Consider the following 230,686-nt stretch of genomic DNA (forward strand, 5'->3'; position numbering starts at 1 on the left):
CGTATTGCCGTCAGCAGGCGAAGCCGCCCGCAGAATGGCCGCAAACTGCGTCTCCAGCACATCCGGAACGCGTAGAAGGAGGCGGATACCCCGCAGACCGAGCGCGGGGTTGTCTCCATCCGCCACCTGTTCCGCCAGGCCCAGGCGACGCATGCAGGCCCGCCCTTTTTCACCGCCCCAGTCCAGAACACGGATTGTGACCGGTCGGCCGTCCATGCCTTCAATGATGGAGCGATACGTTGCTGTCTGCCCGTCTTCATCAGGCAGATCGTCCCGCTCGCCGAACAGGAATTCACTACGCAGAAGGCCAATTCCCTTGGCACCATTGCGCAACAGCATGGGCAATTCGGCCGGGAGCTCCAGATTGGCAAGAAGCTCGATGGGTTCGCCACCCTGAAGCTGGGCAGGAAGCTTTTTCAGGCGACCGAAAGTCCGCTTTTCCTTGGCCTCTTTCTGGGCAGCTTCCCGGGCCAGACGCAGCTCTGTTTCATTGGGGGACAGTGTGATGGTGCCAAGATGCCCATCCACGACAAGCATATCGCCTTCCGTGACCTGCGCCATAAGGTTTGGCACGGCCAGAATGGCTGGAATATCGAGCGCGCGCAGCAAGATGGCCGTATGATCAGCGCCACCACCGCCTTCTGTTACGACGGCGGCAATCCGGGCGGGATCAATCATCGCGACATCCGCCGGACGAAGCTGCTCCGCCACCAGCACTGACCCCGGAGGGAGGCTGGAAAACGCGCGGTAGGAGACGCCCGTCAGGTTGCGGATTAACCTGCGGCCAATTTCTTCAAACTCGCCTGCCAACCTCAGATTGGCATCCTGTTCCTGCCCGCCATTCTCTCCAGCCATGGCTTCGGCAGTTCTTAGAACCTGAAGCGCCAACGCTTCACTCACATCTGCGACCGCAGCCTCAGCGCAAAGCCCTTCTTCCTCAATCCGTATCCTGACTTGCCGCGTCAGGCGCGAGGGGCCAAGCATGCGCTCATAAACCGTCAGAAGGGTTGCGATCTCTTCGCGCCCTTCTTCAGGAAGCCCGACAAGCCTGTCGCGCATTTTTTCGATCTGGCGCAGGGCGCGGGTGATGGCGCTCTGAAGCCTTGCCAGCTCTGCCTCAGAACCAATCTGGCTGTATCGCTCGACGATTTCCGGAAGGGGCAGTTCTTCCACACGCCCTGCCGGGCCAAGACCAATCGCCTGGGTAATGGCTTTGCCCTGAAGGGTCAGGGATGTGTTGGACGCCTTGCGGGAACGGCTTCCTCTTGGGCGTGCTGCCCGAAGTGGCGTTTCAGTCACGCTCACCAAATCCGTCAGAAATCAGCGCTTCGACAGCATCCAGTGCTTCAGCAGCCTGTCGGCCGTGTGACCTGAGGGTAACAGTCTCGCCTTCTCCGGCCCCCAGCATCATGAGCCCCATGATGGACAGAGCCGAGACGACGTTGCCGCCGCGCTCCACTGTGGTTTCCGCGTCAAATCGCTCGGCCGTGGTTACGAGCTTGGCGGCAGCACGGGCATGAAGCCCCAGCCGATTGACGATGGTCAGAGTGCGGGGCGAGAGAGTTGTTTCGCTCATTTTACGGGACCGGCATGACACAGGGGCGCGGCCCCCCGTGCAGACAGGGGTCAGGGAGCTGGGAAGCCACCGCGATATACTTACGCCCAGCCATGGTTGCTTTTTCGATACAGCCTTCAAGATCCAGCCCAACACGGGTCTTGGCCAGCTTGACCAGCATGGGAACATTCACACCAGACACAACTTCAACATGCCCCGGTTCCCGAAGGGACAGGGCCAGATTGGACGGTGAACTCCCAAAAATATCCGTCAGGACAAGAACACCCTCGCCTGTATCAAGCTGATGCAGGAGCTTGTCCGCCTCTGGCCGCAGAAGTGCCGGGTCATCGTCATCGCCAACACCGACAATGCCAATCTGGGCCTGAGGCCCCACCACGTGCACCATCGTTTCAAGCAGAACTTCGCCCAGCCTGCCGTGCGTTACCAGCATCAGACCAATCATGCAGACTTGTCCTGGACCGACGCATCATGAGGGGGAACAGCCCATCGCCATGAGGATAGTCCCTTTCGGGCGAGTTCCCTGTGCAGGACCATCATCGGGCCAACAGGGGCGGTTCTGGGCAAAAGACGGGCCAGCTCTTCAATGATAGCTACTGAACGATGGCGGCCGCCGCTGCATCCGACAGCAATAGTGGCATATTTCTTGCCCTCCTCAACGAAGCGCGGGAGCACCAGATCGAGCAGGCCGTGCACATGACTGAAGAAGGCACCGTAGGCGGGATCGGCCTTAACGTGCTGCACAACAGCCTGATCCAGCCCCGTCATGGGCTGAAGCGTGGCGTCATAGTGAGGGTTACGTAGAAAGCGGGCGTCGAACACCATATCGGCTTCGCGCGGCAAACCAGACGGATATGCAAAAGACATGAGAGCCACAGTCAGGCCATCTTTTGCGTCATTTCCAAAGCGTGTTTCGATGAGCTGACGCAATTCCGGAGCGGGCAGATCAGAGGTATCGATCACAAAATCCGCATGTGCACGCAGAGGCGCCAGCAGACGCGTTTCCTGTTCGATACCCGGAAGAACCGTTCCGCTACTGACCAGCGGATGACGACGACGGGTGGCTGTAAAACGCCGCAGCAGGATTTCGGGCTCTGCTGTTGCGTAAAGGAGCTGGACCTGACTTCCCGGCAAGGCTTTCAGCTTGTCGATTTCATCGAGAACACCAGAGGCTTCGAAACCTCGGCTTCGAACGTCAATGCCAATGGCCAGACGTTCACCACTTCGCGAAGCCAAAGCCTCGAGCAGATGCAATGGCGGATTGTCCACAACTTCGTGGCCCAGATCTTCCAGCACACGTAAAATGGATGATTTTCCGGCACCGGAAAGCCCTGTGACAATCAGGATCTGTCTGGAACCAGGACCATATCCTGCCGAAGGTTCGGACTCGGGAATATTCGCCGGTGTCATGTGCCCTACTCTAGCCCTTTTTCAAAAGAGAAGGAACTATTTCGCAGCTTCAGATTCCCGCAGTGTCGCCCCCTGCCCCCGTTACCCAGTCATACGTTCCCCGACAGGCCTGAAATGCGGCCATCACACGGGACGAATCCCCCGGCAGACAGCCGTTTATGTGCAGAACAACAGCTCCGGTTTGTGGGTCTTTTTCCGGGGTCGGCAGACGGTCCCCCTGCATCCCGAGCAGCACTTTGAGAATCACTCTCGCATTTGTGACAAAAGGTGTCCTGAGAATCCCCACTCCGCGCACCTCAAGCAGTCCTTCCAACGCAGATGGGGAGCTAACCAGCGGTCCATCCAATAAAACACGATCATCAGACACAAGCGAGAAACCGCGTTCCATCAGTTGCAGGGCGAGCATCGATTTCCCGGAGCCTGATGGACCGCACAGAAGGATCGCATCTCCGTCGTGCGCCACGCAGGACGCATAAAATGTTTCGCTTTCAGGAAACCGTTTCTGAGATGACACTGATTGCGGCCTTTTCAAGACGGGGCTAGAAGCGTTTGCGATAGATCGAGCTGTATCGCCATCAGCTCATCAAGAGTCTGGGGAGGCAACCGCAGCCTCCGATGATGAATCGGAAATACGGATCTTATGGGCGATTTTTCCAGGAATGATATTGTTACCGTTCACGGTGACGAAGTGACCTGCACGGACTTTGACGGCCTTGGACCGCAGGGAGAACGCCCGCAGCGCCTTGCCGAAGAATGCCAGGCCGCATTGAATGCGATCTCCGGCGCCCTGGCAGAACATGGACTGACCCTTGACCAGACTCGCCACGTCGCTGCGATGCTGCGTGAAGGAGATGGTTTCAGTCAGTGTCAAAACGCGCTTGGAGAAGCCCTGGCCTCAGCCAGACCGGCCCTGACGCTACGAATTGTTCAGGGCTTTCCCGATACCAATCAGCGGATCGCTCTCAGCCTGATTGCCAGCCCATCTCCATAATGTAGTGAATTACGCCACAAAATGTCTTTTTGAGCCAATTATCAGAGCTTGACCTCCAATTTTTCAGCTTTTGAATAATTTTTATCGCTGAAAACAGAGTTTGGCACGCCTTCTGCATAGTGAAAATCAGGCGACATGATCGCCTCATCTTTCAGGCAGAAAGGCCCTCGTCATGTCTCGTATTTCCATCTCCGTCTGCACCGCTCTTGTCGCTGCACTCTCCCTCGCTCCTGTGTCACACAGCAGAGCCGCCCCCCTTCTCCCAGCTGTCGTGCCTACGACGTCCAGCCAGGCAATCAGCGTTTCCGGATTGGACCTGACGTCCAAACAGGGTTGGCAAATTGCTGAAAATCGAATCGACGACGCATCGCGGGCGGTGTGCAGCATCTCGAACCCGATGGATATGGCGACGCTGGACGATGTTTCTTCCTGCGCCGAAAGAGCCCGTGAAGGCGCTTTACAGACCCTACGGGACATCCGGTCAGAACAGAGAGACAGCCATCGGGTTGGGCACGTTCTGCTTGCTGCCAAGCCTGACGCATATCCTCATGGCTAAGGATATTATTTCGCCCCTGTGCATCCTCACGCTAGCAATTCCGTTCGCCGCGACACTCCTGTTGCAGGAGGGCGGCACGGAACAACAGAGGAGTATTATCGTCACCGGAAATCAGTTTGGGCTTGCAGCATATCAGCATGCCTCACTACTCAGATCAGGGAGCCCGAGGCAATCTGACCACGAAGCATGCGCCGGAGATTGCGCCAGAAGCATCCACGATGTTTTCGGCAAACAGGCTTCCCCGCAGAGCGTGGATAATCTGACGGCTGATCGCCAGACCAAGGCCGGAATGCTGCCCGAAATTCTCAGTCTGCGGCCGCTCTGAATAAAAGCGGTCAAAGACGCTTTCGAGCTTTCCTGGTGGAATTCCTGGCCCTTGATCGCTGATGGTAATTTCCACCACGCTACCTGTCCCAGGTCCGTTGCCAGCGACTTCCCTCGCACTGGCATGAAGCGCGATGATCCCATTAGGAGGCGAAAACGAGACTGCATTGCCAATCAGGTTCCGCAGCACCTGAACAAGACGGTCTTCGACAGCAAACGCCCGAAGCGGTGGCTCCTGATCCCGAACATCCAGACGCAGAATGGGAGCATCTTCCTTACGCGTGGTCTGGTGCATTTCGGCCAGAATGGCGAGGAGCGCCACGACCGTTACGGGTTCAGGCCGCACGCGCGAAAGCTCGGCGTCGATCCGGCTTGCATCCGAAATATCCGTAATCAAACGATCCAGCCGTTTGACGTCACTATTGATGATCCCCAGCAGACGATCCCGCCGTTCTGGAATCGCAATTCTGGGAAGTGTTTCAATGGCCGACCGGATAGATGAAAGCGGGTTCTTGATTTCGTGACTGACGTCCGCAGCAAAGCGTTCGATGTCATCCATACGCGCCCACAGAGCCAAAGCACTTCCACGCAGTGAGCGCGCCAGAACACCGATCTCGTCACGTCTGGCCAAGAGGCGCTCCGGGACGAGGTCCTTGCGCCCGTCAGATTCCCTCATTTCATGTGAGGCACGCGCCAGTGTCAGCAGCGGGCGAGCAATTGTCAGGGACAGATACCAGGACAGCAGGACCGTTACGATCAGCGCCGCCAGCACAAGCGACAGGATGGAAGAGCGAACCGCAAACAAGGATCGATCTACTTCCGGGGCATGCCGGGTCAACTGGATTTCCCCAACCGTCAGCCCGTCATGCACCACAGGCTCCACAACCGTCACGACCAGCTGATGATCCTTGGTCCGCCGGATGAAGGGCGGCAGTTCGGACTGCGCTCTGAGCGGCTGTGCATCATGGGGACCGTCAGTTGCGGCATCTGGCGTGTCGAGTGTGACAATGCCTTCACTGGATGTGAGCGGCAGCAGCGACAGGAGCCAGTCATAAAAGGTTTCCAGCGCGTTGTTCCGCGGTGGATGCCATGTTTCTCCCTCAGGAACTGCGTCGGGTGCCACAGCTTTAGGCGGCAGTTTTGGCTCCGTCCGGCTATCCGCAACCAGCTTACCATCCGGATCAAACAACAGGGCATGAGCATTGGGGCTTGGCTCTGTCAGGCGCGCAAGGAGCGGTCTTGCGCGGGAATCCAGAACATAATCACCGCCTGGTGCAGGCTTCCCGCCTGTTTTGGGCGCAGCACTGACGGCTGACTGCCCGATGGCCGCGGCATAAATGTGAGCCTGCTCCCGCAGGGCATTGACGTCTGTTTCGAGCAAGCCGTTCTGAAACTGGTCCAGAAACAGCAATGTCACAGCCAAAAGAGCCAAAGGCAGTATGTTCAGAAGAAGGATACGCCCAAGCAGAGGTGAGGCGAGCCTGCGCCGTTGACTGCGATCCCCGTCTCCCCCTGTTCCCGCATTGAGCACACGACGGATAGACTGCCAGACACCAGCCCTAACGGCCGCTGCACGACGACGGTCGCGCCCCTGCTCAAGGCGATCCGAATCCAGATCATAGGGGAGTGCATGGGCCGGCTCTCTACGACCCATGACGTACCTTCTGCCTCACAAGCAAACCCGTCACAGCGCTTCACTCATCCTTGTAACGGTATCCAATGCCGTAGAGCGTTTCGATCTGATTGAAGCTGTCATCCACTTGCCGGAATTTCTTGCGAACGCGCTTGATGTGGCTGTCGATCGTCCGGTCATCGACGTAAATGTTGTCGCCGTATGCCGCATCAATCAGCTGATCGCGCGACTTCACCATTCCCGGGCGCATGGCCAGCGCCTTCACCAGAAGAAACTCTGTGACCGTCAGGGCAATATCCTGACCGCCCCACAAACACTGATGTCGTGTTTCATCCAGAGAAAGCTGACCACGAACGATGGCTGAGCCCACAGTTGTGGCGCCAGCCGCTTCGGCGCGGCTGGCATCCTGGCGGCGCAGCAATGCACGAATGCGTTCGATCAGCAGACGCTGGGAAAACGGCTTGGTGATGTAATCGTCAGCCCCGAGGCGCAGCCCCATGAGCTGATCCAGCTCCTCGTCTTTCGAGGTCAGGAAAATGACAGGAAGGTTGGATCGCGCGCGAAGGCGCTGAAGCAGTTCCATACCGTCCATGCGCGGCATCTTGACGTCCAGCACCGCCAGGCTGACCGGGCGGCTGGTGATTCCCTGAAGCGCACTTTCACCATCCGTATAGGTGTGAACGGTGAACCCTTCGGATTCGAGGGTCATCTGGACGGAAGCAAGAATGTTCCGATCGTCATCCACAAGCGCGATAATCGGTGCTGCCGCGATACCAGAAGGCGTCTGGCAGTTGGATTGAGGCGGAAAGGAAGTGTGGGGCGTCTCCATATGGGGTCCGTCTGCTAAAATCTGATGCGTAGATTATCTATAACGCATGGCGCACTGTGGCGGGAAATAGGCATTTCAATGACATCCTACCACGTTGCAACCCTTGTCTTTGAGACAATCCGCGTTATCTCCTGAAGAAGAACGGGGCCATGAGTTGGCCCGTCCCACAAGATAAGGTCGTGACATGACAGACCAGAAGACTACGCCGGAAACTGTAAACGACGTGCCTGAGCAGGGCGTCGAGACCCCCGGCATGAACGAAACCGGCGGCGAAACGCTGGAAGAAACCACGCCGGAAGCGCGCATTGAGGCTCTTGAAGCCGAAGTGGCAGAACTCAAGGATCGCTGGGTCCGTTCTGAAGCAGAGAACCAGAACATCCGCGCCCGCGCCAAGCGGGATGTGGAAGACGCTCGTCAGTACGCCATCCAGAAATTTGCGCGTGATGTTGTCGAGGCAGCTGAAAATCTCCAGCGCGGCCTTGCCTCCCTTCCGACGAAGACCGAGGGCGAAGACAGCCTCATCACAAAGCTGCGTGAAGGAATTGAAGGCACGGAACGGTCCTTCATCAACATTCTGGAACGTCACGGCATCACCTGTGAAGACCCGACCGGCAAGCCGTTTGATGCCAACCTGCATCAGGCCATGGCGGAACAGCCCTCTGATCAGCATACGCCCGGCCACGTCATGCAGTCCTGGACGCCAGCATGGCTTCTGAAGGGCCGTTTGCTGAAGCCAGCCATGGTTGTTGTCGCCAAGGGAACGCCGGAAGCTGATGCAGCAAAGGCGTCTCCGGGTCTCGACACGACCGCCTGATCCCGCTCACGCAGGATTTCTTTTTGCGGAACGTCAGCTCTAATGGTTGGCGTTCCGTCAGACCCTGTTAGAAAATAGGGTCATGAGTCGCATTCTTGTCATCAAGCTCGGTGCTCTGGGCGATTTCGTTCAGGCGTTTGGGGCCTTCGCTTCGATCCGGGCCGCGTTCCCGCACGACAGCATCACCCTGCTGACGACCCCTCCCTTTGTGGAACTGGCAAAAGCTGCCCCTTGGTTCGATGACGTCACGACGGATCGTCGCCCGTCTCTGGCACACCCAGTCGCTCTGCTTCGCCTGTCGCGTGCGCTGCGCGGATTTGATCGCATTTTTGATCTCCAGACCTCCGGGCGGTCTCGCACCTATTTCCGGCTGGCAGGCAGACCACGCAACTGGTCGGGCATCTCTGATGGCTGCTGCCATCCGCATGCCAATCCTTCCCGCAATGAAATGCATACCCTGACCCGCCTTGAAGACCAGCTCCGTGCCGCTGGTCTTCAGCCCATTCCGCGTGAGGTTCCGGAATGGCTGAAAGGACATGGGCCAGAGATTTCCGGTCGATCTGTCGTGCTTATTCCCGGGGCAGCCCCACATCGGCCTCAGAAACGCTGGCCCGTCACGCGGTTTTCAGAGGTTGCTCAAGCTGTCGCTGCCCGCGGACTGACTCCCGTCATTGTAGGCTGTGCGGCCGAAAAGCCTCTTGCTGCACAGATTTTGCAGGACTGCCCGAGCGCCCTGGACCTCACAGGACAGACCAGTCTGGTTGAGCTGGCGGGCGTTCTCCACAGAGCTGACCTCGTCATTGGCAACGATACAGGTCCGATCCATCTGGCTGCGGCTATGGATCGTCCTATCATCGCCCTGTTTTCCCAAGACAGTGATCCACGCCTGACGGCTCCACTTTCGCTCACACCGGGACGCACAACCATTCTGGATGTTCCAGATCTGGCTCTGTTACCTGCATCACGCATAGAGGCTCTACTCCCCAGATGACAGTTATCCGTTGCGTCACGATGCAGAAAAACGAAACCGCGCTTCTTGAGCCATGGATCCTCTGGCACGGGGCCATTTTCGGTCTCTCCAATCTGACCGTTGTCGACAACGGCTCTACAGACCCACACGTCAAGGACGTGCAGAAGCGTTATGAAGCGCAGGGTGTGCAGATCATCCGCAAATATCAGTCCCAAAAGGATTTTTTGCGGAAAGGTGAAATCTTCACGGACATTATCCGGGGCTGGGATGCAGAAAATGCCTGTGATTTCGCACTCCCCATGGATTGCGATGAATTTCTTGCGTTCTTCCTCGACCGCCTGTCGGTGGATCCGGCGGAAATCCGCGCGCAGTTCGAGCTTCTGAAAGACGAACAGGCGACCCTGATTACCGATCGCCTCCTTCTGAACGTACCGAATGCTCCCAATTACTACCGCCCCCAGTCGGTTCCGAGGGCACTGTTTAAGGCTCATACGATTGTGGGACTGGATCGGGGTCTGCATGCCCCACAGACCATCTACCCAGAGCGCTGCGTGCGGACGCCCTTTGTGCATCTTCATCTGCACAATCGACCTGACTACGAAGACATCCGCCGCTTTGCCCGTCAGAAGCTCGCTCATATCGCTGGCGCCATTCCGGGGGAAAAGCCAAAAGCGGGCCAGATCACACCCGAGAACCCCAAAGAGGGATATCATCTTCGGTACTATTTTCAGGCCAGCCAGGAAGATTTCCTCCGCAGCTACCTGCACACGCCCGATATTTATGCGCCCGTCATCGCAGATCATTTCCGGGCGTTAGGTGTAGATCCTGCGCCAATCCTCGGAGATACGGCCGCGCCGCAGTTCCCGGTGCATGTTCCACAGAATTTTCTGGCTCATCGTCGACTGGAAGATGGATCACAGCACGAATACGGCCTGTTTGATCCCCTCGCCTACGCCTACGAGAATGAAGATGTGGTGAAAGACGCCTTTTATGGCATCTGGCCGCTGATCCATTACATGGACGCCGGATGGCGCGAAGGACGGCGCCCGAATGCCAACGGAATGGAGCCATTTCTGCTTCAGGCGGCAGTTCCTACCGTATAAATCCGCTTTCAGGCCGGTGCAGGGCTTGCGGCCAATCCCCGATTGAGGCCATTTACGCGTGTCTTTTTCCCGGCAGAGGGCTGCCGGGAGCAATCGCAGAGGAGCGATCCCATGCCCGCCATCACACTCCCCGACGGAAGCGTCCGCACGTTCGACGGGACCGTGACGGGCACGACTATCGCGGCCTCCATCGGCCCTGGGCTGGCAAAAGCCGCCCTGGCCATGGAAGTGAACGGCAAGCTCGTCGATCTTTCAACCGAGATTGCGGACGATGCGGCCGTCAAGTTCGTCACGAAAAAAGACGATGCCTCACTTGAGATGATCCGCCATGATGCGGCGCATGTTCTGGCAGAAGCTGTGCAGTCGCTCTGGCCGGAAACGCAGGTCACGATCGGTCCGAGCATCAAGGATGGCTTCTATTACGACTTCTCCCGTGAGAAGCCGTTCACGCCGGATGACTTCGAAGCCATCGAAGCCAAGATGCGCGAAATCGTCGCTGCCAACGCCCCTTTCACCCGTGAAGTGTGGGACCGTGACGAAGCCATTCGCTTCTTCGAAGAGAAGGGTGAAGACTTCAAGGCCGAACTGATCCGCGATCTGCCGGAAAGCGAGCAGATTTCGATCTACCGTCAGGGCGAATGGCTCGATCTCTGCCGCGGCCCGCATCTGCGCGGCACAGCAGACGTTGGCACGGCCTTCAAGCTTATGCGCGTGGCTGGTGCTTACTGGCGTGGTGACCATCGCAACCCCATGCTAACCCGCATTTACGGCACGGCCTGGCGCGACAAGAAGGAGCTGGACGCTCATTTGATGCGCCTGGAAGAAGCCGAAAAGCGCGATCATCGCCGGATTGGCCGCGAGATGGACCTCTTCCACATTCAGGAAGAAGCCGTTGGACAGATCTTCTGGCACCACAAGGGCTGGCGTCTGTACACGGTCCTTCAGGACTACATGCGCCGCGCTCAATCCCGGAATGGTTACGAAGAAGTTCGCACACCACAGCTCGTGGACCGTGCCCTCTGGGAAGCCTCCGGTCACTGGGACAAGTACCGTGAGAACATGTTCATCGCGCAGGTTGAGGATGAGGACAAAACCCTCGCCCTGAAGCCGATGAACTGCCCGTGCCATGTGCAGATCTTCCGCCATGGCCTGCGGTCTTACCGCGAACTGCCGTTGCGTATGGCAGAATTCGGAGCGTGCCATCGTTATGAGCCGTCCGGCTCGCTGCATGGCATCATGCGCGTTCGAGGCTTCACGCAGGATGATGCTCATATCTTCTGTACGGACGATCAGATTGCGGATGAAACCGCAAAGTTCGTGAAGATGTTGGCCGAGGTTTACACGGATCTGGGCTTCGAGAGCTTCCGCGTGAAGTTTTCGGACCGTCCGGAGACGCGTGCCGGCTCTGACGAAGTCTGGGATCGGGCCGAAGGCTCGCTCAAGACGGCCTGTGAAATTGCTGGTGTTGAGTACGAGTACAACCCTGGCGAAGGTGCCTTCTATGGCCCGAAGCTGGAGTTCGTTCTGACGGACGCCATCGGCCGTGACTGGCAGTGCGGTACGCTTCAGGTGGACTATGTTCTGCCAGAGCGTCTGGATGCGTCCTATATTGGCGAGGACAGCCAGCGTCATCGCCCGGTCATGCTGCACCGCGCCATCCTGGGCAGCTTCGAGCGCTTCATCGGCATCCTGATCGAGCAGTATGCTGGCAAGTTCCCGCTCTGGCTGGCGCCGACGCAGGTTGTAGTGGCGTCCATCGTTTCCGATGCTGCTGATTACGCCAATGAGGTTGCTGCCGAACTGAAGGCAGCCGGGCTTCAGGTTGTAACCGACGTTCGCAACGACAAGATTAACGCCAAGATCCGCGAACACAGCCTTGCGCGCGTTCCCGTTATTCTGGTGGTTGGCCGCCGTGAAGCAGAAGAGCGCAAAGTGGCGATGCGTCGCCTTGGCGGCGCCAATCAGGAAATCCTGGGACTCGAAGAGGCTGTAAAAACTCTCACAGCCGAGGCCACCCCACCTGATATTGCCCGGTTTTCGAAGGATTGAGCGTAATACCCTTGCGCCCGGAAGGGCGCAGGACTATGTGCAAAAGGAATGGGATCGGCAAAGATCGAAACCCGCCCCTCTTTAACGAGGCGCGGGCGTTCGGGTCAGTGCTGGTCCTTGTATGAAAATTACGACAGGAGCTGACCATAGCTAGACCGCCGATGCAGGCCGCGCCCACACGTGAGGGGCCGCGCGTCAATGAGGAAATCCGTGTTCCGCAGGTTCGTCTGATTGACGAAGAAGGCGAAATGCAAGGCGTCATGACGACCCGGGATGCTCTGATGCGTGCTTTCTCGGTTGGCCTTGACCTCCTGGAAATCAGCCCGACCGCTGTTCCCCCTGTTGTGAAGATCTTGGACTACGGCAAGTTCAAGTACGAGCAGCAGAAGAAGAAGAACGAAGCCCGCAAGAAGCAGAAGGTCGTTGAGATCAAGGAAGTGAAGGTTCGTCCCGGCACGGGCGAGCATGACTTCCAGACGAAGCTCAAGGCCATCAACTCGTTCCTGGATGATGGCGACAAGGTAAAGGTATCTCTTCGCTTCAAGGGCCGTGAAATGGCTCACCAGGAGCTGGGTGCAAAGATGATGGAGCGCATCCGCATCGAGGTCGAAGAAAAGGCCAAGGTTGAGCAGATGCCCCGTATGGAAAACCGTCAGATGCTCATGGTTATAGCTCCGCGCTAAAACCTAGATTCTTACGAGATCCACAGGAAAAGCAGCCTTCTTCGGAAGGCTGCTTTTTTTATGCCTTTAGTCTTGGAGCTCGCCTATTCGCCGGACTCATGCTGATAGCCGCGATACAAATCCATGAGCTGGACAAGAGTGAGCCGAACATCGTCAACCACGCTCCCCCAATCTCCTGCCACAGGCTGACGGAAAATTCGCATATCCGGATACCAAGCGGTCTGAGTTCCTGCATCTCCCCAGCGCCAGCAAGCGTCAGAGCGTGACAGCATCCAGACGGGTTTACACAGCCCACCCGCCAGATGAGCCATGGACGTATCCACCGTAATCAGAAGATCCACACCTGAGAGTCTGGCAGCGGTATCAGCGAAATCGAGAATATTCTCTGTCCCATCAATCAGTGGTAGTCCGGTTTCAGCAACTTGATGGCGGGCCGCTCCCATTTGGAAACTTACGAAACGCACGCCCTTTACTGAAAACAAAGGCCTCAATGTCTCCAGCGACATGCTGCGGCGGCGATCCGTCTGCGTCGCACGCAGATATGAGGCCTGGGGTCTCCGCTCCAGACAAGCCCGACGATGAAATCCGGAGGCTGGCAGGAACCTTGAACCTGGGCGCTGAGCTTACCCCCCTGAGTTGCCATGTCTTCTTCTGACACAGACAGATAGGGAAACTGTCCAACAAACGCTGCCGTCAGTCCGAGCCTCACGGGAAGGCTCATCATCGGGCAATGATAGTCGAAGCTGTCGGCAGGATCGAGAACCGAGACTACCCGGGATACGCCCGCTACACGCTGAACCAGTCGTACCAATGAAACTGGAACCTGCACCACAACTTCGGCACCCCTCTGGGCCAGTATCGGCATCAGGCGAATGAAATGCAGTGTGTCTCCATATCCCTGTTCGTGATGAACAAGAATGGTGCACCCCTTCAGGGATTCCCCTTCCCAGACTGGCGCGTCGATATCAGCCCTGACTGTTCTCGAAGAGAGCCAACGACTTTCGTATTCCTGCCATCCTAAAAGAAAATCACCCGATTTCAGCAAAGCCGTCGCACGGCCGAAACGGATAACGGGATGATCGGGAGACCGTCGAAGCGCAGCATCGTAGAACTGCAAGGCTTCTGCAGAGCGGTTCAAACATTGGAGAATATGACCGGCATTATTGAGAGCATTTGCATCATCGGGCTGCATTTTCAAAGCAGACTGTGCGAAACTCAGCGCCGCTTCAAACTGTCCATCGCGCGAGAGAACCATACTCAGGTCGGTAGCGTATTCAGGAATAGCCGGGTCCTGCTGCACGGCAGTGTCCAGAGCTTTGATAGACCCTCCCAGATCATCCTGATGCAGCAGGGCGATGCCCAGTCGATGCCAGACCCTTGCCGCATGGGGCCTTGCTTCGAGGGCCTTGCCATAGAACAGGGATGCTTTTTCCCAGCACTGAAGACGCTCATAAACGCCACCAAGAAGAAAAAGACTTTCAGGCCTTTCTGGCAGAAGCGTTTCTGCCTCTCGCAGAACGTCGATAGCACTCTCACGCTGCCCCACTTCTTCCAGGCCTACTGCTACTCGCAAATATTCTGTGAAGGTACGACGTGTAAGCAGACAGGGGCTGGGGGAAAGTGTGGTCATTCCGACTCCTCGTCCTTTGTCTGTAAGAGGAAATTCTTAAGAATTCCTCAAACTCCATTCGTTCATCACATCGTTTCTGAGACCATATCTTTGATACGATTGAAATAAATTAATAATTTAGAAGAAATTCTCTTTTCAAATTGGACATTACAAGTCCGAAAATATTTCCAATATTTATAAAATCAGCTTCTCAGTGCATCTTATGGGCGTTTGAAAAAGAGGCTGTGATCAGAAATAAATCCGATTTCAGATCAATCATTGGGTGTCTTGGCTACGATGTTGCGCTAAGAGCGCTTTCTATTCTGTTTTAAAGGCCTCCCCGGGCTTTAACCCGCCTGGAATGGACTCCATGACCCATCCGACGACGAACCCGGCTTCACGCCCCGCCGCGCCATTTGCGGAATTTCTACTCTCACGCGCACCGCGCTCCCCGCTCCGCAACGCTGTTTCCGCTGCTCACTACCGCCCCGAGGCGGAATGTGTAGACGCGCTGCTGCCACGTGCTGACCTGACACCTGAGCAGGATCGTCAAGCTACCAGAATAGCCCATGGCCTTGCTGAGGCCGCACGAGACTCCTCGCCCGATATTGTGGGGAGCCTTTTGCAGGCATTCCCTCTGTCTTCACCTGAAGGGCAATCTGTTCTGGCTCTGGAAGAGGCGCTCCTGCGCATTCCGGATTCTGCGACTCAGGATGCGCTGATCCGTTCTCTCGTGGGAGCTACCGACTGGGGACGGCATATTAGTAAACGCCGTGCGTCGGTTGTGAACTCGATTGCGTTGAACCTGTCCCTTGCAGGGCGTTTCAACCAGAGCAAGGGGTTCAGCCTTCGTCGGCTAACCCTTCAGACATCTACTCCCATGGTTCGTCGCAGTCTGGAAAAAGCTATCCGTGCCATAGGAAGCGGATTCATTCTGGGCTCCACACTGGCTCAGGCTCTGAGGCTGTCCGCCCCTGCAGAAAAATATGGGCTGACATATGCATATGATCCGCAGGTCAACACCGCTCTGACGGCTCATCAAGCCCTCGATGCCCTTACCGTCTATGAAGACGCACTGGAAGATATCAGCCAACACGCGGGCATCACCGGCGACTTTCATGACCGCCCGATGCTGTATGTACGCCTGCCCGCATTGAGCGCGCGATTCAGCCGTTTCAGGCGCGAGCGGATCATGACGGAGCTGTTGCCGACCCTACAAAGGCTTACCATCCGGGCACGGCAACTGGATGTCGGCATCCTGCTCTCCAGCGAAGACAGCACACATCTTGAGCTGACGCTGGATCTGCTTGAGGCTCTCTGTGTGTTGCCTGAACTGGGGAACTGGAACGGGCTTGGCATGACCGTCCAGACCTATGATCGTCGTGCTTCAGCTGTCGTAGATTTTCTTATTGATCTGGGACGGCGCACCGGGCGCCGCGTTCTTGTCAGACTGGTCAAAGGCTCCTGCTGGAATTCGGAAATTCGACAAGCCCAGAAAACCGGACTGGCTGACTTCCCTGTTTTCACGCGCCGTTGCCACACGGATGTGAGTTATCTCGCCTGCGCACGACAGCTTCTTGAATCGCTGGATGCTACTTACCCCCAGTTTGCCACTCATAATCCGCGGACTATTGGTCATATTCTGGCGCTCGCAGGGCAGGTTCGGCCGGGAGATTTCGAGTTCGCATGCCTGCATGGGCTGGGGCTGGCTCTCGCGCAGCATCTGCGAAACCAACAGGGCATGAACCTGCCCTGCCGGGTGCATGCTCCCATCGGGGAAGTCGCGGCACTCATGCCCAGTTTCGTGAGACAGCTACTGGAAAATGGGGCTGCCTCGCTTGTTGTCAGCCGCGACGAGGACCCGGCTATTACGATTGAAGCGTTAACGGCTGACCCCGTCGAGGCAACACGCGCCATTCTGAGAACCGAGCGCCCTCCTCGTGCGGTTCGTGCACCGTCAGACATTTTCCAGCCTGGGCGACGCAATGCGGCCGGTCTGGATCTTTTCAACGAGCTGACACTTCGCGCCCTCCACGAAACCCTTGATGGAGATGCGCCCTTCCTCCACGCCCGCGCTCTGACGCCGGGTGTCACCAGTCAGCACGACCGCTCCCGTCTGCTCTACAACCCCGCAGACCGACATGACCCGATCGGAGACGTTGTCGAGACTGATGGAAAGACACTGCTGTCTGCACTGGAGACAGCGGAGCATGCGCTTGCCAGTTGGGCAGGCATCAGCCCTGAGGTGCGGATTGCCTGTCTGGTGAAAGCTGCTGATCTGATTGAAGCCCGCCGGATTGAGCTCATGGCGCTTCTGGTACGGGAAGCTGGAAAGACTCTTCCGGCTGCTCAGGATGAAGTCCGTGAGGCCGTCAGTATTCTTCGCCATGATGCGGAACGCCTGCAAGGGCGGGATTATCATTTGCAGGCCTCACCGCTTGGCCTTGTTGCGTGTATCAGCCCCTGGAGCAGCCCACTGGCGGCGTTCGTGCAACAGATTTCCGTCTCTCTTGCCGCTGGAAATGTTGTTCTGGCCAAGCCAGCCGAGCAAACCCCGTTTATTGCAAGCCGCACCGTTCAGCTTCTCCATGATGCTGGGATTCCACCTGAAGTTCTGCACCTTTTGCCAGGTGATGGATCGGTGGGAGAGCGTCTGGTAGCCGATCACCGGGTCGATGCCGTGATGTTCACCGGCTCAACGCCCGTTGGCAAAGCCGTTTCACGCCAGAGCTTTGATCGGCAGGGGCGCACGGGCACACCTGTTCCTCTCGTGGCGCGCACGGGCGGACAGAATGCAATGCTGGTCGATAGCTCCGCGCATGCAGAACAGGTCGTGCAGGATATTCTGAGCTCTGCTTTTGACAGTGCGGGGCAACGCTGTTCGTCCCTTCGTATCCTGTTGATCCAAGAAGACTGTGCAGACCATGTTCTTGAGCTTCTGAAGGGCGCGATTCAGGATCTGGCTATTGGGAACCCGGCGCGTCTTTCAACGGATATCGGGCCAATTATCTCTCCGGAAGCCCGGACAGAAGCGATGGATCATGTTGAAATGATGCGTCGGGCCGGCCGAACGGTGTGGTCCCCCGAACTGGGTGAAAACTGTCGATACGGCCATTTCCTTCCCCCAACGCTGATTGAAATCGGCCGTGTTGCCGATATTCCGCATGAAGTGTTTGGGCCGGTCCTGCATGTGCGTCGCTTCAACCGCAACGAAATGGACGGCGTGATCGACGCTGTAAATTCCATGGGGTACGGCCTGACTTTTGGCGTTCATTCGCGTGTCGCCATGACAGTAGATCGCACGACTAACCGCATTCAGGCGGGGAACATCTACGTCAATCGGGCCATAACTGGGGCAGTTATTGGCTCACAGCCTTTTGGTGGGTCCGGACTTTCCGGTTGCGGCCCCAAGGCAGGAGGTCCCTTTGCTCTCCGCCGTATGAGTGCCCGCACGTCCCCATGGTTTGCGCCTAAAGATGCAAATCCGGGTAATATCCCGCGCCATGCGCAGAGTTTGGTGACGTTTCTTGAAAGCCGGGATGCCGTCTCAGCCCGCCAGATCCGACAGGATATTGCGCATGCCATGACGGGCTTCTCAATGACACTGCCTGGGCCCGCTGGAGAGACCAACACACTGACACTCAAGCCCTGTGGGCCGGTCCTCTGCGCAGGTGAAAGCTGGCCTGCCATTCTCAGGGCTGTCGGTATGGCTCTGGGAACCGGCAACCCTGCTCTGGTTCTTGGCCCAGATCACGCACTGGACTGGATGCAGCGCCTCTCTCCCGGTTTGGCCGACCGTATCCAGCGCGTTGATCCAGGGGCCTTGCCGGAATGTGCTGTCATGATCATGGAAAGACACTCCCCCCGCGCGCTGCAGGCTGCCTCAACCCTGACAGCACGCGAAGGGCGCATTGTGCCCATTCATGTGTTGGATTGTCTGCGCCCCGAATGGCTTCTGGAAGAGCACGTCGTGACCGTTAATACCGCTGCCCTTTGCGGCGATCTGACCACGATGGCTCTGTCCTGAAAGCACTTCAGTGATGAAGACTGGCCGTAACGTCCCACGTAATTTTCTGCGTCTCTGAGCGGCCGTCTTCAGCAGGGTCCAGGGAATAGACCTGATGAACAATCGCGTCATCCAGGTTAGTCATAGAAAAACTCCCCTGCTGTGGCTGCTTCTTCTGCACAAAGCTGCCCAGAATGCTCTCGGTGGTGTCGTAATCCTTAAGCGCCGGATTTGTGAGAGCGATCATGGAGACATACTCGTAAAGAGAGGGCCATGAGACGCCATCCATCTTCGAAAGATCTACCGTCACAGCCATATACTTGATCGTTTCGACCGTCTGTGATCCGAGGAAAGACGTCATTAACGGCTCATGCACATAAGCTGGGGCCATAAGTGTGGGCCCAACATGCATGGGCATGTGGTAAGTGTCCTCAATCCCGACATCCGCAAACCAGCGAACAGGATAACTTTCCTGCAAGGCTTTCTTCACGCGTGGAGACGGAAGACGGATGTTGTCCGTAAACACGGGCGATGTGTCGAGACCCTGCATGAGATAGGGATCACGATCCAGAATATGGGAGATGAGATCGTCTTCATGGACAGTCGCGAGAATGAAAAGCCGGGGTATCCTGCAATTCGCCCGCAGGTGAACACCATATTTCGCAAAACGCTCCGTCAGATGGGTCTGAAAATTTTCTTCCACCCCGGCTGGAAAACCAATGAACTGCGAACAGACCGTTCGGTCCCAACGAGCAATCTGACGACCACTGGCAGGCTGAACAATTTCTTCCACGGCATGTCGGGTCTGATCGGCAGAGTAACCCTGCACGACCAGTTTCTCCTGAGCGTGAAGAGAAGGCGCTAAGGCAAGCAATGCGGCAACAAGAGGCATCCAGACTTTCATGACACAGCCCTTTACGACATTTCATGTCAAACCATGTCTGAATTTTACAACTTGTACAACTATTCCGAATAAAAAATGAAGGATGCCTTATCGGCCAGCCTTGCGAACCAGCTGTTGAAGTATGGGCCGTACCTTTAAAAACTGCCCATACATGGCCTCAAGGCCTTTAAGCACCAGCGGATAACGGGCTACTTCGCCCAAAGGCCGGAGAACCGGAATGGCACGCCACATGGCCGCAAAAGCAGCCGCGCCGTCATAGAGCTGCTCGCCCTCGCGTGCGTGAAACCGGGCCAGCAAGGCTTTCCGGTCCAAAGGGCAATCCGTAATTTCTCCGGAAGCATCAATGAAGTCGATGTTTCCATGCCGGTCCAGCCGACGCATCAAGGCGATTTCACGTTGGCATAAAGGACAGTTTCCGTCATGCCAGACCGTCAGACGTGACATGTCAGGGAGCCAGTTCGGCTTCAACACTCACTGTAACGCGAAGGGTTTGTTCCTGCGGAGTGCCTTGTGGCGGTGTGAACGAATCGCTAGCCGCACGAGCCGCCATCAACATGACCGGACGCGGGCCCGGTTCCATCGAAGACACTCGAACCTGCTTCAGTCGCACAACATGTAGCCCCAGCGTTCTGGCACTTTCATCGGCTTCCTGCCGAACTTTCTGGAGTGCCTGGGTACGGGCCTGGCGCAGTAACGTCTCCCGTGTTTCGGAGTCCAGAGACCAGTCCAGGCCATCCATCATCAAACCGTGACTTTGCAGCTTGCCTGACAGATCCAGAAGAGACACAGCGTCCTTCCCGCTCAGACTTAAATCCTGACGGGCGGTCCAGCGCGTCGGACCATGCTCTGGTGTCTGGTCCGACAGGGAATAACTGCCAGCTTGCGCCTCAATTCCTGACACCCCGGATGCCATTTTCATGGCTTCAGCCATATGGGCGTTCAGGGTTTTCTGCGCTTCGATGGCAGAGGCACTGTCCGCTCGCCCGAAAAGACGCACCGTCAGAAGCGTTGGCGCGGCATGGGCTTCACCCGTGACTGTGAAATCCAGCTCTGTCCCGGTCGTCTGGGGTTCTGTTGCCCGGGCCTGACAGCAAATTGCCAGAGACAGGACAGCGAGTGGGGTGGCCAGACGGAAAAGACGCTTCATGAGTGCTCCTGACTATGTTCCAAAAGGACCAACGCACGACGCAGCCTCGCGATCCCTGCCCGCAGGTGATGGTGCTTGCACAGTGTATCGCCTTCAATCCGGAGACGATGCGCATCGTCCATAGCCCCAACAGGGATTCCATGGGGTGTCGCCAGAAGGTGATCCACGTTCTGTGTCAGCTGGGTGCAGTATTCCGCGCTGTCAGACGTCACGGAAATCACGCCTTCTTCTTTCCCGGCGACAGGTCGGGCAGGCGCATTCTGCGGTGGCGCATGTCCAACCGGGGCAGCCGCAAGGCTTCCCACCAGACCCAGAAGACAGACAGACATTGGAGGCAGAAGGCGCATTCCGCCCTCTTTACACAGTCTCACCTAAGCCACGGGTGAGGGAGGAATGAAACTTCCGTCATGCAGGGAGGGTCTTTGCATTCTGAAGAGCTGGCAAAAGCAGTGTTACTCGCAGCCCCGGCTTTCCGTCCGAGAGCTCCATGGTTCCACCGTGCAGTTGAACAACAGCCTGCACCAGAGAAAGCCCAAGCCCTGCGCCCGGGGTATTCCGCGCTGTTTCTGCACGGAAAAATCGCTCTGACGCACGGGCCATATCCTGTTCACTCATGCCGGGGCCCTGATCCGAAACACTGACGGCAACACGCCCTTTCTGCATGACGGCAGAGAGGGTGATCGTCGTATTTTCCGGCGCGAACTTGATGGCATTATCGAGAAGATTGGCAACAGCCTGCTGAAGAAGATGCGGGTCTCCATTGACCCGCGCCAGTGCCCCGATCCGGAAATCGAGTTTCAGGCCAGCGTCTTCCATGGATGCTTCATAAAGCTCGCTCAGACCTTCCAGCAAAGGTGGAATGTCCAGCACTGTAAACGCCGCCCGCTGCGCGCCAGCTTCAAGCTGGGCGATACGCAGAAGAGCTTCGAAAATGGAGGTCACGTGGTCCAGATCCAGAACGGCACGATCAATCGCCGCACGGAGCTCGTCTTCAGACGTGGCAGTCAGGCTCGCATCTTCCAGACGCGCGCGCGCTCGTGCAATGGGTGTTCTCAGGTCATGGGCAATGGCATTCGAGACCTGCCGCACGCCATCCATCAAACGGTTGATACGTTCGAGCATGGTGTTGACCGTCTGAGCGACAAGATCGGTTTCATTGCCGGTCAGCGGTATACGACGACTGAGGTCTCCCTGCGCTACAGCAGACGTCGTGCGGGCAATGGAGCGCACGACCTGTCGGAAAATTCGCCGAATGGCGAGCGTCCCACCCGCCGCCAGCAGCGAGACCATGACCCAGGCCCAGATGAGCGTATCGGTCAGAACGTGCCGGACGACCTGCCGGCCCCGAACATCCCGCCCAACAATCAGGCGAAAGCCTTCCGACAGCGGAAAGGCGTGCATCTTGGCTTGGGTGCGAAAACCATCCCGGCGGATGGAGAGCTCATAAAACTCATCCATCTGGGTGATGACCACAGGCCACCCCGGTAGATTTCCAGCATATTTGCGACCGTCAGGCCCGACGAGCAAATACAGCTCGTCATCCTCGACGTTCTGATCCAGTCGGTCCTGAATAGCGAGCGCCAGAGCCGCCGGGCCACCATGAACCCAGCGTTGTGCCAGATCGTGGGCATCCACCTGCACGGCAGCTTCGACCTGGCGGTCAAGCTGGCCAGTGGTGTTCCACCAGATGAACGACAGGAACACGCCCGCAGAAATGATGAACACCAACCCGTAGGCGAGGGCAAAATTCAGCCCTGCAGACCGGATCGGCCAGCGCAAGCGCTTCCCCAGACGGCGGAACCCGCGCCAGATTTTCACGGGTCAGTCCGCGCGCAGGATGTATCCGGCGTTGCGGATCGTATGGATGAGGGGCGTTGCAAACGGCTTGTCCACTTTCTGGCGCAGGCGTGAAACGTGCACGTCAATCACGTTGGTCTGTGGGTCAAAATGATAGTCCCACACGCGCTCCAACAACATGGTCCGCGTGACGACCTGCCCCGCATGACGAATCAAAAATTCCAGCAGACGAAATTCGCGGGGCTGAAGATCAATCTTCTCGTTCCCACGCTTCACCGTCCGGGAAAGCAGATCCATCTCCAGATCGCCCACAGTCAGACGTGTCTGAGGGGCAGACTCAGGACGACCACGGCGGCCGAGCGCCTCAATCCGGGCCAGAAGCTCTGAGAAGGCAAATGGCTTTGTCATGTAGTCATCGCCACCAGCCTTCAGGCCAGCCACTCGTTCATCAACATCTGCCAGAGCGGACAGCAACAGAACCGGCGTCGCATTCTGCTGTCCACGCAGCGTTTCCAGAATACGCAGGCCGTCAATCCCGCCGGGCAGCATGCGGTCCAGGATCACAACGTCATAATTTTCACTGACGGCCAGAAACAGACCATCCTTGCCGTTATCCGCCTCATCCACGACGTGCCCGGCTTCACGCAATCCCTTGAGCACAAAGGCGCGGACTGTGGAATCGTCCTCAACGAGCAGGATACGCATTGATTTTACTCTCTTCCTTCCGGGCGACTGGGCGCCGTATCAGGGCCTCAGAATACCGGCTTGTGTCCACGGGTCAAAGTGGAGGCTCGATCAGTTATCCGCGTTCTTGGGGCGTGGTCCGATATGAACGGGAAGCGTCAGGTCCGTGCCGCCACGCCTGACGCCAAAATTCAGAACCATGCCCGGTCTAGCCGCAGCGATGCTTCGCAACAGCATACGGGCGCTGATGACGGGCGCTCCATCTACCTGCCGTACGATGTCGCCACGGCGCAGACCGCTTTTCTGGGCCGGTCCACCGTTATCGACACCCGCAATACCGACGTCCGTGTCCCCGTCATCAAGGGTAATACCGAGCCAGCCGTGCTCGACATGTCCAGTTGCTTCGATTTCAGCCACGATCGGGGCGACGATTTCGGACGGAATACCAAACCCAATGCCTACGGAGCCCCCAGCAGGCGTCACGATAGCAGCATTCACCGCCACGACCTGTCCCCGCATATTGAAGGCCGGGCCGCCAGAATTTCCCGGATTAATAGGAGCATCGAGCTGAATGAAATCGTCCAGGGAGCCGATACCCAGGTCACGCCCTACGGCGGAAACAATGCCCGCCGTCACAGACGAACCAAACCCGAATGGGTTCCCTGCCACCAGAATCCAGTCTCCGATATCCGTCTGACGGCTGTCACCCCAAGTGACGTGCGGCAACGGCTCAGGACTATCAACCTTAATGACGGCAATATCCGTCAGCGGGTCAGCTCCCAGAAGACGTGCCGGCATTTCATGACCGTTGGAAAGGGAGACGACTACCTTGTCCGCTCCACCGACAACGTGCCGGTTGGTTACAATGATTCCGGTGGCATCCACGATGAAACCCGAGCCTGCCCCAACCATTTCGTCCTGCTGGCGCTTCATGCGGTCATGATAGCGCTTCTCCAGCGGGGTTCCCTTGATTTGCGGTGGAACGTGATCATGCCCGTCCGGGCTGCTCTGGGTAATGGCAATGTTCACAACGGCCGGAATGACCTGACGCACAAGCGGCGCAAAACTCAAAGGACCGTATTTAACCAACAAGGGAGGCAGTGCCGGTGCCGCGGCGGGAACCGGAGGCTGCGTCGGAATCCCGTGTGCGTCCGTGCTTTCTCCTGCCAAAGGGCTGTCCGGACTAACGGACGAAAGCGGTTTGACGGCCTGCTGTTGAATGGTCGTTGCAGCAGGCTGAGATGTGGGAGCGTGTTGCTCTCCGTGGCTGTGCAGACGCAATGCCAGCATCAGGCCTACTGTCACGACAGTCGCTGTTCCGGCCCCGATTGCAGCGGCCTGAAGAGAGCGATTCATGGGAAACAGGTCACGAACATCGTCATGTTTCAGCTGCTAACACAAAACCGTCAAAGCTCCTAAAAGAAGCCGCAGACAGGGGTTTCCTGCCAGGCCGAAGGGAGATGTAAAAACCCGATAATGGGCATTTTGGAAATCATACCATTCCATCATTTCTATTTTTTAAAATATCTACTTTTCATATTTTCAAGGCAGTTCTTCTGCTTCGAAAGATTTTCCCGATGCTCACCAATTTTCTGCCTCGCGATGCCCTTCTCCTCATAGGTCGCGTATTGCTCGCCGGTCTTTTCCTCGTCATGGGATGGGGCAAACTCGCCGACTTCCCCGCAGCAGTATCCTACATGATTCAGACCGGTGCGCCTGTTCCCACCCTGTCAGCCATCCTCGCTATCGTTGTGGAGCTCGGGGCAGGACTAGCTTTGCTTGGCGGCATTTTAGTGGAACCCATCGCGATTATTCTTGCCCTCTACACCATCGTGACAGGGCTGATCGGCCATCATTTCTGGACGATGTCCGGAATGCTCCGCTACGACATGATGATCCATTTCTATAAGAACATCAGCATTGCAGGTGGCCTGCTCGCTCTTGCCGCCGCTGGCGCAGGACGCTTCGCAATCAGGCTCCGCTAAAAGCTTGCCGCAGACAGGTCATTCCTTGATGGTAACGGTAACTTCGTTTTCTTAAGGAATGACCTGTCATGCGCCTGTCCCGTCGCTCCCTGCTCGCTCAGTCCGCCGGGTTTGCATCCTTGTCTCTGCTTCCGAATATGACCCGCGCTGCACCTGCCCAACGAAAAGTCATTTTCGACACAGATCCCGGCATTGATGACGCAATGGCGCTTCTTTTGCTGCATGGCACGCCAAACATCGAGCTGGTGGGCATTACGACTGCGGCCGGTAATGGAGTGATCGACACCACAACACGCAATGCGCTCTATCTGGCCGAACGCTTCCGGATCAATGTCCCGGTTTCAAAAGGCCAGGGCGCGTCTCTGGATGGTGTGACGTCGTCCCCTCCTGTCACCATTCATGGACGAAACGCTCTGGGAGATATTCCTCTCGCGGCCGTCCACAAAAAACTCGATCCTCGCCCCGCGCATGATCTCATCATTGATCTGGTGCGCGCCAACCCACACGAGATCACTCTCGTCGCGACAGGACACATGACAAACCTCGCGCTTGCTCTGCGCAAGGCGCCAGACATTGCCAGTCTGGTAAAGGATGTTGTGCTGATGGGCGGCGCATTCGGGCATCACGATGCGCGGGGAAATGTGACACCCGCGGCAGAAGCCAATTTCCATGGCGATCCACGAGCTGCCGATGAGATCTGTGCCGCGCGTTGGCCGGTGACAATCGTAGGGCTCGATGTCACGACACAAACTCTGATGACAGACGCCTACTTCGAAAACCTGCGCCAGCATGGAGGCCAGTCAGGCCGTTTCCTGTGGGATATCACGCGGGTCTACATGACGTTTCATCGGGGGCTGGGTCTGGACGGCATTTATGTCAACGATGCCTCTGCCGCAGCATACGTGATTGCGCCGGAATTGTTCAAAACGCAGAAAGGTGCTGTTCGCGTCTCGACGGAAGGCGTCACCCTTGGTGAATCTGTTCAGAAAGCAGACAGTCGGGTTTATCCACCCGGAGACTGGGACAATCGCCCATCTGTTCAGATCTGCACGGACGTGGACGCCGAAGGCGTGCGTTCCCTGTTTCGTAAGGCAGTTTTCCAGATGGCCTGATGGAGCCTAGCGTTTGGGACGTGGCTTTGGCGGTTCAGCCGTTGCCGGATCTTCGGGCCAGTCATGCCTTGGGTAGCGCCCTCGCATATCCTTCCGCATATCTGACCAGCTCCCTTTCCAGAAACCGGCCAGATCAGCGGTAATCGCCTGTGGGCGGCCCGCCGGTGAGAGCAATGCACACTGAAGCGGCACGGCGCCATCAGCGAGCAACGGCGTTCCGGCCGTGCCATAGAATGCCTGCGCTCGCGCAGACACTGTTGGCACTGCCCCTGTATAATCAATGTCGTGGGTGCTGGCTTTGAGCGTCAGACGAGGCGGCAGCTTTCGATCCAGCGCGGACAGGTCGCTGTAGTCCATACGGGCACGAAGAATGGACAGAAGATCGAGAGCTTTCACCTGGGTCAGACGATCGCAGCCTGCCAGATATGGCTCCAGCCATGCCAGATCATCAGCAAGAGCGGCCATCGACAGGTCCGGCAGATGAGGCGCGTAGGTCGCGCGTGCGTGCGCCACACGGGCTTGGAACTGAAACGCTGCGCCAGACCAGTTCAGAGCGCGGGCAAGATCAGCCGCGATTTGCTGCAGAAGAAGTGCCTGCGCCTCCTCAGGCGATACTTCCGTATTGCGATCACGCAAGATCAAAGCGCCCAGACGCAGCCTGCGTCGCGCGATGATCCGACCTGAAGCCCCGTCCAGACTGGTTTCAACCTGCTCGGTTGTCCGATCCAGAAGCGTCTGGGGTAAATTTTCAGCGTCCAGAGGCGCCGCAAGCGTGATTTCCGTCGACGTTCGCGTGTGAAAAGCTGCGGCAGCCAAAAGCTTTTCACGTGCAAGACCGTCATTGGCCTGCACACGGGCACTCCCGCCGCTTGCAAGCCGAAATCGTCCAATTTCTCCCGCCGCCTGCGCCACACGATCAGGAAAACCGGCAGCCAGAAGTGGCCCTGCATGAGACGGCATCGGACTTAGTGGAAGGTCTTTGCCACCCATGCGACGCAGAAAGCGTTTCGCCGCCTGACGCATATGGAACAGACTGGCCCTGTCCGCTCGTGGATCATCCCGCTCAAACAAAGCCAGACGTGTGCGGATGTCCGCTCCCGCAGATGCCCCGGAAGGCATATTCGGCCTAAGGCGCAAAGGATCACGCTCTTCCAGAAGAGCGGCCAGGCAGGCTGCCGTCACACGTTCAGGGATGGTTTTCGCTGCACAGAGCATGGCCGCAAGACGCGGGTGAGTTCCGAGCCCTACCATCCGTTTTCCAAGAGCCGTAATCTGACCGGCTTCATTCAGGGCACCCAACTCACGCAACAACTCACACCCACCCGCAAGCACTCCGGCAGGAGGCGCATCAAGGAGTGGCAACATGTCGGGCGCTGTTCCCATGACGTCCTGCCAGGCTGCCGTCACAAGAGCGAAGTCCGTTAAATCCGCAACAAGGATTTCGGGCGCATCCTGTGGCCGCAGAGAGCGTTGCGTCGCCTCGGACCACAGACGGATCGCGACACCAGGAGACTGACGCCCGGCACGCCCCGCGCGCTGAGTGGCCGTTGCACGCGAAATCTTCAGTGTTTCCAGCCGGGATAACCCCGTGTTGGAATCCAGACGCGGTGCCCGGCGCAGACCACCATCGACAACAATCCGAACGCCGGAAACCGTCACGGAAGTTTCGGCAATGGAGGTTGCCAGCACAACACGCCGTCTGTCGGATGGCGCAATCGCGCGGTCCTGATCTTCTGTCGTCTGTTCTCCATGAAGGAGAAAAACAGGCACAGCATCTCCAAGCAGAGCCTGTGTTCGGCGAATTTCCCCAACACCGGGAAGGAACGCAAGAATATCGCCCTCTTCCTCTGTAAAAGCCTGCCGGATAGCGCGTGCGCAGGCCTCTGGCAGGTCACGCGGGTGCATTACATCCCGGGTGTGGCGTATATCGATGGGATACTGTCGGCCTTCACTCTCGATCAGGGCGGCATTCATAAGATCTGTAAACGCACGCCCATCCGGCGTTGCGGACATGGCCAAAAGGCGGAGGTCCGGCCTGAGTTCACGCTGGAGGTCCAGACAGAACGCCAGAGCCGCATCCAGATCCAGCGAGCGCTCATGCACCTCATCAAACAGGACAGCGCCAACCCCATCCAACGTTGGGTCTGCCAAAAAGCGCCGTACAAGCAACCCTTCCGTCACAACTTCAATACGCGTTCGGCCTGAGACTGCACTGTCGGTGCGCGTACGAAAGCCTACAGTTTCACCCGGTCGCTCTCCCAGCGTGGAAGCCATCCGTGCCGCGGCCCCTCGCACAGCAACACGACGAGGTTCGACCAGAATGATTTTCTGCCCCGCAAGCCATGATGCCTCAAGCAGTGCCAGCGGCGTCAGGGTTGTCTTACCGGCACCAGGAGGAGCAACGAGAACAGCATTCGGCTGCTGCTCTAATGTTTTCAGAAGATCAGGAAGAACAGCCGCAACCGGAAGATCCGGAGAAAGGAAATCGCTCAGGACAAAACTCCGGAATTAGAGGCCAGACGTCGAACAGCAGCATTGGTCATTGACGGAGATATATGTCTCAGGCTCATTCAAATAAACATATTGAATTGATTGCCACGCTTTAGGGCAAAATCAGGATACTTGATGCTCATAAATTGCACAAAAATGTACGGACATGCTGCTTTGATTGAGCAGAATCCACCAACCCGCATCATTGAAGGCGCCATATGGTTGCCCCGTTCAAGATACGGAGAGGCAAAAGGCCTCTATGAGCCTTCCGGTCGGGTTGTCACTGAGTCCCTGACGTTCCGTGGCTTTCCAGAACCCCATACCCCTCTTGGGCGACTGTATACTTTGGAAACCGGAGCCGATCTTCCAAAAATCAGCAGGGATTTTCACTATATTCATCTGGGGCACGTCAACCGGCACTATGGTCATTTCCTCATAGGAGCCGTCGCGCGCCTCTGGAACCTGTCAGCCGGGAACCGCTCGCGCCTGCGCCTGGTTTTTGATGAAGATTACACTGTTGAGGACATGTTTGCGGTTCCTCACATTCGAACCCTTTGGGACGCCCTGGGTTTGAAAGAGGAAAATTTTGTCAGATTTCCTCACGGGGCAGTCTTTGAGTCCATTGAAGTTCCCGGTCTCGCGTTCGAGGAAAACAGCCATATCCACAGAACCTATCAAGATCTGATGAACTGGCTGGGATCAGTCCTGGTGTCCACGCCTGTCAAACAGTGCCCAGATAGAATGATTTATTTCACTAAGCACCATTTACAATCCGGTATCCGACGCATCGAACAGGAAGAAGAGCTTACACATCATCTAGCTGCTCACGGAGTAGAAATTGTGCCCCCCGAAAGCCTCACATTAGTAGAGCAAATTCGCCTGTGGAAAGAAGGGGGAGTGTTTATGGGGTTTAGCGGCTCATCCCTGCACACAGGCATCTTCCATCAGAAGAACCGGATTCTTTCCCTTTGCCACACAGACGAAGCCCCATCCAATCAGGTTTTAATTGATAAGGCCACGAACACCCGGGGCCTTTATCTTCATGACCCCGAACTTCTTGAAAACGGTCATGGGATCGATGGGTTTTGGGCAAGTGTCGTCTGCCATAACCCACGGCTTCTGGCACAGCGCATAATCCAAGCGGCCAAAACGCTATAACCAAAAACCGATATTTTTATTTCAAAGCAAACCCCAGCCGGTTGAGCACGGCTTTCATGACATGGCGGCCGCTCAACCCGTGGTAGCTATCCACACGACTTGCCACGGTTTCAGACCATGCTCGTGGTGCAAGGCCCTGCTCCTGCTGATAGACATCAGCAACGCGGTCATAAGCGGCAACACCTTCGGCTTCACTTGCGGAGGTATAGTGTTCACGGTGCACAACGACATCCTGCCCCAAACGCGGCTTGTAACCGTTCTGAGCCGACGGATCAGGACGTCCCACACAGAGACCAACAACAGCAACGGTTTTGGGCGGAAGGTTTAGCAGCCTGGCAATGTCTTCCGGATGATTCCGCAAGCCACCGATATAAACGGTTCCAAGCCCCATGGATTCGAACGCCGTCACAGCATTCTGGGCAGCGATACCGACATCCAGCGTGCTCATGAGGAAGATCTCCTCATAATCCAGCGCTTCACTCCCCTTGCCTGCCCGTTCCGCAATCCGTTCCAGACGCGCCAGATCGACGATCCAAGCCAGAAACAACGGTGCAACTTCGATGTGCTTCTGATTACCACAGAGCTCGGCAAGCTTTGCCCGCGTCTCCGGATTTTCGACCGCAACAACGGACCAGACCTGCAAATTACTGGACGTTGCCGCAGAAGAGGATGCTGCGATTCCAGCCTCCAGCGTCCCGGCTGGCAATGCATCCGGCAAATATGCCCGGACGGAATGGTGTTTCAGGAGAGTTTGAAGAACCGGATTGTCCGGCAGGTCTTTCGGGGCGTCAGTGCGATAGCGGGTCTGCCACAGGGAAGAAATGCCGGACATGGTGGTTCCTCAGTCTTCGTAAGTGATGAGCGAATTCAGCGGGACATCCAGTTTGTCACGTCCCTTGAGACCTGCAAGCTCGATCAACACACTGGCACCCACAACTTCTGCACCAACCTTGCGCAGGAGATCGATGGAGGCCGCGAGCGTGCCACCGGTGGCCAACAGATCATCAAGAACGACAACGCGTTGACCCGGCTTGATGGCATCAGCCTGAATATGGAGTTCGTCCTCGCCATATTCGAGACCGTACTTCAGGGAGATTGTCTCACCCGGCAGCTTGCCCGGCTTGCGCAACATGGTGAAGCCGCAGCCGAGGCGCTGTGCCAGAGGCGCTGCTGTCAGGAAGCCGCGGCTTTCGATGCCGGCCAGCAGGTCCGGCTGCCAGGCAGAGATGATACGTGCCAGACGGCCCGTTGCAACCTGCCAGGCTTCGGCAGAGCGGATCAGGGTGGAAATGTCGTAAAACAGGATGCCCGGCTTCGGAAAATCGGGAACCTCACGGATGTAGTCCTTGAGGTTGAGCGGCTGGGGTTCCTGAAACGACATGGCGGCACTGCTTTCTTCTGGGCGTGGCAAACAGCGGGCCATGTAGGGGACTCTTCCCCTACAACTCAAGCCCGGATTGCGTTCCGGGCCTGATCGATGGCTTCAAGCAGCGCATTCCTGCGAAATGGCTTGGGCAGAACAGCGACACTTTCCCCCATCAGTTGCCCCTCCTCGAAGTCTCCCGACATGAGAACCACAGCAAGGCTGGCATTCTGTTCCCGCAGTTTCCGGGCCAGCAGCAGACCATTGAGCACACCTGGAAGATTGTAGTCGGTCACCAGCAGGTCTGCGGACCCGTCCCATGCCAAGGCACTTTCAGCATCCTCAACCAGATGAACGTCCCATCCTTCCCGCGTCAGAACCGTCTTCACCACGAGGGCTACGGCCACATCGTCTTCAACAAGAAGTACCTGCATCACTCTCAACTCCTTCAGGGCGCTGATGATGGCAGTCTGGGCCTCAGCAGAGCAAACACGGTTGCCGCGCAGAAGGCGAACACCAGAAAGCCCGCAAATGGAATGGCCGTCCCGGGGGACATCAGACCGAACAGCGCACTTGCTACCGCTCCGAACAGGTACTGCATTGTTCCTGCCAGAGCAGAAGCCGAGCCTGCACGTTCGGACTGTTCGGACAGAATGCCAACCATTGAATTGGGTCCAATGATGCCTGTTGGCGCCATTGTGATGACAAGCGAGATGATCAGCGGCCAGAGAAAGAAGGATCGAAGCTGTCCGCCCGATGTCAGATCAACAGCGGAAATGACGGCCAGCGCCAGGAAAAGGATACTGCCTGTCAGACTGATCCCCAGCGCACTGAAAAGCATGTGCGTCGTACTGACCTTCCCCACCACAAGCCCATTGATGGCGGAAGCCCCGATCATACAGACCGCGAACAAACCAAACAGCATTCCATAATGGAACGGAGACATGCCGAAACGCTCTTCGAACAGCGTGGGAGCGCCTGTCAGATAGGTGAAGGTCACGAAGCCCAGAAAGCTCCAGACGAGGCCATTCGTGATGAAGCTGCGGGTCCGTAGAATATAGATATAGCGTTCGATGATGGAGAGAGGCCTCATGTCCCGGCGCTCCTGCGTGGGGAGCGTTTCCGGGAATACGGTCAGGAGCATCAGGGTACAGAGCCCGCCATAGACGGCCGTGGCCCAGAAAATGACCCGCCAGTCCACAAACTTCAGCGCAAAGCCACCCAGCATGGGCGCGAGAATCGGGACAACACCTTGTACAACGATCAGGCGCGACATGAGGCGGGATGCTTCATCACCTTCCGTCAGATCCCGAAGGCATGCATTGGGAATCACCAGTCCGGCCGAGGCCATCAGAGCTGAAAAAACCCGACAGATGCACATGATGGTCATGGTCGGGGCCAGTGCACAGCCGATCTCGCCGATTGTGTAGCCGATCATGCCAATCAGCAGCGGCAGTCGTCGACCGAACCTGTCTGACACCGGGCCAATCGTGATCTGACCAATGGCCAGGCCAATAACCCAGGCAGCCATGGTGATACTGCCTGAACCGGGAGCAGAATGAAGCTGGCGTTCCATTTCAGGGAGGGCCGGGAGATAGATATCTGTGGAGACAGGTCCGACTGCCGTGAAGATACCCAGCATAAGCGGCAACCATCCCGGAATGGTATCTCCACGCCGGAACGCCATGCTCTGTTCTGTCATTCGTTTCTGCCTGTGAAAAAGCAATGTTCAGAAGATGAGAAAGGACCCGTCCCTCACGAACGGATCAAACCAGTGAATCGTTCAGAACGAGATGTTCGAACGGTTATTCATCTGCCTGACGCAGGAGCAATGCTCCCAGAACGCCAGAAACCACAAACAGGCCACCCGCGAGACCAAGCTGGATCATATGACCAATACGTGTGCCAGCCCCTACCAGAACAAACACCAGGTTCTGAGGCAAACCGCCAAGGCAGGTTGCCAACGCAAAGGCTGGAAGCGGAAGTTCAAATAATCCGGCTGCCATGGAGACCAGCAGAGCAGACCCAACAGGCATAAGCCGCAAGGTCAAAACAGCACGGAAGGGTTTGCGATGAAGGATTCTTGCCAGCGCTGCATAATTCCTTTGCAGGCGGTCATGCAACCTTTGTCGAAATTTTACCGGTGCGAGCACTCTGGCCCAGCCATAAGCCGCCATCGCCCCCAGCGTATACGCCAGAGAACACAGGCCCAGCCCACCCCAGACTCCAAACGCCAGCCCCGCGGCAATGCACAACGCCTGTCTCGGCAGACCACAGGCACAATACGGAATGGCCAGTAGCAGGAACCAGACTGCTGCATAGGGAGTCTCGTGCCAATGCGGCGCGTTTTCCAGCAGACGATGAATGAAGGGCAACCGCTGCAACAGCGCGACACACAACAGCATCGCACCAATCGTCAGAGCCGCACGCCAAGGCACAAGCTGACGAAATGTGCGCCGCAGTTCGGGATCAGGAGGGGAAGAGATCGGGCTACCCATCTCCGCCGGATACCAGCGGAAACGGCACGCGGCTATGGCACGCACAGATTTTGAAAAAGAAACACTTGCAGATATATCGTAAGATACTATATCGTACGACATATCGAATGAAGGAAAACAGAATGTTCAAACATGATACCGATCGCGCTGAGCGCGGTTTCTCAAGGTTCTCCCGGGGTTTTGGCTTCGGCGGACACAAGCATCGCAAGGGTGGTCGACGCCGCAGCGACGCATCAACCAGCGAAGGAGAAAAAATGCAGGATGGTCCGGACTTCCGCGAAGGCGGATTTCCTCCAGAGCGTGGCGAACACGCAGGGCGCCGATTTGGTGGCCGGGGTGGAGAAGGCCGTGGCGGACGCGGCTTTGGGGGCCGGGGATCACGCGGCGGCGGCCGGTTCGGTGGCGGCGGCTTTGGTGACGACACTTTCGGACGTGGTCGTAAACTGACAGCTGAGGAACTTCAGATTGTCATTGAAGCGCTTCTCCATGATCAGCCTGCGCATGGCTACGAGTTGATCCGCCGCCTCGAAGAGCACTCCGGTGGCTTCTACAAGCCGAGCCCTGGCGTCATTTACCCTTCCCTCACCTATCTTGAAGAGGCTGGCCTCACCGCCGTCACGCAGGAAGGCAACCGTAAGCTTTACAGCCTCACGGATGAGGGGCGCACCCATTACGAAGCGAACCGGGAGACGGCGAATCGTATTCTCGAGGTCCTCGCCCGGATTGGTGCCCGGATGTCGGAAGTTCGGGATGCCTTCAGTGGAGTGAATGATCTTGATCCAAGCCTGGGTCAGGACCTGCATGAAGCACGTCTTGCTCTGAAGCTGGCACTGAAATCCCGTCGCGGAGCAAATGCGGAGGAACTGCGCCGGGTGGTGCAGATCCTGCGGCAGGCTGCAGCCGACATCAGCGGTGAAACACCAGAAGACAAGCCATCCGCCGACTGAGGATCTCGCCTCTTCGTCTATGAGAATGAATGGAGTAAAGGGTGGTCATGATTGTTCAGGACCACCCTTACTTCTGCAATATGCCCGAAGACATGCAGTACTATCGGCCTGAAGTCTTTCCAGCCGGCTTCATTGAAAAATCAATGATCTTTGCGCTTCCTGACCGGCTCAAGAAATTCCGTCGGAATCTATGGCACGTCCGGCGCAATCCTGGGGAAGATGCGGTTTATATGCCGCTGTTCCGGGTGGACTGTATTTTAAAGTCAGAGCCGCGCCCTGCAGGGCTGCAGGGACCGCTGGATATTTATCCATTCTATACCTGCACGACAAAGACCCGAAGCCGTGAGCTGGACTACTATGTTCTGTTCATCTTTCGAGAAAAACTGTCATTCATGCGATGTCAGGAACTCATCGGGAAAGGTTGAACAGTTCTCCCCTTGAAGGAAGCCCCCAAGCGGCCCATTGATGATCGGCGCTCAGACGCATCTCAGTCTTTTCAAGCGGATCAAGACCTATGCCGAAATCCCTTTATGCCACGATGAAAGCCCTTCCCGGCTGCCGTGAAAAAGTTCGCGACCTTCTCGTAGGCCTGGCAGCCGACGTTCGAGCCGAGCCCGGCTGTGAACGGTTTGTCGTTCACACACTGGCGACTGATCCTGACTTCTTTCATGTCGAAGAAACTTACCGCGACGAAGACGCCTTCAAGGCTCACATGGGCACAGACCACGGCCGCGTCTTTAACCAGGCCATCGAAACACTGGTTGAAGACGGTGGCTCGAAAGTTGTGTTTCTTGATACCGTAATCTGAACGGACGTCAGATCAGGCCCTTTGCGCGAATCAGCGCAAAGGCAGCCAGAGACACCATGCATTTAAGTTCGCCACGGGCGATCAGGTTTTCAAATTCGCCCAGCGTCATGTCCTGCATCGTGATGTCCTGCTCGGTGTCTTCCAGCTCGGTTTCCCCGCGCGTGAGGTTACGCGCCAGAAAGACGTGTCCTTTCTGGTTCGAGTATCCGGCCCCCTGATACATCGTTCCCACATGGATCATCTCGCCAGCGCGCAGGCCCGTTTCCTCGCGGAGTTCACCGAGAGCCAGTTCGACAGGATCGACGTTCTCTTTGGTCTCCCACATTCCCATTGGCAGTTCGAGCAGGCGCTCCCCAACCGGGTACCGAAACTGCTGGATCAGGGTCACGCGGCCATCAGCATGCATGGGCAGGATCACCACAAACTCTCCACGCTCGACAATGCCATAAAGGCCCTTCTTGCCGTTGGGATGAATGATGATGTCCTCTCGCAGGGCCGTCCACGGATTGCTGTAAGCCAGACGGGTTGAGACTGTCTGGAAACCAGCGGCGCGACGGGCGTCTTCGATGCTCATGGACTGATCCGATCTTGTTTCGTTCCTGTTGATCGGCGACACTGTACAGATGGAGTCCCGCCGGATCGTGCATATCGACATGGACGCTTTTTATGCGTCTGTCGAACAGCGAGATAACCCGTCCTTACGTGGCCGCCCCCTCGCGGTTGGACGGGGCGAGGCCCGTGGCGTTGTTGCCGCTGCCAGTTATGAAGCGCGTCCTTTTGGTGTGCGCTCTGCAATGCCGTCCCTGAAAGCCAAGCGCCTCTGTCCGGATCTTGTATTCGTACCGGCTAGGTTTGACGTCTATCGCGCTGTTTCCATGCAGATCCACGAGATCTTTGCCCGATATACGCCCCTCATCCAGCCTCTTTCCCTTGATGAGGCCTATCTGGATCTCACGGATTATCTGGGCGCCTATGGTTCGGCCACGTTGGTTGCGGAACGCATTCGTGCGGACATCCGCAAAGAAACCGGCCTTACAGCTTCCGCTGGAGTCTCTTACAACCGGTTTCTGGCCAAACTGGCGTCCGATTATCGCAAACCTGATGGACTTTTTGTCATCACGCCGCGAATGGGGCCGGATTTTGTGCTGAATTTGTCCGTAGACCAGTTCCATGGAATTGGCCCGGCAACTGCTCGAAAAATGAATGCTCTGGGCATTAAAACTGGCGCAGACCTCCGGAAAATGGATCTGCTCACGCTCACACGCCACTTTGGGAAGGCCGCTTCCTTTTATCATGGTATTTCCCGCGGGATTGATGACCGCCCCGTCGTTGTTAATCGCGAGCGCAAGTCTTTGGGAACGGAACAGACCTATCTGACAGACCTGCGAGATGAAGCCGCCGCACGCAATGCTCTTGGAATGATTGCCACCAAACTCTGGCTACAGGCCCAGCGCAAACAGATCACAGGCCGAACCATAACTCTCAAGGTCAAATATGCAGATTTCCGCCAAATTACGCGAGCCCGCAGTCTGCCTGTCTCTGTTGGGTCCGAAGCAGTTCTGGCCGAAGTTGGGCAGTCTCTCCTGACGCCGCTTTTTCCTTTAGTGCCCGGCGTGCGTCTTCTCGGCCTCACGTTATCGGCTCTCGCGGCGCCATCGCTGGAGATACCGGACCAGAGTTCACAGATGCAGCTTGCTTTCGATCAGCCAGAAACGACGCTCCCCGAAAATCGACAGGTTTTTCGCTCACTTTCTCTCTTTTGAGCGTTGTTAGGACGCATAGAGGCAGATCACGCCTCATGGTTGTCCTTACAGGAGTTGAAATTTTATGGTTCCGTTCCGCCTGCCAGCCCTGCTCTCGACTGGCGCAATTGCTGCCATCGCAGCCCTCTCTCTCGGAGGCTGCACATCCGGGATGTCGGCTGCCCAGAATCCGGAAACGCAGGCAGCGGCAACATCCGCTGCAACTGCCGCAGCCCAGAGCACAGCTTCACAGTTGACCGGTGGCCTGACGGGCGCCCTTGGGCTGCCAAATCTCTCCTCCACCTCCACCAGCAATCTGGCCGGCGTGCTGAACTATTGCGTGACGAACAACCTGGCTACGGGGACGAATGCTACGGGTCTTCTCTCCACTGCCACACAGGCAGCAGGCGTGACCAATAGCCCGGCATACAGTGCTGGCCAGCAGGGCATTCTTCAGGCCGTCAGCAACCAGACGAATACGTCCCAGCAATATTCCCTGTCCTCACTGGCAGAGCCGTTGCGCCAGAAAGTATGCTCAGCGGTTTCAAGCCGCCTGCAGAACATGCTTTAAGGCCACCTTCTCTCGGGATGTTCATTCCCGAGAGATCACATACTGTTGTTTTTTGGACCTGAGGGGTCCATTGACCGTGACGGATCGTTCAAACTGTCCTATGCCAGACAGGACGTAACCAGTTAGTTACTTAGAGAAACAGGAGATTGAAGGCATGACTGCGGAAGAAACGCCGGTGAGTTCACCGACGAAGCGGGTTCTTACCGTCGTTCTGTTCAATCTTCTGGTTTACATCGTTATCGGGCTTCCCAATGCCGTCCTGACGATCTTCGTGCACCATACGCTGGGCTACAGCACGACGATCGCCGGTCTGGCCTTCTCCCTGCAATATCTTGCGACATTCGCAGCGCGGCCTTCTGCTGGTCGGCTGGTAGATAGCATAGGCCCCAAACCGGTTGTTTTAGGCGGATTGGTGACATGCCTCATATCAGGCCTGCTGATGATCGGTGCGGGTTGGTCAGGCGAAACACCCGCCGTTTCCCTTGGAATTTTGCTCTTAAGTCGTCTGTTTCTAGGATGGGCAGAAAGCTGGGCCGCCACGGGCGTCATTGTCTGGAATATCCGCCGGGCCGGCGCTGAAAACACAGCTATTGCCATTTCGTGGAACGGTATCTGTTCTTATGGAGGCATTGCTCTTGGTGCACCGATTGGCGCCAAGCTTTCACAGCTTCCTCATCCTTATGGCGGCATTGTCTCGGTCGGTATCCTGTCCGTTATTCTTCCGCTCTTTGGTCTTGCCCTGATCGGCTTTTACAAGGGCATCAAGCCTCTTTCCTCCACGGAAAAGCCCGTTCCCTTCACGCGCGCGCTTCGTCTGGTTCTGCCGCATGGCATGGCGCTGGCGGCTGGCTCCATCGGATTCGGTGCCATCTCGTCCTTTCTTGCTTTGTATTATGCCGTTCTGCACTGGGAGGGCGCTGCAACAGCGCTGTCCGTCTTCGGTATCGTATTTGTTGTCATCCGGTTCTTTTTCGCCTCACAGATTGCCCGGCGTGGCGGCGTCTTCGTGGCGATCGTCTCCCTGCTGATCGAAGCTGTCGGGCTAGCGTGTCTGGCAATTTTCCCCTCACAAGGGGCCGCTCTGATCGGTGCGGCGCTGACTGGCGCAGGTTTCTCCCTGCTATTCCCTGCCCTCGGCGTGCTGGCCGTCAACAGTGCTGGCCCACAGAACCGAGGGGCCGCTTTGGGCGCCTATTCGATCTTCATTGATCTGGCGATTGCATGTTCGGGTCTTGTGCTCGGGCAGGTCATCGAGTTTGCTGGCTACAAGACCATGTTCGGCACGACTGCGGTGTGCTGTCTGGTCGGTGTGCTCATCAGCCGTTCGCTTGGGCGGAAGCCTGCCGTCTAAGCGTTCTGCCCGCTTCCTTACAGGACCTGCTTCCCATGACCATTCGTTCCTGCGCTGTTTTCTGCGGCTCCCGCTTCGGCAACTCCCCTGTGTATGCAGAAGGTGCATCCGAACTTGGAACAGCTCTGGCCCAGAACGGAATTACGCTTGTTTACGGCGGTGGTCATGTGGGTCTGATGGGAACCGTTGCGGATGCCGCCCTGACTGCGGGGGGGCAGGTTATCGGCGTTATTCCCGGGTTCCTGCATGATCGCGAAGTCATGCATAAAGGCGTGACAGAGCTTGAAGTGACACCCAACATGCATAGTCGCAAAGCCCGCATGTTCGAGCTTTCAGATGCGTATGCCATCATCCCAGGCGGATTCGGCACCTTTGATGAGTTAATGGAAATTCTGACCTGGAAGCAGCTCGGTCTGCACCAGGACCCGATTTACATCGTCAATATTGGTGGCTGGGCAAAATCCCTTGTCCGCACCCTGACCGATGCCGTTGAGCAGGGCTTTGCCTCCCCCAACACGCTTAAGCTGTTTACCGTTGTGGAAGACGTTCCCGCGCTGATGAACCATCTGCGCGAAAACGTTCCTGCCTGAAAATCAGGCTGTCAGCGTCTTTTCAAAGGCGCTGACAATCTTCTCGATCATGGCCTGATCTTCCGCATCGAAGCGGTTCTTCACAGGGCTATCAATATCCAGAACTCCGATCAGGTTTCCATCATGCAGGATGGGAACCACAATTTCGGAAGCCGAGGCAGCATCACAGGCAATATGCCCTGGAAACGCATGCACATCCGGGACGACGAGCGTGGTTTTCTGCTGGCCAACAGTTCCACAGACGCCTTTCCCAAGCGGAATGCGCGTGCAGGCCAGACGCCCCTGAAACGGGCCGAGGACCAGTTGATCATCCTTGAAAAGATAGAATCCGGCCCAGTTAATGTCTGGCAAGGCCTCAAATAGCAGGGCCGCAATATTGGCCATGTTCGCAATCTGATCCGTTTCAGACGCGACCACCGATTCAACGGTTTCCACCAGATCTTCCACGGTCAGACGATGGATAGGCGCACTCATGTCGGATGATCCTGAGTTAAAATGAAATGAAGCAGGACCATAAAGCCGTTGCGTGTCTCCGTCACGATGGCCACTCTGTCCTTTTCACCATTGCCGGACCAGATCATGGCTAGACGTCTTTATGGAATTCCTCTGTCCGGCCATGTGCATCGCGTCCGGCTGTTCCTGTCGATCCTGAAGCTGGATTACAGTTTCGTTGAAGCCTCAATGCAGTCGCCTGAAGTGCTGAAGCTTAATCCGCTGGGACAAATTCCGATTCTGGAAGACGGCGATATTATCCTGACAGACAGCAATGCCATTCTGGTCTATCTCGCGAAAACCTATGCATCCGACAGTTCATGGCTGCCAGAGGATGCACTCGGCGCGGCGCGAGTTCAAAAATGGTTTTCCATTGCCGCTGGCGAATTGCGGTATGGACCGGCTATGGCGCGTGCAGCGACGCTCTGGAAGCGCCCGGATGATATTGCCCCGGCTCAGGCAAAGGCTGCGAAGCTGCTTCTCTTCATGAATGATGAACTGAAACAGCGGCCATTTCTCGCAGGTGATATGCCCACGCTCGCCGATCTGTCCTGTTACGCTTACATCAAACGCGCACCTGAGGGCGGGGTGTCTCTAGCGCCTTATTCTGCAGTTCAACAATGGCTGGAGCGTATAGAAGCGCTGCCTGACTTTACTCCCATGCCGGAAGCATCTGCTTTCGGGTTATGAATATTTTCGTTTCCCTAATGAATCCTCTCGTTGATGCGAGAAATATTAGAAAAAATTTATATTTAATAAAAACAGTTTCCTCATCACGTCTTCTTCTTAAAAGGGTCGGGCCTTTCGTTCGGAAGAACCATCATGAAACTGACCCCGGAAACTCTGGCCCACCTTCCAGAGACCATCCTCACCTCCCCTTATGATCGCCAGAAGGTGACTGCGGGGATTGCCCATCTCAGTGTCGGAAACTTTCACCGCGCCCATCAGGCCGTGTACACAGACCGCACACTGGCTCTGCCGGGCCAGGAAAGCTGGGGCATTGTTGGCCTTGGCCTGATGGATGTGCCGTCTGAAGTGCAGAAGGCTGAAGCCCTTCAGTCTCAGGGCGGTCTTTACACTTTGCGGGAATGCCCATCGGGCCGTCCGGACGTCGTGCGGGTTGTAAAATCCCTGGTGGAATACATCCACGCTCCCGCAGACCGTCTGGCAGCCCTGAAGCGTCTGACCGATCCAGCAATCCGCATCGTCACCATGACGATTACGGAAGGTGGATATTACATGGATGAGGCAGGCCACTTCATGGCTGACCATCCGACCATCGTTGCGGACCTCAAGCGGGAAGTGCCGGAAACAGCCTTTGGTATCCTCACCGAGGCCCTTCGTCTGCGCCGTGAAGCCGGTGTGAATGCTTTCACAATCCTCTCCTGCGACAATGTTCCGTCGAACGGAGAGGTTGCGCGCCACGCTGTCCTGTCCTTCGCACGCCTGCGAGACGACGAACTGGCGGACTGGATTTCCCGGAACGTCTCGTTCCCAGCCTGCATGGTTGATCGTATTACCCCAGCGGTTGGACCGGCAGACATTGCTCGCCTCAATAGTGAAAGCGGCATTGAAGACCGCGCCCCGCTATTCTGCGAAGACTTCATCCAGTGGGTTGTGGAAGATAATTTCCCCGAAGGGCGCCCGGCTTGGGAGCAGGCCGGTGTGCTGTTCACGAATAATGTTGAGCCATACGAACAGGTGAAGCTGCGCATGCTCAATGCCTCTCATTCCATGTTGGCGCTCCCCGCCGTCCTGATGGGGTACCGCTTCGTCAGCGAAGCCATGGAAGACGAGAACCTTTTCCGCCTGCTTCAGCAGTTTCTGGGTTTCGACTCAGAACCACATCTGACCGCTCCTCCAGGCATCAGCCTTCCAGAATATGGGGCCCTCCTGCTCCAGCGTTTCCGCAACAAGGCTGTCAGTGATCAGCTTCTGCGCATTGCGTCGGACAGCACATCCAAACTGCCGGTCTTTATTCGCCCGACAGCCGAGATCGTGGTGAAAGACAACGGTGACATGCGCCGGATCGCGTTCCTGCTGGCGTGCTACTGCGCCTACATGAACGGCCGGGACGATACAAACGCGGACTTCCCTGTCACAGAGCCTCGTCTCAGCAAGGAAGATCGTGCCCTGGTGACGGACACCGATCCGGCGCGCGCTTTGGATATGGGCGTCTTTGCGGGCTGGGGCCTCACTGACAACCCTGCTTTCGTCCAGCTTTTCACTGACATGCGGCAGAGCCTGCAGGATCGTGGAACCGCTGCGACACTTGCGGACGTCATCACGCCAAAGGGCTGATCAGGGTGTCCTGTGCCGGCTGAGATTAACAAACGGCACAGGACCCTTTTTTCAGACGACGTTGCGGCACGCCAGTGGGCCGCCTACAAACAGAGCCAGATGCGTTACTTGCAAACTCTCGCAGGGTGGATCGTCTCATGATCATCAGAACTGACGAAAAAATCGATCTTCAAACGCCGACTGGCTCAATGCGGGTGCATATCTTTCGGCCGGTTCAGGATGGCCGTTTCCCAGCTGTCATGCTGTTTTCGGAAATCTATCAAGTCACGGCCCCTATCGAACGATTGGGCGCCATGATTGCGGGGCAGGGATATCTCGTCGCAATCCCCGAAGTGTATCATGAGTACGAACCTGCCGGGACTGTCCTTGCCTATGACAAGGATGGAACAGATCGCGGGAATGATCTGAAATACGCCAAGCCTGTCTCGGCCTTTGACAACGACACGGCAGCCCTTGTCGAATGGCTGCAAGACAGCAGCTTCTGCACGGGCGCCATTGGTGCTTTCGGTGTATGCCTTGGAGGGCATCTCGCCTATCGGGCGGCTCTTCATCCCGCAGTCAAAGCAACAGCGTGTTTCTATGCCACCGACCTGCATTCAGCGACGCTTGGTGAAGGCAAGTCCGATGACTCTCTCGTGCGGGCTACAGACATCACTGGTGAACTGATGATGGTCTGGGGCCAGTCAGACCCGCACGTTCCCTATGCGGGACGGCGTATAATCCGGGACAGACTTGAGGACGCGGGCGTCACGCTGGAGTGGCATGAAGTTAACGCTCAACACGCATTCCTGCGTGATGGAGCACCACGTTTCGATGCTGCTCTCTTCCTGCAGGCCATGAACTGGACGAATGCTCTATTTCAGCGCGCTTTGATGCGAGAGTAGCCAAAGGAGGGCTTCCGCTACAGGAAGCCCTTCAAACGTCAGAGTTCCTCGTAAGTGGCAGGGTTCTGATCGGCGAGACGCCCATCCGCACGCGCCAGAGAGGCAATTTTCGTCATATCGTCTTCTGTCAGGGCAAAGTCGAAAATGGACCTGTTCTTAATCTGACGCTCAGGCGTGGCAGACTTGGGAATGGGCACAGAACCAAGCTGATGATGCCAGCGGAGAATAACCTGCCCGACTTCCTTGCCTAGCCGCTCAGCAATTGTTTTCAACAGCGGATTTGTCAGAAGGTCACTTGCGCGCCCCAGGGGGCTCCAGGCCTGCGTAATGATCCCCTGATCATGGTTCCACTTCCGCATCTCGTCCTGCGGGAAGTAGGGATGCAGCTCAATCTGGTTGATCGACGGAAGAACGCCTGTTTCGGCTTTCAGCCGCTCAAGATGTTCTGGCAGAAAATTGCATACGGCAATTGATCGGATATAGCCGCGCTTCTTTGCCTCAATCAGGGCTTTCCAGGCTTCAACGTACTTACCCTGCTTCGGGTTAGGCCAGTGAATGTAATACAGGTCAAAGTAATCAAGCTGTGTGCGATAGAGGGACTCCTCGATCGTTGTCAGCGCAGCATCATAGTCATGATGGCGGCCTGGTAGCTTTGAGGCGACGCGCAGTTCTTCCCGGGGGCGGCCGCTCTCACGCACGGCGCGCCCAACTGCCCCTTCATTCTCATAATTGAACGCACTGTCCAGAGCGTCATAGCCCACGTTGAGGGCACTGTTCATGGCTTCAACGCCCGCAGCGCCGTTCAGCTTATAGGTTCCGAACGTGATCGCCGGAATGGTCGTGCCGTCATTGAGCGTGACTGTCGGAATCGTCATTCTCTGCTTCTCCTGACTCTGCCGCATTCAATCCCTTGAGGATTTATCAAATGCCTAAGAAAGACTTTCGGGTTTGACGTATTACGCCCGACAGAGAGGAAGCGTTTCATAACGGATGGCTTCAGATGCACGAGACATAAAAAAAGCGGTGAGCCGAAATGGCTCACCGCTTGCATCAAAAGAAGCCTGAACAATCTTCAGTCTGAAACGCGTTCGATATCAGCACCACATGCTGCGAGCTTGCGATCTACGCCCTCATACCCACGATCCAGATGGTAAATCCGGCTGAGCTGCGTCTCGCCTTCAGCAGCAAGTCCAGCCAGGATGAGCGAGAAAGATGCCCGAAGATCAGTTGCCATGACCGGGGCACCGGACAGCTTCGGAACACCGCGGATAATTGCCGAGCGACCATGCGGATTGATGCGCGCACCCATCCGGTTCAGCTCAGGAACATGCATGAAACGATTTTCAAAAATCGTCTCGGTAATCATGGATGCACCATCCGCAACAGAGAGCATCGCCATGAACTGGGCCTGCATGTCCGTCGGGAAACCCGGATATGGCTCCGTCATGATGTCCACGCCTGTCAGCTTGCCCGTGCGACGGACACGGAGACCACGCGGATCTTCCTCAACTTCAACACCGGTTTCCTGCAGGGTGCGGATTACCGCCCCCAGATCATCGGCACGACCACCGACGAGCAGGAGGTCACCGCCCGTGATGCCCGCAGCGCAAGCATAAGTGCCGCACTCGATGCGATCTGGCATGACGGCATAGTTGGCGCCATGCAGGCGCTCTACGCCTTCAATGATCAGTGTACCGGAACCTTCGCCCGTAATCTGTGCGCCCATCGCGTTGAGGCAGTGCACCAGATCGCTGATCTCGGGTTCACGCGCTGCGTTGACGATTTCTGTACGGCCTTTGGCGAGCGTGGACGCCATCAGCAGGTTTTCTGTCGCACCAACGCTGGCGAACGGCAGGATAATCCGGTCGCCCTTCAGGCCTTCGGGCGCACGGGCATTGATGTATCCGTTCTCAAGGCGAATTTCAGCACCCAGAGCTTCAAGCCCTTTGAGATGCATGTCCACAGGGCGCGTGCCAATAGCGCAGCCACCCGGAAGCGAAACCTTGGCTTCACGGGCACGCGCCAGAAGCGGGCCAAGAACGAGAATGGAAGCACGCATCTTGGAAACGATGTCGTACGGGGCTTCCACCGATCCGATTTCGCCTCCGATCGAAAGGGTACGCTCCCCCACAGCCTCGACGGCGATGCCCAGCCCCTTGAGAAGATCACGCATCGTCTTGATGTCAGCAATCTGCGGAACGTTGGACAGCACCAGACGATCAGAGGTCAGCAGGCCTGCGACCATGAGCTTGAGGCCGGAGTTCTTTGCGCCCCCGATCTCGATTTCGCCCGTCAGGCGATGGCCACCACGAATAATGAAACGGTCCATGAGTGATGCGCTCCTTACAGCCGAGGCGTGGTTACGCCGGACTGGCGCATGTATTTACCGGCACGATCCGCGTAGCTGACTTCGCAAGGGCTGGCGCCCTGGAAGAACAGGAACTGGCAGATACCTTCGTTCGCATAGATGCGCGCAGGCAGCGGGGTCGTGTTACTGATTTCGATGGTGACCTGCCCTTCCCACTCCGGCTCAAGCGGCGTCACATTCACGATGATACCGCAGCGCGCATAGGTGGACTTGCCAAGGCAGACGACCAATGTGTCCCGCGGAATACGGAAATATTCGATCGTGTGCGCCAGTGCGAAGCTGTTCGGGGGAATCGTGATATCACCCGTCCGTGTCACGAAGCTGTTGGCGGCGAAGTTCTTCGGATCGACGACGGCACTGTCCACATCGGTAAAGATTTTGAAGTCTTCCGCGACACGCGCGTCATAGCCGTATGACGACAGACCATAGGAAATAACGCCTTCCCGTTTCTGGTTTTCCACAAACGGTTCAATCATGCCGTGTTCTTTGGCCATCTGGCGGATCCAGGTATCAGGCATGATTGGCATGGACGCATTAACTCCTACACGGGGGGATCGATCTGCTCTACCGACAGCCGCCCGATCACGCAATGTGTCGGTTTAGCCATTTTCCGTGAGGTGCTGTTGCCTTTTGACAAGCCAACGCGGTCTCATCTCACTGGCAAGAACACCACAGACAATCAAAGCAGCCCCAAGAAGCGTGGTGGCCTGCAGCTGATCGCCAGCCAGCCAGCCGACCAGCCCACCCCAGACAGGCTCTCCTGCATAAATCACAGCAGCTTTTGAAGGTGGGACGGACTTCTGAGCCCAGTTCATCACGAGTTGTACCAGAGCACTCAGGCTTCCCAGAGCTGCGGCACAAACAACCCAGATCCATGAAAATGTCGGCACATGCTCCCCGGCGACCGGCATGAGCAAAAGTGCAAAAAGGCCGCCTCCAACAAGCTGACAGACTGTGATTCTACGACTGTCCACGCCTTGGGCAAACAGGCTGATCAAAACAATTTCAACAGCGATGGCGCATGCTGACAGCACCGTCAGCAAATCACCATGACTAAAAGTCAGGGTCAGGGCTGCCGGCCCTGCCAGCGCAATCAATCCGGCAAACGCCAAGCCGATTCCGACCCAGCTCATGATGTGCGGCGATTTACGCAGAATGGCCCACTGAAATAATGGCACCAACGGCACATAGAGAGCCGTGATGAATGCAGAACGGCTGCTGGTCACCTCACGCAACCCTGCACTTTGCAGAACATACCCGATTGAAAGGGCAATCCCGATCAGAATACCGGATCGCACTTCTTTCCGTGTAAGACCCGTCATGTGACGACCTGCCAGACACGCCACCATGGCTGCTGCCATCAGAAACCGCACACCGACGAAGAACATCGGTCCGCAATGCTGCATGGCCAGATGCAGGATCAGAAAAGTGCCTCCCCAGAGCGCCGTAACGCCCGCCAACGCCAGTTCCTGTGGCGATGGCGTTGGCAGACGAATTTTCACGACGCCTTAGCTTTCGGAAGACGGTGTGGGCGCTGTGGGCCTGATGCGCTGCTGCTGTTTGCGACGCAGAAGATTGGCCCGGAGCGCCTTGGCTTCGCGAGCTGCACGTGCCTCTTTGGCAGCCTGCGCCTTATCAGTCAGATGGGCCGTAGCTTTGCCGTTTTCCGTCTTGTCAGTTGTCATCAGTCTGTCCGTCGAAAGATGCTCGAAGATGCGTTCCAAGCAGCTCGTCATATACACCGAGTGTCGCCGACTGCATCTGCCGGATCGTATAATTTCGCAAGACATGCTCACGGGCATTTTCCGCCAGATAGGCAAGCGTCTCATCATCGGCCGACAGAATGCCGACAAGTGCTTCGGCCAATGCCTGAGGATTATCGGGAGGAATAACGAGACCGGTCTGTCCGGGCAGGACCGTCTCCATCATGGCGCCTTGTGCCGTTCCGATAACGGGTTTGCCCATCATCTGCGCCTCTACAAGCGTCCGCCCGAAGGGTTCAGGCCGCAGAGACGGTGCAACGACAACGGACGCCAAAGCGCAGGCCGCTGGCATGTCCTGGCATGTCCCTGCGAAGCGAACCCTGTCTTCCAGACCCAGCTCCTGAATTCTTCGCCCAAGAGAGAGCGCAAATTTATGATCCGTTTCCGGGCCAACCAGAACACAGATCCAGGGTGCAGCAGAGGCTTGTTTGAGAAACTTCAGTGCTTCAATCAGGACCCTCTGCCCTTTCCACGCCGTTAGACGTGCAGGCATCAGGATCACGCGGGCACCGTGGGGGACTGACCAAGCTTCGGCAAGCCGCTGGATCCGTTCGCCGGAGACCTTTTGCGGGTCAAAAAGAGAGGGGTCGGCACCACGGGGAATAGTCCGCAGGCGGTCTGACTGAACACCATATTGCCCGGACAGACGGCCGGCGATGAAATTCGAAATAGCAATCACGCGCGTGCCACGGGCCAGAACAGAATTATAAAGCTTCTTGCCCCACCAGCCCGCACCATGAACACCATGCCATGTCGTGACCAGCGGGATCCCTTCACGACGACAGGCCAGCCAGGCCGCCCATGCCGGAATACGGGAGCGGGCATGCACCAGATCCACCCCCTGCTGGCGGATCAGTTTCTGAAGATCACGGGCCCGGCGCAGTACAGCAACAGGTGATTTGGATTTCAGGTTGAGCGGCACATGAATTGCGCCAGCGTGCCTCAACTGGATCAGCAGCGGCCCCGGCTTTGAAGCAACAATGGCTTTCCCGCCCGCCTGAGTGATGGCAGCGGCGATTTCGATGGCACCGCGCTCAAGCCCCCCAGTACTGAGTGCAGGAAGGACCTGGAGGATCACGGGAGAACGGTCAGTCATGAGCGTTTCGGCGGGCCATTCTGAAAATTTGATCCGAACGAGAAGCCTTCCTGATCGGTCTGCGCCTGAGGCTTTCAGAATGAAAAACAGGCAGAAACGAAAAAGGGAGACGTCCATGCCCTGCTAGCACAGAAGTCCCCCTTTGACGATGGAGTGTAGCGAATGTGCACAGCACATCCGCCACAGTCGTCGGCTTTACTTAACGGCGTCAGGCAAAGCGTAAACCACGAGCTGATCGCTGACTGGCGTCATCATGAAGTGATGACCACCTGCCATGATGGCAACGTACTGATGGCCATTGGCTTCGTAGGTCATCGGGTTGGCCTGACCGCCACCCGGGAGCACTGCGCTCCACACGACCTTGCCGGTGTGTTCGTCAATGGCACGGATCTGGTTATCCGTAGCCGCTGCGATGAACACAAGACCGCCACCTGTCACAACAGAACCGCCGTTGTTCGGTGTTCCGATCTCCCAGGGAAGACCTGTCGGCAGACCCCATGGACCATTAGCACGAGCCGTTCCCAGCGGGTGCTGCCACAGCACCTTCTGACCGTGCTTCATGTCGATGGCCGTGATCATGCCATAAGGCGGACGGTTGCACATCATGCCCGTGTACTGATCCCAGAACGGCGTCACGACGATGCCGTATGGCGTTCCGTCCATGGCACCATTACCTTCGGCGCCACCGCCACCTGGCTTGAAGTTAGGATCGTCGATCGGCATCAGACCAAGCTTGTCGGCCTTCTTGCGGGTGACGAGCTGGTCGTACATCGGGGTGATGTTCCAGTTCGCGATCAGGATTCCGCTCTTCTCGTCATAGGACATGGAACCCCAGTCACTGCCACCATTGTAGCCCGGGTATTCAATCCATGGCTTATCAACGCTCGGCGGCGTGAATTCACCAACGTAGTTCGCACGACGGAACTTGATGCGGCAGAAGAGCTGATCAATGGGAGACATCCCCCACATATCCGTCTCTTTCAGATCAGGCACGCGCAGAGCAGGCATCCCGACAGACCAGGGCTGCGTCGGTGTCCGTGGGTCGCCAGGAATGACGCCTGGTGACGGAGCCGGACGCTCTACGACGGGAAGAACTGGCTTGCCTGTCCGGCGATCCAGAACGAACGTCTGACCGCGCTTCGTCGGCATGATAAGAGCTGGAACGGGCTGGCCGTCAGGGCCAGGCATATCCATCAGGGTTGCCTGAGAGCCAATATCATAATCCCAGACGTCTTTATGGGCGGTCTGGAAAACCCACTTTTCTTCACCCGTCTTGACGTCAATCGCCACGACTGCGGAAGAAACCTTGTTTTCGGCATCGCTACGAAGGGCGCTGTAATAATCGGCAGCGGAGTTTCCGGTCGGCACATAAACCAGACCAAGAGCACTATCGCCCGTCAGTGCGGCCCATGAGTTCGGCGTACCGCGGCTATAGTGGCGATTGCCCGTTGGCTGGCTGTGATCTGTTGGGTTGTTGACGTCCCAGGCCCAGACGAACTTGCCGCTTTCAGCATCGTAACCGCGGATCACACCAGACGGTGCCCAGCGACGCTGACCATCCAGCACTTCGTGGTTGACGACGACAACGCCATCAACAACCGGTGGCGGCACGGTCATGGAAACGAAGCCCGGAACGGACTCGCCAAGACCCTGCATCAGGTTGACCTGACCACCGTGACCGAAGTTCGGACAGAACTCACCCGTTGCCGCATCAACAGCAATCAGGCGCATATCGAGCGTGCCTTCGATAAGCCGATTGTGACAGGGCTGGCCTTCTGGCACGACGGACGACGTGAAATACGTCACGCCCTTACAGGCTGCTGTGTAGGGAATGGAGTGGTACTTCACATCCACATTCCGACGCCAGATCTGCTTCCCCGTCACCGGGTCCAGCTTCATGATGTCGTTCATGGCCGAACACATATAGAGGCCGTCACCCACCTTGATGGGTGTGGTTTCAGCCGCCCATTTGTTGGTCTGACCCGGGCGTGGATAACTGCCCGTATGATAGGTGAACGCGACCTTCAGGTTGCCAGCGTTCTCAGGCGTGATTTCAGACAGCGGCGAATAACGCGTCTGATGGTCATCACGGCCATAAGCAACCCAGTCTCCAGGAGCCGGATTTGCGCTCTGCTGGGGTGCCATGGCAGGCACTTCTGACGGATCAATTGACTCGATATCCGGCAGGTTTGCAGCATTTACGCCGGGAGCCTGCGGGGCATACGGAGAGGGTCCGGCAAAATAGCTCTGCTCTTTAGGACCGCTCTCAGTAGGCTCATTCGCATTGCCTGGACCAGGAACTGCGGCGGTCGGGGAACCACCCGAGCCTGCGGGAGCGAACTGAGCGTGGGCGGCGAGAGGCGAACAGGCGAGCGCGAGGCCTGCGGCTGTTGCGAGAAGGTGAGACCGACGCATCAGACGGCTCCTCTGAGTGTACGGCGGGATTCCAGGCGGCGAAGGACCGGAATGGTCAGGACCACCAGAATGCCGAGAATGGTCGGGCCGAAAGCGCGCGGCAAAAGGTCAATCGGGCTGACCCCGACTTCCCACAGGGACCAGACCCACGTATAGGCCAGGGCACCGAGGTACAGGAACGCGCCAAGCGTGCGGCCCATCACCATAAACACCCCGCTGGCAACCAGCACGATCCCGCAAATGACGTAGTAAACAGAGCCACCCAGCATCGCGAGGTCAGCCCCCATGATGACAAAGATCAGGCCCACAAGAAGAATAACGACCCCCAGAAGCAGCGTCAGCCACTCCGTCAGAGTCTTCGTGCCGTTAATATTCGGCATAACCGGATGCCTCCCAGACTGAATACCCGGGACGGTATGTCGATTATCCAGCGAGGTCCATTAGAGTTATTCTGAATATCCTTTAACAAAGGCGTGTTTGCGGTAACAAAAATGTGCTTGGAACTATTTGAGAAATGACAATTTCAGCAAATATCAGCATTATCCAGCTGGAATCGTGACCACTGCGCCACCTGTATGGTTGGTGGCAGCGAGAGCACTGAGGACCTGAACCATTGTGAAGGCCAGCTTGCTCTGGAAGTCTTTCTCGTCAATCCAGAACCACATGTCATTATATTCAACAGCCGCATATCGGCGGTCGGGAACCTTGTGTCCTGAATGGATGACAACTTCCGGCCGGTTCTCAATACCTACCTGCCCGATCGTTGGCGGTGTCCGGCCGACCTTAATGTCCTCTTCCGGAACCTCAACCTCGTAAGCAAGCTGCGTGAGCATCGCGAGCATTGAACGCGTCAGAATGGCAATCTGCCCGGGATGCTTCGGATAGGGGCCGTAAACAATTTCCGCTTCTTCAGCCTGGGCATCCAGATGCAGGAGGCGGCGCACTTCCGCCTGCGTCGAGAGAAGGCTGCTATCAGATGTCGAAGACAGCACCAGATAGGAATGCTCTTGGCCGTTGCCGTTTTCCGGCTTGGAAGAACTCTTCTTGTTATTGTTGTCATCGGTCGGAGGCGGCGCATCGGTCGTGATGCGGATAGTCATCGCGCCTGCGATCTGAAGCTGACGCAGATCATGCAGCAGGAGATAAAAGCGGACAGAACCTCCACCAAACGGCCCTGCTCCCAGCCCTCGCACGTTGGACAGTCCATCGATCGACTGCGCTGTCAGGCGCAAGAGGGTGTCAATGGGAAGACCACCGAGACTGAGGGGCATGATAACGGTAGGAGAAATCGGCCGCACGATATTCTCGGCGTATTGCTGCCCCGTCACCGGCTGATAGGTGAAAGTCGGGCTTTCACCCGATGTCATCGTCCCCGTTCCGAAGAGATAATTGCCGACAGCAGTGGCAGGATAGGCATAGAACCCGCCACTCACGCTCTTGGATACGCTATATCCGGCAATGACCTGCGTCGTATCCAGAAACGTCGGCGGATCGGCATAACGCAGGCGAACGATATTCAGGAGCATCTCGTGCTTCTGGGATTCGCCCAGAGCGCGCGAGTATTCAAGCTCGTCATGCTGAAGCCTGGATGGCCCTATCGGCCCACAGGCAGCAAGACAGATAAGTGCAGCCAGGGGCGTGGCCCGGAATATCAGATTAATTTTCATGACTTATCTCAAAGTGGACCATTCCGTGGCCAAGCGGAAGTCACAACCGTTTCCTGAATGATGCGAACGTATATTTTTCATGAAAGATGTTACCGCCAAGGCTTGAAACACTTTGCTGCCCCGCCTAAATCTGGTCTCGGAAACACGATCCCTTGATGGATCGGATTTTACGTCACAAGGGCTCGCCCCGGTGCCTGACAGGGCCGAAGCGAGCCGCTGAAAGGACATATTATGAGCAAAGTCATCGGTATTGACCTCGGCACGACCAACTCCTGCGTTGCAGTGCGTGAAGGCGACGAGACCCGCGTTATTGAAAACAGCGAAGGCGCACGTACGACGCCGTCCATGGTCGCATTCACCGAAAACGGTGAGCGTCTGGTTGGACAGGCCGCGAAGCGTCAGGCTGTCACGAACCCAACCAACACCCTGTATGCCGTCAAGCGTCTGATCGGTCGTCGTTACGATGACCCGACCGTCGCCAAGGACAAGGGCATGGTCCCTTACGAAATCGTCAAGGGCGACAACGGCGATGCATGGGTTCGCGCCCGTGGCGAAGATTACGCCCCGTCCCAGATCGCTGCATTCGTTCTTGGCAAGATGAAGGAAACGGCCGAGTCCTACCTCGGTGAAACGGTTACACAGGCCGTCATCACGGTTCCGGCTTACTTCAACGACGCACAGCGTCAGGCCACTCGTGACGCTGGCAAGATTGCCGGCCTCGAAGTCCTGCGTATCATTAACGAGCCGACCGCAGCTGCACTGGCTTATGGCCTTGGCAAGCGCGATTCCGGCACGGTGGCTGTGTATGACCTTGGTGGTGGTACGTTCGACGTTTCCATCCTCGAGATCTCTGACGGCGTGATCGAAGTGAAGTCCACGAACGGTGATACGTTCCTGGGTGGTGAAGACTTTGATAACCGCGTCATCGACTTCCTGGCCGATGAGTTCAAAAAGGACCAAGGCATCGACCTGCGTGGCGACAAGCTTGCTCTGCAGCGTCTGAAGGAAGCCGCTGAAAAGGCCAAGATCGAGCTTTCCTCCTCCAAGGAAACCGAGATCAACCTGCCGTTCATCACGGCTGATGCGTCCGGCCCGAAGCACCTTGTCGTCAAGCTGTCCCGTGCCAAGCTGGAGAGCCTGGTTGACGATCTGGTTCAGCGTACGCTTGGTCCGTGCCGTTCGGCTATCAAGGATGCAGGCGTGTCCACGAGCGAGATTGACGAAGTCATCCTCGTTGGCGGCATGACCCGTATGCCGAAGGTCATCGAGACGGTTAAGGAATTCTTCGGCAAGGATCCGGCACGCAACGTCAACCCTGACGAAGTGGTCGCTATCGGTGCAGCCGTTCAGGGCGCCGTCCTGAAGGGTGATGTAAAGGACGTTCTGCTCCTCGACGTGACGCCGCTGTCGCTGGGTATCGAGACGCTGGGTGGCGTGTTCACCCGTCTGATCGACCGCAACACGACGATCCCGACCAAGAAGAGCCAGACCTTCTCCACGGCTGAAGACAACCAGAACGCCGTGACCATCAAGGTCTATCAGGGCGAGCGTGAGATGGCAGCGGACAACAAGCTGCTTGGCAACTTCGACCTGCAGGGCATTGCTCCGGCGCCGCGCGGCGTTCCGCAGATTGAAGTTACGTTCGACATCGATGCCAACGGTATCGTCAACGTGTCCGCCAAGGACAAGGCGACGAACAAGGAACAGCAGATCAAGATCCAGGCTTCTGGTGGTCTGTCCGACGGTGACATCGATCGCATGGTCAAGGAAGCTGAAGCCAACGCTTCCGCTGACAAGGCCAAGCGCGAGCTGGTCGAGCTGCGCAACAGCACCGAGAGCATGATCCACCAGACCGAAAAGTCCCTCACGGAAGGTGGCGACAAGGTTCCGGCTGCAGACAAGTCTGAAGCAGAAGCCGCTATCGCAGCAGCCCGTGAAGCTCTGGGTGGCGAGAATGTCGAAACGCTGAAGAGCGCAAGCGAGCGTCTGACGCAGGCTGCCATGAAGGTTGGTCAGGCCATGTATCAGGCAGATCAGGCCCAGCAGGGTGGTGAAGCTGCGGGTGCGGAAGCCAAAGACGAAAACGTTGTCGACGCCGACTTTGAAGACGTCGACGACAGCAAGAAGCACTGATCGGGTGACTTCCCCAGGTGGGGCTTCCCGCCCCGCCTGACCTGTTTTCCGAAGGGCGCCCGTTCCCGCAAGGGGGTGGGCGCCATTCTTGTTTCCGGCCCTCAGACAAGGACCGATCATGGCCACGAAGATCGATTACTACGAAAGCCTCGAAGTTTCGCGTACTGCTTCCGGAGATGAGCTGAAGAAAGCTTTCCGCAAGCAGGCCATGCGTTATCACCCGGATCGTAACCCTGGTGACGATGCAGCTGAGCAGAAATTCAAGGAAATCAACGAAGCCTATGACGTCCTGAAGGACGAGCAGAAGCGCGCAGCCTACGACCAGTACGGACACGCAGCCTTTGACGGCGGCATGGGAGGAATGGGCGGCGGCGGAGGCTTTGGTGGTTTTGGCGCCGGTGGTCTTGGGGACATCTTTGACCAGATGTTCGGAGACATGATGGGCGGCCGCCGTGGCGGTGGACGTCGTACAGGTGCTGACATTCAGGTTCAGGTTGAAATCAGTCTGACCGAAGCCTTCTCCGGCGTGACCAAGAGCGTTGAAGTCCGCACGCGCGTTGCCTGTGAATCCTGCCATGGTTCTGGCTCCGCGGATGCCGGTGGTGGCAGCACGACCTGCGCTACCTGCCACGGTGCGGGTAAAGTCCGCGCGCAGCAGGGTTTCTTTCTTGTCGAGCGTCCCTGCCCTACCTGTCATGGGTCAGGCCGTACGGTTCGCAATCCGTGCAAGGTCTGTCAGGGCACAGGCACCCAGGCAAAGACTGAGACCCTTCAGATCGAAATCCCGGCTGGCGTTGAGGATGGCACGCGCATCCGCATGGCAGGCCGCGGTGAAGCCGGGGGAGAAGGTGTACAGCCCGGCGATCTGTATGTGCACGTCTCGGTCCTGTCGCATGACATCTTCCAGCGTGACGGCGCCAATATCTACTGCCGCGTTCCGCTGCGCATGACGCAGGCTGCACTGGGGACGGAGGTTGAGGTTCCTGTTATTGATGGAAGCCGCACCCGTGTCCGCATTCCTGCAGGGACGCAGACAGGTGAAACCTTCCGCCTGCGCGGCAAGGGATTCTCCGTATTGCGGTCTTCTGCCCGTGGGGACATGTACATTCAGGTCTCGGTGGAAACACCGCATCACCTGACCAAGCGCCAGCGCGAACTTCTTGAAGAGTTCGAGAAAGAAGCGGGTGACGATCACGCCAAGGCAAGCCCTGAAAACAGCGGCTTCTTTGCCAAGGTCCGTGATTTCTTCGAAGGTCGCTGATTTTAAAAATACCCCTCCCGAAACGGAGGGGTATTTTTTTGGAAAATTCCTGCTGCTAGCTCGCATCTTTGCAGGGATTTATTGTTTTTCCGCATTCAATCACAGACATGAACGCTGTCAGGAGACGTCATTTAAGCGACGGCACGTCCTGTGGTTTTGTCTGATTATCGAGAGCTTTTATTAAAGCCACACTAAATTCCTTATCGGAAAACGGCTGCTGTGCCGTGATAAGCTCACGGTCTGTCACGACGTTAGGGGTCCAGGCTTTGGCCGTCTCAACAGTAGCTCCCGCATCCGTCAGCGCAGTAGCCGGGTAGAAAAAAACTTGTCCGTTGAGTTGATGCGTTTCGGCGAAGTGCTCTTCTGGTATCGAAAAAACAGTCATATGGTAGCCTGCGTAGGGCCACCCTGCTGCCAGTTGGCGAATGTCATTCATGTTGCCGGTCATCAGCGCGTCATGAAAACCGCTGGCATCTGGCAAGCTGGACGCCAGTGCAACCGGACCATGACAGATAAGAGCGGTCGTTTTTCCAGCAGAGTGGAAGGCGCGCAGGATCTTCCCCAGATCAGGATCGGTCATCAGATCCTCCAGTGGTGCATGGCCACCGGGAATAACGATCCCAATATAGCCATCAATCCCTTCAGCATTGACCGAAGCAAGAGAGCGGGGATGTTTGAGTGAGTCCAGGCCTTCGACGAACTGTATCGTATCCTGAAGAGCTTTCTCACTGCCTCCAAAATATCGAGGGGATGCAGAGTGTGCATCCCACTTCACGACATTCCCTTTCGGGTCAGCGAATACGGGTTCATAGCCAGCCTGGATCAGGGCTTTTACCGGGACTGCAAATTCATTGAGATAAAAGCCCGTAGGATACTTTTGACCGTTGCGCAATGTGAGTTCATTTGCGCTGGAAAGAACGACCAGTACGCGCCCCTTACTCTGGCTGTGTGACTTGGCCTGGAGACTGGACCCACAGAGTGTGGTGGCAACAAGGACTAGGGTGAGAGCAATACCGCGCAGCATGAACATCATCCTTTTCGGGTGGAGCAAAGCCCGTGAAGCGCCGCCATACGACGAGCGGCAGTTACTGAATGCTGACCGATCATCAGGCTTCAGTCCAGAACCGTATCAAGTCTGAAGATCGCCAATTTTAGAGATATTCTCCTGGTGACGTGTCGCAGAAAACGGGAACATTTCCTCTATATCCATTCATTGAGGCACATGCTTTGAGTTCGCAAATAGAGCGACCTTTGATCAGGACAAACCTGCGCCGAGGCTGATTGCTACAGCTTTTAAAATTGCGGATCTTTTTCTTTAATCCGCAATTATTAAATCTGCCCCTTAACGGGTACGAGGTGGGGCAAAACGCCCCGATATAGCGTTTGGACCAGCGCCTCAGTTTATGCGGCAGACCTCGACAAAGATCACCTGCACTCCACGGCCAGCCGCGCAAGACTCTCTGGTGTCAGATCGGATATGGCACTCGCCCCTGTCAGGGTCATGGCAACACGGAGCTCCTTCTCCACGATGTCGAGCACATTCTCCACACCTTTCTGGCCACCGGCAGCAAGCGCGTAGACGAAGGCGCGCCCCAGCAAAACAGCATCCGCCCCCATCGCAACCATCCGGGCGATGTCGAGGCCGGATCTAATGCCTGAATCTGCCAGGATTTTCAGTTCTCCCTTCACGGCATCCACAATCGGCGGAAGTGCGCGAGCGCTGGAGAGGACGCCATCAAGCTGGCGACCGCCATGATTGGAAACAACAATGCCATCCGCACCGAAACGGACAGCATCTTTGGCATCTTCAGGATCGAGAATACCTTTGATAATCATGGGGCCATCCCAGTACTCGCGGATCCATTCCAGATCTTTCCAGCTAATGGACGGATCAAAATTATTGGCGAGCCAGCCGATATAATCTTCCAGCTTGGTTGGATTTCCCCGATAGCGCGAAATATTGCCCAAATCGTGCGGTCTGCCACGAAGACCCACATCCCAAGCCCACATAGGATGGGTCACGGCCTGAAGATAACGCCGGATGTTGGCATGAGAGCCGGACATTCCCGAATGGGCATCGCGATAACGCGCGCCCGGCGTCGGCATATCCACGGTGAACACCAGAGTCGTAATGCCCGCAGCTTTCGCGCGCTCCAGGGCATTCTTCATGAATCCCCTGTCTTTGAGAACATAAAGCTGGAACCAGATGGGCACCGGGCTTCTACCCTGCACCTCCTCGATGGGGCACACAGATACTGTGGACAACGTGAAAGGAATACCCTTACGCGCCGCAGCCCTTGCTGCCTGCACTTCCCCGCGGCGAGCATACATGCCCGTCAGTCCGACAGGGGCAAGAACCGCAGGAATATTCAGTTTGCGCCCGAACAACTCCGTCCCGGTCGTCAAACCGGACACGTTTTTCAAAATGCGTTGTCGTAGGGAAATATCTGCAAGGTCTGTGATGTTCCGCCGCATTGTCTGCTCTGCATAGGAACCGCCATCAATATACTGGAACAGAAAAGGCGGCAGACGGCGTCGGGCTGCCTCACGATAATCAGTGGCTGAGGAAATAATCATCTGGCAGCTCCCATGAGTCTTCAATGAACGGGAGACTGCCAGCCTGTTTGATGACAACCAAGGCACTATCGTCTGCCCTGACGTTATGTTGCACAAAACTCCCGGCGAGAACGCGGCATTGGCTCCTCATCCTTGCCGATCAGGCATTCAGCCTGCGTAAAACGCGTGCGCCCCGATGAACATCAAGAACAGACACTGATGCCGTATCCAGGGCCAGATTTTCCCCAAGTCGCACATCATTATGAATCCACACACCAATCAAGCTGCGAAGAATATGACCGTGCGCAAACAGGGCAATTGTTCCTCCCTGTGCCGTCAGCCTCTCCAGCAAGCCACTGACCCGTTTCTGAACCTGGGCGGCCGTCTCGCCATTTTCTACGTCAGACGTCCACAAAGACCAGTCGGGCTCGGCTTTCAAAATTTCCGGCGTGGTGAGCCCTTCGTACACGCCATAATTCCATTCCATGAGATCAGGCTCGATCTGAGCCTGCTCGCCCAGCCCGGCAAGAACGCAGGTTTCATGCGCCCGCTGAAGCGGGCTGGTGAACACCTGATCAAAGTTCTGATGTTCTAACCGGCTCTTCAGAGACAGCGCCTGCTTACGTCCGTTTTCCGTCAGGGCAATATCCGTACGCCCCGTGTGCTGGCCGCTGATGGTCCATTCTGTTTCGCCGTGGCGAATTAGCCAGAGGGTGGTGCTCATGACGCATGCCTTCCCTATGGGCTTTCAGTAACTGAAAGCCCTTTGCCAGCCCGAAGCTGGATTGCTGAAATTTCTGGATCAGAGGCGAATGATTCGTACGCTCACCCGCCTCTCAAGCCGCTGTTCAGATCTTGTGAACAGAAGCGTCGTAAATCTTGTCCACGACCTTACTCAGGGTTTCGTTGAACGCCTGATCGGACTGTGAAACGCGCAGATCATCCACGAGAGCCCGCGAGAAGCTGGCGATCATGCCATGATTGGCTTTGAGCTTCTGGCACGCTTCATCGAGAGGATAACCACCCGAAAGCGCGACAACGCGCTGCATGCGCGGATGCTTCATCACGCGGGCATACAGGTCCGGCTTTTCAGGCAACGTCACCTTCAGCATAACCGGATAATCTCCCGGAAGAGCTTCCAGTCCACTCAGAACAGCGTCTTCAAGGAGCGTTTCAGCCTCAGCCTTTTCCGGGCTCTTCACCAGCACTTCCGGCTCAAGGATCGGGACGAGTCCGTGCGATGCCACCTGCGCCGCAATATCGAACTGCTGCTGAACAATGCTCTTAATGGCAGCAGGATTGGCCAGACGGATCACTGACCGTTCCTTGGTACCGTATATGCCCAGCTTCGCCGCTCGTTCCAGCAGTTCATCCAAGCCCGGAATGGGCTTCATGAGCTGAACACCGTCCCTTTCGTCTTCCAGACCTTTATCGATCTTCAGAAACGGGACGATTCCACAGGTTTTCCAGAGATAGGACGGCACCGGCGTGCCCTCGACCGTGCCATCCATTGTTTTCTCAAACAGGATTGCAGCAAGGACCTCGTGGCTCTGGAAAGCAGGAGAGGAAATGATACGAACGCGCATTTCATGCATCAGACGGAACATGTCCGCATCGTTCGAATAGGCATCCGGCCCGATGCCATAGTGTGCCAGAGCCTTGGGAGTCGATCCGCCGCTTTGATCAAGAGCCGCGATAAATCCGGGAGTTTTTGACACCTGCTCGGCCATTTTTGCATCAGGCATGAACACTACATCCTTTTCTTCAGTCACATGACCAGAAGTAACGACTGACCTTCGCGCGGGATTGGAGACTCTTCCAATCACATTGCACGGATCACCCAAAGGACGCGGTTCAACCCTGCTGGAGCGGCAGGGAAATCAGTTTTTTTCAATATTGTTGGACGGGGGGTCGGCTAATTCTGGAAACAGTCTGGCCAGATCTGCAGGCTGAAGAAGATCTGCCAGAGTGTAGCGATCTAGCACGGCCAGAAATGCGGAAAGCGCCTCTCCCAGCACGCCGCGCAAGCGGCAGGAGGGAGACAGAACACAGGCACGGCTTCCTGTTGCCCGGCCCTCACAGTCCACGAGCATCATATCGTCTTCCGTAAACCGAACGACCTCTCCCACACCGATATCCTGTGCTGGGCGGCCCAACGTCAGGCCACCGCCACGACCTCGTACGGTGGTGATGAAACGCCCCTGCCCCAGACGATGCACAACCTTCACCAGATGGTTTTCCGAGATGCCGTATGCCTCGGCAATTTCGCGGATGGAGACGCGCACAGTCGGGCGTGCCCCGATGTAGAGCAGGGTCCGCAAGGCATAGTCGGTATGCAGGGTCAGGCGCATACGAGTCCTCTGGCAGATTGACAGTCAGAAGTCACGTGCTTAAAGATGTATTTATTATACACCTTTAAGAAGACCCATCATGTCCTCTTCCGACCGCAGCCTCACGCCAGACGTCATTGCCACCATCAAGGCGACCATTCCGGCCCTCGAAGCGCATGGTCTCGACATCACCAGTGAGATGTACCGCCGCCTTCTGGCTGATCCGGCCATTGCTGAGATGTTTGATCCGACCCATCAATCCAAAGGAACGCAGCCACGCGCGCTCGCCATGGCCGTCCTGGCCTATGCCCGGAACATTGATAATCTCGGAGTGATGGGTGGAGCGGTTGAGCGCATTGCCCAGAAGCATGTCAGCCTGGAAATTCTGCCAGAGCATTACCCCCATGTGGCCACTGCCCTGATCGGCGCGATTCAACATGTTCTGGGAGACGCCGCGACACCTGCAATTCTGGATGCATGGGGCCGGGCTTACTGGGCTCTGGCTGACATTCTGACGGGCCGGGAAGGGCAGCTTTATAACGCCAGCACACATGCCGAGGGCGGCTGGACCGGCTGGCGCGACTTCACGATCATCAATGCAACGCGCGAATGCGACAATGTCACGACGCTGGAACTGAAGCCTACAGACGGCAAAACCGTCATTCAGGCTATTCCCGGCCAATATCTGGGTGTAGACCTAAATGTTCCAGGACATGGGCAGACCCGACGTAACTACAGCATCACATCGCGCCCCAACCACGATTCCTACACCATCAGCGTGCGCCATGTTCCGAACGGTGTGGTTTCCACATGGCTCAATAGTTCGGAATGCAAGGGCCATCAGGTTCGACTGTCGCCGCCAGCAGGTGAGTTTGTCCTTCCCCAGAAGAGCGACACACCCCTCGCCTTCATCTGTGCGGGCATTGGAATGACACCCACGATCGGGATGATCGAGTCTTTGGGAGCGCAGGCAGGCTCACCAGCGGTCAGTATTATTCAGATTGCCCATTCTGAAACGGCCGCACCGTTTTCAGGAAAGCTAAACAGCCTGGCCAAAGAGGCGAAAAGCCCGATTACGCTTCATACTCGCCTGACATCCGTTGACGGGCGCCCGGATGCAGCATGGATCGCCGATCGCATTCCGGAAAACGCCACCTGCTACCTATGCGGCCCAACAGGGTTCATGCGTGACATGATTCAGGGGCTCTCAAAAGCCGGCATTCCGGCCGACCGTCTGCGTTATGAGACGTTCGGACCGGATACCGGCGTGACTGACTAATTGTCAGAGGGCGGCAATGACGCTTTCCGCTTCCGCAAGGATGCGAGGGCGATCATTGCCGCCATTGACTGCCAGGCCTTCTGCTTCAATGACCTTCACGTCCGTGACGCCAAGGAAGCCAAGAACGGCCTTGAGATAAGTGACCTGATGTTCAAAGGCTGCCTGCGGCGTGCCTTCCGAATAAATGCCGCCACGCGCCACGGCGAGAATTACCGTCTTACCGCCGGCAAGTCCTTCGACACCATTCGCACCGTAGCGGAATGTCTGTCCGGCAATGGCAATGCGATCAATCCATGCCTTCAGCTGGCTCGGAATGCCAAAGTTGTACATCGGCACGCCGAGTACGAGAATGTCGGCTTCCTTAAAATCGGAAAGGGCTTTCGCGCCCGCGACCAGATCCTTGTTGGAGGCAGCGTCTTCCGTAAGGTCCTTGCCCAGAAAAGACAGAGCTTCGCCGTCCAGGTGAGGAAGCGGGTTCGCTGCCAGATCAAGGGATGTAACGTCCAGATCCGGATGCTTCTGACGGTAACGGTCCACAATCGCCACACTCAGCTGGCGTGTTGCGGAATACCCGCCAAGAATGCTGGAATCGATATGAAGCAGTTTCATTGTAATCTCTTTCGGTTCCTGATCGTAACCAGCACATGATAAGAAACCTTTTCCTCACCTCCGCAAGACGGCACATTCAGGGATCATAGGCACATGGATGTTAGTACCCTTCCCCCTCCAGAAGCTCATGAGAGCGATACATGCGCCGTTGTCCGGGCCATTCTGGCGCGTGTGGGAGACAAGTGGAGCATCCTGATCGTGCGGATGCTGGGAGACGGCTCCATGCGTTTTAGTGAACTCCGTCGTTCCATCGAAGGTATTTCACAACGCATGCTCACGCTGACATTGCGCAATCTGGAACGCGATGGGCTGGTTGCCCGCACCGTCACCCCCACCACTCCGCCTCGCGTGGATTATGAATTGACGGATCTCGGGCACTCTTTGCAAAGCATCACCGAAGCTTTCGGACGCTGGGCTGTCACACACCGGGATCAGATTGAAAATGCTCGCCTCCGTTTTGACGCACGCCAATAATCCCTTAGGTTGCGCCCAACAGTTTCTGACGGTCAGGCACGGATTATGACGACTTCTCCCCGCATCGGTATCGCTGGCATCACTGGGCGTCTGGGCGCTCTCTGCGCAGAAGAAGCGGGAGACTCTCTGGCTGGCGGGCTGTCCCGTCACGCAGATCCAGCACGCAGCATCACCAATAGCCCGGCAGAACTAGCGACGCGTTGCGACGTCATTATCGACGTTAGCCACGCTTCAACCGCAGCAACTCACGCAGAAGCCTTCACAGGAGCAAAGTGCCCGTGGGTTCTGGGAACGACTGGACTTGACGCTACGGCCCAGGCTGCCGTGAGCGACGCTGCAAAACATATTCCGGTTTTACAGGCTGCCAATTTCTCCCCGGCGTTGACGCTTTTTCTGGAGCTCGCGAAGCAGCTTGGCGCAGGGCTGCCAGGTTATGATGCGGAAATTGTAGAGATTCATCACCGGCAGAAAGTTGATGCACCGTCCGGCACCGCGCTGGCCATTGGACGCGCAGTTGCTGAAGGACGAAACGTAGCATTCGAGGATGTTGCTCGCCTGGATCAGAACGGCCCGCGACCGGATAACGCTATCGGGTTTGCCTCACTGCGGGGGGGGCAGATTATTGGCGAGCATGACCTTCTCTTCATGGCCGCAGATGAACAGATCACCCTGTCTCATCGTGCGCTGGATCGACGGGTTTTCGCCCGCGGTGCACTGATGGCTGCACGCTGGCTGGCCCATCAGCCTCCCGGCCTTTACGGCATGGCAGATGTTCTTCGCCGGAAAGACTGATCTTTCCGGCGAAGTATTCAGTGGTTAGCCGCCCGAAATTTCGAGGTTCACACCCGTCATAAAGCTGGAGTCGTCGCCCAGAAGGAACGCCACCACACCTGGGATTTCGCTGATATCGCCATAACGACGCATCGGCACACTGCCGATCATCTGCTTGGAAACCTCTTCAGGATTGGTGGAGAAGTACTGCGTGTTGGCCTTGGCCTGCAGTTCCACCTGTCGATCCCACATGAAACCAGGGCCCATATAACCAGGGCTGATGGCGTTAACGCGGATGTTGTAGGGTGCCAGATCCTGGGCTGCAGTTTCCGTCAGGGCGATGATGGCACCTTTGGATGCCCCGTAAGCCGCCATGTTCGGCGGTCCTTTTACACCGGCCATGCTGGCAGTATTCACGATGCTACCGTAACCGTTCTCGATCATATGCCGTGAGACAGCCTTCATCACATGGAAGGCGCCTGTGACATTGATGCTCAGAACACGCGGGAAATCTTCGGACGGATAATCCTGAACCGGGGCAAAGGCACCCTGATATCCGGCATTGTTGAAGAGGAAATCGATTTTTCCAAACTCTTCGACAACGCGGCCGACGACATCGATCACTGACTGCTCGGATGTGACGTCACAGACATAGGACGCAGCTTTCACGCCCTTCTCCCGCACAGCGGCTTCCGCCTTGGCCAGAGCGTCCGGATTCATGTCGAGCAGAGCAATTTCCGTGCCCATTTCTGCCAGCCGAAGTGCAGTCGCGAGGCCAATATTGCCCCCGGCACCCGTAACAAGACAGACTTTACCGCTAAAGAAACTTACGACGTACGCCATTGGTGCCTCATGAAAATACGGTGCTTTCACCTGCGGCCCACAATATCGAGATCGAAGGCAGTCGTCTCCCCCTGATTTCGCACCATGAGAAAACGTGAATACTCCTGTCGGTTTTCCTGATTTTCCAAAGACTTCCCTTTGAATTTCACAGAAAAAATGTCCAAGTTTTCCTAAGCCCCTTGACCCCTGCGTTCAATTCCGCCAAGCCGTGCCTCTCCTGAATGCTGCATCCGTTCGTCATGACGTCTGCAGCCCTTCTCACCACTCATTCCCTGCGAGGTCCCTGAGTGCGCAATCACGGCGATTTCCTGTTCACCTCTGAATCTGTTTCCGAGGGCCATCCCGATAAGGTGGCAGACCGTATCTCCGACACAGTTCTGGACGCTTATCTTGAAGCCGATCCGGAAGCCCGCGTTGCCTGTGAAACGCTGGTCACCACGAACCGTGTCATTCTGGCCGGTGAAGTCCGTGGCCCCGAGGCCGTCGAAGACACGCTGATCGACCGCGTCCGTGAGGCCATCAAGGACATCGGCTACGACCAGGCTGGCTTCTCCTGGAAGACGGCTGACATCACGTCTTACCTTCACGCACAGTCTGCTGACATTGCCCAAGGCGTGGACAGCGGCAGCGACAAGGACGAAGGCGCTGGCGATCAGGGCATCATGTTTGGCTTCGCCACGCGCGAAACCGAAAACCTGATGCCGGCTCCGCTATTCTACGCCCAGACAATCCTTGAGCGTATTCGCGACTACCGCAAGAACGGCGACGCCCGCGGCGCTGGCCTTCTTCCGGATGCGAAGAGCCAGGTCACGCTGCGTTATGTCGATGGCAAGCCGGTTGGCGTCACGTCTGTCGTGATTTCCACGCAGCACGCTGAAGGCATGAGCCAGAACACGATCCGCGAAACGCTTCGCGGCGTGGTCAATGACGTTCTGCCGAATGGCTGGAGCTGCCCGGAAGACGAGTTCTATGTGAACCCGACCGGCAACTTCGTCATCGGTGGCCCGGATGGCGATGCTGGCCTGACCGGCCGCAAGATCATCGTGGACACCTACGGCGGTGCAGCCCCTCATGGTGGTGGCGCATTCTCCGGCAAGGACCCCACGAAGGTTGACCGTTCGGCTGCTTATGCTGCGCGCTACCTTGCCAAGAACGTTGTTGCTGCTGGTCTTGCAGATCGCTGCACGATCCAGTTGAGCTATGCAATCGGCGTCTCCAAGCCGCTTTCGGTCTATGTGGACCTCGATGGCACAGGCAAGGACATCGACGAAGCACGCCTTGGCCTGCTCCTCAATGAAGTTGTGGATCTGTCCCCGCGCGGCATTCGCAAGCACCTGCGCCTGAACCGCCCGATCTATGTTCCGACGTCTGCCTATGGTCACTTCGGTCGTGTGCCGAATGAGACTCTGGACAACTTCACTTGGGAAAAGACAGATCTGGTCGACACCCTCCGTAACGCACTGAACAGGTAAGACCCTGACACAGTCTCTCAAACCCCAGCCGGAGCGGCTTTACGGCCGCCAGCGCGGCCATCCGCTCCGGGCCAGACAGCAGCGCCTTCTCGAAGACGTGCTGCCGCGCTTTACATTTGCGTCTGCTGAAAATCCGACAGCCGGATTTTCCACGCCTGTGTCGCGCGTTTTTCTCGAAATCGGATTTGGTGGCGGCGAGCATGCCGCTGCCCAGTCTGAAATGAACCCGGATGTCGGGTACATTGCTTCTGAAGTTTTCGAGAACGGCTTGTGCTCGCTTATGTCGCGTCTTGTCCCAGAAGGACAGGACGAGACAGCCGAGCCTCCGCCTCATTTCCGGATCTGGCCAGAAGATGCTCGGCAACTCCTGAAGGATATGCCGGACAATTGCCTGGATCGGGCTTATCTGATGTTTCCGGATCCATGGCCCAAATCACGCCATGCGAAGCGCCGTTTCATCCACCCGGAAAACCTCAAGGAGGTTCACCGCGTTCTGAAACCCGGAGCAATCTGGCGCGTCGCCAGCGATCATCCGGTCTATCAGGAATGGGTGACGGAAGTGATGGGCAAACAGGATCTGTTTGATGCCCCCCCTCCGGAAACGGAACGTCCTGAAGGATGGTCCCCAACCCGATATGAGGCCAAAGCCTTCCGGGAAGGTCGACAGCCTTTCTACTGGACATTTACCCGGCGCCCTTGAGGCGCCGCCCTTTTATCTGACTACAGTGAGTTCCTGACATCATGACCCAGATCGAACGCGAAGAAATGGAATTCGATGTCGTGGTGGTCGGTGGCGGCCCCGCCGGTCTGTCCGCGGCAATCCGCCTGCGACAGATTGCTCCGGACGCCTCGGTCTGCCTGATCGAAAAGGGTAGCGAAATCGGTGCGCACATCGTCTCGGGTGCTGTCATCGAACCGCGTTCGCTTGAGGAACTCCTGCCAGACTGGCGCTCTCTTGGTGCGCCCCTGAATACGGAAGTCACGGAAGAGCGCATGCTTTTCCTGACGGAAAAGCGCGCCATTCAGATTCCCTATCTGGATCGTGTCATGCCCCATATGGCGAACCACGGAAATTATGTGGTGTCTCTGGGGGAAGTCTGTCGCTGGCTGGGTGAACAGGCAGAAGCTCTCGGCGTTGAGATCTACCCCGGTTTTGCGGGCGCTGAACTGTTCATTGAAAACAATCGCGTTGCTGGCGTGATTACAGGCGACATGGGCATCGAGCGCAATGGCACGCATGGTTCCAACTTCACGCCCGGCATGATCCTGCGTGCCAAACAGACAATCTTGACCGAAGGCGCACGCGGCTCGCTGAGCGCCCACGCCATGAAGCGTTTTGGCCTACGCAAGGATGTCGATACACAGACTTATGGCCTAGGCATCAAGGAAGTCTGGGAAATCCCGAAGGAAAAGCACCGCCCGGGCCTCGTTCAGCACAGCTTCGGCTGGCCACTGGACGACCACACCTACGGTGGCGCATGGCTCTATCATTTCGGGGAAAATCTGGTCAGCTACGGTTTCGTGACCGGCCTCGACTACAGCAACACCTACCTCTCCCCCTTTGAGGAAATGCAGCGTACGAAGCTGCACCCGGCATTCCGGGAACATTTTGAAGGTGGAAAGCGCCTGATCTACGGCGCCCGTGCGCTCTCGGAAGGTGGACTTCAGTCCATTCCACGCCTGACATTCCCCGGCGGCGTTCTAGCCGGCGATTCGGCAGGCTTCCTGAACGTTCCCAAAATCAAGGGAACGCATACCGCCATGAAGTCCGGCATGCTGGCCGCTGAGGCTGTAGCCGAAGCACTCCAGACCGAGCGTACAGAAGCTTCAAGCCTGACAGAGCGCGTCCGCAATTCCTGGCTCTGGTCCGAATTGCGCGATGTCCGCAATATCCGTCCGGCTTTCGCTAAATGGGGTATGAAGGCTGGCGCGCTCTATGCTGGCATTGACAGCATGATCCTGCGCGGCCGCGCACCTTGGACGCTGCATCATCCGCACGCAGACAATGAGACGCTACGCCCAGCGGCGCTGTGCGAACAGATCGACTATCCGAAGCCAGACAATGTCCTGACCTTCGATCGTGTCAGCTCGGTTTTCCTAAGTGCGACAAATCACGAAGAAAACCAGCCTGTCCATCTGAAGCTGCGGAACGAAGCTATCTGGCGCACCGTCAATCATGATGTGTTTGACGCGCCGGAAAGCCGTTACTGCCCGGCAGGTGTGTATGAGCAGGAAAAGAGTGGAGACAATGACTGGTCGCTGCGCATCAATGCGCAGAACTGTGTCCATTGCAAAACCTGCGATATCAAGGACCCGACGCAGAACATTGAATGGTGCACGCCAGAAGGTAGCGGCGGCCCGAACTACCCTGTCGGGATGTAAATCCTCTAAACAGACGGGCCGCTTCCTGACCGGAATGTGACTTCCTGATCCATTTCCGCTACGGTGGCGGCCGTTTTTCCAGCGGCGTCAGCAGCGAAAGATCACGATGAAAATTCTGGTCCCAGTCAAAAGGGTGGTCGATTACAACGTCAAGGTACGTGTAGCGGCCGATGGTAGTGGTGTCGAAACGCAGGGACTGAAAATGTCCTTGAATCCGTTCGATGAAATTGCGGTGGAAGAAGCCATCCGCCTGCGCGAAAAAGGCGTGGCAACCGAAGTGGTCGTGGTGACCATCGGCGTTCAGGCCGCGCAGGATATCCTGCGTACCTCAATGGCGATGGGCGCAGACCGGGCCATTCTGGTCAAAACAGATGATACTCTTGAGCCTCGCGCCGTCGCCAATGCGCTGAAAGCCATTGTCGAGCGTGAACAGCCGGGTCTTGTCTGCATGGGCAAGCAGGCCATTGACGATGACATGAATGCAACGGGCCAGATCCTGGCAGCAAAGCTCGACTGGCCTCAGGGCACGTTCGCCAGCGCAGTGACCGTAGCGGACGGTCGTATTGAAGTCGCTCGTGAGATCGACGGTGGTACGGAAGTTGTCTCCCTGGCGCTTCCCGCCGTGGTGACGGCCGATCTGCGCTTGAACGAGCCACGCTACGCGTCCCTCCCGAACATCATGAAAGCTCGCAAAAAGCCACTTGAAACGCTTGAGGCCGCAGATCTCGGTGTTGATTTGGCCTCCCGCCTGACCATCGTATCCGTCGCCGAGCCAACGGAACGCAAGGAAGGTATCAAGCTGGGCAGTGCGGCCGAACTGGTCGAAAAGCTCAAGACAGAAGCGAAGGTGATCTGATGACCGCTCTTGTTCTGCTCGAAGTCGAGAATGGTGAAGTTCGTCAGGCGTCACGTTCAGCCCTGACAGCCGCCGCACGCTTTGGCGATGTAGACGCCATCGTTTTTGGTGAAGGCGCCAGCGCCGCCGCAGCCCTTCCTGGGGTAAAGCGGGTTCTGTCCGTGCCAGCTCTGGCCACGGATCTGGCGGAGCCTGCCGCCGACCTGCTTGCGTCCATCGCAAAGGACTACAGCCACATCGTGGCGTCTGCCTCTGCAAGCGGAAAGAATATCCTGCCGCGCTTGGCGGGCCTGCTTGACGTACAACCTGTGCCGGATGTTGTGGAGATCAAGGACGCCGAGACGTTCGTGCGTCCCATCTACGCGGGCAATGCACTGGCAACCGTTCGTTCTGCTGACAGCATCAAGGTCCTGACCATTCGCAGTTCCAGCTTTGATCCTGCTCCAAAGGATGGCGGTTCTGCAGCGGTCGAAACACTGGAAGCCCCAGCCAGCGAAAAGTCAGTTTTCGTGAAGGTTGAGTTGTCAGCGTCCGACCGTCCGGAACTGGAATCTGCCCGGGTGGTTATTTCAGGCGGTAAAGGCATGAAGGATGCAGCCAACTTCAAGCTGCTTGAGCCGATCGCTGACAAGCTGAATGCCGCAATTGGTGCGTCCCGTTCGGCGGTGGACTCTGGTTTTGCTCCGAACGAAATGCAGGTCGGGCAGACCGGCAAGATCGTGGCACCAGAACTCTACATCGCCGTCGGACTGTCTGGCGCAATCCAGCATCTGGCTGGCATGAAGGATAGCCGCGTGATCGTGGCCATCAACACAGACCCTGAAGCCCCAATCTTCCGCGTTGCCGATTACGGTATCGTGGGTGACTTGTTTGAAGTGCTTCCGGCACTCGAAAAAGCTCTCTAACACGTCTTTGCAGGTGACCATTATGACAGGTCACCTGCAATTTTCCTGACATAGCCTGTCCAAGGCTTAAGTTGCGGAACGCCTGCCGTATGGCACTCTCCGATCTTGGAGAGACCGCAATGAAACATCTTCAGATTTTCCGAAAACTGCTGCCTGCGCTGCCACCTGTTTTGGGTGTACTATTCATTCATACAGCGCTTGGCGCGGCCTACATCGTTCCATCGGCGTCGATGCAACCGACCTTAAAGATCGGTGACGAAATTATCGTTTCTGCACCTTCTTATGGCCTAAGCACAGCCTCTCTACCCTTCGGCTACGCGTCCGCCCCAATAACGCCAAAACGCATCTTTGGGCATTTGCCACACCGAGGCGACATCGCTGTGTTTCGGGCTCCCGCAAATCTTCATGAAACATGGGTCAAACGCGTCATCGGTCTTCCTGGAGACAGAATTGCCCTGATGGATGGTCGAATTCTCTTGAACGGGAAAATATTGCCTTGGAAAGATAAGGGTCCGGATCAAGAAGAGGACAGTCGCGGGCATACTTACTCCGCTGAGCGTTATGAAGAAACGCTTCCAGACGGAATTCACCATGACATTGTCAAACAGACGACCCATGGACCTCTCGATAACGTCCCCGAATTTACAATCCCGGCAGACAGGTTATTCGTCATGGGAGATAACAGAGACAATTCGGCTGACTCCCGTGTTTCAGTCGCAGAAGGTGGTGTAGGCCTTCTTCCAATCTGGAATCTTCAGGGTCGTGCGATTACCGTTCTGTTCTCTTGGAAAAGTATCAAAAGAATATTGGTTTCCATCTGATTTTTTGCCCCATCCTCTTGCCACGAAAGCAAATTCCCGGTAGGAGAAGCGCCGTCGGCCGGAGTGTAGCTCAGCCTGGTAGAGCACTGTGTTCGGGACGCAGGGGCCGGAGGTTCGAATCCTCTCACTCCGACCAGCCGATAAGCGGATTATCAGAAAAATCTGATCAGAGCGTAGTTACTTGACGCTCTAACCGTGTCCTAATTTCATATACAAAAATCATGGCCCGAACAGTTCTCGGGAGGTTTGCTATGCGTCAACGCCCCGCTGCCCGATTACTGGTTCTGGATCAACAGGATCGCGTCCTTCTCTTCAGGTTTTTTCACTCCTCAGGCGCATTGGCTGGGCGAAGTTATTGGTCCACGCCCGGCGGAAGCCTGAAAGATGGAGAAGATTTTGTTCAGGCGGCAAAACGCGAACTGCACGAAGAAACAGGATTAAACGCGCCCTTTCTCAGCTCTGAAATTGGTCAGAGAACATTCGTCCTGACGCTCGCCAATGGTGAAACTGTTTTAGCTGACGAGCGCTTTTTTGCCCTTCGTGCACCAGAGACCACGCTCTCCTCTTCCGGCTGGACGCCCAACGAAAAGAACGTTCTCAAGGGCCATCACTGGTGGTCTAGACGTGAACTAGAACAGACAACCGAAATCATTTTTCCGGAACGTCTGCTCGATCTCCTGACCACGGCGCTGTCAGGCCACTTCCCCTGATTTCAAAGAGGTTTCAGCCCGACAAAGGGATGCACGGGTTGGCTCGGCTGACATTCCGCTAGAATTTCTGGAACCTGAAGGCTGTGAATATGCGTGTACAAGGCCTGCCGCGCATTGAGAATTTTGCCAGCCTCTTTATCGCGAACATCGCCAGGTTGCCCGAGCAGAGCGCCGGCATATTCGACTTCACGCTGCATCTCCGCATCAGGAAGAGCAGACAATGGCACGAACTGAACAGGCAAACTCAACTGTTGCGTCTTTGAACGGCTGGCATCTGCGGCAATACCAATGACCGGCACAGTTGTCAGCGCAGACACAGAGAATGAACCAGACTGCGTCAGACTACCGTTTAGCTGCATTGTCACTGGCCCGGAAACAAGCGCGACAACCGGGTCCAGAGTGTGTTGCGAACATTGTAGCGCACGCACGTTCACATCAAAGCGATGAGACTGCTCTGCGGACCAGTCCTGAACCTCGGAAACACTGACGACACCAGCTTTAGCCAGATCCTTTTGAACACCGGCCAGGGCTGCACTCACCGAAGTCTGTTCACCAGAACCAAAGACACATCCTGAAAGCATCAACCATAAAGGTAAAAAATATATCGGCTTCATGCTGCGCTCATTTCCACAACAAGGGCCTGTACATCTTCAGATTTTGGCGAAAGACCTTGCACCGTGAGCCAGTTCTGTCTGCTAACGAGCCCATAGGCCTCATCACAAATCTTCAGGAACGTATTCCACGGCATGAAGGTCCGGCTGCCCCACGTATTGAAAAATACACCGTCCGGTGTGTACCCCGTCAGCGCGATAGCATGTCCTCCGACAAAAACGTGGTCCTGCACAGCATCCCAATCCCAATCGGTACCTAAGGGGAGACTCATGAACCCGCGTGGAACCTGCACCCCTGCCAAAACGCCGCCCAGATAGGAAATACCGCGCTTGATGCCGCTCACTGAATGGGAATCAATAATACCGTAAGCTGTCAGATAATCTCGTGTCTGCCCTGGCCGAACAAATCCAGTGCTTTTCCAGTATTGCAGTTGCTCCAGCAAAATCGTGCCATTATCATTTTGACCCGTTACCGGATTAAATCCCGTAACAGCGCCATAGTTCTGAAGAACCTGTTCACTGGAGAGCAATACCAGCCCCTGGGCCACTTTTGTCCAGGTTGCTGTCAAAGCCGCATGAGCTGCAAAAGCACAGCATCCGAACTGATCATTACCCCACATCTGATAGGGCACCCCCTGGGACCAATCCTGGTGCTCTGGAACGTCTGGAACCCGCGCCGTCAAAACGGGCGAAAGCCGATAGGTTCGTACATCATGACGCGGAGGCAACTTGCCCAGTCTACGCTCAATCATTCATCAACACTCCACGAACAGAGAATGAAGAAACCAGAGCGGCATGCCGTATTTGCAGGAAGTTCTTCGTTCTGATCGAAGCAAAGCCAAGGCACATGCCAAAACGCTCCGAAAAAAATGAAAGCCACTCCCGGAGAGGAGTGACTTTCATCAACACCTTATCAAAAAATCTCAGGTCGTTTTAACCTGAGCCTCTGACACTCAGGCTCTGACGTCATACGCCAGAGAGGCCGGCCAGGCAGCTTGGGCAAAAACCTGGGCGTAATCATGGACTTCTGTCAGGAACGTCCGATCACCATCCAGAACCAGACGAACCGTCGGTGCCAGCGTACCGCCAATCCGGTAAGTATCCGGATTTTCCGCATTCTGACCGGCAGCCGGAATGGTATCGATAAAGGACTGAACATAGCCCTCTGCATCCACAAAGTGCGAATACGTCGAATACGGCTGCGAAGACGGATTACCAAGTACAAGCCCTGAGCTATTCAGGGGCTTGTAGGGACCAAAAATACCCTTCTCGGACACAAAGCCATAAACGCCATCAGGTCCCGTGCTCTTGCCCGTGTACGTGGAATGATGGCTGATCGTGAACAGATAGGTCAGACCATCCTTGAACACGAAATGGGGACGTTCGGTCTGATCGTTCACACCAAGAGCCGTTACCAGAGCAGGCATCAGCTCCCATCGGGAATAATCTCCCTTGCGCCAGCCAGAAACACACCGGGCCAGACCGATCGCTGCTGCACCATATTGTGCGCCAGCATCCACCGCATATCCTGGCGGAACCGCACCCATTTCATTCGTGCCGATAACAAACTGACCACGCGCACCCGGGACGTTGCCTTCAAACAGCGTATAGAGCTGGCCATCGCCCGGATTGATGAACGGCTGCGGATCACGGAAATCAAAATATGGATCTTCAGACGCATTGGCGTAATGAACACCATCTGCCTTGAACATTTCCGTGCTTGTGGCAAAGCCGTCGAACCAGACACCTTTATCATCTGCATGAATAGTACCGGAACTGACCGCCGGAACAGAGTTGCCATCAGGCGCACCGACGGACGTGTAGAACATGTCTACCTTGTTCTCGGTGCCCTCACGCATCACCAGAGAACCGGACCATTCCCACGGACGAAGATCGGCAGAGGTCTGGAACAGTCGGCCGCCCCAGGTCCACTCCACACCATCGCGGCTATACCAGTAGCCGATATAAGCGCGGTCATTGCGGGAGTGCCATTCGTCATAAATCTTGGCGTTGGTCTTATCGATCTTGTCCACGGCAAGCGACCACAGGACGAACCAGCCTTTGAACGTCACGGTACGCATGTGCATGTCACGCAGCGCACCGCTGTCCCAGATCATGACGTCATTGGACATAATGGGAAACTGGTAATCGATCACCGGCATGGTCGTCGTCGGATCGTCTGTACGAACCTTCAGCGCATCCGCAATCGTCCAGCGAGAAACAGGATATTTGGTTGGAACAGGACGCGAAAAATTTGCCTGCACCAGAGACTGGGAGGAAATAGCATTCATAATTTTACTGATCCATACTGAATAAGTATTTGAAAAAATTTCTGGCTCTCAGGAAAAAATTCCAAGTAATTCGGGAGCCAGAGTATTTTACGCTTTCGGAGAAGCGTCCTTCTTTACGCTTTCTCCACTCCCAGAAGCTGAAGTCACTTTACCGACCTGCCGCTCAAGACGATTGGCAGCCCAGCCAAAGTTCAACCCCAGAAGGGTAATGACGCGGTAAATTCCGCCGAACCGTGATGTATTTTGTGGAGGCGGCAAGAAAACCGTTATCAGCTTGCAGCCAATAATCAGCAGAGCCACCCAAAGTTCATAGCGGGCCGGAATGTCAGCAAGCAGACCCGAAAGATCAAAACCCGAAATATCCACAGCCTGAAATCCTAATAGGCTCATAAAAAAAGAGGCTGCCCCCTCGTGGAGTCAGCCTCTTATGAAAATCATTTTCTGATATTGATGATTGAGCCATCTGCTTAACGATTAATGGCTCAATGCCACAGTTATATGAAAAACCTGGCCGCAACACAACCCTAAAAACCATCTCTACTCGCCAGAGAGTTGAAACCTTCCCCCCACATACCTAGTTTCGACATTCAGAAAGTCTCTTTCTTCTAAGAGACCGATAAGAGAGACGAAACTTCCATGACACGCTCAATGCGTTCTGCTCTGGCTCTGGCCGCCCTCCTCACCGCTACCCCGGCCCTCGCCGAACCGGGCGGCTGCATCAAGTACGGTGCAGCAGGTGCCGTAGGCGGACATTTGGCCAACCACCATGGTGTTATTGGCGCTGTTGGTGGATGTGCCGCTGGCATGTATCGCCGCCACCTGTATCGCAAGGATCTGCGCGAGAAGGCTGCTCTTTGGGACAAGGAGCATCCGGCAGCCCCGAATACTGGTGGCTGGTGGCAGAGCCACCACGATGCGACGTCCGTGAACCAGAAGGCTCAGTGGTACGACGCAGAACACCCCGAGCCAGGCACAAATGCGCCAGCTCCGCAGGCGCCGCAGCACTAAAAACAAAAAAGGCCCGGCTGGTAACAGCCGGGCCTTTTCCATAAGTATCGAAACAGTCTCAAGCCACTCCAAACCCTCTTAGGGCTGTACGAGACAATGCCTCCAGAAGGTCAACCGACTCGTCTGAATCATTCAGACAGGGCACAAGCGCAAACTCTTCGCCGCCCGCTTCCATGAACTCTTCTCGAAGCTCATTCCCAATTTCATCCAGCGTTTCAATACAGTCCGCCATAAAGCCTGGCATGATAACTGCAATTTTCGTGATGCCCTGCTTCGGGAGAGCACTTACATAAGGGGCCGTATAAGGCTGAATCCATTCAAGCGGCCCGAAGCGCGACTGGAACGTCAGCGGCATCTGCTCTTCAGAAAACCCTAACGCCTGACGCAAGGCAGCGATCGTACGAACACATTCGTCCTGATACGAGTCGCCCTTTTCGATACAGACTTTTGGCAATCCATGAAACGACGCCACAATTCGTTGGGGCTTGAAGGAAAGGCTTTCCAGCGTCTTCAACACCGACGTTTCCAAGGCCCGCACAAACGCAGGATGATCTGGAAAAGACGGAACCGTCAGAACAGCGGGTTGCTTTCTCAGCTTCATCAATGCCCGGAAAAGCTGATCGTTGGCCGTGGCGGTCGTTGCTGAGGAATATTGCGGATAAAGCGGAATACTGACGATACGGTCGCACCCCTGGTCCATCAGGCTTTCAACAGCCTGCGCAACAGATGGGCGGCCATAGCGCATGCCCCACTCAACAGGGACACCGTCTGCTTTTAACCGAAGGCGAAGCTTCTCAGCCTGACGCTGGGTATAGACCCGCAACGGAGAGGCATTCTCCTCCCGATCCCAGATTCGTGCATAGTTTGCACCGCTGGCAAATGGTCGTTTGGTAAGGATGATGCCCTGCAGGATGGGCTGCCAGATCAGCGGCGAACTTTCGATAACGCGCCGATCGGAGAGGAACTCACTCAGGTACCGACGCACCGCCAAATAGCTGGTGTCATCAGGCGTACCGAGATTGAGAAGTAGGATGCCTGTCCGTCCATGAGGCGGAGAGGCATGCTGGGGTTTTTTGAAAAAGAAGGCCATAGTACCCTTCAGTGTGAAACAGGGCTACAAATGGCGAAAGAGAAAAAACACATTAACCGAGGGATGCGCGTCCCTTTCGGGACGCTATCGTCGGCGCTTTACACGTGCATAGGAAAGACTTGGCTGTTCGACCCGGCGGGAAGCATTGTAAAAGATCACCGCCATTACAGCACCGATCGTTCCGATATACGGCATGAAAGTATTCATCAGAGCCATATTTGCCTCCTTGAACCCTCTGGGAAAGTTTTCCGTGGGCTCAATACTGAGAGTGATCATATCGCCGTCGGTATTCAAGAGAAAAATTCATCCAAACGTCAAAAAAATAACCTTCACTGAAAAATATCCTTTTTTATCATAATCCTAAGCCTTGAAGAATCGAGGTGAGCCCTTCTGGAAGGGCAACCCCAGCGCTCCGCCCACGTTCAGATCCTGACCAATCTGATTGATCGGGAAAGGATCTGATACAATGGCAACCCAAGACCCCGTCATCTACGTCGTCGCTGATGGTGAAAAGGCTCGTTTCCTTCGTCTGGAAGGCTCACAGCTCAGAACCATCGAAAACTTCGATATCCATAAGGGCTCAGACGCAGCCAAGGATGTAGGTTCGCTCAAGGCTGCTCATACAAGCCCGAAGGAGCAGCTCAAGACGCACTTTGCGAAAGATCTGGCGGCTCACATCAACAAGGCTGCACAGGACAGCAATGTTGAGGGAATCCTTCTTATAGCCCCGGCACAGTCTCTTCACGACATCCGTGAAAGCCTGGACAAGCAGACATCCAAGAAGCTTTTCAAAAGCCTGACAAAAGATCTTACGAACACCCCGGATCATGAACTGCTGAAGCATCTGGACCGTCCGGAAACGGGCTGGCCGGAACTTGCATCAGTCTAAAATCCGAGCAGATAGGCAGACCGCTCAGCGTGCTGAGCGGCCTGCCACACAAGGCTTTTCCGTCCCAGTCGTCTGTGGCCACGACGAAGGAAGACCACGTACATAACGAACGGCCAGAAGCGCAAAGCACTGGGCCTCAAGTGCGTCTCCGTCCCATCCAAGATCATCGACGGACCCGAGACATCCCAAACGTGAGCGCAAACGCTCCATCAAAACTGGATTGTGGCGTCCCCCTCCAGCGACAAACCACTTAGCGGGTTTGACTGGCATGGGTGTTCGAGCAATCGCTTCAACCGTAAACTCCAGCAGTGTCGCAGCACCGTCTTCAGCAGAAAGCGGTTCAACGGCATGCATGGCAGAAGCGTGAAAGCTCAAACGGTCTAACGACTTTGGCATTTCACGCTGAAAATATGGCACTGCCAGCAAGCTTTCTAAAACAGCTCGGTCTACCTTTCCTTTTCTCGCTAACGCGCCATCGACGTCACACGCAACGCCAGTATGCCGCTCCGCCCAGTCATCCAGGAGAGCATTTCCCGGTCCGGTATCGCACGCCCAGACCAGACGCTGCCCCTCTGTGTTCGGCCCGAGCAAGGTGACATTTGCCACGCCACCAATATTCAGAACAGCGACAGACTGCGTCTCGCTTTCCAAAAGTGCGGCATGCAGAACGGGCACCAACGGCGCGCCCTCACCACCACATTCCAGATCCCGTGCACGGAAATCATAAACAACCGGGACGCCACACTCCGCCTGAAGAAGCGCTCCATCACCAATCTGCCAGCTTCGCCCTTTTTCGGGTTGATGCAGGACTGTTTGCCCATGAAAGCCAATGACATCAGGGCGAATATCTGGAACCAGCTTCATAAGCTCCCGAACAGCATCCACATGCCGTAGCGTTACGTCCCGTTCAGCAGCCAGAATATCCGGATCATCTTCTGCCAGATGTGCAGCATGATCCAGCAAATGGCGCAGCCGAGCCCGCAAAGCAGAGTCGTAGGGAACCGTCACGGCTGGCCCATACTGAGCAATCCGCTCCCCATCTGTCTGCACCAGAGCCGCATCCACCCCATCAAGAGACGTGCCGCTCATGAGACCAATGGCCCACTGCATATTCTCGAAAGACATCAGGTTTTTACCTTCAGAGAGAGGCCAGGACCGTATGCAGATTGCCGTTATGCGCCTGAAGAAGCGTCTCAATCTTCTCGACAGACACCCCCTTTCTCACAAGAACTGCCCGCTTTACATTACCGCCAACCAACCGCAACGCGTCACGAACTTCCTCGTCCGTTCCCCCAGCAAGTTCGAACACCATACGCTCGGCACGCAACTGCAACTTGTCATTGCTAATCCGCATATCGACCATACGCCCGCGATAGACATGCCCAAGGCGCGTCATCAAAGCGGTAGAAAACAGGTTAAGCGCAACCTTCTGGGCCGTCCCTGCTGCCATCCGCGTGGAGCCAGCCAGAACTTCAGCGCCCGTCGGAAGACTGATCCCGATTTCAGCACTGCGTAGAAGACGTGAATGCGCGTTTCCACTTACCCCAATTGTCAAAGCCCCGACCTCACGCCCGGCTTCAACAACAGCACAGGTGTAAGGCGTATTGCCACTCGCCGCGACACCAATGACCACGTCATTCGTCGTGGGCCCATATGCTCCAAGATCAACGCGCGCCTGATCTTCTCTGTCTTCTGCACCTTCGACAGCCTGCGTCCCTGCACCGGCGCCACCAGCCAGTAGCAAAACCAGCCGCTCAGGGGGCAGTCCAAACGTTGGTGTCAGTTCCACCCCGTCCTGAACCCCAATACGACCAGACGTTCCAGCCCCAGCATAAATCAACCGACCGCCAGCCTGAAGACGGGGCACACTCGCCTCAACTGCGGCTTCAATGGACGGGAGTGCTTCTTCGACCCGCTCTAAGGCCTCTTTCTGAGAGTCCAACAGCCGTCCCAGAAGCGAATTCAAAGGCAGAAGTTCAATAGTCTGATTGGCTTCAAGAACCGTTTCTGTGCGGGGAACAGTCACGAATGACCCTTTTCATCTCGACATAAAAAACGCGTCTGAAAGTTTCCCTTCAGACGCGCCAGAACTTCAGAAAACTCCCTTATTCCTTTACAGGAAACAAGGCTCCGTTCTTCAAAAGATCCTGTTCAACCAGACTTTCCGCAATCTGCACGGCATTCAGTGCTGCACCCTTGCGAAGATTGTCCGAGACACACCAGAGTGCCAGACCATTCTCGACTGTCGGATCAATGCGCAGGCGAGACACATACGTTGCATCCTCCCCGACACATTCAATCGGCGTCACATAGCCGCCGTCTTCGCGTACATCGCGCAGAATGACGCCAGGAGCCTTGCGCAGAGCCTCACGAGCTTTCTTCAGGTCAATCGGCTTCTCGCACTCAATGCTGATCGCTTCGGAGTGGCCGATGAAAACCGGAACACGGACACAGGTCGCCAGAACCTGAATGTCGGGATCCAGAATCTTGCGGKTTTCAACCGCCATTTTCCACTCTTCCTTGGTCGCTCCATCTTCCATGAAACGATCAATGTGCGGAATGACGTTAAACGCGATCTGCTTGGTAAACTGAGCCACCGTCGGTGGGTCGTTCACGAAGGTGCCCTTGGTCTGCCCAAACAGTTCGTCCATTCCGTCTTTGCCCGCACCGGAAACGGCCTGATAGGTCGAGACGACAATCCGCTTGATCTTGAACAGATCATGCAGTGGCTTCAGCGCGACAAGCATCTGCGCCGTTGAGCAGTTCGGGTTGGCAATGATGCCACGACGCGCCTTTTTCAGCGCAGACGCATTCACCTCTGGCACCACCAGAGGAATACCAGGCTCCATACGGAAATGGGACGTGTTGTCGATCACGACACAACCCGCAGCGGCAGCCTTCGGCGCATAAATCGCCGATACTTCTCCGCCCGGCGAAAACAGCGCCAGATCCCATCCCTTGAAATCAAACGTCTCAAGGTTCTGAACCTTCAGCACTGCCTTGTCGCCAAAGGAAATTTCCCGCCCGACAGAGCGCGGCGACGCAAGTGCCACGACCTCGTCCACAGGGAAATTACGTTCTGCCAAAATCCGCAGCAGCTCGCGCCCCACCGCTCCCGTGGCGCCCGCAACCGCAACCCGATAACCCATGATGTTTTCCGTTCCCTTGTAAAAAATCAGCCTACGAAAGGCAGGCGCTTGACCAGCGCCGAAAGACGATGCCGCCCCAGTTCGTACCGAGCCTTCCGGCCCGTTGCCATATAATTGAGCTGGATCGCATACCGCGTTCCGACAAACTGCCGATGCCCGTGCCACGTTGTCGGACCATTAGGGAACACCAGCAGCGTTCCCTCCGCCGGCGTGACTTCCACGTCATAGTCCTCGACATCATCCGGGCCATTCAACAGGCGCAAACATCCGTCCCGCGAAGACCAGTCTTCGCCTCGCGGGTTAAGATACAGCAACACGGTAACCAGCTTGGCTTCGGAATCCCGGTGAATGCGCCCGTCTTTTTCACGCGTCCGACCACGAACCGTCAGCATGGTCGGTGCATCCGCCAGGTCAAGGCCAAACTTCTCCGCGATCAGGTCCTTGAGCAGAGGCCCCTGCAATTCCTCGATCATGCTGTTCACACGAGGGGTGAGCTCCAGTGCCTCCGGCGGAAAAGATCCGCCGGACTGCATGTCCGGCAGATCAGCCACAATGGACTGAAGATCATCATTGCTGATGAAATGCGGCACAACCACATGCGGGAAAGGCTTCTCCGCAATCGGCGTATGCGCCAGAGCATCATAATCGAGAGAAATGTTGGACATAGTGGTCGAGGCTAGCCCTGCCCCAACGACCCGGCAAGACCTATTCCACACACGTCAACACCAACTCTCACGAAAGAAACTTACCCGCGAAGTGGCTTCTGCGCCTTTGAAACGCGGCTGGTTGACAGATAGCGGACATATCCAGCCCCGAGCCGGTTAGCGCCGCCCGTGCAAACCTGCGGCTGACGCGGTTCTTTCACGTTCGGAACCCAGACCGTATGCAACAGGCGCGGATTGATCCGACAAACAATTAACCGCCGGTCCACACCAGACATCCCTGCATCTTCAGCAAGTCTCATCCGTACGGACAGCATACCACTTTCCAGACCCTGAGCCGAAGCATCCGGAGTCATAAGGGTCGTGACAGTCAAAAATAGACAGACAAGCAGAGCACGCATGAGCTGAACTCCTCGACATGTCCTTCGCAATTTCCAGAAACTGCCAGAAGGCACTGCCTGTATGACGCTGCGTGCCGCTCAAAAGTTGCGGCAATTTTATGGCAAACTTCGCTCTACCTTAAAACATGATGCCTCAAACCTCTCCTTCAGGCAGACGTTGAAGCCACCAAAAGATCAGGTTTCCCATTTTTCAGGAATGCTCTCATGAATACAGCGCGACTTGTCCTTCCGGAACTCCTTCCGACCCTAAGCCAGTTTCCTGCCACTGACCTGACACCAGAAACACTTCCGGATCTGAGAAACGCCCTTGAGAACCGCGCCGCGCAAGCATTTCAGAAAGCTGAAGATTTTCAGGTTACTGTTGAACAACGTCACATCCCTGCAACCCCTGAGGGCGACAGAACCATCCGCCTTCTGACCGTTCAACCTAAAGAGACAAGCTCTACACCCCGTCCGGTTTTGCTGCACTTCCATGGTGGAGGTCACTGCGCTGGACGCCCCGAACAGAACACTGCCGAGCTCTGCCGCTTCGCCCAGGATCTGAACTGCCTTGTCATCTCCCCGGATTACCGCCTCACGCCAGAAACACCTTTCCCAGGTGGCATTGAAGATGCCTACGCGACACTCTGCTGGATTCATGACAACGCTGACGCCCTGAATATCCGCCGCGATCAGATCGCCGTTACTGGAGAAAGCGCAGGCGGCAATCTTGCGGCGGCTGTCTGCCTGCTGGCCAGAGACCGCAATGGGCCAGCCATTCTCTTTCAGAACCTGATTTATCCGATGCTGGATGACCGGACGATCGACAACGAGGCAAACCCTTCTCCCGTCGCGGGCGAATTCGTCTGGACGCGCGCCAGTAACACTTACGCCTGGGGAATTCTTCTCGCACCCTCCCTGCCCGGCGCTGACGATATTTCTCCCTATGCCGCGCCCTCCCGCGCCAGCGATCTTTCTGGGCTGCCCCCTGTCATTATGACAATCGGCTCATTGGATCTGTTTCTCGAAGAAGACCTGCTCTACGCCCAGCGACTGATCCGAAGCGGGGTCTCCGTGGAACTGGAGATCGTCCCCGGGGCTTTCCATGCCTTTGATGTGACAGAAACTCCTGTGGCAAAACGTACCCTCGACAGACGAATCACTTCCATGAAGCGGTTCTTCACCCCATCTAGAGACTGACACGGAATGCATTATCCAAATGCGTTCCCCCACCTGCTCTGATGGGCTAGAGTTCGCGCCCCTGTGACTGGAGACTGATTTTTCATGGGCGATCACCGCGACGACCGCGATGCCATCAACGGCGCAAACACTGTCTATCTGGCCGAGCTTCATGCCCGCTGGCAGACCGATCCTGCGTCCGTAGACCCAGCTTTCGCCGCCCTGTTCGAAACCCTCGGTGCTGAACGTCCGACGACTGACACGTCGGACAGTAGCGCTGAGGCCCTGAAAAACGCCTATCGTCTGCGCGGCCACGCTCTCGCACGCCTGGATCCACTCGGTCTCGCACCAACACCGCACATTCCTGAGCTTAGCCCACCCGACGCAGACCGTGATCTTCTTGCTCGCCTGCGCCGCGCCTATTCGGGCACCCTAAGTGCCGAATTCATGCACATTCAGGACCCGCAGCAGAGACAATGGTGGATTGACCGGCTTGAGACATCATCCTCGACGCCAGCAATGGAGCCGGAGCGCATTCTTCTGGCCCTGACCCGTGCAGAGGGTTTTGAAGGGTTTTGTCAAAAGCGCTTCATGGGAATGCGCCGCTTTGGTCTGGAAGGTGGAGAGAGCGTTATTGTCGCCCTTCGGACCCTAATCGATGCCGCTGCACGCGATGGCGCAAAGTCTGTATCGCTGGGCATGCCACATCGCGGCCGACTGAACGTTATGGCCAATATCCTGCGGAAGCCCTTTGCGGCAATCTTCAGTGAATTTGCTGGTGCCTCCTTCAAGCCAGATGACATCCAAGGGTCTGGGGACGTCAAATACCATCTCGGCACCGCCACCACGATGGAACACGCAGGCCACACCTTGCGTATTTCCCTCCTGCCAAACCCGTCTCACCTTGAAGCCGTGGACCCTGTTGTTCTCGGTCGCGTCCGGGCTGATCAGGATCGTGAAAAAGACAAGAACCGCGATCGCCATCTTGGTATTCTTGTCCATGGAGACGCTGCGTTCGCCGGGCAGGGCGTTGTTTATGAAACGCTGGGCCTTTCCAAGCTTGAAGGCTACCGCACCGGCGGAACCGTGCACGTCATCATCAACAATCAGATCGGCTTCACGACCGTTCAATCCGACGCTCATTCCGGTGTCTATAATACGGACATCGCCAAATCCGTTCAGGCCCCCATCCTGCACGTCAATGGCGATGACCCGGACGCTGTCGCGCGGGCAGCCCTGCTGGCACATGAATGGCGCCGCGATTTTCACGCAGACGTCGTACTGGATGTCGTCTGCTACCGTCGCCATGGCCACAATGAAACCGACGAACCCGCCTTCACCCAGCCTGCCATGGTCCATGCCATCCAGTCCCGCCCCACGACGCGTCGCCTCTATGCCGATACCCTGATCCGTAAAGGCATTCTGACGTCGGATCAGGTTGAGGAAATGTGGCAGCACTTCCAAAGAAGACTGGAAGAGCAATTCGCAGCCTCCGAGCATTACCGGCCAAACGCAACTGACTGGCTGGACGGACCGCAGGATTCCACCCGCCTCCAGGATGAACCCGAACGCATCCAACCCATGACCGGCGTTCCGATGGAACGTCTGCGCATGATCGGAGAGGCCATCGGCACTATTCCAGAAGGCCTGAACGTTCACCCCCGCCTTGCACGGCAGATTATCGCCCGCGGTAAGGGCGTCGCGGACGGTGGCCCTCTCGATTGGGCAACAGCCGAAGCCCTTGCGTTTGGCACCCTATCAATGGACGGGCATCCTGTGCGCCTGTCAGGTCAGGATAGCCGACGCGGCACCTTCAGCCAGCGTCATGCTGTGCTGTTTGATCAGGAAACGGGACGGGAAGAAACGCTCCTCGCCCATATCGCCCCCCATCAGGCCCCACTGCACCTCTGGAATTCCCCCCTCTCCGAGTTCGGGGTGCTAGGCTTCGAATACGGCTATTCCCTCGGTGACCCGGACACACTGGTACTCTGGGAAGCCCAGTTTGGAGACTTCGCCAACGGCGCACAGGTCATTCTGGATCAGTTCATCGCCTCAGGGGAAACCAAGTGGCTTCGCACATCCAGCCTGACGCTCCTTCTCCCTCATGGGTATGAAGGTGGCGGGCCTGAACATTCATCCGCGCGACCAGAGCGCATTCTTCAGTTGTGTGCAGAAAACAATCTGCGCGTCTGCAACATCACAAGCCCGGCCAATTATTTCCATGCTCTGCGCCGCCAGATTGCGCGCCGCTGCCGCAAGCCGCTGATCATCTTCACGCCCAAGTCTTTGCTTCGCCATAAGGAAGCCGTTTCTGCGCTTGCTGAGATGGGGCCGCACACGCGTTTCCAGCCAGTCCTGGCAGACCCGCAAACCATTACCAACCCCAGAAAAATTATCCTGTGTTCCGGTAAGGTCTTCTATGACCTGACTGCCGAGCGGGCGCGGAAGTCCTGCGCGGACGTGGCCATCATCCGGCTGGAGCAGCTCTATCCGTTCCCTCATCACGCCTTGATCCAGCAACTGGAGCTTTATCCGGATGCTGAACAGATTGTCTGGTGCCAGGAAGAGCCCCAGAATAATGGTGCCTGGATTTTTGTTGATCGTCGGATCGAGCGCGCTCTTCGGGAGTGCGGTCACAAGGTACAGCGCCCTGATTATGTGGGCCGTGAAAGTGCTGCCTCTCCTGCAACCGGTCTTCCTGGTGCACATGCGGCGCAGCAGGAAAAACTGGTGCAGGACGCGCTGGCCTGACGCTCAGGCCAGCAAACGCTTCTCAGGTTGGGCCACCTTGATATCCATAACTGCTCCGACCTGAACCCGTATTACCGAACCCATCTCCCCGATATTGGCGTGAACCCTGTCCACCATAATCCGGCCCGCAAGCAGCCAGAGCCACCAGAAGTGCCAGAGCCAGACCAACTTTTACCCGCATCGCCCTATTCCTTGTTTCGTTCGAGCTCACCAACGGAAATCTCAGTAAATCAACCGTCAGTCTTCAGTTCGCAGAGCCAGTATTGACGAGAAAGACCATATCCTTCGCGCGGGTCAGGGCTACATAACAAAGCTGCTGGGTCTCAAGAGGGTTTCCTCCTGCCCGACGTCGGATGTCACCCAGATCCACAAAAACATTCCGGAACGTACTGCCCTGAGACGTATGCACCGTCATGGCATAAATGGCCTGCAAATTAAGCAGCGCACTCTGAAACGCAAACCGCTGCTGCCAGCGTTTGCGCTCCTGTTTGGCTTCCTGAACCAGCCGACGGTCCACACTCTGAAGATCCCGCGGATCCTGCACCAGATGCGCGGTAATTTCTTCTCCTGCCAGCGTAAGCACAGTCAGTTCCCACGCTGGTAAATCCGTTGTCCATGCCGCCAGAGATCCACAGGCTTCAAAACGGTACGACAAACGAGACGCCTGAATATCCATGACCAGAACTTCTTCATTGGTCGCAATCTGCTGTCGGCTCTTGTCTTCGTTCTGTCGACTAAAAGGCGCGCGCGAGACGGCACGTTCCCCCGGCATAAAGGGACGATCAATCGTCTCCCCATACCGCCATTGTCGAACCATCTGGTTCACTTGATGAACCCGATCATTTGTCCAGCACAGGTAACGAAAGCTATCATTGTCTGCGTCAAATGCATCAGACGTGAAGGCCTTGCGCACCCAGTTTTCAACATCTTTGGGGACGAATAAGCCGGAGGAGCCTTTCCGGGCATCCTGAACCCAGCTCCAGTCCACACCGCCACCCTGACTCTGCCTGATGATCGTAGCAGCCTCCAGAATGGGATTACCCGCCGCCTGCCGAACCACTGTCTCAAGATGCGATGTCGACGGGACAGAAAAAGACGGCGAAGCGTCTTCCCCCACCGGCGGAAGCTGCGCTGGATCCCCCACAAACAGCACGAAGCAGTATTTGAGCAAATCCCGGATCCACCCCATCAGCTCACGCGAAATCATGGAACACTCATCCACAATCACCACGCCATCCGGAATGGTTTGCGGGCGCTTCGCGCGTACAAGAGTGGTTTTACCACCCTGAGAATACGGCTGAAGGCTCAAATGGCTCTGGATGGTCCGGCACTCGACGGTCTTGTCCACCTTGCTTCGCAGTACAGCCGTTGCTTTGTGTGTCGGAGCCGTAATCACGGTCACAACATTCAAACGAAGGAAATGCCTGGCCACTTCCTGCATCAGGGTCGTCTTACCGCTCCCGGCATACCCCGTTAGTAAATGTGTAGGCCGCTTTTCAGCATGCGCCTTGATGATTTCATCGAGAGCCGTTTTCTGAGAAGGAGTGAGCGCAACCATGGTGTCTCCTTCTCACAATCTCGTCCCCTTCTCCACCAAAAGGACAAATGGACCAGGAAAAAAGCAGCACGGGCGCAAACTGATGACATAGAGCGAGGTGTAGTTTGGGTCTGACTGCCTCCTCTCCTCTCCGCCCCCCCAAAAAACAGTACGTCCTAACCAAGACGTGCCGATCGCTATTTTTGGGGAATAAATTATACCCTCAAATCAAACCGAGAATTCGCTGTGTATCGGGATCAACCGGAATCCCTGTCTCGGCACGCTTTCGAGCTTCCTGCCACTCCCGGTCACCCGGCGCCATGACTGGATTATGCGAATTAACGGACGGACCATTTCTTAAAAGATCGAGATAAGAGCCCATTGCAAGATCATAGGCCGCTTTGCCGATAAACCTTGCTGGATCTATGGCGATTGCAAAGTGACCAACGTTCTGTCGCTTCCGGTCGCTCTGCTCTTCATCAGTGCCCACCATAACCGGGTCCAGTGCCGCACCCGTCAGAACGCCTGCCAGTATGGTAACAAGCCCAGCCAGTGCAGCTCCCTTGAAACCAAACTCTTCCCCACCAAGCGGCTGAAGAAACGCAGCTGACTGTGCATCCCGTGTGGGTAGTCCGTCATCACTCGCAGCCACACCTGATGGTAACGACAAGCCAAGGGAGCGATAGAGCTTAACGCGGTTGAATGGAATTGAAGACGTCGCAATGTCCATAAGCCACGGATCAGAACCACTGGTCGGAGCAGCCATCGCAATAGGGTTTGTTCCGTGAAATGGCCTGGCGCCCCCGAACAGGGAAACGGCTGCGTCAGAGTTACTCATGATCAAACCGATCATTCCCTGCCTCGCAGCCTCAACGACATATGCACCAGCTGCTCCGAAATGCGAGGAATGATGCACTCCAACCGCGCCAATTCCAGCGCCCCGAGCTAACGACACAGCTTCATCCATGGCGCGATAGGCCGCAGAATGAGCCAGGCCGCCATCAGCATTCAATTGCCCAGTTGCCGGCCCGGTTCTGGTGAAGACAGGAACAGGCAGGGAATTCACACCACCAGACCGTAGAAGCCGCACATAATGTCCCACCAGCCGAACACCATGACTGTCGACCCCGATACGAGACGCATGAAGCAAAGCCCGGGTCGTGGCTTCGGCGTCTGCATCCTGAGCTCCGGCTTCCACCAGACACGCGTGAACACGCTCAGACAGCAACGCTTCCGGATAATACAAAAGCTTTGTCATGCTGCTCATGACGGAAGCTCCATTTTCGCACGGGGAGCCAGAATATGTCGGGCCCGCTCACGATCCAGCGCCCCAGTCCAGGCCGCCATAACAACAGGAGCAACACAGTTTCCTGCAAGGTTACCAACAGCCCGGGCAATTCCGATAAACCAGTCTACTGCCAGAAGCAGCACAAGACTGGAGAGCGGAATGGAAGGAGCAGCAGCCAACGTGGCAGCCAGAACGACGATCGCAATCCCCGGAACCCCATGAGCCCCTTTGGACGTAATCAGTGCCGTCGCCAACATGGAGAGCATTTGCGTCAGCGTCAGAGGCGTACCAGTCACATCGGCCAGAAACACAATGGCAAAGCCGAGATAGATCGATAGTGCATCTAGATTGAGCGAATATCCGGCAGGAACGACCAAGCCGACCACCTGCCTGGAAACGCCCATGGCTTCGAGCTTTGCCATGATGCTTGGCAGAACTGAATCAGAGCTGGTCGTCGCCGTGACAATAAGGATCTCTTCACGGAAATAACGGGCAAAGCGCCACGGATGAACACCGCACGCCAAAAGGCAGCCACCCAAAAGCACAACGATGAAAACTGCAATAGCTGCGAAATAGAGCACAACGAACGACGCAAGCCGACCGATAGCATCCAGTCCGTACTCTGCTACCGTCGTCGCAACAGCCCCGAAAACTCCTAGCGGTGCCAGAGCGATAATCAGGCGCATCATTCTTGAAAAAAGCGTCGAGAGACTTTCGATCAGACGTGTAACAGGTGCGCCAGCGTCCCCAATCCGGCTCAGGCAACATCCTGTCAGAATGGCGAAAAACAGGATCTGGAGAATGTTCCCTTCGGCGAAAGCCGCAACCGGAGACCGTGGAACAAGACTCAGGATGAACCCGGTAAAACCCTGCCCGTGCAGAAGGTGAGCATTCGCAGCGTAGGATGCCACGATATGGGCATCCTCAGGGCTGGGTGTAAAAGTCAGTCCTTGTCCGGGCCGGATAAGTATTGCTGCCCCAACCGACAGCAGCAGGACGAGCGTGGTCATACCCTCGAAATAAATCAGGGACCGAAACCCCAGTCGTCCCACAGCACCTAGCGATCCCGCACCCGTAATACCCGTCACGACAATACAGAACAGCAGCGGACCAACCGCCATCAGAATCAGACGAAGGAACAGATCGGTGAGCCATCGGAATTGCCCTGCAACATGCGGGGCGAACAGACCAACCAGAATCCCGATCAGAGTTGCAATCACAACCTGAGAGAAAATCCCTGGACGAAACCTGCGTTTCGCATCCTTCGAAAGGCTCGTATTGCTCGTCATCCAGACCTTCTTCCCGTCGTTCCTTCAGGAAACCTGACGCCGGCTAGAGGTTCTGCGCTCCGGCTCAGGTCCTGATGATTCGTTCAGTACGTTACGTTCATTTTTGCGCCTACAAAACGTGGCAGACCCGGCATGACACCATAGAAAGTGGCTTGCGTCCCGCCAGAAAGCCAGTAACGGCGATCAGCAAGATTTTGCCCATAAACCGATACAGACCAATGCTGTTTCGGTGCCGCAAACGTCAGGAACGAGTTCACAAGGAAATAGGCCGGAGCACGGTAGATCCCGCCATCTCCAATATGCTGCGGCTGCGTCTGTGCGCCACGATAATTATAATCGACGTCAAAAGTCATTTTGTAGTCATGGAACATGGACCAGGTGTAGGTCGCCGCTCCCGAAAGAGTCAGATTGGCCAGCCCCATGTTGTAGCCATTATAGTTCGTATTCACAGGCGACCAGACACCCGTTGAGGCAAACTGGGCAGTTGTGGCACTGCGATTCAGGCTCTGGAACTGGGAGTAAGAGCCGTTCTGGTATCCAAAATTCTGTGTCAGCACGAGCCCATGAAACGGATGTGCTTCCATATCGAACTCAGCGCCATAAATGTTGGAACGCGGCGCATTCACGTAACCACCCAGTACACCATACGGTGGCACAAGGATCGTCCCGAGCAGCTGCTGGTCCCGATAATCATAATAGAAACCGGCTGCATTGAAGCGCAGACGCCGGTTGAACAGCATCGTTTTGAAACCACCCTCATACGTCAGAACCTGCTCGGCCTTGAACGGCTTTAGCTGGCTGGCCTGCTGGGTGATGTTGGCCGAAAACCCTCCTGGCTTGAAGCCACGCGAGAACATGACGTAGCCCATCACGCTGGGATTGAACTGGTATTGTGCCCCGACACGTCCAGCGAACTGATTTGTCAGTGCCCCTGAATTGCCGAAGTTCTGCACATGCGTTCTGGCACCCGTATTCAGATCGTAATCAGCACTGACAACATTCAGCATCTGCCGGTCGTCCGACTCATGGCTGATCGCCCCGATCAGGGTCAGCTTCGGCAGAATGCGATATGAAAGCTGAACATACTGATTGAAGTTCTGCTGATTCTGACGATAGGACGTCTCATTCAGGGGCGTCGTCCCAGGGCGGTCAGATGAATCATACCAGAAATTCTGTGCCATCCGTGCACGGCTGTAATACATGCCGACTTCCCAGTGGAAGCGAGCATGCGGATCACGAGATTCCAGCTTAACTTCCTGAGAGAAGACATTCGTCTGGTTATTGCGGAACATATTGCCATAGGACGCAACCGAGTTCGTCTGGTTGGTCAGTTCATGCTCGTCAACGGCTTCAAAAGCGCTCAGCGTCCATAACCGGCCCCAGCTGAAGTCCTTCGTATAGCGGACATTCGCTCCCCAGAAGATATTGTCTTCCCTTGGCTTCTGATTAGCTCCGTTGATACCGATAATTTTCGCAAACCGCGGATCAAGTCCCCATTCGGTCTGCATGATATCCGACGTCACAGGAACGCCGTAGCTGTTATAGAAATTATGCCCCGAAGACGTCTCGGACTGGTCAGTCGTCCAGTGCCCACCAATGTCCAGCGTCGATGTAGCGTCGATTTTCCAGCGCAGCTTGCCGCGAAGCGCTCCGATATTGGAGTTGCCGTACCCTTCGCCCTGCGAATTGTGCTGGAAGCCGCCCCCCGTCATGGACTGCCCTGCCAAACGGAACGAAACCGACTTGGAAATTGGCCCGGAGACAAACCCCTCGACCCGATTGCGACCATAGCTGGCAATGTCTTCCGTCAGGCCCGCATGAAACTCAGGGGTAGGATCACCCGTGTGGAAATTAATCTCACCACCGGTGGTGGACTGTCCATGCGTGAAACCGGACGCACCAGGTGCGACAGAAATGTCATCCATGTCAAACAGCATACCCGAAGTCATAATACTCACCGGATAGGCCACACCATCGACATACGGCATGACAGACGGGGTGTTGTTTTGGGTGAAATCCATCAGCCCGACACCGCGCAATGCAAAGTTCAGCGCAGAGCTTCCAAAAGACGGCTGAATAGTCAGATTTGGCGCAACACGAACAATGTCTGTCAACTGACGAACGTTGCGGTTCTGAAGCTCCTGACGGGACAGTACCGTTTCAGAATGCGCCTCGTGCTGACCTGCGCCAGTCACACCGCGCCGGGCATTAACGTGAACGACCTCATTACTCGCCGCGGAAGCATCAACTGTACGATGCCGTACTGCTCCAGCCCCATGCTTAGCGATCGGATGCAAGCTCCGCTTCGCTGCCACTACAGCAGCATCCGCACTGCCTGCACAGGACAGAAGAGCTGTGGACAGGAGCGTTACGCGCAACGAGAGAGCAAAACGGGAGCGGCAGGGCGAAACAAGGGACATCGGGCATTTCCAGATCGGCGATGTGAAGCAGTCAGGATGTGTCGCAATTCACCATGTCGGCGAATCTTGTATACCAGATAGAATACAAACCGTTCTTGTTCCACATTAAAAATGATCGAAGCCGGAATATTCCTTTTTCGGATCTTCTGTTGTGCTTGTTCCCTCAAAAAAGGAGGCGCATAAAAGCTGCCATGGAAGACCGGAAAAAATCGATGCAGCCAGCCAGCAGCAACGTCATCGAGAACAGAATCATACAGGCCGTTCTTTCTGAAGAGATTTCACCAGGAGAGCGGCTGGGAGAAAAAGACCTGGGCGAGATCTTCGGGGTCTCGCGAACACTGGTGCGAGAAGCAATGATGCGCCTCAGTAGCCGAGGCATTGTGGCAGTCTCACCGAGAAGAGGCTGGTTCGTTATTGAACCTACCGTCGAAGAAGCCCGGGAAACAATCGAAGCACGCCGATCCGTTGAAATCGGCCTTCTCATGACTCAGAAAAATATTAATGCAGAGATGATCAAGCAGCTCGAAACGCATGTCCTGGAGCAGCAGCGTGCCATCGATGAGAATGACCTGGGTCGTCGGAGCTACCTTCTAGGCCACTTCCACGTTCACCTTGCCGCAGCGCTTGGGAATTCTATTCTGGCCAATATTCTTGAAGAACTGACAACCCGGATCGTGCTGATCGCCACCTTGTATCAATCCAAGGCAGACGCGCAGCAATCCTGCGACAACCACCGTCGACTTGTAAGCGCACTCCGCAAAAACAAGGTAAAAGATGCTGTAAAGATCATGGATGCCCATCTGACGCATCTTGATAAAGCACTTAGCATCCGGAAAAAAATGAAACCACGTTCTGCGGACCAACTCCGTGGCAAAGCGTCTTTCGTCCCATAAGGCTGGCAGCACATATCGGCTTGGGACGAAATCATTAGCTTGAAAGCGTTGCTTGCTAATGGCGCAGGGCTAAGGGAGCCCATCATCGAATATGCCTCGCCCTAGGCGAAGTTTTCCAAACATATTTGATCTAAAAGGAAAATGGTGAACCGGCTGGGACTCGAACCCAGGACCATTCGATTAAAAGTCGAATGCTCTACCAACTGAGCTACCGGTTCATCCGAGCGGATGGCTACCCCACAACCACTATGGAGGTCAACCTCCAGCAGCCGGAAAACAGCACTAGAATTTTTTTGGTTATGTTATAACGTATTAAATACTACCGACTCAGAGCCTGAAAAAGCCCCCGTATGCGCTCCAAAAATAACAACCTGACCAATCACTCCGCCTTAAACGATCGCACTGTACGGCATGAAATCTGGCAACGCTTTGAGGGGAACGAGTGGGATGCATTCGACCAGCTTCCAGCATCCATTCGCAGACGCCTGAACGAACACGTCTATGATGCCTGGTCCGTCAACGCCTTGATCCTGTGGAAGCACTACAAGCGCATTTACGGCCGCACTCCGCGTGCCGAGCGAGCCTTGATCAAATATCTGGATTATTGTGAACGCCTCGAACGCGAGGCCTTTTCCGAGCGCTACACCGCTCAATGCGGCTCGCCCTACCCTCATGATGCCGCAGGAGTGACAGTCCTGCGCACACCAGAGAACAAGCAGCAAGCTGCCTGAGCGTCCCGTAAGACACTCAGAACAGCCCAAACAGCTTCAGGCTTCTACATAAGCCTTAACGATGGTGTCTGGATCCTTGACGACGCCTGACGAGCCAGCGCCACGCTTGATCTGATCGACATACTCCATGCCTTCAACAACCTTGCCAGCGATCGTGTACTGACCGTTCAGGGACGGCACATCCTGGAACATGATGAAGAACTGGCTGTTTGCAGAGTGCGGAGCCATCGTACGGGCCATGCCAAGTGTGCCACGCTCGAACTTTGCCTTGTCCGTGAACTCGGCCTTCAGGTCCGGGTAGCTGCTACCGCTGGTGCCTGTGCCAGTCGGATCGCCGCCCTGCGCCATGAAGCCTTCGATCACACGGTGGAACTTCACACCGTCATAAAAACCTTCGCTCGCCAGAAGCTTCAGACGCTCCACAGCCAGCGGCGCCAGATCAGGGCGCAGCTCAATGACGACCTTGCCGTTCTTGAGTTCGAAAACCAGCTTGTTGCCGTCGGGTACTGCGGTCTCAGACATCTTGGAACCTTCCAGAAATCAATGAAGGTTCCTATGTCGCCCTTCGACCCAGTTTCGACAAGACGAGACTTGCAACATCTTCGCTGACAAAGGAGGAAATATCGCCATCAAGACGGGCAATTTCCTTCACAATCCGACTGGCCGTCGTGCGATGCCCTTCGGAAGACAGCAGAAAGACCGTCTCAATTTCCGGCGCCAGACGACGCAGCGCCCCAGAGAGCTGACTCTCAAAGTCGAAATCCCCCGCAGAGCGAAGGCCGCGCACAACCGTCCCAGCGCCAGCCTTACGTACGGCATCGACCAATAGGGTATCAAACCCCAGAACCCTGATCCGGTCAGCATGAGGCAATTTCGAGACCTCCTGCCGCATCATCTCCAGACGCTCTTCCAGCGTCAGAAGCGGCTGCTTCCCCTCATTGACCGCCACACCAACCAGCAGGCGGTCAAAAAGAGTGGACGCACGGTCGATAATATCCAGATGACCGAACGTCACCGGATCAAACGTACCGGGATAAAACCCGACACGCGGATCAGTCTGCCACTCAGGCATCAGGGGCTGCGTCACCCACAGAAGCCTCACCGTCCGTCACAGTGCCATCAACAGGCGCTGTACCGTCCGGCGTTGCCACGACATCTCCTTCGATCAGGTCGCCCTCTTCTCCATCATCTTCCACAACCGGGAAGACACAGATCACCGTCTCACTGTCATTCAGGCGGAACAGCGTCACACCACTGGCCTGACGTGCCATGACACGCACCTGAGACACCGGAAGACGGATCAGACGACCCGTATCCGTCACGAGCATGACATCCGTGCCATCCAGCGTCGGAAGCGTCCCAACCACTTCCTTGCCACGACGATTGGCCGAGAAGGTCATGTTCGTAATGCCCTGCCCGCCACGGCCCGACACACGATAATCATAGGCAGAGGAACGACGGCCAAACCCGCCATCTGTCACAGTCAGAAGAATTTCTTCCTGCTGTTCCAGCTCCTCGAAGCGCTCCTGCGTCAGATCGCCAGCGACCTCCACAGTGTCTTCGTCACCGGACACCACCTCTTCTTCAGCACCTTCTGCCAACGCAGCATTCTCGGCACGACGTTTTGCATTGGCCATCCGCAGATAGGCCGCACGCTCTTCAACGCTGGCGTCCACATGGTTGAGGATACACAGTGAAATCACCGCATCCCCATCACCAAGGCGGATACCACGCACGCCCGAGCTGCCACGGCCTGCAAACACACGCAGCGTATCATCAGTGATCTGGAAGCGGACACAGCGCGCGTTCTTCGTTGCCAGGAACACGTCCTGGCCTTCACGACACGTCGCCACACCAATGAGGGAATCACCCTCATCCAGCTTCATCGCAATCAGACCGGACGCCCGAATATTCCGGAAGTCGTTCAGGCGGTTACGACGAACATTGCCGCTGGCGGTCGCAAAGGTAAGGTGCAGATCTTCCCACAATTCCTCGTCCTGCGGCAACGGAAGCACCGCTGTAATGGCATCCGAACCAAGCTCTGGAAGCAGGTTGACCAGCGCGCGCCCCTTGGACGTCGGAGACGCTTCCGGCAGATGCCAGACCTTGGTGCGATAAGCCTTGCCGCCCGAAGAGAAGAACAGCACCCACTGATGGGTATGGGCATTGAAGCTGCGAATAATGACGTCATCGCCACGACGGCCAGACGCCGTACGACCACGCCCACCGCGGTTCTGCGAACGGAACATCTCAAGCGGCGTGCGCTTGATGAAGCCGTCACGCGTGATGGTAACAACCATCTGCCCCGGCTCAATCAGGCTTTCGTCAGACTGATCGCCCAGCGCATCGGAAATTTCCGACATGCGTGGGGTGGCAATTTCAGCCCGAGCCGCCAGCAATTCATTGCGCATGACATCCATGCGACGACTGTGACTGCCAATGATGTCGAGCAGGTCGGCAATCTTGGCCGCAACTTCGCTCAGCTCGCCCTGGATCTTCTCACGTTCCAGACCGGTTAGACGCTGCAAACGCAGTTCGAGAATACCGCGAGCCTGCGCTTCTGTGAGGCGAACCTTGCCATCATAAATGACATTGCCTTCGTCCTGGATCAGTTCCAGCAACGGCACAACTTCGCTCGCATCCCACTCGCGCGCCATGAGCAGCTCACGCGCTGTCGAGGCATCAGGGGCAGAACGGATCAGCGCGATCACTTCGTCGATGTTGGCAACAGCCAGCACAAGGCCAACCAGCAGATGCCCACGATCCCGAACCTTGTTCAGATCGAAGCGTGCGCGACGCAGAATGACGTCTTCGCGGAAACGAATGAACGCCTGTAGAACGTCCATCAGCCCCATCGTGCGCGGCTTGCCCTCATCGAGTGCCAGCATATTGACACTGAAGGACGTCTGAAGCTGCGTGAAGCGATAGAGCTGGTTCAGCACCACTTCCGGCGTCGCATCGCGCTTCAGCTCGATGACAACGCGCATCCCCGAACGATCACTCTCGTCCCGGATATCGGAGATGCCTTCGATTTCCTTCGCACGAACGAGATCGGCAATCTTCTCCTGAAGGGTTGCCTTGTTCACCTGATATGGAATCTCGGTGATAACGATCGCCTGACGATCCTTGCGGATCTCCTCGATCTCAGCACGAGCCCGAACCGGAACAGACCCACGCCCTGTCTCGAACGCCTTGCGGATACCGCTGCGGCCCATGATGATTCCGCCGGTCGGGAAATCCGGGCCGGGGATGATCTGCATCAGCTCATCCAGCTCGATCGCCGGATTGGCAATCATCGCCAGGGTGGCATCAATGACTTCGCCAGGATTATGCGTCGGGATGTTCGTGGCCATACCGACCGCGATACCCGAAGCGCCATTCACCAGAAGATTTGGGAACGTCGCTGGCAGAACCTTAGGCTCGTGCTCGCTCTCGTCGTAGTTCGGCTGAAAATCAACCGTATCCCGCTCGATATCATCCAGCAGGAACGACGCAGATTTGGCCAGACGGGCTTCGGTATAACGCATGGCAGCCGGGCTATCGCCATCGACCGAACCGAAGTTACCCTGTCCATCAATCAGCTTGACGCGCATTGACCAATGCTGCGCCATACGAACCATGGCATCGTAAATCGAGCTGTCACCGTGCGGATGGTATTTACCCATCACGTCACCGACCGCACGCGCAGACTTGCGGTAAGGCTTATCAGACGTAAACCCACTCTCGCGCATCGCGTACAGGATGCGACGATGGACGGGTTTCAGGCCGTCACGCACATCCGGCAAGGCACGCGAGACGATCACCGACATCGCATAGGCCAGATAGGAGGAGCGCATCTCCTCCTCGATCGTCACCGGAAGACGATCGGAAGGTACAATATCAGTCGGCTCGTTCAGCTCGGTCAAGACAGGTCCACCACGCTAAAATACAGTCCGCACAGCATAGCCCATGCGCGGCCTACATGCCACACCCACCCCATTATGGCCTGTGAGACTGAAAAACGGTCACGTCCAGCAGGAAACTGCCGTCTTCTTCCAACCCCAGTCTTTCACGGACAGCTACAGGCGCACCACGCTGCAACGACCGGATGCCCTCTACACGTTCCGTCGGCGTTCGTGTTCGCGATACCCAACTCTCAAATTCCATCCGCAAACGGCTGCGTATCAGGCCATCCACAACAAAACCGGATCTTCCAAGAGCAGACACCCATTCTGTCACGGCATAGTCCCTCACATGAGAGATATCCCGCATCAATTCCAGCGTCTGGAGCCAGCTATCGGACATAGCGTCTTCAGGAGCCGTAACATCGCCCAAAATAGCCAGACCTCCTGGCTTCAGAACGCGACGCACTTCTCTCAGACCAGCCTCAAAGCCTTCCCAATGATGGGCACTAAACCTGCATAAAACAGCGTCAAACACACAATCATCAAATGGAAGCGCTTCTGCGGCGCCCTGTTCAACAGCAATGTTACCAAGGCCACGGTCTTGAGCGGACCTGCTTACAGCAGCCAACATTCCGGCCGTGACATCGCAGGCGACAACCTGCCCGACATGTGGCGCCACAGCATAGCTGACATGCCCCCCGCCACAGCCAAGATCCAGCACACGTTCAAACCCGCGCCCCTGAACAGCCCGAACCATCACGTCCAGATCATCGCCCTGATTATGCACCACGCTATCTACGTAGGATGACGCCCTGTCTTCATAATGCTTCGCAGCAAATTGTCCTGCCTGCCTAACCATCTGATTTTTCTCCCTTGGAGATCATCATCAGACAACAAACAGTCAGGTATAAGATCCTATTTTATCATGGTATAAATTGCACCATGCCTACGTCTAGCCGTAAAACTCTTGGTCTGTTTCTTCGCACGCACCGCGAAAGGCTTCCCCCGTCAGAAGCAGGATTGCTGACTCCATTACGACGCAGACGCACCCCAGGGCTACGCCGCGAGGAAACAGCTCAACTCTGCGGGATCAGCACGACATGGTACACGTGGCTGGAACAGGGACGCGACGTCTCATGCTCGTCCGCCACTCTGTCGCGCATTGCCACGGCTCTGAAACTGTCCATGACGGAAAGACGCTACCTTTTCACGTTGGCAGAACTGCGAGACCCTCAGCAGGATCACACTGCGCCAACTGCACCGGCTACACTGCTCAGCCTCCCGGAACAGATCTACAGCCCTGCTTATTTGCTCGATCCCTTGTGGAATGTTCTGAGCGCAAATTCCGCAGCCAAAATCCTTTTCGATTCCTGGCTGAACAGCTCAGAGACCAATCAGCTGCGCTATGTTTTTCTGAACCCCAATGCCCGAATTTTCCTTACGGACTGGCTAACCCGCGCCCAGCGGCTTCTGGCCGAATTTCGGGCCGATACAGTTTCGAGTGCCCGTACCGAACCTTTTCAGACACTTGTCTCAACCCTTCAGAGAGAAAGTCCGGAATTTAATCGTTTCTGGGAAGACCAGAGCGTCCTCCCCAGAGAAGGAGGGCAGCGGAGCTTTCAACATCCAACACAAGGCCTTCTCCACTACGATCAAACAACGTTCATCCCGACAGCTCATGCGGGCTATAAACTCGTCATTCTATCCAGAAGCACGGCCACTCCGGATTCCACCCCATGAACCCGAACTACACTCTCCGCCCAGCCGATTTTTCCGACGAAGAAACACACGACCTTTTGGCCCTTCACCTTGCCGGAATGCACGAAAACACTCCTGCTGGACACGTCTTCGCCTTGGATCTGGCTGCTCTCACCTCATCAGATATCGAGGTCTGGACTGTCCATCACCACGGCCACGTTGCTGGCATTGGTGCGCTAAAACGATTGAGTGCTCAGAACGGTGAACTCAAATCCATGCGGACTCATCCAGATTTTTTAAGACAGGGCATCGCCAGCACTCTTCTGGATCATCTCATTCACAGGGCATGCTCTCTGGGCCTGAAAAAGCTCAGCCTTGAAACCGGCCAGAATTCCTCTTTCGAACCCGCACTAAAGCTCTACAAGGCCCGAGGCTTTCAACTCGGCGAACCCTTCGCTGACTATCAGGCCTCTGGGTTCAACCAGTTCCTTCATCTGTCGCTTTAAAACGGACCTTTCACGCATAAAAAAAAACCGGACTGACACTGCCAGCCCGGTTCTCCGGAAAATCCCTTAGAACGGGATTTCATCATCCAGATCGTTATCTGGCGGAGCATCCCAGCCACCGCCACGACTGCCCGACGCGCCACCTGCGCTACCGCCGCTACTCCGAGAGCCACCGCCGAAGCCGCCTTCACTGCTACCGCTCCGGCTTCCACCACCAAAGCCGCCGCCGTTGTTGCTTCCGCCACCGTAGGACGAACCACCACCGTCGAAGCCACCGCCTTCATCACCGCCACTGCGGTTACTGTCGAGGAGCACCAGCTCACCGCGGAACCGATCAATCGTCACTTCCGTCGTGTAACGCTCCTGGCCGGACTGGTCGGTCCACTTACGGGTCCGCAGCTCACCTTCGAGGTAAACCTTGCGACCCTTGCGCAGAAAACGCTCAGCCACATCGCCCAGGCGATCATTGAAAATGACGACGCGATGCCATTCCGTACGCTCGCGGCGCTCACCGGACTGACGGTCGTTCCATGTTTCAGACGTGGCGATCGTCAGATTGACAACCTTCCCGCCTGACTGCGTGTTCCGGACTTCCGGGTCCTTACCCAGATTCCCGACCAGAATCACCTTATTGACGCTACCTGCCATTCCGTACCAACCAATTTTCTCGAATTGTTCTTTTCATATGATCCTAAACGCCCATCTATAATTGATCCAGCGCCGTTCAGGCGCGTTCCGATTTTTAACAATCTCTTTTCTGCACATTCCGGGGTTTTCGTGAGCTTTCCAGACAATCATTCGATCCGTGTCCGTGGTGCCCGCGCCCACAATCTCAAGAATATCAATGTCACGATCCCCCGTGACTCCCTGACAATCATCACGGGTCTCTCCGGTTCCGGAAAGTCGTCTCTCGCCTTCGATACGATCTATGCCGAAGGTCAGCGCCGATATGTGGAAAGTCTTTCCGCTTACGCCCGCCAGTTCCTTGAACTGATGGGCAAGCCGGATGTGGACTCCATTGAGGGCCTCTCCCCGGCCATCTCGATCGAACAAAAAACGACCTCAAAAAACCCTCGCTCCACCGTCGGCACCATCACGGAAATCCATGACTACATGCGCCTTCTCTGGGCGCGCGTAGGTGTTCCTTATTCACCCGCAACCGGCCTCCCCATTGAAGCCCAGACGGTCAGCCAGATGGTAGATCGCGTCATGGCGCTTCCTGAAGGCACGCGTCTCATGCTGCTGGCGCCGGTCGTCCGGGACCGTAAAGGGGATTGCAAACGCGAACTGGCAGACCTGGCTCGCAAGGGCTTCACGCGCGTCAAAATTGACGGTGAGCTTTACGAAATTGCCGAAGCCCCCGAACTCAATCGCAAGACCCGCCACAATGTCGAAGTCGTGGTGGACCGGATTGTCGTCAAACCTGACCTCGAATCCCGTCTGGCAGACAGCTTTGAGACAGCCCTCGAACTCTCCGACGGTCTGGCCTACGCGGAAGAAGTCAGGCGTGCGGGAGAAACAGCTGCCGCCGCCCACATCGTTTTCTCCTCACGTTTCGCCTGCCCTGTTTCAGGCTTTACGATTGAGGAGATCGAGCCCCGTCTGTTCTCCTTCAATGCCCCAATGGGCGCCTGTCCGACCTGCGATGGTATCGGTACGGAAACCCATTTTGACGAGAACCTGATTGTCAGTGACGACACCCTGACACTTTCTGAAGGTGTGATTGCCCCTTGGAGTGGTGCCAGCACGGACTGGTATGACCAAACTCTTGCAGCTCTTGCCCGCCATTGCGGGGACACCATGAACACGCCATGGCGAGACCTGAAAGCCGAAACCAGGGATTTGATCCTGTACGGTTCCAAAGAGGCCATCGCCATTCCGTATCGTGATGGCAGCAAGGTCCATACCGTTACGAAGCCCTTTGAAGGCGTGCTCAAAAACCTACGCCGGCGCATGGCGCAAACAGACAGTATGTGGGTCCGCGAGGAACTGTCGCGCTATCAGTCAGAAAAGCCCTGCCACACCTGCCATGGCGCACGCCTGAAACCTGAAGCCCTCTGCGTAAAGGTCAATGACCTGAACATCGCCGAAGCGTCAGATATGCAGATCCGCAAGGCACTGGACTGGTTTTCTGGCGTTGAAGTTACCCTCACCCCACAACGTGCGGAAATCGCACGCCGCATTCTTCGCGAAATCACGGATCGCCTGCACTTCCTCGACGATGTCGGCCTGGACTACCTCACGCTTTCCCGCGGATCGGCCACACTTTCTGGCGGTGAAAGCCAGCGTATCCGGCTGGCCTCTCAGATTGGCTCGGGTCTGACAGGCGTTCTGTATGTGCTTGATGAGCCGTCCATCGGCCTGCATCAGCGCGACAATGAGCGCCTTCTCGGCACATTGGAGCGTCTCAAGCGCCTTGGAAACACTGTCATCGTCGTCGAACATGACGAAGATGCCATCCGTGCTGCTGATTACCTTATCGATATGGGGCCTGGTGCTGGCACGCGGGGCGGAAACGTCATCGCTATCGGCACACCTGCGGAAGTAGCCAAGAATAAAGAAAGCCTGACCGGTGCCTATCTTTCGGGTCGGAAGTTTATTCCAGTTCCCGAAAACCGACGCACCTCGGACAAAACACTCACATTGGTTGGAGCCAAGGGAAACAATCTCAAGGATCTGACCGTGGATTTCCCACTGGGGACCTTTATTGCGGTCACCGGTGTATCAGGCGGCGGCAAGTCCACCCTGGTCGTGGATACCCTTTACAAAGCGCTGTCTCGGCAGCTCATGAAATCGAGCCAGTCTCCACTCCCTTATGACCGACTGGAAGGCGTAGAGAACCTCGATAAAATCATCGAAATCGATCAGTCTCCGATCGGTCGTACACCCCGTTCCAACCCCGCCACCTACACGGACTTATTCGCCCCTATCCGGGACTGGTTTGCCGAACTCCCGGAATCCAAGGCACGCGGTTACAAACCCGGCCGCTTCTCCTTCAATGTAAAGGGCGGCCGCTGCGAAGCCTGTCAGGGCGATGGCGTCCTGAAAATCGAAATGCATTTCCTGCCTGACGTCTTTGTCACCTGTGACACCTGCAAAGGCGCGCGGTACAATCGTGAAACGCTGGAAGTGAAGTTCCGTGGCAACTCCATCGCTGATGTACTTGCCATGACTGTGGACGAGGCGTTGCCGTTTTTTCAGGCTGCACCCAGAATTCGGGACCGCCTCGCCATTCTCCAGCAGGTTGGTCTCGGCTATGTCGCCCTGGGCCAACAGGCAACCACACTTTCAGGGGGCGAAGCCCAGCGCGTCAAACTGTCCAAAGAACTTGCCAAACGAGCTACTGGTCGCACCCTCTACATTCTTGATGAGCCCACCACCGGCCTGCACACTGAAGACGTCCGTAAGCTGCTGGAAGTGCTGCATACGCTGGTTGATCAGGGCAACACAATTTTGGTGATCGAGCATAATCTGGAGGTCATCAAGACAGCAGACTGGCTGATCGATATAGGACCAGAAGGCGGTGACGGTGGCGGCAAGATCGTAGCCGCAGGAACACCGGAAGACATTGCTGCCTGCAAAGCAAGCCATACTGGCCGCTTCCTGGCGCCCCTTCTGGATGCCCCCGGTGTCAGGCAGCACCGTGAGCCTACAGGCAAAAGGATCACTCAGGCGATGATTGCCGCCAGCTTGCCCCAAAAGGCGGAGCGAGCCCCAGCCAAAACGACAAAAGTGCCTAAGGCAAAAATAGTGGCGGACAAGAAACCTCGTGGCCGCCCCTCAGGCTCCCGCAACAAAACCAAAGCCTGATTCCTCAAGTCCTGAAGAGCCCCGCTCTTCAGGACAACAAAGGACGCTACGCAAGCCAGGCTACAAAAAGGTGTCAAAGGCCGTTGTCCCAATGCCTTCCGGACCAGAGTGATCGGGAGCCAGAAAGTCAGCCCCCGACAGGCGATACCAGAACAGTAATCGCAAAAAGACGCAGCCGTACCCTTTCCAATCGGGTATGCTGGTGCAAACCCCACGGCAACAATCAACATACGAGACGGCAGCCAGATTAGAGCAATCATCAGCGCTCAGCGGTCCGGATCATCCTCCCAGAACAATCCATTTTCTCCCTTCTAAGAAGAATTACCGGCTAACTGGTCGGCAGTTATTTCTGCTGAGTACCGAGATGCTCTTTCCCGCGCTGGCGCGCCAGCTTCTCCTGTAGCTCACGGGCAGCATATCGCTGGCGCTGCTCTTCTGTCCGTTCGTTATGACAATGGGGGCAGGAGACGCCTTGTACGAACATCGGAGAAGCCTTGTCTTTCTCGCTGACAGGGCGACGACAGGCGTGACAGACATCGTAGCTGCCAATTTCCAGGCCGTGCTTCACGGAAACACGCTGGTCAAAGACGAAACATTCCCCTTCCCAGAGGCTTTCTTCCTCTGGAACAGTCTCCAGATATTTCAGAATACCGCCTTTGAGATGGTAAACTTCGTCCAGTCCCTCTGCCTTCACAAAAGACGTGGATTTCTCACAGCGAATTCCGCCTGTGCAGAACATGGCAATCTTTGGAACACGGCCCTTGGCCTCAAGCTCCTTGCGTCGGTTCCGAAACCACTCCGGAAACTCCCGGAATGACCGTGTTTTGGGGTCTTCAGCCCTCTTGAATGTCCCGATCGCGACTTCGTAGTCATTCCGGGTATCAATCACGATCGTATCCGGATCAGAAATCAGAGCATTCCATTCATCAGGTGCCAGATACTGACCAACATCCTTGCGAGGATCGATATTCGGCTGCCCCATGGTAACGATCTCTTTCTTGAGACGCACCTTCATGCGGCGGAAGGGCATTTCCGGCGCACGGGACTCCTTTATTTCAAGCTCCTCACATCCTGGCATCGCCCGAATATGCTCCAGAACCTGTTCCATTCCGTCATCTGACCCAGCAATCGTTCCGTTAATACCTTCCGGTGCCAGAAGCAGAATGCCCTTGATCCCCTCGCGGTCGCAGACCTCCTGCAAAGGCCCGCGCAACGCAACGATGTCTTCAAACGGCGTGAAGTTGTAAAGCGCGACGATACGGATCGGCGGAAGAGCATCAGACACAGGGGCAACCATCCAGCTCTGCGACCGCAGGCAGACCCACGATCAGGTGATAATGTGCCCCCGCCAATATCAGGCTCGCGCCTTCAATTCCAGAAAACTCCTGAACCTGAGCCTCAGGCGACCGAGACGGTTGCCGCTTCTGCAAGAGGTAGTCCGCGATCCTTGATCACGCGCCGCACCGTCTGAATGACCTGCGATCCAGTAATCAGACGCGTGCATTCAAACTGCCGCTCCGTTCCCTTGTGGCGGGGGCACCAGAAGAAATCCTTGTGATCGAACTGATGCCTCGGGTCGTTCCAGCACGAATTGCAGGTGTGCCAGTTGATGATGCGATAGGGTGTAAAGAACTCATTATTCGGATGCGTAAAGCCCGAAATCATGACGACAGGTGTGCCCGAGGCATGCGCCAGCCATGCCAGCCCACTGGAGAGACCAATGAAAAAACTGGCGTGCTTCAGCCAACGCGCACGTTCCGACAACGGGCGGCTGCCAGTCTCGTCTTCCGCGCCATGGGGAATATGATTGTACACATACCCTGTTCCATGGAACGTTTTCTGATCAATGCAGATCACTCGGTATCCAGCAGATTTCAGGAAACCAATCACCTCCTGCCAGCCAGCCGGATTATTCCAGTACTTGCACTGAGTACTGGCCTGCGTCGCAATCACCACATACGGCCCCTCAATAGGCGGGGTATCCACATCCTGGATCGTGATGCCAGGAGGGTTATCGTTCCAGGGATCAACACCCAGAATATAAGCTGCAGTCCGATGCAGACCTACATGCCGGAAGTCCGTGGGCTGATGTGTCAGCTCCGTATCCGTGAAAAACAGACCTATATTGTATGAAGCGTAGAAAGCGGACGTAAACGTCTTGTTTGCCTGAGCTTCATCGTGCCCGACCAATGTGATGTCTGGATTAGCCTCTTTCACCAGAGGGAGAATGACATCTGCAACTGAGCAGGACACCTTCGCGCCCGTCTGCTGCGCAAGGCGAATAGCTGCCGGAAGCCAGGCAATCGTGTCTCCAAGCGTTCCAACAGGCAACTGCACCAAAACAGGCCTTCCCGTGAGGGATAGCTCGTGGTGCAGAATGTCCTCCCGCGTACCGTCAGGCTTTTCCAGCCAGACATCGATCAGGAATGGAACAAAGTACTTTTTGGTGGATGAGACCATGCCGCCTTTTAAACGGGCATCGAAGAGAATATTCCCGGTCGAATAATCCGATAGTCTCACATGCCATTGCCCCAGTTCCGGGGCAATATCCGGCACCATGACACGGGCACCATCATTGAAGTCAAAGCGGACGCCCTGCCCTCCTTCCACAACGGGAACAGATGGAATGGCCAGATAGGGGCTCTTCTCGTCCTCCTTCTGCACGGGATTACCGTCGGCAGGAGGAGCACCTTCCTGTGGAAGACCGGAGGCAGGCGTTACAGTTTCTGCAGGCTGGGAAGAAACAGAGGTCACATCAGACATCAGTAAAAGCGTCTCCAAACCGTTCCCGCAGGCCGTACAGAGACAGAAACCCGCCTCTACCGCACCCACAAAAGCAGGCTAATATTAAAAGTCCAAAACCATGTTCAAACCTGAATTCGTCTCTTGAAAAGAGACTTTCCACAGTCTGCCACAAAACAGTGCCAAGGTTAAAATGAACTCAAGATCTTTGGACATTAAAAGAAACGTTCACCCGTTCAAGACAGATCGTTCCCAGAGCGGAAATGCTATGCGATACCCAAAGGATCATGACAGAGCATACTGCAATCCGTGGCCCCTTCCTGACCTTCCATGCTGACCCTTTTACGGTCGACCCAATGGCTGCACTCACGCACCAGCCAGACGGCCTGATTCTTTGCAAAAATGGCGTCATCACCGCTGCAGGCGCATGGGAAGATCTGAGAGACCAAATCCCGGAAGGTACTACCGTAGATCATTATCCAGACCGGCTAATTTCAGCCGGAATGATCGATACCCACGTCCATTATCCCCAGCTCCCTGTGATCGCCTCGTATGGGGAACAGCTTCTGGAATGGCTGGAGACCTATGTCTTCCCTGCTGAAGCCCGTTACGCAGATATTACTTATGCACGCCAGATCGCCCGCAGTTTTCTGAAAGAGCTTCTCCGCGTCGGTACAACAACGGCCGCCGTGTACTGCACGGTTCATCCGGAATCCGTAGACGCATTTTTTGAGGAATCAGAACGCCTCAATACCTGCATGATCGCAGGGAAGGTCCTGATGGACCGCAATGCGCCTGACAACCTGCGAGACACCGCCCAGACAGGCTACGATCAGTCTGCCGCTCTTATCGAACGCTGGCATGGTCGCGGACGACAGCTGTACGCCGTCACACCACGCTTTGCCCCTACCAGCACACCCGAACAACTGGATTTGGCTGGATCTCTCCTTGCTACCCGCTCTGACCTCTTCATGCAGACGCACTTGCTCGAGAACCGGTCTGAGATCGAATGGGTCAAGGAACTCTTTCCCGACCGTTCATCCTACCTGGACGTGTATAACAAGTCGGGGCTTCTGCGCCCTCGCGCCATTCTGGCTCACGCTGTGCATGCACAGGAAGAAGACTTCCAGCGCTGCCATGATACAGGCTGCTCCATCGCACACTGCCCCGGCTCCAACCAGTTTCTGGGCAGCGGGTCATTCCCCCTATTCAATGCCTTGAAACCCGAGCGACGTGTCAAAGTCGGCGTTGGCAGCGATGTGGGAGCTGGCCCCTCCCTGTCGTTGCTTCAGGTCCTCTCAGACGGATACAAGGTCGCTCAGGGGTTAGGCACGAAACTTCATCCTGCTCAGGGCCTTTGGCTGGCAACCGTCGGAGGCGCTCAGTCTTTAGGGCTTGAGGATCATATTGGTGCCATCAAACCTGGCCTGCATGCAGATCTCTGCATCTTTGATCCTACTGCAACGCCTCTCGGGAAAATCCGGACCCAGACGGCTGAGACCCTGTCCGATCTCCTGTTTGCCCTCACGATGCTAGGCGATGACCGTAGCATCGAGGCTACATATGTGGCTGGTCAGAAGGTTCACAGCCGGGATTAATATCTGACCCGAGGGGCTTCAGCCGAATCTGCGCTGCCGCCCTTCGGTCACCGGACCCTCAGGCTCAACAGGCAGCCCCATCAGAATTCTCTCATCAGGGAGATCAGCCACTACAATTTCTGCTTCCGGATCAACAGCCAGTGTCCGACGGACGTTGAACAACAGGTGCAGAAAAATGGCGGACAATGCCCCAAGAGTAATACCGCTTCCGAAGACAATCTGTGCCCACATCGGAAATGTATCTGAGATATGAGGCTGCGCCGTCGCGAGCATTCCCAGTCCGATGCTGGTTCCCACGATAATGACATTGCTCTGACGGTTGAAATCCACCCGCGTTAGCGTCTGCACACCAACCACAGCCACTGTCGCGAACATCGCAAGAGCAGCCCCGCCCAGAACCGGTAACGGAACCGCCGCCACAATCGCCCCGAGTTTTGGCAGACAGCCCAGCATCATCATGATGACAGCCGCAGATGCCACAACCCACCGGCTCTTCACGCCCGTCATCCGAACCAAGCCGACATTCTCCGCAAAGCAGGTGTAGGGAAAAGAATTGAAGACCCCACCCAATAGCGTTGCAATACCATCAGCTCGCAACGTCCGCGCGATATCCTCTCGGGTAATGGTTTTTTCGACGATTTCGCCAGTCGCATAAACGTTGCCGATCGTCTCAACCATGGTGATGACCATGACGATCACCATCGAGAGGATCGGCACCACATGGAAAGTTGGCGTCCCAAAGAAAAACGGCTGCGTGATGGACACGAGCGGCGCAGACGCCACGCCACCAAAATGCGCATCGCCCATCAGCCACGCAGCCAATGTGCCAATGCAAAGTCCGATCAACACAGCAATCGTTGAAATGAAGCCGCGAAACAGGCGCTGTACGAGCAGAATACTCGCCAGTGTTCCCAGCCCGTAACACAGACTCCGCAGCGGAACCTGATCCTGCACCATCCCTGGCCCATGGCCGGACACGATGTCATTGGCGGCCACTGGCAAAAGCGCCAGCCCAATCACGAGAATGATCGACCCCGTCACCACAGGCGGAAAAAACCGAACCAGCTTCGCAAAATATGGTGCGATAAGCAGACTGACAATCCCCGCGACAATCACCGATCCATAGATCGACAAAAGCCCCGGCGTTCCACCGCCTACCGCAGACCCAATGGCAATCATCGGGCCAACAGCCGTAAACGTCACACCTTGCAGAAGCGGCAGACGAACACCCACCGGTCCAAACCCGACTGACTGCAACAGGGACGCAATCCCGCAGGTAAACAGATCTGCATCAATCAGATGAATCAGCGTTTCCTGTGGCAGGTGCAAAGCCCCCGCCACAAGGATCGGAACAATCACCGCGGCTGAGTAGAACGCAAGAATATGCTGGAAGCCATAAGCCCCCAGACGCCAGAGCGGAAGCTTCTCATCAACCGGATGAACCACAGAAGTATCAGACGCCATCAGGTCTCAGCTTCCACGATATGTGGAATATCCATAAGGCGCCGCCAGCAGCGGAACATGCGCATGCGTGCCCTCACCCAGACCGAACACAATTGGCACAACATCCAGAAAAGGCGGATCAGACAGCACATGCCCTCCCGCCCGAAAATACGCACCAATTTCGAATTCCAGACGATAGGTGCCACGTTCCAGCGGAATCTCCCGCAAGGGGGGGCAACGCCCATCATGGTCCGTCACGCCTTCGAAAAGAATAGCGTCTTCCTGAAAAAGCCGGAAAGACACCCCAGCTGCCGGACGGCCCGAGACCGTATCCAGAATATGCGTGGATAATGAGCTCATGATGTCACCAGATCTTTCAGTCTCAACCCTACAATCGCATCGATCTGCGAGAGGGCTTCCTTCAGTTCCGCCTCGGGCGTCCCCCCCAGACGACGTTCCATTTCATCCATGATGACCGTCTTGGCCACCTGACCCGGCGCTGCAACTTTGCGCACGCAAATTACAAACGGCATGGAAAAAGCCTTCCCATAAGCCGCATTTAGCGTCTTGAACCGTTCATATTCCGCAGGCGTCAGACGGTCCAACCCGGCAGAGGCCTGCTCGGATGCGGACTCCGCTGTCAGATCCGGATCAATTCCCGCGCGATGCCCAAGCTCAGGATGCGCCCGAACCAATGCCAACTGAGCCTCCTCGCCCGCATTCCGCACAACGTCAGAAAACGCCGCAAGCATGGTGTCCACATCCACAAATGACCGCGCTGCCAAAGCCCCCTCAGCCACCCAGGGCGAATGTTCGTAAAGTCCGCCAAACGTCTGGATGAAAACATCAGGCGTCATGGCATTCACATCGGAAATCTTCATGCCGGATGCACACTCATCCAGTGCCGCGCAATATCAAGCCGGGATGCCACCCAGACATCCTCATGGGACGCCACATGCTCCAGAAAACGCTGAAGCGCCAGCGCACGCGCAGGCTTACCCGCCAGACGGCAATGAAGCCCGATGGACATCATACGCCCCCCTTCCGCATACAGCATGTCGAACGTATCCCGCAGATACCGGAAGAACTGCTCGCCCTCGGTAAAACCGTTGAGCGCCGCGAACTTCATGTCATTGGCATCAAGCGTGTAAGGCACGATCAACTGCGGCTTGCCATGGGAGCGATCATAGTACGGCAGATCATCCGCATAAGAATCGGCATCGTAAACAAAGCCGCCTTCTTCCACGACCAGACGGGCCGTGTTCGGGCTGGTGCGGCCCTGATACCACCCCAACGGGCGCTCCCCGACCACTTCCGTATGAAGCGCAATTGCCTCACGGATATGCTCGCGTTCTACGTCTTCCGGGAGGTCCTGATAATCAATCCAGCGCAGACCGTGCGTAGCAATTTCCCAGCCACTGTCCTTCATGGCGGCCACCGCATCCGGATTGCGCGCCAAAGCCTTGGCCACCCCGAATACAGTCGTGGTCATGCCAGCCTTTTCAAACAGGCGCTGCAAACGCCAGAACCCAGCGCGGCTCCCGTATTCGTAAAGGCTTTCCATCTGCGCACAACGCGCGCCCACGATGGATTTCGTCCCGACCATTTCAGACAGGAAAGCCTCCGACCCCGCATCTCCATGCAGGACCGAGTTTTCCGCGCCTTCTTCATAGTTGATGACGAACTGAACCGCGATCCGCGCGCCATTTGGCCATTTCGGATCAGGCGGCGTGCGGCCATAGCCGATCATATCACGGGGATAGGTGTTGGTGCTCATCTGTGCTGCTCCCCCTCAAACCGTTGGCGGATCAAGGCTGATCAGTTCTTCCGTGTCGTAAGACAGCAGACTCTCCAGATGCTTCTCGCCATCCTCAACAAACAGATCACGCGCAATACCGCGTGTCAGCTTCTCAACGCCAAAGCGCATACCACTGATGGACGCCCCTGAAAGACCCATGCTGGGCATGGACGCGAACGTAAAGTTGTAGATTGCCGCCAGCATCGGCGCCTTCGGATCGGCCGGATCTTTCGGCAGGAACTGAAAGCGCTGCCCCAGATACGGATGGCTGGACAGAAGCGTGCTTTCCTCTCCCTCCGGCGCCGTAAAATGGTCGCTCCACAGCATGACGGAATCCGCAAAATCCTGCGTTTCCGGACGGTGCTTCAGATCAATCGAGAAGCCAGTACCAATAATCAGGAAGTCGAAGCGCATCTCGCCATTGGGCGTTTCGACCACAATCTCATCGCCATCCATACGCGCAGAATTCCACGGCGTACCGGGATGGAAAGCGAAATTCTCATGCTTGCGGCAGCGCCAGAACGTATCCTGCGGCGGCGGCTGGTTCAGATTGTAAATGCAGCGCATAAAGCGCCAGCGGGTCAGATCCGGAAGCTCTGAGAAATGCGCAAGGAAGCCCGCATTTTCCATCCAGCGATACGGATTGATAGCCGGAATCTTCGTACGACGCAGACACAGATCCACACGACCCACACCGGACTCCAACGCCGTCGCAGCATTATCAAAAGCGGACGCACCAGCACCCAGAACGCCGATCCGCTTACCCTTCAGAGCAGCGAAATCAATATTTTCATGCGTATGAGCATAAACCGACTTCGGAAGATTGTCTGAAATGAACGGCGGGACAAACCATGCTCCGCCACCGTCAATCCCCGTAGCCAGAACCATCCGACGCGCCCAACGCTTCGTCTCAACACCGGCAGCGTTCCGGAAGGTCAGGCGCAGCAGGCCGTCCGTCCACTCCACATGAACCAGTTCCTGATCGTTGACGACCGGCAGCTCCAGGGTATCACGCACCCAGTCCAGATAAGACTGCCAGTCATGCCGCGAGATCTTGTCAAGCGACTGCCAGGCTTCCTTGCCATACCGGGCTTCATACCAGGACTGTGGCGTCAGATTGGGCACACCCAGATCCGGCCCCGTCACATGCTTTGGCGTCCGCAGCGTGATCATTCGAGCAAATGTCACCCAAGGGCCTTCCTCACCCTTCGCAGCGCGCTCAAAAACCTGTGCATTCGTCACACCCTGACGACGCAATCCGAAACAGGCCGTCAGCCCCCCCTGGCCGCCGCCGATGATGGCAACATCCAGAACATCTTCCCCATCTTTCTGAACCGGAATATTCCAGTTCCCTGTCGCATACCTGATCTTCGCCAGATCCTCATGAACCTGCGCCGAAAGGGTGGCCAGGCCGTCAGTCGGGGAGGAGGAACGTGTCATGAGCATCTTATCCTAAAGAACAGGCACAGGATCGTGGTCTTTCATAAGAAATGACCAGAGTTTCTTCCTATGTCAAAATGACAGGGTTCACCTGCCGCTCTGAAGTGTTTCATAGAGGGGTAATCTCGTATATCTCAGAAAAACGTCCCTGCCGTTCTCGAAAAAAGAGCGTATCCCATGCCGGTTTTTTCCCGCTTCCTTCGCTACTTCCTGTCCGTTGCCCAATACGGCTCGATCCGGAAGGCCTCTGAACATCTGCGGATTGCGGCATCTGCCATCGATCGTCAGATCCTGCACGGTGAGGAAGCTCTCGGCACACCCCTCTTCGAGCGGCTACCAAGCGGCTTGCGACTGACCGCTGCTGGCGAACTCCTTTACACCAAGGGCAAGCAATGGACGCGGGAGATGCAGGAAGTCCGCACCCAACTGGAAGATATGCGCGGATTGAGACGGGGACAGGTGGACATCGCTCTGCCAGATGCTCTGACGACAGGATTTCTGCCGCGCATTCTCAAAGACCTCCGAAAAAGCCATCCAGGCATCACAATCTGCACTCACGTTCTGGATAACGCTGTCATTCAGCAGGCCCTCATCAGCGGAGACGTTGATTTTGCGCTTCTCCTGAACCCTACACAGGCCCGTGGCCTGCTGGTCCGAACCCATATTGATTATCCTTTGGGCTTCGTCTGTCTTCCCGACCATCCGATTGCCCAACACAAGGACGCCCGCTTCAGCATCTGTGCTGAATACCCGATGGTTATGCCCCAGCAGCCTCTTGCGCTGCAGCGACAGATTGAAATTCTGGAAATTGACAGCAATGTCAGCGTCCAGCCTGCAGCGTCCTCCGATAATATCCAGATGATAAAGTCACTGGTTCTGGAGGGCGTCGGGCTGGGAATTCTCAGTCGTCTGGATGCCATGAAGGAAATTCTTAGTGGCGAACTGGCTTTTGTCCCCATTTCGAACCGGGACGTATCCCCACTGACCCTGGCTCTGTGCGTAGACCAAGCGCGACAACTTTCCGGAGCCGCGAGACTGGTGATTGCAGAAGTGGAAAAAACCTTCCTGCATCCGACAGAGATATAACTTCAGACGCAACATGCTGAACGACAAACTCTACACCGCGTTAGGAAGGGCAGGCATAAGCCAGAACATCTAAGGACAATCCAATGTCTTTTCTCAGAATATTTTCTGCCAGCGCCCTCATCTGCTGTCTGTCAGGGAGCGGCGCCCTCGCACAGACGACTGCCGATATTCGAATTGTTCAGGGCGGAGAGAATGTTGTCTGGAAAGCTGCGCCTCCCATGTTCCCAAGTGGAACACGCATGTCCTTCCTGTACGGAGCCTCAGACAAGCCCGGCCCCTTTACCATGCGTGTTATGATGCCCGCAGGGTCAACCATTCCACCCCATACGCACAACATGGATGAAATGCTCACGGTCCTGGCAGGAAGTGTGCATCATTACATTGGCGAGAGCATCACAGCGAACGATGAAAAAATCCTGACAGCCGGAGGGTTTGTTCATCTCCCTCCCAATGTTCCGCACGCACTCAAAGCGGGGACACAGGGCGCCATTGTGCAGGTTTCGGGAACAGGTCCATTTACCATGACCTACGTGAATCCACAGGATGATCCGCAGCATACAAATCGTTAAGACCAGTTAGACAAAAAAAGCCCTGCTTCACATTTGAAGCAGGGCTTTTTGTATCAGAGCGACCTGAGCACTTAGTGCCCAATAATTCCCAGAACCAGACCTGGAGTCAGTATCTGCGGTAACACAACTTCCGATCCATGCGCTGGATAATAAACATAGAGAGGGACGCCGTCGCGCCCGTGAGCTTTCAGGTAAGCGGAAATTCCAGCGTCCCTGTTGGTCCAGTCGCCCTTGAGATAAGCGACATGCCGCGCACTGAACGCCTTACGGACAGAGTCCACATCGAGAGCCACCCGTTCATTCACCATGCAGGTGATACACCAGGACGCCGTCATATCGACAAAAACTGGCTCTCCCTTTGCACGAAGGTCTGCCAGCTTCTCACTCGAAAACGACTGAATTTGATTGTCAGCGGACGTGACAGGAGACGTCGCTGTTGCAGATACCGGTTCAGCAAGACTACGGGACAAGCCTGCCCCACATACGACCATGCACAGAACGGCTACAACACGGCAGAAGAGAACCGTGCCCCTTCCACCTTCCCGCATCGCGCGATGCTGCCCGATACCGTAGATCCAGGCCGCAAAGCCCAGCAACACAAGACCGCCGCCTGCCACAACTACGAAATTCACACCGCGCTCAATCGTCGCCACCCACAGCAGCCACACACAGGTTGCCAGAAGTGGGAAGGCCAAAGCCTGCTTCAACACACCCATCCATGCTCCCGGCTTGGGCATCCGCGACGCCAGACCGGGAACACTTGCCACCAGCACATAGGGAGCTGCCAACCCAAGCCCCATGGAAAGAAAGACCAGCAACCCCATCACAGCAGGGCCACCCAGAGCTCCTGCAATGGCCACTCCCATAAACGGAGCCGTGCAAGGCGTCGCGACGATGACAGCCAATAGCCCCGTCATCATGTCGCCAGCATGACCTGCACCGTGTGGATGCAACTGACCTAACCGCCCCGCACTGATTTCAAACACACCCAGCAAGTTCAGAGCCATGCCAAACAGCAGCCAGCACACACCAACCACAAATCCCGCTGATTGGAACTGGAAGCCCCATCCAGCTGAAGATCCGGCAAGGCGCAGTCCGATCATCAGAAGACCAAGAACTGCGAAGGCTCCTGTAACGCCCAGCGTGTAAAACAGTGCACTCTGCAACTGCACTCGTCGCCCCACACCGCCCATCTTGGCCAGTGACAAGGCTTTCATGGCCAGAACCGGGAAAACACAGGGCATGAGATTCAGGATCAGACCGCCGACAAAAGCGAACAGCATCACACGGAGCCAACCAGCACCCGTTGGTACGGCGTCTGCGGAAGCAGGTGCGGGCGCCGCTGCGGCATCTTCTACCTTGGTTGGACTCACCGTCTGTTCAGCAGAAATCTGGATAGGGCTTTCCTGACCAGCCTCATCCTTCAACACGACCAGCCCCTTAAGCGGTGCATCCCGATGAGCAGTTTTCAGAAACTTCAAGTGAAGAGAAAGCTCGTCTTTACCAACGTTCAGCGGCTGCGGAGCAACCTGATCAATCAGGCCACCTTCCTCCGGCAGAAACCAGGCTTCCGAAACGGCTGTGGAGGACAGTCCTCTGCCTTCAAGCGTCAGGACACCATCAGCAGAAACATGCGCCTTGAAGGGAGACGGAATCGGCATTTTCGCATCTGCGGCCTGAAACAGGCCAGCCTGAGCGCCTTCAGGAGCGGGACCGGAAGACGCAGGCAGTGTCAGCGAAAAATCACCGCTTTCAGGAATGCAGACTTCGGCACAAACAAGCCATTCCGCATGTGCATGAAGTGTAGTCCCGTCACTCCCTTTTAAGGTCAGACTGGCTGGAAGCAGCACGTCCCCGACATAGGCGTAGGACATGAGACCGCCTTCACTCAGGCGAACTGGCATCGGCCAGTGGATGTCCGAAGTCTTGCCAGTTGCCCCGCCCTGCGCCGTTACATCGAGCGTCGGAGTGTCCCCGGCATCTCCGGGGTTAATCCAGTATGTGTGCCAGCCCGGTTTAAGTTGCAGCCTCAACCCAACACGCAATGACTGGTCCGGACCGATGGAATCACGGTCAGTAACCAGAGTTGCCGTATCATTGGCTGAGACGACAGCAGGGCTTTCCGCTGCAATAGACGCCCCATTGACACCAAGACCACATATCCCCGCTGCAAGCAGGGCCAACAGACTTAACACACGACGCAAGGTAGTCTCATTCCCTCAGGACAAAACAGGACAGCCTGCATAACACTCTATGTCTGAGAAAACAGTGCTTTTCCACAAACAGGACTAAATAAATCCTGTTTTATGGTTTTTGTCTCAGGGAATCAGTTTCTCCGCTCTCAGGCGCTCAAACAAATCAAAGAACGAGTCTGGCGTATATTGCCACCCGTCAAACCCTGCCAGACGGCTCTTGGACATGTCCGTCACACATTCGACAGGACGCCCCAGATCCGCGTCCGTATGCCAGGCAGACGCAAGGTGATCGATCCGACTTTCGGTCAGGCCATATTTCTCAGTAATCTGCGCCCACAAGTCTCCATCTTGCGACAGGGTTTCCTCAAGATCTGTCGCGTGGCCGGGATAAGGTGCTGCTTCCAAACCGAACCATGCAGCAAGGCGGGGCCACAGCCATTTCCAGCGAAACACATCCCCGTTCACCACGTTGAAGGCTTCATTCCATCCGCTTTCAGATGTTGACGCCCAGAGAAGCTGCCTGGCCAACTGACGGGCGTCAGTCAGGTCGGTAAGGCTATCCCACTGTACAGGCGAGCCAGGAAAAACGAAGGGACGTCCTGTTTCACGGCAGATCGTCGCGTAAACAGCCAAAGTGCTCCCCATATTCATCGCGTTCCCAACAGCATATCCGATGATGGTGTGGGGACGATGTACGCTCCAGGAAAAGCCGTATTTTTCCGCGGCGGCAAACAGCACATCTTCCTGATCGTAATAGAAATTGGCCAAGGGCAGACGCGGCATGTCTTCCCGGAATGGCGTCTGGGGTGGCTCACCTGAAGCATAAGATTCAAATGGCCCGAGATAATGCTTCATACCCGTTGTAAGCGCAGCGTGTTCAAGCCTCTCTGGGGCGGGAAGTGCCTCAAACACATTGCGGACCATCGCGGAATTAATGCGACAATTTTCTTCTTCCGTGGGCTGACGAAGCCAGGAACAGAAAAAAACGTGTGTGGGCGTCAGATCCTTCAGGGCCAACTTAAGGTTGTTCAGATCCAACAGGTCTGCCGCAATCGGCAGAACACCGGCCATGTCGTGCCGGGGCCGGCGTGCCAGCCCATGAACAGTCCAGCCCTCGGCAACGAGGCGCGTCGCGAGCGTCTGGCCAACAATTCCAGTTGATCCGACAACAAGAGCAATACGGGACATCAGGGTCTCCTTTCCCGAAAAGTGGTTCGCCATCCATCTGAGCCCTTGGCGCCAACAGTTCCAGACGGCACCATATTGTGCCCTGGATACCAAAAGGTTCCCAAGAAATGACAACTTCCCTTCCGGCCCGCTATCGCCGGGCTCCCTTTGACGAAGACTGCGCGCCACGCCGGATTCTGAGACTTTTCAGCGGGAAATGGACGACCATGATCCTCCATACGCTCCATCTTCTGGGAGGAAGTTCACGCCCCGGCCGCCTTCAGCGGAGCATTCCTGGTCTTTCAAAAAAAATGATGACCCAGACACTAAGAGAGCTCGAAGAAAAGGGGCTCGTCTGTCGTGAGATCCACCAGATCATGCCACCCAATGTGGAATACAGCCTGACATCTCTCGGGAAGGTCTTCGTCGAGCCCATTGAACAGCTCTATTTGTGGGGGATCGACCATGCAGATGCACTGGAAGCGCTGGAGGCAAATGAAAGCGGGCCAGCAGCCTCAGTCCCTTCACTCGAAGCCGCAGAATAACGCATCACTTTTTGGACAGAGGGCCTCATCCTGTGGCACTCCTGCTTGAAAAGGGCCCTCCCGGCCAGAACAGACCTCACCTTGCGCGGACATGCTCCAGCTTCAAGGCATATCAAGGACATTTCAGACCGATGTGTTCCCCTTCACGGCCAGTCCAGTCACGAACACCCCGTCAAAAGAAACGCCATTCCTTCATGGCCTTTCTGGTTTTCCTGACGGCCCTGCTGGCAACACCCTTCAGCTGGGCGGAAACAACACCTGCAAAAGCCCCAGCAGCGACAGTCAGCCCCACGTCGGCTCCCCTGTCGGCTCAGGAAGCCCAGCAGCTTCTGAATGTTCTGAATGACCCCAAACAGCGTGACAACTTCACACACACGCTCTCCCTCATGGCGCGTGGTGTCAAACAGACAGACACGCCTGCGGCAAGCCCTGCGTCCAAGGCCGCGGCCATGCCGGACGTGTCGCCAGAGATTGATAACGGTCTGAAAAGCGTTCGTACGCAGTCTTTGGGATATGTTCACAACTTCCTGAACCTCTTCAGTGATCTGGGATTGGTTGGCCACTGGTTCAGGTCACAGATGCTGTCGGCAGAGACGCGCGCGCCAATCCTGCATGCATTTGGAATTGCCGCGCTGGTTATTGCATGTGGTCTGGGACTTGAACGGACCATCGCGCTGATGCTACGCAAACCGCTCCAGAACCTGACGCTCAAGGCACAGGCGCGGGAAGTCCGGAACATTCAGGCGCTTCCTGAAACAGATCCGGCACCTCTCCCAGCAGACAAGGACGCCAGCAGCAACTCCAGCCAGACCCGTGCAGAAGACCAGAGGCGTCAGGTCGAGACGCTCCGTTTCCTCTCCCGTATTCCTTACGCCCTGGGTCACTTTTTGCTCAAAGCCCTGCCTGTTCTGGCATTCCTGCTTCTGGCAGGTCTGGCGGTACTGGTTCTGCCCCTGACTGAGCGAACAGTGAACGTTATCCTGACGCTCGCATACTCTTATGCCGGGGCACGCACACTCTACCTTCTGGTCGAGACGGGCCTCACTCCACGATCACCGACCATCCGACTCCTGCCAGCCAGCACGCCGACGGCCTTCATGGTGACACGGTGGTGGAACGTACTGGTTGCGGCTCCCGCCATTGTCATCTGCCTCTCTGAACTTGGCGCACAGTTCAATCTGGCCCCCCGTGGGACGGATGCCATGATCAGAGCCGTCGTTCTTGTTGAACACGTGCTGATCGCCGCCTTCATCTGGCGCATCCGTCACATTGTCAGCAATGCGCTTCAGCCCAGCACGGTTGGCAAGAAAACAGGAATGTGGACGGTTATTGCCGCCATCACGCGCCTGTGGTGGGTGCCTGCCATGTTCCTGGATATTTCCCTCTGGATTGTCTGGGCAGCCCATCTGCAGGGCGGCTACGCCTGGATTCTCAAAACAACAGGCGTCACGATCGGTGTACTCGTAGCGTCCCGTCTGGGTGCGGTTCTGGCCTACGGGCTTCAGGACCGGTTTTTCCGCGTCAATCCACAGCTTGTGGAGCGGTTTCCGGAACTTCAGAAACGCGCTGACCGATACTACCCTGTCGCACGCATGGTGCTGACGGGGGCCATTCTGTTCCTCACGCTGGTTGCCATCACAGAAGCATGGGGCCTGCCAACCTTCGGCTTCTTCATCAAGAATGCCCTAGGCCGTCGTCTAATGGATACCGCACTGACGATGCTGATTGCAGCGACTGTGGCTGCTGCAATCTGGGAAATGGTCAACATCATGCTGAACCGGCAGCTCTCGTCTTTCGAGACCTCAGGCCAGCGTTCCCGAGCGACCCGTCTGCGTACGGTGATGCCAATCATCCGCACCGTTCTTCTGGCCATCATCATCATCATCGTTGCCGTGACGACACTCTCGCAGATTGGCATCAACGTAACGCCACTTCTGACTGGTGCAGGTATCCTTGGCGCAGCCATCGCTTTCGGTTCCCAAAGTCTGGTGAAGGACTTCATCACGGGCTTCTTTATGCTCGTTGAAGATGCAATTCAGGTCGGCGACTGGGTTACGACAGGCGGCGTCTCGGGAACGGTAGAAAACCTGTCAATCCGGACTGTAAAGGTGCGCGACATTACGGGCGATCTGCACATCATTCCGTTCTCGTCCGTGTCCTCCATTGCCAACACGGCACGCGGCTACAACCAGATATTCATCAAGCAGCAGCTTGATCTGTCGGAAGACCTGCCACGCGTCTCTGCCATCATGGAAAAAGCCGTCAAGGAAATGCGTGCTGATCCGGTTTTCGGGCCGATGATCCTGTCCGACTACACAGATCTGGGCGTGGATCAGAGCGACAGCGGAGGCGCTACCCTGATTGGTAGCATCCGAACCACACCGATGATGAAGTGGAAGGTCAAACGCGAATTCAATCGTATTGTAACCAACCGCTTCGCGGAAGAAAGCGTTAAATTCTATACGCCGACGGCTTACACCACCACACCGCCTGGCAACACCATGCAATTCAAGGTCGCCAACGACACAGGACCGCAGCCCGTTCAGCCCGCACCTGAGAAAGCCTGATCCCTACAGGAGGCGTTTTAAAAGTTTGGGAAGAGCGTAAAGCTGACCAGAGACAGGTAAAACATCACTGCCAGCAGAATATGGCACATGTAGAGCGGGGCAATCACATAGCCCCGCCGCCTTGCCCATCCCATGAGAAGGCCAAAAGCAGCAACGGCCACGGCTAAAGCGACATTCAGCATAAGTCGGCTGTCACCATTCGCCAGTGCGACAATCATGAAAACCGCGCCGAGTAGGGCAAACCCGACATGGACTGGCAACAGAGCCTTCAATGGACGCCTACTTCGGAGAACGCAAACGCCGAGCCATACGCCTGCAATAACCGTTAAAGTGAAGCACAACATCGAAGCAATCAACATCTTCGAGTCACCTTTTCTCTCATGTGTTTCCGGACATTACCGGATCCGGGAGCAAAATGCTTGCAAGTATTCGTGCGCACATCATGCGCCTCATATCAGATCGACACGCAGAGCATCTTTCCAGGACGCCCTATCGAAGGGATCCTAATTGATTCACACTCACAGACTTCGCCTATAGCGCCCAGCATCCCGCGGAGTGAAACCAGAAACGACAACGGCCAAACGCCAGCGCAGACAAAGACGCCCTGATCTCCGCAATAAAAAAGCCCGGCATCTCTGCCGGGCTTTCAACAATAGAGACATCAACTGACGTCTCCATTATCGCTCATCTCACATCAGCGCAGAATGCCAGTGTGACCCACACTGTAACGGCCTGGCTGCGGCCAGACGGTCAGGCCATGTGGCTCTGCTCCAACAGGGATCTTGCGGACAGCACCTGTATCCGTGTCGATGGCATAAACCACGTCGTCAAAACGACCAGACAGCCAGAGCAGTTTGCCGTCAGCACTGACATTGCCCATATCCGGGCTGCCACCATCCGGAATCATCCAAGTCTTGATGACCTTGTCCGTCGCGAAATCGATGATGGACACTCCACCCGGACCACCGCGCTTGCCGTGAATGCGATGGGAACCGCGGTTCGCCACATACATGACCTTGCCATCACGGCTCGGATACAGGCCATGCGTGCCAATACCCGTCGGGATAAAGCCGGTTTCCGTAAAGGAGTCCCCATCCACGACGAACACACCGTCAGCCATCATGTCGGCAACATAGAACTTATGCCCGTCTGGAGCCGTCAGAATATCCTGCGGCATTCCACCCTTGGACAGCTTCAGCATACCGATCATCTTCAGGTTCACGGTATCGACCTTGGCAACATAACCGCCAAACTCGCAGGTGAAGATCGCGTACTTGCCGTCAATGGAGAAGTCAGCGTGATTGACGCCTTTGCACTCCGGCGTCTCGACTGAGCCCTTTAGCTCCATCGTGTGCGGGTCGCGGAAATCAAGACGCTTGTGGGCTTCAGCCACCGTGATCGCGTACTTGCCATCTGGGGTGAAGTACATGTTGTACGGATCGTCTACTGCGATATTTGCGCCGGGCTTTGCGGTCGCAGGGTCGATCGGCGTCAGGGAGCCATCCGGACGTCCCTCACTGTTGTTGGTCACCCAAAGCGTCCGCAGATCCCAGGACGGCACGACGTGCTGCGGGGAGCGACCAACGGGGTAGGTATCCACAACCTGAAAAGACACCGGATCAATAACGGAGACACTGTTTCCACGCAGATTCGGGACATAAACCCGCGCCGGATCATGAGCGATCGCCGGGGAAATATGGGACGGCGTGGTCTCGCTATAAATATTGTGCGGATCAATCACGGCTGGCATGCCCGGAATGGTCTGCACCGCATCTGAAGCAACCGGAGCGGCCACAGGAACAGATGCGACAGCAGGTGCTGGCGCTGAGACAGGCACCATCGCTGGCGGAGCTGCTGGAGCCGCGGGGGCCGGAGGTACAGGAATCGGTGCACTTGCGTCCGCAGGAGCCGTGGTCTGGGCATGCGCCGCAGAGGCTCCCAGCAGCGTAAGCGCCGCCAGAAGGGGGGTCTTAAAATTCATGGATGGCTCCTGTTGAAGGACTGAAGTGCCGTTACAGCGGTGCGTATCTGCATCTCTGTGCCGATACGTCCCAGTCCGGGCGTAGCCTGGCGCGGATCCCCGCCATAAACGCCATCGGTGACACTGGGTTTTGGAGCGGTGCGAAGCGCTTCCTGACGGACCAGGGACGGATCCACGGCCAGCATCAGGGACGTATCGCTCAGCTCCGCATGCATACCCACTTCTGCTGCATGGCCCTGCGCTTTCAGGGCATCAGCATACTGATGGGGAATAACTTCATAATAATCGCGCAGGTCCAGAACTGCTGCCTGACCCTTCCATCGCGTGTTCAGCTCCTGGGCCACATGCGCCATGGACGCCTGATAGCCCCCATGATCTCCCAGAAAAACGATTTTCCGGAAACCCTGCACACGAAAGCTTTCAGCAGCACCTTTCAGCATTCCTTCAAACACGGCAGGCGGAACAGAAATCGTTCCCGGAAAACGCATATGAGAGGTTCGCGGGGAGGTTGAACCTTCCGGCACATAAGCAATGACGGGGGCTACAAACGTCTGCCCGGCCTGTCTGGCAATTTCGTCAGCCAGAACCTGCGCCCGCACATTATGCTTGCCAACAGCCATGTAAGGCCCGCTTTGCTCCGTACCGCCGACAGGAATGATAATAGTATCCGTACCGCCATGAACGGAGCGGTCGATTTCCGTCCAGGTGTGGCAAGCGAATTCAACTTGTGCCGCCGTTCCCGAGCAATGCATCACGGCCTGCCCGAATGCCAGCGGAGCCATACCAATCCCCACGCCAAGCATCGCACAGGCGGAGCGCAATAGACGGGGATAAATCGGCATAAGACAGGCATCTCTGAAAATGGTCGTCTTTCCCTACTCCATCCGGGGGTATGTTTTCCAGAGCACGCCATCTTTTCGCTCTCGGAAGATACAGTATAGAGAGCGGTATGCCTTTTCCTGTTTCTTATGACCCCGATGCGGTCGACAGCGCCGCTCATCTGATTCAAGTCGCACTGACGCCAGTTTTCATGCTTTCTGGCATTGGAACACTGATCAACGTTTTCAACACACGTCTTGCCCGTGTGGCAGACCACCTCGAAGACGTGCGAAAAAAACTGGCCGCCCCACCTTCCGACACCGATACGCCAGACCCTTTTTATACACCGGAACGGCTGGCAGCCCACGAGCTCAGACTCCATCGGCGAATCTTTGTTCTGGACGCAGCCATCATGCTCAACGCCATCGGCGGGGCCTCGACCTGCGGCGCGGCAATGGCTCTTTTTGTCGGCTCGCTGCGCGATGCAAGCACATCCACATGGCTGCTAGCCTTTTTCGGCATAGCTCTGGCCTGCACTGTTGGCGCTCTTTTCTTCTTTCTGGCAGACACGCTTCTCAGTTGGCACGGGCTACGACGTGACGGACTTTCTCTTTCGTCCCCCAAGAAAAATTGAGGCCTCGCGCAATTTTATTGCGCGAATGGGCTAGTTCCCAGATTTTGATACCTTAAATTGCTAGGGAAGCGACAATAGAACATCCCTGAACTGAAACGTGAAATAATCGCTGTTTCGGGTCAGGGGAGTGCATTTCATGAATTGCAGCAAAGTTCTGGCAGGGATTTATGCGTTAAACGCAGGTCTGATCCCGCGTCTTCATTTGTTGCCTTGAAAGTGGTTTCTGGAGTTTCTCCCGTCCCACGCCATCAACGGCAAGTAAAACGGAGAAAACTTCCATGACGTCCATGACCCTGATCCACCTGATCGGCCTGCCAACCAATCTTCTCGCCCAGTTCTCAATGGTCGCATTCGTGCCTGTTATCGGCGCTCTGATGATCGCTACTGTCGCAGCTGACCGCGTTTCTTCCAAAGGCTGACATTCAGCCTTTGGTCACGCCTTGGCTCTTCGCGAGCAGGGCTTCAGTGACGAACGGATAAATAGGAGTTCGGATCCAGACGACGACGCCACAAGTCGCTGATCCAGCAGCCCATGATTCCGATCATCATGCCCACGGATGTGGACCCGATCCAGTGTGACGGTAGCAGCGCCATTAAAACGCCTGCGCCTCCTGCGATGGTCCAGTTCAGTGTACCAATTAGGGCAGATGCCGCTCCTGCCTGATGCCCGTGATGCGTCAGGGCCAGAACACCAGCGTTTGGCCCGACAAATCCGAGCGATGACGTCGTACAGAAGATCAGGATACAGAGTATCCAGGGGTTTTGTGGCCCAACCAGCCCCAGCGAACAAACCAGCACACCAAGCAGTGTGAAAGTCAGAACAGCTAGCATTCCGTATTCCATGACTCTGGTAAACAGAAAGCGCTGCGCCATCCGTGCATTGATCTGTGATCCAATGACGAAGCCTACCGCGTTCAGCCCGAAGAAGATGGCGAACAGACGCGGCGAAAAATGCAGAATACCTTCAAAAAGAGCCGGGGCATTGGAAAGATAGGCAAACATCGTAAAGGTGCCAAAGCTCGCAACCATGGCGGCAGAGCAGAACAGCGGCTCTGTAATCAGTCCCCAGTACCGGGTGACCACTCCTGTAAAAGGAAGCGCAAACCGCTTCTCTGGTGGAAACGTGTCCGGCAGCAGGAACCACGTTCCAATGAACAGCAACACTCCGAACCCTGCGCCAACCCAGAAGATCAGTCTCCACTCCCCCAGATCCAGCAGAAAACTGCCGATGGAAGGTGCCAGAAGCGGCCCGAGACCAAAAATCAGCATCAGCTGGGACATCAGCTTCACACCAGCCGGCCCGGTGGCAACGTCCCGCACCATGGCTCGTGGCGCTACCGACGTTGTCGCCCCTCCCATGGCCGCGATGAAACGCAGAATGCAGAACAGGTGGAAGTTTGTGACCACGGCCAGCAGGGCAGACGCAATCACATAGACCACCAGCCCCAGCAGAAGCGGTAATTTACGTCCATAGCGGTCACAGAGTGGGCCGAGTGTAAACTGCCCGATCGCCAACCCGGCGAGCCAGGCTGTTAGCGTCAACTGGGCTGAACCCGCCCCCTGCCCCAGATCATGTTCCAGCATGGGAAATGCTGGCAGATACATATCTGTCGAAACCGGTCCGAGAATGAAAATAAGACCGATCAAAATCCGAACGACCGGCGAAAGAGTCGTTACAGGAGCATCAGGGGTGGAGGAAGTGGACAAAAGTACACCACGTCATGGCAGGGCGATAAACAGGAAAACGGGCCCCTCATTAAAGAGAAGCCCGTTTCGGTACTCAACGCCTTTTTATGCGCCCTGACCATCCCCGAAAAAGCAGAAACGATCAGGAAAGCAGGGAGGACTGGAAGATTATTTCCCCCAGCCAGCCAGCACGCTGTCCTTCACACTCTTCGGAAGGCCAACATAATCAAGGCGGGCATTGTCCGCGTCACCGTTCTGGAAGCCCCAGGCGAAGAAGTCACGAACAGCCTTGGCTGCCTTTGCATCCTTCGGGTTCGTCGGAACCAGAACAAATGTTGCAGTCACGATAGGCCAAGCGCCTGCGCCAGCCGTGTCGAGCAGGTTCACAGCATAATGATCAGCATGAACCCAGTCAGCAGCGTTTGCAGCTTCCACAAAGCTCTTGAGCGTCGGGGACACGAATGCACCCGTATGGTTCTTCATTTGGGCAATATTCAGATGGTTTTGTGCGGCATAGGAATACTCGACGTAGCCGATGCCACCTTCCGTCTGCTTGACCATTGCTGCCACGCCGTCGTTGCCGCGAGCGCCAGAGCCACCCGGCCATGCGATTGACGTGCCAGCACCCAGCTTCTGCTTCCACTCAGGGGAAACCTGGGACAGATAAGACGTAAAGACAAAGCTCGTGCCAGAACCATCCGCGCGGTGAACAGGCGCAACATCCGTTTCCGGCAGCTTCAGACCCGGGTTCAGGGCCTTGATGCGGTCGTCATCCCATTCCGTGATTTCGCCATCATACAGGGCAGCAAGCGTCGGGCCGTCCAGACGCAGGCTACCTGGCTCAATTCCAGGAACGTTAGCGACAACGACAATGCCGCTCATCACGGTCGGAAACTGATACAGGTGTTCAGCAGCCAGACGATCGCCAGCCATCGGCTTGTCCGAAGCGCCGAAGTCGACGGTACGAGCGATAACCTGATCCTGACCGGCGCTGGAGCCGACACTCTGATAGTTCACGTTGACGCCGATCTGCGTCTTGGCGCCAGCACCCCATGCCCCATAGATGGGAGCGGCAAAGCTGGAACCTGCACCCGTGATTTCCGCAGCACGGGCGGAAGACAGCGAGACAGAACCAAGGGCCGTCATTGCGACAAAACCGAAAAGCGCGAGCTTGTTCTTAATCATGATGATCCCTAACCGGGCATTGGTAAACGGAGTTATGTACTAGCCCCAGCCCTTCAAGGGAAACAGGGGGAGCCTCATGATAGTTTCATGACAGGCTAAGAGGGCCTGATGCACAAATATCACACCCATTTTTCATTCCCCGAAAGAGCCAAATAACGGGGAAAATTCGTCCTTTCCTAAAAGACACATATTTTCAAAGAGATGACAGGGTTTGTCATAAATGAGTCTTTTTCCCGTCATGAAACCTTCCCACTCTTCGAAAAACGGAATCAGATACCTCCGCTGTGGATCACCTGCCATTCATGCAAGGACGCACCACGGCAATGACTTTTTCTCTCCGAAGAACAACTGCTCTTCTGGCGACTTCGACCCTGATGTCTCTTGGAATATTCGCTGGACAGGCACACGCGGCTGACCAGATGGAAATCATGGAACGTCAGATCCACGCGATGCAGGCGCAGTTGAATGCCCTGAAGAAAGAGCATAACGACGAGATCAAGCGGGCCAAAGCCGTCCTTGCCCGCCAGCGTGAAGAGGCTGAAAACAACCCTTACGGTCAGCGCAGCAGCTACATCGGCTCACACCAGCAATCCACGGCGCCGCTTATCACTGTGCGGCAGGGCACAGGTGGTCCGGACAGTGGCCGCCCGGCGTCAGACCGTGCAGACATCACCTCCTGGGCTGACTTCCAGCGCGCAACGTCCCAAGACGAAGAAGTCACTGTCGGTGGCGTGAAAATCGGCTTCCCGAAGGGCCGCCCCACCATCCAGTCTTCTGATGGAGCTTACGCGCTCTCCATCGGTCTGGCTTTTCATGAAGACTTTGGCGGGTTCTTTAATTCGGGCCCACGCCGTGGTGAAAGCCGTGGCGCTTTCAATAGCTTTACCTCCAACATGCGCCGTCTGCGTATTCCTTTCATGTTCCGCTACAAGAACTGGGTTGCAGCCGTTACGCCTGACTTTGGTGCGAACCATAACGACGGTTATGTCGGACTGTACGAAGGCAACCTGAACTACACCGGCTTCCGCAACACGATCCTCACAGCTGGTTACTTCCAGCCTCGCGTGACGGAAGAGGACTCCGAGAGCTCCAACGACTTCTTCACACTTGAACGTCCGAGCATTACCGACATGGTCCGCAACATCGCTGCTGGCGATGCCCGTTTCAGTGTTGGTGGGCTGCATTATGAAAAGCGTTGGTGGGTCGCAGGGTACTTCACGGGCCAAGAATGGGGCCACCGCAATGGCTCTGACAATGGCAGCACCTATTATGGTGGCGGCAGCAGCAACACCGTTGACAGCCAGACAGGCGGAACGCTTCGTGTTGCGGGCCGTCCGGTTGCCACGAAGGACTGGGATGTCCACGTGGGCGTATCAGGCATTTCCGCATTTCGCGTAGCCTGCAACACTGGAACGAGCACCACCTCATGCTCGCGCTCCACGTCTTTTGGTCAGCGTCCCGAGTTTGACATCGGTGAAGCCAACCTCGCTGGAACGGGCACGATCAGCAATGCCGCACAGGTGTGGGCTGCCGGTCCTGAACTGGGCGTTCGCTGGAAGCGCCTGATCGTCAAGGGTGAGTACTATCATGTTGGCGTTCAGCGCTCTGGCGCTGGCCTGAAGTCTGCTGGCTTCCAGGGCTGGTACGGCTCCGCAGCTTACACGATCCTCGGCGACCCACGCATGTACAACTATAAGGAAGGCGCGTTTGGTGCCCCTGGCGTCAAGTCTTCTGAAGAGTTCAACCCTGCTCTCAACCAGTGGGGCGCTCTTGAAGTTGTTGGCCACTACAGCGTGATCGACCTCAACAGCAACCTGAACGATCCCAACCCAAGCAATGTCATCCGCGGTGGTCAGCAGACTGTCTGGACGGGTGGCCTGAACTGGTACCCCAACCGTCATTTCCGCTTCATGCTGGATTACAGCCACTTCATCGTGTCCCGCAGCATGCAGGCGACTAACCTGTACGGCCGCACTGGAAACTCTATTGCAGCCCGAATTCAGGCTGGTTTCTAACACTCTACCTTTTCTCAGACAGGCGGGGCGGATCATGGATCCGACCCGCCTTTTTCATTTATGGAGTATGAGACAAGAACAATATCGTCCGCAGCAGCCAGTTTCCTGTCGCACAATGACACGCACCTCATTGTGGTTTCTGTCTAAAGTAGTTGGCCTTCGCTTGTATTACGCTTGCGATATTGGCCCCGACAGACGAGCTGCCCCTCCAGGACGCCCTTTCGCTTATGTATGTCTCTTTGCCCCGTTTGAGTTCCCTCGCAGCAACGACGCTTTTATTATCTCTGGCTCCTGCCTTTCCTGCTTTCTCTGCCGATAGACTGGAAATCATGGAGCGCCAGATCCGGGCGATGCAGGCTGAAGTTCAGAAACTCAAGAAAGAGCGCAATGAGGAAATCAGGCAGGCTCGAGCCGTCCTGGCACATCAGCGCGAAGAGACAGAAGCGAATCCCTACCGGCAACGCGCGGCCTTCCTTCCGCCTCCTCCCCTCCTTCAGGCCATGCCGGCAATTGCCCCACTTACAATCCGCAGACCTGGTGCCCACCCGCAGGACACGCCGCCATCTGACCGCGGTATCGTGACATCGTGGCGGGATTTCCGGGCCGCCACAGCTCAGGATGAGGAAGTCAGCGTTGGGGGGATCAAGATTGGCTTCCCCAATGGACGCCCGACCTTCAAGACATCTGATGGTGCCTACGCCTTATCCATCGGTCTGGCTTTTCAGGAAGATTTTGGAGGTTTCCCAAGCGTTTCACGTAGGAATGGGGAGGACCGCGGCAACTTCAACAGCTTCACGTCCAACAGTCGGCGTCTCCGCATTCCGTTCACTTTCCGCTACAAGGACTGGGTCGCAAACGTCACGCCCGACTTTGGGCATGGAAATAATGATGGGCAGGTGGGCCTTTATGAAGCCAACATCAATTATGCCGGCCTCCACAACACCGTCCTGACCGTTGGATATTTTCAACCGCGTGTGACGGAAGAAGATGCGGAAAGTTCGAATGACTTCATGTTTGTCGAACGTCCGGCAATCATTGACCTTGTTCGCACGATCGCCGCTAACGATGCCAGATTCAGCGTCGGCGGCATGCACTATGCCGATCGCTGGTGGATTGGCAGTTACTTCACTGGCCAGGAATGGGGCAACCGCAACGAACGTGGTTATTACGCCAGCATCGGGGACAACATCACAGATAGTCAGACAGGCGGGACTTTCCGGGTTGCGGGGCGCCCGGTCGTGACCAAAGATGTGGACATGCATGTCGGCATCTCGTCCATTGCGTCTTTCAAGGTGGCAAAAAGCGCAACCGGCCGCAGTTACACCTTTGCTCAACGCCCGGAAATCAATCTGGGTGAATCCATTCTTATGACCACAGGCGCCATCAATAATGTTGCACAGCTCTGGTCGGCAGGGCCGGAGTTTGCATTGCGATGGAAGCGGCTCCTGGTCAAAGCCGAGTATTATCGCATTGGTGTCGAACGCTCGGGCGGCCTGCCCTCACTTGGATTTCAGGGGTGGTATGGAACCGTTGGGTACACGCTGTTTGGGAATCCGCGACGGTACAGCATTCAGGAAGGAGGATTTCTTGCCCCAGGCGTTTCTCCGGATCAGGAATTTGACCCGCTGCATGATCGTTGGGGAGCTCTGGAAATCGCAGCCCGTTACAGTGTGGCGGATCTAAACAGCCGCATCGGTGATGCAGATGGCGTCCGTGGTGGACAGCAGACTGTCTGGGCGACAGGCCTGAGCTGGTATCCCAATCGTTATTTTAAATTTATGCTGGACTATAACCACTTCATTGTCAGTCGCTCTTCCACCACCGTTAACCTCTATGGTCGCAACGGAGATGCGGTTGTCGGACGCATTCAGTCAACATTCTGAACAGCATTCACTTGAAACCCAATGAAATGTTCCGGAAAATTATTTTTTCCAGACAAACTCTCCCGCTCCAGAGATCTTCCAGTTATTGTAGAATTTTATATTCGGTATTTGGAAAGACTTTCTCTTGCTTAAATGGCTTCTTGGGGCGTTCCTCTGCCTTCTTGTCGTTTGTAGTGCGATCATCGGAGGCGGCTGGTTCTGGATCGACCAGAAAGATTTCGCTGCACTTGCGACCCAGAAGCTCGAAAAAGCCACAGGCCGAACGGTCAAGATCGATTCACTGCGCGTTCGCGCTGGACGTTGGATCACGATAGACGCCAAGAACCTACATCTGGCCAATATTCCGGGAGGGAGCCGTCCAGATATGGTGAGTGTGGGCGCCCTGCATGCCAGGATAAGAGTGACCTCACTTTTGCATGGGCCAATTGAAACACGCGATGTTACGATTGACCACTTTTCAGGTCTTTTTGAACGAACGCCGGACCGAACACCTAACTGGCGCTTTAAGCCTCAAAAAACTTCCGATCATGCAGAGACCGAACACTCCGGCTCTGACAAGCCAGACCTGAGTTGGTTTCCGGGACTGCGTAACGCTACGATTACGGACAGCGATGTCACTTATCGCTCCGCAAAGGGCTCTTCGTATCAAGTCGGCATGCAGCATGTGACTTTTCAGTCCGATAATGATGCATCACCTATGATTATGGCGTTTCAGGGCGCATACAACGGCACTCCCGTTACGCTGGATGCCACCATGCAGCCGCTTAAGGTTCTACGCCGCGCGCCAGAGCCCTATGGGGCTAAAGCACACATTACTTCTGGCGATCTTGTCATCGATTTCGATGGCACCCTGACAGACGCTTTGAACTTTGATGGTGTGAACGGCAATATTGCCCTTTCCACACCAACTGCGTCTCCAGTATTCGAACTCGCTGGGCTATCGGGCACTCACCCCGCTGTTCCATTGGCTCTGAAAGGAACCTTCAGCCATACCGGAGACAACTGGCATCTTACGAATGCCTCAGGCAGCTTCCAGAACAGCAAAATAAAAAGTGGGACCTTCGATCTCAACGAGGGCGGTAACGGTAAGCCCGATATCATTGCGACAGACCTGAATCTGGGCCGCGTAGATCTCAATGATCTGAATAAAGCCCTGTCATCCGGAAAATCTTCCGGATCAACCGATATTCCGTTGATTGCCCCTGCCAATCCGGATCCGGTTCTGCGCGTCAAACTCACCGCAGATGAGATCCTCTACAACGCCCTCACATTCTCGAAACTGAAACTGGAGGCATCCCAAACACCGGGTCGCATTGACGTCAGCACTTTAGCACTAGGCTATCTTGGAGCGGGGCTTCAGGCCAACGGTCACATGGAAGACCAAGGCGGACATTCGCGCGTCACAGCCAACATCGCTCTATCCCATGGTGATATTGATCGCCTTCGCCGTACCGCCGGTCTCGCTCCCGTCCCGGTCAAAGGTGCCCTGTCGATCCGTATTATCGCTTCAGCAAATAATGTCCGCACTTTGAACGAAGCTACACGGAAGGCCGATCTGGTTGCTGCGGTCAGCATGGAAAAAGGCGAAATTGCCCGTGAAATCGTGGAAGCTGCATCCATGGATCTTCGGCTACTGTTCCGACACGCCAAGGGAACGACACCGATCACCTGTATGCTTGGTGTTCTGGAGATGCACCAGGGGATTGGGAAAGTTGTTCCGCTCCGCCTGAAAACTAGTACAGGCGTCCTGGCCGCCAAGGCAGATTTTGATCTGAACCGTCGGTGGTTAGATCTTGTTTTCGCGAGCCGACCATTCTCAACAAGCTTTTTTGCTCTCGATATCCCAATACGTGTGAGCGGGCGTTTTGACAGCCCCAATTTGAGCATTGCGAAGTGGTCGAAAAAGGGACGGGATCTTTTGGCGGATTCCAACGAATTGACAGTCCTCCCTGCCGCACTCCGCTCCTTTGCATCATCGAATGCCTGCGTTCGCCCCACGCAATGACACACTATTTCAGCAGTTGGGGCGACACCGATTTGCTCCCTCAATGTGCGCAGGTTATGCAGACCCCATAGCGCTTGGAGAGTTTCTGTTATGCGTATAGCAATGATCGGTGGTGGTTACGTCGGACTGGTCTCTGGTGCGTGCTTTGCCGAATTCGGTTCAGATGTAGCCGTTGTCGAGCGGGACCCCAAGAAACTGGCAGCCCTGCGTGAAGGCCGTATTCCCATCTATGAGCCGGGTCTTGATGCCATTGTTGCCAAGAATACCGAGACCGGGCGCCTAACATTCGGAGACGACCTGTCAGCCGCCATTAGTGGGGCGGATGCTGTCTTTATCGCCGTCGGCACCCCGACCCGACGCGGCGATGGTCATGCAGACCTCACCTACGTCTATGCTGCAACAGAAGAAATCGCCCGATCGGCCAAAGAGGGCCTGCTCGTCGTTACAAAGTCTACGGTTCCCGTCGGAACGGGACGCGAAGTGGCGCGGATCCTAAGAGAAACACGTCCCGAGCTCACATTTGACGTTGCCTCAAATCCCGAATTCCTACGGGAAGGTAACGCGATCGGGGACTTCATGCGTCCGGATCGCGTGATCATCGGAATCGATACATCGGGTCCCGATGAGGGCGAGCGGGCGACAAGAATCATGCGTGAAGTCTATCGCCCTCTGCATCTTATTGAGGCACCGATCGTCATCACCGATCTTGAGACGGCAGAACTCACCAAATACGCGGCCAATGCCTTTCTCGCCATGAAAGTCACGTTCATCAACGAGATGGCTGATCTTTGCGAAAAAGTGGGAGGCAATATCCATGATGTCGCGCGTGGCATGGGCCTCGATCAGCGCATTGGCCGGCGCTTTCTGCATCCCGGGCCCGGCTATGGCGGGTCATGCTTCCCGAAAGATACACGTGCCCTGACAGCAATCGCGAATGACGCTGGCGCTCCATCCCGCTTGGTGGAAGCCACCGTGGCGGTAAATGAAGACCGCAAGAGCCGCATGTCAGAGCGCATTATTGCTCAGGCTGGAGGCTCCGTCCAAGGAAAGACAGTGGGCGTTTTAGGCCTGACCTTCAAACCAGACACTGATGACATGCGGGAGGCCGCTTCCCTACCTATCCTCGCACATCTTCATGACGCAGGCGCCCGGATCCAAGCCTTTGATCCAGAGGGCATGGAACCTGCCCGTGCGCTTCTTCCTGACGGGGTCATTTACTGTGAGGATGCACTGGAAGCAGCTACCGACGCTGACATTCTGGTCATTCTGACGGAGTGGAACGTGTTTCGCGCCATTGATCCGGACCGCCTGAGCAAAGCCATGCGAGGGAAGGCAATCGCTGATCTCAGAAACATCTGGAACCCCGCGACCATGCGGGCTGCCGGATTTGACTACAGCTCGATCGGCCGAATCTGAGCATAAAAAAAGCCGGCTCCATGCGAGAGCCGGCTTTTTTTGAGACATTGCTTTCCGTGAAATCAGGACTTGTGAACGGGGGCAAAGGTTCCGTTTCGAAGGCTCATTTCAAGTTGCTCCAGAGACTGTCCTTTGGTTTCCGGCACGTAGCGCAGCACGAACAGGAATGCCGCTGCATTGACGAGGGCGAAGAGCCAGAACGTCATGTGCGCACCCAGCCCCTGAACCAGCGAGAGAGTCGTCAGGGAGATCAGAAGATCTGCACCCCAGTGGCTACCCGCGACAAGGCTCATACCCTTGCCACGGCAGGACAGCGGATAAACCTCCGCACCAACCAGCCAGACCGCAACCGACAGACTACCCGTGTTGCAGATCGTGTAACCCATGATCGCAAGAACCGTGATCCACGCGCCAGCACCACCCTTCATATGAAGAGCAAACATTGCACCGAGCACGATCAGGGAAATAACTGCACCAGGCAGCAAACGCAGGATCAGTGTCCGGCGGCCCCAGTTATCGACAGCCCAACCACCAAAGATCGTCGCGCAAACCATCGCCAGACCAACAGCAACGGACGTCAGAAGAGCAGATTCCTGTCCGAAGCCTGCATCCGCAAAGATCGTTGGAGCGTAGTACAGAACCGCATTGATGCCGGTCAGCTGACAGAGCAGCGCAATACCAACAGACGCGATAAGGGCAGGGCGAACCCAAGGCTTGGCAAGTTCTGACCAAGGAGCCTGCTCATCATGGTTGTCTATGATGGCCTGAAGCTCATTCTGGGCAACTTCTTCCGAAGACCGCACCCGACGCAGCACAGCAAGAGCTTCGTCTGTGCGCCCTTTAAGCGCGAGCCACCGTGGGCTGTTGGGCAGAAAACCCATTCCGACAAAGAGAATCAGTGCCGGCAGCATGCCGATGCCGAACATGATCCGCCAGCTGCTGTCCCGGAGAAAATAGCCTGTCAGGAAGGAAATCGTGACACCCGAAACAATCGCAAGCTGGAAGCCAACAACGAGACGTCCACGCCGGTTGGGTGGCGAAATTTCTGCAATGTAAATGGGCACAATCTGTGACGCGGCACCAATCGCAAGCCCTAGAATCAGACGCGATACGATAAGAACCGTAACCCCTTGAGCAGCCGATGCAAGCGCAGTGCCACCAAGAAACAAGGCGGCAGCAAGCATGACCGTCCGGCGGCGGCCAAACCGGTCTGAGATTCCGCCTGCACCAAGACAGCCAATCAGCGCACCGAGAATGATGGCGGATGTTACAATCTCGGACCCGATCGTATCGAGATGAAACTGCTCACGAATCTGTAGAAGTGCTGACGATATGATCCCGGTATCATACCCGAAAAGCAGACCACCCGTTGCAGAGATGGTGGCGATGAAGTTGGTCAGCGCTTCTCCGCTGAGCCGTCGTGAAACATCAAGGGACTGCGTCATTAGGGTCTTCTTCCGTCCGTGAGCAGGGTCATTCGGGGTGGGTGCTTCTTTAACGTTACAGCACCTAAAGGAACATCATAAAAGTGAGTATTTTCATATTTCGATGATATTTATGTTATTTATCACCCAGATGTGACATTCGATGATGCAAGTTTGTCACATCTGACCGCATTGCTGGCGGTTAAACTTTGACTGTCACCACAGGGACAAAGCGAACATCAGGCTCGCTCTCCCAAGACTAGTCCGTTTTTAGGAAGAGACCACGATCACCATCCAGCGAGGAGCGGCGTGACAGGCCTGTTCTCCCGGAATATTGAAAACTCCCGTCAATAACGGGGTAATCAGACAACAGATGGATCAGAATCCATCCGCTCTACACATCATACGATCGATAAAAAATCTGTAGCTCTTTTGTGACTGAGAATAGTCACGATATCATGGAGCGAATTTTCTAAATTGGAAATATCAAGGATACTTCCGAGAGAAATTCTGGCGCGCCGCGGAAAGTCACCATCGACTGTAAACACATTGCTCGGGACCAATGCGATACCACGATGGCGCGCATATGATACAAAATCCACGCTGCTCCACCACTCAGGAAGCTTTAACCACACATGTGGACCATTGGGATCCATGCCGTGGCTATCCCCCAGAATGTTTCGGGTGATCGACTGCCTGAGTCGTAATTCCTGCTTAATAGACCGCAAAATCTCTTTGGACTGTCCCGTCTGCATCCAGTGCAATGTCAGTGCACTCAATAGTCCTGCGTTTGTGAGAGCAAACGCCCGAACAGCAACAGTAAAGCGTCTGGTCATTTCGGCGTTTGGCAGAGCCACATAAGCGGTTCGCAAGCCAGGGCTCAGAACCTTCGCCAAGGTAGAGATATAGATTACACGGCCATGGTCGAGGGCGGCCAATGCAGGGATGGGATTGTCGTGCAGCAAACTGTAAGGATCATCTTCCACGACATAGAGACGATTATCGTGGACAATCTTCAGGACGTCCTTACGGCGCGCCAGTGACATCGTTACGGTTGTCGGGTTCTGAATAGCGGGAATACAATAAAGCGCTTTTGGCTGATATTGTCGGCAGGCTATTTCCAATTGTTCGGGTATGAACCCATTTTCGTCGCCATCTACCCCGACAAGAATAATCCCGAGTTGATCAGCAACGGTCCGTATCCCTGAATAGGTAATACGATCCGTCAAAATAATATCGCCAGGGCTAGCCAGAATACTCATAGCTGCCGCAAGAGCCGTCTGAGCGCCAGGTACAACCAGCACATCATCTGGACGTCTTGATCCAATAACGGGCTCAATCCACTTTACCGCATGTTGGCGCTCTTCCAGTGTGCCGCCTGTCACGCGGTATGACATGAGATTGGAGATATCCTGCTTCTTCAAAAGAGCCGCAAGATCACTCTGCATAATGCGTTGAAGTGGAGGATTTTGGGGGATCGGCGGCAAATTCATCGTCATATCAACAATGGCCGCTTTGGGAGATCGCCAATGGCTAACCTCGGCCCCCATCCTAACAAAAGTGCCGCGCCCTACTGTTGCATTAATCAGTCCACGACGATGCGCTTCCCTGAATGCCCGCGTTACGGTTGTAAGATTTGTCTCAAGGGCACTGGCTATTTCCCGCTGTGTAGGAAGCCGTTCACCACCGTGAATAATACCATTACGGATTGAAGCCGCCAAAGCCTCTACAATCGCGAGGTACATAGGCCCGTTATAAAGGCCTACGTATTCATTCCATTTTTCTAATAATTTTTTGTTTTTCATTGATAAGACGCTTAATTATTTTCTAAGCGACTTTAGGATAAAACCGAAAAAGCGGTCCATCGCCGGACCAATAAAATATCCAACGAATATGGATGCAAATGCCAAAGGCCATGCAAGATATTCATACGGTGAAAACCAGGCCTGGCCTTGGATAATCGTTATGACGGTTATAGCAACCAAAACGAAACCCCAAAGCGAAGACGACATAAAGGGAGCGAAATACCGCCCGTAAATCCCATTTTCTTTTTCAGAAATCGCTTTCGATATACCAATATGATACAGAAAAATCATTGATGAGACAAAGCAGCCAAACAATGCCATCCAGCTTGTGTGGAAGTGATTTTTATCGTCAATGTACGTGTAGTAAAGAGCCAGCGCTACATAGGCATGCGCCAGGAACAGCCCCAGAACCATGCCAAAAAGCCGATGCTTTAGAACCGTCTCAGCTTCGACGTTTTTATTATTATAAACTTCGCTCTTATTAAATTGCTCAATCATGATTCTATTCTCTGTCCTGCAGCACGATCCAAGGCGTCGAGGTCAGTATATCCTCTGTCCATGAGCCTCCACTCTTTGGCGCAGATTGTCTGCCCTTTAGCGCCAATATGCAAATTTCTGCAAACAGGTAACACCGTTGTAAATCAATACAAATGAAGACAATTCTGGAAAAATCTGCACCATCGAGACATACAATATTTCCGTAGGCCGCCATCAAATATATATTTTCGCATATCGTATTGTTTTATAATGATTTTTTTATGTATGAAATTTAATATGAAAATATTATCTTCGCATTGAAGTACGCCTTCTTCCAAACTCTTCTAAATAAAAGACGCAAAAAATTTTACAGATTTTTTAAATCGTACATTTGAAAACCGAAAATGTATGTATCGGAAGCTTCTGAGTTCAAAATACTCTGTGCTCACAGCGTCACACGAGTGCGCCTTAAAAATAAAATCTTTCGACATAATGACCTTGGCTTACTTTGTAACTCTGTGAAGGTTTTAAGAAAGGAGAAGATATTCCTTTCAAAAACACATCCCGTTCCATTAGCAGGCAGAGCATTGATCCACGAACGGAAGAGGTGCCTGTGTTTTCCATATCCAGGAATAACCTTTCCGCTTTTTGCCTCAGTGATACACGATGACGGAACTGGTTAAATCGCAGTCATGCTGGTCTCTTCTCTCATCCAAAATTCAGCGCCGGACAGGACGCAGAGATTCTGAAGATTTGTTACAATCTGCATTTCTGAAGCTTCTGGAGCTTAAACCATCCAACATCCGCAATGTAGAAGCCTATCTTGTAAAAACAGCCCAAAATACGGCCTATGACAGTCATCGACGAGAACAGAATGGCCCCGTTGCCTACGTTGAAGACGACGATATAAAGGAACTTCCCTGCACAGGACCCACGCCCGTCGAAACAGTCATGTCTCGACAACGCTTGGACATATTGGAAGACGCCATAAAAGATCTCGACCCGCGGACACGAGAGATATTTCTACTTCATCGGCTCGAAGGCTTGTCTTACCCACAAATTGCAAAACGTTCCGGGTGCTCAATTAGCAATGTGGAAAAACATATCAGCAAAGCTCTGGCCTTTCTGACAAAAAGACTTTTGGATTAAGATTTATGCCTACCCTTCATGATACGGCAGCTTTCTGGTTTGCGCGTTTGAATGCTCCCGATTGTTCGGAGCAGGATCGCGAGCATTTTTCTGTATGGTATCACCAAAATACCGCCAACGCGCAGGCGTATGAGCTTGTTTCTTCTATCTGGCGTGCATCCGGAATAGTCGCTTCGCACTCTGCGGAAACACCACTCACTATCGCCGCATATCGCTTCAGCCGCCGCAAAATACTGGCTGGCGCTATCGCGATGGCTGTTGGCTCATTTGCTCTTCTTCCAGCCTCGGCAGAAGCGACGATACGCGCAACCAGAACCGGCCAACAAATTAGGGTGTCCGTTTCACCTGCAATGACAATTCTGCTGGATAGTGACAGCTCCGTTGCCATTCACAGCGAAAAAAACACTCTGGATCTGTTGTATGGGCAGGTCGAAGTTAACCTCAAAAACTGTGAAGCCCGTAACACGATAAACCTTGACCAGTGGAACATTGGGCTAATTCCAGGGACGTTCAATCTGTCGAAGTCCTCCCTTAAAAGCACCATTACGGTTTTAAACGGAGCAGCAGCTCTGGCACATCCGGATATGGCCGGATCGCAAATACTCAAGGTGGGCGAACGCGCTACGATTTTGCCGGATAATAGGTTGCTAATTGATCGTCCGTCTTTGGAAGATGTACTCGCTTGGCGGAGTGGACGACTGGCATTTCGAGATACGCCGTTAAGGGAGGTTGCGGATGAAATGAACCGCTATTCGACCAGAAAGCTGGAGATCAGTCCTTCTGCTGCAAATCTGCGAATTTCAGGGTTCTATCATTTTGGGCAGAACGAGACCTTTGCGCGCCTGCTTGAAAATTTTCTGCCCATTCGCGCCAGCTTTGAGAAGACCATCACGATCGTTAAGCTTTAATGACAACGATCATTTTCCACTGAGGGGATACGCCTCCCATTCGTCAACGAAGCAGACACCCATTGCGGCTTTATGCTTCGGAGACTCATTCATGCTTCGCCTCAGACCGTCCTTCCGACAGGCCATGCTGGCCGCGACGATTTTCGCAAGCCTGCCAGATTCAGCTTTTTCAGCCACCACCTCCTCGCTGGAACTGCATATTGGTTCGCAATCACTTTCCTCGGCCTTGGCAGAGCTTTCCCGTATCAGCCATCAGGACATCCTGTTTTCAGAGGCAGCACTGGGATCACGCACAGCTCCCGCATTAAACGGAAAATACACGTTTGATGAGGCATTACGGCGGCTCACACAGAATAGCGGCCTGCTTGTTTCCCGTGATGTCAGCGGCGCCATCACCGTCAAAACAGGCGGTATGTTGCCAAAAAAAACTCCACGCGCCGTAGCCGAAAAGTCTACCCCCGTCCGTGAAGAGGCTATGGTCGTTCTTGGCACAGGGCAATCAAGACAGGTTCAGACACTCTCACGCAGTGAGTTGCACAAAGCCGCACCAGGGACCTCTCCCCTAGCCGTGCTTTCCGAGTTACCTGGCGTCAACTTCCAGTCTTCCGACCCCCTCGGGGCTTATGAGTGGGCTCAGCAGATTACCGTTCGTGGGTTTTTTACCGATCAGCTCGGCTATACCTTGGACGGAATTCCACTCGGGAACATGCAGTACCGTAACAACAATGGCCTAGCCATTGGGCGCGCACTGGAGACAGAAAATAACGGCCCAGTCACCCTTGCCCAAGGCACCGGTGGCTTGGGTACAGCCTCGACCAGTAATCTTGGCGGCACGATCCAGTTTTCGTCCATTGATCCAACAGATCATTATGGACTGGATGTTTCCGGAACCGTGGGAAGCTCGAACACGTGGCGTGGGTTTGTGCGACTCAACAGTGGCATTTTACCGGGCGGAGGAAAATTCTACGCCAGCTATGATTATCAGTATGCAGACAAGTGGAAAGGCTGGGGACAACAAAAGCAACAGCAGCTCAACTTCAAATATATTCAGCCTCTGGGCGATGCCGTCAAAGCCACCACTTACCTGGATTTTGATGACCGTCGCGAGGACGATTATCTTGATCTTTCCACCAGCCTGATCAAGCGGTTTGACTATAATCATGACGACATCAGCAACAACTATAAGCTGGCTGAACAGATTGCCCGTGCTTACCAGGCAGGACAAACTCTGCCCTCTCCATACACATCTCCAGACGATACATATTATCGTGGGGGTGGTGTTCGTCAGGACATGGTGGGCTATGAAAAATTCGATTATCACCTACTCCCGCACCTGACAGGCTCCACGACAGTTTATGGTCATTATGACCGTGGACCGGGCACGTGGTCTGATCCGTACGATCCCACGCCTGCCAACCTTGGAGGGTCGCCGCTTTCTGTTTCGACAACAGAATATCGAATGCAACGTGAAGGTGTTCTGACCAGTCTCGCGTATCAGCGCTGGAACCATAAAATTGAAGCCGGCTTCTGGTTTGAAAACAATCTTTTCAGTCAGGCTGCAAAGCTCTACCCACTTCAGGAAGGGGTAACCCCATCAAATTTTCAGCGCTTTTATGAAAATCCGTTTGCCGTGCAGTGGCAATATACATTCCGCACGCATGTTTATCAGTTCCACTTGGAAGACAGCTGGTCAATCACACCCAAGCTCCGTGTAAATGCTGGCTTCAAATCTTTGGTGTCGAGCAGCTCTGTAACAACCGCCCAGAGCGCAAACCCGATTAATGCCTCCATTTCCGCATCCAATGGATTTCTGCCGCAGGTTGGCGTTCTGTATCGCTTTAATCGCCATCATGAAATCTTTGCAGATTTCGCACGCAACATGTCTGCCTATACGGCGTCAGCTTCAACCGGGCCGTTTTCAACGACACAGGCTGGATTTTCGTACATCCACAACAAGCTGAAACCTGAAACAACCAATACAGAAGAACTTGGCTACCGTTTCCATAACGACAGCGTGCAGGCATCTCTGACAGGCTATTACGTCGATTTCGAAAATAGACTTCTGGCCTCCTCCATGAGCTCTGTCATTGTGGGCAACCAGAATGTGCTTGAAAACGTAGGAAGCGTAACATCTCGCGGTGTAGAAGCCGCAGCAACCTGGCGCTTTTTCCGGAACTGGTCTCTCTACGGCGCCTGGTCCTATAACGACGCGCATTACAACGATAATATCAAAAGCTCTGATGGGTCCATTCTGCGCATTTCGGGCAAGCAGGTCGTGGCTGCCCCGCGCAACATCGGAAATTTCAAGCTCGCTTATGACGACGGGACCATCTGGGGCCAGTTCGGTGGCCAATATATGAGCCGCCGTTTCTACACGTTCCTGAACGACTCTCCACTGCCAGGGCGTGTCCTGTTCAACCTGTCAGCCGGTTATCGTTTCCATCGCCCGGGAATTCTCAAGGGGCTGGAAGCACAGGTCAACGTCGTGAACCTTTTCGACAAGGGATACATTTCCAGCATTGGCACCACCGGCTTCAAGAACAGTGATCCAACCGGGGCCTATCAGACGCTCCAGGCCGGTGCTCCACGGCAGGTCTTTTTCACCCTGAGCAAACATTTCTTCTGATCAGCCAAGGAAAATTCTCATGCCATCACTATCACGTCGCGGCATTCTGGGAGCCGGAGGTGCCTTGCTGTCCACCACTCTGGTCAAGGGCGCTTTTGGACAAAGCACGCCAGCCATCTCGCACGAGCCTTTTTCATTCCTGTTCATAACGGACACGCATCTCCAGCCAGAACTGGATGCCATGAAAGGCTGTCAGATGGCCTTTCGGGCAGCCTCCAAAGAACAAGCAGATTTTGTCCTGCAGGGTGGAGATCACGTTTATGACGCAATGGAAGTTTCTCTTCCTCGCGCGCATAAGCTACTTGATCTGTATGAAATGACTGAGCAGGAACTTGGTAAAAAGGTTTACCATACCGTCGGCAATCACGACTGTTTTGGGGTCTATGCCAAGAGCGGGGCTTCAACGCAGAATGCTGAATTCGGAAAGAATTTTTTCCGTAAGGCTTTTGGCGAAACCTATTATGCGTTTGAGCATAAAGGTGTTCATTTCATCGTTCTGGATTCCGTGACAATCACGCCAGATCGCGATTACGAGGGGCACTTTGACGCACGGCAAGTAAGCTGGTTGAAAGCCTACCTTCAGACAGTCCCCGCAACAGCACCGATTATTATTTCGACGCATATTCCTATGGTGACCGCATTTTACACCTATGCTGACGAAAGCCCGTCTCTTTTCAAGCACCAGGCACTAAGCACCGTGAATACACGAGAAATTCTGGCCTTACTTTCCGGACATAACGTTCTGGCCGTTTTCCAGGGCCATACTCACGTTCTGGAACAGGTGGAACATAACGGCATCCAGTTCATCACTGGCGGTGCTGTCAGCGGAAATTGGTGGCACGGACTACATCTTGGAACCCCTGAGGGCTACATGATGGTTCATGTTGAAAACAATACCGTTCGCACGGAGTATAAAACTTACGGATTTCACACCGTCTCCCCTCAGAACACTTACTGACTCAAACTTGGTTTTAATTGGGGAATTGTTTTCCAGCTGAGCCGCCTTCACTCTGATTTTGCAATCGATTTGAAAGCGGCTCAGCTTATTTGTCTCTTTGCTCTTATGTGCTTCACACAAAGCCATCAAGGCAATCTATTACTGCAGCGATCCCAATGCCTTATCTTCGTGATTACCTTCAATGACGTGCGTCAGTTCATCCACGAGACAGATACGAGCACCTCGAAACCGGTAGAATGCAATAACCTTGATGAGGCTATGCTCACCAGAATAACGTGTAGCGCGCGCGAAATGCACCGTAGCCGCGCTGTCGCCGTTACAGATGAGATGTTGGATACTGATATCCAGTTCTCGAAGGCCGCTGCGTAAAGCCATGGTATGGGTGCAAAGGTCATCGAGCGTCATCTCCTGTCCATCGACGAACTGTCGATAGTCCGTCGTCATGAAATTGGAGAGTTCACTGATATCTGAGGTGAAATCCGTAAAAGTGGCGAACATCTGGCGGATTGTACGCTCGTGTTTCTCCAATGGCATGAAGCCTCCATTAATTTTCTGAATGTCATCAGAAGTCATATTGGAGAAAAACATGGCGCGCTCTCGAAAATAGGTCATATTTCGACTCATGTGCGCCAAAATATCTTCTCCCATACCAAGGATGCTTTCCACAGATACTGACATCTCGTGGTTATCGGCAGGACAGATCAGCCAACCTCAGCGTCGTATAACGGACCTTCATATCCACAAAACCGGCCAGATTATACTGATGGAACACGGGATTATGGTCGTCAAAACTGAAGGGGCTTACTGGCTGATCGGCCCGGGACAATTTCTCTGGGTCCCACCGAAGACAAATCACGATGCTCGCTCTCATGGAGCAATTTCTGGATGGAGCCTGTATGTCAGGGAAGATAGGTGCGCATCCCTTCCGGTCAGGCCTTTTGTCGCGGACAGTACGCGCTTGATAATGGCTCAAGCCGAGCGCCTGACATCTGTCATTGCTGATGAAAAATGGGATGACCGTACAACGCGCCTGGCTGAAAGCTTTTGGGATGAACTGCTTTCCATCCCCTGCAGTTCCGTCACATTGCCTGCCCCAAAAGACGTCAGGCTAAAGCTGGTCACCGAAGCTCTGAGCAGTGATCCGGCTGATGTGCGAGAACAGCAGGACTGGGCAAAGTTTGCCGGGATGTCCTTGCGCTCTTTCGTGCGTCATTTTACCGCTGATACGGGAATGTCATTTTCAATCTGGCGCCAGAAGCTCCGTATTCTCAGCGCGCAGGAAAAACTGGCGCGGGGCGAGAGGGTCACCTGCGTAGCTGCCGCGGTAGGCTATGAGAGTCTGGGTGCTTTCGCTGCGGCTTTTAAGAAAAGCACCGGATACTCCCCAAGCGATTACACGAAACGGGTCACCAAAAAGATTTAAAACCTTGACGCCCTTGTTCAGGAAAGGGCGTCAATTTATTGAACCTACCTGCCGTGATCAGAAGTCTACTTTCAGGCGACCACCAACCATGCGTGGCGTTCCTGGAACGCCGAAAATACCATTCAAACCCGTGTCCCGTGTTACGTCGTAATGGCGGTTCAGCAGATTGTTTGCATAGGCCGAGACAGACCATTTTCCGCTCTTAGGTGCGAACGTCAGACCAGCGTCCAGCAGGAAATAAGCTGGCAGCCGGTAAAGGTTATTTCCAGGAATATTTAACTGGGATCCGCGGTAACTGTAATCGACATAGGGCGTCAGCCCCCATGCCTCACCGAGCTTCACCTTGTAGGACGCAGAGCCCTCAAGCGTCAGCTTCGGAATTCCCATATCGACGTTATTGAAATTCTTGTACTGCGCGCTCAGCACGCCGGTCTTGATGTACGCGAGAGCGACAGCCGTTGAGTCGATAGCGTTGAAATCCTTATAATTCCCGCGCTCGTATCCAATATGTTGATGCAGGACTAACCCCGCGATCGGGTTGGCATCAATCTCCATCTCCACGCCCCAGATACGGCTCTTGGGAATGTTGACGTACTGGCCGACCACGCCATAACGCGGGATAACGGCCAAACCGATCATCTGCTGATTATGATAATCGTACCAGAATGCATCACCATTGATACGAAGTTTGTGATGCAGATAATCAGACTTGAAACCAATTTCATACGCCAGAAGGGATTCCGGCTTTGTTGGATTAAGCTGCGATTCAACAACCGTATTGTTGGCTGTGAACCCTCCCGGCTTGAACCCTTTCCGAATTGACCCATAAAACATCAGATTATTGAACGCCTGATATTCAATGCCGCCCATTCCGGAAAACTGATTGGTCAGAGCACCATGTCGACCATACCGGTTGTCAAAAGGCGTTGGATACGCCGGAGTATTATACCGCATAGTCCGCATATTATAGAGCGTACGGTCATCGGATTCATGCGTCAGGCCCGCCTGAAGATGCAGCCGTTTAGTAAGGGCAAAGCGCAAATGTCCATACTGACTGAACGCCTGCTGATCCTGATTATAGCTCGTCCGCTGCACATAAGGCCGAGACCCGGACTGGGAATAATCATTAAAAATGGAAGAACGCATTTGCGTGCGGTCATAATACATCCCCACCGTCCACTGAAGGCGTGACTGCGGGTTGCGCGATGCTAACTTGACCTCTTGCGAAAACATATTGGCATTCGTGTTGACGTCTACGTCATAGATTGCATAGCGCGTGCCATCCAGATCCATAAGATTATGAACGTACATCTGCTGGAATGCGCTGATAGTCGTCAGGTTCGCAAATCCCAGGTTCCGGGTGATGTTAACGCCTGCTCCCCAGAAGGTGTTGTTATAAGATGGTTTTGTCTGTCCCTCATTGCCTGACAACTTGAGAAATTCCGGGCGAAAGCCCCACGAGGTGTCCCTGTTATTGCTGTACGCTGGCGTATTTCTCGATAGATCCTGAATATTATAAACGCCGGTAGCCTGGGAATTATCCTGCATCCAGTTCCCGCTAAAAACGATGTTCGTCTTATCGTCAGGCTGCCAGGCAACCTTCGCGCGCAAACCGCCTTTGTTGGCATTTCCTAAAGTCTGGCCTGTGTTGATGTTTTTCTGAAAGCCTCCCCCCTGCTGAGTAAAACCAGCAATCCGGTATTGCACGTTGGAGGTGATGGGGCCGGAAACATAGAGGTTGGTAATGCTGCGATTATAGGTCGCAATATCTTCAGACGCACCATAGTGAAGCGCCTTCGTCGGGTCCGCCGTTTGAACGTTGATCTCACCAGCCGTCACGGTTTGTCCGTGCGTGTAACCGGATGGCCCGTTGCTGACATCCACACCCGCCATATCAAACATCGCAGCGCCTGCCATATATCCAATAGGCAAAGCTACGCCATCCACATAGGTCATGACGGATGGCGTATTATTGGAGGTAAAATCGTTTAGCCCCACCCCACGCAATGTAAAATTGACACTGGAACTCGCACCTTGAGGCTGCACTGTGAGATTGGGCGCAAGGTTCATCAGGCCTTTAACGTCCGTCACCTGATGCCTTGCAAGATCCGCGGCATCGATATGAGTGACTGAAATGCCCTGCTTCTGTCTCGCCGCCTGCCCAAACACGTTTCTCGTCTGCCGCACCATAATCGTCTCAGGCTGCGAAGATTGCATGGCCTGTCGATTATGCTGAACGGGAGACAACACAAGCTTTTGTGCAGTTGCCCCAGCTTTGGGGTGAGACGCATGTTTGTGAACTGCGCCCTTTGTGATTGGGGCCGCGACAGATGTTTCCGTACAGACAGAAAGCGTCATGGCAAGAGCGGTGCCGCACAGAAGAAAATAATTGTTATATCGGAACATTTCAGGTCTCCCCGGAATATCTCCGGTTATGAAGGTGGCGTGTTTCATGCACTCGCATGAGCGAACTTGGTGGAGAGGGACGTGTGGAGCAGACGTGACTTACACGCCGTAATCTCCAGTAATCGCCTCCAGAGAACGGTTTTTGGTGGACGGTCCGAACAGGAGGATACTGAGCGCGCCACCGAACAAAATGACGGCGGTCAGCCCAAACACTCCTGCAAAGCCTACTTTGGGATATGCGGCACCAATCAAGAGCGGGGCAGCAATCGCTCCTACTCGACCAAGTGCCGATGCTGTTCCCATGCCCGTCGCGCGGAGAGACGTTGGGAAAATCTCAGGAGTGTAGGCGTAAACCCCGGCATACGTTCCATTCATGAAGAAGGAGAGCAGAAGGCCGGATACAAGAACTGCGGTCGAAGAACTCGCCATCCCTAAACCAAGAGCGCTGACCATCGCGGCAGTTAGATAACCCACAATGGTCGCTTTTCGTCCCCACGCTTCGTTGAAATAAACAGCACTGAAATACCCGGGGATTTGCGCCACGTAGATTGCGATTGAAAAACCGAAACTATGCGCAATAGTAAAACCCCGAGCGATCAAGAGCGTAGGCAGCCAGGAAAAGAACGCATAATAGCTGAACGTAATGGACATCCAGAGAAGCCAGCTCATGACGGTGACCTTGCGCAGGCGTGCCGACAAAAGCTGCGTGAATTGCTTGGACATACGCGTGCATGGTGATGATGGCGCGCTTTCTGCCTCATAAGCCACCGATGGGCGCCCTAGTTCTCTTTCGATGCCACTGAGAACAGCATGAGCTTCCTGTCCACGCCCGACGATCTGAAGCCAGCGGGGAGATTCTGGCAGAGATCTGCGCCACCAAAGGAGCAAAATCACCGGACAGGCTGTCAGAGCCAGCGCCCAACGCCACCCGTCCGCTGATCCCGGGATCAGGGCGTATCCCAGCAGAGCCGCAGCAACGAAGCCAAACGAGAAAAAGCCGGCCAGAGCACCAGTAAAGGCTCCGCGATAACGGCGCGGCACAAATTCTGAAAGATATGGAGCGATAATGGCGGATTCAGCGCCAGTCCCAAGACCCGCGATCATCCGTGTCAGAATAAAGCTGTGCCAGTTTGTACAGAAGGCCGAAGCCAAAGATCCCAGACAATAGCAGGCCAAAGCCCACATCATGACAGATCGGCGGCCCCATCTGTCTGCAATCAAACCGGCACACAGCGCACCAATGAAATATCCCAAAAACGCGGAGCTGCCCAATAGCCCCAACTGTGACAGGGATAGGCCCCATAAATGCTGAATGGCAGGCATCACGAATGCCAGAATGGCTCCATCAAGCCCGTCAAAGCAGTACCCTGCTCCTCCCACCAGAAGGAGCTTGTAATGAAAGCGGGAAAACGGAAGCTGCTCCAGCCGTTCTGAAATAGTCATCGATAGCGTTCCCGACACAAGGGAGAATGAAAAAACAAACTTCGTCAGGAAAAATCAGCGTGTGCCTCAGGCCTAACGAACGATGAGATTTTCTTTTTCATCGGGATATTTTGTGAGTATTTCGTATCCGGATGCAGTGATCAGAACTGTATCCGAATGCCGGTATCCACCCTGCCCTTTGATGTAAATTCCTGGCTCAACACTGAAAATCATACCCGGCTGAATGACGTTATCTTCACCCAGAGCAAGGAACGGAGCTTCATGACTGGTAACGCCGAAACTATGACCAGTTCGGTGGAGCGGCGTGTCATAACCCGCGCGATGCGCAATAGCCTGGCAGGCCGCATCAATTTCGGAACCAATCGCACCCGGCTTAAGCATGCCGTATGCCGTATGGCGCATTTCCATCATGGTATCGAAGGGACGTTTCGCGTCTTCGGGGATATGATCCAGAAAGAACGTTCGCTCGATTTCCGCGCCATATCCATTAATGCGCCCCGCAATAAGCCCCATGAACGGGCCTCCTGGTTCACAAGGTGCGGTCAGGCATGAAAAATTATGCGGATCGTCTGTATAAGCAGGTGGCTGGATAAGACCGGCGGCCTTGCTGGACATGACATTATAAGCCGGTGCTTCCGTCAGGCAGCGGTGGTAAAAATAGGGTGTCACGTCTGAAATGGCCTGAGCCACCATCACACCTGGCTTGACCTTGCCCATCATCATGGCAAGAGCCTTGGTCATCACGTCACTTGTCCACGCGATACGTGAAATCTCATGGGCAGACTTAATCTGCCGGACGTCATCGACGATATTCAGGATCTGGCACCGAGGTCCGATCGCTGCCTGCAAATAAGCCGGACAGGCAGCCTCAATACCGATTGTACCCTGTGCTGGCAGAATGCTCGCCAGACGATCAGACCATTGTGCTCCAGCAGGCGCTGGGAACTCGGCATACTCCGCAAGTGTCAGGGCACCAACCTTGTGCCGCTCCACATGCGGGATCTCAAGCCTGGGGACAATGAACGTCGCGTCAGAGGCAGTCAGAACCAGTACAAATGGACGCTCATGAACGAAATTAGCGAAATTTGTCAGGTAATAAATGTTGTCGGGATCAAAAGAGACATACGCCGCATGGCCGGCTGCCTCCATTTTTTCCCGGACCTTCTTATGGCGTTCGGCCATTTCGGCGGGAGAAACCTGCAAAGCAGTAAGAGGCGGCATTGTCATGTCTGACCCTGTTGTGCTGGAGGGAGGTCTCTCAACGCTCCCATTCAAATTCTTATAAAAGCAATACAACCTACTTGTTTGTTGTGCGTCAAGATAAATTATTTGCGTATCGGAATGATTCGACCCTGTCCGTGCAGGACGTTTCCAGCCCTCTCAATCAGGGAGTTTTCAAGGCAATTCGAAGGAATTCTTCGCGGGCAAATCTGCGCCAGACTTCAAAGGAGCGATAGAGATCCTCCAGCGGAATACCTCGTGCCGTTTCAACTGCTAACCCGCGCAAAAGCGCAGCATTCAGAAGTCGCAGATCAATAAACTCCTGACTGGGCGCCACACCCCGCTTTCCGGACAACCACCGCGTCATGAACTGGTCAATGCGGGCGAGAACCGGAGCCGTCACTTCTTCCAAATCCGGATCGCTTCGCCTTGCCAGCTCTATTTCCACCGTCGCAATAAATTCCGGCCCGGCGGTCACGAGTGCCCACATCGTATCCAGCATGGCATCAACACGCTGCTCAGGTGTTTCCTTGTTGCTGATGGCCTGCCTGTAGAGGCGCGCGCGCTTAAGAGCATAATGACGCAGGACCGTGGCCATAATCAGTGATTTTGTGGGGAAGTGGTGCTGCAACGCCCCAAGACTGACACCCGCCGCTTTTGCGATGCGCTGTATTGTTGTCGCGGCATAGCCCTGCGTCTGAAGCAGATTGACGGCCGCTTGCACAACCTTGGCTCGCGTCGAGGCGCTACGATCAGCCTGCGTACGCCGCCGCACGGGGACGGAAGAAACACTCATGAGATTACAGACAGGCCCCTGATGCCAAAATCAACGATAGGAAATTCTCTTACAGTGAAGCTTCCGCTTCCGGAAATTCCTCTTCAATTCCATTCGCCAACGCTTCTTCCAATCAACACTTTCTTAGGATTGCTGTTCTAGGCAAAGACCTCGGGACATGACGTTATCGAGATCATCAGTCTCTCCACATCTCGAATGGGCCTTTCAGGTTTGCTGGAAAGGCGGCATTTCCAGAGAAGACTATGCTACCGCAGGCCATCCATGATTTGAAAATATCGAGCGCTTTTCTGGCCTCGCTCCGTCTCACATTCGGAATCCAATATGAAAATTCCGATTAACGCCGCCCTCTAGAATGCATTTTTCTCAAAAAGTATTTCTCCTGAAAAGATCAGGACTTTTTAGAAACTCAGTGTTTTCTTTTTGATTTTTCGGCTTTGGAAAATCGTGAAAATCAATATTTCCATTTTACAAAAACCACCTGAAATCATACCATTAGTTTACTTAAAACAAACCATTCGCATTCAGCGTCGACGAAGAAGCATAGGACTCACATGACAACGACAGTCAGTTCAGGAAGCTCCACGACCGTTAGCGGTACAACACAAAGCGGTTTCGTTGTCCGTGGTGGCGGCACACTGAATGTCTCAGGTGGCGGGAAAGCCAGCAGCATCGCTGTTTCTTCGGGCGGCGTTGTCAATGTCAAAAGTGGAAGCGCCTCTGGCATCGTATTAAGTTCTGGCGGCGCGAAATATGCTGCCAATGGCGCTCGGCTCTACACCTATTCCGGCGCGACGGTCACAGGTGTCACGGTTTTTTCCGGCGCTGAAATCAATAATCGAGGCGGTGTGCTCAGTAACGTCACCGTTTCCTCTGGTGGCTTTGCCCAGGAATTCGGCAACAGCTACGGCCCATCCAAGGACTATTATACGACTGTTGCCAATGGCGGAGAATTCTCCGTGCAGGCTGGCGCATCATCCATTAGCGCAACGGTGTCTTCCGGTGGAATTTATACAGTTCATTCAGGCGCCATTATCAGCGGTCTGGACATTACCTCTGGCTCTCTGCTGACATTTGCAGACTTCAAAGCTGGTTCCAGCATGTCAGCCAGTGTCAGTGGCTCGACCTTGAATGTTTATTCAGCAGGTAAGCTTGTACAGTCCGTGGGCCTGGATACGACTGCCTATGATGGTCATAAGTTCGACGTCTCAGCGTCCTCGGGTCAGTACGATAGCGGCGGCATCCGGGTGACGGTCTGCTATCTGTCCAACACCATGATTTTAACGCCAGATGGTGAAAAGGCCGTTGAAACTTTGCAGATTGGTGATCTGGTCATGGTCAAACGGAATGGCAAACTTCAGCCAGAACCAATCCGCTGGGTGGGCCGTCGTTTTGTGGACGTCAAAGCCAGTGCAGACCCGGACAAATGGCCCGTCTGCATCAAGGCCAACGCACTCGCCAACAACGTCCCACACAAGGACCTTCGTATTACCTCGGAGCACTGCCTGCATCTGAATGATCTGATGGTTCCGGCGCGTATGCTGGTCAATGGTCGTTCCATCACAACAGATACGTCCGAGAGCTTTTTCGAAATCTTCCATGTGGAACTCGAAACACACGGCGTTCTTATCGCCGATGGCGCAGAAGCTGAAAGCTATCTGGACACGGGAAACCGCACTTCGTTCGAACAGACCGGAGATGTTGTTCGCCTGAACAATCAGACATGGGTGTCTGATGCTGCCGCGCCGCTAGGTGTAAACCGCGAGCAGGTCGAACCGCTTTATACGGCGCTTCTGGAACGTGCGATCAAGCTGGATATCGGCGAAACATCGCGTCCCGCAGAACAAACTGATGACCATGATCTGCATTTGGTCACGACGGACAACACCGTGATTTATCCATCACGGACAATGCAGGGATCGGTTCTGTTCCAGATCCAGCCGGGCGTCACATCGGTTCGTCTGGTTTCACGAAGCAGCCGCCCAGCAGATGTTATTGGTCCATTTGTTGATGACCGTCGCACTCTCGGCGTTCTGGTTGGGCAAATCAAACTCTGGGACAGCACCATTTGCCATTCCATCACGTCCCATCTTTCTGCATCCGAGGATGCGGGCTGGTACGCTGAAACCAACGGTGAAGCCCGTTGGACGAATGGCAATGCTCTGGTGTCTCTGGGGAACCGGAATGCTGATGCGATCGGGATGCTGGAAGTTCAGGTTCTGAACGCAGGGCCATATCTTCTGGAGAGCCAGGACGATTCAGCGCTCCAGCTTTCCTTCGGCTAAGCCGTTAATAGGGGTCAGGAGCTTTTGGAGAGAAAGCTCCTGACCTTTCACTTCCGCCAGGTCAGGAGTTCTCAAGAAAAGGCCTACCCTGACGCGTTTCTCTGAGAAAGCGCCCGTTTTTCCCTTACTCCCCCAGAGAAACTGTGCGTTTTTGCTCACCTTCAGGAAGCTGAGTCTGCAGTTCCTTTCCCACCACACCGACACAAAGCGCGAGAGAAAGAGCTCCCGCATCAGGATGACCCTTGCTTCTTTCACCATGGGTTCTAGCGCGCCCCATGCGAGGAAGAAGATCTTTCGTAGCCTCGGCAGCGGCTTGTGAGGCATTGGCGGCCTTAGACCATGCCACGGGCAGAGCCGCACCACCTGAAAGCTCCTGCTCAAGCATTTCCACAAATGGCACGAGAGCATCAATGAGGGTTTTGTCCCCAGGCTTGGCTTTCCCAAGAGACATGATGCGCTCCATTGCCTGCCTTACTCCCTGAGCAAGCTGCGTTGAAGAAGGAAGCGCATTGTCATCCAGCGCCAGACTGAACGCTCTCAGGCCCTCGCCCCACAAAGCGCCAGACGTTCCGCCCGCACGATCCGCCCAGGCATCTGCCGCCGCTGAAAGCGTGGTTGCAGGTCCGGCCCCTGAAATCGCCGCTCTGGCGGCCGCAGCTTTGGCGGTAGCCGAACCGCGGGCCATTCCCTGACCATGATCTCCATCACCCGCCACTGCATCGACATGACCCAGCTCAGTTTCTGCTGCTGCAAGAGCCTCGGCCAAGCTGCTCATGGCTCCCGAGACGCACTGACCGCCTCGCCGCCCTTCTGCCGTGGACGATTTCATGTATGTCACGCTGGTCTCGGCCGGCGCGTCTTCGAAGGTTGTATCTACTTCTTCAATCAGACCATGGCGCAACGCGGCCGTATCAACCGGAGCACACCAGAGGCGCTCCAGTTCTTCATCAAGCCAGGTCAAGGTCAGTGAACAGCCTGCCATATCAAGGCTGGTGACATATTCTCCAACCAGAGGGGCCACAGCCGTCAGGCCTGCTTTTTCCAACAGGGGTGCCAGTGCTTCCCACAGAACAAACAGTTCCTCCTGTTTCGTGCTTCCCAATCCGTTGAGAGTCAGAGCCACGCGCCGAGAGGCCTTGGCAGGCAGTTCGCTTAGGACTTTTTCGAGCAGGATCTGTGCCAAAACCTGCGGTGTTGGAATGCTTTCTTCCCCGATCCCGGGCTCCCCATGCACACCTAGCCCAAGCGCCATACGGGCATTCGGAACGTGAAACAACTTGTCTGCCTCGCCCGGCAGTGTGCAGCCATCGAAAGCAACGCCGAATGTTCGTGTCTGACGGTTTACGCGGTGACCAATCTGCTCGACAGTGTCCAGATCCAGTCCTTCTTCAGCCGCAGCGCCCACAATCTTGAAAATTGTCAGATCACCCGCGATACCGCGCCGACGTTCCCTCTCGTTTTCTGTCGCGCTGGCCACGTCATCCATGGTTGCAAGAATGCGAACGTCATATCCCTCTGCCCGCAACCTATCGGCGGCGATACCGAAGTTCAGAACATCTCCAGCATAATTGCCAAAACCCAGAAGAATGCCTCCTCCGAGATCAGCCTGACGCACGACGCTTTGAATGGCCTGCGTTGACGGAGATGCAAAGATATCTCCAGCAATGGCCGCATCTGCAAAACCAGTTCCCACATATCCGATGAATGCCGGATAGTGCCCTGATCCTCCCCCTACGACGACAGCCACTTTGCCTTTTGAACCCGGTTTGGCGCGCACAACACCACCCCGGACCATTTTGACAAGGTCTCGATGCACCATGCTGTATCCATGCAGGGCCGAGGCTGCGAATTCGGAAGCATCGCCACAGATCTTGGTCATGTGAGTCTCTCCTTCATCAGGATGAAAAGCTGCTGACGGTCAGGACGCGTCGCGGTTGAGGTAATGACGGGCGAGGGAGTCCAGAGAGATGGCGAGCACAACGATGCCGCCGCTCACAACGGACTGCCAGTACGGCGAGATGCCAAAGAGGACGATGATGTCTTCAATGATCCCAATGATCACGGCACCCAGAACAGCGCCAACCGGGCTTCCCAGGCCACCCGTTGTTGCAACGCCACCAATGACGGCTGCCGCAATCGGAGACAGAACCCATGTGTCACCGATGGATGGCTGTGCTGTTCCGAGACGCGCGACCATGAGAATGCCAGCCAGAGCAGACAGGAAACCGGCGAGCGCGAACGCGCCCATACGAATGGCATTGACGCGAATACCGAGCATTCTTGCGGCCTGCGGGTTGCTCCCGATGGCGTAAATGTAGCGCCCGACAGGCGTACGCATCATGACGAATGCAACAACCGTCAGACAGACCAGCAGCACCAGAAATGGAACCGGGACGCCGAGGACAAGACCTCTACCAAGGAAGCTGATTTCATGCGGCACCCCGGTAATGGCGACGCCGCGTGTCGCCACCAGATTGGCGCCCCCATAGACGCCCGCCATACCGATGGTCAGCACCAGAGAATGCAGGCGAAGCTGAGTAATCAGCAGGCCATTCAACAAGCCACATCCCGCTCCCATCAACAGGCACAGAGCGAGCGAGAGCCAGGGATTCAAACCGACCTGCACCATCAGCATTCCGCCAACGACGCCAGCGAGGCCACCAATCGCACCAACGGACAGGTCCAGCTCGCCAAGGATCATCAAAACGGCCTGCCCGATGGTTACCAGGCCGATGAACGCAAGCGCACGCGCGATGATGATCATGTTGAATGATGTCAGGAAGTGCGGCGACAACAGACACGAAATCCCGAAAATCAGGATCATCGCACCAATGACGCCACCCAGCGGATTGGCGACCATTCTGGCTATAAGCGCACGAATGGAAGACGCCTTTGGCGGCGTGGGAGTTGCTCCGGGGAGCGTGGTTTCAAGCGACATGACGGGTCTCCGTGGCGCCGATGATCGCGCCCACAAGCGTATTGACGTCAGTGGTAGCCTGGTCGAACGACCCGGTGGTCCGACCGCCGTACATAGTGATGATTCGCGTTGCGCAGCGCTGCAATTCAGTCATTTCAGAGGAGACGAGGATGATGCCGACACCCTCTTCCGCGAGCTGTTGCATGATGCGGTAGATCTGGAATTTCGTGCCGATATCGATACCCTTTGTGGGCTCATCGAAAATCAAAATGCGAGGACGACGCGCCATGGCACGGCCGATAATGGCTTTCTGCTGGTTTCCCCCGGACAGGAAGACAATTTTCTTGCCGACGGAAGATGTGCGTACATCAAATTTCTGGATCGTTTCAGAAACGATTGATTTCTCTTTGCCAGAAGAAATAATGCCACCGCGCTTCATCTTTTCCAGCACGGAAAGGCTGATGTTTTCGCGCACGCTCAGAAGCGGAAAAATACCGTGATGTTTCCGTTCTTCGGAAAGATAGACCATGCCCATAGCCACAGCCCGGTCTGTTCTGCCTCGAGGTATTTCTTTACCGTTAAACATGCACCGTCCGGATTTTGCGGAATGATACCCGAACATGGTCTGCATCACTTCCGAACGACCAGCCCCCACCAGCCCCGCAAAACCAAGAATTTCGCCACGACGGAGCTGAAAAGAAACATCTGAAAAGCCCGGTCCCGTCAGGCCTTCCACACTCAGAAGAATATCAGAATCATCAATCTCACCCCGCGGCTGGAATTTCTCTTCAAGCTGAACAGAACTGCCAGACATCAGACGGATAAGCTGATCTTCCGTCATGCCATCCATCGGGTACGTTCCAACACTGCGACCATTGCGCAGAACGGTCACAGTGTCGCCCAGACTGAAAATTTCTTCCATTTTGTGCGAGACAAAAACAATTGCACAGCCACTGTCCCGCAACGTGGTGATGATTCGGAAAAGATGTTCCGTCTCGTTCGCCGTGAGGGAGGATGTCGGTTCATCCAGGATCAAAACCTTGAACTCATCCCGGCAGGCCGCACGCGCAATCTGAAGCAGTTGCTGATCTGATACGCTGATGCGACTGACGGTCTGTCCCGGCCGGGCATGAATCCCAAAGCGCTCGATAAAGCGGGCTGCCTCCGCTTCCATGGCCTTCCGGGAAATCGTCAGATGACCAAATCCCGAACGATGGAACGGCATGAACATGTTTTCAGCAACCGTCATGGACGGAAACAGATTCAGTTCCTGCGGTACGTAAGCAATACGGGAGAAAAGGCTATGATCCGCCAGAGCATCCTGCCCCTCGATCAGGACCTTTCCTTCGTCAGGCGTGACAAGACCTGTCAGGGTCTTGATCAACGTGGATTTACCCGCGCCATTTTCTCCGGCCAGGATATGGATTTTGCCCGGCTCAAGCGTCAGATCGACGTGATCGAGCGCGACCACACCGGGATAGCTTTTACGGACAGCTTCAACCTGGAGAACCGCCATGATCGTTACTCCTGCCTCAGAGCCAGGCTCAGAGGGTTTTCTTGGTGATGACGTCGATGCCCGTATCGATGTATTTGGGTGTTTTCTGCCCCATCGCGCTCTGCCATGCAGAGACGACAGCCCAGTAACCCTGCATTTCCGGACGGCTGGACGCTGTTGATTCCGCAACACCATCCCGAATGAGCTGAAGCATATCGTTCAGGTTATCGAGGCCGACTTCCTGGACTTTGCCTGCCTTCCCGCTTTCCCGAATGGCCTGCCCGATGCCGACAGGACCAGATGCATCACAGGCAACCCATCCCACGAGATTGGGGTGCGCCTGCATGATGGCAGAGGCCTGTTTCTGACCTGTCTCGATGCTGTCGTTATCAATCCCGGTCGCGACAACTTTGATATCCGGGTATTTTGCAAAGACCTTCTTTTCACACTCTGCGCGCAAAGTGTGATTGGGCGCTGTTGGCACACCCATCATGATGGCCACTTCACCTTTTTTGCCAATCAAGGTGGCAAGCCGTTCTGCCGCAATCGTTCCCTGCTCACAAAAATCGGCGCCTACTGCCGTAATATTCATGCCCTCCGGAGGAAGAGAGTCGAAAACGGTCATGGGAATTTTCTGCTCGATGGCTTCATCCATCGTTGCGCGATTTCCTTTCTCGTCCAGCAGATCAAGAATAAGTCCGTCAGGGTGCGTAGCAATTGCTCTTTCAATGATGTCATTCTGGGAAGAGACATCAGCGGTTTGCGGCGCACGGTATTCGATTTCGATTTTCTGTCCCGTGGTTTTGGTGATCATGTCTGCTGCGGCACGAGCACCCGTATTGAGCTTGTCAAACCACGGATGGACAACTTTCGGAATCAGAACAAAGCGCAGCGGCGTGTTGGTGTCAGCGGCCTGTGCAGCAAGTGGCGTTGCGGCCAGAACAGCACCAAGGAAAAGAGCTTTTTTCATGTTCGTCGTCTTTCCAGATAACCCATTCCGGTATCAGATCGGAAACAGGGGAAGTATTTTCAGCAGTTGGATGTTTGCAGATGATGCTCGGAATATTTCCGGCTCAGTTCTTCAATGCCCGCAACGTTACCTGCGGACGGCCCAGACGGGTCAAAGCTATGCGCCAGCCAGGCATCCACAATGCTTTTGGCCAGTTCCGGCCCGATGACGCGTGCCCCCATGGTGATGATCTGGGCATCGTTGGAAAGGGCAGCACGCTCTGCAGAATAGGTGTCGTGCGTTAGCGCAGCCCGAATTCCCGGAATTTTATTGGCGGAAATACAAACGCCAATTCCCGTTCCGCAGCACAGGATTCCCCGATCAAAATCCCCGTGCGTGATCGCGAGACCGACCCGCTCACTTAGCTCCGAGTAGAGCTCAGGATGATCATCTTCAGGATGGGACATATCAACAACCGTATGCGGCGTTGTGGCGCGAAGATGTGCAGCAATGAGGCCTGCAAGACCTTCTCCGGCCCGATCGCCTCCAATCGCAATACGCATGATTTTTCTCCGTCTTTATGGGTTACGTTCAGGGGAGGTGCTTGATCCGCTCGCCCTGACGGTGGAGATTTCCGCAATTTTCAGATTGATCCCCGCATTGCGGAGCGTGTCCTCCAGGTCTTTTTCGAGACCTGAATCCGTGATCACCACATCGAATTCCGTTAAATCGGAAAAACGATTGAGCGTGATGACACCAAATTTCGTACTGTCCACGAGCAGGATTTTGCGATCGGAAATATTCATCAAGGCCTGCTTGGCTTTGATGATATCCTGCTCCTGATGATACGCCGTCATTCCGCGAATTGCTGCGACGGACAGGAACAGCGTGTTGACGCGCAACGATGCCGCTGCCTGCTCACACAGGGTTCCGAAGAACGCGTCAAAATCCATGTTGTAGCGACCACCAAGCAGCAGAAGGTTCACATTGGGCTTGCTGGTGAACAGGTTCGCAGTGCCCATGCTGTTCGTGACAACTGTGAGAGACGCACTGTCAATCAGACGCTCAGCCAGAACGCGGGATGTTGTTGAATCATCCAGCGCAATGATTTCACCTTCTTCGACAAGGCCTGCCGCCACAGCCGCGATAGCCTGCTTGGCCTCCATCGCACGATGGCTCCGCTGGGAAATACTGCCCTCTGAAAACGCTTTTGGAGGCGTAGTCACACCCCCATGCACACGACGCAAAACTCCGCGTTCCGAAAGGACCTGAAGATCCCGGTGAATGGTCATTCGGCTGGTGACAAAACGTCCGGCCAACTCGTCAATCTGGGCGCCACCACGATCCCGAACATAGTCCAAAATATTCTGGCGGCGTGCAGAGGCAGAGCGCGTTTCAAAGGTTGCCTGGGGCATCATGCGATGACCCCCTCAGCCAACGCCTGAAAATGCTCCACATTCCAGGCAGCCCGCCCAACGAACACTCCATTCACATGAGGCAGAGCGACATAGCCAGCCGCATTGTCCTGCGTGACACTTCCGCCATAGAGGAGCTTGACGGCAGAGCCTGCACTGGATCCGGCAATGTTAATCAGGACTTTACGCAGATAATTATGCGTTCTCTCAACAAAAGCCGCATCTGCAGGGCGCCCTGACGCACCAATGGCCCAGACAGGTTCATATGCAATAAGAACCTGTGGAACATCGTCTTCAGACACCCCATGAAGGGCGATCTTCAATTGGCGTGCCAAAGTTTCATTTGTTACGTTATAAGAATATTCATCAGCTGTATCACCGATACAGACGAGTGGCCTTAATCCATGTCGCAGAGCCGCATGAACCTTGAGATTGACGGTTTGATCCGTTTCTCCGAAATAGGTCCGGCGTTCTGAATGACCAATTTCCACCAGTTCCGCACCACATTCCGAGATCATGGTCGGAGAAATTTCTCCGGTCCACGCGCCCTCGTCCTGCCAGTGCATGTTCTGTGCACCTACTGCCACACGGCTTCCTGAGAGCCTGTCACAGACATCCTTTAGAGACGTAAATGGTGGGATGACGAACGGCTGGATAGCTGCCGGGAAAGACATCCGTGCAAGCTCGTTCGCGGCCGCGACAGATGCCGCAGGCCCCTTGTTCATCTTCCAGCTTGTACCAACCCAGATAGCGTCACGCTCCATCGTCCATCTCCGATTTGAGCACCCGATTCGTAACAACTATACTGTTATAAATAACTTCATCAATGATAATTTCGTCACAAAAAGACTGTTACCACCGGGATTCAGAATGATGTTTTACGGATATAGCAAAGGCCGTTAATGCCTAATTATCTGATATAATTGGGTATTATTCGTGATAAACGACGCCGATTGCTCTACAGATTTTCATCACATAAATACGTGATAAATGTTACTTTTTATGTGATATCTATGTGGAGTTACGGGTCAGAAGACGTATTCATCGCCTACTTACGCAGCCAGATTTTGGCCTAAAAACGATCAACACAGAATGAGGCAATTCACCCTCTCCTTCGAGAACGGGACAAACTGTGCGATCGGGATCGCGTGACACGCGCACCGTGAGGTAGAGGCTTTTGAGCAAAAAAAACGGCGGGACAAAGCCCGCCGTTTCTCAATTCACTTTATTTATCTGCAATCAGGGCTGAACAACCCGAAGCACAAAGCCCGTCAATTCACTGACAGTCTCTGCTTCCGTCCGGTCAGCTCCCAAGCGCAGCTCCGGAGATAATGGCGCTTCGTAAGGCGCTGAAACACCTGTGAACTCTGGAATTTTTCCCGAACGTGCCGCAGCATAAAGCCCTTTGGGGTCACGCTGTTCGCAGGTTTCCAGGGGTGTATCCACAAAAATCTCGTGGAAGCCCTCACCTACAATCTGGCGCGCCAGATCGCGGTCTGCCTGAAGGGGCGAGACCAGTGCGACAACGACAGCCTGGCCGCTCTCAGACAAAATTTTCGCGACATGCGCCGCACGACGAATGTTCTCGCGACGGTCTTCCGGCGAGAAGCCCAGATCGCTGCACAGTCCGGCCCGTAACGTATCTCCATCCAGAACGGTGGCTTTCACACCCTGCCCTGCCAGAGATACTTCTCCGGCACGAGCCACAGTGCTCTTGCCGGAGCCCGGGAGGCCCGTCAGCCAGAACACGCCACTCTTATGACCACGCGTCTGAGCTTGCTGTACAGCAGAGATACGGCTGGCCGTCGGGTGGATCGCATGAACACCATCTTCGAGTTCAGCAGGACCAATCAGCGGTGCGCCGCCAACAATCCGCTGATGACGATCGACCAGAACGCCACGTCCATCGCCCATTCCCGGAGAGAACGGGTCAAACAGCACGGCGTGAGAAGCAGCGAGCGTGATTTCAGCAAATCCGTCTGGCGGAACCTCATCGCCCTGACGCAATGTCAGGTCATCCAGATCGACAACCGCATCAATGGACGCCACCGTCACATCATGCTCTGCTGTCGTCAGACGAAGCGTGAAGCTTTCCCCAACACGAAGAGGCTCACCACGCAGCCAGAACAAACGCGTGCGAATACGGGCAGAACGCTCCGGTGCTGACGCTTTATCATCTGCCGGGAACAGCAGGTCCCCACGATCCGGCACCAGATCCGGCTCCAGGCGCAGCGCAATGGATTCACCTGCACCAGCAACCGGCAGTTCCGGCGCATGCCAGCGGCAGACTTCTGCAACGGTTGCAATCTGGCCTTGGGCACCAATTGCCAGACGATCGCCCGCACGGACAGTGCCACGCTCGATCCGGCCGGCGACGTAACGCACGCCATCAAAGCGATAAACGTCCTGCACCGGCATCCGGAACGGCAGAGACAGACGGGACGTCGGCGGCGGCACATTGGCCAGAGCCTCAATCAGCGTCGGCCCCTTGTACCAGGCAGACCGCTCGGAACGGCCAGCAATATTGTCACCATCACGCGCAGACGCTGGAACAACAGCCTCAACCTCAATTTCCAGACGGCCAAGTAGCTGACGGACATCAGATTCGGCCTGAACGATCTTGGCCTCGTCAAAGCCCAGAACGTCGGACTTGTTCAGCAGCACAATGACGTGCCGGATCCCGATCAGACGCAGCAGCATGGCATGGCGCCGCGTCTGCTCCTGCGCACCCTCCTGAGCATCCACCACCAGAACGGCAGCTTCCGCATCGGCGGCGCCCGTAATCATGTTGCGCAGGAACTGGCGATGGCCCGGCGCATCCACGATCACGAACTCACGGGAGCCCAGACGGAACGGAATCCGCGTGGAATCAACCGTCACGCCCTGATCGCGCTCGATCTGAAGGGAGTCGAGCAGGAAGCTCCACTCCACCGCCAGACCACGCTTGCGGCTGCTCTCAACGATCTGCGCCAGCTTGCCGTCCTGAAGGCTGTCCGTATCGTAAAGCAAACGTCCAATCAGAGTGGATTTACCGTGATCGACGTGCCCGACGATCACAATCGGCGTGGCGGCCGCGCGATACGCTCCAGAGAGTTCCTGGGTTGCGATAATGTCACCCATCTTACAGATACCCCGCCACGCGCAGACGCTCGAATGCGTCTTCTGATTCATGATCCATGGCACGCCCGGCGCGCTCGGATGTCTTGCTGCTTTCCAGCTCGGCAATCACTTCGGCTACGGTCGTGGCATTGCTCTCGATCGGGCTTGTGATGTCCTGATCACCCAGAGAGCGATAACGCTTACCATCCTTGGCAAAATACAGATCCACGAGGGGGATGCCTTCGCGTTCGATGTACCGCCAGATGTCGATTTCCCGCCAAGCCAGCAGCGGATGCACGCGAATATGCATACCGTCTTCATACGGCGTGGCGTACTGATCCCAGAATTCGGGCGGCTGATTGCGAACATCCCAGCGATGACCGGCGCCACGCGGGCTGAACACGCGCTCCTTGGCACGTGTGGCCTGCTCGTCACGGCGAATACCAGCAATCACACCGCGCAGCTTATGCTTGTCGATCATAGCTGCCAGACCCGCCGTCTTGCGCGCTGCGGAACGTGCAGCAGGCGGCAGGGACGGATCGATTTCTTCGACCGGTGGGCAGTATCCCAGAAGGAGATCCAGATCCCACTTCTTGGTGTACTCATCCCGAAAGGCGTACATTTCCGGGAATTTCTTCTCGGTATCCACATGCATGACCGGGAACGGCACGCGCCCCATGAACGCCTTGCGCGCCAGCCAGACCATGACGTTGCTGTCCTTCCCGAGGGACCACAGCAGCGAGAGGGGCTTCAGTTTCCGATAGGCTTCACGCAGGATGAAAATGCTCTGAGCTTCGAGCTGGTCAAGATCATCCATGACGCGCGGTTCCGCCAGGGTTTGTGTCCGCGTCATTGTCCGCTCCATGTTCATGCCGGCCGATGAATGCCGCATTCTGTCTTGGTCAGACCGGCCCAACGACCTGCCCGCCCGTCTTCTCCGTCTCCCACCGGCCGTGTGCAAGGCGCACAACCAATCGAAGTGTATCCTTTTGAAACCAGAGGATGCCGCGGCAGGTTCCGACGACGCATCTCTGCCTCAATTTTCTCCATGCCCCACCCCGCAAGCGGGTTGAGCTTCACGGTGCCATCCGGCTGTGGTTCCACAATGGGAAGAGCTGCCCGTGTTGAGGCCTGACTGCGCTTGCGCCCGGTCAGCCAGACGTCAAATTCCGGAAGCACCAACTCCAAAGGCTCCACTTTACGCAGGGCGCAGCAGGCATCCGGATCGAATGCCGCGAGCTGATCCTGTGGATCTCTGTTCTCAAGTTCCCGAGCCAAGGGAGAAATAGTCCGGACGTCCTGAAGGCCAAGCGCATCGGAAAGCTCATCACGGTAGGAGAGCGTTTCCGGAAAATGGCGCCGTGTATCCAGAAAGAAAACCGGCACAGACGGGTCTATCCGGGCAATCTCATCCAGAAGAATGGCCGACTCAGCTCCAAATGAGGAAATAACAGCGACGCGGCCTTTCAGGCTCACGAGCGCCTCCTCAAGTGCGTGACTCTCCGGCGTATCCAAAAGATGTTGAAGTTCGGATTGTGAGAGAGGCATTTACTGCACCCATATCCCTGTTCACACGCGCCAGAATCACGACGTGAAGGAGACATAGGCGCGCTTCACCTATTATTCAACTATTTTATTTTGTATAACCATATTAAATGGTTTAATTGAGTATTTCTCATCGATTGAAGCGCGGCAGAATTTTTGGCCTGATTTACCAATTAATGGTCAAATTTCCCGCAAACGACTCACCCCACAAACGGTGTCATTCCTGAAAATCCCCACACCACAAAATCTGGCACACTTCATGCATGAACCAAGGTATGAAACTGCGTTCATCCTTTTTTGGTCAGGGCCTTCCGCGCTTCCTTGTCGGCCAGACCGTGCAGCCGAAGGTGGTGGCGGAACTGATAATAGGTCAGCCCCAGAAGATCTGCGGCCTGCCGCTGGCTGAATTGTGCCTCCTTGAGGGCCGCTTCCAGCAACGCACGTTCATGACCTTTAACTGTCTCAGCAAAATCCAGCGGGAAGGTTTGGGGAACGTCTCCCTGAACATGACCCTCCCCGCTCGAGGCTGGAGCCATAACGCTGCTCCAGTCAGGCGTGACGAACGGATCAAGCACAATCTCATCCAGACGGCGCTCAGGCTGATCCATACGATACACGCTGCGCTCCACCACATTCCGAAGTTCGCGGACGTTGCCGGGCCAAGCGTAGTCAATCAGCCGCTGCAACGCTTTCTGAGAAAACCCCGCGAAAAGCTTTCGGCCAAGCTCCGCGCTCATCCGCGTCGCAAAATGGTCGGCCAGCAGGGGAATATCGTCCTGCCGGGCTCGCAGAGGCGGGACATTGACCACATCGAATGCCAGTCGGTCGAGCAGGTCCGGGCGGAATGTTCCCTCCCGCGCCATGGCCGGAAGATCAGCGTTGGTGGCACCAATCAAACGCACATCCACGCGGATCGTCTCACTGCCGCCAACACGCTCAAAACTGCCGTATTCAATAACGCGGAGCAGTTTTTCCTGAACGGCAAGCGACGCTGTGCCGATTTCATCCAGAAACAGCGTCCCGCCATCTGCACGCTCGAACCGGGACAAACGCCGCTTCTGCGCACCCGTAAACGCGCCAGCCTCATGTCCGAACAGCTCGCTGTCCAACAGCGCTTCCGGAAGGGCCGCGCAGTTCAGCTTGACCAAAGGTGCGTCCCAGCGGTCCGACAGCAACGCAAGCCGCGCCGCGACCAGCTCCTTGCCCGTCCCGCGCTCTCCGATCACCAGAACAGGGCGCTTCAGGGGAGCAAGACGGGAGATCTGGTCCAGCATCGCCAGAAATGCCGGAGCCCGCCCGATGGGTGTCGGAACCTCGTCCGCTTGGGTGGATCTCGCCATTTCTGAGCCTCGTTCGCCACTTCAGATTGTCACAACCATAACATCCCCAAAACGAGCCCGCTGACAAGACAGGTCATTGTGCTCTAATCCAGTTCTCAGGAAGGAAAGCGTCATGGGTATTTTTTCTCGGCTCGCCGACATCGTGAACTCCAATCTCAATGCGATTCTCGCCACGGCAGAAGATCCGCAGAAGATGATCCGCCTTGTCATTCAAGAGATGGAAGACACGCTCGTTGAAGTGCGTAGTCAGGCCGTCCGCACCATCGCAGAACGCAAGCAGCTCGAACGCCGCGTGCGCACCATGATGCACGAAGAAGACGAATGGCACCGCAAGGCCACACTGGCCATCGAACGCAACCGGGACGATCTGGCCAAGGCGGCGCTCTCAGCACGTCACACGGTCGAACAGTCCCGCGAAGGGCTTGAACGCCAGATTGCACAGGTCACGGAAGGTCTTGAGCAGCAGAACGACGACATCACCAAGCTTCAGGCCAAACTGGCAGATGCGAAATCCCGTGAGAAAACCCTGACCATGCGTGCCCGCACGGCAGAAGGCCGCCTCAAGACACGTGAAAAGCTCTACGATACCCGCATTGACGACACGCTGAACCGTTTCGAACAGGTCGAGCGCGCTCTGGATGAACTGGAAGGCAAAGCCGAAGCCTATGATCTGGGACGTCGGTCTGGTCGACCCTCCCTGCACGAAGAGTTGGCCGCTCTGGAGACGGATGCGGCTGTAGAAGATGAGTTCGAGACTCTGAAACGCCGGATTGCAGAAAAGAAGCGCGAAGCCTGATGACCGCTGCAAGAAAGTCTGAGTCATGAATGAGGATATCGTCGCTCTTGTCCTGCTTTTTGGCTTTATCCCGGCGCTCGTCCTGGGTCCGCGCCTGTTGCGTGCCCGGACGGGCAGCCTTCCTAATCAGGGCATCTCAGATCCACATCTGCAGGCTGCCCTGACACAGGCCGAGGCCCATGCTACGCGTCTGGAAGAAAGGATCGACCAGCTCGAACGCATCCTCGACGAGGATATCCCGGGCTGGAGAGCTAGGAGTTCACGATGACATCCCGCACCGCCCTGCGCATGCTGCTGCTGTCCATGCTGACAGGGGCAGTTTCTGCCTACCCGGCTCAGGCCGCGCGCGTCACCATGTCCGGATCTGATCTGGATATGGCGATTCCCTGCACAGGTCAGGTGCGGATCGTCGTAGACCCAGGCATGAAAGACGGCGCTACTTTAGACAGCAGCAATGCAACGCAGGTGACGATGCGCAGCGGCAAGGAAGAGTCGGACAGCCGCATCTCCATCGCCACGAAAAGTTGCGCACCCAATGGTAAGGTCACGATCAGTGTGTCGCCTTATACTGGCGTCTCGATCCATGACAGCCATGACACGCATTTCATCATCAAAGGAAAACTGGCGTCTCTTGATGCCAGCCTCGATTCCGCGACGATGGATATCGAGAATACGCAGTCCCTTGATCTGAGCATGCATGGTGCCTCCAGTGTACATATCGGCTCTCTCGAACGGGCGGCCCAGATCGTGGCTTCCGGCACATCAACGCTGATTGCCGACTCTGCACAACTGACCGCTCTATCTGCACAACTGTCGAACGATGCCTCTTTCATGGTTTCACAGGGTAGTATCGAAGCCCTGACGATCGTGACATCAGACAATGCGACCGCCACCGTTCATGGCAACGCGTCCGTTGCAACAGTGACAGCCAACGGCACAGGCGCCGTCAATATTGAGCGCGTCTCCGGCCCGATCGTTCGGTCTGGCAGTGGCGCGGTAAATGTCGGAACACCGGCGGCAGTTGCTCCGCCACCGACTGTCGTAACACCGGCCGCACCACCAGTTACGGCGACGCTGCCAGTCGCTCCTCCGCCCGTTCCCAAAGCTTCGGTGCCGGCTCCTCAGCCGCCAGCCTCAACAGAAACATCTCCGCAGATCAGCCAGCCTTCTGTTCCAGCTCCATCAACATCCGCAGCACCGACACCGGCACCATTACCTCAGAAACCGGCCCAGCAGGAACAGGAAGCCGTTCAACCTCCTGTTGTCGCGGCACCACCCCCGGCTGCCGTCGCACCAAGTACTCCCACCCCGACGCAGCAGACACCCTCAGTCAGTGTCCCTACGGCACCGTCGGAGACTCCTCAGAAACTGCCACAGACTCCCCTTCCGGACACTGTGGCACCGCCGCCTGCTCCTTCGATGCCAACAGCTCCGGTCATGCCGCCTCAAGGCGATACACCAAAACAGGGAGGCTGATGATGAAGACATCCCACGATCTGGTACGTTTTGCAGGAAGCATCCTCGGCCTCCTGCTTGCTACAGGAACGATCAGCCCGGCCTTCTCTCAGGACGCAGCCCCTGCCATTCCTGCTCCCCCGTCTCCACCGGCGCCACCAGCGTTTCCAATTCCAGAAAATGTAAGCTCCGTCACGGGAGCTACGCTGGAACTGGCACCGACCTGCCTGACAGACCTTCATATTGTTGAGGGTGATACAGCGAAGGTTCTTCAGGGTAATGGCAACCTGACAGCCGCCGGGGACAAGACACTCAAACTTGCTCTGAGTGACCCGTCCTGCAGCACCGAGACCACCTCGACAATTCAGGTTCCAGCCGGGACGAATATCCATCTCCGCGGCAACAAGACCGACATCACTGTCACAGGGCCATCCGGCCATCTCAGTGGCTTGTCCGGTAGCGGTGACGTACGCGTCAACAGCGCAACGGGCGTGGATCTGCGGATGACCGGATCCGGCAATGTTTCCATTGCTACGGTGACAGGCGATGTACACGTTCTCAATTTCTCAAGCGGAGACCTGCTTGTCGGGCTCGTAACAGCACCTCGTGTTGAGCTGTCTGCGACATCGTCAGGAAACATGCTGCTCAGGAGTGGCTCAGTAGAGAACCTCTCCATCCGGGATCTCGGTTCGTCCGATATCACAGCACATGTCAGTGCCATCTCAGCCAGCCTGTCGCTCTATGGCTCAGGGAACGTTCTGGTCGATAGTGTTTCAGGAACATTATCCCGCAGCCACTATGGCTCGGGAGAACTGACAGTTCATACCACAGGCCCCGGCGTGCATGTCACCGCAGCCGCACCGATTGATGGGCAGGCGATCACGAAAGACATTTTAGCCAGCCTTGGTCAGTCCGTGAATTTCGATTCCGGCACGCAGCAAGGCTGGGAGGCTCTTGGCTCTTTCGGCAAACATAGCAGCGGCCACCATCTGGGCGGCCTCCGTCTTGTTCTGATCGTGGTCTGCGTCTGGCTGGTCCTGCGTCACGCCAGACGTTATCGCAAACGGACCGGAGAGTCCTTTTTTGGTGCTCTCTGGGCGGATATTGCTGAAGGCCTCTCCGCTTTCACGCGAAACTGGCAAACACGCATGGCTGACCGTCGCATGGGAGGACAATCCTCTGCAGGTGACGCCCCCCATGTCTATTACACACGCCGTGCTGTCGATCTGTATGAAGAGGTTATTCACACAGCCAGAGATCAGAGCGCGCGTCATAAACAACGCCACGCCCCGGAGACGAGTTCTTTCAGTTCAAACCATACTCTGGTGCGCCTGAACGACCGCCTGGCTCGTATGGAGCCAAGGTTGGCGCGCATGGAACAGTTCGTAACCTCCCCGGATTTTGCGCTGGAGCGCCAGTTCCGGGACCTGGAACGCTCCGCCTGAGCAAGACAGACTTTGACGTAGCCGGGCGCGCAGGGTAGGGGCTGAAGGGTGAATGCCGTTCTTGATCCCATAGCGGCCCTTGGCCGTGCCGTCCTCGGACTCGTCCGCCAGTCGGGTGCTCTCGCCATGTTTGCGCTGGAAGGGCTGTCGCATCTCGTGCGGCCACCGTTCTACTGGCGCATCTTCCTGTCCACGCTGATCGAAACGGGGTTCTTCTCCCTTCCGGTTGTGGCCCTGACAGCCCTGTTCTCCGGGGCCGTCATCGCTTTGCAGTCCTATGTCGGGTTCGGGCAGTATCACGTCCAGAGCGCCATCGCCGGGATTGTGGTTCTGGCTGTCACCCGCGAACTGGGACCGGTTCTGGCAGGACTGATGGTTGCCGGGCGTGTCGGTGCCGCAATGTCTGCCCAGATCGGTACCATGCGCGTCACCGATCAGATCGATGCCCTGACGACACTTTCGACCAACCCGATGAAATATCTGGTGACGCCACGTCTTCTGGCGGGAACCATCGCCCTGCCCTGTCTCGTCATCGTGGCGGACGTTCTGGGTGTTCTTGGCGGTTTCACCGTATCAGTCGCAAAACTTGGTTTTTCACCGTCCACCTACATCACGGCCACGCTGGATTCGCTGAAGACCATGGACGTGGTGGTCGGTCTGGTTAAAGCAGCGGCTTTCGGCTTTCTCATTGCTCTTCTGGGTTGCTACCACGGCTATAACAGTCGGGGCGGTGCGGAAGGCGTGGGGTCAGCGACGACAGCGGCCGTCGTGGGCGCCTCCATTCTGCTTCTGCTGTTTGATTACCTCCTCACAGATCTGTTCTTCTCCCAATGAGTACACCCAAAATCCGCATCCGCGGCCTTTCGAAGGCGTTCGGCTCCAAGGTCGTGCTCGACGGGATCGACCTTGATGTCGAAACCGGCACCTCCATGGTCATCATTGGCGGCTCCGGCTCAGGAAAATCCGTTCTTTTGCGGTGTATCCTTGGCCTGATCGAGCCCGATGCTGGCACTATCGAAATTGATGGCGAGAACGTTCTCACGGCTCCCCGTGGGCGGCAGGAAATCCTGCGTCGACAGATTGGCATGCTGTTCCAGAACGCCGCCCTGTTCGACAGTATGAGCGTCGCGGACAATATTGCCTTCGGGCTTCGGGCCAAGCACTCGGACCGTGATGGCCCAGTTCCGTCCCGGTCCAAGGCGCGTGAACTGGCAGGCGGAATCCTCCAGCAGGTTGGATTGGACCCCTCCGTTGGGCAGCTTAGCCCTTCTGAACTGTCAGGCGGCATGCAAAAGCGCGTCGGACTGGCTCGTGCCATTGCCGGACAGCCCAACATCCTGTTCTTCGATGAACCGACTACAGGCCTTGATCCCATCATGGGGGCCGTCATTGACGGCCTGATCGTGGATTGCGTGCAGAAGCTGGGCTCAACGGCGATCGCCATCACGCATGACATGGCTTCAGCGCAGCGGATCGGCAATCAGGCTGCCATGCTTTACCAGGGCAAACTGGTCTGGCAGGGGCTGGCCGCAGACCTGATGAACTCAGGCAATGCAATGGTGGACCAGTTCACGCATGGACGCCGGGAAGGCCCGATCACCATGGAACTTCGCAAATGAAGCCGTTCCGACGCCCTCCCATTTCCCGCAGAGTCTGGCAGCGTCTTGGTCTGACGTATCTCATCGCGCTGCCGATGGTGTTCATTCTGTTCATGCACCCGCCCAAAAGCCAGAATATCTTTATTCAGGCACTGATCCTGCTTATGATCGTGACGGCTGCCCGCATCATGGCACGCATCATCATCCGCACAGACGATTAACGCCTTCTCTGACTGGATCATAACGGGAACGCTCCCTATATCGGGAGCATCCAGAGTCCATGTGAAGAGAGATTCCCTTGGCCAAGAAACCAACCGCACGCTTTGTCTGCCAGTCCTGTGGGGCTGTCTATTCCAAATGGGTGGGCAAATGCGAAGCTTGCGGGGAATGGAACACGCTGGTTGAGGAAACTTCCGAACCCACAGCCCGCAAAACGGGCAAGCTGAGCACCGGGCGTCTTCAGACTGTTCGCCTTGATGGCGAGGCCAAGCCGCCCCCACGCATCACGACAAGCATTGCAGAGCTGGACCGCGTTCTTGGCGGCGGCCTTGTGCCTGCATCCGTTGTTTTGGTTGGCGGTGATCCGGGTATTGGTAAATCTACCCTGATGCTCCAGACAACCTGTGCGCTGGCTCGGAGTGGTCACAAGGTTCTGTATGTCTCGGGCGAAGAATCCGTCGATCAGATCCGCATTCGTGCGCAGAGACTGGAGCTGGACCGGGACAGCAAGACACTGGATTCCCTAGATCTGGCGGCTTCCATCAATGTTGGGGACATCGTGGGATCGCTGGAAAACGATCGGTCCCATACTGTCGTGGTCATTGATTCCATTCAGACCATGTGGCTGGAAAGTGTGGAAAGCTCTCCAGGGTCCGTAGCGCAGGTCCGGGCGAGTGCTTTTGAACTCATCCGTCTGGCCAAAACGCTTGGCTTCGCCCTGATCCTGATCGGTCACGTCACGAAGGAAGGGTCTCTGGCAGGGCCGCGTGTGCTGGAACACATGGTTGATGCTGTCATGTATTTTGAAGGTGATCGCGGTCACCAGTTCCGCATCCTGCGTGCAGCCAAAAACCGCTTTGGCGCAACCGACGAAATCGGCGTCTTTGCCATGACTGATACGGGGCTGACGGAGGTGCCCAATCCTTCCGCCCTGTTCCTCGCCGAGAGACGCGGCAACATTGCGGGATCGGCTGTCTTTGCTGGCCTTGAAGGCACACGTCCCGTTCTTCTGGAAGTTCAGGCCCTGCTGTCCCCCAAGGCAGGAGACGGGGCACCACGTCGCGCTGTAGTCGGATGGGATACGTCTCGCCTGAACATGCTGCTGGCCGTGCTGGACGCGAGATGCGGTTTGAAACTCGCCAACATGGACGTCCACCTGAACGTGGCTGGTGGGTTAAGGGTCAATGAACCCGCCGCAGACATGGCCGTTGCCGCAGCTCTGATCTCCGCAGCGACAGGTCAGCCTGCATCTTCAACCGCTGCTTATTTTGGGGAAGTAGGCCTTTCCGGCGAAATCCGACAGGTCAGCCAGGCTGATCTTCGGCTTAAGGAGGTTGCGAAGCTGGGATTTGTTGAGGCTATTCTTCCCAGAAGGGTTTCCGCTGCTTCGGCTCGCGTCAAGCCGCCCGCAGGCCTCAAATTACGTGAGATAGGGCACCTTACAGATCTCGTGGGTCTTTTCACCGAGACCAGTGCAGGCTGAATAAATCCTGCTGGCACATAGAAAATAAATCGTGAATTAACGATTTATTTGCGACATATTATTTCCTTCTCTGTCTAAGCTTTACGAACCATGACGGCCTGATTCTTTTCAGACTACTGAACGTCCATTGAATGTTCTGTTGTCGGGTGCTGTCCCTTCGAAAGCGAGTATTGAGATGGCGAGCCAGCAGACATCCTCCTCAACCCCACTTCCTTCAGGAAATGGCCCCGTTACGACCGTAAGCTCAGGCCAGGTGGTCAACGGTGGCACCATTTCTCCTGATGCAACACAGGTTGTTTCAGGAGGAACGGCAAATGGCATGCTGCTTCAGGGCAGCTCGGTTTTTTCCGCTGGCAGCACTGGCGCCGGCATGACAACCCAGTTTGCTCGGCAGGATATTATTGCCGGTGGCGCAGCAGTCTCCACAATTGTGAAAGACCTCGCCATCCAAACCGTTCTGAATGGGGGCGTCGCTTCAGGGACAGTCTTGAGCGGATATCTCCCACCCTATGCGCTGCAAAACACGAGTTCTTTTCAGGTCATCGAAAGCGGTGGCATCGCTATCGATACTGTTTTTTCTGGAAAAACCGGAGAGGCGCAGCGTTATACAGGCCTCACCCAGTCCTTCAGCTACATCAAGACATTCCAGACTGTCGAAAGTGGCGGCACAGTCTCGGGCAACCGGATCGGATTTGGCGGAGCGTCTACAATTGAGGCTGGAGGCAGCTCTGTTGACACGACCCTTTCTGGCTTCTCCAGTAGCTGGAACGGGTGGAATTTTCAGACGGGGCAAGGTGTAAATGTGACGTCCCACGTCTACGCTACTCTGGATGTTTCAGGGTACGCAGACAAAACGTCCGTTTACAACGAAGCGATCATGACAGTCGGTGGTACGGCCGATCATACTACCGTCTTTTCCGGCGGAAGCCTCACCGCACTAAACGGCGCCACGTTGTCGCACCTCACAGTCAGCAGTGGTGGCACCGTGAGCCTCGGCGCCAGCACAGTTCTGACAGATCCGCTCACAATAGAGCGAGGGGGTGGAATTGTTTTTTCGGATATTTCTTCGACAAACGGTTTAAGCGCAGTTTTTGTTTCTGCTCCGTCGATCCAAAATGTCACAAGCGGCGCGACGGTTCTGGCGTCTTCTGAAGCCGCAACACCAGCGGTTTTTCTGGACGTCATGTCCAGTGGAACTGTTGTGAAAGAAATTGCTGTCACAAGCGCTTTCTCATCCCCCATCTATTTTCGGAATGCTCCTTCGGGCGGGGGGACAGAAATGCTTTACGGTACCCCCTGCTATTGCCCGGGAACGCTAATTCAAACTCCTCAGGGAGAGCGGCCTGTAGAAGATCTGGTTATTGGTGATCTGATTTTAACAACATCAGGGGATGCTCGTCCTATTCGGTGGATCGGACGTCGCGCCTATGACCCACTTTTTGCCTACGGCAACCGGGACGTCTTACCGATCCTGTTTCACAAGGGATCTTTGGGAAATAACCTTCCAAAGCGGGACCTGACTGTTTCTCCGCTACACGCCATGCTGATCGACGGCTATCTCATTCCTGCCCTGCATCTGGTCAATGATCATTCCATTCTTCAGATTCAGAAACCGGAGACGATCCGATATATTCACATCGAGCTCGACAGCCATGACATTCTGCTTGCGGAAGGCGCACCCTCAGAAAGCTTTCTGGATGACAGATCCCGAGGGATGTTCCACAACGCACATGAATATGAAGCCCTGTATCCTGATGCTCCCCGACAGCATCCCAGATACTGCGCGCCACGTCTCGAAGATGGGCCTGAACTCGCCCAAATTCACAGCCGCTTGAAAGAGCATGCAAAATGTCTCTTTCCAAATAAAGCAGCCTGATCTGCAAGGATAAGTCTTCCCTGTGCCACAGTTTCTGGCTGGTTATATCGATATTTGTAACCATAATCGCATTGCTGGGTGGGCTGTTGATCTGAAAAATCCAGATCGACCTGTCCGCCTGCACATTTTCCAAAACGGCCAGTTGGTTCAAGAAATTGCGGCTACAACATTTCGCGCAGACCTGAGAAACGTAGCCCGAGACGGATGCTGTGCTTTTGACTGGGCCTGGCACGAGCCGCCACCGCATGAAGGGTGCCTGATAGACGTTCGTGACAGCCTGCAGGATCGTGCTTTTCAGGGTTCTCCTTTTTATATTGAGCCGCAGCCCAGCCGTCTTGTCGGAACGATAGACATCGCGGACCGTCTACATATTGCAGGCTGGATCATGGATGAGCTGAATTCAGACAGAACTGTCTGGCTAACAGCCGTAATTGATGGCGTACAAACCGTGCGTTTTCCTGCAAACCAGTTTCGCCGAGACCTGAGGGACGCTGGTCTGAATTCCGGCCGATACGGTTTTGACTATGTATTTGACGCCGCGCTGGATCCGCAACAAGACCACGTTATTCAACTATTCCATGGTCAGGAGCGGTTTGGTGAGCCCTGTCACCTTCCGACCGCCGAGCATCTGGATAAACCTCTCAAGCATTATTTCAGCGCTCTGCTCCAAGGATTGAACACCCCAGCGGCGAGATCGGAGGCTCTGACGTTCCTGACTAAAGCGGCGGAGACCCTTCGACAGCAGACTGGGTCGGATATTGCCAGTATCGATGATCGTGCTTTTGCTTACCGGGCCAACCGACGCCATGACGATGTCACATCAGTCATGCCCTGCGCCCTTTTTGTTGACGACCGCGTTCCCGACCCTACAGTGGATGCTGGATCCGTGGCGCTGCTGTCTCATATTCGTGCGACACAGGCGATTGGGTATAATTGCTGTTTCATAGCGTCCCGTCAGGCACCTTCAGAGCAAGATTATCTCCGCCTTGCCTCGCTGGGCATCGACTGCCTGATGCCACCAGTCTTCACTGGCCCGGAAGAAGCTCTCAAACGCCTCGGACTAGGGCTGGATGTTATCTATCTTCACCGGTTGAATAATGCTGAAAGCTATTCCGCCTTATCCCGCGCCTTCGCTCCAACAGCGACACTGATCTGGAGCGTTGCCGATCTCGCATCACTTCGCCTGCAGCGTCAGGCAGGGATAGAAAATCGTCCTGAGCTTGCGCGAACAGCAACGCGTATTGAAGTGCGGGAAAACATGTGTGCCTGGTTGGCAGATAGCGTTCTGACCCATTCTGCAATCGAAGCCGAACGTCTTGAGCGCATGGTGCCTACAGCAAATATTCACGTTGTCCCTTGGGCGGTTCCCGTCAAAACCCGTTCCCGGCGACGCCAGGACAAGCCCGTCATTGCGTTTGTCGCTCACTTTGCACATGCCCCAAACACAGACGCTGCAAAATGGCTCATTCTGGATATTCTACCGCGTCTAAAAAAACGTATTCCCAATCTTGTCTGTCGCCTGATCGGGAGCGCCATGCCGCACGCAGTTCACATGCTTGCAGACGAAGACATAGAAGTTACGGGGCACGTCTCCAACCTTGAAGATACCCTGTCCGACGTATCGCTTTGTGTCGCTCCGCTCCGTTATGGTGCAGGGATCAAGGGCAAGGTTTTGGATGCATGGTCTGTTGGGCTGCCTATTGTCATGACGTCCGTCGCAGCGGAGGGGCTGGTGGATACGTCCAGCCCGCTATGGGCAAATTCCATCGCTGACAGTGCGGAAGATTTCGCAGAAAAAATAGCGGCTCTTCTGGTCCCATCTGCGGCAAAGGCTCAGATAGCGGCCGCAAGGAAGCTGCTGAAAGAGCGTTTTTCCGAGAAAGCTATCAAAGCCAGTCTGGAAGATATCCTTCCGCCCGTGATGATTGAAACACTGCCACTGCCCGAGGACAAGTCAGAACCCGTCCTGAACTGACAATTTTCTAGAACCTGAATGTCACGTTTGACTGTGCATAGCTGCCACTTTGCGCGCCCGCTTTGCGCAAACTCTGTGACGCCATGAACCGCGCTCCATAGATCTGCCAAGTCAGATGATGGTTGATCTGAAGCGTCAGCGAGGCCTGCGGTACGACGCCCACATATCCTCCCCGATAAGCATGAGCGAATGTGTATGGGCCAGATGAACTCCAGATCGCACCGTTTGCGTTTTCCCGCCACATAAATGGTGCCTTCAGACGCAGGGACGCAAAGCCTTTCCAAGGTGTGATGCTGATAACCGGCGACAGGCTCACCAGATTGGACGGTGAAATATAGGTCGTCGTATCCAGATAGTTGGTCTGTGGATTAAACGGCGCCATGTAAGTGCGCACCGTTCCATTCTGACCATCCGACCCACCGGAATAAATATCTGCCTGCACACCCAAGAAGGGATGCAAGGGAGAAGGTGTATGCCTGTAACCTATGATCGTGTTGACGGCCCACGCACGAACGCTGCTTTTCCGCTCTGTCCCGGCGTATTGGAATGTTCCGTTCTGGTAGAGTGCCCCCACCGAGTATTCAACGGATGCTGATGTTCCATACCAGCGAAACCCCAGATTACCGCGGGAGGATGTCCCCTTAAGAACGCGCGCTGCTGTCGGAACCGCAGACAGGCCGCTGCTGTATCTGTACCGGATATAAAACAGGTCCAGAAACGAGTGAACGCGCTCGCCACCAACGGAAAATGCTGGAACGATCATCGTGGTGTTTCCACCATAAAGGCGCGTTCCATAATCCTCGGTGTTGTGGAACATGAGAGGACTGTCTGTTTTCGTCTGAACGAAATCGTATGCGTCCACTCGGATCCGGGGCCAGAGGGCGTAAAACCGGCCACCATTCCAGGACAGGGGAACGTTTGGAGTTTCACGATTGTACAACATGTAGGACGGAGCATCGAGGAACTGCTGGCGTCCAAACATAAAACCTGTCTGTGCCCCGGCGACTTTGCCCTTCAGTTCGACGAAACCCTGTTGCAGGTCCAGCCTCTTGCGATATGTCGACCCATACCCGAACCCCTTCCAACCGCCTGCATCCGCATTGATGAGCTGACCGAAAAAACGCACGTGCTCACCCAGATGCAAGTCTGCACCGATCAAATTCCGGATGCCGAAGCGGCCTGACTGAGCCTTTCCACTGCGCCCCAGAAATGGCGCTTCCTCGTACCAGTTTCGTAACCGCGATTCCCCCGACAGGGTCAGCCAGATCGTGCGGCTATTGTTCAAGGCGATGAATTTGAGTGGATCAAAAAAGTCCGTGCGCTTGCTTTTGTCTCGCAGGTAGCTCCAGTCCTCCGCCCAGGCCGCTGCGCCGTAGCGACCCACGGGGCCAAACCCCGCCGCTTCACCGTTTCCGTAGTTGAAATCACCCCACGGCCCCTGATGACCATTCGGTGCACGGTTCTGCTTTGCAGTGATTCGCCGTGGCTGGCCGACCACGCCGGCATGGGGATAATCCTGGATGATCGGTCGCTCTGTGGAAGGAACCTTGATCCACTCCTCCTCTATCGGAGGGGACTCAATCGGACTGGTTTTCAAAGGAACGGTCTGGGCACCTGCGTGATGACCCAGGTTGACCATCAACAGAAGCACTCCGGCAATGAGGCTTCTTTCATGACGGAAAGAGACGACAGAAAGAAGCATCGAGAACCACAATTTGACATGAAGAGGCAACGAAAACGAGTGAGCCTCATATTACACAGTATGTAAAGAGAGATTTTATTTATAACTTTTTTATTTAGTTGTTTATAGATCCGGGCGAGAGATGGCCATCTGGCCACGTGTCAGGTCTCGCAGGTATTCCGTGATCATGTCTGCCTCTTCAACAGGCACAGCGACCGTCAACCATGCACCTTCTGCATCAAAGTCACACAGTGTCTTTTCCGCCCGCCACCCCGGCAGTTTAGCTTCAACCTGCGCATAAACCGAGAAAGGACAATGAAACCGCAGGGGCAGGGTTTCGATCCGCTCGATTTTGGCAGCCTCTCGCAGACAGGCAGCAGCCGCACCGCCATATGCCCGGACGAGGCCGCCGGCCCCCAATTTTACACCACCGAACCACCGGGTGACGACAACCATCACATTGTCGAAATCCTGCCCCTCAATCGCAGAAAGGATCGGGCGCCCTGCTGTTCCGGAGGGTTCTCCATCATCGCTGGCACGGTATCTTTGACCCGTCCGGAAGGCCCAGCAATTATGAGTCGCGTCCGGGACAGCAACCTCGGCGAAGAACGCCAGCGCTGCGGCTTCATCTGCAACAGGGGCCGCGCGCGCAAGGAAAGTGCTGCCCTTGATCACACTTTCATGTTCAGCCAAGCCATCGAGAGTCCACGTCATGGCTTCCATTGTGCCCCATGATGGCGGAAATGTCAGGTTGGGGTAGGGAAATGCTGCCCGTTCTGTTAAGGGTAGGCCCCATGTTTTCGGATCTGATCGGCCGGCTGAATGCCGCCTGTGCACGTCGTGCGCCACTGGTGGTGGTTCTGTTTGCGCTCCTCTGTGCGGGATGTGTCGCACTGAGTATCACGCGCCTCAGTGTGACAACTGATACCGGCAAGATGTTTGCCAGCGACTTGCCGTGGAAACAGCGGACGGACGAGATGAACCGTCTCTTCCCGCAGGATGACAATCAGCTCGTTGCCATCATCGACAGCCATATTCCGGAACAGGGTCGAGCCACGGCACGGGCGCTTGCTGCGGAGCTCAGCAAAGACCACGAGCACTTTGAGCTGGTTAGCCTGCCCGGCGACAACCCCTTCTACAACAGTCACGGCTTCCTGTTTTTGGACAAGAAGGACCTCGAGCCCCTTCTGGATTCCATTGTCTCCGCTCAGCCCTTCCTTGGAACCTTGGCAGCAGACCCTTCTGCCCGAGGTCTATTCGGCGCTCTTGGCCTAATCGGAGACGGCATCCAAGCGGGGCAAGGCATTCCCAGCGGCTTCAATGGTGCTCTGGACGGCTTTGCAGACTCTTTGACCAAAGCGGCAGCTGGTCATCCTCAGGATTTGTCCTGGCAAAATCTTCTCGTTGGTCGTCTGGCAGAACTGGGTAGCCGTTACGAATTCGTCGTCACGAAGCCCAAGCTGGATTACAGTTCTCTTCAGCCTGGCGAAGGCGCCACGACGGCGATGCGCAAGGCAATCGATAACCTTGAGTTCGTAAAATCCGGTCAGGCCACGGGCAGCATCACCGGTGAGGTCAAGCTGAACGACGAAGAGTTTTCGACCGTTGCGCACGGCATGGTGCTTGGTCTGGTCGTTTCGCTGGTTCTGGTCGCACTCTGGCTGATTCTGGCCGTACATTCGATCCGTGTCATTGTCCCCATTCTGCTGACACTGATTTCAGGCCTTCTGCTGACGACCGGCTTTGCTGCGCTTAGCGTGAAGGAACTCAATCTCATCTCGGTGGCGTTCGCGATCCTGTTCGTGGGCATTGCGGTGGATTTTGCCATTCAGTACAGCGTCCGCTTCCGTGGACAGCGCAACGAAGATGGCTCCATGCCGTCTCTGCATGACGCCCTTGTTCTTACCGGACAGGAAAGCGGTGCCCAGATTCTGGTCGCGTCGCTTGCAACGGCTGCGGGCTTTCTGGCCTTCACCCCGACAAGCTTCATCGGCGTTGCTCAGTTAGGCCTGATTGCTGGCTTCGGGATGCTGATTGCCTTCCTGTGCACCATGACACTGCTCCCGGCCCTGCTGACGCTCTTCCGGGCGAAGCTTGGGAAAGGGGAACCGGGCTTTACGTTCATGGCGCCAGTCGATCACATGCTGCGTCACAAGCGCAGAAAGGTCGTGGGCGTGTTCGCCCTTCTCGGTATCGTGGGCGTTGCCCTGATGCCGCTGCTGAAGTTCGATGCAGATCCTCTTCATACGAAGAACCCAAATACAGAGGGCATGCACGCTCTCCACCTTCTGGAAGATAACCCTCTTACCACACCATATTTTGCTCAGCTTCTGGTCCCGAATGTTCAGGATGCGGCAAAGAACGCAGCGGCTTTCTCCAAGCTGTCGAGCGTCCATGATGTGCTGTGGCTGGGAGCGCTCGTCCCGGACGATCAGACCGACAAACTGGCTATGATCGAGGACACGGCTTCCATCCTTCTCCCGACGATTACTGTTCAGACCCCCTCGCCTGCACCAGACGCAGCGGCCATTCGTGCATCCGCACTCGCAGCAGCAGCCAAACTGGACAGCGTGAAAGATCAGCTTCCTGCACCACTTGAGAAAATCCGCCAGGCTCTCAACACGCTCTCGACAGCCCCCGACGCAACACTGGTCAATGCCAGCCATGCCCTGACACGCTTTTTGCCGGATCAGCTCTCCATGCTCCGCACGGCGCTTCAGCCGAAGCCCATCACGATCGACAATATCCCAGATGACATCCGGAAGGATTATGCACTTCATGATGGTCGCCAGCGCCTGACGATCCATCCCAAGGGACAGATTTCCGAGACGCCCGTCATGCACCGGTTTGTGTCCCAGTTGCGTTCGGTCAATCCGGATATCAGTGGGCCAGCCATGGAGATCACCGAAAGCGCGAACACCATCGTCCATGCCTTCACGATTGCCGCCATTTCGGCTCTGATCATGATCGGCATCATTCTTCTGGTGGTGCTTCGCCGCATTCTGGATGCAGCTCTTGTTATGGCGCCGCTCCTGCTCTCGGCTCTCCTGACTGTCATCCTGATTGTCACGGTTCCGGAGACACTGAACTACGCCAACATCATTGCTCTTCCCCTGCTTCTCGGGGTTGGCGTGTCTTTCAATATCTATTTCGTGATGAACTGGCGCGAAGGCATCAAGGGTCCGCTGACGTCTCCGACCGCACGCGCGGTTCTATTTTCTGCCCTGACGACAGCAACGGCCTTTGGATCGCTGGCAACATCTGCTCATCCGGGCACTGCGAGTATGGGCCGTCTGCTTCTGATGTCGTTGGGCTGCACACTGATCTGCACACTCTTTTTCGTACCGGCGCTTCTCCCGAAACGTCCGATCGACGACGCCTGAACTGACATAGTTCGTCACTAATGTGAACGGCTGACCGCAACCGTTCTTTAACTCACAGGTTGAGACCTTCATAACCATGAAGGATCTCTCCGTGAGTGCAGACCATTCAGGACTTCCGCGAGGTATCGACCATGTCGGTGTGACCGTACCCGACATCAACCTTGCCATCCGCTTTCTAGAAACCGCACTGGGTGCTGTTGCGCTATACCGCAACGTTACCCACACCCAACCCCAACAGGGTCCGCAGACAGAGAAGATACTCGGGCTGCCAACCGGCAGTGTGGTCTGGGAGATGTGTATGATGTCTCTGGCGCATGGGCCCGGGCTCGAACTCTTTGAAATTCATGGCCCGGATCAGAGACCTGCCGTCCGCGCCTGTGACTTCGGCGTGCAGCACTTTGCCGTCTATGTTGACGATATCCATGCGGCCTGCACCCGCTTCACCAAAGCGGGTGGCGAGCTTCTGACAGAGCCACAGGGGCAGCCTTCTCTCGAAGCTGGGCCTGGTAACATGTTCTGCTACGGCCGTGCGCCGTGGGGCATGATTATCGAGCTTCTGTCCACACCCTCACGCAGCCGCTTTGACGATATCGCCACAAAGCCTCGCTATCAGCCCCCAGCACGACATGAGGAACAATAAGCCATGCGCCCTATCTCTCTGCTTTTTGCTTTCGCTCTTGGCGTTACCGCATTTTATCACGCGGCTGAAGCTGCAGATCCTGCACCTCCCACAGCATATTACTGGCACAACTGGACGGACCATAATGGCGTCAGCCATATGACGCGCTGTCCGTTTCACAATTACATTCTGAAAACCATGTCCAGGCCGGCAGGCCCGCAATGGCAGGACCGCCTCAAGAGCGGACAGGCTCAGATCATCTCCACGGTGCAACCCCCACATTGGGATGGAAGCTGGCACCCTGACCCGAAAGTCCAGTGGATCATCCCCCTCAAAGGCACATGGTACGTCACCGCAATGGACGGAACACGTGTCGAGATGGGACCGGGGGATGTTTCCTTGGGTGAAGACCAAATGAGCCGTAAGGACTCACAAGGTCACATCGGACATTTTGCAGGAAATGTCGGCGATGATGCTGTGACACTCATGGTCATTCAGACTAATGAACAGCCGACCACAGATCAGCCATGCCGGTTCAAATAAAACCTCCTGCCAACTGTACTGTCTTTTCCTATTCGATCGGTATTGAATTTTTCTCAATCGTCACTTTTAAAAAATGAAAGGAAAATACCGTAGACAAAATCGGTTTTTTTAAAGTGTTCGGTATCCGATAACAGATAAGACCCATTTTCGTTAAATACATAATTTGAAATAAATGTGTTGTAATGGACACACCAAGAAAATCTCACTCCAAAATCGCATTGTTACCATTGCGCACAGGAGACATTTCCTTTCAGTTTTGTAATCGAAGATACATTGAGACATGAAACGAAGGGATATCTGCCAGCAATGAACACCTCTTTTCCAACGTTGGCCCGTCCGGGCTTTTCACTGAAACCCTCCCGGACTTTTTTGAAAATTGCCTTGCTGGCTGGTATTTCCTACACAGCGCTTCCTGTTCCTGAAGCCTGCGCAGAGACGACGACGAAGCATCTTTCTGCCGCTCACAAGTCTGCCGCGAAAAAAGCGGCTGCGCCCCGTGCAACAGTGCAATCCGCACGTCCTCAGACAGCGGTTCAAGCCAAGCCCGTTACAGTTGCGCCTGTGTCTGCGCCCGTTCAGACAATTACGAATTCCAACCTACAGCCAGGCACATCACCTGCCGCTGAAGTCGTTACCGTTACAGGAACGCGTCTTTCCCAAACGCGCCTGACGAACGTTATGGCTGGCTCAACCGTCGATGCTGCGCAGCTTCGTGCCCGTGGCTACACGGACATGGGCATTGCCCTGATGCGTGAGAACACCGCCTTCACGGTGGGTGACAACTCCCCTATCGGTTCACAGGGCAGCTTTGGTGCTGGCCAGTCGTTCGTTTCTCTTCTGGGCCTTGGCTCACAGCGGACCCTCACCCTCGTGGACGGCATGCGCATGGTGGGTGGGTCAACTGCTTCCAACTATGGTGCAGGTTCAGGCTCGCAGGTTGATGTCAGTGCAATTCCGACATCCCTGATCAAGAAGGTTGATACCCGTCTCGGCGGCGCAGGCGCGGCTTATGGTGCTGATGCTGTTGCGGGTGTCGTGAACTATCAGCTCGACGATCATTTCAAGGGTGTTGATTTCAACGCACAGGGTAACTGGACGCAGAAGCTGGATGCGCCGCAGGAAAAGATTACGTTCAAGGCTGGCACAGACTTTGACCACGGCAAGGGCGGCGTCGTTTTCGACGTAGAATATCGCAATGCTGGCGGCATGGTCGCGAATGACCGCCCCTATACAAGAGGCAGCCTGTCCACCACATACGCTCGACCTGCTTATGGCTCGACTACGCCATACGCGCGCGTACTGACGCCAGGCGTTCGTTTCCTGCAGAACTCGGTCACTGGTCTGCCGACCACAAGCGCAGTTTATGGTCAGCTTCCAGTCAAGGCAGGTAAAGCCGGATACGCTATTCCTAACGCTGCCGGACAGGCGCTGATGTTCAGCCCTAACGGCCAGTCTCTCGTGCCTATCACGTATAACTCTGCAGTGCAGGACGGACTTCGCGCTTCAGGCGGGAACGGCATCGCGCTGCAGGATTACAACCAGCTTTATGCGCCATCTGACAAGCTGAACCTGACCACGCTCGGCCACTATGATTTCACCGATCACCTGCATGCAACATGGCAGGGATGGTATGCTCGCGGAACAGCGTCCAGCCTGGTTGGTCAGGGTACCTGGAACACGCCTCAGTTCGATGACCCACTGAGCCTGCAAAGCTATCAGACGAACACGGTCGTCAATGGTGCGTACAAACTCAGCACGAACAATCCCTACCTGACGCCCGCCGTACGTGCACAGATTGTCAATGCTCTTCAGGCAGCAGGAAAGCCAACAGATACGTTCTATCTGTCACGCCTGAACCAGGATCTTGACGCAGGCATGTATCGTACCACCATGCAGATGTTCCGCTTCCAGGGCGGCCTGAACGGTGATTTCGACACAGTTGGCCGTCATTTCGAGTGGTCTGTGAAGGGTGTGTACGGCAAGTACATGAACGACACTTGGGAACCGTCTATTGCCACCCAGAACCTGACCAATGCGCTGAACGCCACGACGGACGCCAGCGGCAATATCGTCTGCTCTCCAGGCTATACAAATTCTACGGCAGTCACACGAAGCTCCACCTGCTCGCCGTTGAACCCGTTTGGTTATAACCAGATGACGCCAGCCGCCCGCGACTACGTCATTTCGGATGCGCACAGCAAAAACACAAACGCGCAGCGCGATCTTCAGGCAGAAATTCACAGCACGGTTGCCCACCTGCCGGCTGGTGATATCCGCTGGGATCTTGGCTACGAGCATCGTCGTGAAGGCTACAACTTCAACCCGGGCAGCTTCTTCCAGGGTGAGCAGCAGGCAGACGGAACCTACAAGCAGTACGGCAACTCAACCGCCATCCCCATTACGTCGGGCGCCTATCACACGCATGAAGTCTTTGGTGAGCTGGATATTCCGCTTGTTTCCCCGAACATGCATGTCCCGGGCGTTTACAGCCTGTCCGCAACAGCAAACGGCCGCTTTATCAACAACAGCATGACCGGCAACTACTGGACGTACATGTTTGGTGGTGCGTGGTGGCCAACGCAGGATTTCGGCCTGTCCGGGAACTATGCCCAGTCCGTTCGTAATCCGTCCGTCACCGAGCTTTTTGCGCCCCAGAGCACGACCTACAATACAGCAGAAGATCCCTGCTCCATCGAGTACATCACCTCTGGTCCTGCGCCTGCAACGAGAGCGGCCAATTGCGCAAAAGAAGGAATTCCTAAGGGCGGTTTCAGCTCCAACATCAATTATTACACGGCGCAGGGCAAATCAGGCGGCAATGCAAAGCTGCAGAACGAGACGTCTCACAGCTACACAGGCACACTGGACTTCCATCCGCACTTCGTCCGTGGTCTCGACATGACGGCCTCTTTTGTTGATGTCAAAGTCAACAATGAGATCACATCCCTGAGTGTCGGCGATCTGATGAATGCCTGCTATGATTCAGGCTCTTACCCGAACAACGCATACTGCAACTCCTTCAAGCGTGATTCGGACCACCAGGTTGAGAGCTTCACGTCCGGCTATTTCAACATTGCCAACCAGCATATGCAGATCCTGCAAGCGAACATTGACTACTATGTTCCGCTGCAGCGCCTCGGCTTGCCGCAGTCTGCTGGCAACATCGAACTTCGTGGAAACTACTCTCACTACCTGCGCAATCAGCAGACATATCTTGGCAACACATATCTCCTGAATGGTGATACGCAGTCTCCTAACAATCTGTTCACGCTGGACTTTAACTATACGCGTGGCCCGATTTTCTTCCAGTGGCAGACTATTTACTATGGCAAATCCAAGTATGCCCTGCAGGTTTCGGACTATACGTACGAACATAACAACCGACCGGGCTTTGCGTATTTCAACACGACGTTTGGATATCAGATCACCAAGAACATTGATGCCAACTTCATGATCAACAACATTACCGGTGCACTCCCCAAGTACCCCGGTACAGTCGATATGACGCGCTATTACGATGCCATCATGGGACGGTCGTTCCAGCTAAACATCGGTGCTCATTTCTGATCTTTTCGATTTAAATATGACACGAGAAAGAGGGGCTTCTGGCCCCTTTTTTTTTGTGCTCTAAGCCCCGGAGACGTCACGAAAACTTCGCACTTGCGTGGGAGAGATGCTCTGTTTTCGTTCTGAAAATTCCGCTTAACTGGAAGCATGAAAAAGCTTCTTGCCAAGGCGTTTAGCGCGACCGTTCTGACCCTTATCAGCGGTTGTGCTTCAACGCCGCTTCAGCCGACGCCATGGATCGGGAAGCCAACTGTCATTCTCATCTCTCTGGATGGTTTTCGAACAGAATATCTTTCCAGAGGGCTGACACCTCACCTATTAGAGCTGGCTCGGAATGGCGTTTCTGCTGAGGGTATGCGGCCTTCTTTCCCATCCATTACATTCCCTAACCACTACACGTTGGTGACTGGCCTCAGACCTGACCACCATGGGATTGTCGGGAATACAATGTATGATCCGGATCATCCCGGAATAAAATTCACCATGCAGAGCAAGGACTCCTATTGGTGGAATGAAGCTGAGCCAATCTGGGTCACCGCGAAACAGCATGGACTGAATGTTGGCATGCTGTTTTGGCCTGGATCAGAAGCTATTATTCATAATATGCGGCCAGACGAATGGCTGCCTTTCCGTTCGCAGATGTCTGACAGCGAACGCGTGCACACACTGCTATCCTGGTATAACGCGCAACCTGCAAAGCGCCCTGACTTCAGTACACTCTATTTCAATATCGTTGACACACAGGGCCACCATTTTGGGCCTGACTCTGTGGAAGTTGAGGCTGCCCTGGAAGATGTTGACGATGGCATCGGGCAACTGATCAACGGGCTGAAAAAACGTCATATTCCCGCTGATATTATAGTCGTCGCAGACCACGGTATGGCGTCCGTTGGGAAAAATCATATCATTCCCATGGATCAGATCGCGCCGGCCTCCTCTTATCATTGGATTACGGGAGGAGCGTACGCCGGGATAAATGCTGTGCCGGGAAAAACGGCAGTTCTAGAGAAAGCGCTCCTTCGGACGTACTCGCATATGACATGCTGGCGCAAAGCTGAAATTCCGAAGCGATTTCACTATGGAAAGAATCCCCGTGTCCCTGCCTATATCTGTCTTGCTGATGTCGGCTGGATGATTCAGGCCACTACTCCAGACAAATCTCAGAACCCGTATAAGGGCGCTCACGGCTATGATCCCGCAGCACCGCAAATGAGCGCCGTTTTCGTTGCGAATGGCCCGGACTTCAAAGCCGGTAAGGTGCTACCGCCCTTTGACAATGTCGATGTCTACTCTTTGATGACGCATTTGCTGGATATTCCAGCGCAACCCAATGACGGCACCCTCAAGACATTTCTGCCAGCTCTGAGCACACCCTGAAAAGCATAAAAAAAGCCGGGGCTGACCCCCGGCTTTCTCTCGTGGAATACCTATGATCAGGCGCTTTCTTTAACCTTGTGCTTGACCTTGACGTCATGCCCCTTGAGCATTCCATGCCAGTACAGGCGGGGGAAAACTTCGGTTTTCAGGAGCCAAGCGAAGCGGCTGGGTTTCCGCTGATCATACGGGAAACTCGGAGCAACCTTCCCGCCATACAGGAACTCTGCCAGCACGACTTTGCCGTAAGACACCGTCAGTGGGCAGGCACCATATCCATCATACGCCCCTGTTTGAGGGCGGCCGTCGAGAGAGGCCAGCAGGTTCGAGACCACAACGGGAGCCTGCTCGCGCGCGGCAGCAGCTGTCTTGGCATTACTGGTACCCAGAACATCTCCAGCGCCGAAAACGGTATCGTACTTCACATGACGCAGGCTTGTAGGGTCCACATCCAGCCAGCCACCAGCATTGGCAAGGGGGCTTTTCTTGACGAAATCCGGAGCGGACTGTGGCGGGACAACGTGCAGCATGTCGAACGACCGAACAACAGTTTCGTCTGTGCCAACAATCTGGAAGGTCGCTTCACGTTTCTCCCCATCAACCTTGATGAGGTTCTCCTTCTTATGAAGATTGACCCCATAAAAATCGATCTGCTTCTGGAGGGAAGGCACGTAGTATGCCACGCCAAACAGCGCGTCGCCCGCCATACAGAAATCGACTTCCGTGCGATGAAGCGACCCTTCCTTGCGCCAGTGATCGCTCGCCAGATAGACAATCTTCTGCGGTGCACCAGCACACTTGATGGGCATAGGAGGCTGTGTAAAGAGCGCCTTTCCACCATCAAGATGACGAATGCATTCCCACGTGTAGGCAGCCGTTTCACGGGAATAGTTGGACGTCACGCCATTACGGCCCAGCGTCTCGGGTAGTCCCTCGATTTTATCCCAGTCCAACTGAAGCCCGGGGCATACAACCAGCCGACGATATTCCACCACACGGCCACTTTCGAGCGTCACCGTGTTCGCGTCAGGATCGAAAGACACCACACTGTCTCGCAGCCAGGTCACGTCTTTCGGAATCAGGCCACCTTCCTGACGGAGCGTTTCCGCCAGCGTCATCACGCCGGCCCCAACCAGCGTCCAGCCCGGCTGGTAGGCATGCGTCGTAGACGGTTCGATGATTGCAATCGACAGGTTGGGTCGCTGATGTCGAAGCTGCGCTGCAATGGTGATGCCTGCAGCACCCCCACCAACGATGACGACGGAGAAGCGATCCTGCGGGTTGGAATCTGTCATGTTCGATGCTCCAGAGTCATGGGCTGACAAAAGAAGACCCTAAACCAGACGGGCCAGTCTTTCGGTAAGAAGAGTGTAGAACGCGTCTGAATCTATGTGATCAATCCATAACGCATTAGGGAGGCGATCGGTTACCTTCCAAAGATCGACAACGCTCTGTCCCAGACAAAGCGGTGCTTCAATCTCGATCTCGACGTTACAGTCCCGTCCGGAGAACAGGTCTGGCCGCAGCAGCCAGCCAATCGTCAGCGGGTCATGGAGGGCACCGCCTTCCCATCCATATTTCAGCTTCTCAAAGCGGTCTTCAGCACCCAGCATCCGGACAACCATATCGCCCACAGGTGTTCCGAGCGCAGCAATCGGTGCCAGCCGGGCAGGAGTCGCAATGGCGCGATGGGTCACATCGAGGGGCAGCAGCGTGACAGGAATACCTGCACCCATCACAATTTTTGCAGCGTGGGGATCAACGAAGAAATTGAATTCCGCAGTTGGTGTGATGTTTCCACCTTCGCGCTGCGCGCCACCCATTGCGACAATCCGGGAAATTTTGGGCGCAATATCCGGGGCGTGCGTCAGGGCGTGCGCCAGATTGGTCAGAGGACCCAGGCAAACCAGCGTAATGGCGCCTTTCGGCTCTTTCCGCAGCACATCGATCAGATGGGTAGCCGCGTCCATCGGCTGCTCACGGAGACGAGGGTTTGGCAGGTTAGCGCCCCCCATTCCGGTTTCACCATGCACGTATTCCGCACTGATCGGCGCCTTATGAAGAGGCCGTGCGGCACCGGCAAAAACCGGTACCTCCTCACGCCCTGCCAGTTCGAGCAGGGCGCAGGCGTTTTTCGTGGTCTGAGCGAGCGACACGTTGCCAGCAACGGTCATGATCGCTTCAACCTGCAGTTCTGGCGAGGCCAGCGCCAGCAGGATCGCCACGGCATCGTCCTGACCGGGATCCGTGTCGATAATAATCCGGCGGGGGCTGACCTGCGTCATCATGCGTCCTTTTCGTCGTCCTTGAACCAGGCTTCAACCGTCCCCGTGACCTTCAAGGTCATTGGGCGGCCTTTGCGGTCCACGGCCTTGCCAACAGACAGGCGTGCCCAGCCCTCGCTGATGCAGTATTCCTCAACATTCGTCTTCTCTTCGCCCTTGAGACGAACACCAACGCCGCGGTTCAGCACGTCTTCATTGTAGTATGGGCTGTCCGGGCTGGCGCACAGGCGGTCGGGAGGGGTATCGCTCATAATCGGTTCCTTTCTGTCTTCTGCGGCATCTTCTGTAGCGCCGGATGGCCGCGCATCCAAGTCAGGATGGCTCCCCGGAGACAACCGGCGCTGCTATGATGCGTTTTCCTCCTCAGGAGACCATGAGTTACCATGACATTCATTCGCTTCCCCCGAACGATGGGCGCTACACTTCTCAGCCTTACCTTTCTCGGTGCCGCCCTGTCCGGTTGTGCATCGCAGGATGACGGAGACTCCTATTCCGTCAGCGTCCCGGTGGCAGCGGGTCAAGCCATGCGTCTGGATCACATGATTTCCCATGTTCCGGGCCAGGCATGGCGTCTCACTTATCGCAGCGCAGATGCCCGCAATCCGAAGCAGCTTGTTCGGGTGTCAGCGGAAGTGCTGGTTCCCGCAGGCAAGCCGCCCGCCGGTGGGTGGCCAATCTTGGCCTGGGCTCATGGAGAAAGTGGCCTGCATCTGACATGTGCGCCTTCTGTCATGGGCCTCGGGACTGTTCAGGAACGCTTTTATGGTCCCTGGCTGCGACAGGGCTTTGCGATCGTCGCCACAGACTATCCGGGTCTTGGGGAGCCCGGCGAGGCATTACTTCTCAATGCCCGTTCAGAAGGGATGAGCGTCCTGGATTCCGTGCGAGCTGCTCACGAACGCCTTCCTTCGATCTCAACGACAGTACTTCTCAGTGGCCATTCGCAAGGCGCTCAGGCGGCTCTGGCAGCCTCTGCGATGGCGGCGTCCTACGCGCCTCAATTGCATATTCTGGGAACGATCGCTGTTGCCCCGCCTTATCTGGATGCGCAGGGCATTCAGGATCTTTTGCACCCTCGTAATCCGCACAACTTCTCACCAGCTGTTCCGGAACTCCTGTCTCTTGGCGCGTCTCTGGCTCAGGCTGACCCATCGTTTGACGCCAACGCTGTTTTCACAAACCGGGCTCTGGCTTTGATGCACGACGCGGGAAGCACATGCAGTTCGGATTTCTTTCCGATGGTCCACCGGTCAGGCCTGACACCCGCCACGACACTCAAGCCCGGTGCCGATGCCGTATTGGCGCCAGCACTGAAATGGGCTGAATATCCGTCCCTGTCGCTCTCAACACCTGTCATGATTGCAACGGGAGCGCAGGATCTGCACTCCTCCCCAAGCGAGCAGCATCGTTTGGTAAATGCACTATGTGCTGCAGGGACTTCCGTCAGCCACACGACCTATGGGGGTGCCAGCCATAGCGGCACTCTTGCTGCGGTCACCACAGATGCTCATGGGTTCGCACGAACCCTCCTTGCTGGACAGAAGCCCGCGAACAACTGCCCTGCACAATGACGATCCTCATTACAGGGGCTGGTTCTGGAATTGGTGAGGGATTGGCACATCGCCTTTCTAGGCCACACCAGACCCTGTTTTTGGGAGATCTGCATTCTGACAGCCTGAACCTGACTCAAGCGGAATGCTCGTCTTTGGGGGCAGTCGTTCATACTCGCTGCATAGACGTGCGCGACCGAACGGAAATGGCTGAGTGGATAAGCGAATCCGGTCGCTCAAGACTGGACATGGTATTTGCCTGCGCGGGCTTGACTGGAGGCCTTCCGCCCTCCCACGGATACCCTTCGGTCATGGAGCGGGAAGAACATGCGAGAGCCATTTTTGAGACCAATCTGACGGGTGCCCTCAACACCCTTTTCCCAGCTATCGAGCAGATGCGGCAGCAAAAGCCGGACAGAAGCGGTCACAGAGGCCGCATCTGCATCATGTCTTCAGTCGCGAGCTTCGTCTCTTACCCAGGGACCCCATCTTATTCAGCCTCGAAAGCTGCAATTGATCGGTTTGTCGTTGCCAGCGCTCCAAGCCTGGAAAAACAGGGAATTTCCCTCACAAGCGTTTGTTGCGGGTTTGTAAAAACTCCGATGGTGCGGGCCAATCGTTTTCCCATGCCAGGTCTGGTCTCCACAGAAGAGGCAGTACGCCGCATTCTGCGTGGAACGCTACGGGGACAGAGACGAATCATGTTTCCGTTCTGGCTTGGGTTGGGCGCACGTCTGACAGACCTTTTGCCGCCGCGTCTGGCGGAACGTTACTATTGCAGGCAGCCCTCTGCTCAACCGGGCGGAATGCCCGATTACTGACCAGTCTCACGGTACGAAAATGACTTTTCGTGTCCTAATAGTAATGACCAAAAGACCATAATCGGGGATAAGCTGTCGGCATGAATTTCTGCCGCTTTTTCATTGACCGCCCCGTCGCAACGATCCTGATGTCTCTTGCCATCTTCATGGCCGGCGTCATCTGCTATCCTCTTCTGCCTGTTGCGACGATGCCTGATGCCACCACAACCAACATCATGGTCGTGGCATCACAGCCGGGTGCGGACCCGCAGCAGATGGCAACCTCTGTCACGACCCCGCTGGAGCGGCGTCTTGGCTCCATTGCCGATGTGAAGAGCATTGAGTCTGACACCAGTCAGGGTCAGGCGCAGATTTTCATTGAGTTCTCGTCATCCCGGAACATCGACGGTGCCCTGCGAGACGTACAGGCAGCTCTTCGGGCTGCCCGCAGCGATCTTCCCACCGGCACGCTCGACGATGATCCGCAGGCCTTCAAACTGGATGGCAGTGGTTTCCCGGTTTACCTGCTCAGTGTCACGACAGACCAGCTGACACAGGCCGAGCTCTATGATGTGGCCAATATTCAGGTCAAACCTTATCTGGCCAAGGTCAAAGGGGTAGGCCGCGTGGAGGTCGTTGGTTCATCGAACCCGGCCGTTCGCGTGGAGCTTAATCCGGGACCTCTGTATAAATGGGGCATCGGACTTGAGAATATCCGCTCGGCCCTCGCCTCTGCCAATGCCTTCACTCCAAAGGGTTTCATCGACAGTCATGGCACACGCATGCTGCTGTCGACCAATGATCAGGCCGTCAAAGCGAGCGAATACAGGGATCTGATTGTCGGCTACCGGAACGGACTGTATCCCGTCCGCCTCAAGGACGTCGCTAACGTCTACGATGGTGTGCAGGACGTTTATCAAACGAGCTACATCAATGGCCACCGGGCCATTACGCTCATCGTTTCCGGTCAGCCCCACGCCAACACCGTGGCGATCGTGGACGGGATCAATGCTAATCTGGACAAACTACGAGAGGGTCTGCCGGGTAGCGTCAAATTAACTGTTGGCCTGGATACATCCCGCTCCGTTCGGGCGGCCCTTGATGATGCGAGAGACGCCCTCATCATTTCCGTCATTCTGGTGGTCTTGGTTATCCTGCTTTTCTTCCGCAGGGTCATGACCACTGTCATCCCGGCCGTCACTGTGCCGATTGCCCTGTCCGGCACGCTGGCTGCGATGGCCTACTTCAACTTTACTCTGGATGTTCTATCTCTGATGTCCCTGACGATTGCTGTCGGGTTCGTTGTCGATGATGCCATTGTGGTTCTTGAGAACATTGCGCGGCACATTGAAGACGGGATGGATCATTACGAAGCCAGCATTGTTGGCTCGTCGGAAATCGGCTTCACAGTCCTGTCCATCAGCGCCTCGCTTGTTGCGGTGTTTATTCCTTTGCTGTTTTTGCCGGGAACTGCGGGCTCGATCATGTTCGAGTTCTGCATGACGATGATTTCCGCCATCGTGATTTCAATGTGGCTGTCTCTCACCCTGACCCCCATGATGTGCGCCCGCATGCTTGAAATTGATCATGGGACCGCTCCCCGTAAGGGTCTTACAGGCGCCATCGTGCGCTTTACTGAAGCGGGCCTGGATGGCCTCGTGCGTCTTTACGCCCGTTCCATGCACTGGTGCCTGCGGCACACGATCCTTATGGGTCTGACCCTTCCCCTGAGCTTTATCCTGCTCGTGGGTTCAGTCATCGTCATGCCCAAGGAATTTATCCCCGAGCAGGATATTTCCCTGATTGGCAGTCGCATCCAAGGCGATGCGACCATGTCCTTTGATGAAATTGACCGCAGGCTGCGTGCTGTCGGTGCAATCGTGCAGCGGGACCCGGACGTAACATCCACGACTATTTTCAGTAACGATAAAAACTCCGGCCAGCTCTACCTGCATTTAAAGGAAAAAAGCGAGCGCGCTCCGGTAGCCACAGTGCTGGCCCGTATTCGCAAGGCTGTTCCCGTTGAACCGGGAGCAGACGTGATGTTCTGGAATGTCGGCGGCAATAGCCAAGGGGGAAGCAGCCAGAAAAATACGGGTGCTTATCGATATGTTCTCCGCAGCGAAGATATTGCCAGCCTGACAGGCTATCTCCCTAAAATGCTGGGAGCGCTGCGTGCATCCGGGCAGTTGGTCAACCTGTCTTCCGCAACGGAAAGCCAGTCCATCGCGGCCTACGTCACGGTCCATCGCGATACGGAAGCACGGTATGGCATCACACCGCAACTTATCCAGAATGTTCTGTATGATTCCTACGGCCAGACCATCGTCTCCACGATCCACCTTCCCCTGACGACACACCGGGTCGTCATGGTTCTGGGGCCGCAGTATCGAACTGATCCCAACATGCTGCATCAGGTCTGGATTTCAACCTCTGCTGGCACAGCAGCGGGCGGTGTGGCGTCCAACCTGATTAGAGCCAAAGCCTCCACCAGCGGGACTGAAAGCACGTTTGCATCTCTTGCAACGGCATCTATTCAGAACTCACTGGCCAACCAGATTTCCGGCAACAGTTCCAGCGGTGCCGCTGTATCGTCTTCGACAGAAAAGATGATCCCGCTTGAAAACGTGGCTTCAATTCTCTGGAAACAGCAGCCGCTCGATGTCACCCATCGTTCGGGATACTATTCAACCGCTATTTCCTTCGATCTGGCGCCCGGCGTGACCTATGCCCAAGGTGTGCAGCTCATTCAGGACACGCTGAAAAACACCCATGCTCCAGAAGGTGTTCTGGGCGAGTTCACGGGGACAGCGGGCGATACAACCAAAGTCATGATCAATGCACTGCTGGCGTTCGCAGCAGCCATTGCCGTCATGTATATTGTGCTTGGCATTCTGTATGAGAGCCTGATTCATCCCATTACCATTCTCTCCACGCTGCCCTCTGCCGGCATTGGCGCCATCATAGGGCTATGGTGCTTTGGAATGCCCTTCAGCGTTGTTGCTGTTATCGGCATCATCCTGCTGACAGGCATTGTGAAAAAGAACGCTATTCTGGTGATCGACTTTGCCATTCATGCAGAGCGCCATGATGGATTGTCGCCCAAGGATGCCATTTTCAAGGCGTCCATTACGCGTTTCCGCCCAATTCTCATGACCTCTCTCGCTGCGGCCCTCGGTGCCGTACCGCTTATCATCGGACATGGTTACGGGAGCGAGATGCGTGCCCCACTAGGCGTCTCTGTGCTCGGAGGCATGATCGTAAGTCAGTTGCTCACGCTTTATACCACCCCGATCGTCTATCTCTGGATGGATGCGATTGGAAAATGGGTCCGGCGAATGATGCTCCGCATTGGAAAGCTCTTCCAGCACCGCGCTATGCCCGGCAGTATGCAGAACCAGAGTTAGGCCAGACGAGCGGACTGCTTTTCATTTTGAAGCCTGAAATGCCACTGCGTTTCAGGCTTTTTTATAACGTCGGCAAGTTGACTGCTGCAGGACGGTTTCGGCTGTCCGCTGAAAGAGGAGCAATGTCCGGGATGACCTCGACTTCGGTTCGTCCCATGACCCGCCCCGTCAGAACCATGTGGCTGTTGGCATTATAAATATGAACAGTATCGCCTTTGCCGCCTGCCTCCAGAACGTTTCCTGACACTGTCACGCGAACTCCCGGCAAGGTGTAGGACAAAACCACGGGTGATCCCCGCCGCACTAATTGAGGGTGCACAAGTTGCGAGGATGCCAGAACCTGTCCCGCAGACAGACTGCCTCTTGCTTCCAGGCCAACTGCATCATCAACGGTCTGCAACGCGTCTTCAGGCACATCGGATGACCGGACCAAAGTAACACTCACATCTTCCGGCAACACAGGCTGCCCAGGATGAAGCCCATGACGAAGCGTCACAGCCCGGACCTCCATGGTCACGGAGCCATTCACCAAAAAGGATGTTGCTTTCCCACCCGATGTGGCTGGAACCTCCATCCGGGCATTGAAATGGCCACCCCCTCGTGGTGGCCGCTCCAGGTGCAGAAGAACTGGAGCGGCCTGATCCTGCGCAGGAACTGGCACAGACCGAAAACCACTTAGGGTAATTTCAACATGAGCGTCCTGAGGCAAATCCAGCCCCTGACGCAAAACCGGTAGAATATCATCCTCCCCGATTAAACGTGTGGCCCGCGTCACCGTCGTGGAGACCAAAGGGGATGCATCTGGCCAGTCCACACCAAACTGTGCAGCAATCGCTGTCAATTGCGGGCCACCTACAACATAGCTTGCGCCAAGTGCAGGAGCGTCTCCGATATCGGCGTCCTGCGCTGACGTCAGGCCTGAAAACAGATCGGAAAGATGAACATGGGCATGATCGATACTGATATTCGTGCGGAGCGTGGCCGCATGGACGGAACCCGTTGCTACGGCTGAAAACACCAGCAGTCCGACTTGCAACCACCTTCCTTTCACGCTCAGCGGCCGCCAAGGTTGTTGAGCGTCTGCATCATGTCGTCTGCTGACGTAATGACCTTACTGTTCATTTCGTATGCACGCTGCGCCGTAATGAGATCTGTAATTTCCGTCACAACATTGACGTTCGAGTTCTCAACATAGCCTTGCATGACACTGCCATAACCTGTTGTGTTCGGGGTTCCGAGCATCGCATCGCCAGAAGCTGTGGTAGGCGTGAACAGGTTCTGGCCCATCGCGTCCAGGCCATTTTCATTCGTGAAGGTCGCAAGCTGGAGCTGACCGACAACAGTTGAATTGTTCTGCCCGGCGACGGTTACGCTGACCTGCCCGGACTGATCAATGCTGACACTCTGGGCATTATTGGGGATCGTGATGGTCGGGCTTAGCTGGTAGCCATCAGCTGTGACAAGCGATCCCGTATTGTCCATCGAGAAGGTACCATCTCGCGTGTAAGCCAACTGTCCGGAGGGGAGCTGGATCTGAAAGTATCCCTTGCCCTGCACGGCTAGATCCAGGGAGTTACTGGTCTGTTCAAGACTACCCTGATCGTTGATACGGTAAATAGCGGCTGTTTTTACACCCAGACCAACCTGCGCTCCGGCAGGCACAGTCGTACCTGTATCAGACGAACTCGTGCCGACCCGGCGGATATTCTGGTAGATGAGATCCTGGAACTCAGCACGAGACCGTTTGTATCCGGTCGTACTCATGTTCGCGATGTTGTTCGAAATGGTCTCAACGTTGGTCTGTTGGGCCTGCATGCCCGTTCCAGCGATATCGAGTGCGCGCATGTGGCTTTAATCCTTGTCCCGTCAGGACGTCTGTCAGGCGGAGACCTGAACGATTTTATCGATGGCGTTCTGCTGACGTGTCGCCTCGGCGTTGACGAACTGCGCCATGAAATCGAAATTGCGCTGGATATCCATCATCTTCGTGACCTCGGACATCATCTGCACATTACTGCCCTCGACCATGCCTTGCAGGATCGAGGGCCTGTCCACGGCATCAGTTGGCTGGTCTGATCGGAGAAGATGACTGCCCTCAGCCTGGAGAGTGTTATTGTCCCGTGCAGTCACGATACCGATCTGCCCGGCTTCACCGGTTTCAGTGGTTATGACACCGTCCGAAGAAATGGTGAGTTGATGATCCGTTGCTGGCAGCACGATGGGTTGCCCTTCCCGGTCCAGAAGGGCGTTACCACTTTCATCAACTACCGTTCCGTCCTGCTGCTTTTCAAAACGGCCCGCGCGCGTCAGTCGCACACCGTTGGCGGTTTGCACCTGGAAATACCCCTCTCCACCCAAGGCAAGATCGAGCGGGTTTCCCGTCTGCTGCATGTCGCCCTGCTGAAAGTCACGATAGGTCGCGCGATCCTGAGTATAGGCCTGGGTCTCAGCGCCTGTGGGCTGGGTACTTCCGTGCTGCCGGGAAAGGTAGTCACTGAACAGAACGTTTTCGCGTTTGTAACCAACTGTGGAAGCATTGGACATGTTGTCTGCCACCACCGACATGGCGCGTTGCTGGGCATCCATGCGCGAAAGGGCAATATAGGTGCTGTTCTCCACGGCTGAAGCTCCGGCATTCCACTGTCATGGAGGAAGCTTAACTGTCAGACCCTTTCCCAATCGTTAACTGCCCCCGTCAGGACGAGTCGTCCTGACGGTATGGAGAGCCTGCTGCCAGGGCTTCGGCTTCATCCAGAAGAGCACTCCGCTCTTCCTCCAGAAAGGCCGCAACAGCTCTTCCCAGTCCCGGATCCAAAAAGGCGTGCGCCGAGCGCGTAAGAGCTGGCAGATAGCCGCGCTGGATCTTGTGTTCCCCCTGCGCGCCAGCTTCCACACGGGTCAACCCATGGGCAATGGCGAAATCGATTGCCTGATAGTAGCACAACTCAAAATGGAGGAAGGGCCACTCACCGTCACATCCCCAGTTCCGCCCGAAGAGAGTATCTTTTCCCATCAGATTCAGGGCCCCCGCCACAGGGCGACCTTCATGCTCCGCAAGCATCAGAACGACGCTGTTGCCTAAGCGCTCTGAAAGCATCGGGAAGAAGCTTTCAGACAGATAAGCACTCCCCCATTTTCGATCGACCGTAGACTGATAGAATCGATAAAAGGCTTTCCAGTCCGCAGCGGTAATGTCCGCGCCTTGCCTTGTCACGAATGTAAGGCCAGCGGTCTGGGCTGTTTTGCGCTCCTTGCGAATGGCCTTGCGCTTACGGGATGACAGGGCATTCAGGAAATCCTCGAAAGACGCGTATCCCTGATTTTGCCAGTGATACTGAATGCCTAGGCGCTTGAGGTATCCGGCGCTTTCAAATGCCTCCATCGAGGCATCATCACAAAATGTCGCATGTACGGAAGACAGACCTAGCTGCCCGGCTGCTTGCATTAAAGCCGATGCCAGCGCGCGTGCGACGGCCTGTGGTTCCACCTGATCAGGCCGGACAAGAAGGCGCGGACCGGGGACTGGGGAAAACGGAACCGCGCACTGGAACTTGGGATAATAGTGCCCTCCAGCAGCCTCATAGGCCCGCGCCCAAGACTGATCGAAGACATATTCGCCCATGGAATGGGCTTTTCCATAAAGAGGAGCGAGCGCTGCGATCGTTCCATTGGGAGCGCGTAGTGCAGCGTGCCGGACAAGCCATCCGGTTCGATCCGCGACGGATCCACTGTCTTCCAGAGCCGAAAGAAATCCGAAGGACACAAACGGATTTTCGTCGCCGGCGCAGGCATCCCATTCAGCCGGGCCGATTTCATGGATGGACGCATGAAGCGTCAGCGTCCAGTCAGTCGCTTCTGATGGCGGGGGAGTAGAGGCGCTCATGACGGCTGATCCTGCAAACGTACATAACCCATAGGGCAAACGTGTTGATCAGGCATGGAAAAGACAACGTCTTACTGTCTTTTCCATAGAGTTAGATGGGCAAGAAGCCCATCCAGTCCGGTGAAATCAGACGACTTCGAACAGGGCTTCCACTTCAACCGGTGCATTCACTGGCAGGCTTGGAACGCCGATTGTGGAGCGGGCGTGACGACCTGCATCTCCGAAGACTTCAACCGCGAGATCGGACGCACCGTTCATGACAACAGCATGTTCCGTGAATTCCGGTGTGCAGGCAATGAAACCACCGAGACGCACAACCCGCTTGATGCGGGACAGATCACCGCCCAGAGCAGCCTTGGCCTGAGAAATGACGTTGATGAGGCATGCGCGTGCACAGGCTACACCTGCATGATTGGAGACTTCGTCGCCCAGCTTGCCGGTAATGAGCAGCTTGCCATCCACGAGAGGAAGCTGACCCGAGACGACCAGCAGATTGCCTGTCAGGACAGTCGTAACGTAATTGGCAACCGGTGCAGCAGCTTCCGGCAGCGTGATTTCAAGGGCGGCGAGACGATCTTCAGGGGTGTTGGACATGAGTGTTCTCCTGTGAATGGACTGTCATGTTGAAGCGCATAGACGTCGATGCCAAGGGTGAACCGTCACACGGCTGATCCCTCTTCGCCAACCAGTGTTCGGCGACTGCGCTCAAGCTCTTCGGCATAGCGACGCAGAGCGTGCTGTTCCGTCAGGATACCAACCACCTGACGGGACTGAAGATCTTCCACGACAACAAGGGCATCGGCTTCTGCACGTTCGAACAGTTCCACGGCTTCCCGAACTGTCAGCAGAGGCGTCAACATGGCGTTTTCGAAATGGGCGAGGCTCTGCACGGGCGTTAAGGCCGCAGGAACGGCCTGGAGCTCTGCCACATTAACCATTCCCACATAGCGGCTGTCCCGATCCAGCAGGACAATTCTCTGCGCGGAGCCCAAAGGAAAAAGAGCCTGTGCCCGGTTCAGGGGGGTGTCAGACGAGATGGTTCGCACCTGTCCGCGCATCATGCGCCGAACGTTCAGAGAGCGCATCCACCCGATATCCACGGCAGAGCGAATGGATTCACCACGCAGATGAAAACGCCATGTGGCGAAACTGTAGCCGAACAGACGTCTCACAGTGAGGAGCGACAAAACAGCGGCTACGAATGTTGCACCGCTCATGGAAATACTGCCTGTCAGTTCCAGAAGCAGGCACACCATGGTCATAGGGCTACCGATGATGGCCACGGCCATGGCGCTCATGCCAATCAGAGCACAAGCCGTCAGGGACACTGGCGCCAAGCCGATCCATTCAAGCAGCGCGCCATACACTGTCCCGGCAAGGCTACCGAGGTACAGAGATGCAAAGAACAGCCCCCCGCGAAATCCGGAGCCGATGGAAATGCAGGAGGCCAGCGCTTTCAATATCAGCAGGCCAAGGGCCAGACGGGGCGTAATCCATCCCGCAAAAACCACTCGCATGGCATCATGTCCCGCCGACAGGACTGATGGGTGAATGACTGCTAACCCACCAACCATCAGTCCGCCAACGGCAGGCTTCAGCCACACAGGGCCAGGGAGCTTGCGAAACAGAACCTCGGTCTGGGTCACACAATACATGACGCCGATGGCGGTTAGAGCAGACAGAATGCTGATGACAACAACACTGATGCTCCCATCCCACGTCAGGGTCCCCGGATCTGCAATCACAACCGCGGCAGGCATGTGACCGAACAGATGCGCCACACCCACACCGGCAAGAGCGGCAACAGCGACGGGTGACAGACTGACGAGAGAGTAAGAGCCGATCACGAGTTCAAAGGCGTAAAAGGCTCCCGCCACGGGCGCGTTGAATGCCGCACCGATCGCCGCGCCAGCAGCCGCGCCCACCAGAACGCGTAAATCTTCACGACGGACCCGGAAAGACTGGCCAATGCGGGACCCAAGAGCAGAGCCAATCTGTGTAAAGCCTGCTTCGAGGCCGATTGAGCCCCCTATGCCATTGGACAGGATCGTTTGAAGTGCAACGATGGTGCTGTCTCGCACAGACATGCGACCACCATGCAGAGCATTGGCTTCAATGGGATCGACCGGACGGCGTGGCATAACTTTTGCAACCACCGCACCGAATATTCCAAGGACAAGGCCGCCGAGTGTCAGGACAAGGAGAAGACGCCATGGGGGGAGCCATGTCAGGCCGGAAAGGTGACCGTCCACAGTGTTTCCGCGACCGAATAGTGCGCTGTGAAGAAACAGGGTGACGGTTGTAACAATCACAACACACAGCCCGGACAGTCCCCCGACCACGGCAGCCAGAACAGTCAGCCAGATCTCGTCAGCTCGCACCATCGCACGCAGCGTCACGGGAGCCTGAGTGGGGTGACGAAGGAGCTCGCGCAGATGGCGACTCACGCGAAAACGCAATTCGTTACGGGTGGGACTGGTGGACAAGAGGTCTCCCCGGCGGCAGGTGTAGTTCTGTTTGGCTGGAACGCTGCTTGCGATCAACCGCTGTCATGGAAGGATCATGCATGAAACTCAACGCCATCGAACGCGGGGATGGACAGGAAACGGTCGTTTTCCTGCATGGACTGTTTGGACGCGCCCGTAATCTTGGTTTTCTTCAGCGTGAGGCAGCCCAGACATTTCGCACGATCGCCTTGGACCTTCGCAATCACGGAGACAGTCCGCACGGCCTCGTTAGCTACGCTGCGATGGCGCAGGATGTGCTGGAAACCCTTGATGATCTCGGGGTCGATTCCTTTTCGGTCGTCGGACATTCCATGGGTGGAAAGGTTGCAATGATGCTCGCTCTGGCAGAGCCAGACCGTGTAGTCCGCCTGATGGTCGCTGATATGGCCCCCGCGCGGACCCAGCAGGGCCATGGAGATATGATTGCCCGACTGGATGCCATCACGTTTCCGCCAGACCTGACCCGGAGTGGCGCGCTGGACTTGCTGGAACCCGTCACAGGCAGCAGAGCCGTCGCGGAACTGATGGCTCAGAATGTTCGCCTCGACGGCACGCCGGGCTGGGCCATTGGATTTGATGACATTACGCACGGGATACGTCTGATCGAAGATTGGCCTGAAATTCAGGCTGTTCCTTATGAAGGGCCTGCTCTGTTCCTTCGTGGGGGCAATTCCGACTATGTCAGGCCGGAGCACCATCCCCTGATCATGGCACTGTTTCCCCATGCCCGGATACAAACTCTGGAGGGCGCAGGTCACTGGCTGCATGCGGAGCAACCCCGCCCTTTCATTGCTGAAATGATGGCGTTCCTCAGCGAACCGGCCAACTCCCCAGACTAACCCGTCAACACGTTGGGAGCCGTTTTTCGCCCCTCTTCCGCCACGCGCCAGCAATACCAGGCCAGCGCGGAGCGATGTGGGGAAAAGGGAAACGTTTCAATTTTCAGGGCTTTGGGCTTCGGCGCAATGTCCAGCCCTTTAATCCGGCGCCAACCTTCCCGGACACCAAAGTCATCCACCGGCATCACATCGGGCCGGTTCAACGTCAGCATCAGCAGCATCTCAACGGTCCATCGTCCGACACCACGAAGGGTTATGAGCCGCTGGATCAGGTCCTCGTCTTCCAGTGCATCAGCGCCTTGTCGGCAGGGCACAAGCCCGTCCAACCGAGCCTGCGCAACGCCCCGCATGGCACTCTGCTTGCTGGCAGACAGGCCGCAGGCACGCAGAGCATCTTCGGACAAAGCAAGAAGGGTATCGGGTGCTGGAGGCGTGCCATCCTCGGACGCCTCAGGGCCAAGAAGGCATAGCCGCCCGAAGATACGGCGCGCAGCCACACCATGGAGCTGTTGCCCGGCGATGGCACGGAGGAGGGCGTCATATGGCTCCTGATCGCCTCTTCCCTGAAGGCGACATGGACCAATCCTGCGGACTGCGGCTGCCACATCCGGATCAACGGAAAGACACGATATGAGACTGTCTGTCATGAAGCTGTCTTTCCTGCCAGGAACATGGCGCTTTGTCTCTTTCGTGAACTGCCCATTACTGCCATGATAGTGACAGACGCAATGCCCACCCCCAGACCGGATACCAGCCTGCCGGATGACGAACCCGCCCGCCCTGGTGCATAAAGCCTGGCGATGACTTGCCGCCACCTTTCCTCTTTTGAGCAGGCCCGCAACGTATGAGCGGGAAAATGCTGTCTGCCAATGGCAAGGTGGAGCGTCGCGAGCCAAAGCTGTTCGCTGCGTCCTTACGCCCTGTGAATGCACATCTTCAGTCACCGAAGGGATTCCGGTCCCGACTGAAGGATTATGTCCCACCTGCGAAAAGCCCGGTTCGTCCCGTCCTGACGCCCATGATGCGTCCACAGACCATTGTGGAACCGGGGCCTATTGTTCCGTTCTGCATTTCTGCTGGCCTTCATGCGGCAGTCCTCGCCCTGCTGCTTACGCAGCATCAGGGCATGCATGGTTCACCTGCAGGAAGCGAGCAGCCGCAGGTTGAGATGGTTTTTGACCAGCCTCCCTCAAAGAGCAGCATGCAGGGACCACGCGCCAATGATCAGGGGGGCGCTCCGCCACCGCCGCCTGCCCAGAGCCAGGAAGAAACCCAGCAGGAACAGCAGCAGCCAGAGCAACAGCAATCTGCGCCAACACCTGCCGTGCCGACGCCTGAAACGCCATCGGCCCCACCCGTGCCCGAAGAATCGTCATCTGAGCTTCCCAAGACCACGCCGTCTCAGCAGGTTACGCCGGGCGCCGCCCCCAGCCAGAGAAGCACACAGACGACGTCGCACAGTCATCGTGCCCATCGCTCGAACCGGTCACAGAACAACAATCCGTTCGCCAATCCGATGGATCTGTCCTTCGGTGAACAGCCATCGCCCTATCGCCATCGCCGTGGACGCGCGGCGGGATCGGGCGGACCGATTGACATGTCGCTGGGGCCGCTCAGCATGAATGGCGCCATTAACGCGCCTTATCAGACACGCACCAGCGTGAAGGGCGTCAGTGAAGATTACGGCAGCGAGATTGATCGTTGGATCCGGTCTCACATGTATTATCCAGAAGATGCCGCCCGCGCCGGAGAGGATGGTCCGTCTTCTGTCCATGTTGTTCTGGACAGATTCGGGCATGTGAAAACAGTCCGGCTGACGGGCCAGTCCGGCTCCTACTCACTGGATGCTGCCACCACGGGCATGTTCCAGGGGGCAAAACTGCCGCCAGTGCCGCCGGACATGAAGGGCGACCACTTCGATATCGATGTGACGATCAATTACATTCTGATCCGCCGCTGATCCGCAGTTTCGACATCGGCGAAGTGATCCCTTACACTTCGCCGGTCTCTTTATCACTGTTCCGGAGCCCTGATGCGCCGTTTCCTGCCTGTTCTGCTGCCCCTCTGTCTGGCTGGCTGCTTCAGCATGCCCCGCCCTTTCTCGGACCCGGGACAACAGGCCCGACAGCTCGCAACGGCAAACCTGCCTCCTGCCCGACTAGCCGTTCCGACATCTTCTGAGTCCCTGTTGTCCGATGATGCTGCGAAGCTGTGGGCTCATGACGTTGCGGAAGCCATGGTGGCACAGTCGGTGCCGGCTATTGCCCAGCCGAAAAAGCCCGGGGACTGGTGGCTGAAACTGAGCGCCAGCACACGCAACGGAGCCGTTGTACCGCACTACGTCATCATGACGCCCGAGGGGAAAGCCCGCGCTGAAGGCGATGGCGCACCGGTTGATATGGCAGGCTGGAGTGCGGGAGATCCGTTGGCCATTAAGGGCGCCGCCATGCAGGAGGCTCCGGAACTGGCCAATCTCCTGACCGGTATCCAGGCAGATATGATGCAACAGGATCCTCACAGCCTCATGCGCCGTGCTGCTCATATCTATTTTGAAGGCGTTAAAGGAGCGCCCGGCGATGGAAATACCTCTCTAGCCCGGGCGTTCTATGCCTCGCTGCCTGACAAAACAAACTCTGTGCAGACCAACGCCAAGAACGCGGATTTTACGGTTCAGGGCATCGTGAAGGTCACAACTGCGGGGACAGTCGATAAAACTTTGATGCAGCACATCGAGATCGTCTGGCATGTCATCACGCCAGACGGCAAGGAAGCCGGGGCAGCAACACAGCTTCACGATGTTCCGGCTCATTCCCTGGATAATGCGTGGGGTGATACGGCGATCATGGCTGCTGAAGAAGCCGCAGGCGCTGTACGGACCATCATCACCAATTATTCCGGCCGGGAGCACAAGCCGCTGCCCGCGTCGACACAAACTGTGAAACCATCTGACGCAAAGCACGCTTAATTTCAGCTCACGCATTCTGTGAGCCCTGTTTTCGAGGTTTTCATCCTCTGCCCTTCATGCCCTCGGAAAGAGAGCCGAATGCTTGCCCGCGCGTCACAGACTAAAGAATCCCCTGTCATCGTCTGGTTCAGGGATGACCTTCGCCTAGCAGATCACCCCGCCCTACAGGCTGCTGTGGAAACCGGGCGACCGCTGATCTGCGTTTACGTTCTTGATGATGAGACACCTGCACTCCACCGTCTGGGAGCGGCATCCCGGTGGTGGCTTCATGGCGCACTGGCCGAGCTAAGAAAATCTCTGGCTCAACACCATGGAGCGCTCCTGACGCTTCATGGCTCCGCAGAGACGCTGATCCCTGCGCTTGCGAAAGAAACTGGGTCTAACTGCGTTTTCTGGCATCACCGGTTTCATGCCAAAGAGCAGGAACAGGACGACCGTATTGCTGATGCGCTCAGTAAAAACGGTGTCTCTGTGACAGCAGACTGGGGAACTGTCCTGCTGGATCCTGAGCGGGTTCGCACGAAAGAAGAAAAATTCTACCGTGTTTTCACAGCTTTCTGGAAAGCGTTTCAGCTTCAGGATGTTCCCGATCCTGTAGATGCACCGTCCCACCTGTCGTTCTACCCTGTTGAGAGTAAATTGCTTTCCGATCATCGTCTTGATGAGCAGGCTCTCCTTCCCACCCAGCCTGACTGGGCCGCCGGGTTGCGCTCTCACTGGGAGCCGGGAGAAACGGAGGGACAGGAGCATCTGGAGGACTTCCTGAAGCATGACTGTACCCGTTATGGAACCGGCCGGGACGAGCTAGGGCGTGAAGGAACTTCGCGCCTGTCCCCTTATCTGGCGTCCGGGGCAGTCTCTCCGCGGCAGGTCTGGGCCGCGATTCAGCGTAAAGGGGCTTCCGAAGAAGGAGCGAGGATTTTTCTCTCCGAAATCGGGTGGCGAGAGTTCGCGAAATACACCCTTTTCCATCAACCTCTTCTGCCCAAGACCAGCCTGAATCAGAAGTTTTCATCCATGTCGTGGCGCACGAGCCAGACAGATTTGGAAGCGTGGCGACAGGGACGAACCGGCATTCCTGTTGTGGATGCTGGCATGCGGCAGCTCTGGATGACAGGATGGATGCATAATCGGGCGAGAATGATCGTCGGATCATTTTTGACGAAGCATCTGCTGATTGACTGGCGTGAAGGGGAAGCCTGGTTCCGTGACACTCTGGTGGACGCGGATTGGGCAAGCAATGCCATGAACTGGCAGTGGGTTGCTGGAACGGGCATTGATGCCGCGCCGTTCTTCCGGATTTTTAATCCGACCAGACAGGGTGTGAAATTTGATCCTGACGGCGATTATATCCGTCAATGGGTGCCGGAGCTGAAGAAGCTCTCAGGAAAGGCACTGCTCGAGCCCTGGAGCGCGCGGGAAGATGAACTACGCCACGCCGGCGTCATTCTGGGAAAAACGTACCCACGTCCGATTGTCGAGCTTCAGGACGGTCGGGACCGCGCTATGAAAGCGTTTCGCTCTCTGTAACCTAACCAAGATACCAGCCGGATTACTCCGGCTGGTGAGGCTGTCTCAGAGACCGCCATTCAGGAAGTTTGTCGCATCGCTACGGCTCTTCTTGCCCAGCGCATTCAGACGGTTCTTCTGCTCCTGCGGCGCATTGCGCAGCTTCTGAACCTTTTCCGTCTGGGCGGTACGAGCCGTGTTCAGCTTTTCACGCTCGTTGTTGATCTTGTTCTGAATGTTGGCTTTTTCGTTAGCCGGAGCATTCGTGTACTGGCTCTTGAGAGCCTGAATCTTCTGTGTGCGCTCAGCTTGGGAAGCAGCCGACTGCGTCTGGTAATTCTTTACGCGGTTGTTGAGATTGTCTTCTTTCTGGGAAAGGTTACCGAGAAAATCGTTCTGTGTGCTCTGCGTGGCAGCAGCCGGGTCAGCAGCGTAAGCGCTGGAAGCCACTGAAACAGAACCGGTCAGCAGGCTGACAGCGAGAAGCGAACGAAAGAAAATACGGTTTGTCATGAAATCTCCTGTAGTCGTCTTGCGGGAAGACATCAGCATTTCATGGCGGGAATGTGGCTTCCCGACAAATCAGTCTTTATTCGAGGCCTTCCGCAATTGCTGCAATGCGGTCAGGTTGCATGATTGTAATGTGAGTGATGCCACGAATGCTTATGAGACCTTCCCGTTTAAAGGCACTCAGAACACGGCTGACTGTTTCAATAGTCAATCCGAGATAATCAGCAATATCGGTTCGCGGCATGGGCAGATCAAGCTCAATCGGCGCATGAGGCTCCGGCACTGGCGCGGAGAGCAGGCGCGCACGTTCCATCAGGAATGTGGCAAGACGCTCGCGTGCCGTCTTTCGGCCCAGCAACGTCATGCGTGCCTGCATCAGGGTCAGTTCACGCGACGCTTCCTGGCGCAGTCGATGCTCCAGATTGGGAAAGCGACTTGTGAGTCGCTGCATGGACGCATGGGGAAAACGACACAGAACCGCAGTGCCGAGCGCCTCTGCACCAAATGCATAGCTCGTGGACGCTGCAAGCCCCAGGAAATCTCCACCTTCAGCAAAACCGGTAATCTGACGGCGCCCGTCTGGAAGAAGTGTGAACAGTTTGACGCGGCCACCAGTCACAACGAAAAAATCGTGGGCTGGCTCGCCCTCCTCTATAAATGACCGTCCATCCGGAACAGTCATTTTTGAAGACTCACTGGCAAGTATAGCAAGATCACAATCGTCAATCGCATTACAGATACTGTGTTCGCGACCAATGCAATGAGCGCAGCGATCGTGGATTTCGTCCGGGATACGCGTTGATGTCATGATGATTGGAACTCTCCCGGCCTGTAACATTTGCTGTGCCGCCACACCCATAGCACATAATTCCCCAGACTTGATCCAGGTCAAGGTGAGGCATGGGGAGGAGTGCTTTGTGAGGTCAACTATTGTTGATGGAAACCCTTTAATATGAAGACTTCAGCTCTTGCGCTGGTCGCTGCCCTAGGCCTGGTGGCATCTCCTGCCTTCGCTCAGACGACAGCTCCTGTCGTTGCTCCTCAGGCCACTGTTTCCGCTCCCATGACGGCAGCTCCTGTGCCACAGGTCAACATTGCACCGCCGTCATCCGGGCACTGCGGCCTGTTCGAGACCTGTGCGAACACGAAGATCGGCCTGGGCAAGGGCGACTTCCTGATCCGTCTGTCTGCTCTTGGTGTTCTTCCGCAGGATACATCGTCCCGCGTGAAGGTGATCGGTGGTCGCGTCAAGGCAACCAACCAGGTCGCTCCTGAATTCACGTTCGAATATTTCTTTACGGATCATATCTCTCTGGATCTGATCGCAGCCAGCACACGTCATGAGCTTGCCGCTGAAGACACGGCTCTCGGCAAGGTTGATCTGGGTAGCACGTGGGTCCTGCCGCCGACGCTTACGCTGGCCTGGCACTTCCGCCCACACAAGCGCTTCAACCCTTATGCAGGTGTGGGTCTGACACTGGCATTCTTCCACAACATCAGCCCGGCAGGCGGAGCAGTTCAGAAGCTTGATCTGCGCACCACGGTTGGTCCGGCAGCCAACGTTGGTTTCGATTACCAGCTCGTAGGCAACTGGTTCTTCAACTTTGACGCCAAGCAGATGTGGCTGTCCGTTCCGGCATTCGTCAACGAACGTGGTGGCGCTTCTGGCCCATACATTCACGCGCGTGACAGCCTGAACCCGACCACGGTTGCAGCTGGTATCGAATACCGCTTCTGATCCGTTCCTGCGGTTCAAGATCTAAAAAGCAGTTCATCCTTCACGGGGTGAGCTGCTTTTTTTATGTAATTTTTGGGTCAAAACGATAAAATTTTTGCAATATGTTGCGGGAAGCCTTTAGAAAATCCGAGTTTTCAGCTTCTAGTGATGCTGACCGATGATTATGTCACGTAGCGATTGCCATGAAATCGTCGGGGTTCAGGAATAGCAGGGCGGTTTATGCTTCTGCCGCATTTGCGGCATTGGTCGTCTGGCAGATACGGGGTTTTCAAAAAGTATGCGTGTTGCGCGCGCCAGCGCTCTGGCTCTCGGCCTGCTGGGTCTGGTTTTCCTTGTTCTTTTCTTGAGAACCTATTTCTTCGCTCCGCCTCACGCGGCTACCCCCGAGCAACCGATGTTTGCACGGCAGAATGGTAGTCTCGTCTTGCGGGATGGTAGCCCTTTGCAGAAACGCCTTGTGGTCGCTCCGGTTTCCCTTTCGCATGATACAGCTGGAGTGGCCCTGCCGGCGCAGGTCGTTGCTCTGCCTGACCATCAGGTCAATGTGCTGGCGCCAGCAACTGGCCGGATCATGAGTGTCGCCGTTCAGCTCGGCCAGCATGTTTCACGTGGGCAGGTGCTGGCGACAATTGCAGCCAGCGATCTGGATCAGGCCTGGGCTGACGATCGTCGTGCGCGTGCTGCACTGGATTTCTCCAAGCGTGCCTATGACCGTGCACGCGGCGTTCTGGCTGCGGGCGGAAATGCCGTGAAAGATCTTGAATCTGCACGCAATGATCTGGCTCAGGCAGAAGCAGAAGCTCTGAGAACACATCAGCGCCTGCAGGTTCTGGGCGCACGCTCCGATTACGCTGCGCAGGGGCAGGTACCGCTGGTCTCACCCGTAGATGGTGTCGTCTCAGCAACCAACATGGCTGTGGGACAGAACATCACGGACTCAACGGCCATTCAGATGACGCTGCTGGATCTCTCTTCCGTATGGGTCGCTGCTGCCGTTCCGGAAAGCCGCATGTCTGACATCACGAGTGGCGCAACGCTGGATGTCACGTTCCCTGCCCTTCCCGGCCAGACATGTTCCGGTCCAGTTGCAACGCGAGACCCTGCGCTGAAGCCTGATACACGGCGCCTCAACGTTTATGTTGTCTGCCCGAATACGGAAGGCTTACTGCGTCCCGGCATGTTCGCTTCGGCCAATCTGGGTGTTTCGGAAAACGATGTTGTTCGGGTACCGAAATCCGCGCTGCTGATGAACAACGATCAGGTTTCAGTTTTCGTTGAGGTTGCTCCGGGCACTTTTCGTAGGCGTGAAGTCACCATCAATTATGATGAAGGTGACGATGTGCTTGTTCTCTCCGGCTTGTCAGCGGGTGAGCGTGTTGTGACCAGCGGCGCCATCCTGCTGAACGACGACTGACCGGACGGGCCAGCCATCATGATCGAACGTTTTATCTCCTGGTGCTTCGTGCGCCGGAACATCGTCTTCTTTGCCGCCGTTCTGCTTGCCGTCATGGGAAGCATTGCCTGGCGTATCCTGCCTGTTGAAGCCTATCCGGACCTTGGGTCTGTCAGCGTTCTTGTGACGACCCAGCAGTCGGGTCTGGCTGCGGAGGAAATGGAGCAGCAGGTCACGATTCCTCTGGAGCGCATGCTTGCCAGCGTTCCCGGTGTTTCGGACAGCCGCTCCACCAGCACATTTGGGCTCTCCCTCATCACGCTGATTTTCCGCGATGGGACGGATGTGTTCTGGGCCCGGCAGCAGGTTGAAACCATTCTTGCCAGCAACCCACTGTCCAATGGTGCACAGCCTTCTCTGGGACCAATTTCTGGCCCAACGGGCGAAATCTATCGCTATACGCTGGAATCAGACGACAAGAACCTGATGCAACTGTCGGACGTCCAGAAATGGACGGTTATCCCGGCAATTTTGCACGTTCCTGGTGTTGTGAGCGTCAATAATTTTGGCGGCTTCACGCGGGAATATCAGCTCGTTCTCAAGCCTTCCTCCCTGTTCCGCTATCACATCGGCCTGGAAGATATTCTGTCCGCGATCCGGAACAACAATATCAACGCAGGTGGTGGTCGGGTCACGCGAGGCGAGCAGTCCTATATCGTCCGAGGTGTAGGCATGATCCACTCCCTTGAGGACATGGGGAATATTGTCGTTGCCCAGCGCGATGGCGTGCCTGTTCTGGTGCGTGATCTGGGGACCATCCAGTTCGGGCATCAGGTGCGCGAGGGTATTCTGGGCAAGGACCATAACCCCGATACCATCGAGGGCGTGGTCACCATGCTGAGTGGTGAGAATCCGTCTGTAGTGCTGGAAAACCTGCACCAGACGGTTGCGAAGCTTCAGACACAGCTCGCCCCTCAGCACATTCGCGTCGTACCCTATATTGATCGCGACAATCTGGTTCTCTCCACGACTCACAAGGTCACGGAGACCATGATTGAGGGTATTCTCCTCGTAGGCGTGATTCTGACGCTGTTTCTGGGAAGCCCCCGCAGTGCCATTGTCACGGCCATTACCATTCCACTGGCACTCTCAGTTGTCTTCACCCTGATGCATTTCCTCGGCATGTCGGCGAATTTGTTCTCGCTGGGTGCGGTCGATTTCGGTGTGATTGTCGATGGTGCTATCGTCATTACCGAGACGATTCTGCGTGTTAGAGAAGAACGGCCGACCGAAGCTCTGAATTCCCAGGAAGTACTGACCGTCGCGAAACGGGCAGGTCATGCCATCTTCTCCTCAACACTCGTCATTATCCTCGCTTACAGCCCGCTCTTTGCTTTTGAAGGAAGTGAAGGGAAGCTGTTCCGGCCAATGGCTTATACTGTCAGTTTCGCTCTGCTGGGCGCCCTGCTGTGTGCTCTGGCGCTGATTCCGTCTCTCAGCTTTCTGGCGCTGCGCAAGCCACGGCATATCTGGCATAATCGCCCGCTGGAGTGGCTGCATGGGCGCTATATCCACTGGCTTGGCCATTTCATCGATCGCCCGCTGATTGCTTATGGCGCTGGTCTTGGTGCCCTCGTCGCCGTCGTGTTTCTTGGCATCAGCATTGGCAGAGAGTTCCTTCCAGATCTCGATGAAGGCGCCCTATGGTTGCAGGTGCAGATGCCGACCGGAATTTCGATGGAAAAAGGCGAGCAGATCGCCAACGAACTTCGAAGCGCCGTTCGGGAATTTCCGGAAACCTCCTACGCCATCACACAGCTTGGTCGATCCGACGATGGGACTGATCCTTGGACGCCGTCTCATATCGAGATGCCGGTTGGCCTGAAATCCTATGATCAGTGGCCATCGGGTGAGACGAAAGCCCAGTTCGTTCAACGCCTGCATGCACGGTTGTTGAAAATTCCGGGCATCGAATTTGGCATCAGCCAGCCGATCGAAGACAACATGAGCGATCTGGTGGGTGGTGCACATAGCCCGCTCGTGCTTCGCGTTTATGGAAATGACTTCGAAGAGCTGCGCCGCGTTGGCCAGCAGATTGTCGATGTGCTGCATCAGGTTCCAGGAACGACGGAAGCTTCCATTTTCCAGGAACCGCGCATTCCGCAGATTGATGTCACGGCTGACCGACTAGCGGCAGCGCGCTATGGCATCAACATTTCTGACATTTCAGATGCTGTGTCCTATGCGATCGGTGATGCACCAATTTCCACGGTGTATGAGGATGACCGCTTCTACAATGCTACACTGCGTATCCCTCGCAAGGATGCACAGGACCTGCAAAGCCTGTCGCAGTTTCCTCTCCTGACGGCACAGGGGGCCTACGTTCCCCTGTCTCAGGTGGCCCGCGTGAACCTGCGCATGGGTGAAAGCAATATTGCCCATGAGCTGAGCCATCGTCAGATCACTATCCGTGTCGATAATGGCGAACGCCCGCTGTCACAGTACCTTGCTGATGCGCAGGCCCGCATTGAACAGTCCGTGCATTACGACAAGCAGAAGTACACTTTGGAATGGGCAGGCACATTCCAGCAGCAGGAACGCGCGCAGAAGCGTCTTGCCGTTGCTCTGGCCGTCATGTTTGCCATGATGCTGGTGCTTCTGTTCATCGAGTTCGGTAAAATTCGCCAGGCACTGCTCATTCTAAGCGTTGTTCCGCTCGCGACGCTGGGTGGCCTGATTGCGCTGCATGTGCGTGGAGAGACCCTGAATATCGCTACAGCTGTGGGCTTTATCGCCCTTTTCGGTGTGGCGGTGCAGAACGGCATCATCATGATCTCAAGCATCAACCGACATCGCTCCGAAGGCCGTTCTGTACGGGATGCCACGATCATTGGTGCAGGTGAGCGTTTTCGTCCGGTTCTAATGACGGCAACTGTTGCAAGCGCCGGCATGCTCCCGGCGGCACTGGCAACCGGCGTTGGCACAGACGTGCAGCGTGGGCTTGCAACAGTCGTCGTAGGTGGGCTTGGGATTGCCACACTGCTGACCCTCTTTGCATTGCCCGTCTATTTCAGTGAGCTTGAAATGTGGGTGGAGCGTCGGGATGCCCGTCGTCCGCGCCCGTCTGAAGAGAATGGAGCCCCGACATGAAGCGGGTTCTTAAAAATACGACCGCCCTTCTGGGGTCGGTTCTGATATCAGCCTGCGCAGTCGGTCCGGACTTTCATCGTCCGGACCTTCCAAAGGATGTGAACTATCAAGCTACGCCGCTCGCCGGGACGGCTGGCAATGCCCAAAGCGGGACAGGAGTGGCTCAACACTTCCAGAGTGGCGTGGACATTCCTGGAAAGTGGTGGGAAGTCTTCCGCAACCCGCAGCTCAATGCGCTTGTTGAGCAGGCTCTGGCCAACAACCAGTCCATGAAAGCCATGCAGACAGGGTTGAAGTCTGCGTGGGAGCAACGGCGGATTGAAGGGGCGGGTCTGTATCCGACGATCTCGGCCTCTTTCAACCCAACACGCAATAAGACCTCACGCGTTTACTCTCCTGTTCCGAACAACAACACCTGGCTGTATAATGTTCATACAGCTCAGCTGACGATCGGATATGTTCCGGATCTTTGGGGCGGAACGCGGCGCGCAATTGAGGCGGCGGGCGCGCAGGCCGAAATTCAGAAATTTCAGCTTGAAGCTACCGCTCTCACCCTAATCTCCGATCTGGTGATCGCTACAATTGACGAGGCCACGCTGCGTGCGCAGATCGAAGCGACACAGGATCTGATTGCCAGCCAGACATCGGCTCTCAAGCTGATTACGGCCCGGCAGAAATTCGGAGACGCGTCCAAGCAGGACATGGTGGCGCAGCTTGCTTCGGTGGCGCAGCTTGAAGCTACCCTTCCCTCTCTGAATCTTCAGTTGGCTCAAACCCGGGATCAGTTAGCCGTTCTGGTTGGGGTAGCACCCAATACTTCGCTGCCGACCTTCAGGCTGGAACAGTTTACGCTTCCGCAGACATTGCCGGTCTCCCTACCCTCAGATCTTCTGAATCAACGCCCGGATATTCGGGCGGCACAGGCACAGATCCAGTCTGCAAGCGCGCAGATTGGTGTGGCGATCGCCAACCGTCTGCCCAACGTGCAGCTCAGTGCCCTCCCAGGGCAGGCCGTCGGAACCATGAGCGACTTCTTCAAGCCGGGATATGGAAACTGGACGATCGCTGCAACTGTCATGCAGCCAATTTTCCAGGGCGGCTCCCTCCTGCATGCCGAGCGGCAGGCACGCGACAACCTGCTACAGGCCAACGAGACCTATAAGGCCACAGTCCTGAGTGCCATTCAGGACGTCGCAGACAGTCTTCATGCACTGGACTTTGATGCTGATGCGCTGATGGCGAATGAGAGTGCCTATACTGCTACGGGGAAGAGTCTGAAGATTGCTCAGGCTCAGCTTCTCTTGGGAGATGTCAGTGAACTGATGGTGCTCCAAGCCCAGCAGTCTCATGCTCAGGCGCGATTGGCCTATGTTCAGGCACAGGGTGCAAGGTTCTCTGATAGTGTGGGTCTGTTCCAATCCCTCGGCGGCGGCTGGTGGAACCGTAATGATTTGGGGATGACTCCTGAAGCACAGAAATCTCTCGGAAAGTCTCTGCTTCCCTGGTAATTTTTGCGCCAAAAATCATCTTTTACCATGAGAGCGTCTTTGATTTTTGAGTCTGAGACGCTCTCATATTTACGAAACTCAGAGCCAGTACGGCATTGTTTCGCCAACATATTTTTCTTGGCCTCTCTCGTCCTGCCATCATAAATTTTAGAAGAGATGCCGGGTCACGCAGCATGACGTCTTACTGCATCTCCACAACCTTTGTTTCAGGAATGCCCCCGTTTTCCGATCAGGAAAACGTTTGACGCGCGAGAGGCACAGGAACCTCTGAGGTGCTGACATTAGCTTCTAATTGACTTTTTGAATAAAAAATGCATTAATTAAGGCATTATAGGAATAGTGTATTCCTGTATAATATTTCCCTTAAAATAAATGGTTTCAATATGGATTTAAATTTTCCAAGGAAACCGGGTTTCCTTATTGCTGCTTTGTCACTTCTTTCTGGAGTGATCGGATATTCCCCTTCTTTTGCCGGGGATGTTCCACTTTATTACAAGACATCTACAGGCTCTATTGCCCCTGTTACCGTAGGGACAGGTATGAATTCGCAGGGCTATCCCGTTGTTCCCACTTATAAAGGCAAAGACGGGGCGTGGCATTCCACAACTGTTATTGCCCAAGTCTGCGGAACAAATGCCGATGGCACTCCTGTTGCATGCAATGTAGCAGACCAACTTCCCTCCAGTGTCCTGACTACAGCAAAAATCAACGTACAGTCAGGCATTGCTGGCCTAAACGATCAGGCTCAGGTTACGGCTGGGATCAACACAGCTTCACAAATTTTGACACAAACAGGTTTATCCGAAGGAAATCAGGGGAGTATTCCCCTAAATCTGACGAGTAATGGCTGGCAGGGCGATGCTCCATCCCATCTCGCAGGGCCACGAATTACTGTTGGTGTTTCCATGAACAATATGGCCGATCAAATGGCCATGTTTGGTGGGCATCGCCTGTACGATAGCGTTTTCAGTAAGTTCTATGCCCTTCCATATGGCGTTGGCGATAATGGAGGATGTGTCCATTCTTCAGTCATGACCTATGCCCCTGGAACGGGCGCTAACTGTGGTGCAGGTGGTTGGGACGCTGTCACGGAATACGAACTCGCAACCAATAATCCGCCTTGGTATATTGCTGGTGCAGATTTCCCCGATGAAAATGGGACGTCCCATAGTGTGACGTTTACAACGTCTGGCGCAATTATTCGACCAGCTCTGCCCGCAAGCTACACTGACTACATGCACTACCACATGAATGTCATGACCAATATTGTAGCCGGACCAACGCTTTATTCAGGTCTGTCGCTGGATGGTGTGCAGGGACATCGCAATCAGGACCAACAGTTCTACGGAGGCATGCTGGAATCATGGAAAAATGATTCTGATAGTACGGGAACATTCACGCAGTTTACGATGACTGGACAATGGCAGCCCATCAGTGGTTCTGCCGTTGATAGTGGACACGTGCCACAGGTTGGCACTCAAAACACAGCGTCAGCCGCAGATCGAGTAGATGCGCTGGATCAAACCCAGTATGCCGAATTCACGCATCCTTTCATTGAGTTTGGGACGTACATCAAACACTTCACACGTAACACCAGCTGTGAAGTCATCATCAAATCCGGAACAGATGGCGAAGCCATGAAACGGTTGGGTCTTTCTCGCAAATGCGATGAAGAACTCGACAACTGGTATCATGGCCCAGACTACGGCGCGACCATGCATGGTTTGACCATCGGGGCAGGTTTCGACAATAAGGTCAGCCAGGATAGCTATGGTCTTTCAGTCGCTGGTCTCTGGCCAGAAGGCATTCGGGCGTGGCTGGGCTCCGACGGAATAGATTTTGATGGAGACGCTTATAAAGTTGGCTCCCGGATCGGTTCAGCCGCTGTTGTTGGCACGAAAAAAATGATTGCTGAGTACTGGCAGGAGCCAACAGCAAACATTGGATACCTGGAGAGCGTCAAACTTTGGTCTCAAACTGATACTCTCTCAGAGACCAATAATGCTAATACGGGGGGAGCAGCCGCGAATGGTATGGATGTTTCCTATTGGTTTGGTCCACGCCAGTCATCTTCATCATTTAACGTAGACGGTACATTTGAAGCAGCGATTGCCTTCAATCCTGGCTGGGCCAAAAATGGTTTGGCTTTGTGCGGGTCTAATGCAGCATCGTTTGATATGACGTCTTCAGGGGCGGCGTGCCTCACAGTCGATAGCTGGGGTAATACGTCGACGACAGGTTCCTTGGCAGCAGGGAATGGTTTGACTGTGAGCAGTGGCACGACAACACTCAAAGACGTAGTAGCTACGTCTTACAAGGAAGCGTTGAAAACACCTGCTTCCAGCTCTGCGCCCTGTCAGGCCGGAGAATTTACTGATGATGAAAACTACCATTATGTCTGTGTTGCAGACAATTCCTGGAAACGAGTTGCTTTAAGTTCATTTTAATTTTTAAATATTTATGTTTGCGCGGGTTTTATTTACTTTTTTACTCGCACACACAAAAAATCTCTTAATTCTCTTGGGTCATGTGTCTTTATCCTCCTGTTTTCTACTGGATAAAGACATCCCAACAGGGCTTCCCCTACGAGGAGAGTCTCGGGTATGCAGGCAGACAGCATCTGGTTGCCTTATTTTTGCAGCGCCGGGTCTCTCAAGCTGAGGAGTGCTTTTCCCCATGGTGCCGTCATCTGTAGCTATCGCCCTATTCGTCAAGAATGAATTTTCTGACATTGCAGGATGGATTGCCTGGCACCTCGGGCTGGGAGTGAAGACCCTTTTCATTTTTGATGATCACTCCACAGACGGAACATGGGAAATCATTCAGGCTGCGGCCAAGTCTTTTAATATTCGTGCTTTTCAAACCGACCCGGTAGCAGAACCCGATTTCTACTGGCGTCAGCGAAACTGCTTTATGCAGGCTGCTGAAATGGCCAAAGGTCATTATGCTTGGCTCGGATTTCTGGACGGCGATGAATATGTTTACTTTCGTCATGCAAACAGCCTTCCAGAATTCCTTGAACGCTTCCCTCATGCCGATGGGCTCGCGTTAAGCTGGCGTATTCAAGGGAGCTCTGGACGGGTCGTTCGCCCCCGTAAAATGACAGTCGAAGCCTTCACTCAGCATTCGACACCGGAATTGGGCGACAATGTTCTCGTCAAGAGCTTTGTCAGACCGGAATGCATGGGCGACACGTATCATAACCCACACTGGTTTGATGTCCCGGCAGAACGCTATGTCAGACCCAATGGGCAGTATGTTCCTTCAGCGAATGCCGTGCAGGAAATTGACTGGGAAGATGCTTTTGTCCTGCATTACATCTGCCGCAGCATGGAGCACTACATCCAGCGCATCAAACGCCGCCTGAATGCCGATCTCAGTGACAGTCTCGGCTATTGGGACCATTTTGATCGCAATGATGTCGAGGACTTTGAGCCTCTTCGGTTCATTCCGAAAATTCGCCCGATCCAGGTCAGTATTAATCGAAATATGGTCGCGCGGGCTATTGAGGATTTAAGAAAGCAATATCCTCCCACAGTAGCGATTTCAGATTACGAGGGTGAAATACTGGAATCCCGTGTCTTCAGCATTCACTCTGCATATTTTGAAACACAGCTCTGTGTTGATGCCAGTACGGGAGATGTCTGCCACGCTTCGCCTGCGGTGATGTCCGAACGTAGCTTGTTACCCGTGTATGGTGCCGTTTTCGCTGATACGCCCGATTTGATTACGTTCTTCGTGCGCGACGGTGTGCATGTCGAGCACAATCGTGCGCTAAAGGTTTTTGGAGACGACAGGGTTTTCAGTGAACTGACTTATCAGATTGCGAAAACCATACAGGACAAGCCTGAAGGGACAGCGCTGAGAACAACTCTCTCCGGAGAATACCTCTGCTTCATTCTTCCTCATGATGGTATCGGACAGGTAGAAGCTAATCGCAGACAGGCCAAGGACTGGGAAGAAGCGTCACTCAGGCCCGAGTTTAATGTCACTTATAGCTGGCAGAGGATGACAGCACCTTTACCAACATCTGGAAAGATGACGTTTGATTCTTTAATCACCTGGCTTCGGAATGAAAAAGATGCTCCAAGCATCTATCTTTTCCTGAAGATGATCGCTCTTCTATCACCCAGTGATCGCGAGAAACTTCATAGACATGTCCCCGGACTTCTCTGGGGATTTATTTGAAATCGAAAATACCGGGCCAAGGGATCACTCACCCAAGGCCCGGGATATAAAAAGCTGGTTTTAGGCTGAAACCGGCACGTTCCGAAGGAAAGCTACGCTTTCCACACAGGCCGCAGCAGCTTCACGGCCTTTGTTCTCAGCGTCTTCCCGTGAACGGGCAACAGCCTGTGCTTCGGTGTAAGTTGTCAGGATACCAAACGCGACCGGCACTTCCGTTGCGAGCTGAGCCTGCATGATACCGATGGTGGCACCCAGCGAGATAAACTCGAAGTGGGCTGTGTCTCCCTTGATGACGCAGCCGAGGCAGATCACACCCTCATATTTGCCTGATTTAGCCAGTCGCTGGGCAAGAAGCGGCAGCTCAAACGCACCAGGAGCATCATAGACGTCCACATCCGTGATGCCGCGCTCTTCCATCCATTCGAGCGCCCCGTTCTTCAGTCCACCTGTGATACCAGTGTTAAAACGGCTGACGATGATCGCCATTTTGGGGGCTGGAGAAAGGCGCAGGTCAGGGGCGACGGGAATATGCTTGCTCATGCGGGCTGTTCCTGGAGAAAATGGCCCATCCGCGTCCGCTTGGTGGCGAGATAGGCCCGGTTAAAAGGGTTGGCTTCAATTTCCAGTCGCTCGCGGGACTGCACATCAAAACCGAAGCGAACAAGATTGGATTCCTTGTCCGGATTGTTCGTCAGAAGGCGAAGGGACGTGACGCCCAGATGCCGGAGCAGGTCAGCGGCTGCATCCCATTCACGGGCATCCGCCGGCAGGCCCAGAGCCTCGTTTGCCTCTACGGTGTCCATGCCGCCATCCTGAAGCTCATAGGCCCGGATCTTGTTGGCAAGGCCAATGCCCCGGCCTTCATGACCGCGCATATAAACCAGCACGCCACATTCAGACGCCGAGATCCGCTCAAGAGCTTCCCGAAGCTGAGCGCCGCAATCGCACCGCAAAGACCCCAATGCGTCACCCGTGACACATTCTGAGTGCAGTCGAACCAGCGGGATTCCCTGAGACGGATCTCCCTTCACGAGGGCCACGTGTTCGACACCGTCTACGGCCCGGAAAGCATGGATCTTCAGATCATGGCCACCGAAAATACTGGGAAGAGCAGACACAGCCACCATTTCACCGGTAGCAGGGACTGGTGTGCTGATCAGTTGAGCATCATCTACGGAGCCACGCCCGTGCTCGAGGCACCACTCCTGCAAGTCCGCAATACTAACGACTGGCATTCCATGCTTTGCAGCGAAGCGGCGTAGTTCGGGCAGGCGCATCATGCTCCCGTCGTCCGCCATGATTTCGCAGATCACGCCCGCAGGCTCGAGGCCAGCGAGGCGCGCAATATCGATCGATCCTTCCGTGTGACCGTTACGGGCAATCACACCCTCTGGATGCGCACGCAGGGGAAAGATATGGCCCGGCGAGATGACATCGGCTGCTGTGGCGTCAGGGCTCGCAGCAACAACGATTGTCCGGGCACGGTCTGCGGCCGAAATGCCAGTGGTTACGCCTGTAGCCGCCTCAATGGAAACTGTGAAGGCCGTGCCCCGCGGGTCACGGTTGCGGCTGACCATGGGGGGTAGACCAAGACGGTCCACCTGCTCAGCTTCCAAAGGAAGGCAGACCAGACCCCGCGCTTCACGCACCATGAAATTGATGGCTTCGGGAGTAGCGAACTGCGCCGCCATAACCAGATCGCCCTCATTTTCACGGTTCTCGTCATCAACCATGACGACCATGCCACCTGCGCGAATGGCTTCAATGGCAGCTTTCAGGGATGGCTTCATGACGCAACCTTTCCAAGTGTAGGCGAGAAGCGCAGCAGGTTTTCGACGTACTTGGAGAGTACATCGACCTCCACGTTCATGCGTGTTCCGACTGTGAGGGACGAGAGGTTCGTATGGTCCCAGGTATGAGGGATGATTGTCAGACCAACCTCAAATCCGGACTGGTTTCCCCGAACAACATCATCATGCAGTTCGTTGACCGTCAGGCTGATCCCATCGAACGTGATGGAGCCTTTTTCCACGACATACTGGCGCAGGGCCTGTGGGACGAAAATGCGGAGGGCGTAAGAGTCTCCGGATTTTTCGACACTGGCAAACGTCGCAACATTATCGACATGTCCCTGTACGATATGCCCGGACAATCGGGTATTGGCTGCGACCGCACGTTCCAGATTAACGCGAGACCCGGCTTTGAGCTGCTCCAAGGGCGTCCGGGAGAGAGTTTCGCCGCTCAGGTGGAATGTTGCCACGCCAGCCGCATCGAACGTCTCAACCGTCAGACAGACGCCATTCACCGCGACGCTTTCGCCTAACTCAAGATCAGGAAAGCCCGTCTCGACGGTCAGGTCCATGGCCTTGTCACGGAGGGATACGGCTTTGACAGTACCCAGACGCTCTATGATTCCAGAGAACATGCGCTTTCCCTCAGCAGTCGTAGCGGGCTCTCGTCCCGCGATTGAAGTTCGATGTGATCAGTGTCGCCGTCTTTGCGGATAGTCAGCCAGTCGTCCCATAGACCAGCGTCGGACACTGTTTTCAGAAGAGATGGACCGGCTTCCACCATGGCCCAGTTCACGCCGCACTCGGCCAGCATGGCGGGTACGGAGAGAAGGTCAGGACTGACCAGAACCGTGAACCCGGCCTGTTCCATCCCGCTTTTCCAGTCTGCCGGGAGGCGCCCCTGCCGGTCACACACCACAAGAAGGCGTGGACCTCGATCCGCGTGATCGGCTACCCGACGCACTGTAAAGCGCGGCTTGTCAGCCAGCACGGTTCCGATGCCAGTGATGATGGCATCTGTAGCGCGGCGAAGACGATGAGCCAGCGTCAGCGAGGCTTCGGACGTGAACGTCGTCTGTCCCGTCGGCGGAATCATCGTACCATTTGAATCCAGAGCCTGCTTAACGCTGATCCAGGGACGATGACGAACGACGCGACTCAGGAAAGGCGCCAGCAAGGCACGGCAATCGCGTTCAAGATCTGCCATTTCCGGGACATCCGAAAGGAATGTCACGCTGCGCCCGTTCGGCATCTCCCGCAGCCGCTCTGCGCCGCCTGCAGCCTGCGGATTAGGATCAGCAACGCCGATCCAGACATGCTCGACGGGACTATTGCGCAGCGCTTCACTGCAGGGAGGTGTACGCCCCGTGTGATTGCAGGGCTCAAGCGTCACAATTGCGGTGCGCACATCGCCCAGAACGCCGGCATCGCGAGCCTGTGCAAGAGCCATTGCCTCCGCATGAGGCTGCCCGACCCTCGGATGAACGCCGATGGTAAGAACACGACCTTCTACATCGAGCAGTGCGCATCCGACAGACGGATTGGGAGAGGTTGCTCCCAACGTGTCGGCCGCATAGTCAAGGGCCAAGCGAAATCCTGCTCGGATCTGGCTTGCGCTCGCTGCGCTGGAAAAGGTGGTTTGTTTCAACAAGGCTGCGGTCACGGTCCCATTATTCGGGACGTTCGCAGGGCGCACGCCGCCCTCAGCCGAGGCTCGCAGTAGGAAAGTGCGAAGATGCACGTTCCTTCCACCCGAGCAATCGGGCAAGTGCTGCGTTCTCTCTCATCCGGACTATGACCGTCGGCTCCGGAGTCTCACCGGATCTGCTTGACCCTTCCTATCCGTGGATAAGAAGGCGCTCGCGGGCTTAGGAGGGACCGAAATCCCTTCAATACCGCCGGTGGGGAGTTTCACCCCGCCCCGAGAACGTCTGTTCAGTCAGGAATATGAGACCGGGAAATCACAGATTACAAGTGGAATCGAACACAAAGAGACGTGAAAACTGCTTATGTGTCATATTTCGTGATCTTGTAGGTTTTCTTAAGCCCCATAGAAAAAGCCGCCAGAGAGGACTCTGACGGCTTCTTTACTGTTCTCTCTAAGGAGAAACAGCAATCAGTGCGTGGAAGCATCCGTGTGACGCTGAATGGCGTCCTGCGTTGCGTTCGCACCGCGAGACACATTGTGGCCCACGGAGCTGACGTCCTGACCAGCACCCCGAACAGTGTTGCAGGCCGAGAGAGAAACGGCGGCACCAGACAGTAGCGTCAGGGAAAGTGCAACACGGGCGACGGACTTGATGGACATTGGGTATAACTCCTTGAAGAAGCGTTCGATATCGAAACGCTATTCGCGGAGGAAAGTTCATCCGCGAGAAGACGTTTGTATGGCCCGATTGTTTCAAAATGAAACAGCACTCGACCGCATCTTTCCAGCGTCCCGTTCCGGTTAGCCCAAGGTGAAATCCGCCAGTTCATCTGCAAGTTTCTCCGGGTCAGGGATACGGTAGTTCATTTGGAAACCACCTCCAGCCCCGACAGGCTCCAGGCCAGAACTATCGTACAGATAGCGGGCATGATTGTTGTTCGCCTTATCGACCAGACACTGGTTCGCCCACATATCCGGGCTATGTGCAAGCGTCACAACCCTTCGCTGAGGGAAGAAGATGCTCGTATGAAGACAGGCATCATTATAACCAATCACCAAGGGATTTGAGGCCCAGAGCTTGAGCTGATCCCGGAAAGTCATTTGGCTGGGATAAACAGTTCCTATCCCTTTTGCTCTCAATGCCGCCGTCAAAACGGACTCATTTTCTACCCTGACGTTGCCCTGAGAGAGTTTTTCCTGCGAGAAAAAGAGAACGCGTCCCGGGTGATCCTGCGCACCTTCGGGTAAAATCTTTCGCCCGATGCTGTGAGCCAGATCTGCGAAGACATCATGAACGAGTGACAGCTCTTCAAATGCAGCCGCTGCAACCGTAATCCGTGGAAAGCGCGCTGGTGACAGAACCTGCATGAAGTGCTCTTCAGTCAGATCAAGCGCCGTCACGATCGTCCGAAAATAGCTTTGTGCCATCAGTTGAGCGAGAGGCTGCGGGCTGCTGAAAACGAGCTTCAGCCGTGAGCGCGCATAGGGAGGAAGACTCCACAGGCGGGACAATACGTTGGCAAAAAAATAGAGGTAGGACGGATTAATGTTTCCAAGGAAAAAATAATCGAACTTGTCGCTCAAAACTGGGCAATCCGGGAGGTCAGGGTAATCCCGTGAGCAGAGAGGTGTGTGGAGTGAGCCGGCGCCCGTATAGAGCATCGCCTCAGGAACGCTTCGGCCCGAAGGTTCGAAAAGTCCCCACTGTGGGGCCGTTCCAGGCGGGACAAAGACAGCATTCCTGACGTCCCGCTGGCTTGGGAGATCCTGAATCAGAAGTCTCCGGCCAACGAAACCCGTACAGTCTTTCAGGGCCATATTCCGACCTTTCCTGAAGCTTGAAGCAGCCTCCAGCAGGCCGCGCAGACAGTTCTTGAATGTGTTTCGCTTGCATCGGTCAGCACATCAAGCCCAACTTCCGTGCAAAGAATGGCTCAGAACTGATGACAGCAGGGGGGTGCGCTGTTAGAAAGCGCGCAATTCTCCCCCTGACGGATACCAGACGAGGCCGTTTCATGAAGATCGTTGCCTGCAACAGTAATCTGCCGCTGGCTCGTGCGGTGGCGAGTGAACTACGGCTGCCCGTGTGCAAAACCGTGGTCAAGCGCTTCGCGGATGGCGAAGTCTTTGTCGAAATTCAGGAGAACGTCCGCGGTGAGGACGTTTTCGTGGTGCAGAGCACCTGCATGCCGACAAACGATCACCTGATGGAACTGCTGGTGATGCTGGACGCGCTGCGTCGTGGATCTGCGCGCCGGGTGACGGCTGTCATGCCGTATTTCGGATATGCCCGTCAGGATCGTAAATCCGGCCCGCGGACACCGATCAGCGCGAAGCTGGTCGCCAACCTTCTGACGGAAGCGGGCGCCAACCGTATCCTGACGATGGATCTGCACGCCATGCAGATCCAGGGGTTCTTCGATATTCCGACGGACAACCTGTACGCGGCTCCGCTCTTCGTGCGGGACCTCAAAACACGCCTTCCGGACCGGGAACTCATGATTGTGTCTCCTGATGTTGGCGGTGTTGTCCGCGCACGTCAGCTTGCACAGCGTCTGAACGTTGACCTGGCCATCATCGACAAGCGCCGTGAGCGCGCCGGCGTGTCAGAAGTCATGAACGTGATTGGCGATGTCTCGGGACGGTATTGTGTGCTGGTAGACGACATTGTGGACAGCGGTGGATCGCTCTGTAACGCGGCCAATGCTCTCATGAGCCGGGGCGCAGAAGGCGTGGAAGCTTATGTCACTCACGGCGTTCTGACTGGTAATGCCTGCGAGCGCGTGAAAAACAGTCCCTTGAACATGCTGACCCTGACGGACAGCATCCCTGCTACCCAGGCGCTGCTCGATACGCCAAACATTCGCCAGATTACGACTGCTAATCTTCTGGCTCGCGCCATGAGCGCTGTTGCAGACGAAAGCTCGGTTTCCTCTCTCTTCGACTAAGCTTTCCCATCTCTGGAGGTTTCATCCATGCCGAAGATCCTGACCAAGCCTTACTGGTATCTCCGGCACGGTGAAACGGATTGGAACCTCAGAGGTCTCTCCCAGGGCCGAACAGACATCCCCCTGAATTCTACGGGGCTCGCACAGGCCGTCCGAGCAGGCCAGATTTTCGCGGATCTGTTCCGGAAGGGAGAAAATCCCTTCGATCGGATTATCGCGTCTCCCTTATCTCGAGCTCTTGTCACGGCGGAACACACGCGCGATGCCATTCGAGACAGTGGAGGTCCTGACCTTCCTTTGATTATCGATCCGGAGTTCAAGGAAGTCTGCTTCGGAGTGCAGGAAGGGCAGCCCATGGGGGAATGGTACGATCCATGGATCGAAGACGGCTATACGCCCGAAGGTGCTGAAAGCTTCGCTACACTCCAGGCGCGCGCTGTAGGGGCTGTTAACCGAGCGCTGCAAGCTGACGGAACCCCTCTCTTTGTCGCGCATGGTGCATTGTTCAGAAGCCTTCGCGCAGGAATGAGCCTGCCAGTCAATGTCCGTTTGCCAAATGCCGTTCCTCTGCATCTGACACCAGAGGTCACAGGATGGGCAATCCGTGCATGTCTGCCGGAAATAGCTCAATAGTCTTTCTGCGTATCTGACGCGGGCAAGGTTATTGCCCCTTGTGCATAGACGCGGGGGCAATTAGGGCAGGAAGGACTTTGATTTACAAATCGGAACCTTTCTTATGATGCGTATGCGCTTTCTGGTGGCATTGACTGCATTCAGCAGCCTGGTTGCCCCAGCCTTTGCCCAGCCTCAGCCAGAGCCGCTCCCTCTGCCTGCCGCCATCCCAGACCCGCAGGACAAGCCCTTTCCCGGCGCTCTGACGGTTGCTGTTGATGCGACAGACACGGCCCATCACGTCATGTCCATCCATGAAACGGTTCCCGTTCCGAAAGAGGCTGTAGAGAAAGGCGAACTGATCCTGCTGTATCCCATGTGGATTCCGGGCGATCATTCCCCGACAGGCGTCATTGAGCAGCTTGCCAGCCTGAAAATCCAATCAGGTGGCAAGACGATTCCCTGGAAGCGCGACACGGTCAATATCGCTGCGTTTCATATTCCCGTTTCAGCCACGACCCCCACACTTGACGTTCATTTCCAGCTTCTGTCTCCGGTTACGCCGGGTCAGGGCCGTGTCGTCATGACGCCATCCATCGTCAATGTTCAGTGGGATCAGGTTTCTCTGTATCCAGCTGGGTATTTCACGCGGGATATTACGGTCAAACCAAGCGTTCTGGTGCCGCATGGATGGCAGATTGGCTCCGCTCTGCGCGCCTCTGCCTATGGCGATGACACCCACTTCAATGCAACGACTTATAATACGCTGGTCGACTCCCCGATTTATGCGGGTCGGTATTTCCGTAAGTTTGATCTGACCGGGCCGGACCATGTGCCTGTCGCGCTTAATGTTGTTGCAGACGATGCAGACTCCCTGAATGCAACGCCGCAGCAGATTGAAGCCCATAAGAACCTCGTCAAACAGGCTACGGCTCTTTTCGGCTCCCATCATTATGACCATTACGACTTCCTGCTCGCCCTGACGGAAGAGCTGGGCATGATCGGGCTGGAGCATCATCAATCCAGCGAGAATGCCGCTGCTCCAGGGTATTTCACGGAATGGGATAAAACGTTCCCCGAGCGTGATCTGCTCGCGCATGAGTATACGCATTCCTGGAACGGCAAGTATCGTCGCCCGGCTGATATGTGGGCTCCAAACTTCAATGTTCCACAACGCGGCTCCCTGCTCTGGGTGTATGAAGGCCAGACCCAGTATTGGGGAAATGTTCTTGCAGCGCGTTCAGGACTTGTGACGAAGGATCAGGGCTTCGAGGCGCTGGCCTATATGGCAGCGACCTACGAAAACCAGACAGGCCGTCTGTGGCGCCCGCTGGAAGACACCACCAATGACCCCGTTATTGCTCAGCGTGCCCCTCTGTCATGGCGCGACTGGCAGCGTTCGGAAGACTACTATGTGGAAGGCCAGCTTGTCTGGCTCGACGCAGATACGCTGATCCGCAAGCTTTCCAACGGGCAGAAATCTCTGAACGATTTCGCGAAGGCCTTTTTCGGCACGAATAATGGAAGCTTTATCGTCAGCCCCTATCAGTTCGATGAAGTGGCTTCGACCCTAAACAGTATCCAGCCATATGACTGGGCCAAATTCCTACATGATCGTCTGGACACCATCCGGCCACATGCTCCGCTGGATGGCCTGACAAACGGTGGCTACAAGCTTGTCTACACAGACAAACCAACATCCTTCATCAAAGCATCAGAAGCCGTTCGCCATAGTGTGGATCTGACGTTCTCGCTTGGAATGAGCGTCACGCGTGATGCCAAGACGGCGCGTGTTCACTGGATGAGCCCGGCATACAAGGCCGGCCTGGCGTCAGGGGAGACAATCCTGGCTGTCAATGACATGGCCTACACTGGGGATCGTTTGCGTCATGCCATCGCGGATGCGCAGAAAGACCCGAAGCAGCCGATCAGACTTGTGGTGAAATCTGGCGAGCATATCAGCACGATTTCCATCCCATATCATGATGGCCTGCGTTACCCGCACCTAGACCGTGTGAGTGGCACACCTGACTATCTGGGCGCGATCTACGCTCCCCTTTAAGCTGCCCCGATTTACAGCATGAAAGACCTTTTCAGAGTTCCCAGCAAAAGGGGCTCTGGAAAGGTTGTCCCGTCCTCAGAAAACCCTGAAGACGGGCGCTGTGTGAGGTACGTCAGAGAATATGTTCGCCAAGAATGCCGCGGCTCAAGAAAGAAACTGCCGACTTGGAGACGTCATCAAGCGCTGTGAGAGCATTGATAACCAAGCCATCAACTTGCTCTGCGGTTTCGCAGGAACGCTTTAAATCTTCAAGACTGGTGATACGTCCAAGGTAAACACCTGCATCACGTACAAACTGTGGGCACTCAGCGATGTCCACGAGCTTCAAATTGAAGCTTTCCCATGCAAGCGCACGGATTTTACGAATATTATATGTTCCGTCCGGGGCAAAACCTAAATATCTATGGGTTCTTGGATGGGAAATAGAAATGGACCCATCTTCGTTATTCCATACCTTATAAGTCAGTACTCTGGTGACGCGAGAGTCCCCATTGACCCTTAGCTCTTCTCCACTTGACGTGAATACGTGAACATATTCACTTCCTTCACAGTAGATTCCAATTAACGGAATTCCATTTTCAGAATCTGTAGACAGCTTACCGTCGACAGATGTCAGCCTGTGGCCAAAATGGTTTTCAATATGAAAGGCGACAAAAGAGCTTCGACCATCGAAATGTTCGCTCAGTATTTTTCCTGGAGTCGTATGAAATGAAATCCAGTTATGCGCGATTTCATGAGCTTCTGCCTTATAGGCAGGCTGGAAAACAGGAACATTAG

General features: G+C 55.6%; 205 protein-coding genes, 2 tRNA genes and 1 riboswitch (2 of these 208 only partly in view). Of the genes, 92 read left to right on the top strand and 115 right to left on the bottom strand.

The features are described from left to right. The 5 genes in view from ptsP to KP707_RS16730 are tightly spaced (at most 49 nt apart) and all read right to left on the bottom strand, a layout consistent with a single transcriptional unit that may run on beyond the window. On the bottom strand, nucleotides 1-1,305 hold the 5' portion of the coding sequence (ptsP, locus tag KP707_RS05045) for a phosphoenolpyruvate--protein phosphotransferase (RefSeq protein ID WP_373687776.1). Its footprint begins 573 nt before the window's first position; only the first 1,305 of its 1,878 coding nucleotides appear in the window; its start codon is at nucleotides 1,303-1,305; its stop codon lies off the left edge, out of view. Beyond that, nucleotides 1,292-1,576 carry an HPr family phosphocarrier protein gene (locus KP707_RS05050; RefSeq protein WP_086633508.1) on the bottom strand — a complete coding sequence of 95 codons (285 nt, stop codon included), beginning with the start codon at nucleotides 1,574-1,576 and terminating at the stop codon, nucleotides 1,292-1,294. The genes ptsP and KP707_RS05050 overlap by 14 nt, the downstream gene beginning before the upstream one ends. 1 nt (nucleotide 1,577) lies before the next feature. Continuing rightward, a complete protein-coding gene (locus tag KP707_RS05055; protein WP_086633509.1) occupies nucleotides 1,578-2,018 on the bottom strand; it encodes a PTS sugar transporter subunit IIA in 441 nt (146 codons plus the stop codon). Then, nucleotides 2,015-2,983 (bottom strand): RNase adapter RapZ, encoded by a 969-nt coding sequence (rapZ, locus tag KP707_RS05060; protein ID WP_215751618.1) that lies wholly within the window; start codon nucleotides 2,981-2,983, stop codon nucleotides 2,015-2,017. The genes KP707_RS05055 and rapZ overlap by 4 nt, the downstream gene beginning before the upstream one ends. 49 nt (nucleotides 2,984-3,032) lie before the next feature. Continuing rightward, on the bottom strand, nucleotides 3,033-3,497 hold the full coding sequence (locus KP707_RS16730) for a serine kinase (RefSeq protein WP_338085309.1): 465 nt from the start codon (nucleotides 3,495-3,497) through the stop codon (nucleotides 3,033-3,035). A 126-nt stretch (nucleotides 3,498-3,623) separates the two neighbouring features. Here KP707_RS16730 and KP707_RS16735 point away from each other — a divergent pair, with 126 nt between their 5' ends. Together KP707_RS16735 and KP707_RS05070 are read left to right on the top strand one after the other, a co-directional pair. Beyond that, nucleotides 3,624-3,974 (top strand): endoribonuclease L-PSP, encoded by a 351-nt coding sequence (locus KP707_RS16735; protein WP_249202800.1) that lies wholly within the window; start codon nucleotides 3,624-3,626, stop codon nucleotides 3,972-3,974. 172 nt (nucleotides 3,975-4,146) lie between these two features. Continuing rightward, nucleotides 4,147-4,530, top strand: a complete 384-nt coding sequence (locus KP707_RS05070) for a UrcA family protein (RefSeq protein WP_211502355.1) — start codon at nucleotides 4,147-4,149, stop codon at nucleotides 4,528-4,530. A 154-nt stretch (nucleotides 4,531-4,684) separates the two neighbouring features. On the opposite strand, the gene KP707_RS05075 is transcribed toward KP707_RS05070, so the two are convergent. Together KP707_RS05075 and KP707_RS05080 are read right to left on the bottom strand one after the other, a co-directional pair. Further along, nucleotides 4,685-6,508, bottom strand: coding sequence for a stimulus-sensing domain-containing protein (locus tag KP707_RS05075; RefSeq protein ID WP_064274588.1), 1,824 nt, complete (start codon nucleotides 6,506-6,508; stop codon nucleotides 4,685-4,687). 40 nt (nucleotides 6,509-6,548) lie between these two features. Beyond that, nucleotides 6,549-7,316 (bottom strand): response regulator transcription factor, encoded by a 768-nt coding sequence (locus KP707_RS05080; RefSeq protein WP_256445590.1) that lies wholly within the window; start codon nucleotides 7,314-7,316, stop codon nucleotides 6,549-6,551. A 184-nt stretch (nucleotides 7,317-7,500) separates the two neighbouring features. On the opposite strand from KP707_RS05080, the gene KP707_RS05085 reads away from it, so the two are divergent. The 5 genes from KP707_RS05085 to infC all read left to right on the top strand — a co-directional run bounded on the left by KP707_RS05085 (nucleotide 7,501) and on the right by infC (nucleotide 12,935). Next, nucleotides 7,501-8,130: a nucleotide exchange factor GrpE gene (locus tag KP707_RS05085; RefSeq protein WP_064274586.1), complete on the top strand. Its 630-nt coding sequence runs from the start codon at nucleotides 7,501-7,503 to the stop codon at nucleotides 8,128-8,130. 82 nt (nucleotides 8,131-8,212) lie between these two features. Then, on the top strand, nucleotides 8,213-9,121 hold the full coding sequence (locus KP707_RS05090) for a glycosyltransferase family 9 protein (protein ID WP_211502356.1): 909 nt from the start codon (nucleotides 8,213-8,215) through the stop codon (nucleotides 9,119-9,121). Next, complete coding sequence (locus tag KP707_RS05095) at nucleotides 9,118-10,203, top strand: glycosyltransferase family 2 protein (RefSeq protein ID WP_215751616.1); 1,086 nt, start codon at nucleotides 9,118-9,120, stop codon at nucleotides 10,201-10,203. The genes KP707_RS05090 and KP707_RS05095 overlap by 4 nt, the downstream gene beginning before the upstream one ends. Before the next feature lie 111 nt (nucleotides 10,204-10,314). Next, nucleotides 10,315-12,252 (top strand): threonine--tRNA ligase, encoded by a 1,938-nt coding sequence (gene thrS / locus KP707_RS05100; protein WP_211502358.1) that lies wholly within the window; start codon nucleotides 10,315-10,317, stop codon nucleotides 12,250-12,252. 161 nt (nucleotides 12,253-12,413) lie between these two features. Beyond that, the gene (gene infC / locus KP707_RS05105) at nucleotides 12,414-12,935 is read left to right on the top strand and encodes a translation initiation factor IF-3 (RefSeq protein WP_046900620.1); all 522 of its coding nucleotides are present in this window, start codon (nucleotides 12,414-12,416) and stop codon (nucleotides 12,933-12,935) included. An 83-nt stretch (nucleotides 12,936-13,018) separates the two neighbouring features. On the opposite strand, the gene KP707_RS16740 is transcribed toward infC, so the two are convergent. Both KP707_RS16740 and KP707_RS05110 read right to left on the bottom strand, forming a co-directional pair. Further along, on the bottom strand, nucleotides 13,019-13,399 hold the full coding sequence (locus KP707_RS16740; RefSeq protein WP_252348832.1) for a hypothetical protein: 381 nt from the start codon (nucleotides 13,397-13,399) through the stop codon (nucleotides 13,019-13,021). 23 nt (nucleotides 13,400-13,422) lie between these two features. After that, a complete protein-coding gene (locus KP707_RS05110; RefSeq protein ID WP_252348833.1) occupies nucleotides 13,423-14,565 on the bottom strand; it encodes a tetratricopeptide repeat protein in 1,143 nt (380 codons plus the stop codon). A 349-nt stretch (nucleotides 14,566-14,914) separates the two neighbouring features. On the opposite strand from KP707_RS05110, the gene putA reads away from it, so the two are divergent. Next, complete coding sequence (gene putA / locus KP707_RS05115; protein ID WP_211506632.1) at nucleotides 14,915-18,571, top strand: bifunctional proline dehydrogenase/L-glutamate gamma-semialdehyde dehydrogenase PutA; 3,657 nt, start codon at nucleotides 14,915-14,917, stop codon at nucleotides 18,569-18,571. Nucleotides 18,572-18,578: 7 nt separating this feature from the next. Here putA and KP707_RS05120 read toward each other — a convergent pair whose 3' ends face one another. The 7 genes from KP707_RS05120 to KP707_RS05150 form a co-directional block, all read right to left on the bottom strand. Next, nucleotides 18,579-19,454, bottom strand: coding sequence for a hypothetical protein (locus tag KP707_RS05120; protein ID WP_211502361.1), 876 nt, complete (start codon nucleotides 19,452-19,454; stop codon nucleotides 18,579-18,581). Between the two features lie 87 nt (nucleotides 19,455-19,541). Beyond that, nucleotides 19,542-19,898: a thiol-disulfide oxidoreductase DCC family protein gene (locus tag KP707_RS05125; RefSeq protein ID WP_211506631.1), complete on the bottom strand. Its 357-nt coding sequence runs from the start codon at nucleotides 19,896-19,898 to the stop codon at nucleotides 19,542-19,544. A 1-nt stretch (nucleotide 19,899) separates the two neighbouring features. Further along, on the bottom strand, nucleotides 19,900-20,601 hold the full coding sequence (locus KP707_RS05130; RefSeq protein WP_211498670.1) for an SIMPL domain-containing protein: 702 nt from the start codon (nucleotides 20,599-20,601) through the stop codon (nucleotides 19,900-19,902). Further along, nucleotides 20,598-20,948 carry a hypothetical protein gene (locus tag KP707_RS05135; protein WP_211498671.1) on the bottom strand — a complete coding sequence of 117 codons (351 nt, stop codon included), beginning with the start codon at nucleotides 20,946-20,948 and terminating at the stop codon, nucleotides 20,598-20,600. Before KP707_RS05135 ends, KP707_RS05130 begins: the two co-directional genes overlap by 4 nt. A 58-nt stretch (nucleotides 20,949-21,006) precedes the next feature. Beyond that, nucleotides 21,007-22,419, bottom strand: a complete 1,413-nt coding sequence (locus KP707_RS05140; protein ID WP_099211579.1) for a HAMP domain-containing sensor histidine kinase — start codon at nucleotides 22,417-22,419, stop codon at nucleotides 21,007-21,009. A gap of 3 nt (nucleotides 22,420-22,422) precedes the next feature. Next, nucleotides 22,423-23,103: a response regulator transcription factor gene (locus KP707_RS05145; protein WP_046900612.1), complete on the bottom strand. Its 681-nt coding sequence runs from the start codon at nucleotides 23,101-23,103 to the stop codon at nucleotides 22,423-22,425. Nucleotides 23,104-23,193: 90 nt separating this feature from the next. Further along, entirely contained in the window at nucleotides 23,194-24,438 is a 1,245-nt protein-coding gene (locus KP707_RS05150) for a S1C family serine protease (protein WP_099211577.1), read from the bottom strand. Nucleotides 24,439-24,659: 221 nt separating this feature from the next. Between KP707_RS05150 and KP707_RS05155 the strand changes: the two genes are divergently transcribed. Both KP707_RS05155 and KP707_RS05160 read left to right on the top strand, forming a co-directional pair. Next, complete coding sequence (locus KP707_RS05155; protein ID WP_211502365.1) at nucleotides 24,660-25,067, top strand: DoxX family protein; 408 nt, start codon at nucleotides 24,660-24,662, stop codon at nucleotides 25,065-25,067. A gap of 68 nt (nucleotides 25,068-25,135) precedes the next feature. Further along, on the top strand, nucleotides 25,136-26,179 hold the full coding sequence (locus tag KP707_RS05160) for a nucleoside hydrolase (protein ID WP_211502366.1): 1,044 nt from the start codon (nucleotides 25,136-25,138) through the stop codon (nucleotides 26,177-26,179). A gap of 6 nt (nucleotides 26,180-26,185) precedes the next feature. Here KP707_RS05160 and hrpB read toward each other — a convergent pair whose 3' ends face one another. Next, nucleotides 26,186-28,672, bottom strand: coding sequence for an ATP-dependent helicase HrpB (hrpB, locus tag KP707_RS05165; protein WP_211506661.1), 2,487 nt, complete (start codon nucleotides 28,670-28,672; stop codon nucleotides 26,186-26,188). Nucleotides 28,673-28,843: 171 nt separating this feature from the next. Between hrpB and KP707_RS05170 the strand changes: the two genes are divergently transcribed. Next, entirely contained in the window at nucleotides 28,844-29,827 is a 984-nt protein-coding gene (locus tag KP707_RS05170; protein ID WP_211502367.1) for a DUF563 domain-containing protein, read from the top strand. 16 nt (nucleotides 29,828-29,843) lie between these two features. Here KP707_RS05170 and KP707_RS05175 read toward each other — a convergent pair whose 3' ends face one another. The 5 genes from KP707_RS05175 to KP707_RS05195 form a co-directional block, all read right to left on the bottom strand. Further along, nucleotides 29,844-30,659, bottom strand: coding sequence for an NADPH-dependent oxidoreductase (locus KP707_RS05175; RefSeq protein ID WP_211502368.1), 816 nt, complete (start codon nucleotides 30,657-30,659; stop codon nucleotides 29,844-29,846). Nucleotides 30,660-30,668: 9 nt separating this feature from the next. Further along, nucleotides 30,669-31,208: an adenine phosphoribosyltransferase gene (locus KP707_RS05180; RefSeq protein ID WP_046900606.1), complete on the bottom strand. Its 540-nt coding sequence runs from the start codon at nucleotides 31,206-31,208 to the stop codon at nucleotides 30,669-30,671. Between the two features lie 65 nt (nucleotides 31,209-31,273). After that, nucleotides 31,274-31,624 (bottom strand): response regulator, encoded by a 351-nt coding sequence (locus KP707_RS05185; RefSeq protein WP_064275635.1) that lies wholly within the window; start codon nucleotides 31,622-31,624, stop codon nucleotides 31,274-31,276. 14 nt (nucleotides 31,625-31,638) lie between these two features. Next, a complete protein-coding gene (locus KP707_RS05190) occupies nucleotides 31,639-32,892 on the bottom strand; it encodes a multidrug effflux MFS transporter (RefSeq protein WP_086633529.1) in 1,254 nt (417 codons plus the stop codon). A gap of 103 nt (nucleotides 32,893-32,995) precedes the next feature. Then, the gene (locus KP707_RS05195; RefSeq protein ID WP_346343884.1) at nucleotides 32,996-33,733 is read right to left on the bottom strand and encodes a VTT domain-containing protein; all 738 of its coding nucleotides are present in this window, start codon (nucleotides 33,731-33,733) and stop codon (nucleotides 32,996-32,998) included. A 77-nt stretch (nucleotides 33,734-33,810) separates the two neighbouring features. On the opposite strand from KP707_RS05195, the gene KP707_RS05200 reads away from it, so the two are divergent. From KP707_RS05200 to KP707_RS05210, 3 genes are all read left to right on the top strand, one after another. Further along, nucleotides 33,811-34,635, top strand: a complete 825-nt coding sequence (locus KP707_RS05200; protein WP_198942055.1) for a PadR family transcriptional regulator — start codon at nucleotides 33,811-33,813, stop codon at nucleotides 34,633-34,635. Nucleotides 34,636-34,682: 47 nt separating this feature from the next. Then, nucleotides 34,683-35,060, top strand: coding sequence for a hypothetical protein (locus KP707_RS05205; RefSeq protein ID WP_211502370.1), 378 nt, complete (start codon nucleotides 34,683-34,685; stop codon nucleotides 35,058-35,060). Nucleotides 35,061-35,149: 89 nt separating this feature from the next. Further along, nucleotides 35,150-35,443, top strand: coding sequence for a putative quinol monooxygenase (locus KP707_RS05210; protein WP_174694795.1), 294 nt, complete (start codon nucleotides 35,150-35,152; stop codon nucleotides 35,441-35,443). A gap of 7 nt (nucleotides 35,444-35,450) precedes the next feature. Here KP707_RS05210 and KP707_RS05215 read toward each other — a convergent pair whose 3' ends face one another. Beyond that, the gene (locus tag KP707_RS05215) at nucleotides 35,451-36,017 is read right to left on the bottom strand and encodes an NUDIX hydrolase (RefSeq protein ID WP_211502371.1); all 567 of its coding nucleotides are present in this window, start codon (nucleotides 36,015-36,017) and stop codon (nucleotides 35,451-35,453) included. 49 nt (nucleotides 36,018-36,066) lie between these two features. Between KP707_RS05215 and dinB the strand changes: the two genes are divergently transcribed. From dinB to KP707_RS05235, 4 genes are all read left to right on the top strand, one after another. Further along, nucleotides 36,067-37,206 (top strand): DNA polymerase IV, encoded by a 1,140-nt coding sequence (gene dinB, locus KP707_RS05220; RefSeq protein ID WP_211506630.1) that lies wholly within the window; start codon nucleotides 36,067-36,069, stop codon nucleotides 37,204-37,206. A gap of 64 nt (nucleotides 37,207-37,270) precedes the next feature. Continuing rightward, complete coding sequence (locus KP707_RS05225) at nucleotides 37,271-37,756, top strand: DUF2501 domain-containing protein (RefSeq protein WP_046900597.1); 486 nt, start codon at nucleotides 37,271-37,273, stop codon at nucleotides 37,754-37,756. A gap of 154 nt (nucleotides 37,757-37,910) precedes the next feature. After that, complete coding sequence (locus tag KP707_RS05230; protein ID WP_211502373.1) at nucleotides 37,911-39,107, top strand: MFS transporter; 1,197 nt, start codon at nucleotides 37,911-37,913, stop codon at nucleotides 39,105-39,107. A 35-nt stretch (nucleotides 39,108-39,142) separates the two neighbouring features. Beyond that, nucleotides 39,143-39,697, top strand: coding sequence for a TIGR00730 family Rossman fold protein (locus KP707_RS05235; RefSeq protein WP_086633532.1), 555 nt, complete (start codon nucleotides 39,143-39,145; stop codon nucleotides 39,695-39,697). Between the two features lie 3 nt (nucleotides 39,698-39,700). Here KP707_RS05235 and KP707_RS05240 read toward each other — a convergent pair whose 3' ends face one another. After that, entirely contained in the window at nucleotides 39,701-40,171 is a 471-nt protein-coding gene (locus tag KP707_RS05240) for a GAF domain-containing protein (protein WP_211502374.1), read from the bottom strand. Between the two features lie 105 nt (nucleotides 40,172-40,276). Between KP707_RS05240 and KP707_RS05245 the strand changes: the two genes are divergently transcribed. The 3 genes from KP707_RS05245 (at nucleotide 40,277) to KP707_RS05255 (ending at nucleotide 43,374) form a co-directional block, all read left to right on the top strand. Beyond that, nucleotides 40,277-40,879 (top strand): glutathione S-transferase family protein, encoded by a 603-nt coding sequence (locus tag KP707_RS05245; RefSeq protein WP_211502375.1) that lies wholly within the window; start codon nucleotides 40,277-40,279, stop codon nucleotides 40,877-40,879. A 132-nt stretch (nucleotides 40,880-41,011) separates the two neighbouring features. Then, nucleotides 41,012-42,490, top strand: coding sequence for a mannitol dehydrogenase family protein (locus KP707_RS05250; RefSeq protein ID WP_086633535.1), 1,479 nt, complete (start codon nucleotides 41,012-41,014; stop codon nucleotides 42,488-42,490). A gap of 137 nt (nucleotides 42,491-42,627) precedes the next feature. Beyond that, the gene (locus tag KP707_RS05255; protein ID WP_211502376.1) at nucleotides 42,628-43,374 is read left to right on the top strand and encodes a dienelactone hydrolase family protein; all 747 of its coding nucleotides are present in this window, start codon (nucleotides 42,628-42,630) and stop codon (nucleotides 43,372-43,374) included. Nucleotides 43,375-43,412: 38 nt separating this feature from the next. Here the strand turns inward: KP707_RS05255 and KP707_RS05260 are convergent, their stop codons facing one another. From KP707_RS05260 to KP707_RS05300, 9 genes are all read right to left on the bottom strand, one after another. Next, nucleotides 43,413-44,249, bottom strand: coding sequence for an aldo/keto reductase (locus KP707_RS05260; RefSeq protein ID WP_211502377.1), 837 nt, complete (start codon nucleotides 44,247-44,249; stop codon nucleotides 43,413-43,415). A 197-nt stretch (nucleotides 44,250-44,446) separates the two neighbouring features. After that, nucleotides 44,447-45,703: a UDP-N-acetylglucosamine 1-carboxyvinyltransferase gene (gene murA / locus KP707_RS05265; protein WP_046900589.1), complete on the bottom strand. Its 1,257-nt coding sequence runs from the start codon at nucleotides 45,701-45,703 to the stop codon at nucleotides 44,447-44,449. A 14-nt stretch (nucleotides 45,704-45,717) separates the two neighbouring features. Further along, nucleotides 45,718-46,269, bottom strand: coding sequence for a dCTP deaminase (gene dcd / locus KP707_RS05270; RefSeq protein ID WP_064275649.1), 552 nt, complete (start codon nucleotides 46,267-46,269; stop codon nucleotides 45,718-45,720). A 72-nt stretch (nucleotides 46,270-46,341) separates the two neighbouring features. Continuing rightward, nucleotides 46,342-47,244 carry a DMT family transporter gene (locus KP707_RS05275; protein WP_211502378.1) on the bottom strand — a complete coding sequence of 301 codons (903 nt, stop codon included), beginning with the start codon at nucleotides 47,242-47,244 and terminating at the stop codon, nucleotides 46,342-46,344. Nucleotides 47,245-47,250: 6 nt separating this feature from the next. Beyond that, nucleotides 47,251-47,427, bottom strand: a complete 177-nt coding sequence (locus tag KP707_RS05280) for a hypothetical protein (protein WP_198150547.1) — start codon at nucleotides 47,425-47,427, stop codon at nucleotides 47,251-47,253. Further along, a complete protein-coding gene (locus KP707_RS05285) occupies nucleotides 47,417-48,601 on the bottom strand; it encodes a glycosyltransferase family 4 protein (protein ID WP_202207029.1) in 1,185 nt (394 codons plus the stop codon). Before KP707_RS05285 ends, KP707_RS05280 begins: the two co-directional genes overlap by 11 nt. Before the next feature lie 195 nt (nucleotides 48,602-48,796). Continuing rightward, nucleotides 48,797-51,016, bottom strand: coding sequence for a pyrroloquinoline quinone-dependent dehydrogenase (locus KP707_RS05290; protein WP_099211551.1), 2,220 nt, complete (start codon nucleotides 51,014-51,016; stop codon nucleotides 48,797-48,799). Continuing rightward, complete coding sequence (locus tag KP707_RS05295; RefSeq protein ID WP_086633540.1) at nucleotides 51,016-51,396, bottom strand: glycerol dehydrogenase; 381 nt, start codon at nucleotides 51,394-51,396, stop codon at nucleotides 51,016-51,018. The genes KP707_RS05290 and KP707_RS05295 overlap by 1 nt, the downstream gene beginning before the upstream one ends. Nucleotides 51,397-51,555: 159 nt before the next feature. Continuing rightward, nucleotides 51,556-52,683: a hypothetical protein gene (locus KP707_RS05300; RefSeq protein WP_211502379.1), complete on the bottom strand. Its 1,128-nt coding sequence runs from the start codon at nucleotides 52,681-52,683 to the stop codon at nucleotides 51,556-51,558. Between the two features lie 231 nt (nucleotides 52,684-52,914). Here KP707_RS05300 and dnaK point away from each other — a divergent pair, with 231 nt between their 5' ends. Together dnaK and dnaJ are read left to right on the top strand one after the other, a co-directional pair. Next, complete coding sequence (gene dnaK / locus KP707_RS05305) at nucleotides 52,915-54,816, top strand: molecular chaperone DnaK (RefSeq protein WP_099211549.1); 1,902 nt, start codon at nucleotides 52,915-52,917, stop codon at nucleotides 54,814-54,816. Nucleotides 54,817-54,934: 118 nt separating this feature from the next. Then, entirely contained in the window at nucleotides 54,935-56,077 is a 1,143-nt protein-coding gene (dnaJ, locus tag KP707_RS05310; protein WP_211502380.1) for a molecular chaperone DnaJ, read from the top strand. A gap of 127 nt (nucleotides 56,078-56,204) precedes the next feature. Here dnaJ and KP707_RS05315 read toward each other — a convergent pair whose 3' ends face one another. From KP707_RS05315 to KP707_RS05335, 5 genes are all read right to left on the bottom strand, one after another. After that, nucleotides 56,205-57,101: a type 1 glutamine amidotransferase domain-containing protein gene (locus KP707_RS05315; RefSeq protein ID WP_249202802.1), complete on the bottom strand. Its 897-nt coding sequence runs from the start codon at nucleotides 57,099-57,101 to the stop codon at nucleotides 56,205-56,207. Nucleotides 57,102-57,502: 401 nt separating this feature from the next. After that, the gene (gene lldD / locus KP707_RS05320; RefSeq protein ID WP_211502382.1) at nucleotides 57,503-58,654 is read right to left on the bottom strand and encodes an FMN-dependent L-lactate dehydrogenase LldD; all 1,152 of its coding nucleotides are present in this window, start codon (nucleotides 58,652-58,654) and stop codon (nucleotides 57,503-57,505) included. Between the two features lie 139 nt (nucleotides 58,655-58,793). Continuing rightward, on the bottom strand, nucleotides 58,794-59,357 hold the full coding sequence (locus tag KP707_RS05325; RefSeq protein WP_211502383.1) for a histidine phosphatase family protein: 564 nt from the start codon (nucleotides 59,355-59,357) through the stop codon (nucleotides 58,794-58,796). 124 nt (nucleotides 59,358-59,481) lie between these two features. Next, nucleotides 59,482-60,378 (bottom strand): fructose bisphosphate aldolase, encoded by an 897-nt coding sequence (locus tag KP707_RS05330; protein WP_211502384.1) that lies wholly within the window; start codon nucleotides 60,376-60,378, stop codon nucleotides 59,482-59,484. A 135-nt stretch (nucleotides 60,379-60,513) separates the two neighbouring features. Further along, entirely contained in the window at nucleotides 60,514-60,984 is a 471-nt protein-coding gene (locus tag KP707_RS05335; protein WP_211500435.1) for an Rrf2 family transcriptional regulator, read from the bottom strand. 79 nt (nucleotides 60,985-61,063) lie between these two features. Between KP707_RS05335 and KP707_RS05340 the strand changes: the two genes are divergently transcribed. After that, the gene (locus KP707_RS05340; protein WP_211502385.1) at nucleotides 61,064-62,242 is read left to right on the top strand and encodes a globin domain-containing protein; all 1,179 of its coding nucleotides are present in this window, start codon (nucleotides 61,064-61,066) and stop codon (nucleotides 62,240-62,242) included. Nucleotides 62,243-62,245: 3 nt separating this feature from the next. Here the strand turns inward: KP707_RS05340 and KP707_RS05345 are convergent, their stop codons facing one another. Further along, nucleotides 62,246-62,851: an FMN-dependent NADH-azoreductase gene (locus tag KP707_RS05345; RefSeq protein WP_046900573.1), complete on the bottom strand. Its 606-nt coding sequence runs from the start codon at nucleotides 62,849-62,851 to the stop codon at nucleotides 62,246-62,248. A gap of 93 nt (nucleotides 62,852-62,944) precedes the next feature. On the opposite strand from KP707_RS05345, the gene KP707_RS05350 reads away from it, so the two are divergent. Both KP707_RS05350 and dapB read left to right on the top strand, forming a co-directional pair. Continuing rightward, nucleotides 62,945-63,325, top strand: coding sequence for a helix-turn-helix domain-containing protein (locus KP707_RS05350; RefSeq protein ID WP_064275657.1), 381 nt, complete (start codon nucleotides 62,945-62,947; stop codon nucleotides 63,323-63,325). Nucleotides 63,326-63,370: 45 nt separating this feature from the next. After that, entirely contained in the window at nucleotides 63,371-64,117 is a 747-nt protein-coding gene (dapB, locus tag KP707_RS05355; RefSeq protein ID WP_211498395.1) for a 4-hydroxy-tetrahydrodipicolinate reductase, read from the top strand. 24 nt (nucleotides 64,118-64,141) lie between these two features. On the opposite strand, the gene KP707_RS05360 is transcribed toward dapB, so the two are convergent. Further along, nucleotides 64,142-64,939: an SDR family NAD(P)-dependent oxidoreductase gene (locus KP707_RS05360; RefSeq protein WP_046900570.1), complete on the bottom strand. Its 798-nt coding sequence runs from the start codon at nucleotides 64,937-64,939 to the stop codon at nucleotides 64,142-64,144. A 287-nt stretch (nucleotides 64,940-65,226) separates the two neighbouring features. Here KP707_RS05360 and metK point away from each other — a divergent pair, with 287 nt between their 5' ends. From metK to KP707_RS05400, 8 genes are all read left to right on the top strand, one after another. Continuing rightward, nucleotides 65,227-66,411, top strand: a complete 1,185-nt coding sequence (gene metK, locus KP707_RS05365) for a methionine adenosyltransferase (RefSeq protein ID WP_211502386.1) — start codon at nucleotides 65,227-65,229, stop codon at nucleotides 66,409-66,411. Between the two features lie 4 nt (nucleotides 66,412-66,415). Then, a complete protein-coding gene (locus KP707_RS05370) occupies nucleotides 66,416-67,111 on the top strand; it encodes a tRNA (guanosine(46)-N(7))-methyltransferase TrmB (protein ID WP_080951434.1) in 696 nt (231 codons plus the stop codon). A 41-nt stretch (nucleotides 67,112-67,152) separates the two neighbouring features. Next, entirely contained in the window at nucleotides 67,153-68,793 is a 1,641-nt protein-coding gene (locus KP707_RS05375) for an electron transfer flavoprotein-ubiquinone oxidoreductase (protein ID WP_099211531.1), read from the top strand. A 106-nt stretch (nucleotides 68,794-68,899) separates the two neighbouring features. Then, nucleotides 68,900-69,649 (top strand): electron transfer flavoprotein subunit beta/FixA family protein, encoded by a 750-nt coding sequence (locus tag KP707_RS05380; RefSeq protein WP_211502387.1) that lies wholly within the window; start codon nucleotides 68,900-68,902, stop codon nucleotides 69,647-69,649. Next, a complete protein-coding gene (locus KP707_RS05385) occupies nucleotides 69,649-70,554 on the top strand; it encodes an electron transfer flavoprotein subunit alpha/FixB family protein (RefSeq protein ID WP_211502388.1) in 906 nt (301 codons plus the stop codon). The genes KP707_RS05380 and KP707_RS05385 overlap by 1 nt, the downstream gene beginning before the upstream one ends. A 119-nt stretch (nucleotides 70,555-70,673) precedes the next feature. Then, a complete protein-coding gene (gene lepB / locus KP707_RS05390) occupies nucleotides 70,674-71,375 on the top strand; it encodes a signal peptidase I (protein ID WP_211506629.1) in 702 nt (233 codons plus the stop codon). A gap of 59 nt (nucleotides 71,376-71,434) precedes the next feature. Beyond that, nucleotides 71,435-71,511, top strand: a tRNA-Pro gene (locus KP707_RS05395). Between the two features lie 115 nt (nucleotides 71,512-71,626). Beyond that, nucleotides 71,627-72,085: an NUDIX hydrolase gene (locus KP707_RS05400; RefSeq protein ID WP_211500428.1), complete on the top strand. Its 459-nt coding sequence runs from the start codon at nucleotides 71,627-71,629 to the stop codon at nucleotides 72,083-72,085. Nucleotides 72,086-72,087: 2 nt separating this feature from the next. Here KP707_RS05400 and KP707_RS05405 read toward each other — a convergent pair whose 3' ends face one another. From KP707_RS05405 to KP707_RS05420, 4 genes are all read right to left on the bottom strand, one after another. Beyond that, nucleotides 72,088-72,624: a hypothetical protein gene (locus KP707_RS05405; protein WP_373687777.1), complete on the bottom strand. Its 537-nt coding sequence runs from the start codon at nucleotides 72,622-72,624 to the stop codon at nucleotides 72,088-72,090. A gap of 71 nt (nucleotides 72,625-72,695) precedes the next feature. Then, nucleotides 72,696-73,448, bottom strand: coding sequence for a hypothetical protein (locus KP707_RS05410; protein WP_211500426.1), 753 nt, complete (start codon nucleotides 73,446-73,448; stop codon nucleotides 72,696-72,698). Between the two features lie 201 nt (nucleotides 73,449-73,649). Continuing rightward, entirely contained in the window at nucleotides 73,650-74,987 is a 1,338-nt protein-coding gene (locus KP707_RS05415; RefSeq protein WP_249202803.1) for a glycoside hydrolase family 68 protein, read from the bottom strand. 87 nt (nucleotides 74,988-75,074) lie between these two features. Further along, nucleotides 75,075-75,377: a hypothetical protein gene (locus KP707_RS05420; protein ID WP_046900561.1), complete on the bottom strand. Its 303-nt coding sequence runs from the start codon at nucleotides 75,375-75,377 to the stop codon at nucleotides 75,075-75,077. 246 nt (nucleotides 75,378-75,623) lie between these two features. Between KP707_RS05420 and KP707_RS05425 the strand changes: the two genes are divergently transcribed. Beyond that, nucleotides 75,624-75,995 carry a hypothetical protein gene (locus tag KP707_RS05425; protein WP_046900560.1) on the top strand — a complete coding sequence of 124 codons (372 nt, stop codon included), beginning with the start codon at nucleotides 75,624-75,626 and terminating at the stop codon, nucleotides 75,993-75,995. Nucleotides 75,996-76,053: 58 nt separating this feature from the next. On the opposite strand, the gene hemH is transcribed toward KP707_RS05425, so the two are convergent. Then, a complete protein-coding gene (gene hemH, locus KP707_RS05430) occupies nucleotides 76,054-77,085 on the bottom strand; it encodes a ferrochelatase (RefSeq protein ID WP_211502390.1) in 1,032 nt (343 codons plus the stop codon). On the opposite strand from hemH, the gene KP707_RS05435 reads away from it, so the two are divergent. Together KP707_RS05435 and KP707_RS05440 are read left to right on the top strand one after the other, a co-directional pair. After that, nucleotides 77,056-77,421 (top strand): hypothetical protein, encoded by a 366-nt coding sequence (locus KP707_RS05435; protein WP_211502391.1) that lies wholly within the window; start codon nucleotides 77,056-77,058, stop codon nucleotides 77,419-77,421. The genes hemH and KP707_RS05435 overlap by 30 nt on opposite strands. Nucleotides 77,422-77,551: 130 nt before the next feature. Next, nucleotides 77,552-77,974 carry a host attachment protein gene (locus tag KP707_RS05440; protein WP_086633560.1) on the top strand — a complete coding sequence of 141 codons (423 nt, stop codon included), beginning with the start codon at nucleotides 77,552-77,554 and terminating at the stop codon, nucleotides 77,972-77,974. A gap of 24 nt (nucleotides 77,975-77,998) precedes the next feature. Here the strand turns inward: KP707_RS05440 and KP707_RS05445 are convergent, their stop codons facing one another. From KP707_RS05445 to KP707_RS05465, 5 genes are all read right to left on the bottom strand, one after another. Continuing rightward, nucleotides 77,999-79,099 carry an anhydro-N-acetylmuramic acid kinase gene (locus tag KP707_RS05445; RefSeq protein ID WP_373687778.1) on the bottom strand — a complete coding sequence of 367 codons (1,101 nt, stop codon included), beginning with the start codon at nucleotides 79,097-79,099 and terminating at the stop codon, nucleotides 77,999-78,001. Nucleotides 79,100-79,112: 13 nt separating this feature from the next. Continuing rightward, nucleotides 79,113-80,000 carry an N-acetylmuramic acid 6-phosphate etherase gene (locus KP707_RS05450; RefSeq protein ID WP_211502392.1) on the bottom strand — a complete coding sequence of 296 codons (888 nt, stop codon included), beginning with the start codon at nucleotides 79,998-80,000 and terminating at the stop codon, nucleotides 79,113-79,115. Nucleotides 80,001-80,079: 79 nt separating this feature from the next. After that, nucleotides 80,080-81,123, bottom strand: coding sequence for an aspartate-semialdehyde dehydrogenase (locus tag KP707_RS05455; RefSeq protein ID WP_215769405.1), 1,044 nt, complete (start codon nucleotides 81,121-81,123; stop codon nucleotides 80,080-80,082). Between the two features lie 26 nt (nucleotides 81,124-81,149). Continuing rightward, entirely contained in the window at nucleotides 81,150-81,788 is a 639-nt protein-coding gene (locus tag KP707_RS05460; RefSeq protein WP_086633562.1) for a 2OG-Fe(II) oxygenase, read from the bottom strand. A gap of 80 nt (nucleotides 81,789-81,868) precedes the next feature. Continuing rightward, on the bottom strand, nucleotides 81,869-82,186 hold the full coding sequence (locus tag KP707_RS05465; protein WP_249202804.1) for a hypothetical protein: 318 nt from the start codon (nucleotides 82,184-82,186) through the stop codon (nucleotides 81,869-81,871). Nucleotides 82,187-82,390: 204 nt separating this feature from the next. On the opposite strand from KP707_RS05465, the gene KP707_RS05470 reads away from it, so the two are divergent. Together KP707_RS05470 and KP707_RS05475 are read left to right on the top strand one after the other, a co-directional pair. Further along, the gene (locus KP707_RS05470) at nucleotides 82,391-83,365 is read left to right on the top strand and encodes an alpha/beta hydrolase (RefSeq protein WP_211502393.1); all 975 of its coding nucleotides are present in this window, start codon (nucleotides 82,391-82,393) and stop codon (nucleotides 83,363-83,365) included. Between the two features lie 84 nt (nucleotides 83,366-83,449). Further along, nucleotides 83,450-86,095: a 2-oxoglutarate dehydrogenase E1 component gene (locus KP707_RS05475; RefSeq protein WP_211502394.1), complete on the top strand. Its 2,646-nt coding sequence runs from the start codon at nucleotides 83,450-83,452 to the stop codon at nucleotides 86,093-86,095. 22 nt (nucleotides 86,096-86,117) lie between these two features. On the opposite strand, the gene KP707_RS05480 is transcribed toward KP707_RS05475, so the two are convergent. The 5 genes from KP707_RS05480 to KP707_RS05500 all read right to left on the bottom strand — a co-directional run bounded on the left by KP707_RS05480 (nucleotide 86,118) and on the right by KP707_RS05500 (nucleotide 92,629). Further along, nucleotides 86,118-86,276 carry a hypothetical protein gene (locus KP707_RS05480; RefSeq protein WP_167386119.1) on the bottom strand — a complete coding sequence of 53 codons (159 nt, stop codon included), beginning with the start codon at nucleotides 86,274-86,276 and terminating at the stop codon, nucleotides 86,118-86,120. A gap of 63 nt (nucleotides 86,277-86,339) precedes the next feature. Continuing rightward, the gene (locus tag KP707_RS05485; protein WP_211502395.1) at nucleotides 86,340-87,653 is read right to left on the bottom strand and encodes an ATP-dependent RecD-like DNA helicase; all 1,314 of its coding nucleotides are present in this window, start codon (nucleotides 87,651-87,653) and stop codon (nucleotides 86,340-86,342) included. A gap of 202 nt (nucleotides 87,654-87,855) precedes the next feature. Further along, nucleotides 87,856-88,899, bottom strand: coding sequence for an Ldh family oxidoreductase (locus tag KP707_RS05490; protein WP_211502396.1), 1,044 nt, complete (start codon nucleotides 88,897-88,899; stop codon nucleotides 87,856-87,858). Beyond that, complete coding sequence (locus tag KP707_RS05495) at nucleotides 88,896-90,209, bottom strand: cation:dicarboxylate symporter family transporter (protein WP_211502397.1); 1,314 nt, start codon at nucleotides 90,207-90,209, stop codon at nucleotides 88,896-88,898. Before KP707_RS05495 ends, KP707_RS05490 begins: the two co-directional genes overlap by 4 nt. A gap of 83 nt (nucleotides 90,210-90,292) precedes the next feature. Next, a complete protein-coding gene (locus KP707_RS05500; RefSeq protein ID WP_211502398.1) occupies nucleotides 90,293-92,629 on the bottom strand; it encodes a TonB-dependent receptor in 2,337 nt (778 codons plus the stop codon). Between the two features lie 38 nt (nucleotides 92,630-92,667). On the opposite strand from KP707_RS05500, the gene KP707_RS05505 reads away from it, so the two are divergent. Further along, nucleotides 92,668-93,522, top strand: coding sequence for a GntR family transcriptional regulator (locus tag KP707_RS05505; RefSeq protein ID WP_373687779.1), 855 nt, complete (start codon nucleotides 92,668-92,670; stop codon nucleotides 93,520-93,522). Between the two features lie 142 nt (nucleotides 93,523-93,664). Here the strand turns inward: KP707_RS05505 and KP707_RS05510 are convergent. Then, a tRNA-Lys gene (locus KP707_RS05510) sits at nucleotides 93,665-93,740 on the bottom strand. A gap of 132 nt (nucleotides 93,741-93,872) precedes the next feature. On the opposite strand from KP707_RS05510, the gene KP707_RS05515 reads away from it, so the two are divergent. Beyond that, nucleotides 93,873-94,253 carry a DUF6525 family protein gene (locus tag KP707_RS05515; protein WP_064275282.1) on the top strand — a complete coding sequence of 127 codons (381 nt, stop codon included), beginning with the start codon at nucleotides 93,873-93,875 and terminating at the stop codon, nucleotides 94,251-94,253. 36 nt (nucleotides 94,254-94,289) lie between these two features. Here the strand turns inward: KP707_RS05515 and KP707_RS05520 are convergent, their stop codons facing one another. From KP707_RS05520 to KP707_RS05535, 4 genes are all read right to left on the bottom strand, one after another. Further along, nucleotides 94,290-94,775 (bottom strand): peptidylprolyl isomerase, encoded by a 486-nt coding sequence (locus KP707_RS05520; RefSeq protein ID WP_086634607.1) that lies wholly within the window; start codon nucleotides 94,773-94,775, stop codon nucleotides 94,290-94,292. Nucleotides 94,776-94,806: 31 nt separating this feature from the next. Further along, a complete protein-coding gene (coaD, locus tag KP707_RS05525; protein ID WP_046900542.1) occupies nucleotides 94,807-95,325 on the bottom strand; it encodes a pantetheine-phosphate adenylyltransferase in 519 nt (172 codons plus the stop codon). After that, complete coding sequence (gene gyrA / locus KP707_RS05530; protein ID WP_211502399.1) at nucleotides 95,318-98,158, bottom strand: DNA gyrase subunit A; 2,841 nt, start codon at nucleotides 98,156-98,158, stop codon at nucleotides 95,318-95,320. Before gyrA ends, coaD begins: the two co-directional genes overlap by 8 nt. A gap of 73 nt (nucleotides 98,159-98,231) precedes the next feature. Further along, a complete protein-coding gene (locus tag KP707_RS05535; RefSeq protein ID WP_211502400.1) occupies nucleotides 98,232-98,996 on the bottom strand; it encodes a class I SAM-dependent methyltransferase in 765 nt (254 codons plus the stop codon). A gap of 83 nt (nucleotides 98,997-99,079) precedes the next feature. Here KP707_RS05535 and KP707_RS05540 point away from each other — a divergent pair, with 83 nt between their 5' ends. After that, nucleotides 99,080-99,877, top strand: a complete 798-nt coding sequence (locus KP707_RS05540; RefSeq protein WP_211502401.1) for a helix-turn-helix transcriptional regulator — start codon at nucleotides 99,080-99,082, stop codon at nucleotides 99,875-99,877. Next, nucleotides 99,874-100,341, top strand: coding sequence for a GNAT family N-acetyltransferase (locus KP707_RS05545; protein WP_211502402.1), 468 nt, complete (start codon nucleotides 99,874-99,876; stop codon nucleotides 100,339-100,341). The genes KP707_RS05540 and KP707_RS05545 overlap by 4 nt, the downstream gene beginning before the upstream one ends. A gap of 66 nt (nucleotides 100,342-100,407) precedes the next feature. Here KP707_RS05545 and ssb read toward each other — a convergent pair whose 3' ends face one another. Next, nucleotides 100,408-100,989 (bottom strand): single-stranded DNA-binding protein, encoded by a 582-nt coding sequence (gene ssb / locus KP707_RS05550; protein WP_086634612.1) that lies wholly within the window; start codon nucleotides 100,987-100,989, stop codon nucleotides 100,408-100,410. Nucleotides 100,990-101,118: 129 nt separating this feature from the next. Between ssb and uvrA the strand changes: the two genes are divergently transcribed. Then, nucleotides 101,119-104,151, top strand: coding sequence for an excinuclease ABC subunit UvrA (gene uvrA, locus KP707_RS05555; protein ID WP_211502403.1), 3,033 nt, complete (start codon nucleotides 101,119-101,121; stop codon nucleotides 104,149-104,151). 343 nt (nucleotides 104,152-104,494) lie between these two features. Here the strand turns inward: uvrA and KP707_RS05560 are convergent, their stop codons facing one another. Beyond that, nucleotides 104,495-105,448, bottom strand: coding sequence for a rhodanese-related sulfurtransferase (locus KP707_RS05560; protein ID WP_211502404.1), 954 nt, complete (start codon nucleotides 105,446-105,448; stop codon nucleotides 104,495-104,497). A 101-nt stretch (nucleotides 105,449-105,549) separates the two neighbouring features. Then, nucleotides 105,550-106,914 (bottom strand): autotransporter strand-loop-strand O-heptosyltransferase, encoded by a 1,365-nt coding sequence (locus KP707_RS05565; RefSeq protein WP_211502405.1) that lies wholly within the window; start codon nucleotides 106,912-106,914, stop codon nucleotides 105,550-105,552. 266 nt (nucleotides 106,915-107,180) lie between these two features. On the opposite strand from KP707_RS05565, the gene guaD reads away from it, so the two are divergent. Then, nucleotides 107,181-108,491 (top strand): guanine deaminase, encoded by a 1,311-nt coding sequence (gene guaD / locus KP707_RS05570; protein ID WP_211502406.1) that lies wholly within the window; start codon nucleotides 107,181-107,183, stop codon nucleotides 108,489-108,491. Between the two features lie 18 nt (nucleotides 108,492-108,509). Here guaD and KP707_RS05575 read toward each other — a convergent pair whose 3' ends face one another. The 5 genes from KP707_RS05575 to KP707_RS05595 are packed head-to-tail and all read right to left on the bottom strand — an operon-like array spanning nucleotide 108,510 to nucleotide 113,178. Further along, a complete protein-coding gene (locus KP707_RS05575) occupies nucleotides 108,510-109,955 on the bottom strand; it encodes a nucleobase:cation symporter-2 family protein (protein WP_211502407.1) in 1,446 nt (481 codons plus the stop codon). A gap of 6 nt (nucleotides 109,956-109,961) precedes the next feature. Next, nucleotides 109,962-110,294, bottom strand: a complete 333-nt coding sequence (gene uraH, locus KP707_RS05580; protein WP_211502408.1) for a hydroxyisourate hydrolase — start codon at nucleotides 110,292-110,294, stop codon at nucleotides 109,962-109,964. After that, entirely contained in the window at nucleotides 110,291-110,815 is a 525-nt protein-coding gene (gene uraD / locus KP707_RS05585) for a 2-oxo-4-hydroxy-4-carboxy-5-ureidoimidazoline decarboxylase (protein ID WP_215751661.1), read from the bottom strand. Before uraD ends, uraH begins: the two co-directional genes overlap by 4 nt. Next, the gene (puuE, locus tag KP707_RS05590; protein ID WP_211502410.1) at nucleotides 110,812-111,711 is read right to left on the bottom strand and encodes an allantoinase PuuE; all 900 of its coding nucleotides are present in this window, start codon (nucleotides 111,709-111,711) and stop codon (nucleotides 110,812-110,814) included. Before puuE ends, uraD begins: the two co-directional genes overlap by 4 nt. Nucleotides 111,712-111,726: 15 nt before the next feature. Continuing rightward, nucleotides 111,727-113,178, bottom strand: coding sequence for a SidA/IucD/PvdA family monooxygenase (locus tag KP707_RS05595; RefSeq protein ID WP_211502411.1), 1,452 nt, complete (start codon nucleotides 113,176-113,178; stop codon nucleotides 111,727-111,729). A 171-nt stretch (nucleotides 113,179-113,349) separates the two neighbouring features. On the opposite strand from KP707_RS05595, the gene KP707_RS05600 reads away from it, so the two are divergent. Further along, a complete protein-coding gene (locus KP707_RS05600; RefSeq protein WP_046900529.1) occupies nucleotides 113,350-114,258 on the top strand; it encodes a LysR family transcriptional regulator in 909 nt (302 codons plus the stop codon). 83 nt (nucleotides 114,259-114,341) lie between these two features. Further along, complete coding sequence (locus KP707_RS05605; RefSeq protein WP_064275269.1) at nucleotides 114,342-114,827, top strand: cupin domain-containing protein; 486 nt, start codon at nucleotides 114,342-114,344, stop codon at nucleotides 114,825-114,827. Between the two features lie 71 nt (nucleotides 114,828-114,898). On the opposite strand, the gene KP707_RS05610 is transcribed toward KP707_RS05605, so the two are convergent. Beyond that, entirely contained in the window at nucleotides 114,899-117,022 is a 2,124-nt protein-coding gene (locus KP707_RS05610) for a protein-disulfide reductase DsbD domain-containing protein (RefSeq protein ID WP_338085311.1), read from the bottom strand. A gap of 123 nt (nucleotides 117,023-117,145) precedes the next feature. Next, nucleotides 117,146-118,210 (bottom strand): SDR family oxidoreductase, encoded by a 1,065-nt coding sequence (locus KP707_RS05615; RefSeq protein WP_211506625.1) that lies wholly within the window; start codon nucleotides 118,208-118,210, stop codon nucleotides 117,146-117,148. 107 nt (nucleotides 118,211-118,317) lie between these two features. Here KP707_RS05615 and KP707_RS05620 point away from each other — a divergent pair, with 107 nt between their 5' ends. Beyond that, the gene (locus tag KP707_RS05620; protein WP_211502413.1) at nucleotides 118,318-118,734 is read left to right on the top strand and encodes a helix-turn-helix domain-containing protein; all 417 of its coding nucleotides are present in this window, start codon (nucleotides 118,318-118,320) and stop codon (nucleotides 118,732-118,734) included. Nucleotides 118,735-118,928: 194 nt separating this feature from the next. After that, a complete protein-coding gene (locus KP707_RS05625; RefSeq protein ID WP_252348834.1) occupies nucleotides 118,929-121,301 on the top strand; it encodes a mechanosensitive ion channel family protein in 2,373 nt (790 codons plus the stop codon). A 17-nt stretch (nucleotides 121,302-121,318) separates the two neighbouring features. Here KP707_RS05625 and KP707_RS05630 read toward each other — a convergent pair whose 3' ends face one another. The 3 genes from KP707_RS05630 to KP707_RS05640 all read right to left on the bottom strand — a co-directional run bounded on the left by KP707_RS05630 (nucleotide 121,319) and on the right by KP707_RS05640 (nucleotide 124,124). Continuing rightward, entirely contained in the window at nucleotides 121,319-121,660 is a 342-nt protein-coding gene (locus tag KP707_RS05630) for a hypothetical protein (RefSeq protein ID WP_211502415.1), read from the bottom strand. Between the two features lie 335 nt (nucleotides 121,661-121,995). Beyond that, complete coding sequence (locus KP707_RS05635) at nucleotides 121,996-123,282, bottom strand: YncE family protein (RefSeq protein ID WP_211500399.1); 1,287 nt, start codon at nucleotides 123,280-123,282, stop codon at nucleotides 121,996-121,998. Next, nucleotides 123,279-124,124 carry a creatininase family protein gene (locus tag KP707_RS05640; protein ID WP_086634622.1) on the bottom strand — a complete coding sequence of 282 codons (846 nt, stop codon included), beginning with the start codon at nucleotides 124,122-124,124 and terminating at the stop codon, nucleotides 123,279-123,281. The genes KP707_RS05635 and KP707_RS05640 overlap by 4 nt, the downstream gene beginning before the upstream one ends. A 107-nt stretch (nucleotides 124,125-124,231) precedes the next feature. Between KP707_RS05640 and KP707_RS05645 the strand changes: the two genes are divergently transcribed. Together KP707_RS05645 and KP707_RS05650 are read left to right on the top strand one after the other, a co-directional pair. Further along, nucleotides 124,232-124,735: a DUF2721 domain-containing protein gene (locus KP707_RS05645; RefSeq protein WP_064275264.1), complete on the top strand. Its 504-nt coding sequence runs from the start codon at nucleotides 124,232-124,234 to the stop codon at nucleotides 124,733-124,735. 278 nt (nucleotides 124,736-125,013) lie between these two features. Next, nucleotides 125,014-125,154, top strand: a complete 141-nt coding sequence (locus KP707_RS05650; RefSeq protein ID WP_157091237.1) for a hypothetical protein — start codon at nucleotides 125,014-125,016, stop codon at nucleotides 125,152-125,154. Between the two features lie 43 nt (nucleotides 125,155-125,197). Here KP707_RS05650 and KP707_RS05655 read toward each other — a convergent pair whose 3' ends face one another. Both KP707_RS05655 and pstS read right to left on the bottom strand, forming a co-directional pair. Beyond that, nucleotides 125,198-126,442 (bottom strand): multidrug effflux MFS transporter, encoded by a 1,245-nt coding sequence (locus KP707_RS05655; protein WP_064275263.1) that lies wholly within the window; start codon nucleotides 126,440-126,442, stop codon nucleotides 125,198-125,200. Nucleotides 126,443-126,589: 147 nt separating this feature from the next. Continuing rightward, complete coding sequence (gene pstS / locus KP707_RS05660; RefSeq protein WP_046900519.1) at nucleotides 126,590-127,606, bottom strand: phosphate ABC transporter substrate-binding protein PstS; 1,017 nt, start codon at nucleotides 127,604-127,606, stop codon at nucleotides 126,590-126,592. A gap of 323 nt (nucleotides 127,607-127,929) precedes the next feature. Here pstS and KP707_RS05665 point away from each other — a divergent pair, with 323 nt between their 5' ends. From KP707_RS05665 to KP707_RS05680, 4 genes are all read left to right on the top strand, one after another. Beyond that, a complete protein-coding gene (locus KP707_RS05665) occupies nucleotides 127,930-129,621 on the top strand; it encodes an OprO/OprP family phosphate-selective porin (protein ID WP_046900973.1) in 1,692 nt (563 codons plus the stop codon). 227 nt (nucleotides 129,622-129,848) lie between these two features. After that, a complete protein-coding gene (locus KP707_RS05670; protein ID WP_215751663.1) occupies nucleotides 129,849-131,504 on the top strand; it encodes an OprO/OprP family phosphate-selective porin in 1,656 nt (551 codons plus the stop codon). 124 nt (nucleotides 131,505-131,628) lie between these two features. Further along, nucleotides 131,629-133,509 (top strand): AsmA-like C-terminal region-containing protein, encoded by a 1,881-nt coding sequence (locus tag KP707_RS05675; RefSeq protein WP_211506624.1) that lies wholly within the window; start codon nucleotides 131,629-131,631, stop codon nucleotides 133,507-133,509. Nucleotides 133,510-133,599: 90 nt separating this feature from the next. Then, nucleotides 133,600-134,925, top strand: coding sequence for a UDP-glucose/GDP-mannose dehydrogenase family protein (locus KP707_RS05680; protein ID WP_211502419.1), 1,326 nt, complete (start codon nucleotides 133,600-133,602; stop codon nucleotides 134,923-134,925). 62 nt (nucleotides 134,926-134,987) lie between these two features. On the opposite strand, the gene KP707_RS05685 is transcribed toward KP707_RS05680, so the two are convergent. From KP707_RS05685 to KP707_RS05695, 3 genes are all read right to left on the bottom strand, one after another. Continuing rightward, nucleotides 134,988-136,370, bottom strand: a complete 1,383-nt coding sequence (locus KP707_RS05685) for a sugar porter family MFS transporter (RefSeq protein WP_211502420.1) — start codon at nucleotides 136,368-136,370, stop codon at nucleotides 134,988-134,990. Nucleotides 136,371-136,750: 380 nt separating this feature from the next. Further along, a complete protein-coding gene (locus tag KP707_RS05690) occupies nucleotides 136,751-138,154 on the bottom strand; it encodes a PLP-dependent aminotransferase family protein (RefSeq protein WP_211502421.1) in 1,404 nt (467 codons plus the stop codon). A gap of 15 nt (nucleotides 138,155-138,169) precedes the next feature. Further along, nucleotides 138,170-138,652, bottom strand: coding sequence for a hypothetical protein (locus KP707_RS05695; RefSeq protein ID WP_211495610.1), 483 nt, complete (start codon nucleotides 138,650-138,652; stop codon nucleotides 138,170-138,172). A gap of 645 nt (nucleotides 138,653-139,297) precedes the next feature. Here KP707_RS05695 and KP707_RS05700 point away from each other — a divergent pair. From KP707_RS05700 to KP707_RS05715, 4 genes are all read left to right on the top strand, one after another. Further along, nucleotides 139,298-139,780: an RNA polymerase sigma factor gene (locus tag KP707_RS05700; RefSeq protein ID WP_046900512.1), complete on the top strand. Its 483-nt coding sequence runs from the start codon at nucleotides 139,298-139,300 to the stop codon at nucleotides 139,778-139,780. 5 nt (nucleotides 139,781-139,785) lie between these two features. Continuing rightward, complete coding sequence (locus KP707_RS05705; RefSeq protein ID WP_211502422.1) at nucleotides 139,786-140,688, top strand: DUF4880 domain-containing protein; 903 nt, start codon at nucleotides 139,786-139,788, stop codon at nucleotides 140,686-140,688. Nucleotides 140,689-140,779: 91 nt separating this feature from the next. After that, the gene (locus KP707_RS05710; protein WP_211502423.1) at nucleotides 140,780-143,314 is read left to right on the top strand and encodes a TonB-dependent receptor; all 2,535 of its coding nucleotides are present in this window, start codon (nucleotides 140,780-140,782) and stop codon (nucleotides 143,312-143,314) included. Between the two features lie 19 nt (nucleotides 143,315-143,333). Beyond that, on the top strand, nucleotides 143,334-144,272 hold the full coding sequence (locus KP707_RS05715) for a metallophosphoesterase (protein WP_211502424.1): 939 nt from the start codon (nucleotides 143,334-143,336) through the stop codon (nucleotides 144,270-144,272). Nucleotides 144,273-144,410: 138 nt separating this feature from the next. Here the strand turns inward: KP707_RS05715 and KP707_RS05720 are convergent, their stop codons facing one another. Further along, nucleotides 144,411-144,884: a nuclear transport factor 2 family protein gene (locus KP707_RS05720; protein ID WP_249202807.1), complete on the bottom strand. Its 474-nt coding sequence runs from the start codon at nucleotides 144,882-144,884 to the stop codon at nucleotides 144,411-144,413. A gap of 43 nt (nucleotides 144,885-144,927) precedes the next feature. Here KP707_RS05720 and KP707_RS05725 point away from each other — a divergent pair, with 43 nt between their 5' ends. Continuing rightward, nucleotides 144,928-145,695 (top strand): helix-turn-helix domain-containing protein, encoded by a 768-nt coding sequence (locus KP707_RS05725; protein ID WP_249202808.1) that lies wholly within the window; start codon nucleotides 144,928-144,930, stop codon nucleotides 145,693-145,695. 57 nt (nucleotides 145,696-145,752) lie between these two features. On the opposite strand, the gene KP707_RS05730 is transcribed toward KP707_RS05725, so the two are convergent. From KP707_RS05730 to KP707_RS05745, 4 genes are all read right to left on the bottom strand, one after another. Continuing rightward, a complete protein-coding gene (locus tag KP707_RS05730; protein WP_211502426.1) occupies nucleotides 145,753-148,101 on the bottom strand; it encodes a TonB-dependent receptor in 2,349 nt (782 codons plus the stop codon). A 99-nt stretch (nucleotides 148,102-148,200) separates the two neighbouring features. Continuing rightward, on the bottom strand, nucleotides 148,201-149,544 hold the full coding sequence (locus KP707_RS05735; protein ID WP_211502427.1) for an MFS transporter: 1,344 nt from the start codon (nucleotides 149,542-149,544) through the stop codon (nucleotides 148,201-148,203). 72 nt (nucleotides 149,545-149,616) lie between these two features. Then, a complete protein-coding gene (locus tag KP707_RS05740; protein ID WP_211502428.1) occupies nucleotides 149,617-150,771 on the bottom strand; it encodes a Xaa-Pro peptidase family protein in 1,155 nt (384 codons plus the stop codon). 157 nt (nucleotides 150,772-150,928) lie between these two features. Next, on the bottom strand, nucleotides 150,929-151,561 hold the full coding sequence (locus tag KP707_RS05745; RefSeq protein WP_046900504.1) for a TetR/AcrR family transcriptional regulator: 633 nt from the start codon (nucleotides 151,559-151,561) through the stop codon (nucleotides 150,929-150,931). Between the two features lie 551 nt (nucleotides 151,562-152,112). Here KP707_RS05745 and KP707_RS05750 point away from each other — a divergent pair. Further along, nucleotides 152,113-153,843 carry a Hint domain-containing protein gene (locus tag KP707_RS05750; protein ID WP_211502429.1) on the top strand — a complete coding sequence of 577 codons (1,731 nt, stop codon included), beginning with the start codon at nucleotides 152,113-152,115 and terminating at the stop codon, nucleotides 153,841-153,843. 124 nt (nucleotides 153,844-153,967) lie between these two features. Here KP707_RS05750 and KP707_RS05755 read toward each other — a convergent pair whose 3' ends face one another. The 11 genes from KP707_RS05755 to pspF all read right to left on the bottom strand — a co-directional run bounded on the left by KP707_RS05755 (nucleotide 153,968) and on the right by pspF (nucleotide 166,603). Then, complete coding sequence (locus KP707_RS05755) at nucleotides 153,968-155,722, bottom strand: dihydroxyacetone kinase family protein (RefSeq protein WP_211502430.1); 1,755 nt, start codon at nucleotides 155,720-155,722, stop codon at nucleotides 153,968-153,970. Nucleotides 155,723-155,761: 39 nt separating this feature from the next. Next, a complete protein-coding gene (locus KP707_RS05760) occupies nucleotides 155,762-156,781 on the bottom strand; it encodes an ABC transporter permease (RefSeq protein ID WP_064275248.1) in 1,020 nt (339 codons plus the stop codon). Further along, entirely contained in the window at nucleotides 156,771-158,276 is a 1,506-nt protein-coding gene (locus tag KP707_RS05765) for a sugar ABC transporter ATP-binding protein (protein ID WP_211502432.1), read from the bottom strand. The genes KP707_RS05760 and KP707_RS05765 overlap by 11 nt, the downstream gene beginning before the upstream one ends. Before the next feature lie 28 nt (nucleotides 158,277-158,304). Beyond that, nucleotides 158,305-159,225 (bottom strand): substrate-binding domain-containing protein, encoded by a 921-nt coding sequence (locus KP707_RS05770; protein WP_211500382.1) that lies wholly within the window; start codon nucleotides 159,223-159,225, stop codon nucleotides 158,305-158,307. A 59-nt stretch (nucleotides 159,226-159,284) separates the two neighbouring features. Next, complete coding sequence (locus tag KP707_RS05775; protein ID WP_046900499.1) at nucleotides 159,285-159,767, bottom strand: RpiB/LacA/LacB family sugar-phosphate isomerase; 483 nt, start codon at nucleotides 159,765-159,767, stop codon at nucleotides 159,285-159,287. A 15-nt stretch (nucleotides 159,768-159,782) separates the two neighbouring features. Then, entirely contained in the window at nucleotides 159,783-160,622 is an 840-nt protein-coding gene (locus KP707_RS05780; RefSeq protein ID WP_211502433.1) for a DeoR/GlpR family DNA-binding transcription regulator, read from the bottom strand. After that, on the bottom strand, nucleotides 160,619-161,383 hold the full coding sequence (locus KP707_RS05785; RefSeq protein ID WP_211502434.1) for a triose-phosphate isomerase: 765 nt from the start codon (nucleotides 161,381-161,383) through the stop codon (nucleotides 160,619-160,621). Before KP707_RS05785 ends, KP707_RS05780 begins: the two co-directional genes overlap by 4 nt. Before the next feature lie 475 nt (nucleotides 161,384-161,858). Next, the gene (cysC, locus tag KP707_RS05790; RefSeq protein ID WP_211502525.1) at nucleotides 161,859-163,739 is read right to left on the bottom strand and encodes an adenylyl-sulfate kinase; all 1,881 of its coding nucleotides are present in this window, start codon (nucleotides 163,737-163,739) and stop codon (nucleotides 161,859-161,861) included. Nucleotide 163,740: 1 nt separating this feature from the next. Further along, nucleotides 163,741-164,535 (bottom strand): sulfate adenylyltransferase subunit CysD, encoded by a 795-nt coding sequence (gene cysD / locus KP707_RS05795; protein ID WP_064275312.1) that lies wholly within the window; start codon nucleotides 164,533-164,535, stop codon nucleotides 163,741-163,743. A gap of 50 nt (nucleotides 164,536-164,585) precedes the next feature. After that, complete coding sequence (locus tag KP707_RS05800) at nucleotides 164,586-165,266, bottom strand: phosphoadenylyl-sulfate reductase (protein ID WP_064275243.1); 681 nt, start codon at nucleotides 165,264-165,266, stop codon at nucleotides 164,586-164,588. A gap of 284 nt (nucleotides 165,267-165,550) precedes the next feature. Beyond that, entirely contained in the window at nucleotides 165,551-166,603 is a 1,053-nt protein-coding gene (gene pspF / locus KP707_RS05805) for a phage shock protein operon transcriptional activator (RefSeq protein ID WP_211502435.1), read from the bottom strand. Nucleotides 166,604-166,715: 112 nt separating this feature from the next. Between pspF and pspA the strand changes: the two genes are divergently transcribed. The 10 genes from pspA (at nucleotide 166,716) to KP707_RS05855 (ending at nucleotide 177,450) form a co-directional block, all read left to right on the top strand. Continuing rightward, nucleotides 166,716-167,399: a phage shock protein PspA gene (pspA, locus tag KP707_RS05810; RefSeq protein ID WP_046900493.1), complete on the top strand. Its 684-nt coding sequence runs from the start codon at nucleotides 166,716-166,718 to the stop codon at nucleotides 167,397-167,399. Nucleotides 167,400-167,424: 25 nt separating this feature from the next. After that, entirely contained in the window at nucleotides 167,425-167,667 is a 243-nt protein-coding gene (gene pspB / locus KP707_RS05815) for an envelope stress response membrane protein PspB (RefSeq protein ID WP_211498336.1), read from the top strand. Then, nucleotides 167,664-168,875 (top strand): hypothetical protein, encoded by a 1,212-nt coding sequence (locus tag KP707_RS05820; RefSeq protein WP_249202809.1) that lies wholly within the window; start codon nucleotides 167,664-167,666, stop codon nucleotides 168,873-168,875. Before pspB ends, KP707_RS05820 begins: the two co-directional genes overlap by 4 nt. Further along, nucleotides 168,875-170,299 carry a GIN domain-containing protein gene (locus KP707_RS05825; protein WP_249202810.1) on the top strand — a complete coding sequence of 475 codons (1,425 nt, stop codon included), beginning with the start codon at nucleotides 168,875-168,877 and terminating at the stop codon, nucleotides 170,297-170,299. Before KP707_RS05820 ends, KP707_RS05825 begins: the two co-directional genes overlap by 1 nt. A 48-nt stretch (nucleotides 170,300-170,347) precedes the next feature. Next, nucleotides 170,348-171,133: an ABC transporter permease gene (locus KP707_RS05830; RefSeq protein WP_046900490.1), complete on the top strand. Its 786-nt coding sequence runs from the start codon at nucleotides 170,348-170,350 to the stop codon at nucleotides 171,131-171,133. After that, on the top strand, nucleotides 171,130-171,918 hold the full coding sequence (locus tag KP707_RS05835; protein WP_064275241.1) for an ABC transporter ATP-binding protein: 789 nt from the start codon (nucleotides 171,130-171,132) through the stop codon (nucleotides 171,916-171,918). The genes KP707_RS05830 and KP707_RS05835 overlap by 4 nt, the downstream gene beginning before the upstream one ends. Further along, nucleotides 171,915-172,118, top strand: a complete 204-nt coding sequence (locus KP707_RS05840) for a hypothetical protein (RefSeq protein WP_211502436.1) — start codon at nucleotides 171,915-171,917, stop codon at nucleotides 172,116-172,118. Before KP707_RS05835 ends, KP707_RS05840 begins: the two co-directional genes overlap by 4 nt. Before the next feature lie 77 nt (nucleotides 172,119-172,195). Continuing rightward, complete coding sequence (gene radA, locus KP707_RS05845; protein WP_064275239.1) at nucleotides 172,196-173,599, top strand: DNA repair protein RadA; 1,404 nt, start codon at nucleotides 172,196-172,198, stop codon at nucleotides 173,597-173,599. Nucleotides 173,600-173,774: 175 nt separating this feature from the next. Further along, nucleotides 173,775-175,475 carry a Hint domain-containing protein gene (locus KP707_RS05850; RefSeq protein ID WP_249202811.1) on the top strand — a complete coding sequence of 567 codons (1,701 nt, stop codon included), beginning with the start codon at nucleotides 173,775-173,777 and terminating at the stop codon, nucleotides 175,473-175,475. A gap of 22 nt (nucleotides 175,476-175,497) precedes the next feature. Next, nucleotides 175,498-177,450, top strand: coding sequence for a glycosyltransferase family 4 protein (locus KP707_RS05855; protein ID WP_211506623.1), 1,953 nt, complete (start codon nucleotides 175,498-175,500; stop codon nucleotides 177,448-177,450). 7 nt (nucleotides 177,451-177,457) lie between these two features. Here the strand turns inward: KP707_RS05855 and KP707_RS05860 are convergent, their stop codons facing one another. Next, nucleotides 177,458-179,152, bottom strand: a complete 1,695-nt coding sequence (locus KP707_RS05860; protein WP_211502438.1) for an alginate export family protein — start codon at nucleotides 179,150-179,152, stop codon at nucleotides 177,458-177,460. A 102-nt stretch (nucleotides 179,153-179,254) separates the two neighbouring features. Next, entirely contained in the window at nucleotides 179,255-179,854 is a 600-nt protein-coding gene (locus tag KP707_RS05865; RefSeq protein WP_046900485.1) for a YigZ family protein, read from the bottom strand. A gap of 71 nt (nucleotides 179,855-179,925) precedes the next feature. Here KP707_RS05865 and KP707_RS05870 point away from each other — a divergent pair, with 71 nt between their 5' ends. The 5 genes from KP707_RS05870 to KP707_RS05890 all read left to right on the top strand — a co-directional run bounded on the left by KP707_RS05870 (nucleotide 179,926) and on the right by KP707_RS05890 (nucleotide 188,620). Further along, on the top strand, nucleotides 179,926-182,514 hold the full coding sequence (locus KP707_RS05870) for an MMPL family transporter (protein WP_211502439.1): 2,589 nt from the start codon (nucleotides 179,926-179,928) through the stop codon (nucleotides 182,512-182,514). A 76-nt stretch (nucleotides 182,515-182,590) separates the two neighbouring features. After that, a complete protein-coding gene (locus KP707_RS05875; RefSeq protein ID WP_211502440.1) occupies nucleotides 182,591-183,154 on the top strand; it encodes a VOC family protein in 564 nt (187 codons plus the stop codon). Between the two features lie 3 nt (nucleotides 183,155-183,157). After that, on the top strand, nucleotides 183,158-183,676 hold the full coding sequence (locus KP707_RS05880; RefSeq protein WP_211502441.1) for a cupin domain-containing protein: 519 nt from the start codon (nucleotides 183,158-183,160) through the stop codon (nucleotides 183,674-183,676). Nucleotides 183,677-183,982: 306 nt separating this feature from the next. After that, a complete protein-coding gene (locus tag KP707_RS05885; protein WP_211502442.1) occupies nucleotides 183,983-187,243 on the top strand; it encodes a TonB-dependent receptor domain-containing protein in 3,261 nt (1,086 codons plus the stop codon). Nucleotides 187,244-187,390: 147 nt separating this feature from the next. Next, the gene (locus tag KP707_RS05890; protein WP_211502443.1) at nucleotides 187,391-188,620 is read left to right on the top strand and encodes an ectonucleotide pyrophosphatase/phosphodiesterase; all 1,230 of its coding nucleotides are present in this window, start codon (nucleotides 187,391-187,393) and stop codon (nucleotides 188,618-188,620) included. 56 nt (nucleotides 188,621-188,676) lie between these two features. Here KP707_RS05890 and KP707_RS05895 read toward each other — a convergent pair whose 3' ends face one another. From KP707_RS05895 to KP707_RS05905, 3 genes are read right to left on the bottom strand one after another with little or no spacing between them, the layout of a single operon-like run. Beyond that, nucleotides 188,677-189,912: an FAD/NAD(P)-binding oxidoreductase gene (locus KP707_RS05895; protein ID WP_086633253.1), complete on the bottom strand. Its 1,236-nt coding sequence runs from the start codon at nucleotides 189,910-189,912 to the stop codon at nucleotides 188,677-188,679. A gap of 39 nt (nucleotides 189,913-189,951) precedes the next feature. Beyond that, nucleotides 189,952-190,905 (bottom strand): nucleoside hydrolase, encoded by a 954-nt coding sequence (locus KP707_RS05900; RefSeq protein ID WP_211502445.1) that lies wholly within the window; start codon nucleotides 190,903-190,905, stop codon nucleotides 189,952-189,954. Further along, on the bottom strand, nucleotides 190,902-191,153 hold the full coding sequence (locus KP707_RS05905; RefSeq protein WP_046900479.1) for a DUF3297 family protein: 252 nt from the start codon (nucleotides 191,151-191,153) through the stop codon (nucleotides 190,902-190,904). The genes KP707_RS05900 and KP707_RS05905 overlap by 4 nt, the downstream gene beginning before the upstream one ends. Nucleotides 191,154-191,285: 132 nt before the next feature. Between KP707_RS05905 and KP707_RS05910 the strand changes: the two genes are divergently transcribed. The 3 genes from KP707_RS05910 to KP707_RS05920 all read left to right on the top strand — a co-directional run bounded on the left by KP707_RS05910 (nucleotide 191,286) and on the right by KP707_RS05920 (nucleotide 196,659). Then, complete coding sequence (locus KP707_RS05910) at nucleotides 191,286-192,473, top strand: lipase family protein (RefSeq protein ID WP_211502446.1); 1,188 nt, start codon at nucleotides 191,286-191,288, stop codon at nucleotides 192,471-192,473. Next, nucleotides 192,470-193,273 carry an SDR family oxidoreductase gene (locus tag KP707_RS05915; RefSeq protein WP_211502447.1) on the top strand — a complete coding sequence of 268 codons (804 nt, stop codon included), beginning with the start codon at nucleotides 192,470-192,472 and terminating at the stop codon, nucleotides 193,271-193,273. The genes KP707_RS05910 and KP707_RS05915 overlap by 4 nt, the downstream gene beginning before the upstream one ends. Nucleotides 193,274-193,353: 80 nt before the next feature. Continuing rightward, nucleotides 193,354-196,659, top strand: a complete 3,306-nt coding sequence (locus KP707_RS05920) for an efflux RND transporter permease subunit (protein WP_249196755.1) — start codon at nucleotides 193,354-193,356, stop codon at nucleotides 196,657-196,659. A gap of 61 nt (nucleotides 196,660-196,720) precedes the next feature. Here KP707_RS05920 and flgA read toward each other — a convergent pair whose 3' ends face one another. The 6 genes from flgA to KP707_RS05950 all read right to left on the bottom strand — a co-directional run bounded on the left by flgA (nucleotide 196,721) and on the right by KP707_RS05950 (nucleotide 202,977). Beyond that, a complete protein-coding gene (gene flgA, locus KP707_RS05925; protein WP_211502448.1) occupies nucleotides 196,721-197,695 on the bottom strand; it encodes a flagellar basal body P-ring formation chaperone FlgA in 975 nt (324 codons plus the stop codon). Between the two features lie 17 nt (nucleotides 197,696-197,712). Next, entirely contained in the window at nucleotides 197,713-198,504 is a 792-nt protein-coding gene (flgG, locus tag KP707_RS05930) for a flagellar basal-body rod protein FlgG (RefSeq protein ID WP_046900475.1), read from the bottom strand. Between the two features lie 33 nt (nucleotides 198,505-198,537). Then, the gene (flgF, locus tag KP707_RS05935; RefSeq protein ID WP_086633257.1) at nucleotides 198,538-199,278 is read right to left on the bottom strand and encodes a flagellar basal-body rod protein FlgF; all 741 of its coding nucleotides are present in this window, start codon (nucleotides 199,276-199,278) and stop codon (nucleotides 198,538-198,540) included. 76 nt (nucleotides 199,279-199,354) lie between these two features. Continuing rightward, nucleotides 199,355-200,542, bottom strand: a complete 1,188-nt coding sequence (locus KP707_RS05940) for a GNAT family N-acetyltransferase (RefSeq protein WP_099211384.1) — start codon at nucleotides 200,540-200,542, stop codon at nucleotides 199,355-199,357. A gap of 126 nt (nucleotides 200,543-200,668) precedes the next feature. Beyond that, nucleotides 200,669-201,136, bottom strand: a complete 468-nt coding sequence (locus tag KP707_RS05945; protein ID WP_010503058.1) for a RidA family protein — start codon at nucleotides 201,134-201,136, stop codon at nucleotides 200,669-200,671. A gap of 65 nt (nucleotides 201,137-201,201) precedes the next feature. Then, on the bottom strand, nucleotides 201,202-202,977 hold the full coding sequence (locus tag KP707_RS05950) for a chloride channel protein (RefSeq protein WP_211502528.1): 1,776 nt from the start codon (nucleotides 202,975-202,977) through the stop codon (nucleotides 201,202-201,204). Nucleotides 202,978-203,108: 131 nt separating this feature from the next. Here KP707_RS05950 and KP707_RS05955 point away from each other — a divergent pair, with 131 nt between their 5' ends. Continuing rightward, nucleotides 203,109-203,888, top strand: a complete 780-nt coding sequence (locus KP707_RS05955) for an alpha/beta fold hydrolase (protein ID WP_211502449.1) — start codon at nucleotides 203,109-203,111, stop codon at nucleotides 203,886-203,888. Here the strand turns inward: KP707_RS05955 and KP707_RS05960 are convergent. Next, on the bottom strand, nucleotides 203,885-204,535 hold the full coding sequence (locus KP707_RS05960; RefSeq protein WP_211502450.1) for a DNA-3-methyladenine glycosylase: 651 nt from the start codon (nucleotides 204,533-204,535) through the stop codon (nucleotides 203,885-203,887). The two genes, KP707_RS05955 and KP707_RS05960, sit on opposite strands and share 4 nt — an antisense overlap. Before the next feature lie 197 nt (nucleotides 204,536-204,732). Between KP707_RS05960 and KP707_RS05965 the strand changes: the two genes are divergently transcribed. The 3 genes from KP707_RS05965 to KP707_RS05975 all read left to right on the top strand — a co-directional run bounded on the left by KP707_RS05965 (nucleotide 204,733) and on the right by KP707_RS05975 (nucleotide 208,383). After that, nucleotides 204,733-205,848 (top strand): energy transducer TonB, encoded by a 1,116-nt coding sequence (locus KP707_RS05965; protein ID WP_215751664.1) that lies wholly within the window; start codon nucleotides 204,733-204,735, stop codon nucleotides 205,846-205,848. Nucleotides 205,849-205,920: 72 nt separating this feature from the next. After that, entirely contained in the window at nucleotides 205,921-206,853 is a 933-nt protein-coding gene (locus KP707_RS05970) for a hypothetical protein (protein WP_099211378.1), read from the top strand. Between the two features lie 78 nt (nucleotides 206,854-206,931). Further along, nucleotides 206,932-208,383, top strand: a complete 1,452-nt coding sequence (locus KP707_RS05975) for a deoxyribodipyrimidine photo-lyase (RefSeq protein WP_211506620.1) — start codon at nucleotides 206,932-206,934, stop codon at nucleotides 208,381-208,383. Nucleotides 208,384-208,428: 45 nt separating this feature from the next. Here the strand turns inward: KP707_RS05975 and KP707_RS05980 are convergent, their stop codons facing one another. Together KP707_RS05980 and KP707_RS05985 are read right to left on the bottom strand one after the other, a co-directional pair. Then, a complete protein-coding gene (locus tag KP707_RS05980; protein WP_211502453.1) occupies nucleotides 208,429-208,875 on the bottom strand; it encodes a hypothetical protein in 447 nt (148 codons plus the stop codon). A 76-nt stretch (nucleotides 208,876-208,951) separates the two neighbouring features. Then, nucleotides 208,952-209,554 (bottom strand): Crp/Fnr family transcriptional regulator, encoded by a 603-nt coding sequence (locus KP707_RS05985; protein ID WP_235271778.1) that lies wholly within the window; start codon nucleotides 209,552-209,554, stop codon nucleotides 208,952-208,954. A gap of 270 nt (nucleotides 209,555-209,824) precedes the next feature. Here KP707_RS05985 and KP707_RS05990 point away from each other — a divergent pair, with 270 nt between their 5' ends. The 6 genes from KP707_RS05990 to KP707_RS06015 all read left to right on the top strand — a co-directional run bounded on the left by KP707_RS05990 (nucleotide 209,825) and on the right by KP707_RS06015 (nucleotide 220,849). Beyond that, nucleotides 209,825-210,610: an OmpW family protein gene (locus tag KP707_RS05990; protein WP_086633264.1), complete on the top strand. Its 786-nt coding sequence runs from the start codon at nucleotides 209,825-209,827 to the stop codon at nucleotides 210,608-210,610. A 277-nt stretch (nucleotides 210,611-210,887) separates the two neighbouring features. Beyond that, complete coding sequence (locus tag KP707_RS05995) at nucleotides 210,888-212,024, top strand: efflux RND transporter periplasmic adaptor subunit (protein ID WP_211502454.1); 1,137 nt, start codon at nucleotides 210,888-210,890, stop codon at nucleotides 212,022-212,024. A gap of 18 nt (nucleotides 212,025-212,042) precedes the next feature. Then, complete coding sequence (locus KP707_RS06000) at nucleotides 212,043-215,153, top strand: efflux RND transporter permease subunit (protein ID WP_211495650.1); 3,111 nt, start codon at nucleotides 212,043-212,045, stop codon at nucleotides 215,151-215,153. Continuing rightward, a complete protein-coding gene (locus tag KP707_RS06005; RefSeq protein ID WP_211502455.1) occupies nucleotides 215,150-216,661 on the top strand; it encodes an efflux transporter outer membrane subunit in 1,512 nt (503 codons plus the stop codon). Before KP707_RS06000 ends, KP707_RS06005 begins: the two co-directional genes overlap by 4 nt. Nucleotides 216,662-217,200: 539 nt before the next feature. Continuing rightward, nucleotides 217,201-219,108: a hypothetical protein gene (locus KP707_RS06010; protein WP_211506619.1), complete on the top strand. Its 1,908-nt coding sequence runs from the start codon at nucleotides 217,201-217,203 to the stop codon at nucleotides 219,106-219,108. A 229-nt stretch (nucleotides 219,109-219,337) separates the two neighbouring features. Continuing rightward, nucleotides 219,338-220,849 (top strand): glycosyltransferase family 2 protein, encoded by a 1,512-nt coding sequence (locus KP707_RS06015; RefSeq protein ID WP_211498312.1) that lies wholly within the window; start codon nucleotides 219,338-219,340, stop codon nucleotides 220,847-220,849. 60 nt (nucleotides 220,850-220,909) lie between these two features. Here KP707_RS06015 and ribH read toward each other — a convergent pair whose 3' ends face one another. The 6 genes from ribH to KP707_RS06045 all read right to left on the bottom strand — a co-directional run bounded on the left by ribH (nucleotide 220,910) and on the right by KP707_RS06045 (nucleotide 226,105). Further along, a complete protein-coding gene (gene ribH / locus KP707_RS06020) occupies nucleotides 220,910-221,389 on the bottom strand; it encodes a 6,7-dimethyl-8-ribityllumazine synthase (RefSeq protein ID WP_086633270.1) in 480 nt (159 codons plus the stop codon). Further along, a complete protein-coding gene (gene ribB, locus KP707_RS06025; protein WP_211502457.1) occupies nucleotides 221,386-222,639 on the bottom strand; it encodes a 3,4-dihydroxy-2-butanone-4-phosphate synthase in 1,254 nt (417 codons plus the stop codon). Before ribB ends, ribH begins: the two co-directional genes overlap by 4 nt. Then, the gene (locus KP707_RS06030; RefSeq protein ID WP_064275216.1) at nucleotides 222,636-223,274 is read right to left on the bottom strand and encodes a riboflavin synthase; all 639 of its coding nucleotides are present in this window, start codon (nucleotides 223,272-223,274) and stop codon (nucleotides 222,636-222,638) included. The genes ribB and KP707_RS06030 overlap by 4 nt, the downstream gene beginning before the upstream one ends. Then, a complete protein-coding gene (gene ribD / locus KP707_RS06035; RefSeq protein ID WP_211502529.1) occupies nucleotides 223,256-224,290 on the bottom strand; it encodes a bifunctional diaminohydroxyphosphoribosylaminopyrimidine deaminase/5-amino-6-(5-phosphoribosylamino)uracil reductase RibD in 1,035 nt (344 codons plus the stop codon). The genes KP707_RS06030 and ribD overlap by 19 nt, the downstream gene beginning before the upstream one ends. A gap of 120 nt (nucleotides 224,291-224,410) precedes the next feature. Beyond that, nucleotides 224,411-224,572: riboswitch (FMN riboswitch) on the bottom strand. A 183-nt stretch (nucleotides 224,573-224,755) separates the two neighbouring features. Beyond that, nucleotides 224,756-224,947 carry an entericidin A/B family lipoprotein gene (locus KP707_RS06040; protein ID WP_046900458.1) on the bottom strand — a complete coding sequence of 64 codons (192 nt, stop codon included), beginning with the start codon at nucleotides 224,945-224,947 and terminating at the stop codon, nucleotides 224,756-224,758. A gap of 141 nt (nucleotides 224,948-225,088) precedes the next feature. Beyond that, nucleotides 225,089-226,105, bottom strand: coding sequence for a DUF563 domain-containing protein (locus KP707_RS06045; RefSeq protein ID WP_211506618.1), 1,017 nt, complete (start codon nucleotides 226,103-226,105; stop codon nucleotides 225,089-225,091). A gap of 197 nt (nucleotides 226,106-226,302) precedes the next feature. On the opposite strand from KP707_RS06045, the gene KP707_RS06050 reads away from it, so the two are divergent. The 3 genes from KP707_RS06050 (at nucleotide 226,303) to KP707_RS06060 (ending at nucleotide 229,909) form a co-directional block, all read left to right on the top strand. Beyond that, nucleotides 226,303-227,235 (top strand): ribose-phosphate pyrophosphokinase, encoded by a 933-nt coding sequence (locus tag KP707_RS06050; protein WP_046900960.1) that lies wholly within the window; start codon nucleotides 226,303-226,305, stop codon nucleotides 227,233-227,235. Nucleotides 227,236-227,262: 27 nt separating this feature from the next. Beyond that, entirely contained in the window at nucleotides 227,263-227,868 is a 606-nt protein-coding gene (locus KP707_RS06055; RefSeq protein ID WP_211502459.1) for a histidine phosphatase family protein, read from the top strand. Between the two features lie 103 nt (nucleotides 227,869-227,971). After that, nucleotides 227,972-229,909 (top strand): M61 family metallopeptidase, encoded by a 1,938-nt coding sequence (locus KP707_RS06060; RefSeq protein ID WP_211502460.1) that lies wholly within the window; start codon nucleotides 227,972-227,974, stop codon nucleotides 229,907-229,909. Between the two features lie 112 nt (nucleotides 229,910-230,021). On the opposite strand, the gene KP707_RS06065 is transcribed toward KP707_RS06060, so the two are convergent. Then, nucleotides 230,022-230,686: the final stretch of a glycosyltransferase family 2 protein gene (locus KP707_RS06065; RefSeq protein ID WP_215751665.1), read on the bottom strand. Its footprint extends 898 nt past the window's final position; the window shows 665 of its 1,563 coding nt (coding positions 899-1,563); its start codon lies beyond the right edge, outside the window; the stop codon is at nucleotides 230,022-230,024.

The organism is Gluconobacter sp. P5E10, assembly GCF_018812145.1.
Classification (GTDB): Bacteria; Pseudomonadota; Alphaproteobacteria; order Acetobacterales; family Acetobacteraceae; genus Gluconobacter; species Gluconobacter cerinus.

What these genes read in the sequence shown, in the direction of transcription:
- KP707_RS05050 (WP_086633508.1), bottom strand. Translation starts at nt 1,576, where the DNA reads ATGAGCGAAACAACTCTCTCGCCCCGCACTCTGACCATCGTCAATCGG.
- KP707_RS05055 (WP_086633509.1), bottom strand. Translation starts at nt 2,018, where the DNA reads ATGATTGGTCTGATGCTGGTAACGCACGGCAGGCTGGGCGAAGTTCTG.
- rapZ (WP_215751618.1), bottom strand. Translation starts at nt 2,983, where the DNA reads ATGACACCGGCGAATATTCCCGAGTCCGAACCTTCGGCAGGATATGGT.
- KP707_RS16735 (WP_249202800.1), top strand. Translation starts at nt 3,624, where the DNA reads ATGGGCGATTTTTCCAGGAATGATATTGTTACCGTTCACGGTGACGAA.
- KP707_RS05070 (WP_211502355.1), top strand. Translation starts at nt 4,147, where the DNA reads ATGTCTCGTATTTCCATCTCCGTCTGCACCGCTCTTGTCGCTGCACTC.
- KP707_RS05075 (WP_064274588.1), bottom strand. Translation starts at nt 6,508, where the DNA reads ATGGGTCGTAGAGAGCCGGCCCATGCACTCCCCTATGATCTGGATTCG.
- KP707_RS05080 (WP_256445590.1), bottom strand. Translation starts at nt 7,316, where the DNA reads ATGGAGACGCCCCACACTTCCTTTCCGCCTCAATCCAACTGCCAGACG.
- KP707_RS05085 (WP_064274586.1), top strand. Translation starts at nt 7,501, where the DNA reads ATGACAGACCAGAAGACTACGCCGGAAACTGTAAACGACGTGCCTGAG.
- KP707_RS05090 (WP_211502356.1), top strand. Translation starts at nt 8,213, where the DNA reads ATGAGTCGCATTCTTGTCATCAAGCTCGGTGCTCTGGGCGATTTCGTT.
- KP707_RS05095 (WP_215751616.1), top strand. Translation starts at nt 9,118, where the DNA reads ATGACAGTTATCCGTTGCGTCACGATGCAGAAAAACGAAACCGCGCTT.
- thrS (WP_211502358.1), top strand. Translation starts at nt 10,315, where the DNA reads ATGCCCGCCATCACACTCCCCGACGGAAGCGTCCGCACGTTCGACGGG.
- infC (WP_046900620.1), top strand. Translation starts at nt 12,414, where the DNA reads ATGCAGGCCGCGCCCACACGTGAGGGGCCGCGCGTCAATGAGGAAATC.
- KP707_RS05110 (WP_252348833.1), bottom strand. Translation starts at nt 14,565, where the DNA reads ATGACCACACTTTCCCCCAGCCCCTGTCTGCTTACACGTCGTACCTTC.
- putA (WP_211506632.1), top strand. Translation starts at nt 14,915, where the DNA reads ATGACCCATCCGACGACGAACCCGGCTTCACGCCCCGCCGCGCCATTT.
- KP707_RS05120 (WP_211502361.1), bottom strand. Translation starts at nt 19,454, where the DNA reads ATGAAAGTCTGGATGCCTCTTGTTGCCGCATTGCTTGCCTTAGCGCCT.
- KP707_RS05125 (WP_211506631.1), bottom strand. Translation starts at nt 19,898, where the DNA reads ATGTCACGTCTGACGGTCTGGCATGACGGAAACTGTCCTTTATGCCAA.
- KP707_RS05130 (WP_211498670.1), bottom strand. Translation starts at nt 20,601, where the DNA reads ATGAAGCGTCTTTTCCGTCTGGCCACCCCACTCGCTGTCCTGTCTCTG.
- KP707_RS05135 (WP_211498671.1), bottom strand. Translation starts at nt 20,948, where the DNA reads ATGCGCCTTCTGCCTCCAATGTCTGTCTGTCTTCTGGGTCTGGTGGGA.
- KP707_RS05145 (WP_046900612.1), bottom strand. Translation starts at nt 23,103, where the DNA reads ATGCGTATCCTGCTCGTTGAGGACGATTCCACAGTCCGCGCCTTTGTG.
- KP707_RS05150 (WP_099211577.1), bottom strand. Translation starts at nt 24,438, where the DNA reads ATGAATCGCTCTCTTCAGGCCGCTGCAATCGGGGCCGGAACAGCGACT.
- KP707_RS05155 (WP_211502365.1), top strand. Translation starts at nt 24,660, where the DNA reads ATGCTCACCAATTTTCTGCCTCGCGATGCCCTTCTCCTCATAGGTCGC.
- KP707_RS05160 (WP_211502366.1), top strand. Translation starts at nt 25,136, where the DNA reads ATGCGCCTGTCCCGTCGCTCCCTGCTCGCTCAGTCCGCCGGGTTTGCA.
- KP707_RS05175 (WP_211502368.1), bottom strand. Translation starts at nt 30,659, where the DNA reads ATGTCCGGCATTTCTTCCCTGTGGCAGACCCGCTATCGCACTGACGCC.
- KP707_RS05180 (WP_046900606.1), bottom strand. Translation starts at nt 31,208, where the DNA reads ATGTCGTTTCAGGAACCCCAGCCGCTCAACCTCAAGGACTACATCCGT.
- KP707_RS05185 (WP_064275635.1), bottom strand. Translation starts at nt 31,624, where the DNA reads ATGCAGGTACTTCTTGTTGAAGACGATGTGGCCGTAGCCCTCGTGGTG.
- KP707_RS05190 (WP_086633529.1), bottom strand. Translation starts at nt 32,892, where the DNA reads ATGACAGAACAGAGCATGGCGTTCCGGCGTGGAGATACCATTCCGGGA.
- KP707_RS05200 (WP_198942055.1), top strand. Translation starts at nt 33,811, where the DNA reads ATGTTCAAACATGATACCGATCGCGCTGAGCGCGGTTTCTCAAGGTTC.
- KP707_RS05205 (WP_211502370.1), top strand. Translation starts at nt 34,683, where the DNA reads ATGATTGTTCAGGACCACCCTTACTTCTGCAATATGCCCGAAGACATG.
- KP707_RS05210 (WP_174694795.1), top strand. Translation starts at nt 35,150, where the DNA reads ATGCCGAAATCCCTTTATGCCACGATGAAAGCCCTTCCCGGCTGCCGT.
- KP707_RS05215 (WP_211502371.1), bottom strand. Translation starts at nt 36,017, where the DNA reads ATGAGCATCGAAGACGCCCGTCGCGCCGCTGGTTTCCAGACAGTCTCA.
- dinB (WP_211506630.1), top strand. Translation starts at nt 36,067, where the DNA reads ATGGAGTCCCGCCGGATCGTGCATATCGACATGGACGCTTTTTATGCG.
- KP707_RS05225 (WP_046900597.1), top strand. Translation starts at nt 37,271, where the DNA reads ATGGTTCCGTTCCGCCTGCCAGCCCTGCTCTCGACTGGCGCAATTGCT.
- KP707_RS05230 (WP_211502373.1), top strand. Translation starts at nt 37,911, where the DNA reads ATGACTGCGGAAGAAACGCCGGTGAGTTCACCGACGAAGCGGGTTCTT.
- KP707_RS05235 (WP_086633532.1), top strand. Translation starts at nt 39,143, where the DNA reads ATGACCATTCGTTCCTGCGCTGTTTTCTGCGGCTCCCGCTTCGGCAAC.
- KP707_RS05240 (WP_211502374.1), bottom strand. Translation starts at nt 40,171, where the DNA reads ATGAGTGCGCCTATCCATCGTCTGACCGTGGAAGATCTGGTGGAAACC.
- KP707_RS05245 (WP_211502375.1), top strand. Translation starts at nt 40,277, where the DNA reads ATGGCTAGACGTCTTTATGGAATTCCTCTGTCCGGCCATGTGCATCGC.
- KP707_RS05250 (WP_086633535.1), top strand. Translation starts at nt 41,012, where the DNA reads ATGAAACTGACCCCGGAAACTCTGGCCCACCTTCCAGAGACCATCCTC.
- KP707_RS05255 (WP_211502376.1), top strand. Translation starts at nt 42,628, where the DNA reads ATGATCATCAGAACTGACGAAAAAATCGATCTTCAAACGCCGACTGGC.
- KP707_RS05260 (WP_211502377.1), bottom strand. Translation starts at nt 44,249, where the DNA reads ATGACGATTCCGACAGTCACGCTCAATGACGGCACGACCATTCCGGCG.
- murA (WP_046900589.1), bottom strand. Translation starts at nt 45,703, where the DNA reads ATGGACCGTTTCATTATTCGTGGTGGCCATCGCCTGACGGGCGAAATC.
- dcd (WP_064275649.1), bottom strand. Translation starts at nt 46,269, where the DNA reads ATGCCAATCATGCCTGATACCTGGATCCGCCAGATGGCCAAAGAACAC.
- KP707_RS05280 (WP_198150547.1), bottom strand. Translation starts at nt 47,427, where the DNA reads ATGACAACTGACAAGACGGAAAACGGCAAAGCTACGGCCCATCTGACT.
- KP707_RS05285 (WP_202207029.1), bottom strand. Translation starts at nt 48,601, where the DNA reads ATGACTGACCGTTCTCCCGTGATCCTCCAGGTCCTTCCTGCACTCAGT.
- KP707_RS05290 (WP_099211551.1), bottom strand. Translation starts at nt 51,016, where the DNA reads ATGCGTCGGTCTCACCTTCTCGCAACAGCCGCAGGCCTCGCGCTCGCC.
- KP707_RS05295 (WP_086633540.1), bottom strand. Translation starts at nt 51,396, where the DNA reads ATGCCGAATATTAACGGCACGAAGACTCTGACGGAGTGGCTGACGCTG.
- KP707_RS05300 (WP_211502379.1), bottom strand. Translation starts at nt 52,683, where the DNA reads ATGAAAATTAATCTGATATTCCGGGCCACGCCCCTGGCTGCACTTATC.
- dnaK (WP_099211549.1), top strand. Translation starts at nt 52,915, where the DNA reads ATGAGCAAAGTCATCGGTATTGACCTCGGCACGACCAACTCCTGCGTT.
- dnaJ (WP_211502380.1), top strand. Translation starts at nt 54,935, where the DNA reads ATGGCCACGAAGATCGATTACTACGAAAGCCTCGAAGTTTCGCGTACT.
- KP707_RS05315 (WP_249202802.1), bottom strand. Translation starts at nt 57,101, where the DNA reads ATGCTGCGCGGTATTGCTCTCACCCTAGTCCTTGTTGCCACCACACTC.
- lldD (WP_211502382.1), bottom strand. Translation starts at nt 58,654, where the DNA reads ATGATTATTTCCTCAGCCACTGATTATCGTGAGGCAGCCCGACGCCGT.
- KP707_RS05325 (WP_211502383.1), bottom strand. Translation starts at nt 59,357, where the DNA reads ATGAGCACCACCCTCTGGCTAATTCGCCACGGCGAAACAGAATGGACC.
- KP707_RS05330 (WP_211502384.1), bottom strand. Translation starts at nt 60,378, where the DNA reads ATGCCTGATGCAAAAATGGCCGAGCAGGTGTCAAAAACTCCCGGATTT.
- KP707_RS05335 (WP_211500435.1), bottom strand. Translation starts at nt 60,984, where the DNA reads ATGCGCCTGACCCTGCATACCGACTATGCCTTGCGGACCCTGCTCTAC.
- KP707_RS05340 (WP_211502385.1), top strand. Translation starts at nt 61,064, where the DNA reads ATGTCCTCTTCCGACCGCAGCCTCACGCCAGACGTCATTGCCACCATC.
- KP707_RS05345 (WP_046900573.1), bottom strand. Translation starts at nt 62,851, where the DNA reads ATGAAACTGCTTCATATCGATTCCAGCATTCTTGGCGGGTATTCCGCA.
- KP707_RS05350 (WP_064275657.1), top strand. Translation starts at nt 62,945, where the DNA reads ATGGATGTTAGTACCCTTCCCCCTCCAGAAGCTCATGAGAGCGATACA.
- dapB (WP_211498395.1), top strand. Translation starts at nt 63,371, where the DNA reads ATGACGACTTCTCCCCGCATCGGTATCGCTGGCATCACTGGGCGTCTG.
- KP707_RS05360 (WP_046900570.1), bottom strand. Translation starts at nt 64,939, where the DNA reads ATGGCGTACGTCGTAAGTTTCTTTAGCGGTAAAGTCTGTCTTGTTACG.
- KP707_RS05375 (WP_099211531.1), top strand. Translation starts at nt 67,153, where the DNA reads ATGACCCAGATCGAACGCGAAGAAATGGAATTCGATGTCGTGGTGGTC.
- KP707_RS05380 (WP_211502387.1), top strand. Translation starts at nt 68,900, where the DNA reads ATGAAAATTCTGGTCCCAGTCAAAAGGGTGGTCGATTACAACGTCAAG.
- KP707_RS05385 (WP_211502388.1), top strand. Translation starts at nt 69,649, where the DNA reads ATGACCGCTCTTGTTCTGCTCGAAGTCGAGAATGGTGAAGTTCGTCAG.
- lepB (WP_211506629.1), top strand. Translation starts at nt 70,674, where the DNA reads ATGAAACATCTTCAGATTTTCCGAAAACTGCTGCCTGCGCTGCCACCT.
- KP707_RS05400 (WP_211500428.1), top strand. Translation starts at nt 71,627, where the DNA reads ATGCGTCAACGCCCCGCTGCCCGATTACTGGTTCTGGATCAACAGGAT.
- KP707_RS05410 (WP_211500426.1), bottom strand. Translation starts at nt 73,448, where the DNA reads ATGATTGAGCGTAGACTGGGCAAGTTGCCTCCGCGTCATGATGTACGA.
- KP707_RS05415 (WP_249202803.1), bottom strand. Translation starts at nt 74,987, where the DNA reads ATGAATGCTATTTCCTCCCAGTCTCTGGTGCAGGCAAATTTTTCGCGT.
- KP707_RS05420 (WP_046900561.1), bottom strand. Translation starts at nt 75,377, where the DNA reads ATGAGCCTATTAGGATTTCAGGCTGTGGATATTTCGGGTTTTGATCTT.
- KP707_RS05425 (WP_046900560.1), top strand. Translation starts at nt 75,624, where the DNA reads ATGACACGCTCAATGCGTTCTGCTCTGGCTCTGGCCGCCCTCCTCACC.
- KP707_RS05435 (WP_211502391.1), top strand. Translation starts at nt 77,056, where the DNA reads ATGCTGGGGTTTTTTGAAAAAGAAGGCCATAGTACCCTTCAGTGTGAA.
- hemH (WP_211502390.1), bottom strand. Translation starts at nt 77,085, where the DNA reads ATGGCCTTCTTTTTCAAAAAACCCCAGCATGCCTCTCCGCCTCATGGA.
- KP707_RS05440 (WP_086633560.1), top strand. Translation starts at nt 77,552, where the DNA reads ATGGCAACCCAAGACCCCGTCATCTACGTCGTCGCTGATGGTGAAAAG.
- KP707_RS05445 (WP_373687778.1), bottom strand. Translation starts at nt 79,099, where the DNA reads ATGTCTTTCGAGAATATGCAGTGGGCCATTGGTCTCATGAGCGGCACG.
- KP707_RS05460 (WP_086633562.1), bottom strand. Translation starts at nt 81,788, where the DNA reads ATGTCCAACATTTCTCTCGATTATGATGCTCTGGCGCATACGCCGATT.
- KP707_RS05465 (WP_249202804.1), bottom strand. Translation starts at nt 82,186, where the DNA reads ATGCGTGCTCTGCTTGTCTGTCTATTTTTGACTGTCACGACCCTTATG.
- KP707_RS05470 (WP_211502393.1), top strand. Translation starts at nt 82,391, where the DNA reads ATGAATACAGCGCGACTTGTCCTTCCGGAACTCCTTCCGACCCTAAGC.
- KP707_RS05475 (WP_211502394.1), top strand. Translation starts at nt 83,450, where the DNA reads ATGGGCGATCACCGCGACGACCGCGATGCCATCAACGGCGCAAACACT.
- KP707_RS05480 (WP_167386119.1), bottom strand. Translation starts at nt 86,276, where the DNA reads ATGCGGGTAAAAGTTGGTCTGGCTCTGGCACTTCTGGTGGCTCTGGCT.
- KP707_RS05485 (WP_211502395.1), bottom strand. Translation starts at nt 87,653, where the DNA reads ATGGTTGCGCTCACTCCTTCTCAGAAAACGGCTCTCGATGAAATCATC.
- KP707_RS05490 (WP_211502396.1), bottom strand. Translation starts at nt 88,899, where the DNA reads ATGAGCAGCATGACAAAGCTTTTGTATTATCCGGAAGCGTTGCTGTCT.
- KP707_RS05495 (WP_211502397.1), bottom strand. Translation starts at nt 90,209, where the DNA reads ATGACGAGCAATACGAGCCTTTCGAAGGATGCGAAACGCAGGTTTCGT.
- KP707_RS05500 (WP_211502398.1), bottom strand. Translation starts at nt 92,629, where the DNA reads ATGTCCCTTGTTTCGCCCTGCCGCTCCCGTTTTGCTCTCTCGTTGCGC.
- KP707_RS05515 (WP_064275282.1), top strand. Translation starts at nt 93,873, where the DNA reads ATGCGCTCCAAAAATAACAACCTGACCAATCACTCCGCCTTAAACGAT.
- KP707_RS05520 (WP_086634607.1), bottom strand. Translation starts at nt 94,775, where the DNA reads ATGTCTGAGACCGCAGTACCCGACGGCAACAAGCTGGTTTTCGAACTC.
- coaD (WP_046900542.1), bottom strand. Translation starts at nt 95,325, where the DNA reads ATGCCTGAGTGGCAGACTGATCCGCGTGTCGGGTTTTATCCCGGTACG.
- KP707_RS05535 (WP_211502400.1), bottom strand. Translation starts at nt 98,996, where the DNA reads ATGGTTAGGCAGGCAGGACAATTTGCTGCGAAGCATTATGAAGACAGG.
- KP707_RS05540 (WP_211502401.1), top strand. Translation starts at nt 99,080, where the DNA reads ATGCCTACGTCTAGCCGTAAAACTCTTGGTCTGTTTCTTCGCACGCAC.
- KP707_RS05545 (WP_211502402.1), top strand. Translation starts at nt 99,874, where the DNA reads ATGAACCCGAACTACACTCTCCGCCCAGCCGATTTTTCCGACGAAGAA.
- ssb (WP_086634612.1), bottom strand. Translation starts at nt 100,989, where the DNA reads ATGGCAGGTAGCGTCAATAAGGTGATTCTGGTCGGGAATCTGGGTAAG.
- KP707_RS05560 (WP_211502404.1), bottom strand. Translation starts at nt 105,448, where the DNA reads ATGGTTGCCCCTGTGTCTGATGCTCTTCCGCCGATCCGTATCGTCGCG.
- KP707_RS05565 (WP_211502405.1), bottom strand. Translation starts at nt 106,914, where the DNA reads ATGTCTGATGTGACCTCTGTTTCTTCCCAGCCTGCAGAAACTGTAACG.
- guaD (WP_211502406.1), top strand. Translation starts at nt 107,181, where the DNA reads ATGACAGAGCATACTGCAATCCGTGGCCCCTTCCTGACCTTCCATGCT.
- KP707_RS05575 (WP_211502407.1), bottom strand. Translation starts at nt 109,955, where the DNA reads ATGGCGTCTGATACTTCTGTGGTTCATCCGGTTGATGAGAAGCTTCCG.
- uraH (WP_211502408.1), bottom strand. Translation starts at nt 110,294, where the DNA reads ATGAGCTCATTATCCACGCATATTCTGGATACGGTCTCGGGCCGTCCG.
- uraD (WP_215751661.1), bottom strand. Translation starts at nt 110,815, where the DNA reads ATGAAGATTTCCGATGTGAATGCCATGACGCCTGATGTTTTCATCCAG.
- puuE (WP_211502410.1), bottom strand. Translation starts at nt 111,711, where the DNA reads ATGAGCACCAACACCTATCCCCGTGATATGATCGGCTATGGCCGCACG.
- KP707_RS05595 (WP_211502411.1), bottom strand. Translation starts at nt 113,178, where the DNA reads ATGCTCATGACACGTTCCTCCTCCCCGACTGACGGCCTGGCCACCCTT.
- KP707_RS05600 (WP_046900529.1), top strand. Translation starts at nt 113,350, where the DNA reads ATGCCGGTTTTTTCCCGCTTCCTTCGCTACTTCCTGTCCGTTGCCCAA.
- KP707_RS05605 (WP_064275269.1), top strand. Translation starts at nt 114,342, where the DNA reads ATGTCTTTTCTCAGAATATTTTCTGCCAGCGCCCTCATCTGCTGTCTG.
- KP707_RS05615 (WP_211506625.1), bottom strand. Translation starts at nt 118,210, where the DNA reads ATGTCCCGTATTGCTCTTGTTGTCGGATCAACTGGAATTGTTGGCCAG.
- KP707_RS05620 (WP_211502413.1), top strand. Translation starts at nt 118,318, where the DNA reads ATGACAACTTCCCTTCCGGCCCGCTATCGCCGGGCTCCCTTTGACGAA.
- KP707_RS05625 (WP_252348834.1), top strand. Translation starts at nt 118,929, where the DNA reads ATGGCCTTTCTGGTTTTCCTGACGGCCCTGCTGGCAACACCCTTCAGC.
- KP707_RS05630 (WP_211502415.1), bottom strand. Translation starts at nt 121,660, where the DNA reads ATGTTGATTGCTTCGATGTTGTGCTTCACTTTAACGGTTATTGCAGGC.
- KP707_RS05635 (WP_211500399.1), bottom strand. Translation starts at nt 123,282, where the DNA reads ATGAATTTTAAGACCCCCCTTCTGGCGGCGCTTACGCTGCTGGGAGCC.
- KP707_RS05640 (WP_086634622.1), bottom strand. Translation starts at nt 124,124, where the DNA reads ATGCCGATTTATCCCCGTCTATTGCGCTCCGCCTGTGCGATGCTTGGC.
- KP707_RS05645 (WP_064275264.1), top strand. Translation starts at nt 124,232, where the DNA reads ATGCCTTTTCCTGTTTCTTATGACCCCGATGCGGTCGACAGCGCCGCT.
- KP707_RS05650 (WP_157091237.1), top strand. Translation starts at nt 125,014, where the DNA reads ATGACGTCCATGACCCTGATCCACCTGATCGGCCTGCCAACCAATCTT.
- pstS (WP_046900519.1), bottom strand. Translation starts at nt 127,606, where the DNA reads ATGATTAAGAACAAGCTCGCGCTTTTCGGTTTTGTCGCAATGACGGCC.
- KP707_RS05665 (WP_046900973.1), top strand. Translation starts at nt 127,930, where the DNA reads ATGACTTTTTCTCTCCGAAGAACAACTGCTCTTCTGGCGACTTCGACC.
- KP707_RS05670 (WP_215751663.1), top strand. Translation starts at nt 129,849, where the DNA reads ATGTATGTCTCTTTGCCCCGTTTGAGTTCCCTCGCAGCAACGACGCTT.
- KP707_RS05680 (WP_211502419.1), top strand. Translation starts at nt 133,600, where the DNA reads ATGCGTATAGCAATGATCGGTGGTGGTTACGTCGGACTGGTCTCTGGT.
- KP707_RS05685 (WP_211502420.1), bottom strand. Translation starts at nt 136,370, where the DNA reads ATGACGCAGTCCCTTGATGTTTCACGACGGCTCAGCGGAGAAGCGCTG.
- KP707_RS05690 (WP_211502421.1), bottom strand. Translation starts at nt 138,154, where the DNA reads ATGAAAAACAAAAAATTATTAGAAAAATGGAATGAATACGTAGGCCTT.
- KP707_RS05695 (WP_211495610.1), bottom strand. Translation starts at nt 138,652, where the DNA reads ATGATTGAGCAATTTAATAAGAGCGAAGTTTATAATAATAAAAACGTC.
- KP707_RS05700 (WP_046900512.1), top strand. Translation starts at nt 139,298, where the DNA reads ATGACGGAACTGGTTAAATCGCAGTCATGCTGGTCTCTTCTCTCATCC.
- KP707_RS05705 (WP_211502422.1), top strand. Translation starts at nt 139,786, where the DNA reads ATGCCTACCCTTCATGATACGGCAGCTTTCTGGTTTGCGCGTTTGAAT.
- KP707_RS05710 (WP_211502423.1), top strand. Translation starts at nt 140,780, where the DNA reads ATGCTTCGCCTCAGACCGTCCTTCCGACAGGCCATGCTGGCCGCGACG.
- KP707_RS05715 (WP_211502424.1), top strand. Translation starts at nt 143,334, where the DNA reads ATGCCATCACTATCACGTCGCGGCATTCTGGGAGCCGGAGGTGCCTTG.
- KP707_RS05720 (WP_249202807.1), bottom strand. Translation starts at nt 144,884, where the DNA reads ATGACCTATTTTCGAGAGCGCGCCATGTTTTTCTCCAATATGACTTCT.
- KP707_RS05725 (WP_249202808.1), top strand. Translation starts at nt 144,928, where the DNA reads ATGCTTTCCACAGATACTGACATCTCGTGGTTATCGGCAGGACAGATC.
- KP707_RS05730 (WP_211502426.1), bottom strand. Translation starts at nt 148,101, where the DNA reads ATGTTCCGATATAACAATTATTTTCTTCTGTGCGGCACCGCTCTTGCC.
- KP707_RS05735 (WP_211502427.1), bottom strand. Translation starts at nt 149,544, where the DNA reads ATGACTATTTCAGAACGGCTGGAGCAGCTTCCGTTTTCCCGCTTTCAT.
- KP707_RS05740 (WP_211502428.1), bottom strand. Translation starts at nt 150,771, where the DNA reads ATGACAATGCCGCCTCTTACTGCTTTGCAGGTTTCTCCCGCCGAAATG.
- KP707_RS05745 (WP_046900504.1), bottom strand. Translation starts at nt 151,561, where the DNA reads ATGAGTGTTTCTTCCGTCCCCGTGCGGCGGCGTACGCAGGCTGATCGT.
- KP707_RS05750 (WP_211502429.1), top strand. Translation starts at nt 152,113, where the DNA reads ATGACAACGACAGTCAGTTCAGGAAGCTCCACGACCGTTAGCGGTACA.
- KP707_RS05755 (WP_211502430.1), bottom strand. Translation starts at nt 155,722, where the DNA reads ATGACCAAGATCTGTGGCGATGCTTCCGAATTCGCAGCCTCGGCCCTG.
- KP707_RS05760 (WP_064275248.1), bottom strand. Translation starts at nt 156,781, where the DNA reads ATGTCGCTTGAAACCACGCTCCCCGGAGCAACTCCCACGCCGCCAAAG.
- KP707_RS05765 (WP_211502432.1), bottom strand. Translation starts at nt 158,276, where the DNA reads ATGGCGGTTCTCCAGGTTGAAGCTGTCCGTAAAAGCTATCCCGGTGTG.
- KP707_RS05770 (WP_211500382.1), bottom strand. Translation starts at nt 159,225, where the DNA reads ATGAAAAAAGCTCTTTTCCTTGGTGCTGTTCTGGCCGCAACGCCACTT.
- KP707_RS05775 (WP_046900499.1), bottom strand. Translation starts at nt 159,767, where the DNA reads ATGCGTATTGCGATTGGAGGCGATCGGGCCGGAGAAGGTCTTGCAGGC.
- KP707_RS05780 (WP_211502433.1), bottom strand. Translation starts at nt 160,622, where the DNA reads ATGATGCCCCAGGCAACCTTTGAAACGCGCTCTGCCTCTGCACGCCGC.
- KP707_RS05785 (WP_211502434.1), bottom strand. Translation starts at nt 161,383, where the DNA reads ATGGAGCGTGACGCTATCTGGGTTGGTACAAGCTGGAAGATGAACAAG.
- cysC (WP_211502525.1), bottom strand. Translation starts at nt 163,739, where the DNA reads ATGGGTGACATTATCGCAACCCAGGAACTCTCTGGAGCGTATCGCGCG.
- cysD (WP_064275312.1), bottom strand. Translation starts at nt 164,535, where the DNA reads ATGGATGATCTTGACCAGCTCGAAGCTCAGAGCATTTTCATCCTGCGT.
- KP707_RS05800 (WP_064275243.1), bottom strand. Translation starts at nt 165,266, where the DNA reads ATGCCTCTCTCACAATCCGAACTTCAACATCTTTTGGATACGCCGGAG.
- pspF (WP_211502435.1), bottom strand. Translation starts at nt 166,603, where the DNA reads ATGGCGAGATCCACCCAAGCGGACGAGGTTCCGACACCCATCGGGCGG.
- pspA (WP_046900493.1), top strand. Translation starts at nt 166,716, where the DNA reads ATGGGTATTTTTTCTCGGCTCGCCGACATCGTGAACTCCAATCTCAAT.
- pspB (WP_211498336.1), top strand. Translation starts at nt 167,425, where the DNA reads ATGAATGAGGATATCGTCGCTCTTGTCCTGCTTTTTGGCTTTATCCCG.
- KP707_RS05820 (WP_249202809.1), top strand. Translation starts at nt 167,664, where the DNA reads ATGACATCCCGCACCGCCCTGCGCATGCTGCTGCTGTCCATGCTGACA.
- KP707_RS05825 (WP_249202810.1), top strand. Translation starts at nt 168,875, where the DNA reads ATGATGAAGACATCCCACGATCTGGTACGTTTTGCAGGAAGCATCCTC.
- KP707_RS05835 (WP_064275241.1), top strand. Translation starts at nt 171,130, where the DNA reads ATGAGTACACCCAAAATCCGCATCCGCGGCCTTTCGAAGGCGTTCGGC.
- KP707_RS05840 (WP_211502436.1), top strand. Translation starts at nt 171,915, where the DNA reads ATGAAGCCGTTCCGACGCCCTCCCATTTCCCGCAGAGTCTGGCAGCGT.
- KP707_RS05850 (WP_249202811.1), top strand. Translation starts at nt 173,775, where the DNA reads ATGGCGAGCCAGCAGACATCCTCCTCAACCCCACTTCCTTCAGGAAAT.
- KP707_RS05860 (WP_211502438.1), bottom strand. Translation starts at nt 179,152, where the DNA reads ATGCTTCTTTCTGTCGTCTCTTTCCGTCATGAAAGAAGCCTCATTGCC.
- KP707_RS05865 (WP_046900485.1), bottom strand. Translation starts at nt 179,854, where the DNA reads ATGGAAGCCATGACGTGGACTCTCGATGGCTTGGCTGAACATGAAAGT.
- KP707_RS05870 (WP_211502439.1), top strand. Translation starts at nt 179,926, where the DNA reads ATGTTTTCGGATCTGATCGGCCGGCTGAATGCCGCCTGTGCACGTCGT.
- KP707_RS05875 (WP_211502440.1), top strand. Translation starts at nt 182,591, where the DNA reads ATGAAGGATCTCTCCGTGAGTGCAGACCATTCAGGACTTCCGCGAGGT.
- KP707_RS05880 (WP_211502441.1), top strand. Translation starts at nt 183,158, where the DNA reads ATGCGCCCTATCTCTCTGCTTTTTGCTTTCGCTCTTGGCGTTACCGCA.
- KP707_RS05885 (WP_211502442.1), top strand. Translation starts at nt 183,983, where the DNA reads ATGAACACCTCTTTTCCAACGTTGGCCCGTCCGGGCTTTTCACTGAAA.
- KP707_RS05890 (WP_211502443.1), top strand. Translation starts at nt 187,391, where the DNA reads ATGAAAAAGCTTCTTGCCAAGGCGTTTAGCGCGACCGTTCTGACCCTT.
- KP707_RS05895 (WP_086633253.1), bottom strand. Translation starts at nt 189,912, where the DNA reads ATGACAGATTCCAACCCGCAGGATCGCTTCTCCGTCGTCATCGTTGGT.
- KP707_RS05900 (WP_211502445.1), bottom strand. Translation starts at nt 190,905, where the DNA reads ATGATGACGCAGGTCAGCCCCCGCCGGATTATTATCGACACGGATCCC.
- KP707_RS05905 (WP_046900479.1), bottom strand. Translation starts at nt 191,153, where the DNA reads ATGAGCGATACCCCTCCCGACCGCCTGTGCGCCAGCCCGGACAGCCCA.
- KP707_RS05910 (WP_211502446.1), top strand. Translation starts at nt 191,286, where the DNA reads ATGACATTCATTCGCTTCCCCCGAACGATGGGCGCTACACTTCTCAGC.
- KP707_RS05915 (WP_211502447.1), top strand. Translation starts at nt 192,470, where the DNA reads ATGACGATCCTCATTACAGGGGCTGGTTCTGGAATTGGTGAGGGATTG.
- KP707_RS05920 (WP_249196755.1), top strand. Translation starts at nt 193,354, where the DNA reads ATGAATTTCTGCCGCTTTTTCATTGACCGCCCCGTCGCAACGATCCTG.
- flgG (WP_046900475.1), bottom strand. Translation starts at nt 198,504, where the DNA reads ATGCGCGCACTCGATATCGCTGGAACGGGCATGCAGGCCCAACAGACC.
- KP707_RS05940 (WP_099211384.1), bottom strand. Translation starts at nt 200,542, where the DNA reads ATGAGCGCCTCTACTCCCCCGCCATCAGAAGCGACTGACTGGACGCTG.
- KP707_RS05945 (WP_010503058.1), bottom strand. Translation starts at nt 201,136, where the DNA reads ATGTCCAACACCCCTGAAGATCGTCTCGCCGCCCTTGAAATCACGCTG.
- KP707_RS05955 (WP_211502449.1), top strand. Translation starts at nt 203,109, where the DNA reads ATGAAACTCAACGCCATCGAACGCGGGGATGGACAGGAAACGGTCGTT.
- KP707_RS05960 (WP_211502450.1), bottom strand. Translation starts at nt 204,535, where the DNA reads ATGACAGACAGTCTCATATCGTGTCTTTCCGTTGATCCGGATGTGGCA.
- KP707_RS05965 (WP_215751664.1), top strand. Translation starts at nt 204,733, where the DNA reads ATGAGCGGGAAAATGCTGTCTGCCAATGGCAAGGTGGAGCGTCGCGAG.
- KP707_RS05970 (WP_099211378.1), top strand. Translation starts at nt 205,921, where the DNA reads ATGCGCCGTTTCCTGCCTGTTCTGCTGCCCCTCTGTCTGGCTGGCTGC.
- KP707_RS05975 (WP_211506620.1), top strand. Translation starts at nt 206,932, where the DNA reads ATGCTTGCCCGCGCGTCACAGACTAAAGAATCCCCTGTCATCGTCTGG.
- KP707_RS05980 (WP_211502453.1), bottom strand. Translation starts at nt 208,875, where the DNA reads ATGACAAACCGTATTTTCTTTCGTTCGCTTCTCGCTGTCAGCCTGCTG.
- KP707_RS05985 (WP_235271778.1), bottom strand. Translation starts at nt 209,554, where the DNA reads ATGACTGTTCCGGATGGACGGTCATTTATAGAGGAGGGCGAGCCAGCC.
- KP707_RS05990 (WP_086633264.1), top strand. Translation starts at nt 209,825, where the DNA reads ATGAAGACTTCAGCTCTTGCGCTGGTCGCTGCCCTAGGCCTGGTGGCA.
- KP707_RS05995 (WP_211502454.1), top strand. Translation starts at nt 210,888, where the DNA reads ATGCGTGTTGCGCGCGCCAGCGCTCTGGCTCTCGGCCTGCTGGGTCTG.
- KP707_RS06000 (WP_211495650.1), top strand. Translation starts at nt 212,043, where the DNA reads ATGATCGAACGTTTTATCTCCTGGTGCTTCGTGCGCCGGAACATCGTC.
- KP707_RS06005 (WP_211502455.1), top strand. Translation starts at nt 215,150, where the DNA reads ATGAAGCGGGTTCTTAAAAATACGACCGCCCTTCTGGGGTCGGTTCTG.
- KP707_RS06010 (WP_211506619.1), top strand. Translation starts at nt 217,201, where the DNA reads ATGAATTCGCAGGGCTATCCCGTTGTTCCCACTTATAAAGGCAAAGAC.
- KP707_RS06015 (WP_211498312.1), top strand. Translation starts at nt 219,338, where the DNA reads ATGGTGCCGTCATCTGTAGCTATCGCCCTATTCGTCAAGAATGAATTT.
- ribH (WP_086633270.1), bottom strand. Translation starts at nt 221,389, where the DNA reads ATGAGCAAGCATATTCCCGTCGCCCCTGACCTGCGCCTTTCTCCAGCC.
- ribB (WP_211502457.1), bottom strand. Translation starts at nt 222,639, where the DNA reads ATGAAGCCATCCCTGAAAGCTGCCATTGAAGCCATTCGCGCAGGTGGC.
- KP707_RS06030 (WP_064275216.1), bottom strand. Translation starts at nt 223,274, where the DNA reads ATGTTCTCTGGAATCATAGAGCGTCTGGGTACTGTCAAAGCCGTATCC.
- KP707_RS06040 (WP_046900458.1), bottom strand. Translation starts at nt 224,947, where the DNA reads ATGTCCATCAAGTCCGTCGCCCGTGTTGCACTTTCCCTGACGCTACTG.
- KP707_RS06045 (WP_211506618.1), bottom strand. Translation starts at nt 226,105, where the DNA reads ATGGCCCTGAAAGACTGTACGGGTTTCGTTGGCCGGAGACTTCTGATT.
- KP707_RS06050 (WP_046900960.1), top strand. Translation starts at nt 226,303, where the DNA reads ATGAAGATCGTTGCCTGCAACAGTAATCTGCCGCTGGCTCGTGCGGTG.
- KP707_RS06055 (WP_211502459.1), top strand. Translation starts at nt 227,263, where the DNA reads ATGCCGAAGATCCTGACCAAGCCTTACTGGTATCTCCGGCACGGTGAA.
- KP707_RS06060 (WP_211502460.1), top strand. Translation starts at nt 227,972, where the DNA reads ATGATGCGTATGCGCTTTCTGGTGGCATTGACTGCATTCAGCAGCCTG.